General features: G+C 62.7%; 218 protein-coding genes and 5 tRNA genes (1 of these 223 cut by a window edge). 102 read left to right on the forward strand and 121 right to left on the reverse strand.

Translation table 11 applies throughout. The features are described 5' to 3' along the window. Positions 1–499 carry the 5' portion of a histidine phosphatase family protein gene (locus D3M59_RS07115; protein WP_119532975.1) on the reverse strand. It extends 272 nt beyond the left edge of the window, so only the first 499 of its 771 coding nucleotides appear in the window; its start codon is at positions 497–499; its stop codon lies off the left edge, out of view. A gap of 220 nt (positions 500–719) precedes the next feature. On the opposite strand from D3M59_RS07115, the gene D3M59_RS07120 reads away from it, so the two are divergent. From D3M59_RS07120 to D3M59_RS07165, 10 genes are all read left to right on the forward strand, one after another. Continuing rightward, the gene (locus tag D3M59_RS07120; RefSeq protein ID WP_147416723.1) at positions 720–2,306 is read left to right on the forward strand and encodes a hypothetical protein; all 1,587 of its coding nucleotides are present in this window, start codon (positions 720–722) and stop codon (positions 2,304–2,306) included. A gap of 36 nt (positions 2,307–2,342) precedes the next feature. Continuing rightward, complete coding sequence (locus D3M59_RS07125) at positions 2,343–5,432, forward strand: TolB-like translocation protein (protein WP_119532977.1); 3,090 nt, start codon at positions 2,343–2,345, stop codon at positions 5,430–5,432. A gap of 10 nt (positions 5,433–5,442) precedes the next feature. After that, complete coding sequence (locus D3M59_RS07130) at positions 5,443–6,492, forward strand: PrsW family glutamic-type intramembrane protease (protein ID WP_119532978.1); 1,050 nt, start codon at positions 5,443–5,445, stop codon at positions 6,490–6,492. Positions 6,493–6,538: 46 nt separating this feature from the next. Next, positions 6,539–8,071, forward strand: a complete 1,533-nt coding sequence (locus tag D3M59_RS07135) for an acyl-CoA carboxylase subunit beta (protein ID WP_119532979.1) — start codon at positions 6,539–6,541, stop codon at positions 8,069–8,071. 7 nt (positions 8,072–8,078) lie between these two features. Continuing rightward, positions 8,079–8,498, forward strand: coding sequence for a methylmalonyl-CoA epimerase (gene mce, locus D3M59_RS07140; RefSeq protein ID WP_119532980.1), 420 nt, complete (start codon positions 8,079–8,081; stop codon positions 8,496–8,498). After that, a complete protein-coding gene (locus tag D3M59_RS07145; RefSeq protein ID WP_119532981.1) occupies positions 8,498–8,959 on the forward strand; it encodes an OsmC family protein in 462 nt (153 codons plus the stop codon). Before mce ends, D3M59_RS07145 begins: the two co-directional genes overlap by 1 nt. Next, entirely contained in the window at positions 8,956–9,195 is a 240-nt protein-coding gene (locus D3M59_RS07150) for a hypothetical protein (protein WP_119532982.1), read from the forward strand. The genes D3M59_RS07145 and D3M59_RS07150 overlap by 4 nt, the downstream gene beginning before the upstream one ends. Positions 9,196–9,233: 38 nt before the next feature. Next, positions 9,234–11,369, forward strand: a complete 2,136-nt coding sequence (scpA, locus tag D3M59_RS07155; protein ID WP_119532983.1) for a methylmalonyl-CoA mutase — start codon at positions 9,234–9,236, stop codon at positions 11,367–11,369. A gap of 195 nt (positions 11,370–11,564) precedes the next feature. Beyond that, positions 11,565–13,601: an acetyl-CoA carboxylase biotin carboxylase subunit gene (locus D3M59_RS07160; protein WP_119532984.1), complete on the forward strand. Its 2,037-nt coding sequence runs from the start codon at positions 11,565–11,567 to the stop codon at positions 13,599–13,601. Positions 13,602–13,660: 59 nt separating this feature from the next. Further along, positions 13,661–14,908 carry an alpha/beta fold hydrolase gene (locus D3M59_RS07165; protein ID WP_119532985.1) on the forward strand — a complete coding sequence of 416 codons (1,248 nt, stop codon included), beginning with the start codon at positions 13,661–13,663 and terminating at the stop codon, positions 14,906–14,908. Here the strand turns inward: D3M59_RS07165 and D3M59_RS07170 are convergent. Genes D3M59_RS07170 through D3M59_RS07190 form a run of 5 tightly spaced genes read right to left on the reverse strand, consistent with a single transcriptional unit; the run spans position 14,905 to position 19,609 of the window. Continuing rightward, a complete protein-coding gene (locus tag D3M59_RS07170) occupies positions 14,905–16,482 on the reverse strand; it encodes an AMP-binding protein (protein ID WP_119532986.1) in 1,578 nt (525 codons plus the stop codon). The genes D3M59_RS07165 and D3M59_RS07170 overlap by 4 nt on opposite strands. Further along, on the reverse strand, positions 16,479–16,871 hold the full coding sequence (locus D3M59_RS07175) for a RidA family protein (protein WP_119532987.1): 393 nt from the start codon (positions 16,869–16,871) through the stop codon (positions 16,479–16,481). Before D3M59_RS07175 ends, D3M59_RS07170 begins: the two co-directional genes overlap by 4 nt. Continuing rightward, a complete protein-coding gene (locus D3M59_RS07180) occupies positions 16,868–18,019 on the reverse strand; it encodes an acyl-CoA dehydrogenase family protein (RefSeq protein WP_119532988.1) in 1,152 nt (383 codons plus the stop codon). Before D3M59_RS07180 ends, D3M59_RS07175 begins: the two co-directional genes overlap by 4 nt. Then, complete coding sequence (locus tag D3M59_RS07185; RefSeq protein ID WP_233543189.1) at positions 18,012–18,821, reverse strand: enoyl-CoA hydratase family protein; 810 nt, start codon at positions 18,819–18,821, stop codon at positions 18,012–18,014. Before D3M59_RS07185 ends, D3M59_RS07180 begins: the two co-directional genes overlap by 8 nt. Then, positions 18,818–19,609, reverse strand: a complete 792-nt coding sequence (locus D3M59_RS07190; RefSeq protein WP_119533333.1) for an SDR family NAD(P)-dependent oxidoreductase — start codon at positions 19,607–19,609, stop codon at positions 18,818–18,820. Before D3M59_RS07190 ends, D3M59_RS07185 begins: the two co-directional genes overlap by 4 nt. Positions 19,610–19,658: 49 nt before the next feature. Here D3M59_RS07190 and D3M59_RS07195 point away from each other — a divergent pair, with 49 nt between their 5' ends. The 6 genes from D3M59_RS07195 to D3M59_RS07220 all read left to right on the forward strand — a co-directional run bounded on the left by D3M59_RS07195 (position 19,659) and on the right by D3M59_RS07220 (position 25,726). After that, positions 19,659–20,771, forward strand: a complete 1,113-nt coding sequence (locus D3M59_RS07195) for an S-(hydroxymethyl)glutathione dehydrogenase/class III alcohol dehydrogenase (protein ID WP_119532990.1) — start codon at positions 19,659–19,661, stop codon at positions 20,769–20,771. Positions 20,772–20,783: 12 nt separating this feature from the next. After that, the gene (locus tag D3M59_RS07200) at positions 20,784–21,167 is read left to right on the forward strand and encodes a VOC family protein (RefSeq protein ID WP_119532991.1); all 384 of its coding nucleotides are present in this window, start codon (positions 20,784–20,786) and stop codon (positions 21,165–21,167) included. A 2-nt stretch (positions 21,168–21,169) separates the two neighbouring features. Further along, positions 21,170–22,012, forward strand: coding sequence for an S-formylglutathione hydrolase (gene fghA / locus D3M59_RS07205; RefSeq protein ID WP_199662448.1), 843 nt, complete (start codon positions 21,170–21,172; stop codon positions 22,010–22,012). Then, a complete protein-coding gene (locus D3M59_RS07210) occupies positions 22,009–23,268 on the forward strand; it encodes an MgtC/SapB family protein (RefSeq protein ID WP_119532992.1) in 1,260 nt (419 codons plus the stop codon). Before fghA ends, D3M59_RS07210 begins: the two co-directional genes overlap by 4 nt. A 56-nt stretch (positions 23,269–23,324) precedes the next feature. Continuing rightward, positions 23,325–24,662, forward strand: a complete 1,338-nt coding sequence (locus D3M59_RS07215; RefSeq protein WP_119533335.1) for a dicarboxylate/amino acid:cation symporter — start codon at positions 23,325–23,327, stop codon at positions 24,660–24,662. A gap of 173 nt (positions 24,663–24,835) precedes the next feature. Beyond that, entirely contained in the window at positions 24,836–25,726 is an 891-nt protein-coding gene (locus tag D3M59_RS07220) for an alpha/beta fold hydrolase (protein WP_119532993.1), read from the forward strand. 123 nt (positions 25,727–25,849) lie between these two features. Here the strand turns inward: D3M59_RS07220 and D3M59_RS07225 are convergent. From D3M59_RS07225 to D3M59_RS07275, 14 genes are all read right to left on the reverse strand, one after another. After that, positions 25,850–25,924 (reverse strand) — tRNA-Glu (locus tag D3M59_RS07225). Positions 25,925–25,967: 43 nt separating this feature from the next. After that, the gene (recJ, locus tag D3M59_RS07230) at positions 25,968–27,725 is read right to left on the reverse strand and encodes a single-stranded-DNA-specific exonuclease RecJ (RefSeq protein WP_119532994.1); all 1,758 of its coding nucleotides are present in this window, start codon (positions 27,723–27,725) and stop codon (positions 25,968–25,970) included. Beyond that, positions 27,725–29,248 (reverse strand): PH domain-containing protein, encoded by a 1,524-nt coding sequence (locus tag D3M59_RS07235; protein WP_119532995.1) that lies wholly within the window; start codon positions 29,246–29,248, stop codon positions 27,725–27,727. Before D3M59_RS07235 ends, recJ begins: the two co-directional genes overlap by 1 nt. Beyond that, positions 29,245–29,730 carry a PH domain-containing protein gene (locus D3M59_RS07240; RefSeq protein WP_119532996.1) on the reverse strand — a complete coding sequence of 162 codons (486 nt, stop codon included), beginning with the start codon at positions 29,728–29,730 and terminating at the stop codon, positions 29,245–29,247. The genes D3M59_RS07235 and D3M59_RS07240 overlap by 4 nt, the downstream gene beginning before the upstream one ends. A 38-nt stretch (positions 29,731–29,768) precedes the next feature. Continuing rightward, positions 29,769–30,746 carry a class II fructose-bisphosphatase gene (glpX, locus tag D3M59_RS07245; RefSeq protein ID WP_119532997.1) on the reverse strand — a complete coding sequence of 326 codons (978 nt, stop codon included), beginning with the start codon at positions 30,744–30,746 and terminating at the stop codon, positions 29,769–29,771. A 64-nt stretch (positions 30,747–30,810) separates the two neighbouring features. After that, positions 30,811–31,299, reverse strand: coding sequence for a DUF2721 domain-containing protein (locus D3M59_RS07250; protein ID WP_119532998.1), 489 nt, complete (start codon positions 31,297–31,299; stop codon positions 30,811–30,813). Positions 31,300–31,368: 69 nt separating this feature from the next. Continuing rightward, positions 31,369–31,950: a L,D-transpeptidase family protein gene (locus D3M59_RS07255; protein ID WP_119532999.1), complete on the reverse strand. Its 582-nt coding sequence runs from the start codon at positions 31,948–31,950 to the stop codon at positions 31,369–31,371. A gap of 162 nt (positions 31,951–32,112) precedes the next feature. Then, complete coding sequence (locus D3M59_RS07260) at positions 32,113–32,337, reverse strand: hypothetical protein (RefSeq protein WP_119533000.1); 225 nt, start codon at positions 32,335–32,337, stop codon at positions 32,113–32,115. Beyond that, positions 32,334–32,489 carry a hypothetical protein gene (locus D3M59_RS12070; RefSeq protein ID WP_158581970.1) on the reverse strand — a complete coding sequence of 52 codons (156 nt, stop codon included), beginning with the start codon at positions 32,487–32,489 and terminating at the stop codon, positions 32,334–32,336. The genes D3M59_RS07260 and D3M59_RS12070 overlap by 4 nt, the downstream gene beginning before the upstream one ends. Beyond that, positions 32,486–32,662, reverse strand: a complete 177-nt coding sequence (locus D3M59_RS12075) for a hypothetical protein (protein WP_158581971.1) — start codon at positions 32,660–32,662, stop codon at positions 32,486–32,488. Before D3M59_RS12075 ends, D3M59_RS12070 begins: the two co-directional genes overlap by 4 nt. Then, positions 32,659–32,820: a hypothetical protein gene (locus D3M59_RS12080; protein WP_158581972.1), complete on the reverse strand. Its 162-nt coding sequence runs from the start codon at positions 32,818–32,820 to the stop codon at positions 32,659–32,661. The genes D3M59_RS12075 and D3M59_RS12080 overlap by 4 nt, the downstream gene beginning before the upstream one ends. A 122-nt stretch (positions 32,821–32,942) precedes the next feature. Next, complete coding sequence (locus tag D3M59_RS07265; protein WP_119533001.1) at positions 32,943–33,434, reverse strand: META domain-containing protein; 492 nt, start codon at positions 33,432–33,434, stop codon at positions 32,943–32,945. A 47-nt stretch (positions 33,435–33,481) separates the two neighbouring features. Continuing rightward, positions 33,482–34,660 (reverse strand): LL-diaminopimelate aminotransferase, encoded by a 1,179-nt coding sequence (locus tag D3M59_RS07270; protein WP_119533002.1) that lies wholly within the window; start codon positions 34,658–34,660, stop codon positions 33,482–33,484. Positions 34,661–34,669: 9 nt separating this feature from the next. After that, on the reverse strand, positions 34,670–35,290 hold the full coding sequence (locus D3M59_RS07275; protein WP_119533003.1) for a trimeric intracellular cation channel family protein: 621 nt from the start codon (positions 35,288–35,290) through the stop codon (positions 34,670–34,672). A gap of 56 nt (positions 35,291–35,346) precedes the next feature. Here D3M59_RS07275 and D3M59_RS07280 point away from each other — a divergent pair, with 56 nt between their 5' ends. Continuing rightward, positions 35,347–37,083, forward strand: a complete 1,737-nt coding sequence (locus D3M59_RS07280) for a PHA/PHB synthase family protein (RefSeq protein ID WP_119533336.1) — start codon at positions 35,347–35,349, stop codon at positions 37,081–37,083. Between the two features lie 4 nt (positions 37,084–37,087). Here the strand turns inward: D3M59_RS07280 and D3M59_RS07285 are convergent, their stop codons facing one another. Genes D3M59_RS07285 through rarD form a run of 3 tightly spaced genes read right to left on the reverse strand, consistent with a single transcriptional unit; the run spans position 37,088 to position 38,898 of the window. Continuing rightward, positions 37,088–37,684, reverse strand: a complete 597-nt coding sequence (locus tag D3M59_RS07285; protein WP_119533004.1) for a YdeI/OmpD-associated family protein — start codon at positions 37,682–37,684, stop codon at positions 37,088–37,090. Beyond that, positions 37,681–37,902, reverse strand: coding sequence for a hypothetical protein (locus D3M59_RS07290; RefSeq protein ID WP_119533005.1), 222 nt, complete (start codon positions 37,900–37,902; stop codon positions 37,681–37,683). Before D3M59_RS07290 ends, D3M59_RS07285 begins: the two co-directional genes overlap by 4 nt. Before the next feature lie 54 nt (positions 37,903–37,956). Then, positions 37,957–38,898: an EamA family transporter RarD gene (rarD, locus tag D3M59_RS07295; protein ID WP_119533006.1), complete on the reverse strand. Its 942-nt coding sequence runs from the start codon at positions 38,896–38,898 to the stop codon at positions 37,957–37,959. A 121-nt stretch (positions 38,899–39,019) separates the two neighbouring features. On the opposite strand from rarD, the gene D3M59_RS07300 reads away from it, so the two are divergent. Genes D3M59_RS07300 through D3M59_RS07325 form a run of 6 tightly spaced genes read left to right on the forward strand, consistent with a single transcriptional unit; the run spans position 39,020 to position 42,762 of the window. Continuing rightward, positions 39,020–39,682 carry a DUF4893 domain-containing protein gene (locus D3M59_RS07300; RefSeq protein ID WP_158581973.1) on the forward strand — a complete coding sequence of 221 codons (663 nt, stop codon included), beginning with the start codon at positions 39,020–39,022 and terminating at the stop codon, positions 39,680–39,682. After that, positions 39,679–40,050: a ribose-phosphate pyrophosphokinase gene (locus D3M59_RS07305; protein WP_119533008.1), complete on the forward strand. Its 372-nt coding sequence runs from the start codon at positions 39,679–39,681 to the stop codon at positions 40,048–40,050. The genes D3M59_RS07300 and D3M59_RS07305 overlap by 4 nt, the downstream gene beginning before the upstream one ends. Before the next feature lie 9 nt (positions 40,051–40,059). After that, complete coding sequence (locus tag D3M59_RS07310; protein WP_119533009.1) at positions 40,060–41,205, forward strand: RluA family pseudouridine synthase; 1,146 nt, start codon at positions 40,060–40,062, stop codon at positions 41,203–41,205. Further along, complete coding sequence (locus D3M59_RS07315) at positions 41,202–41,864, forward strand: HAD-IA family hydrolase (protein ID WP_119533010.1); 663 nt, start codon at positions 41,202–41,204, stop codon at positions 41,862–41,864. The genes D3M59_RS07310 and D3M59_RS07315 overlap by 4 nt, the downstream gene beginning before the upstream one ends. Beyond that, entirely contained in the window at positions 41,861–42,073 is a 213-nt protein-coding gene (locus D3M59_RS07320; RefSeq protein WP_119533011.1) for a hypothetical protein, read from the forward strand. The genes D3M59_RS07315 and D3M59_RS07320 overlap by 4 nt, the downstream gene beginning before the upstream one ends. Next, positions 42,070–42,762 carry an ATP12 family chaperone protein gene (locus D3M59_RS07325; protein ID WP_119533012.1) on the forward strand — a complete coding sequence of 231 codons (693 nt, stop codon included), beginning with the start codon at positions 42,070–42,072 and terminating at the stop codon, positions 42,760–42,762. The genes D3M59_RS07320 and D3M59_RS07325 overlap by 4 nt, the downstream gene beginning before the upstream one ends. On the opposite strand, the gene gmk is transcribed toward D3M59_RS07325, so the two are convergent. Further along, complete coding sequence (gene gmk, locus D3M59_RS07330; protein WP_119533337.1) at positions 42,751–43,410, reverse strand: guanylate kinase; 660 nt, start codon at positions 43,408–43,410, stop codon at positions 42,751–42,753. The two genes, D3M59_RS07325 and gmk, sit on opposite strands and share 12 nt — an antisense overlap. Positions 43,411–43,534: 124 nt before the next feature. Between gmk and D3M59_RS07335 the strand changes: the two genes are divergently transcribed. The 3 genes from D3M59_RS07335 (at position 43,535) to murA (ending at position 46,092) form a co-directional block, all read left to right on the forward strand. After that, the gene (locus tag D3M59_RS07335) at positions 43,535–44,272 is read left to right on the forward strand and encodes a phasin family protein (RefSeq protein WP_158581974.1); all 738 of its coding nucleotides are present in this window, start codon (positions 43,535–43,537) and stop codon (positions 44,270–44,272) included. Between the two features lie 135 nt (positions 44,273–44,407). Next, a complete protein-coding gene (gene clpS, locus D3M59_RS07340) occupies positions 44,408–44,770 on the forward strand; it encodes an ATP-dependent Clp protease adapter ClpS (RefSeq protein ID WP_407695445.1) in 363 nt (120 codons plus the stop codon). A 38-nt stretch (positions 44,771–44,808) separates the two neighbouring features. After that, positions 44,809–46,092 (forward strand): UDP-N-acetylglucosamine 1-carboxyvinyltransferase, encoded by a 1,284-nt coding sequence (gene murA, locus D3M59_RS07345; protein WP_119533013.1) that lies wholly within the window; start codon positions 44,809–44,811, stop codon positions 46,090–46,092. Here the strand turns inward: murA and D3M59_RS07350 are convergent. From D3M59_RS07350 to D3M59_RS07370, 5 genes are all read right to left on the reverse strand, one after another. Continuing rightward, positions 46,089–46,502: a GreA/GreB family elongation factor gene (locus D3M59_RS07350; protein ID WP_119533014.1), complete on the reverse strand. Its 414-nt coding sequence runs from the start codon at positions 46,500–46,502 to the stop codon at positions 46,089–46,091. The two genes, murA and D3M59_RS07350, sit on opposite strands and share 4 nt — an antisense overlap. A gap of 183 nt (positions 46,503–46,685) precedes the next feature. Further along, entirely contained in the window at positions 46,686–46,931 is a 246-nt protein-coding gene (locus tag D3M59_RS07355) for a hypothetical protein (RefSeq protein ID WP_119533015.1), read from the reverse strand. Next, the gene (locus tag D3M59_RS07360) at positions 46,928–48,196 is read right to left on the reverse strand and encodes a DUF445 domain-containing protein (protein WP_407695437.1); all 1,269 of its coding nucleotides are present in this window, start codon (positions 48,194–48,196) and stop codon (positions 46,928–46,930) included. Before D3M59_RS07360 ends, D3M59_RS07355 begins: the two co-directional genes overlap by 4 nt. A 31-nt stretch (positions 48,197–48,227) precedes the next feature. Beyond that, entirely contained in the window at positions 48,228–51,389 is a 3,162-nt protein-coding gene (locus D3M59_RS07365) for an efflux RND transporter permease subunit (RefSeq protein ID WP_119533016.1), read from the reverse strand. 32 nt (positions 51,390–51,421) lie between these two features. Further along, a complete protein-coding gene (locus D3M59_RS07370) occupies positions 51,422–52,600 on the reverse strand; it encodes an efflux RND transporter periplasmic adaptor subunit (protein ID WP_119533017.1) in 1,179 nt (392 codons plus the stop codon). Between the two features lie 224 nt (positions 52,601–52,824). On the opposite strand from D3M59_RS07370, the gene D3M59_RS07375 reads away from it, so the two are divergent. Together D3M59_RS07375 and D3M59_RS07380 are read left to right on the forward strand one after the other, a co-directional pair. Beyond that, positions 52,825–53,085: a GlsB/YeaQ/YmgE family stress response membrane protein gene (locus D3M59_RS07375; protein ID WP_199662450.1), complete on the forward strand. Its 261-nt coding sequence runs from the start codon at positions 52,825–52,827 to the stop codon at positions 53,083–53,085. Positions 53,086–53,176: 91 nt separating this feature from the next. Then, positions 53,177–53,902 carry an SIMPL domain-containing protein gene (locus D3M59_RS07380; protein WP_119533019.1) on the forward strand — a complete coding sequence of 242 codons (726 nt, stop codon included), beginning with the start codon at positions 53,177–53,179 and terminating at the stop codon, positions 53,900–53,902. Positions 53,903–53,994: 92 nt separating this feature from the next. Here D3M59_RS07380 and D3M59_RS07385 read toward each other — a convergent pair whose 3' ends face one another. The 3 genes from D3M59_RS07385 to D3M59_RS07395 form a co-directional block, all read right to left on the reverse strand. Then, positions 53,995–54,267 carry a GlsB/YeaQ/YmgE family stress response membrane protein gene (locus D3M59_RS07385; protein ID WP_119533020.1) on the reverse strand — a complete coding sequence of 91 codons (273 nt, stop codon included), beginning with the start codon at positions 54,265–54,267 and terminating at the stop codon, positions 53,995–53,997. A gap of 187 nt (positions 54,268–54,454) precedes the next feature. Further along, entirely contained in the window at positions 54,455–54,754 is a 300-nt protein-coding gene (gene sciP, locus D3M59_RS07390; protein WP_037497888.1) for a CtrA inhibitor SciP, read from the reverse strand. 96 nt (positions 54,755–54,850) lie between these two features. Further along, positions 54,851–55,078, reverse strand: coding sequence for a hypothetical protein (locus D3M59_RS07395; protein ID WP_119533021.1), 228 nt, complete (start codon positions 55,076–55,078; stop codon positions 54,851–54,853). Positions 55,079–55,153: 75 nt separating this feature from the next. Here D3M59_RS07395 and mnmA point away from each other — a divergent pair, with 75 nt between their 5' ends. Continuing rightward, positions 55,154–56,266: a tRNA 2-thiouridine(34) synthase MnmA gene (mnmA, locus tag D3M59_RS07400; RefSeq protein ID WP_119533022.1), complete on the forward strand. Its 1,113-nt coding sequence runs from the start codon at positions 55,154–55,156 to the stop codon at positions 56,264–56,266. Positions 56,267–56,282: 16 nt separating this feature from the next. After that, positions 56,283–57,368, forward strand: coding sequence for an alpha/beta fold hydrolase (locus D3M59_RS07405; protein ID WP_119533023.1), 1,086 nt, complete (start codon positions 56,283–56,285; stop codon positions 57,366–57,368). On the opposite strand, the gene D3M59_RS07410 is transcribed toward D3M59_RS07405, so the two are convergent. From D3M59_RS07410 to pdxH, 4 genes are read right to left on the reverse strand one after another with little or no spacing between them, the layout of a single operon-like run. After that, a complete protein-coding gene (locus tag D3M59_RS07410; protein ID WP_119533024.1) occupies positions 57,322–57,792 on the reverse strand; it encodes a YybH family protein in 471 nt (156 codons plus the stop codon). The two genes, D3M59_RS07405 and D3M59_RS07410, sit on opposite strands and share 47 nt — an antisense overlap. A gap of 8 nt (positions 57,793–57,800) precedes the next feature. Then, positions 57,801–58,592: a PhzF family phenazine biosynthesis protein gene (locus D3M59_RS07415; protein WP_119533025.1), complete on the reverse strand. Its 792-nt coding sequence runs from the start codon at positions 58,590–58,592 to the stop codon at positions 57,801–57,803. Beyond that, positions 58,589–59,527: a cation diffusion facilitator family transporter gene (locus tag D3M59_RS07420; RefSeq protein ID WP_119533026.1), complete on the reverse strand. Its 939-nt coding sequence runs from the start codon at positions 59,525–59,527 to the stop codon at positions 58,589–58,591. The genes D3M59_RS07415 and D3M59_RS07420 overlap by 4 nt, the downstream gene beginning before the upstream one ends. Then, complete coding sequence (gene pdxH / locus D3M59_RS07425) at positions 59,524–60,102, reverse strand: pyridoxamine 5'-phosphate oxidase (RefSeq protein ID WP_119533027.1); 579 nt, start codon at positions 60,100–60,102, stop codon at positions 59,524–59,526. The genes D3M59_RS07420 and pdxH overlap by 4 nt, the downstream gene beginning before the upstream one ends. A gap of 131 nt (positions 60,103–60,233) precedes the next feature. Between pdxH and D3M59_RS07430 the strand changes: the two genes are divergently transcribed. From D3M59_RS07430 to D3M59_RS07445, 4 genes are read left to right on the forward strand one after another with little or no spacing between them, the layout of a single operon-like run. Beyond that, entirely contained in the window at positions 60,234–61,199 is a 966-nt protein-coding gene (locus tag D3M59_RS07430; protein WP_407695438.1) for a DnaJ C-terminal domain-containing protein, read from the forward strand. Positions 61,200–61,208: 9 nt separating this feature from the next. Continuing rightward, entirely contained in the window at positions 61,209–62,243 is a 1,035-nt protein-coding gene (locus D3M59_RS07435) for a YihY/virulence factor BrkB family protein (RefSeq protein WP_119533029.1), read from the forward strand. Between the two features lie 3 nt (positions 62,244–62,246). Beyond that, positions 62,247–63,050, forward strand: coding sequence for an enoyl-ACP reductase FabI (gene fabI / locus D3M59_RS07440; RefSeq protein WP_119533030.1), 804 nt, complete (start codon positions 62,247–62,249; stop codon positions 63,048–63,050). 2 nt (positions 63,051–63,052) lie between these two features. Next, positions 63,053–63,325, forward strand: coding sequence for an acylphosphatase (locus tag D3M59_RS07445; protein ID WP_119533031.1), 273 nt, complete (start codon positions 63,053–63,055; stop codon positions 63,323–63,325). Here D3M59_RS07445 and serA read toward each other — a convergent pair. Both serA and D3M59_RS07455 read right to left on the reverse strand, forming a co-directional pair. Beyond that, complete coding sequence (gene serA / locus D3M59_RS07450; protein WP_119533032.1) at positions 63,322–64,902, reverse strand: phosphoglycerate dehydrogenase; 1,581 nt, start codon at positions 64,900–64,902, stop codon at positions 63,322–63,324. The genes D3M59_RS07445 and serA overlap by 4 nt on opposite strands. Beyond that, positions 64,899–66,020: a phosphoserine transaminase gene (locus D3M59_RS07455; RefSeq protein WP_119533033.1), complete on the reverse strand. Its 1,122-nt coding sequence runs from the start codon at positions 66,018–66,020 to the stop codon at positions 64,899–64,901. The genes serA and D3M59_RS07455 overlap by 4 nt, the downstream gene beginning before the upstream one ends. A gap of 402 nt (positions 66,021–66,422) precedes the next feature. Between D3M59_RS07455 and D3M59_RS07460 the strand changes: the two genes are divergently transcribed. From D3M59_RS07460 to xth, 3 genes are read left to right on the forward strand one after another with little or no spacing between them, the layout of a single operon-like run. After that, positions 66,423–67,379 carry a M23 family metallopeptidase gene (locus D3M59_RS07460; protein WP_119533034.1) on the forward strand — a complete coding sequence of 319 codons (957 nt, stop codon included), beginning with the start codon at positions 66,423–66,425 and terminating at the stop codon, positions 67,377–67,379. 37 nt (positions 67,380–67,416) lie between these two features. Next, a complete protein-coding gene (locus D3M59_RS07465) occupies positions 67,417–67,740 on the forward strand; it encodes a HesB/IscA family protein (protein WP_233543190.1) in 324 nt (107 codons plus the stop codon). Between the two features lie 46 nt (positions 67,741–67,786). After that, a complete protein-coding gene (xth, locus tag D3M59_RS07470) occupies positions 67,787–68,560 on the forward strand; it encodes an exodeoxyribonuclease III (protein WP_119533035.1) in 774 nt (257 codons plus the stop codon). Here xth and D3M59_RS07475 read toward each other — a convergent pair. After that, positions 68,552–69,739 carry an N-acetyltransferase gene (locus D3M59_RS07475; RefSeq protein ID WP_407695439.1) on the reverse strand — a complete coding sequence of 396 codons (1,188 nt, stop codon included), beginning with the start codon at positions 69,737–69,739 and terminating at the stop codon, positions 68,552–68,554. The two genes, xth and D3M59_RS07475, sit on opposite strands and share 9 nt — an antisense overlap. Positions 69,740–69,779: 40 nt before the next feature. Here D3M59_RS07475 and D3M59_RS07480 point away from each other — a divergent pair, with 40 nt between their 5' ends. Then, positions 69,780–70,877, forward strand: a complete 1,098-nt coding sequence (locus tag D3M59_RS07480; RefSeq protein ID WP_407695440.1) for a fatty acid desaturase family protein — start codon at positions 69,780–69,782, stop codon at positions 70,875–70,877. Positions 70,878–70,883: 6 nt separating this feature from the next. Here D3M59_RS07480 and lptG read toward each other — a convergent pair whose 3' ends face one another. Together lptG and D3M59_RS07490 are read right to left on the reverse strand one after the other, a co-directional pair. Further along, a complete protein-coding gene (gene lptG / locus D3M59_RS07485) occupies positions 70,884–71,981 on the reverse strand; it encodes an LPS export ABC transporter permease LptG (protein WP_199662452.1) in 1,098 nt (365 codons plus the stop codon). Next, positions 71,978–73,186 carry an LptF/LptG family permease gene (locus D3M59_RS07490; protein ID WP_233543191.1) on the reverse strand — a complete coding sequence of 403 codons (1,209 nt, stop codon included), beginning with the start codon at positions 73,184–73,186 and terminating at the stop codon, positions 71,978–71,980. The genes lptG and D3M59_RS07490 overlap by 4 nt, the downstream gene beginning before the upstream one ends. Before the next feature lie 88 nt (positions 73,187–73,274). On the opposite strand from D3M59_RS07490, the gene D3M59_RS07495 reads away from it, so the two are divergent. The 3 genes from D3M59_RS07495 to D3M59_RS07505 are packed head-to-tail and all read left to right on the forward strand — an operon-like array spanning position 73,275 to position 75,679. Next, the gene (locus tag D3M59_RS07495) at positions 73,275–73,832 is read left to right on the forward strand and encodes a DUF2141 domain-containing protein (protein ID WP_119533037.1); all 558 of its coding nucleotides are present in this window, start codon (positions 73,275–73,277) and stop codon (positions 73,830–73,832) included. Then, positions 73,832–74,806, forward strand: coding sequence for a diacylglycerol/lipid kinase family protein (locus tag D3M59_RS07500; RefSeq protein WP_119533038.1), 975 nt, complete (start codon positions 73,832–73,834; stop codon positions 74,804–74,806). Before D3M59_RS07495 ends, D3M59_RS07500 begins: the two co-directional genes overlap by 1 nt. A 9-nt stretch (positions 74,807–74,815) precedes the next feature. Further along, positions 74,816–75,679 (forward strand): hypothetical protein, encoded by an 864-nt coding sequence (locus D3M59_RS07505; RefSeq protein ID WP_119533039.1) that lies wholly within the window; start codon positions 74,816–74,818, stop codon positions 75,677–75,679. On the opposite strand, the gene D3M59_RS07510 is transcribed toward D3M59_RS07505, so the two are convergent. The 5 genes from D3M59_RS07510 to D3M59_RS07530 all read right to left on the reverse strand — a co-directional run bounded on the left by D3M59_RS07510 (position 75,636) and on the right by D3M59_RS07530 (position 79,880). Beyond that, the gene (locus D3M59_RS07510; RefSeq protein WP_119533040.1) at positions 75,636–77,636 is read right to left on the reverse strand and encodes an ATP-binding protein; all 2,001 of its coding nucleotides are present in this window, start codon (positions 77,634–77,636) and stop codon (positions 75,636–75,638) included. The genes D3M59_RS07505 and D3M59_RS07510 overlap by 44 nt on opposite strands. Before the next feature lie 45 nt (positions 77,637–77,681). Then, positions 77,682–78,884 (reverse strand): serine palmitoyltransferase, encoded by a 1,203-nt coding sequence (spt, locus tag D3M59_RS07515; RefSeq protein ID WP_119533041.1) that lies wholly within the window; start codon positions 78,882–78,884, stop codon positions 77,682–77,684. Between the two features lie 3 nt (positions 78,885–78,887). Then, on the reverse strand, positions 78,888–79,133 hold the full coding sequence (locus D3M59_RS07520; RefSeq protein ID WP_119533042.1) for an acyl carrier protein: 246 nt from the start codon (positions 79,131–79,133) through the stop codon (positions 78,888–78,890). A gap of 71 nt (positions 79,134–79,204) precedes the next feature. Beyond that, the gene (locus D3M59_RS07525) at positions 79,205–79,594 is read right to left on the reverse strand and encodes a DUF2147 domain-containing protein (protein ID WP_119533043.1); all 390 of its coding nucleotides are present in this window, start codon (positions 79,592–79,594) and stop codon (positions 79,205–79,207) included. 49 nt (positions 79,595–79,643) lie between these two features. Further along, a complete protein-coding gene (locus D3M59_RS07530) occupies positions 79,644–79,880 on the reverse strand; it encodes a hypothetical protein (protein WP_119533044.1) in 237 nt (78 codons plus the stop codon). 193 nt (positions 79,881–80,073) lie between these two features. On the opposite strand from D3M59_RS07530, the gene D3M59_RS07535 reads away from it, so the two are divergent. Next, the gene (locus D3M59_RS07535) at positions 80,074–80,469 is read left to right on the forward strand and encodes a DUF6356 family protein (RefSeq protein WP_119533045.1); all 396 of its coding nucleotides are present in this window, start codon (positions 80,074–80,076) and stop codon (positions 80,467–80,469) included. Positions 80,470–80,535: 66 nt separating this feature from the next. Then, positions 80,536–81,114 carry a Pycsar system effector family protein gene (locus D3M59_RS07540; protein WP_119533046.1) on the forward strand — a complete coding sequence of 193 codons (579 nt, stop codon included), beginning with the start codon at positions 80,536–80,538 and terminating at the stop codon, positions 81,112–81,114. Positions 81,115–81,122: 8 nt separating this feature from the next. Here D3M59_RS07540 and D3M59_RS07545 read toward each other — a convergent pair whose 3' ends face one another. From D3M59_RS07545 to D3M59_RS07555, 3 genes are read right to left on the reverse strand one after another with little or no spacing between them, the layout of a single operon-like run. Then, on the reverse strand, positions 81,123–82,040 hold the full coding sequence (locus tag D3M59_RS07545) for an NAD-dependent epimerase/dehydratase family protein (protein ID WP_233543192.1): 918 nt from the start codon (positions 82,038–82,040) through the stop codon (positions 81,123–81,125). Further along, positions 82,025–83,065: a GTPase ObgE gene (gene obgE, locus D3M59_RS07550; RefSeq protein WP_119533047.1), complete on the reverse strand. Its 1,041-nt coding sequence runs from the start codon at positions 83,063–83,065 to the stop codon at positions 82,025–82,027. The genes D3M59_RS07545 and obgE overlap by 16 nt, the downstream gene beginning before the upstream one ends. 50 nt (positions 83,066–83,115) lie before the next feature. Continuing rightward, a complete protein-coding gene (locus D3M59_RS07555) occupies positions 83,116–83,703 on the reverse strand; it encodes a TetR family transcriptional regulator (protein WP_119533048.1) in 588 nt (195 codons plus the stop codon). Positions 83,704–83,765: 62 nt separating this feature from the next. On the opposite strand from D3M59_RS07555, the gene D3M59_RS07560 reads away from it, so the two are divergent. Then, on the forward strand, positions 83,766–84,635 hold the full coding sequence (locus tag D3M59_RS07560) for a metal-dependent hydrolase (RefSeq protein ID WP_119533346.1): 870 nt from the start codon (positions 83,766–83,768) through the stop codon (positions 84,633–84,635). A gap of 1 nt (position 84,636) precedes the next feature. Here D3M59_RS07560 and D3M59_RS07565 read toward each other — a convergent pair whose 3' ends face one another. The 4 genes from D3M59_RS07565 to hspQ all read right to left on the reverse strand — a co-directional run bounded on the left by D3M59_RS07565 (position 84,637) and on the right by hspQ (position 86,620). Continuing rightward, positions 84,637–85,173: a GNAT family N-acetyltransferase gene (locus D3M59_RS07565; protein ID WP_119533049.1), complete on the reverse strand. Its 537-nt coding sequence runs from the start codon at positions 85,171–85,173 to the stop codon at positions 84,637–84,639. 182 nt (positions 85,174–85,355) lie between these two features. Next, on the reverse strand, positions 85,356–85,628 hold the full coding sequence (gene rpmA, locus D3M59_RS07570; protein WP_119533050.1) for a 50S ribosomal protein L27: 273 nt from the start codon (positions 85,626–85,628) through the stop codon (positions 85,356–85,358). Between the two features lie 3 nt (positions 85,629–85,631). Then, positions 85,632–86,108, reverse strand: a complete 477-nt coding sequence (gene rplU / locus D3M59_RS07575; RefSeq protein WP_119533051.1) for a 50S ribosomal protein L21 — start codon at positions 86,106–86,108, stop codon at positions 85,632–85,634. A 155-nt stretch (positions 86,109–86,263) separates the two neighbouring features. Next, positions 86,264–86,620, reverse strand: a complete 357-nt coding sequence (gene hspQ / locus D3M59_RS07580) for a heat shock protein HspQ (protein ID WP_119533052.1) — start codon at positions 86,618–86,620, stop codon at positions 86,264–86,266. 126 nt (positions 86,621–86,746) lie between these two features. On the opposite strand from hspQ, the gene D3M59_RS07585 reads away from it, so the two are divergent. Both D3M59_RS07585 and D3M59_RS11945 read left to right on the forward strand, forming a co-directional pair. Then, a tRNA-Ser gene (locus tag D3M59_RS07585) sits at positions 86,747–86,836 on the forward strand. Positions 86,837–86,988: 152 nt separating this feature from the next. Then, the gene (locus D3M59_RS11945) at positions 86,989–87,213 is read left to right on the forward strand and encodes a hypothetical protein (RefSeq protein WP_147416724.1); all 225 of its coding nucleotides are present in this window, start codon (positions 86,989–86,991) and stop codon (positions 87,211–87,213) included. Between the two features lie 57 nt (positions 87,214–87,270). Here D3M59_RS11945 and D3M59_RS07595 read toward each other — a convergent pair whose 3' ends face one another. Beyond that, positions 87,271–87,864 carry a hemerythrin domain-containing protein gene (locus D3M59_RS07595; RefSeq protein WP_119533054.1) on the reverse strand — a complete coding sequence of 198 codons (594 nt, stop codon included), beginning with the start codon at positions 87,862–87,864 and terminating at the stop codon, positions 87,271–87,273. A 124-nt stretch (positions 87,865–87,988) separates the two neighbouring features. Further along, positions 87,989–89,518 carry an MFS transporter gene (locus tag D3M59_RS07600; RefSeq protein ID WP_119533055.1) on the reverse strand — a complete coding sequence of 510 codons (1,530 nt, stop codon included), beginning with the start codon at positions 89,516–89,518 and terminating at the stop codon, positions 87,989–87,991. Positions 89,519–89,680: 162 nt separating this feature from the next. On the opposite strand from D3M59_RS07600, the gene D3M59_RS07605 reads away from it, so the two are divergent. Then, on the forward strand, positions 89,681–90,982 hold the full coding sequence (locus D3M59_RS07605) for a sugar MFS transporter (RefSeq protein ID WP_119533056.1): 1,302 nt from the start codon (positions 89,681–89,683) through the stop codon (positions 90,980–90,982). On the opposite strand, the gene D3M59_RS07610 is transcribed toward D3M59_RS07605, so the two are convergent. Next, positions 90,979–91,998 carry a LacI family DNA-binding transcriptional regulator gene (locus D3M59_RS07610; protein ID WP_119533057.1) on the reverse strand — a complete coding sequence of 340 codons (1,020 nt, stop codon included), beginning with the start codon at positions 91,996–91,998 and terminating at the stop codon, positions 90,979–90,981. The genes D3M59_RS07605 and D3M59_RS07610 overlap by 4 nt on opposite strands. A gap of 200 nt (positions 91,999–92,198) precedes the next feature. Here D3M59_RS07610 and D3M59_RS07615 point away from each other — a divergent pair, with 200 nt between their 5' ends. The 10 genes from D3M59_RS07615 (at position 92,199) to D3M59_RS12345 (ending at position 106,971) form a co-directional block, all read left to right on the forward strand. Then, positions 92,199–95,033 carry a TonB-dependent receptor gene (locus D3M59_RS07615; RefSeq protein WP_119533058.1) on the forward strand — a complete coding sequence of 945 codons (2,835 nt, stop codon included), beginning with the start codon at positions 92,199–92,201 and terminating at the stop codon, positions 95,031–95,033. A 101-nt stretch (positions 95,034–95,134) separates the two neighbouring features. Further along, the gene (locus D3M59_RS07620; protein WP_119533059.1) at positions 95,135–96,652 is read left to right on the forward strand and encodes a tryptophan halogenase family protein; all 1,518 of its coding nucleotides are present in this window, start codon (positions 95,135–95,137) and stop codon (positions 96,650–96,652) included. Next, positions 96,649–98,442, forward strand: coding sequence for an alpha-amylase family glycosyl hydrolase (locus D3M59_RS07625; RefSeq protein WP_119533060.1), 1,794 nt, complete (start codon positions 96,649–96,651; stop codon positions 98,440–98,442). Before D3M59_RS07620 ends, D3M59_RS07625 begins: the two co-directional genes overlap by 4 nt. Continuing rightward, positions 98,439–100,061: an alpha-amylase family glycosyl hydrolase gene (locus D3M59_RS07630; RefSeq protein WP_119533061.1), complete on the forward strand. Its 1,623-nt coding sequence runs from the start codon at positions 98,439–98,441 to the stop codon at positions 100,059–100,061. Before D3M59_RS07625 ends, D3M59_RS07630 begins: the two co-directional genes overlap by 4 nt. Next, positions 100,055–102,079, forward strand: a complete 2,025-nt coding sequence (locus D3M59_RS07635; protein ID WP_119533062.1) for a glycoside hydrolase family 97 protein — start codon at positions 100,055–100,057, stop codon at positions 102,077–102,079. The genes D3M59_RS07630 and D3M59_RS07635 overlap by 7 nt, the downstream gene beginning before the upstream one ends. Further along, positions 102,079–103,044, forward strand: a complete 966-nt coding sequence (locus tag D3M59_RS07640) for an alpha/beta hydrolase (protein WP_119533063.1) — start codon at positions 102,079–102,081, stop codon at positions 103,042–103,044. The genes D3M59_RS07635 and D3M59_RS07640 overlap by 1 nt, the downstream gene beginning before the upstream one ends. 2 nt (positions 103,045–103,046) lie before the next feature. Further along, positions 103,047–104,027 carry a glucokinase gene (gene glk / locus D3M59_RS07645; RefSeq protein WP_119533064.1) on the forward strand — a complete coding sequence of 327 codons (981 nt, stop codon included), beginning with the start codon at positions 103,047–103,049 and terminating at the stop codon, positions 104,025–104,027. A 24-nt stretch (positions 104,028–104,051) separates the two neighbouring features. Next, a complete protein-coding gene (locus D3M59_RS07650) occupies positions 104,052–105,416 on the forward strand; it encodes an alpha-amylase family glycosyl hydrolase (RefSeq protein WP_119533065.1) in 1,365 nt (454 codons plus the stop codon). 17 nt (positions 105,417–105,433) lie between these two features. Continuing rightward, the gene (locus D3M59_RS12340) at positions 105,434–106,393 is read left to right on the forward strand and encodes an MFS transporter (protein WP_267896945.1); all 960 of its coding nucleotides are present in this window, start codon (positions 105,434–105,436) and stop codon (positions 106,391–106,393) included. Beyond that, a complete protein-coding gene (locus D3M59_RS12345; RefSeq protein WP_267896946.1) occupies positions 106,390–106,971 on the forward strand; it encodes an MFS transporter in 582 nt (193 codons plus the stop codon). The genes D3M59_RS12340 and D3M59_RS12345 overlap by 4 nt, the downstream gene beginning before the upstream one ends. A gap of 6 nt (positions 106,972–106,977) precedes the next feature. Here D3M59_RS12345 and D3M59_RS07660 read toward each other — a convergent pair whose 3' ends face one another. Continuing rightward, on the reverse strand, positions 106,978–109,035 hold the full coding sequence (locus D3M59_RS07660) for a response regulator (RefSeq protein ID WP_233543193.1): 2,058 nt from the start codon (positions 109,033–109,035) through the stop codon (positions 106,978–106,980). Between the two features lie 3 nt (positions 109,036–109,038). Beyond that, positions 109,039–114,411 (reverse strand): HAMP domain-containing protein, encoded by a 5,373-nt coding sequence (locus tag D3M59_RS07665; protein ID WP_119533066.1) that lies wholly within the window; start codon positions 114,409–114,411, stop codon positions 109,039–109,041. A gap of 203 nt (positions 114,412–114,614) precedes the next feature. Between D3M59_RS07665 and D3M59_RS07670 the strand changes: the two genes are divergently transcribed. From D3M59_RS07670 to pgl, 8 genes are all read left to right on the forward strand, one after another. Beyond that, entirely contained in the window at positions 114,615–114,986 is a 372-nt protein-coding gene (locus D3M59_RS07670) for a hypothetical protein (protein ID WP_119533067.1), read from the forward strand. 3 nt (positions 114,987–114,989) lie between these two features. Then, positions 114,990–115,268: a DUF5985 family protein gene (locus tag D3M59_RS07675; protein WP_119533068.1), complete on the forward strand. Its 279-nt coding sequence runs from the start codon at positions 114,990–114,992 to the stop codon at positions 115,266–115,268. Next, the gene (locus tag D3M59_RS07680) at positions 115,265–115,540 is read left to right on the forward strand and encodes a DUF5985 family protein (RefSeq protein WP_119533069.1); all 276 of its coding nucleotides are present in this window, start codon (positions 115,265–115,267) and stop codon (positions 115,538–115,540) included. Before D3M59_RS07675 ends, D3M59_RS07680 begins: the two co-directional genes overlap by 4 nt. A gap of 61 nt (positions 115,541–115,601) precedes the next feature. Next, a complete protein-coding gene (gene zwf, locus D3M59_RS07685) occupies positions 115,602–117,059 on the forward strand; it encodes a glucose-6-phosphate dehydrogenase (protein WP_119533070.1) in 1,458 nt (485 codons plus the stop codon). Beyond that, the gene (edd, locus tag D3M59_RS07690) at positions 117,052–118,866 is read left to right on the forward strand and encodes a phosphogluconate dehydratase (RefSeq protein WP_119533071.1); all 1,815 of its coding nucleotides are present in this window, start codon (positions 117,052–117,054) and stop codon (positions 118,864–118,866) included. Before zwf ends, edd begins: the two co-directional genes overlap by 8 nt. Further along, positions 118,863–119,492, forward strand: coding sequence for a bifunctional 4-hydroxy-2-oxoglutarate aldolase/2-dehydro-3-deoxy-phosphogluconate aldolase (gene eda, locus D3M59_RS07695; RefSeq protein ID WP_119533072.1), 630 nt, complete (start codon positions 118,863–118,865; stop codon positions 119,490–119,492). The genes edd and eda overlap by 4 nt, the downstream gene beginning before the upstream one ends. 36 nt (positions 119,493–119,528) lie before the next feature. Further along, positions 119,529–120,284, forward strand: coding sequence for a TonB family protein (locus D3M59_RS07700; RefSeq protein ID WP_119533073.1), 756 nt, complete (start codon positions 119,529–119,531; stop codon positions 120,282–120,284). A gap of 51 nt (positions 120,285–120,335) precedes the next feature. Then, the gene (pgl, locus tag D3M59_RS07705; RefSeq protein ID WP_119533074.1) at positions 120,336–121,037 is read left to right on the forward strand and encodes a 6-phosphogluconolactonase; all 702 of its coding nucleotides are present in this window, start codon (positions 120,336–120,338) and stop codon (positions 121,035–121,037) included. Positions 121,038–121,093: 56 nt separating this feature from the next. Here pgl and D3M59_RS07710 read toward each other — a convergent pair whose 3' ends face one another. The 7 genes from D3M59_RS07710 to D3M59_RS07740 form a co-directional block, all read right to left on the reverse strand. Further along, positions 121,094–122,740 (reverse strand): MFS transporter, encoded by a 1,647-nt coding sequence (locus tag D3M59_RS07710; protein ID WP_199662454.1) that lies wholly within the window; start codon positions 122,738–122,740, stop codon positions 121,094–121,096. Positions 122,741–122,796: 56 nt separating this feature from the next. Continuing rightward, positions 122,797–123,846, reverse strand: a complete 1,050-nt coding sequence (locus D3M59_RS07715) for an NAD(P)-dependent alcohol dehydrogenase (protein ID WP_119533075.1) — start codon at positions 123,844–123,846, stop codon at positions 122,797–122,799. A 12-nt stretch (positions 123,847–123,858) separates the two neighbouring features. Beyond that, positions 123,859–124,716 (reverse strand): HpcH/HpaI aldolase/citrate lyase family protein, encoded by an 858-nt coding sequence (locus D3M59_RS07720; RefSeq protein ID WP_119533076.1) that lies wholly within the window; start codon positions 124,714–124,716, stop codon positions 123,859–123,861. After that, positions 124,713–125,165 carry a MaoC family dehydratase gene (locus tag D3M59_RS07725; RefSeq protein WP_119533077.1) on the reverse strand — a complete coding sequence of 151 codons (453 nt, stop codon included), beginning with the start codon at positions 125,163–125,165 and terminating at the stop codon, positions 124,713–124,715. The genes D3M59_RS07720 and D3M59_RS07725 overlap by 4 nt, the downstream gene beginning before the upstream one ends. A 9-nt stretch (positions 125,166–125,174) precedes the next feature. Beyond that, complete coding sequence (locus tag D3M59_RS07730; RefSeq protein ID WP_119533078.1) at positions 125,175–127,487, reverse strand: transketolase; 2,313 nt, start codon at positions 127,485–127,487, stop codon at positions 125,175–125,177. Positions 127,488–127,748: 261 nt separating this feature from the next. After that, positions 127,749–128,921 carry an aspartyl/asparaginyl beta-hydroxylase domain-containing protein gene (locus tag D3M59_RS07735; RefSeq protein ID WP_119533079.1) on the reverse strand — a complete coding sequence of 391 codons (1,173 nt, stop codon included), beginning with the start codon at positions 128,919–128,921 and terminating at the stop codon, positions 127,749–127,751. After that, the gene (locus D3M59_RS07740) at positions 128,921–129,343 is read right to left on the reverse strand and encodes a winged helix-turn-helix transcriptional regulator (protein WP_119533080.1); all 423 of its coding nucleotides are present in this window, start codon (positions 129,341–129,343) and stop codon (positions 128,921–128,923) included. The genes D3M59_RS07735 and D3M59_RS07740 overlap by 1 nt, the downstream gene beginning before the upstream one ends. A gap of 51 nt (positions 129,344–129,394) precedes the next feature. Between D3M59_RS07740 and D3M59_RS07745 the strand changes: the two genes are divergently transcribed. Beyond that, entirely contained in the window at positions 129,395–129,937 is a 543-nt protein-coding gene (locus D3M59_RS07745; RefSeq protein ID WP_119533081.1) for an FMN-dependent NADH-azoreductase, read from the forward strand. On the opposite strand, the gene D3M59_RS07750 is transcribed toward D3M59_RS07745, so the two are convergent. Genes D3M59_RS07750 through D3M59_RS07775 form a run of 6 tightly spaced genes read right to left on the reverse strand, consistent with a single transcriptional unit; the run spans position 129,934 to position 139,774 of the window. Beyond that, positions 129,934–130,788, reverse strand: a complete 855-nt coding sequence (locus tag D3M59_RS07750) for an FtsW/RodA/SpoVE family cell cycle protein (RefSeq protein WP_119533082.1) — start codon at positions 130,786–130,788, stop codon at positions 129,934–129,936. The genes D3M59_RS07745 and D3M59_RS07750 overlap by 4 nt on opposite strands. Next, positions 130,788–132,059, reverse strand: a complete 1,272-nt coding sequence (locus tag D3M59_RS07755) for a dihydrolipoamide acetyltransferase family protein (RefSeq protein WP_119533083.1) — start codon at positions 132,057–132,059, stop codon at positions 130,788–130,790. The genes D3M59_RS07750 and D3M59_RS07755 overlap by 1 nt, the downstream gene beginning before the upstream one ends. After that, the gene (locus D3M59_RS07760; RefSeq protein ID WP_119533084.1) at positions 132,056–133,069 is read right to left on the reverse strand and encodes an alpha-ketoacid dehydrogenase subunit beta; all 1,014 of its coding nucleotides are present in this window, start codon (positions 133,067–133,069) and stop codon (positions 132,056–132,058) included. Before D3M59_RS07760 ends, D3M59_RS07755 begins: the two co-directional genes overlap by 4 nt. After that, positions 133,066–134,352, reverse strand: a complete 1,287-nt coding sequence (locus tag D3M59_RS07765; protein ID WP_119533085.1) for a 3-methyl-2-oxobutanoate dehydrogenase (2-methylpropanoyl-transferring) subunit alpha — start codon at positions 134,350–134,352, stop codon at positions 133,066–133,068. The genes D3M59_RS07760 and D3M59_RS07765 overlap by 4 nt, the downstream gene beginning before the upstream one ends. 37 nt (positions 134,353–134,389) lie before the next feature. After that, positions 134,390–136,384 carry a beta-propeller domain-containing protein gene (locus D3M59_RS07770; RefSeq protein WP_119533086.1) on the reverse strand — a complete coding sequence of 665 codons (1,995 nt, stop codon included), beginning with the start codon at positions 136,382–136,384 and terminating at the stop codon, positions 134,390–134,392. A gap of 51 nt (positions 136,385–136,435) precedes the next feature. Next, positions 136,436–139,774 carry an amidohydrolase family protein gene (locus D3M59_RS07775; protein WP_119533087.1) on the reverse strand — a complete coding sequence of 1,113 codons (3,339 nt, stop codon included), beginning with the start codon at positions 139,772–139,774 and terminating at the stop codon, positions 136,436–136,438. Positions 139,775–139,899: 125 nt separating this feature from the next. On the opposite strand from D3M59_RS07775, the gene D3M59_RS07780 reads away from it, so the two are divergent. Continuing rightward, a complete protein-coding gene (locus D3M59_RS07780; protein ID WP_119533088.1) occupies positions 139,900–140,190 on the forward strand; it encodes a DUF3297 family protein in 291 nt (96 codons plus the stop codon). 18 nt (positions 140,191–140,208) lie between these two features. Here the strand turns inward: D3M59_RS07780 and D3M59_RS07785 are convergent, their stop codons facing one another. Continuing rightward, a complete protein-coding gene (locus D3M59_RS07785) occupies positions 140,209–140,436 on the reverse strand; it encodes a hypothetical protein (RefSeq protein ID WP_119533089.1) in 228 nt (75 codons plus the stop codon). A gap of 237 nt (positions 140,437–140,673) precedes the next feature. Here D3M59_RS07785 and D3M59_RS12350 point away from each other — a divergent pair, with 237 nt between their 5' ends. Genes D3M59_RS12350 through D3M59_RS07805 form a run of 4 tightly spaced genes read left to right on the forward strand, consistent with a single transcriptional unit; the run spans position 140,674 to position 142,213 of the window. Continuing rightward, positions 140,674–140,808, forward strand: a complete 135-nt coding sequence (locus D3M59_RS12350; protein WP_267896947.1) for a hypothetical protein — start codon at positions 140,674–140,676, stop codon at positions 140,806–140,808. Then, positions 140,801–141,577 carry a phage shock protein PspA gene (pspA, locus tag D3M59_RS07795; protein ID WP_119533091.1) on the forward strand — a complete coding sequence of 259 codons (777 nt, stop codon included), beginning with the start codon at positions 140,801–140,803 and terminating at the stop codon, positions 141,575–141,577. The genes D3M59_RS12350 and pspA overlap by 8 nt, the downstream gene beginning before the upstream one ends. 19 nt (positions 141,578–141,596) lie before the next feature. Continuing rightward, the gene (locus D3M59_RS07800) at positions 141,597–141,980 is read left to right on the forward strand and encodes a PspC domain-containing protein (protein WP_119533092.1); all 384 of its coding nucleotides are present in this window, start codon (positions 141,597–141,599) and stop codon (positions 141,978–141,980) included. Between the two features lie 2 nt (positions 141,981–141,982). Then, a complete protein-coding gene (locus D3M59_RS07805; protein WP_119533093.1) occupies positions 141,983–142,213 on the forward strand; it encodes a hypothetical protein in 231 nt (76 codons plus the stop codon). A 72-nt stretch (positions 142,214–142,285) separates the two neighbouring features. Here D3M59_RS07805 and D3M59_RS07810 read toward each other — a convergent pair whose 3' ends face one another. After that, complete coding sequence (locus D3M59_RS07810) at positions 142,286–143,575, reverse strand: adenylosuccinate synthase (protein WP_119533349.1); 1,290 nt, start codon at positions 143,573–143,575, stop codon at positions 142,286–142,288. 87 nt (positions 143,576–143,662) lie between these two features. Continuing rightward, positions 143,663–144,565, reverse strand: a complete 903-nt coding sequence (locus D3M59_RS07815) for a DsbA family protein (RefSeq protein ID WP_119533094.1) — start codon at positions 144,563–144,565, stop codon at positions 143,663–143,665. 108 nt (positions 144,566–144,673) lie between these two features. On the opposite strand from D3M59_RS07815, the gene D3M59_RS07820 reads away from it, so the two are divergent. Then, positions 144,674–145,669 carry an alpha/beta hydrolase gene (locus D3M59_RS07820; RefSeq protein WP_119533095.1) on the forward strand — a complete coding sequence of 332 codons (996 nt, stop codon included), beginning with the start codon at positions 144,674–144,676 and terminating at the stop codon, positions 145,667–145,669. A gap of 8 nt (positions 145,670–145,677) precedes the next feature. Here D3M59_RS07820 and D3M59_RS07825 read toward each other — a convergent pair whose 3' ends face one another. Beyond that, positions 145,678–147,276 (reverse strand): S10 family peptidase, encoded by a 1,599-nt coding sequence (locus tag D3M59_RS07825; protein WP_119533096.1) that lies wholly within the window; start codon positions 147,274–147,276, stop codon positions 145,678–145,680. A 60-nt stretch (positions 147,277–147,336) separates the two neighbouring features. After that, positions 147,337–149,430 (reverse strand): TonB-dependent receptor, encoded by a 2,094-nt coding sequence (locus D3M59_RS07830; protein ID WP_199662457.1) that lies wholly within the window; start codon positions 149,428–149,430, stop codon positions 147,337–147,339. A 183-nt stretch (positions 149,431–149,613) separates the two neighbouring features. Between D3M59_RS07830 and D3M59_RS07835 the strand changes: the two genes are divergently transcribed. The 6 genes from D3M59_RS07835 to D3M59_RS07860 all read left to right on the forward strand — a co-directional run bounded on the left by D3M59_RS07835 (position 149,614) and on the right by D3M59_RS07860 (position 158,031). Beyond that, positions 149,614–150,558 (forward strand): cation diffusion facilitator family transporter, encoded by a 945-nt coding sequence (locus D3M59_RS07835; protein WP_119533098.1) that lies wholly within the window; start codon positions 149,614–149,616, stop codon positions 150,556–150,558. Between the two features lie 9 nt (positions 150,559–150,567). Continuing rightward, the gene (locus tag D3M59_RS07840) at positions 150,568–151,770 is read left to right on the forward strand and encodes a threonine synthase (RefSeq protein WP_119533099.1); all 1,203 of its coding nucleotides are present in this window, start codon (positions 150,568–150,570) and stop codon (positions 151,768–151,770) included. Positions 151,771–151,941: 171 nt separating this feature from the next. Beyond that, entirely contained in the window at positions 151,942–155,427 is a 3,486-nt protein-coding gene (locus D3M59_RS07845) for a hydantoinase B/oxoprolinase family protein (protein WP_119533100.1), read from the forward strand. Beyond that, positions 155,424–156,098, forward strand: coding sequence for a DUF969 domain-containing protein (locus D3M59_RS07850; RefSeq protein ID WP_119533101.1), 675 nt, complete (start codon positions 155,424–155,426; stop codon positions 156,096–156,098). Before D3M59_RS07845 ends, D3M59_RS07850 begins: the two co-directional genes overlap by 4 nt. Then, positions 156,095–157,048 carry a DUF979 domain-containing protein gene (locus tag D3M59_RS07855; RefSeq protein WP_119533102.1) on the forward strand — a complete coding sequence of 318 codons (954 nt, stop codon included), beginning with the start codon at positions 156,095–156,097 and terminating at the stop codon, positions 157,046–157,048. The genes D3M59_RS07850 and D3M59_RS07855 overlap by 4 nt, the downstream gene beginning before the upstream one ends. Continuing rightward, positions 157,045–158,031, forward strand: a complete 987-nt coding sequence (locus D3M59_RS07860; protein WP_119533103.1) for a DUF2891 domain-containing protein — start codon at positions 157,045–157,047, stop codon at positions 158,029–158,031. Before D3M59_RS07855 ends, D3M59_RS07860 begins: the two co-directional genes overlap by 4 nt. On the opposite strand, the gene D3M59_RS07865 is transcribed toward D3M59_RS07860, so the two are convergent. After that, positions 158,028–158,411, reverse strand: a complete 384-nt coding sequence (locus tag D3M59_RS07865; protein ID WP_119533104.1) for a group III truncated hemoglobin — start codon at positions 158,409–158,411, stop codon at positions 158,028–158,030. The genes D3M59_RS07860 and D3M59_RS07865 overlap by 4 nt on opposite strands. 103 nt (positions 158,412–158,514) lie before the next feature. On the opposite strand from D3M59_RS07865, the gene D3M59_RS07870 reads away from it, so the two are divergent. The 3 genes from D3M59_RS07870 (at position 158,515) to D3M59_RS07880 (ending at position 162,654) form a co-directional block, all read left to right on the forward strand. Continuing rightward, the gene (locus D3M59_RS07870) at positions 158,515–160,038 is read left to right on the forward strand and encodes a thymidine phosphorylase family protein (protein WP_267896948.1); all 1,524 of its coding nucleotides are present in this window, start codon (positions 158,515–158,517) and stop codon (positions 160,036–160,038) included. An 88-nt stretch (positions 160,039–160,126) separates the two neighbouring features. Further along, entirely contained in the window at positions 160,127–161,719 is a 1,593-nt protein-coding gene (locus tag D3M59_RS07875; RefSeq protein WP_119533351.1) for an MBL fold metallo-hydrolase RNA specificity domain-containing protein, read from the forward strand. Continuing rightward, entirely contained in the window at positions 161,716–162,654 is a 939-nt protein-coding gene (locus D3M59_RS07880; protein ID WP_119533105.1) for a L,D-transpeptidase, read from the forward strand. Before D3M59_RS07875 ends, D3M59_RS07880 begins: the two co-directional genes overlap by 4 nt. On the opposite strand, the gene D3M59_RS07885 is transcribed toward D3M59_RS07880, so the two are convergent. The 6 genes from D3M59_RS07885 to D3M59_RS07910 all read right to left on the reverse strand — a co-directional run bounded on the left by D3M59_RS07885 (position 162,642) and on the right by D3M59_RS07910 (position 170,088). Beyond that, entirely contained in the window at positions 162,642–165,173 is a 2,532-nt protein-coding gene (locus D3M59_RS07885) for a cation-translocating P-type ATPase (RefSeq protein WP_119533106.1), read from the reverse strand. The genes D3M59_RS07880 and D3M59_RS07885 overlap by 13 nt on opposite strands. Before the next feature lie 555 nt (positions 165,174–165,728). Beyond that, positions 165,729–165,804, reverse strand: a tRNA-Thr gene (locus D3M59_RS07890). A 52-nt stretch (positions 165,805–165,856) separates the two neighbouring features. Then, positions 165,857–166,555: a VIT1/CCC1 transporter family protein gene (locus tag D3M59_RS07895; RefSeq protein WP_119533107.1), complete on the reverse strand. Its 699-nt coding sequence runs from the start codon at positions 166,553–166,555 to the stop codon at positions 165,857–165,859. A gap of 29 nt (positions 166,556–166,584) precedes the next feature. Then, the gene (locus D3M59_RS07900; protein WP_119533108.1) at positions 166,585–167,442 is read right to left on the reverse strand and encodes a hypothetical protein; all 858 of its coding nucleotides are present in this window, start codon (positions 167,440–167,442) and stop codon (positions 166,585–166,587) included. Further along, on the reverse strand, positions 167,439–168,746 hold the full coding sequence (locus D3M59_RS07905) for a mechanosensitive ion channel (protein ID WP_119533109.1): 1,308 nt from the start codon (positions 168,744–168,746) through the stop codon (positions 167,439–167,441). Before D3M59_RS07905 ends, D3M59_RS07900 begins: the two co-directional genes overlap by 4 nt. A gap of 16 nt (positions 168,747–168,762) precedes the next feature. After that, entirely contained in the window at positions 168,763–170,088 is a 1,326-nt protein-coding gene (locus D3M59_RS07910; RefSeq protein WP_119533110.1) for a replication-associated recombination protein A, read from the reverse strand. A gap of 94 nt (positions 170,089–170,182) precedes the next feature. On the opposite strand from D3M59_RS07910, the gene D3M59_RS07915 reads away from it, so the two are divergent. Further along, positions 170,183–170,851, forward strand: a complete 669-nt coding sequence (locus D3M59_RS07915; RefSeq protein ID WP_233543195.1) for a PadR family transcriptional regulator — start codon at positions 170,183–170,185, stop codon at positions 170,849–170,851. Here the strand turns inward: D3M59_RS07915 and D3M59_RS07920 are convergent. Beyond that, on the reverse strand, positions 170,848–171,999 hold the full coding sequence (locus D3M59_RS07920) for a glycosyltransferase family 4 protein (protein WP_119533112.1): 1,152 nt from the start codon (positions 171,997–171,999) through the stop codon (positions 170,848–170,850). The two genes, D3M59_RS07915 and D3M59_RS07920, sit on opposite strands and share 4 nt — an antisense overlap. A gap of 65 nt (positions 172,000–172,064) precedes the next feature. Here D3M59_RS07920 and D3M59_RS07925 point away from each other — a divergent pair, with 65 nt between their 5' ends. Genes D3M59_RS07925 through D3M59_RS07935 form a run of 3 tightly spaced genes read left to right on the forward strand, consistent with a single transcriptional unit; the run spans position 172,065 to position 173,402 of the window. Continuing rightward, positions 172,065–172,583 carry a DNA-deoxyinosine glycosylase gene (locus tag D3M59_RS07925; RefSeq protein ID WP_325048610.1) on the forward strand — a complete coding sequence of 173 codons (519 nt, stop codon included), beginning with the start codon at positions 172,065–172,067 and terminating at the stop codon, positions 172,581–172,583. After that, entirely contained in the window at positions 172,580–172,867 is a 288-nt protein-coding gene (locus D3M59_RS07930) for a hypothetical protein (protein ID WP_119533114.1), read from the forward strand. Before D3M59_RS07925 ends, D3M59_RS07930 begins: the two co-directional genes overlap by 4 nt. A 13-nt stretch (positions 172,868–172,880) precedes the next feature. Beyond that, on the forward strand, positions 172,881–173,402 hold the full coding sequence (locus D3M59_RS07935) for a sterol desaturase family protein (protein ID WP_119533115.1): 522 nt from the start codon (positions 172,881–172,883) through the stop codon (positions 173,400–173,402). On the opposite strand, the gene D3M59_RS07940 is transcribed toward D3M59_RS07935, so the two are convergent. Genes D3M59_RS07940 through crtY form a run of 3 tightly spaced genes read right to left on the reverse strand, consistent with a single transcriptional unit; the run spans position 173,287 to position 176,902 of the window. Then, positions 173,287–174,294, reverse strand: coding sequence for a phytoene/squalene synthase family protein (locus D3M59_RS07940; RefSeq protein ID WP_119533116.1), 1,008 nt, complete (start codon positions 174,292–174,294; stop codon positions 173,287–173,289). The two genes, D3M59_RS07935 and D3M59_RS07940, sit on opposite strands and share 116 nt — an antisense overlap. Beyond that, positions 174,291–175,757, reverse strand: a complete 1,467-nt coding sequence (locus tag D3M59_RS07945) for a phytoene desaturase (RefSeq protein WP_119533117.1) — start codon at positions 175,755–175,757, stop codon at positions 174,291–174,293. Before D3M59_RS07945 ends, D3M59_RS07940 begins: the two co-directional genes overlap by 4 nt. Beyond that, positions 175,754–176,902 (reverse strand): lycopene beta-cyclase CrtY, encoded by a 1,149-nt coding sequence (crtY, locus tag D3M59_RS07950; protein WP_119533118.1) that lies wholly within the window; start codon positions 176,900–176,902, stop codon positions 175,754–175,756. The genes D3M59_RS07945 and crtY overlap by 4 nt, the downstream gene beginning before the upstream one ends. A 48-nt stretch (positions 176,903–176,950) precedes the next feature. Between crtY and D3M59_RS07955 the strand changes: the two genes are divergently transcribed. Together D3M59_RS07955 and D3M59_RS12085 are read left to right on the forward strand one after the other, a co-directional pair. After that, complete coding sequence (locus D3M59_RS07955; RefSeq protein WP_119533119.1) at positions 176,951–177,730, forward strand: sterol desaturase family protein; 780 nt, start codon at positions 176,951–176,953, stop codon at positions 177,728–177,730. Then, entirely contained in the window at positions 177,684–178,094 is a 411-nt protein-coding gene (locus D3M59_RS12085) for a DUF2141 domain-containing protein (RefSeq protein WP_267896955.1), read from the forward strand. Before D3M59_RS07955 ends, D3M59_RS12085 begins: the two co-directional genes overlap by 47 nt. Here D3M59_RS12085 and D3M59_RS07965 read toward each other — a convergent pair. From D3M59_RS07965 to D3M59_RS07985, 5 genes are all read right to left on the reverse strand, one after another. Further along, a complete protein-coding gene (locus D3M59_RS07965) occupies positions 178,091–178,807 on the reverse strand; it encodes a phosphoribosyltransferase (protein ID WP_119533121.1) in 717 nt (238 codons plus the stop codon). The two genes, D3M59_RS12085 and D3M59_RS07965, sit on opposite strands and share 4 nt — an antisense overlap. Continuing rightward, entirely contained in the window at positions 178,770–179,006 is a 237-nt protein-coding gene (locus D3M59_RS07970) for a hypothetical protein (RefSeq protein WP_119533122.1), read from the reverse strand. The genes D3M59_RS07965 and D3M59_RS07970 overlap by 38 nt, the downstream gene beginning before the upstream one ends. A gap of 10 nt (positions 179,007–179,016) precedes the next feature. Continuing rightward, positions 179,017–179,907 (reverse strand): universal stress protein, encoded by an 891-nt coding sequence (locus tag D3M59_RS07975; RefSeq protein WP_119533123.1) that lies wholly within the window; start codon positions 179,905–179,907, stop codon positions 179,017–179,019. Between the two features lie 118 nt (positions 179,908–180,025). Beyond that, positions 180,026–180,607: a hypothetical protein gene (locus D3M59_RS07980; RefSeq protein WP_147416725.1), complete on the reverse strand. Its 582-nt coding sequence runs from the start codon at positions 180,605–180,607 to the stop codon at positions 180,026–180,028. 83 nt (positions 180,608–180,690) lie between these two features. After that, positions 180,691–181,176: a GreA/GreB family elongation factor gene (locus D3M59_RS07985; protein WP_119533125.1), complete on the reverse strand. Its 486-nt coding sequence runs from the start codon at positions 181,174–181,176 to the stop codon at positions 180,691–180,693. 38 nt (positions 181,177–181,214) lie between these two features. Between D3M59_RS07985 and D3M59_RS07990 the strand changes: the two genes are divergently transcribed. Beyond that, positions 181,215–181,496 (forward strand): hypothetical protein, encoded by a 282-nt coding sequence (locus D3M59_RS07990; protein ID WP_407695441.1) that lies wholly within the window; start codon positions 181,215–181,217, stop codon positions 181,494–181,496. A gap of 18 nt (positions 181,497–181,514) precedes the next feature. On the opposite strand, the gene D3M59_RS07995 is transcribed toward D3M59_RS07990, so the two are convergent. Both D3M59_RS07995 and wecB read right to left on the reverse strand, forming a co-directional pair. Continuing rightward, a tRNA-Glu gene (locus D3M59_RS07995) sits at positions 181,515–181,590 on the reverse strand. Between the two features lie 53 nt (positions 181,591–181,643). Further along, positions 181,644–182,765, reverse strand: a complete 1,122-nt coding sequence (wecB, locus tag D3M59_RS08000) for a non-hydrolyzing UDP-N-acetylglucosamine 2-epimerase (RefSeq protein WP_119533126.1) — start codon at positions 182,763–182,765, stop codon at positions 181,644–181,646. A 120-nt stretch (positions 182,766–182,885) separates the two neighbouring features. On the opposite strand from wecB, the gene D3M59_RS08005 reads away from it, so the two are divergent. Further along, a complete protein-coding gene (locus tag D3M59_RS08005) occupies positions 182,886–183,773 on the forward strand; it encodes a phosphodiesterase (protein WP_119533127.1) in 888 nt (295 codons plus the stop codon). A 3-nt stretch (positions 183,774–183,776) separates the two neighbouring features. On the opposite strand, the gene D3M59_RS08010 is transcribed toward D3M59_RS08005, so the two are convergent. From D3M59_RS08010 to D3M59_RS08040, 7 genes are all read right to left on the reverse strand, one after another. Further along, positions 183,777–184,058, reverse strand: a complete 282-nt coding sequence (locus D3M59_RS08010; RefSeq protein WP_119533128.1) for an ETC complex I subunit — start codon at positions 184,056–184,058, stop codon at positions 183,777–183,779. A gap of 31 nt (positions 184,059–184,089) precedes the next feature. Continuing rightward, entirely contained in the window at positions 184,090–186,528 is a 2,439-nt protein-coding gene (gene hrpB / locus D3M59_RS08015; protein ID WP_119533129.1) for an ATP-dependent helicase HrpB, read from the reverse strand. A gap of 33 nt (positions 186,529–186,561) precedes the next feature. Next, on the reverse strand, positions 186,562–186,996 hold the full coding sequence (locus D3M59_RS08020) for a DUF411 domain-containing protein (RefSeq protein WP_119533130.1): 435 nt from the start codon (positions 186,994–186,996) through the stop codon (positions 186,562–186,564). Positions 186,997–187,040: 44 nt separating this feature from the next. Then, complete coding sequence (locus D3M59_RS08025; RefSeq protein ID WP_119533131.1) at positions 187,041–188,054, reverse strand: polyprenyl synthetase family protein; 1,014 nt, start codon at positions 188,052–188,054, stop codon at positions 187,041–187,043. 10 nt (positions 188,055–188,064) lie between these two features. Then, the gene (locus D3M59_RS08030; RefSeq protein ID WP_119533353.1) at positions 188,065–189,387 is read right to left on the reverse strand and encodes a sensor histidine kinase; all 1,323 of its coding nucleotides are present in this window, start codon (positions 189,385–189,387) and stop codon (positions 188,065–188,067) included. Between the two features lie 68 nt (positions 189,388–189,455). Then, the gene (locus tag D3M59_RS08035) at positions 189,456–190,121 is read right to left on the reverse strand and encodes a response regulator transcription factor (protein ID WP_119533132.1); all 666 of its coding nucleotides are present in this window, start codon (positions 190,119–190,121) and stop codon (positions 189,456–189,458) included. 141 nt (positions 190,122–190,262) lie between these two features. Further along, entirely contained in the window at positions 190,263–191,795 is a 1,533-nt protein-coding gene (locus D3M59_RS08040; protein WP_119533133.1) for a winged helix-turn-helix domain-containing protein, read from the reverse strand. Positions 191,796–191,985: 190 nt separating this feature from the next. Between D3M59_RS08040 and D3M59_RS11950 the strand changes: the two genes are divergently transcribed. Then, positions 191,986–192,834 (forward strand): TolB family protein, encoded by an 849-nt coding sequence (locus D3M59_RS11950; RefSeq protein ID WP_158581976.1) that lies wholly within the window; start codon positions 191,986–191,988, stop codon positions 192,832–192,834. Positions 192,835–192,912: 78 nt separating this feature from the next. On the opposite strand, the gene D3M59_RS08055 is transcribed toward D3M59_RS11950, so the two are convergent. Next, complete coding sequence (locus D3M59_RS08055; protein ID WP_119533355.1) at positions 192,913–193,242, reverse strand: hypothetical protein; 330 nt, start codon at positions 193,240–193,242, stop codon at positions 192,913–192,915. Positions 193,243–193,369: 127 nt separating this feature from the next. Here D3M59_RS08055 and D3M59_RS08060 point away from each other — a divergent pair, with 127 nt between their 5' ends. After that, complete coding sequence (locus D3M59_RS08060; RefSeq protein ID WP_119533134.1) at positions 193,370–195,160, forward strand: ABC-F family ATP-binding cassette domain-containing protein; 1,791 nt, start codon at positions 193,370–193,372, stop codon at positions 195,158–195,160. Positions 195,161–195,233: 73 nt separating this feature from the next. On the opposite strand, the gene D3M59_RS08065 is transcribed toward D3M59_RS08060, so the two are convergent. Beyond that, positions 195,234–195,488: a DUF885 family protein gene (locus D3M59_RS08065; protein WP_119533135.1), complete on the reverse strand. Its 255-nt coding sequence runs from the start codon at positions 195,486–195,488 to the stop codon at positions 195,234–195,236. A 243-nt stretch (positions 195,489–195,731) separates the two neighbouring features. Here D3M59_RS08065 and D3M59_RS08070 point away from each other — a divergent pair, with 243 nt between their 5' ends. Next, a complete protein-coding gene (locus D3M59_RS08070; protein WP_233543197.1) occupies positions 195,732–198,554 on the forward strand; it encodes a M16 family metallopeptidase in 2,823 nt (940 codons plus the stop codon). 4 nt (positions 198,555–198,558) lie between these two features. On the opposite strand, the gene prsR is transcribed toward D3M59_RS08070, so the two are convergent. Both prsR and prsK read right to left on the reverse strand, forming a co-directional pair. Further along, positions 198,559–199,932 (reverse strand): PEP-CTERM-box response regulator transcription factor, encoded by a 1,374-nt coding sequence (gene prsR, locus D3M59_RS08075; protein ID WP_119533136.1) that lies wholly within the window; start codon positions 199,930–199,932, stop codon positions 198,559–198,561. Beyond that, complete coding sequence (gene prsK / locus D3M59_RS08080) at positions 199,929–202,016, reverse strand: XrtA/PEP-CTERM system histidine kinase PrsK (protein ID WP_119533137.1); 2,088 nt, start codon at positions 202,014–202,016, stop codon at positions 199,929–199,931. The genes prsR and prsK overlap by 4 nt, the downstream gene beginning before the upstream one ends. 107 nt (positions 202,017–202,123) lie before the next feature. On the opposite strand from prsK, the gene D3M59_RS08085 reads away from it, so the two are divergent. From D3M59_RS08085 to D3M59_RS08095, 3 genes are all read left to right on the forward strand, one after another. Then, complete coding sequence (locus tag D3M59_RS08085; protein WP_119533357.1) at positions 202,124–203,173, forward strand: mannose-1-phosphate guanylyltransferase; 1,050 nt, start codon at positions 202,124–202,126, stop codon at positions 203,171–203,173. Then, complete coding sequence (locus tag D3M59_RS08090; protein ID WP_119533138.1) at positions 203,170–204,105, forward strand: aldo/keto reductase; 936 nt, start codon at positions 203,170–203,172, stop codon at positions 204,103–204,105. The genes D3M59_RS08085 and D3M59_RS08090 overlap by 4 nt, the downstream gene beginning before the upstream one ends. Before the next feature lie 100 nt (positions 204,106–204,205). Further along, positions 204,206–204,472: a hypothetical protein gene (locus tag D3M59_RS08095; protein ID WP_119533139.1), complete on the forward strand. Its 267-nt coding sequence runs from the start codon at positions 204,206–204,208 to the stop codon at positions 204,470–204,472. Position 204,473: 1 nt separating this feature from the next. Here D3M59_RS08095 and D3M59_RS08100 read toward each other — a convergent pair whose 3' ends face one another. The 5 genes from D3M59_RS08100 to D3M59_RS08120 all read right to left on the reverse strand — a co-directional run bounded on the left by D3M59_RS08100 (position 204,474) and on the right by D3M59_RS08120 (position 207,977). Then, complete coding sequence (locus D3M59_RS08100; protein WP_119533140.1) at positions 204,474–204,935, reverse strand: NUDIX hydrolase; 462 nt, start codon at positions 204,933–204,935, stop codon at positions 204,474–204,476. A 9-nt stretch (positions 204,936–204,944) separates the two neighbouring features. Further along, entirely contained in the window at positions 204,945–205,109 is a 165-nt protein-coding gene (locus D3M59_RS12090) for a hypothetical protein (RefSeq protein ID WP_158581977.1), read from the reverse strand. Positions 205,110–205,237: 128 nt separating this feature from the next. Further along, on the reverse strand, positions 205,238–206,554 hold the full coding sequence (locus D3M59_RS08110; protein ID WP_119533142.1) for an amidohydrolase: 1,317 nt from the start codon (positions 206,552–206,554) through the stop codon (positions 205,238–205,240). A 12-nt stretch (positions 206,555–206,566) separates the two neighbouring features. Further along, positions 206,567–207,181, reverse strand: coding sequence for a DUF4893 domain-containing protein (locus D3M59_RS08115; protein ID WP_119533143.1), 615 nt, complete (start codon positions 207,179–207,181; stop codon positions 206,567–206,569). Positions 207,182–207,191: 10 nt separating this feature from the next. After that, on the reverse strand, positions 207,192–207,977 hold the full coding sequence (locus D3M59_RS08120; protein ID WP_119533144.1) for a 3-hydroxybutyrate dehydrogenase: 786 nt from the start codon (positions 207,975–207,977) through the stop codon (positions 207,192–207,194). 105 nt (positions 207,978–208,082) lie between these two features. Here D3M59_RS08120 and ypfJ point away from each other — a divergent pair, with 105 nt between their 5' ends. Next, positions 208,083–208,916, forward strand: a complete 834-nt coding sequence (gene ypfJ, locus D3M59_RS08125; RefSeq protein ID WP_119533145.1) for a KPN_02809 family neutral zinc metallopeptidase — start codon at positions 208,083–208,085, stop codon at positions 208,914–208,916. 9 nt (positions 208,917–208,925) lie between these two features. Here ypfJ and D3M59_RS08130 read toward each other — a convergent pair whose 3' ends face one another. Both D3M59_RS08130 and D3M59_RS08135 read right to left on the reverse strand, forming a co-directional pair. After that, positions 208,926–209,915, reverse strand: coding sequence for an NADP-dependent oxidoreductase (locus D3M59_RS08130; RefSeq protein ID WP_119533146.1), 990 nt, complete (start codon positions 209,913–209,915; stop codon positions 208,926–208,928). Between the two features lie 135 nt (positions 209,916–210,050). Next, a complete protein-coding gene (locus D3M59_RS08135; protein WP_119533147.1) occupies positions 210,051–210,977 on the reverse strand; it encodes a DUF2171 domain-containing protein in 927 nt (308 codons plus the stop codon). A 186-nt stretch (positions 210,978–211,163) separates the two neighbouring features. On the opposite strand from D3M59_RS08135, the gene D3M59_RS08140 reads away from it, so the two are divergent. The 4 genes from D3M59_RS08140 (at position 211,164) to D3M59_RS08155 (ending at position 214,733) form a co-directional block, all read left to right on the forward strand. Beyond that, positions 211,164–211,239 (forward strand) — tRNA-Ala (locus tag D3M59_RS08140). Positions 211,240–211,389: 150 nt separating this feature from the next. Continuing rightward, a complete protein-coding gene (locus D3M59_RS08145) occupies positions 211,390–211,725 on the forward strand; it encodes an STAS domain-containing protein (protein ID WP_119533148.1) in 336 nt (111 codons plus the stop codon). 19 nt (positions 211,726–211,744) lie between these two features. Then, positions 211,745–212,704, forward strand: a complete 960-nt coding sequence (locus D3M59_RS08150) for an MBL fold metallo-hydrolase (RefSeq protein ID WP_119533149.1) — start codon at positions 211,745–211,747, stop codon at positions 212,702–212,704. Further along, on the forward strand, positions 212,688–214,733 hold the full coding sequence (locus D3M59_RS08155) for a CHASE2 domain-containing protein (protein WP_158581978.1): 2,046 nt from the start codon (positions 212,688–212,690) through the stop codon (positions 214,731–214,733). The genes D3M59_RS08150 and D3M59_RS08155 overlap by 17 nt, the downstream gene beginning before the upstream one ends. On the opposite strand, the gene D3M59_RS08160 is transcribed toward D3M59_RS08155, so the two are convergent. Both D3M59_RS08160 and D3M59_RS08165 read right to left on the reverse strand, forming a co-directional pair. Further along, positions 214,734–215,321, reverse strand: coding sequence for an OmpA family protein (locus tag D3M59_RS08160; RefSeq protein ID WP_119533151.1), 588 nt, complete (start codon positions 215,319–215,321; stop codon positions 214,734–214,736). It lies immediately after the preceding gene. After that, complete coding sequence (locus D3M59_RS08165; protein WP_119533152.1) at positions 215,318–215,752, reverse strand: FecR family protein; 435 nt, start codon at positions 215,750–215,752, stop codon at positions 215,318–215,320. The genes D3M59_RS08160 and D3M59_RS08165 overlap by 4 nt, the downstream gene beginning before the upstream one ends. Before the next feature lie 44 nt (positions 215,753–215,796). Between D3M59_RS08165 and D3M59_RS08170 the strand changes: the two genes are divergently transcribed. Next, positions 215,797–216,222, forward strand: a complete 426-nt coding sequence (locus D3M59_RS08170) for an ATP-binding protein (protein WP_119533153.1) — start codon at positions 215,797–215,799, stop codon at positions 216,220–216,222. Between the two features lie 80 nt (positions 216,223–216,302). Here the strand turns inward: D3M59_RS08170 and D3M59_RS08175 are convergent, their stop codons facing one another. After that, positions 216,303–217,016 carry a PP2C family protein-serine/threonine phosphatase gene (locus D3M59_RS08175; RefSeq protein ID WP_158581979.1) on the reverse strand — a complete coding sequence of 238 codons (714 nt, stop codon included), beginning with the start codon at positions 217,014–217,016 and terminating at the stop codon, positions 216,303–216,305. Between the two features lie 107 nt (positions 217,017–217,123). On the opposite strand from D3M59_RS08175, the gene D3M59_RS08180 reads away from it, so the two are divergent. Then, complete coding sequence (locus D3M59_RS08180; protein ID WP_158581980.1) at positions 217,124–219,391, forward strand: serine/threonine protein kinase; 2,268 nt, start codon at positions 217,124–217,126, stop codon at positions 219,389–219,391. Positions 219,392–219,409: 18 nt separating this feature from the next. Here the strand turns inward: D3M59_RS08180 and D3M59_RS08185 are convergent, their stop codons facing one another. From D3M59_RS08185 to D3M59_RS08210, 6 genes are all read right to left on the reverse strand, one after another. After that, complete coding sequence (locus D3M59_RS08185; RefSeq protein ID WP_119533156.1) at positions 219,410–220,432, reverse strand: TIR domain-containing protein; 1,023 nt, start codon at positions 220,430–220,432, stop codon at positions 219,410–219,412. A 139-nt stretch (positions 220,433–220,571) separates the two neighbouring features. Further along, on the reverse strand, positions 220,572–222,362 hold the full coding sequence (locus tag D3M59_RS08190) for a TRAFs-binding domain-containing protein (protein WP_119533157.1): 1,791 nt from the start codon (positions 222,360–222,362) through the stop codon (positions 220,572–220,574). A 135-nt stretch (positions 222,363–222,497) separates the two neighbouring features. After that, positions 222,498–223,214: a PepSY domain-containing protein gene (locus tag D3M59_RS08195; RefSeq protein ID WP_119533158.1), complete on the reverse strand. Its 717-nt coding sequence runs from the start codon at positions 223,212–223,214 to the stop codon at positions 222,498–222,500. After that, on the reverse strand, positions 223,211–223,912 hold the full coding sequence (locus tag D3M59_RS08200; RefSeq protein ID WP_119533159.1) for a PepSY domain-containing protein: 702 nt from the start codon (positions 223,910–223,912) through the stop codon (positions 223,211–223,213). The genes D3M59_RS08195 and D3M59_RS08200 overlap by 4 nt, the downstream gene beginning before the upstream one ends. 122 nt (positions 223,913–224,034) lie before the next feature. Further along, positions 224,035–224,388 (reverse strand): hypothetical protein, encoded by a 354-nt coding sequence (locus tag D3M59_RS08205; RefSeq protein WP_119533160.1) that lies wholly within the window; start codon positions 224,386–224,388, stop codon positions 224,035–224,037. Between the two features lie 108 nt (positions 224,389–224,496). After that, positions 224,497–225,168, reverse strand: coding sequence for a copper resistance protein B (locus D3M59_RS08210; protein WP_233543212.1), 672 nt, complete (start codon positions 225,166–225,168; stop codon positions 224,497–224,499). Positions 225,169–225,627 lie beyond the last annotated feature (459 nt).

Raw genomic sequence — 225,627 nt, forward strand, 5'->3', positions numbered from 1 at the left:
GGTTGATTGTGTTAAGCATCGAGCGGAGCCGCAGGATCACGTCTGCCCAGCTCTCTCCGCCCGGCGGGCGATGGTAGAATTTCCCCATCTTGGAACGGTGGGAGGCCTCTTCCGGATATTTCTCGCGAATGCCGAGCGTGGTCAGTCCGTCAAACACACCGAATTCGCGCTCACGCAGCCGTTCATCGAGGATCGTCGGCTTGGCACCACCGCAAAGTCCGCCAGCCGCGCAAATCGCTTCGGCGGTCTGCCGCGAACGGACATAAGGGGATGAGAGCAACACTTCGGGTTTTTCCGCCTCAGGCAGGCCAGCAAACCAGTGCCCGGTGGCTTCTGCTTGTCGGTGGCCAAGCTCGCTAAGCGGGACATCCACGTCGCGCAGGTCAAGATCGATGACGGAGAGGCCGGCCTCATGCGCGGCATCCCGCGCGACATTGCCCTGACTTTGTCCGTGCCGGACGAGCCAAAGCCGCTCCGGCCAATGCTGTCGAACTGCCATTCGCGAGCTCCTTCGGCGTCATGAAAGCCCGAGGGTGGCGAAAGGTTCAGATCAGCCGAGTCGATGACAGGTTGTTGCCATTGAATTGCGAACACGACGTTATTGCCCAGCAAAGTTTATGTATTTGAATCAACAACTTAACCCATAGCCATTTGACTTGTGTTAATTTACCATTTACCTAGCCGTCGCTTATCGCATCGCATCGCATCGGGGGCGAGCCATGGCTACCTTACAGCTGAACGGTAGTGCGCGTAGCAATCGCAAATTTCTGGTGAGTGGAGCGGCCGTCTTGGCGGTGGCCGCAGCTGCCTATGGGCTAGGGCGGGTCTATCCACCACTTGGCCCGACGGCAGGTACAGTGGCCCCGGCAGAACGCTACGTGTCGAGCCAGATCGGTGCCGGCGACGTCATGCTGGGCGATACGGCTATTCCAAAGCTGATGCAGACCGACGCGTTCGAGGTGATGTCGAAGAATCCGACATTTCGGGCGCTGGCGGCTGATCCCAATTTCGCGCAACTCGCGCAAAACAGCCAGGCGATGGCCGCAATCGCTGCCAACCCTCAGGCCTTCACGGCTCTCGCCGCAAATCCGCAGGCATTCGCGGCGACCCTGAGCGCGGCGCAAGCAGTCTCCTCTGCGGCCCGGAGTGCAAGTGCCGCTCAAAGCCAAGCGTTCTCGGCCATGTCGGCGCATAGTAGTGCGTTCAACGCGCTGGCGGCGCACCCGCAAGCATTTGCCGCGATTGCGGCCAATCCATCTGCCTTCGCCAGCTTCGCAAATAATGCGTTGGCGTTCCAGAAGGCAGCGGCCAACCCCTCGGCTTCCGCCGCGATGGCAGGCCATGCGGCGGCGTTCAAACAACTTGCCGTCGACGCCAAAGCCATGTCGGCGATTGGGCGCGATTCCCAAGCGTTCGCGGCAGTGGCCGCCAATGCCGAGGCCTTCAAGGCGCTGTCGGCCAATGCGCAGGCACTTGCGGCAGCCGCCAAAGCGGCGAGCGCATTCAGCTCAAGTGCACGGTCTGCTCTAAGCAGCCAGGTGGCAGCGGCGATGTCGCAGCATTCGGCAGCCTATCAGGCTATGTCGATGCAGCCGAAGGCGTTTGCGGCAATGGCCGGAAATCCACAGGCGTTCGCGGCTCTCGCAGCGCATCCAAAGGCTTTCGCGGCGATTGCAGCCAATGCGAACGCATTCTCCAGGTTCGCAAACAATGCGTCGGCCTTTCAGAAGGCGGCTGCCAACCCTTCTGCGATGTCGGCGATGTCGGCCAATGCCGAAGCGTTCAAAGCTCTCGCCGCTGACGCAAAGGCGATGTCAGCAATCTCGGCTAACGCCAGCGCATTCAGTGCGATCGCCGCCAATGCAGATGCTTTCGCGTCACTGGCCGCGAATGCACAAGCATTTAACGCCGCAGCCAATGCACAGGCGCTCGAGGCCATGTCGGCCAACGCGGCCGCTTTCCGCGCTTTGTCCGTTAATGCACAGGCGCTGTCGGCTTCGGCGCGCGCCGCGCAGGCGTTCAATGCATCCGCCGCCGCCGCTCGGCTGGCATCGCAAGGCCAGCTTAATGCCCGGGCGATGCAAGCGATGGCGGCCCATCCGCAGGCGTTTGCCGCGATGTCGGCGCAGCCGCAGGCTTTCGCCGCGGTTGCTCGCAATGCGAGCGCTCTGCAACTGCTGGCCCGTAACGCGAACGCCTTCAATTCGTTGGGACAGGTTCACCAGTTTCAGGCGCTCGCAGCCAATCCGGCCTTCTCGGCGGCAATGCGCAACGCAAGCTTCGCGTCCAGCCTGTCGTCGAGTTAGCGTCGGCGGGCCGCATGTTGGTCCGAAAGGGGGGTGATGAGGGGGAGCGCACGTCGCGAGATGCGCTGGAGCGGGCGATTGATAGCGCTCGCCCTGTGCGGAACGGCGACAGGGGCTCTTGCCCAAGCCAATCTTGAAGTCCCGCCAACGGAGCCCCGGCCGCCAGCCGTTGAAGATAGTCAGGCGCCTGTGCTTGGCGTGACGCCGCCGCCCCAGCCGGAAAAAACCGAACATGTGAAGCCTAGCGTTTCCGGCATTCCGCTGTCGACAATCGAGACCGACAACCAGCTATTGCTCTACTTCGACCCGACGCAGACCTACCTGACGCCCTACGTCGGCCGGGCGTTCGAAAACGCCATTGACTGGCACAAGGAGCGATTAAACTGGACGCCGTGGGACCGGACGACGGTGCTCATTAAGGACTTCAGCGACTATGGAAACGCGGCAGCGCGCTCGTCCCCGAACAATTCGGTATTGCTGGACGTCGCGCCGCTGTCGCAGCGGATGGAGACGTTCACGCCTGGCGAACGCTTTTTTACTCTGATCAACCATGAGCTGGCCCATGTCGCGACGCTGGATGCGTGGAACCAGAAGGACGCCTTCTGGCGCAGGACCCTTGGCGGCAAGCCGATGCCGATCCAGGAACACCCGGAATCAATCCTTTATCACTACCTCACCACACCTCGCGACAATGTGCCGCGCTGGTATGCTGAAGGCGCGGCAGTTTTCTTCGAGACTTGGATGGCAGGTGGGCTCGGGCGGGCGCAGGGCGGCTATGACGAGATGGTCTTCCGGGCGAAGATCCGCGACAAGGACAAGCTCTATTCGCCGCTAGGACTCGAAAGCGAGGGGATCGCGATCGACTTCCAGATAGGGGCGAATGACTATCTTTACGGAACACGCTTCTTTTCTTGGCTAGCGCTGACCTATGGACCCGCAAAGGTCATGGAGTGGCTTCGCCGGGATGAAGGAAGCGCTGCCTTCTACGCGACCCAGTTTCGGCGAGTATTCGGCAAGCGGCTCGACGATGCCTGGGACGATTGGCAGGCTTGGGAACGTCTGTTCCAGCGCGATAACCTGAACCGGCTGTCAACCTATCCGCTCACCGAGGTGCAACACCTTAGCTCCCGCGGCCTCGGCTCGATGTCTCGCGGCTTCGTCGATGAGCGAAACAACCAACTCATTGCCGCTTTCCGCTATCCGGGTGAGATCGGATTTGTAGGCACGATGGATCTGGCCACCGGCAAGCTGCGCAAGCTGTCCGAGATCAAGGGCATGATGCTCTATTTCGTGACCAGCCTAGCGTTCGACCCCGATACCCGAAAAGCCTATTATGTCGACGACAACCGGGCCTATCGCGATCTCATCGAAATCGATGTCGATACCCGCCGGAAACGGATGCTGTTACGCGACGCAAGAATAGGTGATCTCGTTGTCAACCCGCGCGACAAGTCGATTTGGGGCGTCCGGCACCAGAATGGCTATGCGACGATCGTCCGAGTTCCGCCGCCCTACGGCGGGTTCAATCAAGTCTATACGTTCGAATATGGACTGACACCGTTCGACCTCGATATCTCGCCGGATGCCTCGATGATTTCCGCCAGCTTGGGCGAGATCAACGGCACGCAGTCGGTGCGCATCTGGAATCTGGCCGCGCTCGAAGGAGGCGGGGGTCTGGAGGAGGTAGCCCGGCTCGACCTGCCTCCATCGATCCCAGAAGGCTTCACCTTCTCTCCCGACGGAAAGTCCTTGTACGGCAGCAGCTACTACACCGGCGTATCGAATGTTTTCAGGTTCGATATTGCGTCGAAGAAATATGACGTTCTGAGCAATGCGTCGACAGGTTTCTTCCGGCCAATCGTGCGGCCGGACGGACGGTTGTTGGTCTACGAATATACCGGGCAGGGGTTGAACCCATCGTTTATCAGCCCGCAGGTGCAGCAAGACCTGGGCACCGTCGAATTTCTCGGAACGAAGGTCGTCAAGGCGCATCCAGAACTGAAGGATTGGGGCGTCGGTACGCCCGCAAAAGTCGACATCGACGGACGCACTCACCGGCGCGGCATGTATCATGCGACCGGACGGATGAAGCTCGCTGCCGCATACCCAGTGATCGAGGGTTACAAGCGGAAGCCCGCGATCGGTTACTATGTCCAGTTCGAAGACCCAATGCAGTTCCACCAGCTGAGCGCGACAGTTAGTGTTTCGCCATTCGGCGATCTCCCGACCGATGAGCGCCTGCATGCGGATGTCGAATATCGCACCCTTAACTGGAAGCTGCGCTACTGGCACAACGATGCCGACGTTTACGACCTTGGCGGACCGGTGCTTAGAAGCCGCAAGGGTGATGCATTCAGCGTCGGCTACAACAAGACGGTGATTTTCGATCCGCCACGGCAGCTCGATTTGTTCGCCAACGCGACGCTCTATCGAGGGCTTGAGCAGCTGCCGGGCGCGCAGAATGTGCTCAGCCCTGAAAACATCTTCTCGACGGAAGCAGGGTTGCGCTACACCAACACCCGCAACTCGCTGGGCGGGGTCGATCACGAGAAGGGCATTGCTTGGCGGGTGATCGGCGGCACCGACCATGCGCTCGGCAAAACCTATCCGCATTTCGCGGCGGGCATCGACTATGGTGTACCTCTGCCATGGGGCAACAGCAGCGCCTGGATCTATGCCCACGGTGGCCTGGTTGGCGGGCCGCCGGAAAGTCCGCTTGGTGCCTTCTACCTTGGCAGTTTCCGCAACAACTATTTCGATAATCGGCCCGAGAAGCGCTACCGGGAGCTGGAAAGCTTTCCGGGCTTTGCCATCGACCAGATTGCCGCGCGCAGGTTCGCCAAGGTGACTGGAGAATTGAACCTACCGCCGATCCGATTCGCAGAAGTCGGGACACCGGCATTTTTCCTGACCTTTGCGCGGCCGGCAGTATTCGTGGGGTCGCTGCTGGTCGAGGCGCCGTCGGGGCGAAACTACCGCCTGAATGATATCGGCGCCCAACTCGATTTCGCGTTCACGGTCGCCATGCGCTTGCCGATGGTCTTCTCGGTCGGCGTAGCGCGCGGCTTCGGCGACAAGGACATCGACGGCGCGACCGAATGGATGGCCTCGTTGAAAATCATGTAGGCGTGGTGGCGTGACGATCGCGGATATTATCGATTGGTCGCTGGCCCTGATGCCAGTGCTCTTGATGGCCGCGCTGTTCGCTTGGCTCGACGTGTTCAAGCTGATGTCGGTTCGCGAGATGGCCGGGCTGCTGCTGCTCGGCGGCGCGACGGCGCTGGCCGCGTGGCCGGTTAGCGGGGCGGTGCTCGACCAGCTGCCGATGGGCTTTTCCTTTTACAGCCGGATGGTCGCGCCATGGACTGAGGAAATGTTGAAGCTGATGGCGGTCATCCTGCTATTTGCGGGAAACCGCATAGGCTTCAAGCTCGACGCGGTCATCTCCGGTTTTGCCATCGGCGCGGGCTTTTCGGTGGTGGAGAACATCTTCTACCTCACCCGTTATCCGGAACTGGCTGCGCCGGTGTGGATGGTCCGCGGACTAGGCACTGCAATCATGCACGGGACCACTGCGGCGATCATGGCCGCGGTCGCGCATGAACTGGGCGAGCGATCAGCGCGAAGGGCGGGCGCGGCGTTCCGGCTGAACCCGCTGTGGTTCGTCCCAGGCTATCTGACCGCCAGCCTGATCCATCTGGCATTCAATTACTTTCCCGATCGGCCGATGCTGGTGATGATGGTGACGTTGGTATTGGCTCCGTTCTGCCTTTTGGCGCTGCTTCGTTTTGGAGAGAGCGAGGCGCAGAACTGGTTGGCGGAGGAATGCACCATTCATGAGATGATGCTGGCGGCGTGGAAGAGTGGCAGATTTCCCGACGACACAAGCGGCCGACGCATCGCGGCACTGGCGCGGCGGGTCAGTGGGCAGGAGGCGGAGCGGATCCGCGCCTATTGCATGCTGAAGACGGAGCTGGTGCTGGCCGCGGAGCGCGAACTGCAGGACGGCGACCGGCACATCGCGCCGGAACAGCGGCAACGGTTCCGCGACCAGTTCGCTCAACTGGAGGCGATGCGGCAATCCATGAGCCGCACCGGTTTCGCCGCGCTTCGCCCGCTGCTTCCCTTCAGTCGTAATGACGAATGGGAGTTGTCTGAACTTCGGGAACTGATCGGCCGCGATTGACCAAATGGCCTCGCGCGTCGAAAGAGCGGCCAACAAGAGGATTTCCATGGCCACGACGATCGAACAGCTGGAACAACGGCGCGCCGCGGCGCGCATGGGCGGAGGTCAGAAACGCATTGACGCGCAACACGCCAAGGGGCGGCTGACCGCGCGCGAGCGATTGACCGTGCTGCTCGATCCCGACTCGTTCGAAGAAGTCGACATGTACGTCGAGCATAACTGCGTCGACTTCGGGATGGAGAGCCAGAAGTTCCCGGGCGATGGCGTGGTCACGGGCAGCGGCACGATCAACGGCCGTCTGGTCTATGTCTTTGCGCAGGATTTTACCGTGTTTGGCGGATCGCTGTCCGAGCGGCACGCCCAGAAGATTTGCAAGATCATGGACGCGGCGATGAAGGTCGGAGCGCCGGTGATCGGTCTGAACGACAGTGGCGGTGCGCGCATCCAGGAAGGCGTGGCATCGCTCGGCGGCTACGCCGAGGTATTCCAGCGCAATGTGCTGGCATCAGGTGTCGTCCCGCAGCTCAGCCTGATTATGGGGCCGTGCGCTGGAGGCGCGGTCTATTCCCCAGCGATGACCGACTTTATCTTCATGGTGAAGGACTCCAGCTACATGTTCGTCACGGGTCCCGACGTGGTTAAGACCGTGACCAATGAAGTCGTGACCCAGGAGGAACTGGGCGGCGCGGTCACCCACACGACCAAGTCAGGTGTTGCCGACGTGGCGTTCGAAAATGACATCGACGCGCTGTTGGCGGCGCGCGAATTCTTCGACTTTCTGCCGCTGTCGAACCGGCATGACGTTCCCGAGCGGCCGACCGAGGACGCTTGGGATCGGATCGAGGAGAGCCTCGACACGCTCATACCGCCGAGCGCGAACCAGCCCTATGACATGCATGAGCTGATCCGGAAGGTCGCGGACGAGGGCGATTTCTTCGAGCTTCAGCCAAACCATGCCGGCAACATCATCATCGGTTTTGCGCGGATCGAGGGGCGCACGGTGGGTATCGTTGCCAACCAGCCGATGGTGCTGGCCGGCTGCCTCGACATCAACTCCTCGAAGAAGGGCGCGCGCTTTGTCCGCTTCTGCGACGCGTTTGAGATTCCGATCATTACTTTCGTCGACGTGCCGGGCTTCCTGCCGGGCGTGGGGCAGGAACATCACGGCATCATCAAGCATGGCGCAAAGCTGCTGTTCGCCTATGCCGAAGCGACGGTTCCGAAGATCACGGTCATAACCCGAAAGGCTTATGGCGGGGCTTACGACGTCATGGCGTCGAAGCACCTGCGTGGGGATTTGAACTATGCCTGGCCGACTGCCGAGATCGCCGTGATGGGCGCGAAGGGCGCGGTCGAGATTATCTTCCGCCAGGACATCGGCGATCCCGACAAGATCGCGGAGAGGACGCGCGAATATGAAGAGCGCTTCGCCAACCCCTTCGTCGCGGCGAGCAAGGGCTTCATCGACGAGGTGATCTATCCCCACTCGACCCGCAAGCGCATCGCGCTGGGGCTGCGCAAGCTACGCGACAAGCAGCTCGAGAACCCGTGGAAGAAGCACGACAATATTCCGCTGTGAGGCATGCATGAAACTGGGACGATTGAACCACGTCGGGGTGGCTACCCCTTCAATCGATAGGTCGGTCGCATTGTACCGGGACAAGATGGGCGCAACGACCGTCCATGATCCGTTCGACTTGCCTGCACAGGGCGTGCGCGTCTGCTTCGTCGATGCGCCGAACATGCAGGTGGAGTTGATAGAGCCGCTGGGAGAAGGCTCGCCGATTTTAAAGTTCCTCGAGCGCAATCCCGAGGGTGGGCAGCATCACCTTTGCTTCGAAGTCGACGACATCGACGAGGCGCGGGCGTTCTACGACTCGAAGGGCGTGCGTATCCTCGGACCCACGCGCATCGGGGCGCATGGGACGCCGATTTTCTTCCTCCACCCGAAGGACATGGGCGGGGTACTAACCGAGATCATGGAAAGCCCCAGGCAGGCACACTGATGCCCAAACACAGCGCCATTGTCAGTTGGTCAAACGCCAATCCCGAGTCGTTCCGGCACGGCCACTACAGCCGCGCGCACGAGTGGCGGTTCGACGGTGGGGCGGTTGTGCCGGGATCGGCAAGTCCTGACGTGGTTCGTGCGCCGTGGAGTGACGCAGCAGCGGTCGACCCGGAGGAGGCGTTCTTGGCGTCCATCTCCAGCTGCCACATGCTTTGGTTCCTCGATCTCGCGCGGCAGGCGGGATACGCGGTGACGAGCTACGATGACGAAGCTTCCGCAGCCTTGGTCCGCGGCGCCGACGGCAAAGTGCGGATCGAAGAGGTAGTACTTCAGCCAGAGGTGCGCTTCGCGCGCCCGCAGCCAGATGCGGCGACGATCGACGCGCTCCACCGCCACGCGCACGAAAAATGCTTCATCGCCAATTCGGTCAGCGCGAAGATCCGCGTGAACGCGCGATGAAAGGGGAGGACATATTCCTCGGGGTGCTTCTGGTAGCGCTCGCCGTGCTGCTCGTGGTTCGCATCGTCCGATCGCTGCGAACCGACGTGATTCCGCTTTATCGCACGCGGGTATCGCGCGCCGAGATCGGGAGCGCGAAGTTCCGAACGATAGTCGCGCTGAACGGACTAGTCGCGCTGGGGCTTTTCGTGCTCGCCGCCGATCTGTTCCTTGGGCTTGGCATCCGCTCGCGCTGATTGGCAGGCGGGCGCGACGGCGCTAGGGCGGTGCCGACATGAACGATGATACCCGCAAAGACCTATGGAAATCCCTCGCCGACAAGGAATCGAAGGGAAAGGACCTAAGCCGCGAGACGCCTGAGGGCATTACTCTCAAGACCGTTTACGGCCCTGAGGACGCCGCACATATCGACAGCGGTTATCCTGGCGTCGCTCCTTACACGCGTGGGCCCTATGCGACGATGTATTCGGGCCGTCCGTGGACGATCCGCCAATACGCCGGATTTTCTACTGCCGAGGAGTCCAACGCCTTTTATCGCCGCAATCTTGCCGCCGGGCAAAAGGGGCTAAGCGTCGCCTTCGACCTCGCTACGCACCGCGGCTACGACAGCGATCATGCGCGCGTAACCGGAGACGTTGGCAAGGCTGGCGTCGCAATCGACAGCGTCGAGGACATGAAGCTGCTGTTCGATGGCATCCCATTGGATGAGATGAGCGTCAGCATGACGATGAACGGCGCAGTGCTGCCGGTGATGGCCTTCTACATCGTCGCGGGCGAGGAGCAGGGCGTCGACCGCAAGCTGCTCAGTGGGACTATCCAGAACGACATTCTAAAAGAGTTCGCGGTCCGCAACACCTATATCTACCCGCCCGACCCCTCGATGCGGATCGTCAGCGACATCATCGCCTACACGTCCGTCGAGATGCCGAAGTTCAATAGCATTTCGATCAGCGGTTATCACATGCACGAGGCCGGGGCGACGGCGGTGCAGGAACTCGCCTACACGCTCGCGGACGGTGTGGCCTATGTCCGGGCGGCGGTTGACGCGGGGCTCGACATTGACGCCTTTGCGCCGCGCCTGTCGTTTTTTTTCGGCATCGGCATGAACCTCTTCATGGAGGTAGCGAAGCTTCGCGCAGCCCGGACGCTGTGGGCACAAATCATGACCGACCTCGGCGCCAAGACCGAGAAGTCGAAGCTGCTGCGCACGCACTGCCAGACCAGCGGCGTATCGCTGACCGAGCAGGACCCCTACAACAATATTATCCGCACCACGGTCGAAGCGCTCGCCGCGGTACTCGGCGGTACCCAGTCGCTGCACACCAACAGCTTTGACGAAGCGATTGCGCTGCCGACCGATTTCTCGGCGCGCATTGCCCGCAACACCCAGTTGATCCTTGCCGAGGAAAGCGGCGTGACAGCCGTCGCCGACCCGCTCGGCGGAAGCTGGTATGTCGAGGCGCTGACCCGAGAGCTGGAAGAAAAAGCGCAGGCGCTGATCGACGAGGTCGAGGCGCATGGCGGAATGACGAGGGCGGTCGCCGAAGGCCTACCCAAGACCCGCATCGAGGAGGCCGCTGCAGCGCGTGCCGCAAAGGTCGATACGGGCGAAACGGTGATTGTAGGCGTCAACCGCTACCGGCTCGAAAATGAGCCGGAGATCGACATCCTCGAGGTCGACAATGCCCGGGTTCGGGCGGGGCAGATTGCGCGACTGGAAAAGATGCGGAGCAACCGGGACGAGACAAAAGCCCGCTCAGCGCTGGATGCCCTCGAGGCCGGTGCGCGCAGCAACGGCAACCTGCTCGGACTTGCGGTCGAGTGCGCGCGGGCGCGCTGCTCGCTGGGCGAAATCTCCTCGGCGCTGGAGAATGTTTTCGGCCGTTACGCGACCAGCCCGCACCCGGTCAGCGGCATTTATGGCCAGCGCAAGGACGCGCGCTGGGCGGCTGCCGTCGAGGACACTAGGGCCGTCGCGGGCCGCATTGGCCGCAAGCCCCGAATCCTCGTCGCAAAAATGGGTCAGGACGGCCACGACCGCGGCGCGAACCTCGTGTCTTCTGCGTTCGGTGACCTGGGCTTCGAGGTGATTGCCGGCCCGCTGTTCCAAACACCGCGCGAGGCGGCGGAACTGGCAGTCCAAAAGGACGTGGACGTAGTCGGCGCAAGCTCGCTTGCCGCCGGTCACAAGACACTAATCCCCGAACTGATCGTCGCCCTGAAGGAAATGGGCCGCGCTGACATCAAGGTTGTCGCAGGCGGCGTCATCCCGCCGCAGGATTACGCGATGCTGCGCGAGGCCGGTGTGCAGGCGATCTTTGGGCCGGGCACCAATCTGGCCGACGCGGCCGATGAAGTCCTGCGCCTGCTCGGCCACAACAAGCCCCCGGTGGACGAGGTAGCGGAATGAAGAGGGGGAGCTTTCTGAATGGGCTGTTCGCAGTCCCAGTTATCTGCATTTCCGCGTCGCCTGTAGCCGCCGGGCCGAATTCTCGAGTTTCGGGCAAGCGACGAAGTTTGAGCATGCGCCGGAAACACTGACGGCGTCCGAAGTCAGGCATCGCTCTGCCAAGTCGAATTTATGTAGTCGAGGGAGTGCCCCCCAGTGTTCAAGAAAATTCTGATCGCCAACCGTGGCGAGATCGCATGCCGGGTCATCCAGACGGCGCGCAAAATGGGCATCAAGACGGTCGCGGTCTATTCGGATGCCGACGCCCGCGCGCCCTTCGTGAAGATGGCCGATGAGAGCGTTCGCCTCGGCCCCGCGCCGGCGTCGGAAAGCTACCTCAAGGCCGAATTGATCATCGACGCGTGCAAGGCGACGGGCGCGGAGGCGGTGCATCCGGGCTATGGTTTCCTGTCGGAACGCACCAGTTTTGCCGAGGCGCTGGCGGCCGAGGGCATCGCTTTTATTGGCCCGCCGGTAAACGCCATCGCAGCGATGGGCGACAAGATAGAATCGAAGAAACTGGCGTTGAACGCGGGGGTCAACGTCGTCCCCGGCTTCGTCGGTGAGATCGATGATATCGATCATGCTGTGAAGATCGCGTCCGAAATCGGTTATCCTGTGATGATGAAAGCCAGCGCGGGCGGTGGCGGTAAGGGTATGCGTCTGGCCTATAGCGAGCAGGACGTCCGGGAGGGCTTCGAAGCGACGAAGCGCGAAGGTCTTTCGAGCTTCGGTGACGATCGTGTGTTCATCGAGAAATTCATCGAGGACCCACGCCACATCGAGATTCAAATCCTTGGCGACCAGCACGGCAACATACTTTATTTGAACGAGCGCGAATGCTCGATTCAGCGCCGCCACCAGAAGGTGGTCGAGGAAGCGCCATCACCCTTCGTCACGCCCGAGATGCGCAAGGCGATGGGCGAACAGTGCGTGGCCCTCGCCCGTGCCGTGGGATATTATTCGGCCGGGACGGTGGAGTTGATTGTCAGCGGCAAAGATCCGACCGGCAAGAGCTTCTACTTCCTCGAGATGAACACTCGCCTCCAGGTGGAGCATCCGGTGACGGAGGCAATAACCGGCATCGACCTGGTCGAGCAGATGATCCGCGTCGCGGCAGGCGAAAAGCTGTCGTTTGGTCAGGCTGATATCGGCATCGACGGCTGGTCGATCGAGAACCGCGTCTATGCTGAGGACCCTTATCGCGGTTTCCTGCCGTCGACAGGCCGGCTAATTCGCTATCAACCGCCGGTCGAAGGCTGGAGCAGCGACGGCGAAGCCAACGGTCGCCGTGGCGTCGCGGGGGTGCGTGTCGACGACGGCGTCTTCGAAGGCGGCGAAGTCAGCATGTTCTACGATCCGATGATCGCCAAGCTGGTGACCTGGGGGAAAACGCGCGATGAGGCGGCTGATTTGCAGATCGCGGCGCTCGACGCATTCCAGCTTGACGGTGTCGGCGACAATATCGACTTCCTGTCCGCGCTGATGCAGCACCCGCGATTCCGCGCGGGCGAACTCACCACAGGCTTCATCGCCGAGGAATATCCCGAAGGCTTTCCGGGCGCTCCGGCGGACGAGGAGCTGGTCAAGGACTTGGCCGCTATTTCGGCACTGGTCGCGGCAACCTACGAGACGCGCGCGGCAATGATCGATGGACAGCTGGGCGGGCCGGTATTCCCTGACGGCGACTATGTCGTCCGCGTCTCGGGCGATGAATTTGCCGTTGCGGTCGAGCCCTATGATGGCGGCTTGCTGGTCAGCATCGACGGCGAAGAGGAAATCGACCTCATCGCCGACTACGTGCCGGGGCAAAAGCTGCTGGTCGCTAACCTCGACGAGCGCAGGCGCACTGTGCAGATTGCTAGGAAGGGCCGTGGCTGGCTGCTTACGACGCGCGGCGCTCGGCACGAAGTGACCGTCCTCAGTCCGCACGTTGCCGACCTCACCCGCCACATGATCGAGAAGGTCGCGCCAGACATGTCGCGCTTCCTGCTGGCACCGATGCCGGGCCTGCTCACCAAGTTAGAGGTAACGCCGGGCGATAAAGTTGAGGCCGGACAGCCCATGGCGGTGGTCGAGGCGATGAAGATGGAAAACATCCTTCGCGCGACCAAGGCTGCCACCGTCAAGGCCACGCCGGTTGCTGCGGGCGAAAGCCTGACGGTCGACCAGGTGATCGTGGAATTCGAATAAGTCGGTGGCTTGCCGATAGGAACGGGGAAGCGCAAAAAGCCACTCAAAGGGGCTGGCGATTGGGCAATCTGTTCCTCAGCTATGCGCGTGATGACCGGCCTGTGGCCGACCGGCTCGGCGTTGCGCTGGAGGCCGCCGGACACCGTGTCTGGTGGGACCGGCAACTGTCGGGCGGTTCACAATTTTCGACGGCGATCGAGCAGGAATTGGATCGGGCAGACCATGTGCTGGTGCTATGGTCTCGCGATGCGGTGCAGTCGCCGTGGGTGCGTGATGAGGCGGCATACGCCCGGGATGCCGGAAAGCTGATCCCGCTGACGTTGGACGGTGGACCGTCGCCACTGGGCTTTCGTCAATTTCATACAGTCGACGCAAGCAACTGGGTAAACGGTAGCAATCCCGGGCTGCCGGATGGACTGGAGCAGGCGCTCGGTACAGCGCCGGCAGCAGATGCCAGCGAGCGGCCAAAACAGCGCGTTCAATTCTGTCGGACTAGTGACGGAGTTACGCTGGCATACAGCAAGGTCGGTAGCGGAACGCCGCTGCTGAAGTCTGCCAACTGGCTTAATCATCTTGAATATGAGTGGGGCAACCCGCTGTGGCGGCACTGGATCGACGAGTTTTCGGAGTGTCATACCTTGGTCCGGTACGACGAGCGGTGTAACGGCATGTCGGACTGGGATGCGCCGACCCTGTCGTTCAGCCTGCTCGTTGAAGATTTGTTGACTGTCGCGGACGCGGCCGGTCTGCAGCAATTCGACTTGCTGGCAATCTCCCAAGGCTGCCCCGTCGCCGTTGCCTTCGCGGTGCGTTATCCCGAACGGGTCCGCAGGCTGGTCATGATCAATGGCTTTGCGGCGGGCTGGGCTCATAGCCGCGACCCTGAGCAACGCGCGCAATGGGATGCTTTGGCCACGCTGGCGCGTACCGGATGGGGCAAGGACAATGCCGTCTTCCGTCAGACCTTCACCAATCTGTTCTTCCCGGAAGCGACGGCGCAGCAATCGGCATGGTGGAACGAGCTGCAGAAGCTATCTGCCTCTCCGAAAAACGCCGAGCGGTTGATGCGGCTGTTCGGGGAGATCGATGTCGGCGACCTGTTACCCCAGGTGCGTGCGCCGACGCTGGTCCTGCACTGCCAGAACGATCAGCTGGTACCGCTCGAGGCCGGCCGCCTAATGGCTTCCCGCATTCCCGACGCGCAGTTCGTTGCACTCGACAGCCACAACCACCTAGTGCTGCAGAACGAACCGGCTTGGCTGCGCCTGGTCGCGGAAGTGACCGCCTTCCTGTGTGATCAGCCCTAGTCGCGGTTGCGCAACTCCACTCGACGTAGTTTGCCCGTCGCTGTCTTCGGTAGTGCCTCAACAAACTCGATCTCGCGCGGATACTTGTAGGGCGCAATCATTGATTTTACAAAACTCTTGAGCTCGGAAATTAAGGCATCGCCTGCCTCAGTTCCGACAGCCGCGACAATGAATGCTTTCACCTTCTGGCCGCGTTCGGGGCAGGGAACCCCAATCACCGCGCATTCGGCGACGGCCGGATGGGCGAGTAGCGCGTTCTCCACTTCGGGCGCTCCAATATTGTAGCCACTGCTCACGATCATGTCATCGCTGCGCGCAACGTACCAAAAATAGCCGTCGGCATCCTTGCGGTAGGTATCGCCGGTGACGTTCCAACTGCCCTCGACATATTTGGATTGGCGTGGATCATCGAGATAGCGGCAGCCGGTTGGGCCCTTGATGGCAAGACGGCCCTCACCCTCGTCCAGCGGCCGGCCATGGTCGTCGAGCACGGTGGCCACATAGCCCGGCACGGCTCGCCCGGTGGATCCCGGACGAATATTGTCACCGCTCTCCGATATGAAGATGTGCATCATCTCGGTTGATCCAATGCCGTCGACGATCGGAATACCAGTGCGCTCCTTCCACGCTTCCCACGTCGCCTTGGGGAGGTGCTCGCCGGCCGAAAGGCAGGCCTTTAGCGTTCGCAGCGCGTCAACAAGCCCGGGCTGCGACAGCATTGCCTTATAGGCCGTCGGGGCAGTGGCGAGATGAGTTACACCGAACTTCGCCATCGCATCCAGCATCGCGGAGGGCGACGGCTGCTCGATGGTGGCGGTTGCCGCGCCGAATGCGAGCGGGAACATCAGCGTCGCGCCGAGTCCGAAGGTGAAGGCGATTGGCGCGCTGGTCATGACGATATCCCCCGGCGCCATCGGGAAATGGGCTTTGGCGAAGGTGTCGCACGGTGCAAGCACGTCGCGATGGAACTGGATGCATCCCTTGGGCATCCCTGTCGTGCCGCTGGTGAATGCAATCAGGGCGGGATCATCCCGGCCCGTATCAACCGGCGGCAACGGGGTCAGTCCGGCCGTCCGTGTCTCCAGCTCGCCTTTCCCGTAATCGCCGTCATATTTAGTCAGGTGTTTGACGAATCGGGTCTGGCTCATCGCTCCTCGAAAGTCGCCAATGAAGCGGCTGTCGACGATGGCATGGCCGACTTCAGATGCGTCGATGACGGTGGCGATTTCACCAGGTCGCAGCAACGGCATTGTCGTCACCGCGACGCCACCGGCCTTCAGAATTCCGAGCCAGGCAGCGAACATCGTGTAGCCGTTTGGTCCGCGCAGCAGGACGCGATTGCCCGGAACCAAGCCTTTTTCCTCAACTAAAAGGCGCGCGATACGGCCCGAGAAATCGTCGAGGTCGGCATAGGTCCAGCGACCATGGCCGTTCACGACGGCAAGGTCTGACGGGTCGCCGTGCTTCAACAGTTCGGCGGCGGCGTTCAGCCTTTCGGGATAGTCGAGCGGCAGGAACTCCGGCAGTTGCTCCACCTTCGGCAGCCGGTCGGACACAAAGCTGTCGTAGGTCATTCGGCGACGACCGCCGTGGCCTCGATCTCCACCTTGGCCGCAGGTTCGACGAGGCGAACGACCTGCACAAGGGCCATGGCGGGATAGTTTGAGCCCATCACCGATTTCCAGATTGGAGCGAGTTCGTCCCGGCTATCGATATATTCCTGGATGGACGTCACGTAGATGGTCAGCCGTACTATATGCTCCGGCCCCGCATTGTCCTCCTTCAGGATGGCGAGAACATTGCGAAGCGCCTGCGCGAACTGGGCATCGAGCCGGTGGGAAACGAGAAATTCCTGCTCGTTCCATCCAATTACCCCAGCGGTAAAAATCATCCGCCCAACGGCACTGATACCGTTCGAATATCCTTTCGGTCGGGGCCATCCGACAGGTTGGAGTATGTTCATGCGCGATGCTCCTTCAAAAGATCGCGGGCGATGACCATCCGCTGAACTTCACTCGCGCCTTCATAAATGCGCAATGCGCGAATTTCCCGATAGAGTTCCTCAACCTTGGCGCCGACGGTAACGCCCAGCCCGCCATGGAGCTGGACGGCCATGTCGATTACTTTTTGCGCCTCTTCGGTGGCATGAAGCTTTGCCATGGCGGCGGCACGGCGGTTGTCGGCAACGCCCTTGTCCTGCTGCCACGCTGCGCGTGCGATTAACAGGGCCGATGCGTCGATGCGCGTCGCCATGTCGCCCAGCCGGTCCTGCGTTACGGCATTGTCGGCCAATGTCGCAGTCCCCAGCCGCCGGTTAGACGCAAACGATAGCGCTTCGTCCAGCCCGCGCTGAGCGAAGCCGAGAGCGGCGGCACCAACCGTCACGCGGAATAGGTTGAGCGTTTGCATCGCAATGCGAAATCCGTCCCCTTCGCTGCCCAGCATTGCGCTGGTCGGGAGCCGGACTCTATCGAGCCTGAGACGAGCCAACGGATGGGGTGCGATCACCTCGATGCGTTCCGGCACGGTCACACCTGCCGCGGGTAGCGGCAGGATGAACGCCGACAATCCCCGTGCGCCGTCGTCGCTGGTCCGGGCGAATAGGGTGACCACATCGGCAATGGTGCCGTTGGAGATGTAGGTCTTCTCGCCGTCGATGATCCAATCGTCGCCGGCGCGCACCGCTCGGGTCGCAATGCTCGCCGCGTCGGATCCGGCGTCCGGTTCGGTCAGCGCAAATGCGGCAATCGCTGATCCTCCTGAGACACCGGGCAGGAAATCGGCCTTTTGCTCCGCGTCCCCGAACAGGCTGATCGCGCCGGAACCCAGGCCCTGCATCGCAAAGGCGAAGTCGGCTAGACCGGAATGGCGGGCGAGCGTTGCACGGGCAATCGCGAGGCTGCGAACATCGGGGGGCGTGCCGCCGTCGGCTACGCATAGCTTCAGGAAGCCGGCCAAGCCGAGGTTGCGAACCAACGCTCGGCAATGCTCGTCTACATCCCTGGCAGGCGCGTCCGAAAGATGGTTCTTGCACCACCGATCCAGTTGGGACGAGAGCTCGCGGTGACGCGGCTCGAAGAATGGCCAATCGAGGTCGAGACCGCTAGTCACCTTGGAACTCCGGCCGACGCTTCGCGGCGAATGCTTCAAAGGCACGATGGAAATCGCGGGTTGTCATGCACTCGGCCTGGGCCTCGGCTTCCATGTCCAGCGCCGTGTCGATCGACACGTTCCATTCTGCATCCAGTTGCCGCTTGGTCATGTAATGCGCCTGAACCGGCCCGTCCGCGAGCTGGCGGGCAAGCGCCGCGGCCTCCGCTTTGACGTCCGGAACCAGCCGGCTGAAAAATCCCCAGCGCTCGCCTTCGTCGGCGTCCATCGAGCGCCCGGTGAACAGCAGTTCGGCCGCGCGGCCGTGTCCGATGATCCGCGGGAGAATGGCGCAGGCGCCCATGTCCGCTCCGGACAGGCCAACGCGGGTAAACAGGAAGGCGGTCTTCGCGTTGGGCGCTGCAAGTCGTAGGTCACTCGCCATTGCCAAAATCGCGCCCGCGCCGGCGCAGACGCCCTCGACCGCGGCAATGATGGGCTGCGGGCAGTCGCGCATCGCGCGCACCAGGTCGCCGGTCATTGTCGTGAATTCACGAAGACCGAGGATATCCATCTTAGTCAACGGGCCGATGATTTCGTGCACGTCGCCACCGGAACAGAAATTGCCCCCCGCGCCACTTAGAACGATGATCCGCACCCCGGGCGCGGTGCAGAGCGCGCGGAACAGATCTCGCAGTTCGGCGTAACTGTCAAAAGTGAGAGGGTTCTTCCGTTCCGGCCGGTCAAGCGTAATCGTCCCGACGCCATCAGCGAACGTCCAGCGAAAATGGGTGGGTTCCAATGTCGTTGGGTCAAGGCTCACGCGGTTGCCCCGCCATCGACCGTGAGGCAGGCGCCGGTAATTGATCGGCTCATCGGGTGGCATAGGTGCAGGATGGACGCCGCAACCTCGTCCGCCGACACGAGGCGGCCCGACGGATTCATGGCGGCCAGCGCTTCGCGGGCTTCGGCCTCGCTGCGCCGGGTGGCCTGGTGGATCCGCTCCGCCGATTGGTCGGTCATCGGCGTATCGACGAAGCCGGGGCAGACCGCGTTCACCGTGAGGAGGGTCCGCGCATATTCAAGCGCCAGGCTCTTCACCAATCCCACTGCGCCATGCTTCGACGCAACGTAGGGCGCCGCAAAGGCGGCACCACGAAGACCAGCAACGGACGCAACGACGACCAGTCTTTTATTGTCGCCCTGAAGCAGGTCCGGCAACGCGAGTTGGGCCCCGTCGAACAGCGAAGTGAGGTTGGTCGCGATAATGCGATCGAATGTGTCGCGGGCGGTCCGCGCGAACGGAGAGCTATCGGCGACTCCGGCGTTCAATATGAGAAAATCGATTGGCCCGTTTGCGGCCCGGGCCTCCGCATAGGCGGTCTCGATGGCCGAGCGATCCGTGACGTCGCATGGAATGGCCGCGCCGCCAATTTCGACCGCGATCTCCCGCATCGGTTCGGCGCGGCGTCCGAGCATTGAGACTTTCGCGCCTTCAGCCGCCAGCATGCGCGCGGTCGCGGCGCCGATGCCGCTTCCGCCGCCGGTGATCAGCGCGTGGCGCCCTGTTGCCCAGCCCAAATCGCGTCCCCTCTCATGTTCATCAAGCATTGGCGGATGGCTCGCGGCGTGGCAAGCGAGCGGCCGAAAAGGAGCAACCATGAAGACTCGTGCAGCCGTCGCCTTCGCCCCCAAGCAGCCGCTCGAAATCGTCGAACTAGACCTCGAGGGTCCGCAGCCCGGAGAAGTGCTGGTCGAGATTATGGCGACCGGTATCTGCCACACCGATGCCTACACGCTCGACGGCTTCGATAGCGAAGGTATCTTCCCCTCTATCCTCGGTCATGAGGGCGCAGGGATCGTTCGCGAAGTCGGTGCAGGCGTCAGGAGCGTCGTGCCCGACGACCATGTCATCCCGCTCTACACGCCCGAATGCCGTCAGTGCAAATCGTGCCTTTCCGGCAAGACCAACCTTTGTACGGCCATTCGTGCGACCCAGGGGAAGGGCTTAATGCCCGACGGCACCAGCCGGTTTAGCTACAAGGGCCAAACAATCTTTCATTACATGGGCTGCTCGACCTTCTCTAATTTCACGGTGTTGCCGGAAATCGCGGTCGCGAAGATCCGCGATGACGCGCCGTTCAAGACGAGTTGCTACATCGGCTGCGGCGTGACGACCGGCGTCGGCGCGGTCACCAATACCGCGAAGGTGCAAGTGGGTGACAATGTTGTCGTCTTTGGCCTCGGCGGCATCGGCCTCAACGTCATTCAGGGCGCTAAGCTCGCTGGCGCGAACAAGATCATCGGGATCGACATCAACCCGGACCGCGAGGATTGGGGCCGCAAGTTTGGCATGACCGACTTTCTCAACACCAAGGGCATGAGCCGAGACGATATCGTCGCAAAGGTCGTTGAGCTGACCGACGGCGGTGCCGATTACAGCTTCGACTGCACCGGCAATACCGATGTGATGCGCACCGCCCTGGAATGTTGCCACCGCGGCTGGGGCACCAGCATTATCATTGGCGTCGCTGAAGCCGGCAAGGAAATCGCGACCCGGCCGTTCCAGCTGGTCACCGGCCGAAACTGGCGCGGGACCGCATTTGGCGGCGCGAAAGGCAGGACCGACGTTCCGAAAATCGTCGATTGGTACATGGACGGGAAGATTCAAATCGACCCAATGATCACCCATGTCCTCACGCTGGACGAGATCAACAAGGGCTTCGACCTGATGCACGCGGGTGAGAGCATCCGCAGCGTCGTGGTATTCTAAAGGAGGGCGACAATGTTCAGTCATGTGATGCTGGGTTGCAGCGACCGCGAACGGGCGCGCAAATTCTACAATGCGACGATGGGAGTTCTAGGGCATGCACCGGGACAGGACTTCGGCAAGTCCGACTGGTGGATGACCAGGGAAGGCGCGTTGGGCATCGGCCTCCCGATCGATGGCCAGCCGTGCAGCCACGGCAATGGCTCGACTATTGGCCTCCGCGCCAGCAGCCCGGAAGAGGTCGACGCTTGGCATGCGGCGGGCGTTGCCAATGGCGGCACCTCGATCGAGGATCCTCCCGGCGTCCGGGATGCTGGCTTCGGCAAGATGTATCTTGCCTACCTTCGCGATCCCGATGGCAACAAGCTTTGCGGTTTTTACCGGATGCCGAAGGAATAAGCTTGGAGACCGTCAGCGAAACGCGAAGTCATGGCGGCGTCCAGGGCGTTTACCGCCACGCTTCAACGTCGACAAACACGGACATGGTTTACTCCGTGTTTGTGCCGCCCCAGGTCGCCCTGGGCCGTCCGCTGCCTGTCCTTTGGTATCTGTCGGGCCTGACTTGCACCCACGCAAATGTGACGGAAAAAGGCGAGTTCCGCGCTGCCTGTGCGGAACAGGGCATCATCTTCGTCGCGCCGGACACCAGCCCGCGCGGCCCGGACGTTCCGGACGATCCTGAGGGCCTGTGGGATTTCGGCCAGGGCGCGGGTTTCTACCTCGACGCGACCGAAGAGCCCTGGAGCCGCCACTTCAACATGGCGACCTACATTGTCGATGAGTTACCGCTGCTCATAGCCGAGCATTTCCCCGCGGACATGATGCGCCAGGGGATTACTGGTCATTCGATGGGCGGACACGGCGCCTTGACCCTCGCACTGCGAAACCCGGGCCTGTTCCGCTCCGTGTCGGCATTCGCCCCTATCGTTGCGCCTGGCCTGGTGCCGTGGGGCCGCAAGGCGCTCCGCCACTATCTCGGCGAGCTGGGCCCTGCTTGGCGACAGCATGACACGGTCGCGCTGATCGAGGATGGCGCGCGCGTCGGCGAGTTGCTGGTCGATGTCGGCGAGGCTGATCCATTCCTCGAAAAGGAACTGCGCCCTGAGCTGCTGGAGTCGGCATGCGATCTAGCGGGGATTGACCTCACGCTTCGGCGTCATGCCGGATATGATCATAGTTATTATTTCATCTCGACATTTATGGCCGATCATGTCCGCTGGCATGCGCAGCGGCTGGCGGGGTGATCGCCGGGCTTGAGCCATGGGCGCAGGATGCCATTCGGGTCGGCGCGGGCTTCGCGGCTGGCGCGTTGATCGGGGTGGAGCGGGGGTTCAACCAGCGGCGGCAAAAAGCGGGGACGCGCGTTGCCGGCGTTCGCACCTTCAGCTTGCTCGGCCTGGGCGCGGCCATCGCCGGATTGCTTGGCCGTACGCAGCCGATGGTCGCAGGAGCGCTCGTGCTGGCCGCGCTAGCGATGCTGGCCGTCGCGTATGCACCGAAGCTGAAGGCTAAGGCCGATGCAACCAGCCCGATCGCAGCAGTAGCGACCACGGGCATCGCCTTTCTTGCCGGGAACGGCATGGTCGGCCTTGCGCTTGCGTCGGCGGCTGTAGTCGTCCTGATACTCGCGTTGCGCGAAGATCTTCACGCCTTCATCAATCAACTCGACGAGCGCGACATCAAGGCGCTGGCAAGGTTCGCGGTCATCGCGCTTGCCGTGCTGCCCTTCCTGCCTGACAAGACATTCGGTCCCTACAATGCCTGGAACGCGGCGACGCTCTGGTGGGTGGTGATTCTCGTCACCGGTTTTTCATTTGCCGGCTATGTCGCGAACCGCATCTTCGGCGCTCGGCACGGTACGATCGCTACTGCGGTCATCGGCGGCGCCTACAGTTCGACAGCGGTGACTCAATCTCTGTCGCAACGACTAGGCAGCGCGGAGAGCAGCGGCGCCGAACCGGCCGGAATCGCACTGGCCAGCGCTGTCATGTACCTTCGCGTGGTGGTGTTGGTCGGGGTTCTGGCGACGCGGCTGCTAGTCGATTTCGCAGTCGTCGTCGGTCCGGCTCTTCTGGTGGCATTCACGGCAGGTTGGTGGCTTTATCGCACCGCCCCCAAGACGGAAGGCCCAGCCCCTCCCGGTAATCCGATTGCGCTGGTCCCGGCCCTAACGTTCCTCATCTTCCTCGCCGTCGCGGCGGTGGCAGCACGCTGGGCGGAGGCCCGCTTCGGACAGGAGGGAATCGCGCTGTTGCTGCTGATCATGGGGACGCTGGACGTCGACGCGGCAATCGTCACCGCCGGCGGTCTGCCTGCCGAGACCATTTCCCCTGCGCTCGCCGCGCTTGCACTTGGCGGCACAATCCTTGCCAACATGACAGTCAAGCTGGGCATCACAATCGCTTATGCACGGGGCAAGGGGCTGGGCGCGGCCACAGCTTTGGGGGCAAGCATGGCCGCGCTGGCGGCGAGCTTGGTGGTCGGATGGATGAGGTTATGATTCGCAACGGGGAAGACGCGCATCAACATTCGGCCGAAGCGACCGCGGCCGCGCACATGCGACGGCCATTCTACGCTCATCTCTACGTGCAAGTCTTGGTTGCCATCGCCCTTGGTGTGGTCGTCGGCCATTTCTGGCCTCAAACTGGTGAGTCGCTCAAACCGCTCGGCGACGGGTTCATCAAGCTGGTGAAGATGATCATCGCGCCGGTAATTTTCCTGACGCTGGTGACGGGCATCGCTGGCATGAGGGAAATGGCGACGGTCGGGCGCGTCGCGGGCAAAGCCTTTGCCTATTTCCTGTTCTTTTCGACGCTGGCTCTTATCGTCGGATTGATCGTCGCCAACCTGCTGCAGCCAGGTGCGGGGATGAACATCGATCCCGTGACACTCGATCCGGCCGCGGTCGCCTCCTACACCGAGAAGGCGCACGACAGTTCCATCACGGGCTTCCTGCTCGACATCGTCCCGACCACAATGCTGTCCTCGCTCACCGATGGATCGATATTACAAACGTTATTCGTGTCGATCCTGTTCGGCATTGCGTTGTCACTGGTCGGCAATGCCGGCGAGCCGGTGCTTGATTTCCTCGAACGGCTAAGCCTGGTTGTGTTCCGGCTGGTTGGTATCCTAATGCGCGCGGCGCCGGTCGGAGCGTTCGGCGCCATCGCTTTCACCATCGGCGCCTATGGCATCGGCACGCTCGCCAACCTCGGCGCGCTGCTGGTGACCTTCTATGTCACCTCGCTGCTGTTCGTGCTGGTCGTGCTGGGCGCAGTGGCGCGGCTCAACGGCTTTTCGATCCTCCGACTGATCCGATATCTGAAGGCCGAGTTGCTGCTCGTGCTGGGCACGTCGTCGTCGGAGGCGGCACTGCCCGCCCTGATCGACAAGATGGAGCGGGCCGGCTGTTCGCGCAGCGTGGTCGGCCTCGTCGTTCCCACCGGCTATTCCTTCAATCTGGACGGCACCAACATCTACATGACGCTCGCCGCCTTGTTCATCGCCCAAGCGACCGACGTGGATCTCTCGCTCGGCGACCAGATTGCGCTGCTCCTCGTGGCGATGATTAGCTCGAAAGGGGCGGCAGGGGTCACCGGCGCGGGCTTCATCACCCTTGCGGCTACGTTGTCGATCGTGCCCACCGTGCCTGTAGCGGGCATGGCGCTGATCCTCGGCATCGACCGCTTCATGAGCGAATGCCGCAGCCTGACCAATTTCATCGGTAATGCGGTCGCGACTGTGGTCGTCGCGCGCTGGGACAAGGCGCTTGATCAGGATCGCCTCGCGGCAGCCTTGGGCGGCAAGCCAATGCCGCCGGTCATGGGCATTTCTCCCGCCAGCCGGAAAATCGAGAAGGAACTCGACGCGCTCGACGGACTCTCGCAGGATTAGGCCAGAAGGCGGTTCCCCTGTCTTCGCGGCGCAACCCGATCCATGTTAAGGGATGGGACCGTCCCGATCCGACTCCGACGCGTTCGACGGACCCGTAATCGCCCGCCACTCGGCATATCGAGACACGGCGCCGGCCCCGACGGCCGGAACCCGCAGCGCCGGGAGCAAAGCTCATGCCATTCATTACCACCAGGGACGGGACCGAGATTTTCTATCGGGACTGGGGGCCCAGGGATGCCCAGCCAATCGTCTTGCATCACGGCTGGCCGCTGAGCGGCGATGACTGGGATGCGCAGTTCATATTCTTTCTGAACCAGGGCTTCCGCGTTATCGCCCACGACCGCCGCGGCCACGGCCGCTCGGCTCAGGTCAGTGATGGCCACGACATGGACCATTATGCGGCCGACGTTGCCGACCTCGCCGCGCAACTCGATCTTCGAAACGCGGTCCATGTCGGCCACTCTACCGGCGGCGGGGAAGTCGTGCGCTACGTTGCCGGGGCGGGCTCGGGCAGGGTCGCGAGTGCCGTCACTATCGCCGCAGTGCCGCCGCTAATGCTGAAGACCGATGCAAATCCCGGCGGAACACCGATTGAGGTCTTCGACGGCTACCGCGCGGGCGTTGCCACCAATCGCGCGCAAATCTACCTCGATGTCGCATCGGGCCCATTCTACGGATATAATCGCATCGGCGCCCAGGCGTCCGAAGGCATCATCCGCAACTGGTGGCGACAGGGAATGATGGGCGGAATCAAAGCCCATTACGACGGTATCAAGGCCTTTTCCGAGACCGACTTCACCGAGGACTTGCAAGCGATAGACGTGCCGGTCGCGGTGCTCCACGGAGACGACGACCAAATTGTTCCCTATGCCGACTCCGCACCTTTGTCCGCGCAACTGCTAAGGTACGGCGTGCTCAAGACCTATCCTGGGCTGCCGCATGGAATGGCGACGACCCATGCCGACCTCATCAATCGGGATATTTTGGCCTTCATCAGGGGCGAGCCGTTCGGCGCCGATGAGAAGACCCCCCCGACGGTCGTAGTTGAACCAATTCCGGTCTAGTGAAAGTCGGGTCGCTGGTTAGGGGCAGGCCGCCGTGGGGGCGCGCACAGAACGTTCGGACGCACAACGCAGGGATAGCGTGGCAGAGCGAAACCGTCGCCATCATGCTGCCGCTGGCAGAGATGGTGACCCCTACGGGAATCGAACCCGTGTTTCAGCCGTGAAAGGGCCGCGTCCTAACCGCTAGACGAAGGGGCCACGCTTGGTGCGGGGGCGCGACTAGGCGATGGGCGGCGGTCGGTCAAGCCGGTGCGGCATCTTCCAGGTGCATTTCTGCCGCATTGCCCCCATTCCACTCGTCGCGCTTGATGGATCCGGCCAGCCACCAGCGCTTGTCGGAGGGTGAGGACAGCAGTGCCTGACCCAGCTCCGTCTCCGCGGCGCGGAAGGCGATCAGTTTGAACGACTTGCCATCATCGCCCACCGCGATCGCGCGGACATGGCCGTTGCCAACGACTCCCGCCCGCATCAGCCGCGCAGGTCCTGCAGCGACACGCGGTGCTGGCCATCCCGCTCCATAGGGGCCGGCCGCATCGAGCGAATCACACAAGTTTCCAGCAACTCCGCCTGGCGCGAGCAGGGCGTCAAGCAGAAGCGACCGGTTCCCCCGGGCAGACGCGACGTCGGTGGCCATCCGCTCGTTCAGGAACTGGCGCAGCGAATCGATGCCGCCGGGAGAGACAGTCAAGCCGGCCGCCATCGCATGGCCACCTCCGGCAACGATAAGACCGCTGTCCTTGGCGGCTAGTACGGCCGCGCCGAGATCCACTCCGGAAATTGACCGCCCCGATCCCTTTCCGGTCCCATCCTCATCCTCTGCGATGACGATAGCAGGGCGGCCAAAACGTTCCTTAAGGCGGCTGGCGACGATCCCGATTACGCCGGGGTGCCAACCCTTGCCAGACACCATAATCAGTGGGTGCTCCGCTTGGGCCTCCGCAGCCTCTCCGGCTTGCTCGGTCACGATCATCTCAATCGCGCGCCGTTCCTCGTTCAACCGATCTAGCTCGGCAGCAATGATCCGGGCCTCTTCAAGATCGGTGGAGGTCAGTAGGCGTACTCCGAGGTCCGATTTCCCCACTCTGCCGCCGGCGTTGATTCGCGGGCCGAGTGCGAAGCCAAGATCGCGGGCCGTCGGCGCCTTCACAAGGCGCGCTGCCTCCGCGAGCGCGACGAGGCCAATGTTACGCCCGTCGGCCATGACTTTGAGACCTTGCGTTACAAATGCGCGGTTGAGGGTCTTGAGGCGGGCCACGTCAGCTACCGTCCCGAGCGCGACGATGTCGAGCAGGTCGATGATGCGGGGTTCCGTCCGGTCACCAGCAAATTGGCCGCGCTGCCGGAGCTCCCGGATTACGGCAACGCCCAGCAGGAACGCCATTCCGACTGCCGCGACATGGCCGTGGGCCGCGCCGGTCTCGCTTTCGTCGAGGCGGTTGGGGTTGATGACAGCGAGCGCCGTCGGAAGCCGCGTGGCGCATTGGTGATGGTCGCAGACAATGACGTCGAGGCCCGCCGCCGCAGCTTCGTCGAGCGCCTCGAACGCTTGCGCGCCGCAATCGACGGTGATCACAAGGTTGGCACCGCGGCCCTTGAGCTCAACCAAGGCCGCGCCGGAGGGGCCGTATCCTTCCATCAATCGGTCGGGGATGTAGACCATGGGCTCCAAGCCCAAGCGGCGGAGCAGGAGGATTAGCAGTGCTGCCGACGTTGCGCCGTCAACATCATAGTCGCCGAAGATGGCGATGGTCTCGCCACGCTGTACGGCATCAGCGAGGCGAGCGGCCGCCTTGTCCATGTCGGCGAACACCGAAGGGTCGGGCAGGAACTCGCGGATCGTCGGGGCACGGTGGCGAGCGAGGTCGGCTTCCTCAATCCCGCGCGCCAACAAAAGCTGATCGACTAGGTCGCGCTGGAGGTCGTCACCACCCGAACGCCTCCAGCGCCACGGCTGGCCGGTCAAGCTGCGCTCGACTCCACAGGCGAAAGCGCCGCTCATCAGCTGAGCAACTGCGCACGAAGCGAAGTGGCTTCGTCGCGGGCAAGCGCGGGGATATGATGATCGGAGAAGCCACCTCCGCCGGCGACTCCAAGTCGCAGCGTGCAGACGCCGAACAGGCGGCTCCAGAAATTCTCGGCGATATCGACGCTCTGAATTTTCCCAACAGGCAAGATGTTGCGGCGATGACGCCACCAACCAGTTTCGACGAACAGATTGCGATCATCCAGGGCGAAGCGCGTCTGCCGCCAGCTCAACCAGCGAAACGCAACGGCGGAGGCGGCGCCGAGGATCCAGATAATGACGGGTCCGGCGAGCGGGGCGGCATCACTGCCAGACAGCTCGGCGAACTGGATCGAAAACATCCCGAGCAGCACGGCAACGAGCGCGGCGGGAATCAGGAGCCAAGCCAGGCTGGAAACAAAGGCGCTTGAAACAGGCCGCCAATTGCCGCTGGCCGGAGCGATCGGACCCAGCACAGTGCCGAGGATGGCGGCGGCCTCCTGCTCGGTCGCGAATGGGGCGACGACATGATCGCCGTTCCCGCCATCCATCGCAAGGCTTTGCAGCTTCAGGACGCGCCAGCCGAAATATTTGCGCACCGGTCCCGTGGCGAGGATCGCGGCCTGGACCCTGCGCGCCGGGATGGTGACGTCGGTGAGGGTGAGCAGGCCGCGGCGGCGGCGGAGGCCGGTTTCGGTACGGTCGAGCCGGAACCGATATTCGCGGAGGAAGGTGCGGACCAGGCCGGTGCCGACACCGAGGAGCAGAAGCATGATCGATCCGCCGATGAAGGCAACAATCTGGTGTGCCATAACTAGTCGTTGCAGCGGTTCGGAGCGCTCGAGCAGGTCGGCCCAGAAGACGCGGCGGAAGGGGTCGAAGCCGATAACGTCGCCCATCGTCTGGGTAACGCCGAAGAGGCCCGCGATGACTGCCAGGGAAAAGTTGAACGCACCTGCAAACGCTACGCGCCGATTGTCCATGGCGAAGAGCGGGGCGGGTTCACCTTCGGCAGAAATCTGCGGATCAGTAATGCCAGTGCGGCGGGCGCGAATATGTTCGCGAAGCGTCTCCGCCCGCGCGAGTGCGATGGTGTGGAGGACGCCGTCTTCACCCTTCGCGCCGGCTGAAGCGCCGGTTTCGAGGCGGACTCGGGCCAAGCCAAACAGGCGATGTAACGGGCCCTGTTCCAGATCGACGTCGGTCACACGGTCGAAGGGAATCGCGCGGCTGGTGCGGTTGAGCCAGCCGCTGTCGATGCGAATCTCATGCGCGCCGACGCGATATTCGAGTTTCAACCAGCGGATGAGCAGAGAGCCGATCGAGACCACGACGAACCCCGCCACCATCAACACTGCGATCAACCATTTATCCTGAGACGCGAGGAGGACGCTGCCGGCGAGCAGCCCCCACGCTCCGCGCAGCGACTGGGGCAGGCCGGTGATCAGGTAGAGTGGATGAAGCCGTTCGGCTGGCCCGAGCACCGTCTTGTCCATGGGGATCGTGGTGGCCTGAGTCATTCGGCGTCGGCGCGAATTTCGGCGCGGATCGTCTCGCGGATTTCTGCGGCACGGCCGGGCGACAGGCCGGGCAGCGTGACGATGCTGTTGTGCGTTCCGGCCGTGTGCACGACAAGCGTCGCGGTTCCGAACAGCTTGTCGAAAGGGCCGCGCGTGACGTCGATGTGCTGCACGCGCACGAAGGGAACCACGGTGTCGGTAAGGAAAAGCCAGCCGCGCACCGTGCGGAGCAGCCGATCATCGATGGCATAGGCCAGCCGCCGGTAGATGCGATCCGGCGCGACGAATATGCCGCTGAGTCCGACGACGCCGACCATGGCCGACAGTACGTCACCGACGGGCGTTTCTGCCAGCACGACCTTATTCAGAATCATCGCGCCGATGAACAGCGGCACCCAGAAGATAGCCGCCCGCGCGCGCAAGGCGTTGCGATAGGCGGGTTCGACCGGCTGCAGGTCGGTCGGAATGGGTTCGGCTGTCATGCGCCGATAATACAGTTAGCGCATGGCCCTACAAGGGGTCAGGCGATGCCCTTGTGATGCTCAGCGCTCACGCGGCGAACGGTGCCGGAGCTGGCGCGCATGACGATGCTTTCGGTTTCGACACAGCCGCCCTTGCGATATTTCACACCCTTGAGCAGCGAGCCGTCGGTAACGCCGGTCGCGGCGAAGATGCAGTCACCGCGCGCCATGTCTTCAAGGTGGTAGATGCGGTTAAGGTCGTCGATGCCCCATCCGGCAGCTCGCGAGCGCTCGTCGTCGTTGCGGAACAGCAAGCGGCCTTGGATCTGGCCGCCGACGCAGCGCAGCGCAGCCGCCGCCAGCACGCCCTCTGGCGCGCCGCCTGTGCCCATGTAGATGTCAACCGTCGTGTCAGGATTGGCGGTCGCGATCACCCCGGCCACGTCTCCATCGGGAATAAGCATGATGCCGCAGCCCAGGCTGCGAAGCTCCGCGATCAGCTCCGCATGGCGCGGGCGGTCGAGCACGCAGGCAATGATTTCGTTGGGAAGCACATTCTTCGCCGCGGCCAGCGAGCGGATGTTATCGGTCGGCGACTTGTCGAGACTGATCGTTCCGGCGGGATAGCCCGGCCCAATCGCGATCTTATCCATGTAGACGTCGGGTGCGTTGAGCAGGCAGCCCTGCTCCGCAATGGCCAGTACGGCGAGCGCATTCGGACCGGCTTTGGCTGTGATGGTGGTGCCTTCCAGCGGGTCGAGCGCGATATCGATAGCGGGCCCTTCGCCCTGGGCGCTCCCGACTTTTTCGCCGATGTAGAGCATCGGCGCTTCGTCACGCTCGCCTTCGCCGATGACGACGGTGCCGTCCATCGGGAGCTCGTTTAGCGCAGCGCGCATCGCCTCGACGGCGGCAGCATCGGCGGAATCGTTATCGCCACGGCCGGCCCACTTGGAAGCTGCGATCGCGGCGGCTTCCGTCACGCGGACCATTTCAAGAACGAGGACGCGGTCGAGGACGTGACTTGCGGTGACCATGGAAGCTCCGGTTGAGAAGGGTTGGATTGCCGATAGGATTGGTTCGGTTGGCGCGCAACCGGGCTTAATCGTGTTCTTCCGCCTCATGTTCGAGGATGTGAGCGCGAACGCGAATGGTGCGGGTCCCAAGCCGGGTTTCGTGAAGGAAAATGGCGAAACCCCAGCCGGTTGCGATCATCGATCCCATGAACAGCAGCGCAATGGCGGTGCCAACCTTCGTGCCGGTCAGAAAGGCGACGAACAGCAGGATGACGACCAGCGAAATAAGGACGGCTGCCAGCACGGTCGTGAAAATGGCGTTGTTAACGACCGCTATGCGTCGGTCGAGCACGCGAATCTCTTCGATCAGCCGGTCATGTTCCTCTCCCCGGCTCGCCAGCACGCGCGGCTCAAGCTGGCGACTGCGATCGATGATCCGAGCAAGGCGGCCGGCGCAGACGTTGAGGAAGGCGCCGAGCCCCGCGAGCAGGAAGACCGGAGCCACGGCAAGCTGGATAATCTGCGCGAGGTGCGTCAGCTCGGGAGTGGGAGGTAACAGGTCGGTCGCGGACATGGACAGCGATATGCCGCAACAATCCCGTCATTGCGAGCGAAGCGAAGCAATCCACCCAAACAAGTGAGGTCAGCCCTCGATAACGACCTTGTCGCCCTTCTTGGTCAGGGTGAAGAGGTGCTTGGCGAATGCCATTGGCAAGCGAATGCAGCCATGGCTGGCGGGAAAGCCCGGCGTCTTGCCCCCGTGGAAGGCGATACCCTTGTCGTCGATGTTCTGCATCCACGGCATCGGCGCGTTGTCATACTTGCGGCTGAAATATTTCTCGCGCTTCCAGTTGATCTTCCAAAAGCCGAGCGGAGTCGGATGACCCTTCTTGCCCGTCGAGACATTGGTAACGCCGATCAATTGCGCGCCTTTGAAGATAAAGGCGACCTGATTTGCAATGTCGACGGTGATGGCGACGTCTCCATCCACCGGCACGTTGGGCGACCAGTGGAATTCGCCGGGGCGAAGCGAGGTGCGGCCGATCATTGCGTGCATCGCTTCGAAGCCCGAGGCCGAAAAGCCGTTCGTCCAGCGGTAATTGGTAGCTGGCGGCACAAACTTCGGGGTCGCGATGCGTGGCACAGGCGGAGGCGGGGCCGTGGTCGAACAGGCTGCCAAGGCCAGCGCACCGCCTACCGTCAACGCCGCCAATATCTTGCGCATACCCGTCCCCGAAACCACCAAATTGCAGGATCGTTCAGTGCCCGAGGCATGGTTTGCAGACAAGCGCCCGGCGTTAACCACCTTCTTCGGTCTGGCGCGGCGGGCGGGCGGCGCAGCGATAATTGCCCAATGTTGGATAAGTGGCGGGCGGCCGTTCCGATCTTACCAGAGCGGCGTTCGCGGCCTGATCCGGTAACGTTCCGAGTCGCTGTCGATCAGCTTTGATTTCAGCTTTTGGCGCATCACTTCGGCGCCGTGGGCGCTCATGCAAACCAGCCTGACACCGGCGTTGGGAAGGGTTTCGATCGCGGAAATGCCGACATTCGCGGCATCGCACTTCTGCGTGACGTCTGCTGCATTCATGGCAATGAACAGGGCACGGCTCATTTGGTGTTTTTCCTTTTGGCTGCGGCGACAGCGTCGCGCGCGTTGGTGTAGCGGTAGCCGCCCCACAGATAAGTTTTGGTTGAAACCGTCTCGATGCCGTAGCGGTCGAGTTCGAGCAGGACGGGGTCGTCCTTCGCTGTGTTCCGGTTCATGATCGCCGCTCGCTTGATGGATCGAGCCGCCGGGCGTCTGCGTCCAGCATGTCAGCTACGGCTACCAGGGCGGCGAGGCCGTTGGAGGTCGATGCCTTGCATGCCAGTCGGCGGCACGCGGCCGCTTGTTCGCGAAGGTCGTCGGCGGCAAGCGAGCGATCTTCGGGGATCATTTTGCGAAGTCGGGGGTGCCGTGCAACTTGGCATCCTGGATCCGGGCGGCGTAGCCGTCGGCTAGCTCGAGGTGCGCAAGCTCCGAACTGCGGCACGCCGCATTCCTCGCCATCTCCAGCGACACGGCATAGCGCTCATAGATATAATTGAGATCCATCGAGGGCTCCTTCAGTAAGCGGGAGCGCGTTCAGTCTCTCAGTCGCACGATGCCTACACGAGTGAGGGTGCGATATAGCCTTATAACACAGCGACTGACGCCAGCCTAATCATTCCGGCCCCTCAGTTGTTCTCCCGCAGCAGGTCAAGTGTTCCAATCTCGTTGATCAGCCGCAGGCGATCCGGCGGTGTGAGTTCCATCGTCATCGTCTTGCCGATGATCGCATGCACCTGCACCTCCAATGCCATTGTCGCCGGTTCGCACCCGCGCTCGCTCTTCATGGCATGGTCGGTGCCCAGTACGAGCTTGTCGCCGTTCCGAACCCAGCCGTTGAGGCGCAGGTCGTTACAGCCGAGGTAAGCGCGCGTCGGCGGCTGGGGCGATTCGATGACGATGCTGTCTCCAGTGTCGGTTGCCGTCCCAAGGCCTTCGCCACCAAACAGGATCCATGGGCCATCGACGGTCCGTCCATTCACCGCTGCAATCGTCCACCGGCCCTGCAGGTTGTCCTGGGCGACGACGGGACGGACTTCGGGAGCCGGCGGCGGGACCGCGGGCCGGGTTCCCGCGCATGCAGTGAGAGCAAACGGGATCAGTAAGACAAGTCGGGTCATGGCTCGTTTATAGCCGGGCGCAGATGAACGAACGCCGCTTCGGGCAGTCACGCCTTTGCGATCATCTTCTTAATGCCGCGAGCCGCTTGGCGTAGGCGTTGTTCGTTCTCGACCAGCGCGAGGCGGACATAGCCTTCGCCTTCCTCGCCAAAGCCGACCCCGGGCGCGACGGCGACATGGGCTTCGGTCAGCAGGCGCTTGGCGAACTCCATACTGCCGAGCTGGCGGAAGGGCTCCGGGATCGGGGCCCAGGCAAACATGCTAGCCATCGGCACGGGAATGTCCCAGCCAGCCCGACCGAAGCTTTCGACCATCACGTCGCGGCGCGCCTTGTACAGCGTCCGGTTGAACTCGATGATGTCCTGCGGTCCGTTGAGAGCCGCGCAGGCGGCGGCCTGGATAGGCGTGAACGCACCATAGTCGAGGTAGCTTTTCACCCGGGTCAGCGCGCCGATAAGCCGCGCGTTGCCGACCGCGAAGCCCATGCGCCAACCGGCCATCGAGTAGGTCTTGCTCATCGACGTAAACTCGACCGCGACGTCTTTTGCGCCCTCGACCTGCAGGATCGACGGGGTCGGCGTATCCCCGAAGTAGATCTCGGCATACGCGAGGTCGGAGATGAGGATCAGCCCGGCGTCGCGGGCGAAGGCGACGAGCTTTTCATAGAAATCGAGATCGACGACCTGCGCGGTGGGATTGGACGGGTAGCCGATGACCAGCACCTTCGGGCGCGGCACCGTGTAGCGCATCGCCTTTTCCAGCCGGTCGAAAAAGTCGGGACCTGGAACGGCAGGGATCGAGCGGATCGCGGCGCCGGCGATGATGAAGCCGAAATGGTGGATCGGATAGCTGGGGTTCGGCGTGAGCACGACATCGCCTGGCGCCGTAATCGCCTGAGCAAGGTTGGCGAGGCCTTCTTTGCTGCCCAGCGTAACGATCACTTCGCTGTCGGGATCGAGATCGACGTCGAAGCGACGTTTGTAATAGGCGGCCTGGGCCTTGCGGAGACCGGGGATGCCCTTCGACGCGGAATAGCGGTGTGCGGTCGGCTTGGCTGCCACTTCGGCCAGCTTGTCGATGACATGTTTGGGCGGGGCGCCGTCCGGATTGCCCATGCCGAGGTCGACGATGTCCTCGCCCCGCGCCCGGGCCGCGGCCTTCATCGCGTTCACCTCTGCGAAGACATAGGGCGGCAGGCGCTGGATTCGATAGAATTCGTCGGTCATGGGACGACTCTAGCGGTCGTAGGCAGGAAGGCTCAAGCCGCGAGCGATGGCGGCGCCGCGAAGCGCGAATCCCATCAGCCCGGCGACCAGGGCCGCTAGGGTAACCGGCGCGCCGGCGACGGCGAGGATGACGAACAAGCCCGAAGCGAGGGCGGCGGCGGTGACGTAAAGCTCCGGCCGCATGAGGATCGATGGCTCGCCCGCCAGCACGTCGCGGATGATTCCCCCGACGCAGGCGGTCATGACGCCCATTGCGAAGGCTGGGACGGGCGCGACACCATAGTTCAATGCTTTAGCGGCGCCATAAGTCGAGTAAGCAGCGAGGCCGATGGCGTCGAACCAGAGGAGGGCGCGTTCGGCGATCACCTTGCGCGACAGGGTCCATACCCCGAGCGCCGCGCCAATGCAGATGAGCAGCGTCGCGTTGGTGCCGACCCAGAATACCGGCGCGCCGATCAGCAGGTCACGCAGTGTACCGCCACCTACGCCCGTGACGACCGCGAAGAAGATGAAGGTGACCAGCGTCTGCTTCTTTTCCGCGGCCAGCAGGGCGCCCGACACGGCGAAGACGGCAATGCCGACATAATCGAGAAGGACAAGCGCGTCGGGCAGGATGGCTGGCGGGGTCATTCGTCTCGCCTATGGATTGCTTCGCATTCGCCCGCAATGACGAGTATGGCGCCAACATGACCAACGAGACGACGACCACCGTTCCCGGGATCGAGGACTGGCAGCATTGGGCGCTGGTCATGGCACGAGCCAACCAGATGATAATGGAGGCTTGGGCCGACAATCTCGGCAAGGCCAGCCACATGCCGGGGTTCGGCCTTCCGCAGCCGCCGTCCAAAAGCGCCGATCCAATGCAGTGGATGAGTGCGGGGGCGGAAGCTTGGTCGAAAGGGCTGGACGCGTGGAGCGAGATGCTCGGCCAGTATAGCACAGCTGGCGAGCAGAAGGACCGCCGCTTTGGATCGCCCGAATGGCGCGAAAGCCCGATCTTCGACACGGTTCGGCAGAGCTATCTGGCAATTAGCGACAAGCTGATGGGCACGGTCGAGGAAATCGACGGGCTCGACGAGGTTGCGCGCAACCGGCTGCGCTTCGCCACGAAGGGCTTCGTTGACGCGATGAGCCCGGCCAACTTCATGGCGACCAATCCGGAGGTGATGAAGCGCACAATTGACACCAAGGGCGAAAATCTTCTCGCAGGCCTCAAGAATATGCTCGCCGATATTTCTAGGGGTCAGGTAACGCACAGCCCGGAAGGAGCGTTCGAGCTGGGCCGCAACCTCGCGACGACGCCAGGCAAGGTGATTTACGAGACCAAGCTATTCCAGCTGATCCACTATGCGCCGACCACCGACAAGGTGCTGGAGACGCCGCTGGCAATCTTCCCGCCGTGGATCAACCGCTTCTACATTCTCGACCTCACGCCGGAGAAAAGTTTCGTCAAATGGACGGTCGACCAGGGCGTCAGCCTGTTCATGATCAGCTGGAAGAGCGCGGACGAGAGCATCCGCGACGTGACGATGGACGATTATGTCGCCGCGCAGGTCGAGGCAGTGGACGTGATCCGCGACCTTCTCGGCGTGAAGAATGTCCACACCATCGGCTACTGCGTCGCCGGGACGACACTGGCGGCGACGCTGGCCTATCTAGCGGGAAAGGGAGAGGCCGCGAAAGTCGCAAGCGCGACCTTTTTTACCGCGCAGGTGGATTTCGAGGATGCGGGCGATCTGAAGCTGTTCCTTGGCGACGAGACGATGGCGACGCTCAACCAGCTGACCTCGGAAACGGGGGTGCTGGACGGTCGGGTAATGGCAGCGACGTTCAACCTGCTGCGCGGGCGCGATCTGATCTGGAACTATGTCGTCAACAATTACCTGTTGGGGAACGACCCGCCGCCGTTCGACCTGCTCCACTGGAACGGCGACGTGACCAACCTGCCGGGCGGTTGGCACCGCGATTATCTGATGCGTCTGTACCGCGAGAACATGCTGGTGAAACCGGGTGGGATCTTGGTGAAGGGCGTGCCGATCGACCTGACGAAGATCGCGACGCCAGCCTACATCCAGGCGGGACGCGAAGATCATATCGCGCCGAGCGCGAGCGTTTGGAAGCTGACGCGGATCCTGAAAGGTCCGGTGCGCTTCGTTCTTGCGGGTTCGGGTCACATCGCGGGCGTGGTGAATCCTCCGGCGGCGGGGAAATACCAATATTGGACCAATGAGCAGGACGCGGCGACGCTCGACGAGTTCGTCGCAGGCGCGACCGAGACCAAGGGCAGCTGGTGGCCGGACTGGATCGCCTGGTTGAAGAAGCTTGCGCCAAAGACGGTCAAGGCGACAGGCGCGCGCGTGCCGGGCGGAGGCAAGCTGAAGCCAATCGAGAATGCACCGGGGCGCTACGTGAAGACGCGCTAGGCGCTTAGCAATTCTGGTAGCGCCAGTGCCGTCTCTTGCCTTCGGATAGCCATTCGATGGCTGTGGCAACGCGCTTGGCGCGGGTGGCATCCTGCTTCGCTTCCGAAATCCATTCGAGATAGTCTCGCTGGGCGGACGGCGGGAAGCCGTCGAGCGTCGCCTTCGCCTTGGGCGCCTTGGCCAGTGCCGTGGCGAAGTCGGGATGCATTTCAGCCGCGGGCTTCGGCGCTTGCTTTGTCTTGCGGGCGGCGGGCGCGCTCCCGGCCAGTTCAGCCGCCTTGCGGATCAACGCGTCGAGCTCCGCGTCTGGCGGCAGGTCGTCGACCGACTTCAGCTTGCCGAACTGTCCCATCGCACCATCACTGGCGGCTTCGCCCCGAATTTCCTGGCCGCGCCAGAAGTTGATGGCAGCATGCGCCTTGAAGGCGGCCATCATCAGCAGGATCTTGCCGTCGAGTGTGAACCCGGGCGCGCTCCATTTCAACGTTTCCTCGACCTCCGGGACAGTCGCGTGAACGCGCTGCCGGACATGTTCGAGGATGAGGCTGGCAAAGGGGGCAGCCTTCGCGATGTAGGCGTCGATCCGGGGATCGCGGCTCAAATGATCCCGCCCCCTAGCATCAGCCGGATGACACCGACGACGATGACGAAAAGGTTGAGGTTGCGCCCCATATTGCTGGAGGACACGGCGCCGATGCCGGCGCCGACCACCGCGAGCGGAATGATTAGCCAGTTGGCCCAACCGAGCAGCGGGATAAAGGCTATCGCGGCACAAAGCAGCGCGATGGCACCAATGATGAGCGAGACAACGTTGAGCATAATATTGAGCTTAACAGGAAAGCGCGGATTCCCACATGAAAGTTTGCGAGTAACTCACGCCTTTGCCTGCTCGCACGATGGCGCGGAGCGTTTGGCGCGCAGCGAGTGGAGCAAGGACGTCACGTAAAGGAAGAGTGCCGTCCAGATGCAGCCGAAGGCAATGGCGTGCGCCGTGGTGAACGGCTCGCCGTATACAGCGACGGCCAGCAGGAACTGCAGGGTCGGGGCAATGAACTGGAGCATGCCGACCGTCGAATAGGCGAGGCGGCGCGCGGCGGCCGTGAAACAGAGCAGCGGGATGGTCGAGATGATACCGGTCGCCATGAGCAGCATGGTTTCGGAATCATTCGTGCCGAAGAACGACCTGCCATCCGCGCCGCCGAGCGCTAGCCAGGTTAGCGCGATTGGAGCGAGAAGGATGGTTTCGATCGTCAGGCCGGCAAGCGAATCCACCGCGACGATCTTTCGGAGAAGGCCGTAGGTCGCGAAGCTGAAACAGAGCCCAAGGCTGATCCACAATGTGCCGAGCGCGCCAGCCGCGAGCACCGCGATGCCGCCCGCGGCAATTGCGACTGCGGCCCATTGCAGGCGAGACAGGCGTTCCTTGAGGATGAAACGCCCAAGCAAAATATTGGCGAGTGGGTTGAGATAATAGCCGAGGCTTCCCGCAAGAATGTGCCCGCTATTGATGGCGTAGACGTAAAGCAGCCAGTTTGCCGCGATCAGCAAAGCAGTCAGCAGCAGAATGGCGAGGATACGACGGTCGCGGACTGCGTCCGCAACCTGCTGCCACGCCTTCACGACGGTGACGAGTACGGCCAGCGCGATCAGCGACCAGACGATGCGGTGGGCAACAATGTCGATCGCGGGCACCGCCTGCAGCCACTTGAAGTAGATCGGCATGACGCCCCACAGCCCATAGGCGGCGAGCCCGTAGATGAAGCCGGCGCGGACGCGGCGGGCGTCTTCGTGAGGGGTGGGGGCTGCTTGGTTCACGGAAGATGCGCCTAGCGGCGGTTGGCGGCCAGTCAATCGAACTGGTCAATATAACGTTGGTTGAAAGACGATGTGCGCTGGTTCACTCTGGCGCGGGGTAATTCCTGTCATGGAGTCGTGCTTGAGACCTGGTTGGGCCTTGCCGTTGCTTGCTGTCGTCACCCTGGCGGCATGCGAAACCGCGCCCAAGTCGGTTCCCAAGGTGGTTGCCGCTCCGCCGTCTACCAAGGCCGAAGTGTGGCAGGGATTTGCCAATCCCGCGGACCTGGCGCGCATCCAACGCGTCGCGACGGGCTGGTCGAGCGGATTGGCCGAAGCCCGCGCCGGCGGTTTTCGGGACGCGATTCGCGGCGAGGGGCGGCTTTTGAATCCCGATGCCGCGCTGCCCCGTCCTGCGCCGACGCCGGGCAGCTACAGCTGCCGCATGGTCAAGCTGGGCAAGGAAGGCGGCAAGGGTCCGGCTTTCCAGAAATTCAAACCGTTCTTTTGCTATGTGCAGGTGGAAGGAGAGTTGTTCACCATCGTCAAGCAAACCGGCAGCCAGCGGCCGGCTGGACGGCTCTGGGAGGATGATTTCCCCAACCGGATGATTTTTCTAGGAAGCCTTGCGCTCGGCAACGAGGACGAGGCGCGTGCCTATGGCGACGATCCGAAGCGAGACATGGCCGGCGTATTCGAGCGCATCGCGCCGTTCGTGTGGCGATTGGTCATTCCCTATCCACAGGACGGCAGCCGGCTGCAGGTATTCGAACTGACTCCCGTAGCCGAACAGCCCAAGGGATGAGCCTGTCCGACCCGGCGGAGGTCCGGGCGCACCTGATTGCCGCCGCGGCCGCAGGCCATGCGCTGACCTATTCGGAATTGCTGGAGCATCTCGGCTACGGCTTTTCGCGGCCGAAAATGCGCCAGCTCTGCAAGACACTGGGCGCGGTGGACGAACAAGCTGCGACGCGCGGAGAACCCGAACTGGCGGTCCTAGTGGTCCGCCAGTCGGACGGACTGCCCGGCCAGGGATGGTGGATGGCTGATGGTGGGGCGATCCATGGCTACAGCGGACCATGGGTCGGGCCAGAGGCCGAGCGCTTTATCCGCAAGCTGCAGCAGGTGGCCTTCGACCATTGGGCAATGGCGCCCGACGAGGCTTCGGGCTAAGGGGCCGAAATGGCCAAGATTTCCAGCGATAATGTGCGGACGTTCTCCGTCGGCGAAGACGATGACGGCATCCGGCTCGACCGCTGGTTCAAGCGGCACCTGCCCGATGTCAGCTTCAACCTTGTCTCGCGCTGGGCGCGGACCGGCCAGCTGCGCGTAGACGGTAAGCGCGCCACGCCCGGCGATAGGCTGGCGACAGGGCAGGTCCTGCGCGTGCCGCCGGCCGAGGCCGCGCCTGCCGAAGGGCCGGGCGCCCGACCGAAACGGATCGTCGAGCCCCTGACCGACGACGAAGCGGAATTCATCCGAGAGATGGTAATCGCCAAGGGCCGCGACTGGTACGTGCTGAACAAGCCGCCGGGACTGGCGACGCAGGGAGGGACCAAGACTGTCCAGCATCTCGACCGCTTGCTAGACGGGCTCGTAAATGACGAAGGCCAGCGACCCAAGTTGGTCCATAGATTGGACAAGGACACGAGCGGTGTCCTGCTGGTCGCACGCTCGGCGCGAGCTGCTGGACATTTCGCTAAGGCCTTTTCCGGCCGGACCGCGCGAAAGGTCTATTGGGCGCTCATCACTGGCGTTCCGTCGGCCGACGAAGGGCTGATCGACGCACCGCTCGCGAAGCAGCCAGGTACCGGTGGTGAGAAGATGCATGTCGATGAGGAAAACGGACTTCCGTCGCGCACTCGCTACCGCCTGATCGAACGTGCCGGAAACCGCGCGGCTTGGGTTGAGTTGCAACCGCTGACCGGGCGGACTCACCAGCTTCGTGCCCATATGGCGGCGATCGGCCACCCGATCGTGGGAGACGCCAAATATGGCGGCGCGGATGCGTTCTTGACCGGCGGGATCAGCCGCAAGATGCACCTCCACGCCCGGCGCCTGAAAGTTGACGGACTTGACGGCAAGCCGATCGACTATACCGCCGAGCTTCCGGGGCATTTCGCGGAAACGCTGGCAACATTGGGCTTCGATCCCATGGCGGGCGAGATGATGCCGCTCGACACTCCAGATCCGGCGAAGTCGCCGGAGACCCGCGCGCGGCGCGCGGCGGCGGCGGCCAAGTCGGCGCGCAAGGCCCGCAAGGGCGAGCGCCGTTCGAGGGGCGGAGCGGCCGCGAAGCCGGCGCGCCGGCCGACACGCCGGAAATGACCAGGCTGGCCATTTTCGACTGCGACGGGACGCTGGTTGATAGCGGGGCGTCGATCCACAATGCTCTTCGCCAGACCTTCGACGCGCATGGCCTGAGCTGCCCGCCGCGAGACATCACGAAAAAGGTTATCGGACTTAGCCTCTACGAAGCCATTTCGACGCTGGTGCCCGAGGGCGATCATCTGGCGATGACCCAAACCTACAAAGACGCCTTCTTTGCGATGCGCGGCGCGGGCGAGGTCCAGGAACCGCTGTTCGACGGAATCGGCGAACTGCTAGAGACGTTGGAACGGGACGGCTGGTTGCTCGGTGTGGCAACAGGAAAGAGCATGCGCGGCCTGCGCCACTGCCTTTCGAGCCATGGCTTAGCCAAGCGTTTCGTAACTCTGCAGACCGCTGACCATAATCCGTCGAAGCCGCATCCAGGCATGGCACTATCGGCAATGGCGGAGGCCGGGGCCGAGCCGGCGCGGACCATCTTCGTCGGGGATACCGGCTGGGACATGGGCTGTGCGCGCAACGCCGGTGTCGGCGGAATTGGCGCTGGCTGGGGCTATCATGAGGTCGACGAGCTAGTCGCGGAAGGCGCGATAGGCGTTGCCATGGAACCGGCGGCGGTTGCCGCGCTGGCCAATGACTGGATCGGGAGGAGCGTGTGACGGACGAAGCCGAATGGAAAAGGCGGTTCCGCCTGTTCGCAATCTTGCGCATCGGTGGACTGTTGATGTTCCTGTTCGGTGTTGCGGTTGCATATAGTGACTTGCTGAAGCCGGGCGGTTGGCCGCTGCTTGGCGGGTTGCTGGCGATCCTCGGAGCCGTGGAAGCGGTGCTGATCCCGCGCGTGCTGAGGAAAAGCTGGGACCGGTGAAGCGTTTCTGGGGAAATGCCGCGGCGGTCGCGTCGGGTGATGGGTTCGCAATCGAACTGGATGGTCGGCGAGTGAAGACGCCGGCGCGCGCCGATTTGCTCGTGCCAACGACGGTACTGGCAGAGGCGATGGCGGCCGAATGGAACGAGTGCGGCGAAATTGTCGATCCGCGTGCGATGCCGCTGACCGGCCTCGCGAACGCCGCGATCGATCGGGTGAGCGTCGACAAGGATGGCTTTGCGGCAGGGATCGCACGCTATGGAGAGAGCGACCTCACCTGCTACCGCGCCGAAGGGCCGGATCTCCTGGTCGCCCGGCAGTCGGAGGCGTGGGACGCCCTCCTCGGCTGGGCGCGGCGCCGTTACGACGTGGACTTCGCCTGCGTCAGCGGCGTAATGCACGTCCCTCAGCCGGAGGAGACGGTTCGCAAGCTCGTTCATGCCGTCGCCGCGCTAGACGCATTCCGGCTGGCGGCGCTTTCGCAGCTGGTGACGATCGGCGGTTCGCTTGTAGCGGGGCTTGCAGTAGTCGACGAGATGATGCCGGCTGAAGGCGCATGGGAGGCGGTCAGCCTCGACGACCGGTGGCAGATGGAACATTGGGGCGCCGACGCGGAAGCCCAAGCGGCGCTCGATGCGCGGCGCCGCGACTTCATGGCCGCGGCACGGTTCCTCGATCTATTGCGCTGAACTCGCGACGAGGTCGCGGACGAAACCGACCAGCCCGGCCTGGCGCCAGCGCTTCAGGCGCTCGGCGGCGAGGATCGACCGGACTTCGCTTAAACAGGCACCCATGTCCTCGTTGATCAGAACATAATCATATTCCGCCCAGTGGCTGATTTCGCCTGCCGCCCGGCGCATGCGGCCCTCGATCACTTCTTCCGTATCGGTGCCGCGCATCTCCAGCCGCTGGCGAAGCTCGGCCATCGACGGGGGAAGAATGAATACACGGACCAAGTCTTCGCCCATGGCGGCGTGAAGCTGCTGCGTGCCCTGCCAGTCGATGTCGAAAAGCACATCGCGCCCTTCCTTGAGCGCCGCTTTGATCGGCGCCTGCGGAGAGCCGTAGTGATGATCGAACACAGGGGCCCATTCAGCGAACTCCCCGTCTGCAATCATCCGCTGGAATTCGGCATCGTCGACGAAATGGTAGTCGCGCCCCTCGATTTCGCCCGGGCGCATCGGCCGGGTCGTCGCGCTGATCGACATGGTGATGTGCGGATCGGCGTCGAGCAGCAGGCGGCTGATGGTCGATTTTCCGGCACCCGAAGGGGAGGAAAGGACAATGAGGAGGCCGCGGCGGCGGCGGGGCGGAACGGGAGTGGTCGGGTCGGCCATGGCCGCACTTGCCTTGCGCATCGGCCTGCCGTCAAGCACGCCGGTCCGTTTCATTGTGCAATGCACAAAAACACTTGAAACTCATGCTGCGGTGCATTATTGCATTGCAACAAAGGAGTTTCACGTGGCTGACGAAATGAAGAACGAAACCAAGGTCGACACGCCTATCGAAGCCGTTGCGGCGCCGGTCAAGGCTAGTGCGGAAAAGGTCGCTGCCGCTGTGGCTGCCCCGGTCAATAAGACCGAGACCGTCGTTCGTGCCCGTCGCGCTCGCAAGGCGCCGGCCAAGGTCGTCGAAGCCGTAAAGAAGACCAACAAGCGGGCGGTGAATGCCGTTCGCCGCACGGCGAAGGCCACGACCGCCACAGCCGCCGACCAGATCGAAAGGACCACCACCATGGCTTATGATTTCAACCAGCTGTTCGCCGGTTTCCAGATTCCGGGCGCCGACAAGTATCAGGACATTTTCGCCGACGTCGGCGAGCGTGGCCAGAAGCTTGCCGCTAAGTCGCAGAAGACCGCGGAAGAAGTGACCGAACTCGCTAAGGCGAACGTCGAAGCGCTGGTCGAAGCCGGCCGCATCGCCGCCGCCGGCGCCAAGTCGATCGGCCAGGACGTCCTGGCTTCGGGCCGTGACGGCATCGAGCAGGCTTCGGACGCCGTGAAGACGCTGGCAGAAGCCAAGTCGCCGGCGGAATTCTTCCAGATCCAGTCGGAGCTGGCCCGCGCCTCGTTCGATCGCTTCGTTGCCGAAAGCTCGAAGCTGACAGAGCGCGTCGTCAAGCTTGCCGGTGAAGCAGCCCAGCCGCTTCAAAACCGCGCCAGCCTGAATGCAGAGCGCATCAACGATCTGGTTGCCTAACCTCTCCCCCTCTTTGGCGGGCAACCCTGTTCCCGGCCGTCCCCCAGCCTTCGGGTTGAGGGACGGCCGCTTTTCTTTTCGGGACAGGTGGAGCCTCCCATCTTGCGGGAAGTTATCGCGTTGCCATATTTTGGGATGCGCATGATCGATGGATTGATTCTGATGGCCGGAAACGAACCGGACCGTGGCGACGGCCTCGACGATATCGAGACCGGTGTCGTCACCCGGACGCGGCCCAAAACTAAGAAGCCCAGCAACTACAAGGTGCTGATGCTGAACGACGACTACACTCCGATGGAGTTCGTCGTTCTGATCCTGCAGCGCTATTTTTCGATGGATATCGAGGATGCGACGCGGGTCATGCTCCAGGTTCACCAGCAGGGCGTCGCGGTGTGCGGCGTGTTCACATACGAAGTCGCGGAGACCAAGGTCGCGCAGGTGATCGACTTCGCGCGAGAAAACCAGCACCCGCTCCAGTGCACGCTGGAGAAAGCCTGACCGCTTGTGAGTCCCGAAGGTTGCGCTAAAGCGCGGTCATGGACTCTATTCGCATCACCGGAGGCAAGCGCCTCGAAGGCAAAATCCCGATTTCGGGCGCAAAAAACAGCGCACTGACGCTGCTGCCCTGCGCGCTGCTGACCAGCGAAAAGCTAACGCTGACCAATCTTCCTCGGTTGGCCGACGTCGACAACTTCTCGCATCTTCTCAACGAGCTTGGTGCCTCGACCAAGGTCGCGGCAATGAAGAAGGGCGAGATCGGGCGGCGGATGACGCTGCAAGCGGGTGAAATCGCCTCGACCGTCGCGCCCTATGACATGGTCCGCAAAATGCGCGCGTCAATTCTGGTGCTAGGTCCGATGCTGGCGCGTGCTGGTGAATCAACCGTCTCGCTGCCAGGTGGATGTGCGATAGGCGACCGGCCGATAGACCTGCACTTGAAAGCGCTTGAAGCGATGGGCGCGGAGATCGAACTGGCGGCCGGCTATGTTAAGGCGACGGCACCCAATGGACGTCTTCCGGGCGGCGACTACAGCTTCCCGGTTGTGTCCGTAGGGGCGACGGAAAATGCGCTGATGGCTGCTGTCTTGGCCACGGGACGGACCCAGCTATTCAACGCCGCGCGCGAACCGGAGATTGTCGACCTTTGCAACCTGTTGGTCGCGATGGGTGCCAAGATCGACGGCATTGGAAGTTCCCACCTCATCATCGACGGCGTCGAAGGACTCAGCGGCTGTACCTATGCTGTCATGCCCGACCGCATTGAAGCGGGAAGTTACGCCTGCGCGGCCGGAATTACCGGCGGATCGATCGAGCTGGTCGGCGCCAAGCCATCAGACATGCTGGCGATCACCAACGCGCTGGCCGCTGCCGGACTGGTTATCGAAATGACCGACAACGGCATGAAGGTAACCGCCGATCGCCCGCTGAAGCCGCTCGCGATTTCAACCGCGCCTTATCCCGGCTTCCCGACCGACATGCAGGCGCAGTTCATGGCCATGCTGTGTCTCGCCAAAGGCGAGAGCTTCCTCGAGGAGACGATCTTCGAGAACCGCTACATGCACGTGCCCGAGCTTCGCCGAATGGGAGCGAACATCGACGTCCGTGGGCGGTCAGCCATTGTCCACGGAGTCGACGGCCTGACCGGCGCTCAAGTGATGGCAACTGACCTTCGCGCTTCGATGAGCCTGGTGCTGGCCGGCCTCGCGGCCGAAGGCGAGACGGAAGTGCTGCGCGTGTACCACCTGGATCGCGGCTATGAACGGCTCGAGGAAAAGTTGAGTGCGGTGGGCGCCACCATCGAGCGGGTCAGCGCTGGCTAGTCCGCAGCGGGCTGGCGAACGGCGGTGATCCGGAGGCGCCGTTCATTTCCGCTGAGGTCAGGCCAGTCGATCGACTGACCAGCGGATAGGCCACACAACGCTGCCCCGATCGGCGTGAGGATCGAAATGCGACCCATTGCGATGTTCGAGTCGCCCGGCAAGACCAGTGTGACGGTACGCCGCTGCATCGTTTTTTCGTCGATGAAGTTCACTTCAGCACCAAGCGTCACCACTTCGTCCCGCAGGTCGCACTTGTGATGTAGCTCGGCGCGGTCGATTTCGGTCAGCAGCATGGCGGCAACAATCGGATGATCATGCTCGGCGCGCAGGGCAAGGTTTCCGACTAGGTCGGACTCGGTGTCGATCAGGTGAATTGGTGGCCGCTCGCGGCCGCGGGGAAACGCTTCCATCTTTTTCCTTAAACGATGTTGTGATCAGGAAAGTCCCCGGACCCAGCGTACGCTTAGGGCCGGGGCATCGCTCTCGCGGGAATTTGCCCCGCGTGCAGGAAAAAGCGCTGGAAAGCAGCGGTAAACATGGATCAATGTTGGCGCTTTGCGGGATGGAAGTCAAAGCCGGCGAGCGAACTTGAACTACTTCCGCTTGTGGCGAACCGACTTTTCCCACGCAGTTTCGTCCAGCGAGCGGAGATAGGCTTCGACCTCGTCCGGCTCTCCGTTTGGGCCCTTGTCATCAATGCCGATCAAGGGTTCTCTCTTACCATCGAGCAGCCCAACTTTACCGAAGCGGCGTTTGCCAGCAGTCCGGACGCGCGATCGGATAAGCTTTAGACCGCGATTACGGGCCATGGCTGCCAACTCGTCGATTTCGGCGGTCATATGCTGTCGAGGACGTGGAGGGTCAGGCCGACCAGGCCGCCGACCAGCGTGCCATTTATCCGGATGTATTGAAGGTCGCGACCAACGGCGGATTCGAGCCGGTTGGTAATCGTCTGCGCATCCCAGCCTCGCACGGTTTCGCTGACCAGCTTGACGATGGAGCTGCCATAGCTGGCCGCCATTCCAGACACGGCGCGGCGGGCGAACTGGTTGATCGCCGACTTCATCCGGGCATCCTTGTCGAGGCTTTGGCCCATCGACTGCAATATTTCCCCTAACTTGCCGGCCATGGCCGCATCGGGATTGCGCGCGGCGCGAATGATCGCTTCCCGGCCTTTTTGCCATAGCGTATCGAGCCACAGGGACACGCTCTGGTTATCAAGCAGCTGGACCTTCATCGCCTCAACTCGCTCGCGCGTTTCCGGCTTGGTCTGCAGGTCGTTTGCAAGTTGCGCCAGTGCTTCTTCGGCCTTTACCCGCACCGGGTGCGCCGGGTCGGTGTGCATGTCGGCCGTCAGCTTGCGCAGTCCTTCGATTATGGCGTCGGCAAGCTTGGTATCGAGCGAGGCGAGCTTCAGCACCCAGTTGGCTCGCTTATGCACCATGTCGCGGATCAGTTCTTCATTCGCGTCCAGCGCCCTCGCCATCCAGCGGATCGCTGCCTCAAGCATCGGAACATGCCGGTCGTCGTTGATCGCAGAGGCGAGGGCGTGGCCCAGTAGCGGCGAGACCTCCATGTTGCGGATGCGATTGGCGATCGATGATTTGACGAGGCCACCGAGCCGCTCGTCGTCGAGGCTTTCGAATAGATCCGCGATCAAGCGGCTTGCGCCTTGCCGAATGCGAGTTTCCTCACCGTGGGGCGCCTGGAGAAAGCGCCCAACCGCTCCGGCCAAGTCGATGTTTCGCATCCGCCGCGCGACGACCGGCGCGATTAGGAAATTCTCTTTCAGGAAATTGGCGAGAGCTTCACCGATCCGGTCCTTGTTGCGCGGTATGATAGCAGTGTGCGGGATCGGCAGGCCTAGCGGATGGCGGAACAAGGCCGTGACCGCGAACCAGTCGGCCAGCCCGCCGACCATCGCCGCCTCGGCGAATGCCTTCACGTAGCCCAGCCACGGGTAAGCGGGTTCGAAATATCGCGTTGCCAGGAACACCCCGGCCATCACCACCAGCAGGCCTGTAGCGGCCGCCTTCATTCCGACGGCGCCCGGCTGGACCGGATTGAACCGGGCGAGGGCGGGCGGCTGTGACGGCGCGTTCATTGCCGCCACTCTAGCCGCCGTACGCTGGAAGTCACTCCGCGGGTTGCGGGTAAGCCTCGTCCATCGGCTTGTGCGGCTCACCATTGTCGATCAACCGCGTGAACTTGCTGGCGATCCAACGCTCGATGTCGATGGCGATCGAGAAGAAGGCGGGGACCAGAAGCAGGGTCAGGATGGTCGAGAAGACGAGGCCGCCGATCACGGTGACTCCCATTGGCGCCCGCCAGCTGCCGTCGCCGGTCAGGGAAATGGCGATAGGCACCATGCCGGCGACCATCGCGACGGTCGTCATGACGATCGGCTGGGCCCGCTTGTGGCCGGCTTCGACGATCGACTCATTCTTCTCCATGCCGTGGTTCATCATCTCGACAGCAAAATCGACCAGTAGAATCGAGTTCTTCGCGACGATGCCGAACAGCATCAGAATGCCGATCAGCACCGGCAACGACACCGGATTGCCCGTCAGGTGCAGGCCGATGGCCGCGCCAAGCGGGGCCAGCAGCAGCGAGCCCATGTTGACGAAGGGGGACAGGAAGCGGCGATAGAGCAGCACCAGCACCGCAAATACCAGCAATACGCCGCTCATGAGCGCGATCATGAAGTAATAGAGCAGTTCGGCCTGCCACTTCGAATCGCCCAGTTCCATCTTCTGGACGCCCTCGGGCAGATTCTTGACCGTCGGAAGCTCGTTGATTTTCTTCCACGCGTCGCCGGAGACCAGCCCGGGGGCAAGGTCGGCGCCGACGGCAAGGCGGCGGATCTGGTTGGTGCGCTGCACGGTCGTAGGACCCGCGCCGAAGCCAATTTCGGCAACCGATTTCAACGGCACCGAACCGCCCGACGAGGTCGGGACCGGTAGGTTCTCGAGGATCGACAGGTCCTTGCGGGCCGTGTCGGGCAGCGAGACGGTGATCGGCACCTGGCGGTCGGCCAGCGAGAATTTCGCGCTGTTTTGGGCAATGTCGCCCAACGTGGCGATGCGGATCGTCTGGCTAAGCGCCGTCGTCGTGACGCCTAGGTCGGCGGCAAGGTCGAAGCGCGGCTTGATGACGATTTCCGGACGGACGAGATCGCCGACTGCACGGGGCGCGCGCAGCTCCTTCAGTGTCGCCATTTCGTCGACGATCTTGTTCGCGGTCGCGTTCAACAGTTCGGGATTGTCGCTGCCGAGGTAGAGCGCGATATCGCGCCCGCCGCTGCCCGGTCCGCCGCCGCCTTGGCTCATGAAATTCACTTGGGCGTCGGGAATGGCCGACAGGGACGGGGTCAGGCTGCGCTCGAACTCTGTCGAGGTGACCGTGCGGTCCTTCTTGAGGACGATGTTGAGGAAGCCCGAGCCCACGTAGATCCGCTGGAAGACGCGATCGACGGCGGGATTCTTCTCGATGATCTCCGCTGTGCGGTCGGCAATCGCCTCGGTCTGCTGCAACGTGGTGCCTGGCGGCATGCCGATGCGGACGCGTGAGAAGTCGAGATTGAGCGGCGGCTGAAACGACATCGACAGCGTCGCGAACAGCACGATCTGAAGGATGAACGCGCCAATGCCCGCGCCGACCATCGCGAAACGGTGGTCGCGGAACAGTGAGAGGACGCCGCCGACGAAACCGGGCCGGCGCCGGCGATAGGCTTCGGCCTTGCTGGTATCGAGAGACCAGCGGAGGACCTTTAGATATTTCTCCATCGCTGGGCCGCCGGCATGTTCCTGCACGCCATGCGCCTTGAGGAAATAGGCGGCGATAAGCGGTGTGATCATTCGAGCGACGAAAAGGCTCATCAGCACCGCAATGACGACGGTGTAGCCAAAGCTCTTGAAGAACTGGCCGGAAATGCCCGGCATCAGAGCGACTGGCAGAAACACGGCGACGATCGACATGGTCGTGGCGACCACGGCCAAGCCGATTTCGTCCGCTGCATCCATTGATGCCTGGTAGGCCGTCTTGCCCATGCGCATGTGCCGGACGATATTTTCGATCTCAACAATCGCGTCGTCGACGAGCACGCCGGCCACTAGGCTGAGCGCGAGCAGCGAGAGACCGTTCAGCGTGATGCCCATCAAGTCCATGAACCAGAAGGCAGGGATGGCGGAGAGCGGGATAGCAATGGCCGAGATGACCGTCGCGCGGAAGTCGCGGAGGAAGAGGAAGACAACGAGGACGGCGAGGATTGCGCCTTCTATCAGCCCATGCATTGCGGAGCGATACTGCTCCTTGGTGTAGTCGACCTGGTTGATGATCTCCACGAACTTGATCCGCGGATCTTCCTTTTCGATCTTGCGAAGCTCGGCCCAGGCATCGTCATAGGCGGTGACTTCCGACGAGCCCTTCGATCGTTGGACGTTGAAACTGATCACCTGCCGCCCGTTCATCTTGGCGATGGTGCGCTGTTCCGAATAGGCGTCCTTCACCTCGCCCAAGTCGGCGAGGCGAACGGTCCGCCCGCCCGGAACGACGATCTGGGTCTGCGATAGTTCGTAGGCATCCTTGGCATTGCCGAGAACGCGTACCGACTGTTCAGAGCCGGCGATTTCCGCGCGGCCACCGGCGGCGTTGAGGTTCGTCTGGCGAAGCTGCGAATTGACCTGTGCCGCCGTAATGCCTTGGGCCTGGAGAGCGGCCGGGTCGAGGATAACGCGAATCTGACGGTCGACGCCGCCTTCGCGGGTGACTGCGGCGATGCCCTCGACGCCCAGCAAGCGACGTGAAACATTGTTATCGACATACCAGCTGAGTTGCTCGAGCGTCATGTCGGTCGTCTGCGCGGCCACGAACAGGATCGGATCGCCAGCGATATCGACCCGGCTGATCTGCGGTTCCAAGATGCCGTCGGGCAGGTCGCCACGGATCTGGGTGATCGCATCGCGAACATCGTTGACCGCGCGGTCGGTCGGCGTGCCGATTTCGAACTGAACGAAAGTGCTGCTGTTGCCTTCGCGGACCGAGCTGTTGATTTCGTCGACGCCGTTGACCGAGCGGATTGCCGCTTCGATTTTTTGCGTGATCTGGTTCTCCATCTCCGTCGGGGCAGCGCCTGGCTGGGAGATGTTCACTTCCGCGGCCGGAAAATCGATGTCCGGATTGTTGTTTACGTCCATGCCCATGAACGCGACCAGGCCGGCCAGCATCAGCCCGACGAACAGCACAATCGGCGGAACCGGGTTCTGGATGCACCAAGACGAGATATTGCGGAAGTTCATGCAAAAACGCCTTCTTCGCGAATGTCAGCCGGTTAGCGGGCAGCCTGCCGCTTGGGCGAGACCTTCTGGCCTGGGTTGAGGAACGGCCCGGCCGAGAGGACGACAGACTCTTGGCCCGAAATGCCCTCGGCGATGGTCACGCCCTGATCGTCGACGTTGCCGATCTTCACGGCCCGGCGCTCGACCTCATTTTTGCTATTGATGATGTAGACGTAATTGCCCTTGTCGTCGCTCAGCACCGCGCTCTGCGGCAGCAACGGCGCCGTCGTGCCGCCCGCGGCGATCTTCGCTTCGGCAAAGCCGCCAGGGCGAATGGCCGGATCATAGGGAACGCTGATGCGAACCTCGCCTTGGCGGCTCTGCGGGTCGATGATCGGCGATACTTGCCAGACGGATCCCGGGAAGCTGCGGTCGGAGCCGATCGGCGTGACCGACGCCGACATTCCGGCGCGGACATAGGCGAGATCCTGCTGCGACATTTGCGCGCGCATTTCCATTTCGCCGGCACTGGCGAGGCGGAAGAGCGCTCCGGACCCGGGGCTGACCACTTGGCCAACCTCGACACTGCGGGCGAGGATCAGGCCGCTGGTTGGCGCGCGAATGTCAAGGCGACCGATCTGGGCGCGGGTAGCGCCAAGTTGGGCCTGTGCGACGCGAACGCGGGCGTTAGCGGCATCGCGCGCAGCCCGCTTGCGATCGAGATCGGCCTTGCTGACGAATCCACGGCCCACCAAGGCCTCACTACGCTCAAATTCATTCTGAGCCAGTGCAGCGTCGGCACGCGCGGCCTGGACCTGCGCGGCAAGCTGCGCTGCCGTTTGCGTTTGCACCTGGCGGTCCACGGTCGCCAGGACCTGGCCCTGACGGACCCAGCTGCCCGCATCGACCAGCACCGCGCGGACAAGGCCGCCTTCGCCGGCAACGCCGATCGGTTGGTCGCGGCGGGCGGCAAGAGCGCCCGAAGCGGTCACGACTCGCGCGACCTGCGAACGGCCTGGGACGACGACGGATACGGTCGGGATCTGGCCGCGGCCGCCGGCCGCACCGGCGCCTTCGGTGGCCTGTTCGTCCTTGCCACTGCCCATGTAAATGAAAGCGGCAATGGCCAGCGCGGCCACGACTACGGCAGCGATGATGATGTTACGCCGACGCCGGGACCGGTCGACAACGACTAGGGTATCGGAACTTTCGAAGTGAGTTTCCCGGTTCATAAGCCGCATTCTTTCCGCCAATCGTCCGTAATCAGCCGCAGCCCTGCTGCGCCAGCTGTATTACGCAAATAAGTCACCCCGTGCAACTGCAACGGGTGCGCCTTTCGTGGAAAGTGATTTTCTACGAACGGCGGCACCCCTTACACCGACGCGCGTTGTTGCCAATGTGAAACGAGCGTGGTCCAAGGGGTTTCACGCTAACATAGCACAGGGAGCGTATGGGGATGATCGAAAGTTACGGGATTATCGGTTGGATCGTCATCGGCCTGCTGGCCGGCGGGATCGCCAAGCTTTTGATGCCCGGCAAGGACCCTGGTGGCTGCCTCATCACTATGTTGCTCGGCATCGCTGGCGCGCTTTTGGCCGGTTTCCTCGGCAAGATGGTTGGCTGGTACGATGACGGTGAGGCGGCCGGTTTCGTTGCGGCAATCGTCGGCGCCTTCCTCATCCTGCTGATCTACCGCCTAGTGCTTCGCCGTCGGTAATCGGCGACACATCTGGGCCGTTCATATTTGGGCCATCGGTCGTCAGCCAGCTTGAACGACCGATGGCCCTTTTCCTTGGTGGGAGAATATCATGCGTAAGACCCTGTTGACCGCGGTTGCCCTCAGCGCTGCAGTCTTGCCCGCGGCGGCGATAGCGCAGTCCGTGGCGACGGTGCCTGTGCTGTCCGGCACAAGGCTTGATATCAATGCCTCCGGGGAAGTAACGCGGGTTCCTGACCTCGCGATCATCTCGGCAGGCGTGCAGACGCTGCAGCCCACCGCCACCGCCGCGATCGAGGAAAATGCGACGCGGATGGAGCGCGTGCGTGCGGCGTTGAAGCGGGCCGGCATCGCCGACAAGGACATCCAGACCTCGACGATCAACCTCAACCCTGAATATCGCTATGGCGAGAACCAGCCGCCGCGCCTCACCGGCTACCGCGCGACTAACACGGTCAACGTGAAATTCCGCGATCTGAAGCGCAGCGGCGCAATCCTGGATGCTTTGGTGGCGGAAGGGGCCAACCAGATCAACGGGCCTAGCCTGACTATCGACAAGCCCGAAGCTGCTTATGACGAAGCGCGCGCCAAGGCCGTTGCCGTTGGGCAGGCGCGGGCGGAGCTTTATGCCCGCGCTCTCGGCAAGCGAGTCGTCCGGCTGCTGTCCGTGAGTGAAAGCGGTGCCTATGTCCCGCCGCCGATGCCCTACGCCGCCGATGCCATCCAGGTGACCGGTGCTCGTGTCGCCAAAACGGAGATCGATCCCGGGACACAGCAGTTGCAGGTCAACCTGTCGATGAGCTTCGAGCTCCAATAAACGCTCAAGCGCATAAACGCTCAATCACGGCAATTAAAAAGGGCCGCCCGGAACCAGCCGGGCGGCCCACATTTTTTCGTGCGCCTTGCCGCTTAGCGGACGCTGCCGCGACGGACGAGGTTGACGATTGCCAGAAGGATGATCGCGCCAAGGAGCGAGATCAGAAGGTTGGGAAGCGAGAAGTCACCGCTGGTGATGGAGCCGCCGCCGAGCAGCGGGGCCAGCAGAAGACCGCCGAGAATTGCGCCGACGATGCCGACGACGATGTTGAGAAGAATACCCTGTTGTGCGTCAGTGCGCATGACGATGCTGGCCAGCCAGCCAAGAATACCACCGACAATGATGATCAGGATCCAGGTAAGCATTGCGTTCCTCCTGTTCGTGGCCACCCCTTGTACGCGGGGCGCCTTCCGGCACCTAAGACGCTCGATGCAACGCTGTTGTTCCGGTAAAGCAATAGAATGTCTAGTACCGGCATCGAAACGACATAGGAAATAGGCCCCGCCGTTGCCGGCAGGGCCCAGTTAGATCGGCGTTGGGGACGGCCGAAACCTAGTAGCGCTGCTGGCGCTCGTACTGGTCGCGGTAATGCTTGATGCGAGTAACGCGGAGGCCCGGCATGCCGGATCGGTCGACCGCGCGCTGCCAGCCAGTGAATTCTTCAAGGCTCAGCGTATAGCGCTGGCAAGCCTCGTCGACGGTCAGCAGGCCGCCGGCCACCGCAGCTACAACCTCGGCCTTGCGGCGCACGACCCAGCGGGTCGTAGAGGGCGGCGGAAGCGAATCGAGAGTCAGCGGCTCTCCGAGCGGTCCGATTACCTGCGCTGGCCGGATTTTCTGATTCTCGAGCATTACAAAACCTCAATCACGTTAAACTGCTGTCGATGGCCAGGATTTAACCGAAGGCCGTTGATAACTGCTGAAGCGCGCTGGTAACCTTCCCCTTCATCAATCCTTATCATCCTTTAACCATGCCGCATTCGGCATGCGGGCGAAGGCACCCTTCAACAGCGTCTTTGCGTCCCGCCACCCCTCGCTGGCGGAGAGGAAACAGGCGATGGCATCCTGCCGGTCTTCATTTCTGCTCGCGCGGCCATCGGCCAGCGCGGAAAGCAGTTCCTCGATATCGAGTTGCGCTTCTGCCGCTGCCTTCAGATTGCCGTCGAATCGCGCCAATGAACCGGCTTTCCCCCGTTGAACCTATCGCCGGTCTAGCCGGACAGGGTGAATTTCGAGTAAAGAACCGCCGCAATGCTTCCCCGTTTTGACCTAGAAAAAGACGCCGCTTCGGCGCGGATCGTTGTCGCGATGTCGGGAGGTGTCGATTCGTCGGTCGTTGCCGCACTCGCCGCGCGTACCGGCGCGGAGGTAATCGGCGTCACGCTTCAGCTATACGATCACGGCGAGGCGGTGAAGCGGTCCGGCAGCTGCTGCGCGGGGCAGGACATCTATGACGCGAAGACGGTCTGCGACCGATTGGGCATTGCTCATTACGTACTCGACTACGAAAGCCGCTTCCGCACTGGGGTAATCGACAAGTTCGTCCACGAGTATGCGGAAGGTCGGACCCCTGTGCCATGTTCGTTGTGCAACCAAGGCGTGAAATTCACTGACCTAATTGGATTTGCGCGGGAACTGGGCGCCGATTGCCTCGCGACCGGCCATTATGTCCGGCGCGTCGTGAACGGCGACCGCGTCGAGATGTGGAAAGGCCGAGATCCCGCACGCGACCAGAGCTATTTCCTCTATGGGACCACACGGGACCAGTTGGAGTATCTGCGCTTTCCGCTGGGGAATTTGCCAAAGAGCGAGGTTCGCGGGCTAGCGGTTGAGGAAGGTCTCGTCGTCGCGGACAAGCCAGACAGCCAGGACATCTGCTTTGTGCCGGACGGCGATTACGCCGGGCTGGTCAAGCGGCTCCGCCCTGAAACGGCGGCGCCGGGTGACATAGTCGATATGCAGGGCCGAGTGCTGGGCGGGCACCAAGGCGTGGTGCACTTCACCATCGGCCAGCGCCGGGGTATCGAGATCGGCGGACAACCTGAGCCTCTCTACGTCGTCCGAATCGAACCGGAGCAGCGTCGCTTGGTCGTCGGCCCCCGACGGGCACTTGCCGTCGCGGCGGCCCATGTCGAACGCATCAACTGGCTGGCGGAAGACCAGCAGGTCGTAGAGGCCAAGGTCCGCAGCCTCGCGCGCCCTGTGCCCAGTCGCTGGGATGGCAAGCGGCTGACTTTCGAATCTCCCGAATATGGAGTTGCACCGGGCCAGTCGGCCGTCTTTTATGAAGGTGACCGGCTGCTCGGCGGCGGAACGATCACCGCCACCGAGACAGCATCGATGGACAAGGCCGCTGCGGCCTGACGAAAGGCGCGTACCGATGTTGATTAGCACTGCCGTGGTTGCCCTTGCGTTGCAGGCCGGGGTGCCGTCGCCTGTCCCGGCAGTCGCCGGGGTGAAGACTTGGCCCGCGCAAGAGGCCGATTACGTCATACGCGATTTCCGGTTCGGGTCCGGCGAGACACTTCCCCAACTGCGCATGCACTACACCACGCTCGGCCAGCCTCGCCGGAACGCCGCCGGAGAAATTGAGAATGCGGTGATGGTGCTGCACGGAACAGGCGGTACCGGCAAGCAGTTCCTCCGACCGCAATTCGCGGACGAACTGTACGGACCGGGCCAACCGCTAGATATCCGCAAATATTGGGTCATTCTGCCTGACAATGTGGGGCATGGCTCATCGTCCAAACCGTCGGACGGAATGCGAATGTCTTTCCCCGCCTATGACTATGACGACATGGTCGAGGCGCAGCGACGCCTCCTGTCCGAACGACTTGGCGTTAAGCGGCTGCGACTGCTGATGGGCACATCCATGGGATGCATGCACGGCTTCGTCTGGGCCGAAAAGCATCCGGGGTTTGCGAAGGCAATCATGCCGCTGGCCTGTCAGCCGATCGAAATCGCGGGGCTCAACCGCATGTGGAGGCAACTAATCGTCGACGGCATCAAGTCCGACCCGGCGTGGCAGAACGGCAATTACAAGCGGCAGCCCCAGCAGGGATTAAGGACGGCCCAATCGCTTCTGTTCGTTGCCGGAAGCGCGCCACTGTTGCTGCAGCGAGAATATCCGACCAGGGAAAGGGCCACGGGCTACGTCCGGCAATCGGTCTCGACAGCTCTGGCCTCGCTCGATGCCAACGACATGCTGTACCAGTTCGAATCCTCGCGTAACTATAATCCCTGGCCCGGGCTGGAGCGGATCATCGACCCGGTCATGTGGATCAATTCCGCCGACGACTTCATTAATCCGCGCAACCTCGAAGTCCCCACAGAGGCCGTGAAGCGGATGAAAAACGCGCGATTCCGCATGATCCCGGAAAGCCCCAATACCCGCGGTCACGGCACCCATACATGGGCGGTCAATTGGAAGGCTGACTTGGCGAATCTTCTGGCGCGGACGGAGTAACGTCGTAGGCGGAGACATGGTTGAGGGTAATGAGCCAGTGACCATCCCGCTTACGGAATAGGCGCGTGTTGACGCCCTCGGTGTGGCGCTTGCCGCGGTCTAGCCGATAGCGTCCGACCAGCATTGCGGCATCCGGCCCGAGCAGTTCGACCTTCATGTCGTAAAAATGAAGCCTGCCCCGCCGTTCGGTCGAACCGCCGTAATCGCGGACATAATGGTCGAGCGTTCCTTGCCAGCCGTCCTGGAATTTTCCTCCGGACACGAACTGCACGCCGGGGTTCTGGAAACCCTCCATGTAGCCGCGAAAATCCCCGCGGTTCCAGGCGGCCTCCATGTTGGCGATGACGGTCAGGATCGCCTTCTCCTCACCGGCGCTCGGTGCGGGCTCAGCATTGGCAATTGAGAGTGCCGCAAGCAGGGCCATTAAAGTCTTCATAGCTGGAAATAACCCTCGATGACCGTGACCGCGTGTCCGCCCAGTACCACCCTTTCACCTTTTAGCTCGCAGTCGAGCAGCCCAGTCCGGGCACTGGCCTGCAAGGCGGTGAACCGTTTCCGGCCCAGACGCTCGGCCCAGTAGGGGACGAGTGCCGCATGGGCGGAGCCGGTCGCGGGGTCTTCGTCGATTCCAGCGTAGGAAACGAACACCCGGCTCGCGATATCCTGATCGTCACCGGGCGCCGTCACAATCGCCATGCGATGGATTTTGCCGAGGGCCGCGAAGTCGGGAGCGACGGCAAGCACGGCCCGCTCATCTTCAACCGGTACGATAATACTATCGTTGCAGCCGTCTGCTAGCCACAAGGGGCGATCGGGCAGCCCCAGCGCTTCGCACACCCCGGGTTCGGACACTTCGCGCAGGCTCGCGGCGGGCAGGTCGAGCTTCAGAAGACTTGCGTCGTCATCGTCTCGGGACACCGTTAGGATGCCGGACTTAGTTGCGAAACGGATGCGCCCGCCTTTCAGCAGAACATGCGCCGCCGCTAACGTCGCATGACCGCAGAGCGGGACTTCGACTGCGGGCGTGAACCAGCGGAGCTCATAATCCGCATGCTCGTCCTCGCTCGGTACCGTAAAGGCGGTTTCGCTGAGGTTATTCTCTGCGGCAATGGACTGCATCGTGCCGTCGGGTAGCCAGCGGTCGAGTGGCATGACGGCGGCGGGATTGCCGCTGAACGGCCGGTCAGCGAACGCGTCGACCTGAAAGAACGGCATGGGGGTCATCGCGCACTCTCCGTCAGTTCCTGCGGCAAGATGCCTTCGCGGTCGGTGTGACCTTCGGGGTCTAGATGAATGATGATCTCCGTACCGGAGAAGCGATGCTGCAGCTTTTCTTCGACGATATCCATCCGGTCATGCGCCTCGCGGACTGTCCAATGCGCCGGAACCCAAACATGAAACTGCACGAAGCGGTGAGCACCCGACGTGCGGGTCCGTAGGTCGTGAAGCCCCTTGAGTTCCGGATAATCCTTCGCGGCGCAGAGGAAGGCTTCGCGCTCCTCGTCCGGCCACTCGCGGTCCATCAGTTGGTCGATGCTTTGGCTCGCTGCGCGCCACGCGCCGTACATCAGCCAAGCCGCGATCGCGAAGCCGAACAGCGGATCGGCAAGCCGCCAGCCCAGTACCTGATCGATGACGAGCGCGGCGATAACCGCCAGATTGAGCAGCAGGTCGGACTGGTAATGGACATGGTCGGTCCGGATCGCGACCGACCCGGTCCTGCGAATAACGTGATGCTGGTAGCTGAGCAGGGCGAAGGTCGCGGCGATGGCGACGACTGAAACCGCGACGCCCAGTTCCAGCCCTTTTGTCGGCTGGCCGTTGACCATCCGGTCAAACGCCCGCCACGCGATCCCGAGCGCAGATAGGGTAATCAGAATAACCTGGACGAGCGCCGCCAGCGCCTCTGCCTTGCCATGTCCGAAGCGGTGGTCGTCGTCCGCTGGCATTGCTGCCCAACGAACCCCGAACAGCGTGACCAAGCTGGCGATCAAGTCGAGCACTGTGTCGGCAAGGCTGCCAAGCATGGCCACGGAACCCGTGGCCCAGGCCGCATATCCCTTGAGCACCGTCAGGAAGAGGGCCATCGAAATGCTGGCAATTGCGGCGCGGGTAGTCAGCTTCGACCGCTCAGTGTGATGATGCTGCACCGAGTTCATGGATAGAGAAGTCCTTCGATCCACTCTCCCTCGATCCGCGTAAACAGGCGGCGTTCGTGGAGGCGGTGGGGACGGTCAGACCAGAACTCGATTCGACGGGGTTCAACGCGGAACCCCGTCCACCGGTCCGGTCTTGGCACGTCGCGGCCGGCGAATTGACGAGCCATATCCTCGAACCGGGCCTCGAACGTCTCCCGCCGGTCGAGCGGCCGGGATTGGATAGAGGCATGGGCGCCCAGCTGCGAATCCCGTCCGCGGGTCGCGAAATAGGCGTCCGCTTCCTCCGGTTGCACTTCACTGACCGGCCCCTCGATCCGCACCTGACGCCGCAGGGATTTCCAGTGGAAGAGCAAGGCAGAATGGGCGTTGGCCGCCAGCTCGTTGCCCTTTCTGCTATCGGCGTTGGTGTAAAAGGTGAAACCATCCGGGCCATGGCCCTTCAGAAGGACCATGCGAACCGAAGGTCGTCCGTCTGGCGTTGCGGTCGCCAAGGCCATCGCCTCGGCGTCATTGAGCTCGCTTTTCCGCGCTTCTTTGAACCAGCTGTCGAACAGGGAAATAGGGTCGTCGGCCATGCCGCGCGTTTGCCCCCTCGAGCGGCGCGTGTCGAGGCTCCGTTCAGCGTTCGGCGTACGCCGCCTAGAGCGCCGTAAAGCTTGACGGGAACGCGGCTCATCCCGAAACGGGGGGACTGAACGAAGGGGCCGTGATGGATCTTTATCAGCAGTTGGGTGTGCAGCGGGGCGCGAGCGATGGCGAAATTAAGAAGGCCTATCGCAGTCTAGCCAAACAGCTGCATCCGGACCGCAACAAGGATAACCCCAAGGCAGCGGAGCGCTTTGCCAAAGTCACCCACGCCTATGACCTTCTTTCCGACAAGGACAAGCGGGCGCGTTACGATCGTGGTGAAATCGACGAGGACGGCAATCCGCGTATGCCTTTCGGCGGCGGATTCGGGGGTGGTGCCGGGGGCGCTCGGCCAGGTGGTGGCTACGAAAGCTATCCGGGCGGCGCGGGCGGCGGCTTTCAGGGGGCCGATGCAGCTGACCTTTCCGACCTGTTCGAAGGCCTGTTCGGTGCGGCAGCAGGCGCGCGGCGCAGCAACACCGGCAATGGCCCGTTCGGCGGTTTCAACCGGGCCCGGCCGCCACAAAAGGGCGCGGATGTCGCCTATCGGCTGAAAGTGCCCTTCGTCGATGCGGCGACGCTGAAGGAGCAGCGCATCAAGCTGGCCGAAAACAAGATGATTGACCTGAAACTGCCCAAGGGGGTCGATGACGGCACGCGCATCCGCCTCGCTGGACAGGGGAAGGAAGGCCCGGGTGGGCGGGGTGACGCGCTTGTGACAATCGAGATCGCGCCTCACGCCTTTTACGTCCGTGACGGCAAGAACATCCGCCTGACCCTACCCGTGACGCTGAAGGAAGCGGTGCTGGGCGCAAAGGTCAAGGTGCCGACACCGGAGGGTCCGGTGATGCTGACCGTTCCAAAAGGAACGTCGTCCGGCAAGGTTCTGCGTCTGAAGGGTCGGGGCTTCACGGCCAAAGACGGAACCCGGGGCGATCTGCTAGTCGAACTGGCGGTAGACCTGCCTGCGTCGGACGAAGCGTTGCAACGCTTTGCCGAGCAATGGGACGGCGGCGGCAACCCAAGGGCGTCGTTTGGGGTTTGACCTTCCTCGATGAAGGACCTTCATCCCCACTCGCCTGAAGAGCGGCGCAAGCGTCTCGCCAGGCTGCGCGCTCGCTTCGGCAAGGCCGCAATCGAGCGGGCCAAACAGGAAATCAAGCCGCTGATCGTCGCCAAGCGAGTGGCGATCGGCGTCTACGACGACGGCTTCATCCACGCCGGAAACCTCGCCTATCTCGCGTTATTGGCTATATTCCCTTTCCTCATCCTAGCGGCCGCCGTCGCGCGCATCTTTGGACGGACGGAGGATACGGCGCTAACCGTTGCGACCATCCTTGGCCGCTTGCCGCCGGCCGTACGAGGCGTATTGGAAGGCCCGATCGACGAGGTGCTGCAGGGGCGGTCGGGCGCGCTGCTCTGGTTCGGCGCGCTGGTCGGCCTGTGGACCGCAGCCAGCTTCATTGAAACGATCCGCGACATTCTTCGTCGAGCCTATGGCGTAAAATATTCGGCCAGCTTCTGGCAGTATCGGCTGGCTTCGATGGCTGTAATCTTGGGCTCGGTGGTTCTGTTGTTCATCGCGTTCGGCGTGACTGTGCTTCTGACGTCTGTTCACCAGTTCGTCGTGGCGCAGCTGCCGTTCTCGGAAGGGCTCGGTCACCAGCTCGGCTTCTACCGCATCATTCCCGCCGTCACGCTGTTCGCGACCTTCTACGTCATTTTTCTCGCGCTGACCCCTGCGCGCTACCGAACGATCGAATGCCGCAAATGGCCGGGGGCATTCATCGCCACTGTATGGTGGCTGGTAACCGTCGAGCTGCTACCCCGGGTCATTGGCTTGTTCGGCGGCTATGAACTAACCTACGGTAGCCTGGCGGGGGTCATGGTTGCGCTCATCTTTTTCTTCGTTATCGGCCTCGGCGTGGTGGCAGGGGCGGAACTCAACGCTGCACTGGTCGAGCCTGGCGGAAAGGCGCTAAGGGGCGAGCATTACGAGGGGCCGTACGAAGCGGAACTTCCGGTCGAAGAGCCGGCCCCCGAGGAAGAAATGGGGCGCGCCGAGATGCGCAGGAAAAAAGGGAACTAGCCGATGGGCGGCATCATGGCAGGCAAGCGCGGGCTCATCATGGGCCTGGCAAACGACCGGTCACTGGCGTGGGGCATCGCGAAGCAACTGCGGGAGCAGGGCGCGGAGCTGGCATTCAGCTATCAGGGCGAAGCGCTCGAAAAGCGGGTAAGGCCGTTGGCCGAGCAGCTGGGGAGCGACTTGCTGATTGATTGCGACGTTGGCGAGATGGGCAAGCTCGACGAGGCATTCGATGCGTTGAAGGCACGCTGGGACGGGCTCGATTTCGTCGTCCATGCGATCGGCTTCTCCGACAAGAACGAGCTTCGCGGCGGCTATGTTGATACCAGCCTCGACAATTTCCTGATGACCATGAACATCTCGGTCTACAGCTTTGTTGCCGTCGCGGCACGGGCTCGCGGGATGATGAGGCCCGGCGGTTCGCTATTGACGCTCAGCTATTATGGCGCCGAAAAAGTCATTCCTCATTACAATGTGATGGGCGTGGCCAAGGCCGCGCTCGAAACCTCGGTAAAGTACCTTGCCGCCGACCTTGGACCCGAAGGCCTTCGCGTAAATGCGATCAGCGCCGGCCCGATCAAGACGCTGGCGGCCAGCGGCATCGGTGACTTCCGCTACATCATGAAGTGGAACGAGTATAATTCGCCGCTACGGCGCAACGTGACGATCGAGGACGTTGGCGGCGCCGGATTATACCTACTCAGCGACCTCGCCTCGGGCGTAACCGGCGAAATCCATCATGTCGACGCCGGCTACAACGTCGTGGGCATGAAGGCCGAGGACGCCCCGGACATCGCGACGGTCTGATCATGGCCGTCGCCCGCCGCGTGGTCGTGACCGGTCGAGTGCAAGGTGTCTTTTTCCGCGCATGGACCAAGCAGCAGGCGGACGACTTGGGCGTCAGTGGCTGGGTGCGCAACAGAGCCGACGGCAGCGTCGAGGCGTTAGTCGCGGGCGATCCGGAAGCTGTCCGAGCGCTGATCGACCGGATGTGCCATGGCCCGTCCGCAGCACGCGTCGACCGTCTGGATGAAGAGCTAGCCGACATGCCGCGAGAAAGCGGTTTCGCCGTGACCCATTAGAATCGCAGCGGAACCACCTCGCGCACGCCTTCGAGACCGCATAACGTCTTCACAACTGTTTGCGGTACATCGCCATCGACCGCGACCAACGCCACAGCCTCGCCGCCCGCTGCGCGTCGGCCAAGGTTGAAGGTGGCGATGTTGATTCCCGCCTGCCCGAGCGCGGTGCCCAGCTTGCCGATGAAGCCAGGCGTGTCGGTGTTGACGATGTAGATCATTGACCCGGCCAGCTCGGCCTCGACCTCCACGCCGAACATTTCGACAAGGCGAGGGGCCCTGTTTCCGAACAGGGTACCCGCAACGCGGCGCGTGCCCTTCGACGTCACCACCTCGACCGCCACCAAGGTGTGGTAGTCCCCCTCTCGGTCGTGGCGAACCTCCCGCACGTCGAGTCCGCGCTCCTTAGCGAGGAACGGTGCATTCACCATGTTCACCGTCTGCGAATAGGTACCCATCAGCCCGGCCAGCACGGCACCCGTTATCGGCTTCTGATTGAGCTGGGCGGCGGCGCCCTCGACCTCCACGGCGACCGAGCGAACGTCCTCTCCAACAATCTGGCCGACCAGCTTGCCCAGATTTTCCGCCAGCGTCATGTAGGGTCGCAGGCGCGGCGCCTCCTCGGCGCTGAGGCTCGGCATGTTGATGGCGTTGGTGACGCCGCCCAGCAGCAAGTAGTCGCTCATCTGTTCCGCAACCTGGATGGCCACGTTGACCTGAGCCTCGTTGGTGGAAGCGCCAAGGTGAGGTGTCGAGATGAAGTTCGGGGTCCCGAACAGCGGCGAGTCCTTGGCGGGCTCGGTCTCGAATACATCGAGGGCCGCGCCGGCCACTTGGCCACTGTCGAGTGCGTCCTTTAAGGCTGCCTCATCGATCAGGCCGCCGCGCGCGCAATTGACGATGCGTACGCCCGGTTTGGTTTTGGCCAGCGCACCGCGACTCAGGATTCCGCGCGTTTGATCAGTCAGCGGCGTGTGAAGGGTGATGAAGTCCGCGCGCTTCAAGAGTTCTTCGAGCTCGACCTTTTCAATGCCGATTTCGATCGCACGCTCGGGCGTGAGAAATGGGTCGTAGGCGACAACCTTCATCTTCAACCCGAGCGCCCGGCTAGCGACGATTGAGCCAATATTGCCCGCTCCGATAAGCCCGAGCGTTTTTCCGGTCACCTCGACGCCCATGAAGCGGTTTTTTTCCCACTTGCCCGCTTGGGTCGACGCATCGGCTTCTGGAAGTTGGCGCGCGAGGGCGAACATGAGGGCGATGGCATGCTCTGCGGTTGTGATCGAATTGCCGAACGGCGTGTTCATGACGACGACGCCGCGCGCCGTCGCCGCAGGGATATCGACATTGTCGACGCCGATACCGGCGCGGCCGACGACCTTGAGGCGGGTTGCGGCATCGAGCAGATCTTTCGTGACCTTCGTCGAACTGCGGATCGCCAGCCCGTCATACTTGCCGACGATTGCCTTGAGTTGCTCCGGCGTCTGGCCGTCCATCTCGTCGACCTCGACGCCGCGCTCGCGAAAAATCGCGGCGGCCCGGGGATCCATCTTGTCGGAAATTAGTACGCGGACCGTCATTGCAAATTCTCCCAGGCCCAATCGAGCCACGGCCCAAGGGCGTCGATGTCGGCAGCGTCGACGGTCGCCCCGCACCAGATGCGAAGGCCCGGCGGCGCGTCACGATAGCCGGCAATGTCGTAAGCAACGTCCTCCTGCTCGAGCAATTTGGCGAAGCGCTTGATTACGTCGGCGTTGGCGCCAGCGACGCTCAGGCAGACGCTTGTCTTTGATCGGGTCGAGGGATCGGAAGCGAGGTACCCGAGCCATTCGCGCTCTGCGACAATGCGGCCGAGCGCGCTGGCGTTGGCGTCGGTGCGTGCCATCAAACCTTGGAGGCCGCCGACCGAATTTGCCCACTCCAGCGCGAAAATCGCGTCCTCCACCGCCAGCATGGACGGCGTGTTGATGGTTTCGCCGGTGAAAATGCTCTCGATCAGCTTTCCTCCCTTTGTTAGCCGGAAGATCTTCGGCAACGGTCGGTCGGGTGTGAAACTTTCCAGCCGTTCGACGGCCCGGGGGCCGAGAATTAGGACACCGTGAGCGCCTTCGCCGCCCAGCACTTTTTGCCAGCTGAAGGTCGCGACATCGACCTTGTCCCACGGGATGTCATAGGCGAACACAGCGCTGGTCGCGTCGGCGAAACTGAGGCCTTCCCGATCGTCCGCGATCCAGTCACCGTCCGGGACCCGAACTCCGCTGGTCGTGCCGTTCCAAGTGAACAGCACGTCGTGACGCCAGTCCACCTGTTTGAGGTCCGGAAGCTGGCCATAATCGGCGCGGATGACGGTAGGGTTCAACTGCAGTTGCTTCACCGTGTCGGTAACCCAGCCTTCGCCGAAGCTTTCCCACGCCAAGGCGGTCACGGGACGCTGGCCGAGCATCGACCACATCGCCATTTCGAATGCGCCAGTGTCAGAAGCAGGGACGATGCCGATGCGGTGCGTGTCGGGCAACTCCAGCATCCCCCGCATTAAACCGATGCAATAGCGCAGGCGTTCCTTGCCCAGTCCGCTGCGATGCGAGCGGCCGAGGATACGGGTATCGATCTTATCGGCGTCCCAGCCCGGGGGCTTGGCGCATGGACCGGAAGAAAAATACGGCCGCGCGGGACGCACGGCTGGCGTTTTGTTCGTCACAATAACTCTCCTCGCAGAGAGCACGCGCCGCGTTGGGACGGCGTGGCCCGTCGCAGGGTGTAGCGGCTAAAGCTCTGGCGCGAAACCGGCTTGTTGGACCGTCGACGAACGGAGGGATTCGACGACGAACGACCAATTCCGATGCTAAACTTCCGTTAAATATGCAACATAACGCAAGTTTCAGCTTCAATTCGTCGTAGCGGCCGGACGGTTCACCCTGTCCAAGGGAACCGAGTGTTGAATTGCTTAACCACTCCGGGTCAGTTTCATCCTCGTCGACAAGGTGGTGGGCAACTACCTGTCGGTTCGAAGGGGCTGGGGAGCTCCATGACTTTGAATTTTCGCGCCGGAATCCTTCGGGCTTCCGACGGCTGTAATTGAGTTAGGGAGCAGTCAGGCACCATGACCCAGGCAACACTCGCTTCGGGAAAGCTTTTCAGGGATCGTGACTTCTTCATTCACGATGGCAACCACCTTCGCCGGTTACGCCTTTCGGCGCCGGTGCAGATGGCGATGCTCGTCGCTGCGGTCGTCGTCCTTCTCTGGTCCGCTTTTGCGACTGCCCGCATTCTTCTCACTCCCATTGCCGTCCCCGCCCAGCCCGCCGCCGCCGTGTCCACCGACCTCGTTCGTCTCGCCGCCGCCACCGAAGCGCGCGTGAAGCAAATTGAGCATCGCCAGCAGGTGCTTGCCGCCATGCTGTCGGGGGCCAAGGTTGATCCCGAAGTCATTGCCGAATTGGGCTATACCGTCGCGGCTGACGGGAAGCTCGCCCAAGGCGGCCCGTTCGATTCCGCCAGCAAGTCTGACCCTACCTTCAAGTCGCTGTTCACCAGCTGGAAGAAGCTCGACAACATTACTGACAGCGCGATCGCGGTGCCGTCGGACAAGCCGGTTAAGACCGCCGAGTTCACCTCGGGCTACGGCATTCGTTCCGATCCCTTCCGCGGCAGCGCCGCCAAGCATGCCGGTATCGACCTTGCCGCCCCGGTCGGCACACCGATCTATGCGACCGCTGACGGCGTCGTCAGCGAAGCGGGCTACAATCGCGGCGGTTACGGCAACCTCATCAAACTGACTCACGGCAAGGGCATCGAAACCCGCTACGGTCATCTTTCGTCGATCCTCGTTCGCTCAGGTCAACGCGTTGTTCGCGGGCAGCAGATCGGTCGCATGGGCTCGACCGGCCGTTCGACCGGCAGCCACCTTCACTACGAAGTTCGGATCGACGGCCGCGCAGTGAACCCGATCCCGTTCATGCGTTCCAACGAGTATCTGCTCGCCATGCAGAAGAATGGCGCCGGCGCTCATGCGATGGACGCGGTTGCTCTGGGCGGCCCGACCGGCGGCAAGCGCTAAGCTTGTCGATAGGGGCGATCGCCCCTATCTCGCGGCCGTGACATCCTTGACCCTTTCCCCAAGCGCCGCAAAGCGCGTTGCCTTCATCGCCGACAAGCAGGGCAAGCCCGCGGTGCTGCGCTTGGCTGTTGACGGCGGCGGTTGCGCAGGCTTTTCCTATCGGTTCGCGCTTGGCGAGGTAGAGGATGGCGACTCGGTGACCTCGACCGACGGCGTCACCTTGGTCGTCGATCCTGTCAGCCTTGATCTCGTCGAAGGCTCGCAGGTTGACTATATAGAGGATCTTGGCGGCGCGGCGTTCAAGGTCACGAATCCCAATGCAGCCTCCGGCTGTGGCTGTGGATCCAGCTTTTCCGTTTGAGCCGATCCCGGGTGACGGCATGCGCTGCCGGCGCTAAGCGGTTCGCATGAAGCTCGTCACCTTCAACATCAACGGCATTCGCGCCCGCCTGCCGCGCCTCATTGAGTATTTGCAGCGCGAACAGCCGGACATCGCCTGCCTTCAAGAATTGAAATGCGCTGACGACGCGCTGCCGATCGGTGAGATCGAGGCACTAGGCTATCATGCGGTCTGGCATGGCCAGAAGGGCTTTAACGGTGTCGCCATCCTGGCGAAGGACGAGGCGCCGGTCCTCCGGCAGGTTGGGTTGCCGGGTGACCCTCACGACACGCATAGCCGCTACATCGAGGCGGAGGCCAAGGGTCTGATTGTTGCATCGATCTACCTGCCCAACGGCAATCCGATCGGCACAGAGAAGTTCGATTACAAATTGCGGTGGATGGAGCGGTTGCGCGATCGGGCCGGGACCATTCTCACGGAGGAGCGGCCCGCCGTGTTGGCGGGGGATTATAATGTCATTCCCGAAGACCGGGACACGTTCAGCCGACGGGCGATGGCAGGCGACGCGCTATTCCAGCCGGAAAGCCAGGCGGCATTCCGCCGCATCGTCCTTCAGGGTTGGACCGACGCGCTGCGTGCCATCAAACCCGCGGAAGACCGGCTCTACACATTCTGGGATTATCAGGCGGGCGCCTGGGCCCGCGACGCGGGATTTCGCATCGATCACCTGCTTTGTTCGCCCCAGACCGCGGATCGCCTGCGCGGGGCGGAAGTCCACAAATGGGCGCGCGCCGAGGAAAAGGCGTCCGATCACGCGCCCGTAGCAATCGAGCTAGCCTAGGTCGCGTTGGTAGATTCGGTAGACGTGGTTGACGTCGGCGCCCGGGAGCTCCGCGATCGACATCATCCCCTGATTGTCTTCCAGCACCCAACCGAATTCCCCGTGGGTCACGCAATATTTTTCTACGCAGGCACGCCGGATATGCTCGATCAGCATGAAGGCGAGCTGTCCTGCAAGGCGGCCTCCCTGCACCTTTTTGGCCACCCCCATCAGGGGCACTCTCACGCGAGACGTCTTTGGATTACGCAAACGCCAGAGCAGTTTCACCCAACCAAAGGGGAAAAGCTCTCCATTCAAGTCGCGGATCAACTCGTTGATGTCGGGAATGGTGATCATGAACGCGACCGGCTCGCCGTCATATTCGGCAATGCGAACTAGGTCCTCGTAGATGATCGGCTTCAATTTTTTGCCCGCATAAGCGATCTCGGCCTGTGTTAGCGGGACGAATCCCCAATTGTCCGACCACGCGTCGTTTAGCAGTCCCAGGATCGTCGCTGCCTCCTCGTCGAAGCGCGACTTGTCGACCGTACGGATGTTGATCCGGGGATTTTTCTCGCCGGCCTTGATCAGCCGGTCGATGACGGGGACCATTTCGATCCGGATGTCGAGCTCATAAGTGAGCAGGTCCTTTGCCTTTTCATAGCCAGCGGCCTCAATCCAGGCGCGATATGCAGGCCGGTGGTGGCCCATCATCACCATTGGGGGCTGCTGAAAACCCTTGATAAGCAGGCCCGGCTCGTCCCAGATCGAAATGGAAATCGGCCCGAGCGCGCTCGTCATTCCCCGTTCGCGGAGCCATCGCTCGGCGGTAGCGATGAGTGCCGCGGCGGCCTCGGCATCGAGCGCTTCGAACATGCCCCACTGACCCGTGCCTTTCGCCAAATGCTCTTGCACGAGGTCGTCAACCTGAGCGCTGATCCGGCCAACGACCCGGCCGCCTCGTTCCGCTAGCCATAGCGCGGCCCGGCCATGTTCGAACCACGGGTTTTTCTTGGGGTTCAGCAGGCCGTGGATCTCGTTCTTCAACGGAGGAATCCAGTAGGGATCATCCTTATAGACGGCCCAGGCGAAGTCGACGAAAGCCTTGCGGTCGGCCCTGTTTTCGACCGGCCGGATGGTCAGTGCTTCGCTCATGTCGCCTTCAGTTGCAGGCGGCAGGGCGGCGCGCAAGCCGTTCATTGTTTGGCCACGATGGTGCCACTATCTCCTGTAATCCGCGATGAACATCATGACGACCGAAACGATCAGCCTGTCTAGGGACCAAGGCGCAGCCGCGAAGCGAGCGGCGGTTGCAGTGCGCGCCGACGACAAGGCGATGTTGCGCGCCGCTGCCGACCTGACGCGCGCACTCAACAAGCCCAATGCGTCGATCTATTGGGCGGACATGCTGGGTTCCGCCCTGCTTGGCTATGGCGCGTTGGCTCTGGCCATTTGGGCGACCTCGACCGGCATTCTGCTCGTCGCGGCGCTCGTCGCTGTCCTGGCCCTCTATCGCGCCGGCAGCTTCATCCATGAATTGACTCATTTGAAGCCGGGTTCGGTTCCAGGCTTCCGCTTGGCGTGGAATGCAATCGTGGGCGTGCCGTTGCTTGTGCCGTCATTCCTGTATGAAGGCGTCCATAACCAGCATCACGCGAAGACGTATTATGGCACTGCCAACGATCCCGAATATCTCCCATTAGCCTTGATGAAGCCGTGGACGTTGCCCGTGTTCCTGATCGCCGCGGCGCTCGCGCCTATCGGGATGTTGGTCCGCTTCGGCGTTCTCGCACCCCTGTCGCTTTTCAACCCTCGGCTGCGCCAGATGGTCGTAGCGCGCTATTCGGGTCTCCAGATCAACCCGGTCTTCCGCCGGTCGAAGCCCCAAGGTAAATTCGCCCGCGACTGGCTCGTGCAGGAAACTGCCGCCAGCCTGTGGGCAATTGCGCTAATCGGTATGGCTGCGACCGGCGTCATCCCGATGCGCGCCTTCCTCATAGGCATGAGCGTCGCGTCGGGCGTCATGTTCTTGAACCAGGTGCGCACCTTAGTCGCGCACCTTTGGGAAAATGACGGCGAGCCAATGAGTGTCACCGCTCAGTATCTCGACAGCGTCAACGTACCGCCGCCGGCGACATTGCCCGCGCTATGGGCGCCTGTAGGCCTCCGCTATCATGCGCTGCATCACCTGCTGCCGGGCGTTCCCTATCATGCGCTGGGCGAGGCGCATCGTCGCTTGACCCGGGAGCTGGACGCCAGTTCTATTTATTTCAAGTCCAATCACCGCGGCCTTGCGCCGCTGGTCGGGCGGCTCGCCGCGAGCAGCTGGCGCGCCTAAGATTTTCTACTCCTCCTGGCGGATTAGGACGAGTTCGCCGATCAGCAAGAAGAGGAAAAACGGCGCCCATGCGGCCAGGAACGGAGGGTATGCGCCGATATTGCCGAGCGCGATGCTGAAGTTGTCGGCCACGAAATAGGCGAAGCCCAGTGCCATTCCGATCGTCGCGCGAAGCAGCACCTTGCCGGACCGCGCCAGGCCGAATGCGGCGGTCGCCGCTAGCAGCGGCATCAGTACGGTCGACAAAGGTCCCGACATCTTGTGCCACCAGCCGGTCCGGGCTTCTTCGGTTGGACGGCCGGCCGCTGCAAGATCGTCGATTGCCCCCCTTAGGTCGCCGAAGCTGCGTTCCGCCGGGTTGACCTTGGCAAGGGTGAAACGTGCCGGCTCGACGCCCGCAAGCGCTGTCATCTCCGGATAGCTCATGACCATGTTTGTCCGCGCGTCGTAAGTTCGGACAGTCCGAAGCTGCCAACCACCGGGCACCTGATCGGCGCGCTCGGCATCGACCACTCGCGCCATGGCCCCATTTTCGCGTTCGTAAATTGTTACCCCGCGAAGCTTGGTGGTCGAGCCATTCCCCCCGACAAACCTCGCCTTCACCAGATCATCGCCATCACGGATCCAGACGTTGGACAGCACGCCGCTTTCAGGAGGAATGGGCTTGTAGTCCGCGTCGCTCCACGCATCGAGCGTCCGGATCGACTGGATGACGACGGTTTCGTTGAAGACGAACAAGAGCGCGGCGACGCCTAAGCTGGCGGCGATCATCGGCGCCAGAATCTGGTGCGCCGACAAGCCAGCCGCTTTCATGGAGATGACTTCACTATGCTGATTGAGACCGGTGAACGCGATCAGCGCACCCAGCAGCACCGAAAAGGGTAAGAAGCGGGAAATGAGCTGGGGCACCCGGAGGGTGACATATTGCCACAGCTCCGCTTCCCCATTGCCGGGTATCTTCAGGATCTTGCTCGATTCCCCCAGCAGGTCGAGCATCATCAGCACCATCACCAGGGCAATCAGGACCGCGAGGCTGCGCGTGAGGAACAACTTCGCCGCATAGAGCGCCAGCCGGCGCGACGGCATAAAATCAAGGTTGATCATGCGGCCGCTTCCACCCGCTCGTAGCGTTTTCTCGGCATTAGGCGTCGCGCCATCTTGCCGATCTTGGCGAATGCCGCTTCCAGCGCGCCGATAGGCTGGCCACCCGGGCGATGGGCAATGACGTGATACATCCAGAAGATTAGCGCGACGAACCCGATGAACGGAAGCCACAGCGCCAGTTCGGGAACGAGCCGGCCCTGGGTGCCAGCCCCTTCTGCATATTGGTTAATCTTGTGATAGGTCACGACCATCACGATCCCGACGAATATTCCCAGCGACGAGTGGCTTCGCTTCGGCGGCACCGCGAGGGCGACGGCCAACAGCGGCAACATCAGCATCATCACCACTTCGACCAAGCGGAAGTGCAAGTTAGCCCGTGACGCCAAGCTTTCTTCCTGATCCACCTTCGCGTCGCCGTAGGCTCGGTCATACACCTCGGGCAGCGTCAATTCTTTCTGCTCGTTTCCTCGTCCTCGGAAGGGATCGATAGCTGGCAGGTTGATCGGCAGGTCATAACTTTCGAAGGACAAGGTGCGCGGGCTCGCAAAGTCTTCGCCTTCCTGCACGAGCCGACCGCGCTTCAGCCGGAAGATGATCGTGTCGGGGTCATCGGTCGCTAGGAACTGGCCTTCGGACGCGGTGGCGGCGATGCGCATGCCTGACTTGTCATCGAGTGCGGTAAAGATCCCCAACAGGCGCGTACCATTGTCTTCGCTCCGGTCGATCCGCAGCGTCATGCGCTTTCCGAAGTCGTTGAACTCGCCGACCTTGATCGCCGCGCCGAGGGAACCAGATTTCAGGTCGAAACGCAGACCTTCATAGCGGTAGCGGGCATAAGGATCGACCCAGCCCACGATGGCGACATTGACCAGCATCAGGACGATTGCGAACGCATAAGGCACGCGAAGCAGGCGCCCATAGCCGACGCCGATTCCCCGCAGCGCATCCAGTTCCGACGACAAGGCAAGTTTGCGGAAAGCCAGCAGGATTCCAAGCAGTAGACCGATAGGGATGCCGAGGGAAAAATATTCGGGAAGCAGGTTAGCGAGCATCCGCCAAACGACGCTGACCGGTCCCCCTGCGGTGATAACGAAGTCGAACAACCGCAACATCTTGTCGAGGACCAAGAGCATAGCCGCAAGGATCAACGTCCCGGCGAGCGGGACGGCGATGTTCCTGGCAAGATAGCGGTCGACCAACGCCACGGCTCTGCACCTTTTCGTCCATTGTGCACCATGATTTGGCCGCAAAGGAAGCCGACATGGAACATGGCGCCAAGGTCCGGCCGATTCCATGAAAGGGGGGAACGGCCACGATCGGGGCGCTGACGGTGCCTATAGCGAAGTGATCGACAAAATCATGTCCATTTCTTTTTGCCCCCTTTCGATAGCCGCGGCTGTAACCGCAGGTTTGGCGATGGTCGCACCCGCGTACGCTGCACAGACCAACTGCGCCGCCGGGAAGCCGGGGGTTCTGGTTCATGTGGCTGGCCTCAAGCAGGCGCGCGGCCAGCTTAAGATCTCGCTGTATGGTTCCGACCGCGATCGCTGGCTGGCGAAGAAGGGCCGCATCAGTCGCATGAAGATTCCGGTGACCGGACGGTCGATGGACGTCTGCATGCCCGTTCCGGCGCCTGGCCGTTACGCAGTGGCGGTTCATCATGATTTCAATCTTAACGGTGAGCGTGACCGTCACGATGGTGGCGGCTTCTCACGCAATCCGAGGGTCAGTCTGTTTAATCCCAAGCCCTCGTTCGAAAAGGCGGCTTTCAATGTCGGCACCGGTCCAGCCCGCGTCGGCGTGACGTTGCTCTACATCAAGGGCCTCAGCGTAGGTCCGGCGGAGGGTTGATGGCGAGGCCGCGGATCGCCCTGCTCAGCAATCCGAAGTCGACGGGTAACGTCGCTCAGTTGCCGCGCATTCGCGCCTTTTGCGCGGAGCATCCCGACATTTTCCACTACGAAGTCGAACGCGCGGACCAGATTGGCGACGCGATGAAGACGATCGCCCGCATCCAGCCTTGCGTGCTGGCGATAAATGGCGGTGATGGGACGGTGCAGGCGGCACTGACCGAATTGCATAATGGTGGACATTTTGCCGATGGCGCGCCGCCGGTTGCCGTGTTGCCCAGCGGAAAGACCAACCTCATCGCGCTCGATCTGGGTGCGCAGGGAGACCCGATCGCGGCCCTCGAGAAGTTGCTGGAGCTGGCGAAAGCAGACCTGTCGCCGCACATCGTCGCGCGCGAGCTAATTTCGCTCTCGGGCGGCGAAACCGCCATGACCCCGGTGATTGGTATGTTTCTTGGCGGAGCTGGGCTGGCGGATGTCATGCTCTACTGCCGTGACCGGATATACCCGCTCGGCCTGCCCAACAGCGTCAGCCATTTCATCACGGCCGTCGCGGTAGTTCTTCGCCAAGTCTTTCGGCTTCGCGCCAGCTTCTTGCCGCCCGAACCTGCACCGCTCAGCGTCAGCGTCCGCCGCGAAGGCGCGATCACCGGGCGCTTCGCCTTCCTGTTCGTGACGACGCTGGAAAAGCTGCTGTTGTCGAGCGAGCTTGGCTCGGCCGGCAAGGGACCATTGAAGTTCGTCGCGGTCGAACAACGGCCTGTGTCGATGCTTCGTGCCTTCGCAGCTAGCCTTGCCGGCAAGCTGGGCCGCACCAAGCTTGCCGGAGTGCATGTCGAGGAAGCAGACGAAATTGCAATCGAGGGCGAGTCGAGCCAAGTCATTCTGGACGGAGAAACCTTCCGCGCCGGGGTCGGCAAGCCGATCCTGCTTCGCCCGGCGCAGCCGCTTTCGTTCATTCGTATTGCCGCTTAGCCATCGGCCATGGCATCGGATCTGCGTGATCTCATCGAGGCGGAGTTGTCGCAACCGGTGGACCCGCGCGTCGCCGACATGGCGGCGGCTATCGCGGAACGGCACGGGGCGGCCAGCCGGGCAGTCCTGTTTTACGGCAGCTGCCTGCGTGAGAAACAGCTCGATGGGCTGATGCTTGATTTCTACCTGATCGTTTCCGACTATCACGCCGCCTATAAAAAGCGCTGGTTGGCTCGGGCGAATGCGCTCATTCCTCCCAATGTCTTCCCGTTTCAACACGGGAATCTCGGCGCGAAATATGCGGTGCTCAGCGAAGCCGATTTTCGCCGCCTTAACGGCCCGGAAACCCGTAATGTTTCCGTCTGGGCACGTTTCGCGCAGCCGTCACGACTAGTCTGGACCGCGAACACGGCGTCACGGAAGGCAGCCATCGATTCCGTGGCTCGCGCTGCGCCGACCCTGCTGGCGGCTGCGGGCCGCGTCCAAGGCGAGCTCCCGCTTGACTGGTGGCGGCGGGCGTTCGGGCTGACCTATTCCGCTGAACTCCGCGCGGAACGGAAGGGCCGAAGTGAGTCTGTCGTGGACGCTGACGCGGAACGCTATTCACGATTCAGCGGCCCGGTTATCGCGTCGATCGAGCCCGGTGCGACCCGTGGACAATGGAGACGGCGACGCCTGGAAGGCAAGGCCTTGTCGATCGTCCGCCTTGCCAAGGCGAGCGCGACCTACGCGGGCGGCGCCGAATATATCGCGTGGAAGATCAATCGACACGCTGGAACGGACATCGAGTTGAAGCCATGGCAGAAGCGGCATCCGCTTCTAGCAGCGATTAGCCTGCTGCCGCGGCTCCTCCGATCGGGCGCGATTCGCTAGGGTTGCGTGCCAGTGCGGTTGCAACCGCCGCGGCCAAAGTGCTGACCGTGAAGGGCTTGCGAAGCAAGTCATAGCCGATGAGATCGTCGCCTTCGCCCTCGCCTACATATCCGGTGACGAACAGAACCGCGATGTCGTGGCGCCGCGACTTGATTTCCCGCACCATCTCGGGCCCGGTCATCTCCGGCATGATGACGTCGGAGATGACGAGATCGAACTCCATGCTGTCGAACAGGGCGAGTGCCTCCGAACCGCTAGCGCAAGCGATCGGCTCGTAACCTAGGTCTTCCAATGCGCCGACCGTGGCGGTTCGGACGCGCGGGTCGTCTTCGACCAGCAGAATGCGGGCGCCGGGCACCATTAATTCCTCATCGCTCTTCGCCTGCATCGCGGGATGGGTCCGAACGTTGCTCGCGGCGGCTTCGGTGCGTGGTAAGTAGATCGACACGGTCGTTCCTTGGCCGACCACGCTTTCTATTCCGACTTCGCCGCCTGACTGATGCGCGAAACCGAAAATCTGCGACAGGCCAAGGCCGGTCCCTTTACCGACTTCTTTGGTTGTGAAGAACGGTTCGAAGGCGCGCTCCTTGACCTCGGGGGTCATGCCGCATCCGGTATCGACTACGTCGATGCACAAATATTCCCCGGCGCGAATATCGCCGACCTGGTTGGCGGTCATTTTTAGGTTGCGGCTACGAATCGTCAGCGTGCCCGTGCCGTCCATTGCATCCCGCGCATTCACCGCCAGGTTGAGGATGGCGTTTTCTAACTGGTGCGGGTCGACAAATACCGGCCAGCCGTCGTTTGCCAATTCAGTCCGGACCGTGATCCGTTCGCCCAACGTGCGATCAAGCAGCTCGCTCATCCCCCCGACCAGCTTCGCGCTATCGAGCCGTTCGGGCAGCAGCGGCTCGGACCGTGCGAAGGAGAGCAGTCGGCGGGTCAGCGCCGCTGCGCGCGTCGCGCCTTCCATCGCATTCGTCAGGTGGGTCATTACCTCGCGGCGGGGTCCGTTCAGGCGGCGGCGGGCTAAGTCGATGCCGCCAACCACGACGGCCAACATATTGTTAAAGTCGTGCGCGATGCCGCCGGTTAGCTGCCCGACCGCTTCCATCTTCTGAACCTGACGAAGCTGGGCTTCGGCGGCCTGCCGCTCCTCGGCTTCGAGCTTGAGAGCCTGATTGGCTTGCCAAAGTTCCTGCGTGCGGTCGCGCACTGCCGCTTCAAGCTGCTGCGCGCGCTCCGCTTCGCTTTCGGCCTCTCGCCGTGACGCTGCATTCTGGCGAAGCGCTTGGACTGCCACGACACCCATAAAAATCGCGAACAGACCGACGATAACGCCCAGCCAAGATAGGTAGTCGGTGAGCCGGTCCGCTTCGGCGGAGAAGAACTGCGTTTCCTTGATCTTCGCGGACAGGGCGTCCCGCTCCGCCGTCGCAATTTCGCTCAGCTTGGCGCGAAGCTTGGTGCCGACATCATCCTTTTGCCCGGCCTCGGGTAGGGAGATCGAGTAATAATAATTGATGCCGTAGTTTTTCTGCTTTGAAACGACATAGCGCGCGACGTTGCTGAATTGCTGGCCGCGTTGATCGAACAGCCTGCGGAGTTCGGTAACGCGTAGGCTCTGGTCGGAATTTGCTGAGACCGACTTTTCAAGTTGCCGAAGTTGCTGTTCCGCGAGCCGCCATTGCCCGTAGTAGCGGCTGCCCGTCTTCCGTTGCTCGTCGAGCGCATAGCGGCCCAGTGCGGCCTCCGCCCGCGCGATGCTGGCGTCCATGGTGCGGGTGAGCAGGGTCACGTCATAGGCATGACGTTCTGCATCCAGCGCCTTGTCGCGTGCACTGTTGGTGAAGGCGACGAGTACGACCATACCCAGCAGAACCAGGGTCGCAAAAAGGCCAACGGCCGCGGCACCGCCCCGGCGCCAGTCGAAGCTTCGGTCTTCCCCCGCCGTCATGACGCCAGTCTAGACCCCCGATTCGGCCAGCGAAACCCTAAAAACCTACTGAATGACGCCCGTCTTGCGGCCCGCCGCCTCAAACATGCCGAGTATCTCGTCGACCTGTTCGCTTGAATGCTCGGCACAGAGAGAACAACGCAGTAGAGTCATGTTAGCGGGCGTCGCAGGCGGACGGGCGAGGTTCACGTAAAGGCCCTCGTTCAGCAGCGCTTCCCACATCGCCGCGCCCTTCTCTAGGTTGGGCATGATAACCGCGATAATTGCCGATTGCGGCTCGTCCGTTCCCAGCGTGAAGCCCAGCGACTTCAATGCGCCGTGCAGCTTCTTGCTGTTTTCCCACAGGTGGTCGCGTTTCGCCTTGCTATGCATCAGTTTGCGGATGGATGTCGCCGCGGTAGCGACGACGCTAGGCGGCAGCGACGCGGTAAAGACATAGGGCCGGCAAACCAGCCGGAGAATTTCGAATTTCGGATGGTTGGAAACGCAGAAGCCGCCGACCGTGCCGACCGACTTGGAGAAGGTGCCGATGATGAAGTCGACATCGTCGATCACGCCCTGCGCTTCAACCACGCCGCGTCCATTTTCGCCAATGAATCCCATCGAATGGGCCTCGTCGACCAGCACCATGGCGCCATGCGCTTTCGAGACCGCCACCATTTCCTTGAGCGGCGCAATGTCGCCCAGCATCGAATAAACGCCTTCCAGCACGACCAGCTTGCCGGCCCCTTCGGGAAGGCGCTTCAGACGCTTTTCCAGCGCTTCGATATCGTTGTGACGGAACGGAACGATCTGCGCGTTACCGAGGGCGCAGCCGTCATAGATCGAAGCATGGCTGTCGATGTCGAGGATGATGTAGTCATCCTTGCCTGCCATGGTGGAAATGATGCCGAGGTTTGCCTGGTAGCCCGTCGAAAACACCATGGCATGATCCATGGCGTAGAAGTCCTTCAGCGCCTCTTCCACTGCCTTATGCCCGACGTAAGTGCCGTTGAGGACCCGGCTGCCCGTGGTGCCGGACCCGAACTTGTCGAGCGCGTCCTTGCCCGCGGCAATGACATCCGGATCGAACGTCATCCCCATGTAATTATAGGTGCCCAGCAGGATCGTCTTGCGCCCATTGCAGATAGCGACCGTAGGCGAAACAACCTCTTCCATCACCAAGTTGAAAGGATCGGTGACGCCGGTCGACAGCAGCTGTTCGCGCGTCTGAATCAGCGGGTCGAACTTGGAAAAGAGATCGGTCAAAGGTCAGGCCGCCTTCAGCTTGTCCACCGCGTCGACCAGCTGGCCGACATTCTCGATCTCCGCCTGCTGGTTCATGGTGATGAGGATATCGAATTCGTCTTCGACATTGGCGACGAAGTCGAGGACGGTGAGGCTATCCCACTCCAGGTCCTGCGCGAAACGGGTGTCGTCGGCGATCGCGATACCCTTTTTGTTGAAGGGCTCGATCAGGGCCTTCACCCTGGCGTCTGTGTCGGCTCGGTCGGTCATGGCTCGCGTCCTAATCGGGGGCTTGCGCTTAAGCAACGAAATCGGGCGGGAAAGAGGCGGGAACGTGCCGCCTATTGCGGATCGGTCCTTGTCCAGAGTTGCGACTTGCACAGCATGCGCCCGATGGCGCAGCCGGTTACTTTGAGCCGGTCCGCGCCTACTAACCGGATCTCCGCCTTGGAACGGTGGTTCAGGTCGGGGATGAACAGGCGTCCCCTCCAGCGACCATTCCCTTTGTTTGTGAAGCCGCTGAGCAGTTGCTTCCCAATGAGTCCCGACGTGCCTCCGTCCAGCGCGTCGGCCTTCGCCTTGTCGGACGCCCACTGGACATGACCGCACAGGGCGTTGCCGCAACTAGCGATCAAGATGACAACCGTGCCCGACGGATTGCGCCAATGACCCTCGACATCGTTCGTCGGCACTGGCTGGACGGTGAGCAACGCTGCAAGGAGCGGGATCATGGATGAACGCTAACAAGCAACCGCTCGCGCGCCAAATCGATATTCGGCTTTAGCCAGCGGCACTTCGGCGAATGGTAGGGGTAGCGCGGCAGCGCTCGTTAAGTTCGTCGTAAGCCATCATCGGCCGCCCACGTGAGTCTTCGAGGGCATCAAGCTGAAAGCGGCGATCGCCCTGAACCTGAGAGCCGTAGGAAATGGCATCGTCGATCGACGGGAATTCGACGAAGTCGTTTTCACCTTGGCGCGGACCAGCGAGCAAGAGCAGTACAAGCCGGACTGGCTGCAACGCTTACCCTCCCATTTTGCAGACCATTTGGCCTCATCCGCAATTTGTCATCAATCGAGTCCTCTAGCAATCGGCCTGTCATTTCGATGCCGGATCGTCGCTTTGCCGCAACAATCACGTCTTCCGTCACCCCGAACCACTCCGCACTTGACCGACAGTGGGTCCTTTGTCCGACTTCCCGGAGTCGAACGTGATGATCGCACGGTCACGGGCCCATCTTGCTGATGCCGGAGAGCCATATTTCGAGCATCTACGCTTTGCCACGACCGTTGGCCTGATGGCGCTGGCGGCAGGGCTGGCCTGCTTGGTGCACGCACTAATCCCCGCGCTTTGCCAGCGAACGGCGAGCCGAACGATCGGCCTACTAGGTGTGCTGGTTGTTGACAGGCGCCGCCTGAAGGAGGTCGGACGCCGATCGAGCGAGGCGATCGCCTTCGCGTTTCTGGTCCTCATGGGTTCGGCGATGGCGATCTTCTTCGCGGCTTCGCCCGCACCAGTCACGCTCCAGCTTTTTTACGGAACACTGGCCTTCAGTCTGCCGGTCACGCTGCTGCTCAGTAATAGCGAATTGGAGTCGGAAACGGCCTGACATCCCGCAGGGCTTGCCTTCGCATCCAAACCGCTGTTGCATAGCTCAACTTGCGAGGGGGTAGCGATGAACGAGGCCGAACAGCCGGTTCCGATCAGCCAAGAAGAGCGGCGGATGCTTCGCCCCGGCCATCCCGACTATGAGTTTCCCAAAGAGGTGCACAACCTTCTGGTCGCGGCCAACTCGACCAACATTACTTTATCGGGCATGGCAGATACGAAGGCATCGATCCTGATGGGCGCGAGCTTTGTGGTCTTCTCGATGTCGATTGGCGATCTTGCCGAAGGCAAGGCTAGCCTTCCACTTCTCGTCCTGACGTTGTTCTCCTTCGTGGCGACCGTGTTCGGCGTGCTGACCGTCCGGCCGACCCGAATGCCTGTCACTAAGACGCCGATCCCCGCTGACAAGGTGAATATCCTTTTCTTTGGCAGTTACACCAACGCCGACCGCGAGGAATTCGTCGACGAGATGATTAAGGTGCTATCCTCGGAGGAGGAGGTCTATCGCCGCATGACGCGCGATCTCTACGACCATGGCAGGGTTCTCCGCGACGACAAGTTCAGTTGGCTCTACTGGAGCTTTACCTTGTTCCTGGTCGGCATGGTGGCCACGGCGATCGCGGTCATCTGGCAACTGGTCAAATAGCCCGGACGTTATAGCCAGCCGTGCTGTCGGTACCACCTGGCGGTGTCGGCAAGTCCTTGCTGTGTATCGATTTGCGGCGTCCAGAGTTCGGCGGGGGCGCCTCGCGCGGGATGGACTGCCCAGTCCGGATGACAGAAATAATTGACCCGATCCGGTGTCAGCTTAGCCCTCTCGCCGCGAACCATGCGGTCCAGCGCAGCGCCCGCCCGCAGAAACGCGCGCGGCGTGGACAGCGTAACGACTTTCCTGCCGACCGCTCGACCAAGCGCTTTCCCGAACTCATGATGGGTCCAACCGCCCTCGCGCGCGTCGTCTGGCTCAACCAACGCAGGGCCAGGGGTGGCTGGAGCAGCGAGCGCCAACAGAAGGCGTGACAGGTCGTCGACGTGGACTACCGACAGGCGACCACCCGGCGGTAACAGGACGAGGCCTCGGTTTGCCATCCGGAAAAGTTCGAGCGTCTCGCGGTCGCCCGGCCCGTAGACGGCCGGTGGTCGGACGATAGCCGACGACAGCGGCGCTGCTTCGACTAGCTCTTCTGATCGCGCCTTGCTCGCTCCGTAAAGTGACAGCCCGGGTTCGCGCGCGGCCAGGGAGCTGACATGAACGAAGCGACTGACGCCAACACGCTTGGCCGCGTCCAACATCCGCTGAGTTCCCGCGACGTTGCCAGCCTCGAAACCGGGCGCATCCTGGGCGTTAATCACGCCCGCCACGTGTATGACAGCATCGACGCCCTCCGCGAGCCTGTCCAGGCCGGCTTGGTCTTCCAACGATCCCGCGATCCATTCGACGCCATCCCGGTCCGAATGTGGGCGCCGGGTTAGTGCCCGAACGGCATGACCGCTTTGAAGGGCGAGATCGATCAGGCGACTGCCGACGAAGCCGGTGCCTCCCGTGATCGCCAGTTTCAGAGGGGCGACCAAGGCTTTTCTTCCGCCACGTCGGCGGCTTCGGACGCGCCCGGCCCAAGCTTTTCGAGAAAAGCGTCAAGTACCGGCTCGATGCCGATCCCGCCTGCAGCACTCATCGGGAACACCTTGGCCCCGCTCGCTTCGGCCAGTTCGGCGGACAGCGCGTCGATAAGTTCGTCGTCGAGCGTATCGATCTTGTTGAGCGCGACGATTACCGGTTTGTCCGCCAAGCCTTCGCCATAGGCATCGAGTTCATCCCGGACGATTCGATAGCTGGTCGCGACGTCCTCGTCATTGGCATCGACGAGGTGCAGCAGCACCTTGCACCGCTCGATGTGGCCAAGGAAGCGGTCGCCGATGCCCGCGCCTTCAGCCGCGCCTTCGATCAGGCCGGGGATGTCGGCAACGACGAATTCTCGGCCACGATGGCTGACCACTCCAAGCTGCGGACGAAGTGTCGTGAACGCATAGGCGCCGACCTTTGCCTGCGCGTTGGTCACCGCATTGATGAAGGTCGACTTGCCCGCGTTCGGAAGGCCAACAAGCCCGACGTCCGCGAGTAGCTTCAAACGGAGCCAGACCCACATTTCCTCGCCCGGCCAGCCCGTTCCATGCTGGCGCGGCGCCCGGTTGGTCGAAGTCTTGTAACTGGCATTGCCGCGTCCACCGTCACCGCCTTTGAGGAAATGGATGCGCTGACCTTCCTTCGTAAAGTCGGCAAGCACGGTGCGTTCTTCGTCGTCGGCAAGGATCTGCGTCCCGACCGGGACCTTGATCACGAGATCCTTGCCGCCGGCGCCAGTCATGTTGCTGCCCGAACCGCCCTTGCCGCGCGGCGCACGGAAATGCTGCGTGTAGCGGAAATCGATCAGCGTATTGAGGCCGGGCACGGCCTCAAAAATAATATCGCCCCCCTTGCCGCCTTCGCCGCCGTCGGGACCACCATACTCAATGAACTTTTCGCGCCGGAAGCTGACGGCGCCAGGGCCGCCCGCGCCCGAGCGAATAAAAATTTTTGCCTGGTCAAGAAAATGCATGGCCGCGCCTTTAACGACAATTGTGGCGTTTGCGTAGCGCGGTCTGCCAGTTAGCCGAGCGGCGGTCCCTCATCGCCGGCGATTCCCTTGATCAGGCCGACGGCATCGTCGCGGACCGCGGCACGCGGGAGGCCTGTCGCTGCGGCAATCTCGCTGCCGGCAAGGCTGTCGCCGATCGCCAACAAGACAAGGCCAAGCGTGACGCGATCCATCGGGCGCGTGTCGCCCGCATCGCGGAAGCCTTCAAGGATCGATTGGATCGTGTCTGCGACGGGCTTCAACGCCTCGCGCTGGCGGGTAAGGGCGATCCAGCCGATCAGCTCACCGGCCCGCTGCTCGGCGAAGGCGTCGAACATCGCGTCGACTACGTCGCGCTCGCTCGCTTCGCCTCGGCGGCGCCGACCGATTGCTTCATTGATTGAATCGGAGACTTTTTGCGCAATATCTTCGGCAAGGGCACGGTGGAGACCTGCTACCGAGCCGAAGTGATGCAACAGATTGGCGTGGGTGCGCCCAATCCTTGCACCGACTGCTTTTAACGTGACGGCCGCCACGCCCTCTTCGCGTAGCAGCGCTCGCGCTGCGGCTACGGCGGCAGCGCGGCTCTCTTCAGGCGAAAGGCGTTTACGATTCTGCAATGTTATTGACATTTATGTCAGCAATGACGAAGTTGGAATTCCCAGCTGCTTGGAGTGGTTTGATGAACGCCGCAAGTGTGACTCCTTCCGACCTGACCATCACTCCGCGTGACCGCCGCTTCGTGGACAAGGTACGACCAGCCCGCTGGTGGAACGGCGGCGATCCTGTAGCGACCGCGCTGTACAATGCGCTGTCGGCAACCTTTCCCAAGGGCGAGGCATTCTTCGTCGAGAGCGTCCGCGACTTCCGTCACGATGCTCCGCCCAAGCTGTCGGATGAGATCAAGGCGTTCACAACTCAGGAAGTCATTCACAGCCGCGAGCATGCGGCCTTCAACAGGGCCGCTCTAGACGCCGGCTATCGGCTCCAGTCGCTCGAGGATCGGGTCGAATGGCGGCTTGGCCTAGTCAGGAACCGTCCGCCGATCGCTTCGCTCGCCGCGACAATGGCTCTGGAGCATTTTACTGCGATTCTGGCGCATGAGTTGCTGGCTGATCCCCGCCACCTTGCCGATGCCGAACCCGAGGCAGCGGCACTTTGGCGCTGGCACGCAACCGAGGAAATCGAGCACAAGGGCGTCGCCTACGATACTTGGCTTCATGCGACGCGGCAGTGGCCGCGCGGCAAACGCTGGAAGGTCAAGGCAAAGGTGATGATGCTGGTTACCCGCAATTTCCTCGTTGATCGCACCAGGGGAGCGCTCGAACTTCTCCGGCAGGACGGCATCACGGGCCCCCGGGCATGGGCGCGGCTGGTGTGGTTCATGTGGGTGCGGCCCGGCATGATGCGGAAGATCTTCAGTGCTTGGGCGGCGTTCTTTCTTCCTGGTTTCCACCCGTGGAACGAGGACGATCGCCACCTGATCCGCGATTACGAGGCGGGAGAGGATTCCGCCTTCGGCAGCGCGAAGAAGGTAAGGCGGGCGGCCTGAATTATGCCGCCAGCGCCTCTTCCCGTTCCACCAGCGACAAGCGGTAGAGCTTCGCGATCGCATCGCCGCCCCGCGCGCAGCTGTAGCGTGCTGCGCTAAGGCCGGTCGGCACGAATCCCAGCTTTTCGAGCACGCGGCCCGATGCCGGATTATCGACAAAGTGCGACGCCTCCAGCCGCGGCAGTTTGAGGGTGCGCGCGATGTCGATCAGTGCGCGCGATGCCTCGGTCGCGAATCCCTTGCCCCAGTGCGGACGGGCAATCCAGTAGCCCATCTCGACTGAGCCAGATGGCCGGCGCCCCAGCCCGCAGGAGCCGACGATTCGTGGTTCACCATCGGTCCTTTCGGTGATCAGGAAACTCGGCATTACGGGATCGCGCGGCGCAGCAAGGAACGCCTCCGCATCTGCCAGCGCGTAGGGCCACGGGGCGGTCGCCAAGTTGCGCACGACCTGCTCGTCGGCAATCGCACGGGCCAGCGCAGGCGCATCTTCTGCCCAGCCGGGTCTCAATAACAGGCGTTCGGTTCGAGCGAACATTGCCACATCCTTCTCCTCTCGAACTGCCCGCTACGGCAGCTCTGTTTCAGTTTCGGGAGAAGAATGAGACGCAACAAAAAAGGGAGGAGAGGGGGCTTCCCTCTTCTCCCTTTTCGAGTCCTTTTTCGGGTCTCGTCTGGGGCGCCCCCTCCCGGGAGCGGCCCTTTATCGACCGATCCCGCTTATTCCGCCGCCTCCGGCATAATGGCTTCGACGTGGACGTATTTGCGACCAAGCTTGCCATCGCGGAAAGCGACGCGACCGTCGGTGAGTGCAAAAAGCGTATGATCTTTGCCCAGGCCAACGTTGTTGCCCGGGTACCAGCGAGTGCCGCGCTGACGCACGATGATGTTGCCGCCGCGAACCGCTTCGCCGCCGAACTTCTTCACGCCGAGGCGCTTCGATTCTGAATCACGGCCGTTACGCGACGAGCCGCCTGCTTTTTTATGTGCCATGACTTACTTCTTCTCGGTCTTCTTGGCGGCCGGAGCGGCCTTCTTGGCTGCCGCCTTAGCAGGTGCAGCATCCTTTGTCGACTTGGCTTCTGCCTTAGGCGCGGCCTCCTTCGGCGCTGCTGCCTTCGCAGGTGCGGCATCGCCCTTTTCGGCCTTGGCTTCCGTCTTCTTCTCGGCCTTCTTGCCGCCGATGCTCACGATCTCGAGAATCGTGTGCTGCTGGCGATGGCCCTTCTTGCGGCGGTAGTTGTGCCGCCGGCGCTTCTTGAAGACGGTGACCTTTTCACCCTTCGCTTGGGCGACGATCTTCGCCGCGACGGTCAGGCCCGACGTGGACTTCAAGTCCGAACCTTCGCCCGCGAGCAGGACATCGGTCAGGTCGATGCTGTCGCCGGCTTCACCAGCCAGCTTTTCAACGACGATCTTGTCTCCGGGGGCAACGCGATACTGCTTGCCACCCGTGCGCACGATAGCGAACATGGGCCTCTTCACTTTCCGTAACAATTGACCGCGCAAGGATGAGCGCCGCGTGGCACAAGCCCCGCGCGGGAAAGCGTGCCGCCTATGGGGTGGGGGTGATTCTGTCAACCGGTGAAGCGCGCGAAAATGCGGCATCTGGGGTTGGATTGATCGGTCTAGTGCCGATGTTCCGGCTTCAGCTTGTAGCGTTGGCCGTCGAAGCTTTCGAATAGGGTGCCGATGGCAGGATGGTCGATGGGCTCGCCCTCCTCGTCCTGAACGAGGTTCTGCTGACTGACATAGGCGACGTAGCTCGTCTCGGCATTTTCGGCGAGAAGGTGGTAGAAAGGCTGGTCCTTCGACGGACGCATGCCCTCGGGAATCGCCTCATACCACTCCTCGCTGTTAGCAAAGACGGGATCGACGTCGAAAATCACGCCGCGGAAGTCGAGCAGTCGGTGGCGCACCATGTCGCCAATGCCATAGCGGGCATGGGGAATCGGGCTCGAATGGGACGTGGACGGGGTGTTCATGGCCTCAATGTAATGCCGCCGGTTCGGGAGGCAAGCCAAACGGGCTTTGCAATGGGCCGAACCGCTGCTAGAGGCCGCCCCCGACCGATGCCGGCCTCAGCGCCGGACAGCATCATCCTGTCATGCGGAGAGGTGGCTGAGAGGTCGAAAGCACCGCACTCGAAATGCGGCGTGCCGGCAACGGTACCGTGGGTTCGAATCCCACCCTCTCCGCCACGACACCCAGACACGACCGCGACTGCAAAAGCGTCACTCGGCCTCGGACGAAAGAGTCTGGGGAACGAGCAGGATTCGCCTTCGTTTTGTTGTTGCGACCGATGTGTGTTCCAGCGCGACCTGTTCGCAAATTGCCATCGCGGAGACCGAAAATGACGAATTCAGATGACCGGCCCTACACCCCGGGCAGCCTGCCACCCCAGCCCGTCGAGGATCGGCCGAATGTCGGAACGGCGAAACCTAGCCAATATCCAAACCGGCACGAGGGTAGCGTCGCCGATGCTGAAAAGGAGAATGAGCGGCTCAATCCCGGTGACAGCCGTCCCCCTGCGGTAGATCGCCCAAATGCTGGCCGACCCGATCCGACAGAACGATAAGCCCAGGTTCCCGCCCGCGGCGTGTGAAGTATCACCCAAGCGCGTCGCGCCCGGCCATTAAGCCGCCCAGAAGCCGGCCTTGTTGACGTCCTTGGTTAGCTGAGCGTTTTGATCATCGGACAGCTTTGCACGCAGAGCCGGGAAAATTTCTTTCTCTTCCTCTTCCGCGTGAAGCGCCACGGCGTCGCGGAAGGCGCGAACTGTTTCAATCCACATGGGGTCGGCGGCGTCCATCTTCATCAGGCGGTAGAGAAATTCCTTAACCGCGCCATGGTCGTTTTCGAGATGCTCGGCGAAGCCTTGCTGGCCGTTCTCGCGCAGCTGGGCATAAACGACATGCTCCTCGGCATAGGCATGTTTATCGAGCGCATGGGAAATCTGTGTCAGCAGCATCTTGCGCGTCCGGATGTTATCCTCGTCCGTCGCCAGCATTCTATCGAACAGCGCCATTACCGCCTCATGTTCAGCGGCCAATGCCTCGTCCCACTCGCCCGTCGACGCACTCAGGCCTTGCACCGCCAGTTTTCGGCCGAGGTTGCCGGCGATGGCGAGCGCGGCACCAGCGGCTGCGGCTGCCACTAAGCTTCCACCGGTGCCCCATTTGAAAATTCCGGCATTGCTGTCGGAGCGAGTTTTCGCACGGGTTGCCATGTTGCTCTCCTCTTAACACTATACAGCGTCCGAACTCGGAGGAGGGGGCGGGCGTTCCTACAGTTTCTCCGCCGAACCGATCGGCGCGAGAGCTATCGAGGGCGCGGCGATCGGTTCGCTTGCCTCAGGCGGCAGCAGTATCTCCTTCTGGCTTGCTATCCTCACCGACCCGCATCATCGCCAGAGCTGCTATCACCAGCGTCCCCGCCGCGAATGCCATCGTGTAAATCGGTTCGGTCGGGAAGAACGCCTTCATGATTGAGCCCATGACAGTCGCAACAAGCAGCTGCGGCACCACTACGAAAACGTTGAACAGGCCCATGTAGATACCGAGCTTTGCCTGCGGCAGGTTCGATGCGAGGATGGCGTAGGGCATGGCGAGGATCGAGGCCCACGCGATGCCGATGCCGATCTCTGCGATCAGCAGGTACTGCGCGTCCCTGAACAGGAAGAAGCTGGCGAAGCCCGCCGCCCCACACAACAACCCAACCATATGCGTCCGCGCCTTGCCGATCTGCCGGGCGAGCAGCGGCAGTAGGGTAAGGGCGGCAATCGCGGCAACGCCGTTATAGACGGCGAACAACACGCCAACCCAGTTGCCAGCCTCCTGATAGGCGGAGCTTTCTGCATCGGCCGAACCGAAGAAATACTGCGCCACCACTGGCGTCGTGTTGATCCACATGATGAACAGTGCGGACCAACTGAAGAACTGGACGATAGCCAGCTTCTTCATGATGGAGGGCATTCCGGAAAAGTCGCCGACGATACTCGACAGCATATTCGCCGAATTGCCACCGCGGGCCATGCTGATGGCCAAGGCCGACGCCAGGCCGTAGGCGACCAGCAGGCCGCCGAGCAAATAGACTTCCTTCTCAAGTCCAAACTGCAATACGGCCAGCACAACTAAGGCGCCGGCAACGATCCAAGCCAGACTTGCGCCGAACCCTCGCGACGCGAGCGCGCGGAGGGTTGACGAGCCACCCTCGTCTGGCTCTTCGCCATAGGCGCGTAGTTGGTCGGCGCTATACTCGTCGGTTGCGATGACGGTCCAAAGCACGGCCAGGAAAAGGGCAATGCCGCCGAACCAGAAGCTGTAGCGGACGGTATCGGGGATAACGCCGGCAGCGGCCTCGTTCGAAACGCCCCAATAATCGAGCAACCAGGGGAAAATGGATCCTACGACTGCGCCTGCGCCGATGAATGCCGTCTGCACGGCATATCCCGCCGTGTGCTGGTCTTTCCGAAGCATGTCTCCGACGAAAGCGCGAAACGGCTCCATCGAAATGTTCAGGCTGGCATCGAGCAGCCACAGCAATACGGCGGCGAACAGCAGGACCTCGGCCATCGGCATCAGGAATAGCGAAAGGGCCGCGAGGATCGCGCCCGCGAGAAAATAGGGCCGACGCCGGCCGAGCCGGCCAAGCCAGGTACGGTCGCTCATGAATCCGACGATCGGCTGAACCAGAAGACCAGTCAGCGGCGCCGCGATCCAGAGGGCGGGAAGGTCGTCCAATGACGAGCCCAGCGTCTGAAAGATCCGGCTCATGTTCGAATTCTGGAGCGCAAACCCGATCTGGATTCCGAAAAAGCCGAACGAAATGTTCCACAGGCCCGCCCACGACTGGCGGGGTTTGCCGGCTTCGCCCAACGTCATTCTCCCCTTGAAACCGGGTCATTGCGCCCGGTTGTTCCCGACGCTGGCAGAGCAGGAGCGGCAACACAACGTCCGTGCATTCGTATGCATCGATGCGGGGGGTGACGGGCCGCACGCGACCCGATAGCCCTTTGCGCAAATATAAGGGGAGGATTGGGGAAAATGGTGATTGCTACGCAGCCGACCGAGGGCGAGGCCAACTCCACCCCGCTTGACCTGCCGGAAGGTGGGGTCGACGCGCCCCACCTGCGCTATTTTGTCATGGCGCTGTTTTTCATCTTCGGCGGCATCACCTCGCTCAACGACGTGATCATTCCCAAGCTGAAGGAGCTTTTCACGCTCAATTACACCCAAGCGATGCTGGTACAATTCTGCTTCTTCACTGCATATTTGGTCATCGGTATTCCGGGCGCGCAGCTCGTCAAAAAAATCGGCTACATGCGGGGGGCGGTGGCGGGTCTACTGACGATGATGGTCGGGTGCCTGCTGTTCATTCCTGCCTCAAAGACTGCGACCTACGGTCTATTCCTCTTCGCGCTGTTCATCCTCGCCAGTGGGGTGGTGGTCGTCCAAGTCGTAGCAAACCCGCTGATCAGCCTGCTCGGGCCACAAAAGACGGTGCACAGCCGACTGACCTTCGCACAGGCATTCAACAGCCTCGGTACAACGATCTTCCCGCGCGTTGGCGCGACACTCATCCTCGGTAGCCTTGCCGGCGTGACTGCCGCCGAACTGTCGGGCGCCGAACTCGACGCTTACCGTACCGCCGAAACGCAGATGATCGTCAACACGTACGTCGGGTTGGCGATCGCGCTTGCTGTGATCGCCGGCATCGTCTTCCTCTTCCGCAATTCGCTGAAAGGCGAACGGCATGATCATGGCTCGCCGCTCGCCGGCTTCTCGCTGCTCAAGCGACCCCGCTTTGGCTTCGGCGCGATGTGCATCTTCCTGTACGTCGGCGCGGAAGTCGCGATCGGCTCGCTGATCGTCAATTACCTCATGCAGTCGCACGTTCTCGCCCTGGCCGATGCGGAGGCCGGTAAATACATTATGTATTATTGGGGAGGTGCGATGGTCGGCCGCTTCATCGGTTCTTACTTCCTGCGCATCCTTAGCCCGGGAAAGATCCTGGCGTTCGTCGCGGCCGGCGCAATTGCACTTATCCTGGTCTCCGCCAACACGACCGGAACCGTGTCAGCCTATAGCCTGCTGGCAATTGGCCTAATGAACTCGATCATGTTTCCGACCATTTTTAGCCTCGCCTGCGAAAAGCTCGGCCCGCGCGCGGCCGACGGCTCAGGGATCATCAACATTGCCATTTTCGGCGGTGCGGTCGTTCCGTTGCTGACGGGCATGTTGGCCGATGTGTCGGGCAGCCTCGCGACCGCGCTGCTGCTGCCGGCGGTTTGTTATTTGGTGATCGCCGCCTTCGGCATCTACGCCCGGCGACCCGCGGCCTCCTAGCTGGAGCCGCGAACGATGAGCCGGACCGGCAGCAGCACGCTGTCCGGTCCGCGCTCCTCGATCTTCGATACCAGCGTCTCGACCAGCGTCTCGCCGGCCAGGATCGCGTCCTGCGCAATGGTGGTCAGAGCCGGCTCCGCCATCCTCGCTGCGGCAAGGTTGTCGAACCCAACGATCGAAACGTCGCACGGGGTGTTTAGCCCGGCATGGTGAAGCACATGCATCGCGCCGATCGCGACCAGGTCACTAGTGGCGAAAATCGCGTCGAACGCCACGCCTGAACCCAGCAGTGTCTCCGCCGCCTCGCGTCCAGCTTCCTCCGTGGGGATGGCGTCGAACTGCAGCCGCGCGTCATGGGTCACGCCTGCTTCGTCGAGCGCGCGTCGGAAGCCCTTCCACCGCTCGACGAATTCCGGCGCCGCGTCGCTAACCGTTCCAAGGAAAGCGATCGATTTGCGACCCCGTTCGATCAGATGTTTTCCGGCCAGGTATCCGCCCTGCTCATTGTCAGACCCGACAGTCGTGCCGATCTCACCGTCGGTTGCGGCGCCCCAACGGACGAAATGCGTACCCTGCCGGACCAATTGCTCCAGCCGCGGTCGCGCCGCGACATAATCGCCATAACCAAGCAGCAGGATGCCGTCGGCCTTCCGGCTGTCCTCATAGTCGACGTGCCAGTCGCCCGACAGTTGCTGCAAGCTGATCAAGAGGTCGTACCCGCGGCTGGCGCAGGCCCGCGTTAGAGATCCCACCATCGACAGGTAGAAAGGATTGATCAACGTATCGTCCGGCGTCGGGTCTTCAAAGAAGAGAAGAGCGATGGTGCGCGAATGGCGCCTGCGCAGGCCCGATGCATTCTTGTCGACCGTATAGTTGAGCTTGCGGGCGGCATCGAGCACGCGATTCCGCGTTTCCTCACTGACGGATGGATTGCCCGACAGGGCGCGGCTGACCGTCGGTTGGGATACCCCGGCAAGCGCAGCAATATCGAAGGATGTGGGTCGGCGCGTGGTCATTTCAGGCGTCGAGAATCCGTTGCAACTTCGCCACGGCAGCGCGGCTAACGCCTTCGTAGGACAGGTGAATACGTATGTATAGCGTCCCGCACTGGCTGACTCCCGCGTCACTCCGCTGCAAAGGCTATGTCGTCGATCCGAAACAATCGGACGGGTGCGCCAAAGCGCGCGCCAACCTTTCGGGAGGGAATAGGGGTCTTATGAAAAATTTCGCGCGCTCTCTTTATGCGACGACGGCCAGCCCCGTCGCGCTTGGCCTTGCGCTGTCGCTGATCGCCACGTCTCCGGCACACGCACAGGACGCCGCAGCCGACACAACCACCGCGGCCGAAAAAGCCCAGGCTGCGCAGGAAGCCGCCGCCTCGGCGCAGGATGCAGCCGCTGCCGCGCAGCAAGCCGCCGCCGCTGCTCAGAACGCGGCCGGCGAAGACATTGTGGTCACCGGCATCCGGGCATCGATCAACAGCTCCGTCGCGCAAAAGCGGAACAATACATCGATCGTCGAAGTGATCTCGGCCGAAGACATCGGCAAGCTGCCTGACCTCTCGATTGCGGAGTCGTTGTCGCGCCTGCCGGGCCTTGCAACGCAGCGCCTCGACGGCCGCGCCAACGTCGTCTCGATCCGCGGCCTCGCTCCCGACTTCACGACCACGTTGCTGAACGGTCGTGAGCAGGTCAGCGCCAACAACAACCGTGGCGTCGAACTCGATCAGTATCCGTCGGAACTGCTCAACGGCGCCGTTGTCTACAAGACGCCCGACGCCAGCCTGATCGGCCAGGCGCTGGGCGGCACCATCGACATGCAGACCGTCCGTCCGCTGGCCCATGGCAAGCGCACCGTCGCCGTTGGCATTCGCGGCGAGGTGAACGACCTCGGCAAGCTCAACCCGGACATTTCGAACAAGGGCTATCGGTTCAACATCTCCTACATTGACCAAAATGCGGACGGCACGCTCGGCTGGGCGATCGGCTATGCCCGGATGAAGTCGCCCACGGCCGAAGAGCGTTTCAATGCATGGGGTTATCCGGGTGGTCCGGACGGCAACCTGATCATCGGCGGCGCTAAGCCCTATGTGAAGTCGAACGAGCTTAACCGCGACGGCCTCATGGGCGTCCTCGAGTTCCAGCCGAGCGACCGGGTGCACACGACAATCGACGGCTATTGGTCGCGCTTCAAGGATGACCAGCGCCTGCGCGGCATCGAATTTCCGCTCGCCTGGGGCAATTCTACCCTGCTTCCCGGCTACACTGCGGAGGACGGCCTGGTCACCTCGGGAACCTGGTCGGGCACCGAGGCGGTCATGCGCAACGACGTTGTACATCGCACGTCGAACATTTTTGCAGCTGGCTGGAACACCAAGTTCATGGCGACCGAGCGCCTAACGCTCGAAGCCGACCTTGGTTATTCGAAGCTCAAAAAGACCGAGGAAAATCTTGAAATCTATCTAGGCACGGGGCGTGGCCAGAATGTCGGCGACCGTGAGACGGCGCTGGGTTTCGAAATGCGCAACAACGGCGGGATCATCTTCAACCCGTCGCTCGACTATGCTGATCCGAACCTGTTCGTGATTACTGATCCGCAGGGTTGGAACAGCTGCGGCGGCGCGGTGCCGAACTGCCAGGACGGCTTCGTCAATACGCCGAAGATTCGCGACCAACTGGCCTCGCTGCGCCTGCAAGCGACGCAGGAACTCGACGGCTTCATCAAGAGTGTGCGGGTCGGCGCCAACTACTCCAGCCGCAAGAAGTCGCTGGATGATCGCGGCTTTGTCTTGACGAGCGAAAACTACCCGGCCGACACGCCGGTCCCGTCCGACTATTTGTATGACCCGGTGTCGCTCGACTTCATCGGCATTCCCGGCATGGTGTCGTTCGACAGCTGGGAATATTACAAGGACGGCAACTACACGCTGACTGACGAAGCGGACTGGACGCCCGGCCGAATCTTCAACGATTACACCGTCCGTGAAAAGGTGCTGACCGGCTTCGTCCAGGCGAATTTCGATCAGGACCTCGGCCAGGTTCCAGTACGCGGCAATGTCGGCCTGCAGATCGTTCACACGGACCAGGAAGGGTCCAGCTTCTACGCACAGGTCGTTGGCGGCCAAACGGAATCGACGCCCGTCACCGATGGCGACAAGTATACCGAATTCCTTCCCAGCCTGAACGTGACGGCTGAGCTTGCTCAGGGAACCTTCCTGCGCTTCGGCGCAGCCCGCATGCTGGCGCGCGCCCGTATGGACCAGCTGCGTCCGGGTGGTGGCGTCAACTTCGACTCGTCGAGGCGCAACAACACCGACATCAATGCCTCTCCTTGGTCGCTTGACCTCGGCAATGCAAAGCTGCGGCCGCTAATGGCAAAGACCTTCGACATCGCGTTCGAGAAGTATTTCGGGAAGGGTGGCTACGTCTCAGTCGGCGGATTCTACAAGCGTCTCGAAAATTGGATCTATCGTCAGTCGACCGAGTTCGACTTTACCGAGTTCGAAGTGCCCGACGGCGGCACGGTCGCGACGCGTCTGGGCCTTGCCAACCAGTGGCAGAATGGGCGCGCCGGCAAGGTTTATGGCTTCGAGGCTTCGGCGTCGCTTCCCTTCTCGACCTTCACCCCGGCGCTTGATGGCTTCGGCGTGCTGGCCAGCGGCTCCTACACCAAGAGCCGGGTGCGCGAAGGTGGTGCGGACCCGATCTCGATGCCTGGCCTGTCGCGGTGGGTCGCAAACGGAACGGCCTATTACGAAAAGAACGGCTTCCAGGTTCGCGCATCGGCACGATATCGGTCGAAGTTCCTGGCGGAGGTTTCGGGCCTGAGCCTGGCGCGGGACCGCGTCATGGCGAAGAGTGAGGTCATCCTAGACGCGCAGGTTGGTTATACGTTTGAAAGCGGGCCGCTGACGGGTCTGGGTGTCCTGCTCCAAGGCAGCAACCTCACCAACGAACCGTTCGTGACCTATTACAACGACGATCCGCGCCAGATTCGCGACTACCAGAACTACGGTCGCAACTTTATGGCCGGCGTTACCTACAGGTTCTAATGACGGTGGCGGGTCCGAGGATGTCGGACCCGCCATTTTTTTCATTGGAAGCTCTGGGATTGTGGCTTCGGTCGCCATGATAGTCGGAGGGGATAGCGATCGTGACGGATAGTCGCATTCGCGACGTCGTGATTGTCGGCGGCGGAACGGCGGGCTGGATGGCCGCTTCGGCCTTGTCGAGCGTCCTGGGCGAGCAACTTAATATCCGCCTCATCGAGAGTGACGAGATCGGCATCGTCGGTGTCGGCGAAGCGACGATCCCGGCGATCCGCCTGTTCAACGGCCTGGTCGGCATCAACGAAGACGAATTCGTTGCGGCCACTCAGGGCAGTTTCAAGTTGGGGATCGAATTCCAGAATTGGGGCAAGCCCGGCGACAGCTACATGCACGCCTTCGGTATGGTCGGCCAAAGCCTGGGCCTTGTAGAATTCTGGCAATATTGGCTGCGCGGCCGCAATGAAGGCGTCGCCGACCGCTTCTGGGACTATTCGCTCAACGAGACCGCGGCGCGGATGAACCGGTTCGGACGCCTGCCGACTATTCCCAATAGCAATCTGGACGGCATCGCTTATGCCTTCCACTTCGACGCCGGGCTCTATGCCCGCTTTCTGCGCCGGATTGCCGAACGCAACGGCGTGACGCGGATCGAGGGCAAGATTACCTCTGTCCAGCGCGATGGCGAGACCGGTTTCGTGTCGTCGGTCACGCTCGAAAGCGGAGAGGCCATCGGCGGCGAGTTGTTCATCGATTGCTCCGGCTTTCGTGGCTTGCTGATCGAACAGGCGCTCGAAACCGGTTACGACGACTGGACCCACTGGCTGCCGTGCGACCGAGCCATTGCCGTGCCCAGCGAGAATGTCGGCCCGGCGCGGCCCTACACGCAATCGATCGCCCATCAGGCGGGCTGGCAATGGCGCATCCCTCTGCAGCACCGCACAGGCAACGGCCACGTCTTCTGCTCCGACTTCATCAGCGAGGACGAAGCGACCGCAACCTTGCTGTCAAACCTTGAAGGACCCGCGCTGGCGGATCCGCGATCGTTGCGCTTCGCGACGGGGATGCGCAAGCGTGGATGGAACAAGAACGTCGTGGCGCTAGGCTTGTCGTCTGGCTTCATGGAGCCGCTGGAATCGACCAGCATCCACCTGATCCAGAACGGCATCGCCAAGCTGATTTCGCATTTCCCGGACCGCGGCTTCGCCCCCGCCAACGTCGAAGCCTACAATCGCCGCGTCGCATATGATTATGAGCGGATTCGCGATTTCATCGTGCTCCATTATTACGCCAACCAGCGGGAAGAGTCGTTCTGGAAACGTTGCCGTGAAATGGCCATCCCCGACTCGCTACGGCAAAAGATTGACTTGTTCCGCGCGACCGGCCGCATTTTCCGCGAACAGGAAGAACTGTTCGTCGAAGTGGGCTGGTTTCAGGTGCTAACGGGCCAGAATATCGTCCCCAACACCTATCATCCATTGGCGGATGCCCTGACCAAGGATGAGCTTCGGCAGTTTTTCGCCGACCTGAAGACCATCATCGGCGGGACCGCCTCGCGCCTGCCTCCACACGACATTTTCATTCGCCAGTTTTGCGCAGCCGCTTCGCAGAAAGTCCCAGCATGAAGAAATTGCTCACTGTCGCTGTCATGCTGATGACCGCTACCCCGGTTGCGGCAGCGGACTATCGCTCGCGCCTGCCGGAAGACGAGCTTATCTATTTCATGCTACCCGACCGGTTCGAAAATGGCGACCGCAAGAACGATCTCGGTGGGTTGAAAGGGGACCGGCTAAAGACCGGCTACGATCCAACGCACAAGGGCTTCTATCACGGCGGCGACCTCAAGGGATTGATCAACCGCCTCGACTATCTCCAAGGCATGGGCATCACCGCCATCTGGGTGGCGCCGATCTTCAAGAACAAACCGGTGCAGGGACCGTCGGGGCAAGAGTCCGCGGCCTATCACGGCTATTGGGTGACGGACTTCACTCAGGTCGATCCGCACCTCGGCACCAATGCTGAATTTAAGCAGTTGGTCGACGAAGCGCATCGCCGCGGCATGAAGGTCTATATGGACATCATCGCCAACCACACGGCCGACGTGATCCAGTACAAGGGCTGCGCGATCCAGGCCTGCGGCTACCGATCGATCGCTGACTATCCCTACCAGCGGCGCGGCGGCGCGACCGGGGTGCCGATCAACGGCGGCTACAAGGGCGACCGAGACAAGTCGGTGGAAAATTTCGCGAAGCTGACCAACCCGAATTTTGCCTATGAAGTCGAAGTGCCGCCCGCTGAAAAGTCGGTGAAAGTTCCAGCTTGGCTCAACGACCCAATCTGGTACCACAACCGCGGCAATTCGGAATGGCACGGGGAAAGCACGACCTACGGCGACTTCTCCGGCCTCGATGACCTTATGACCGAAAACCCGCGCGTCGTCGCGGGGCTGATCGAGGTTTTTGGCAGCTGGATCGACCGGTTCGGCGTCGACGGATTCCGCATCGATACCGCCAAGCATGTGAACCCTGAATTCTGGCAAGCTTTCGTCCCGGCGATCCTGCAACGGGCAAAGGCGCGCGGTATCCCGAACTTCCACATCTTCGGCGAAGTCTACCAGGACACGATGGAGCCCGGCACGCTGGCCGTCCACACCCGGGTCGACAATTATCCCGCCGTACTCGACTTCGCTTTTCGTGCGGCGGCGCTCCGCACGCTGGCCGGCGGCGACGGTACCGAGGTTTGGGAACGGCTGTTCTTCGGCGACCCGCTTTACGAAGGCGGAGCGGACAAGGCGCGCCAACTGCCGACCTTTGTCAGCAATCATGACGCGGGCCGCTTTTCTATGTTCGTGCGCCGCGCCTTCCCCAAAGCGAGCGACGAGGAAGTCCTCGACCGCGTCATGCTGTCGCATGCCATGCTGCTGACGCTGCGCGGCGTTCCGACCATCTACTCGGGTGACGAGCAGGGCTTCGTCAGCGACGAGGGCGACCAGGGCGCACGCGAGGACATGTTCCCCAGCAAGGTAGCGATCTACAACGACAACCGCCTGCTCGGCACAGCCAATACTACGGCGATCTCCAACTTTGACACTGCCCATCCGCTCTACCGGCTGATTGCAACGCTGGGTAAGGTCCGAGCCGAAACGCCCGCGCTCCGCCGTGGCCGCCAGTTGACCCGGGCCTCCAGCCAGAAAGCAGGACTCTTCGCCGTGTCCCGCTTCGATCCCGATACCGGAAAAGAAGTGCTGCTAGCGTTTAATACCTCGACGCAGGTGATCACCCAAAATGTCGTCGTTGAAGTAGATAGCCGGAACTTTACGGCGCTCGCTGGCCAATGCGCCCCACATGCCAGCGCGCCGGGCAGCATCCGTATCACCCTGCCGCCCCTTGGCTATGCGGTGTGTGCCGCCCGATGAGCACCAAGTTGGCCGACCTTGGCAACGCGCGCGCTACTGCCACCCCGCCGTGGTGGAAAGGCGCGGTCATTTATCAAGTTTACCCGCGCAGCTTCGCAGACTCGAACGGCGACGGCATTGGCGATCTGAAGGGCGTCACCACGCATCTCGACTATGTCGCCAGCCTCGGCTGCGAGGGCGTGTGGATCTCGCCGTTCTTCACGTCACCGATGAAGGACTTCGGGTACGATGTCGCCGACTATTGCGGGGTCGATCCTATCTTCGGCACGCTGGACGATTTCGACGCGCTAGTGGAACGGGCCCATTTGCTCGGCCTCAAGGTAATGATCGACCAGGTCTATTCGCACAGCAGCGACGAACATCCCTGGTTTCGCGAAAGCCGCTCGTCGCGCAACAACCCAAGGTCCGACTGGTACGTCTGGGCGGACGCCAAGCCGGACGGTTCTCCGCCCAACAATTGGCAGTCTGTGTTCGGCGGTCCTTCATGGACTTGGGACGCCCGGCGCGAGCAATATTATCATCACAGCTTCCTAAAGGAGCAGCCGCAGCTAAACCTGCACAATCGCAATGTGCAGGACGCGTTGCTGGAGGTTGCGAAGTTCTGGCTCGATCGCGGCGTCGACGGCTTCCGCCTAGACGCACTCAACTTCGCGATGCACGACCTGCAGCTGCGCGATAATCCGCCGGTCGAAAATCCGGTCAAGCGGACCCGCCCGTTCGATTTCCAACATCATTTCTACAATCAGGGCGACCCAGGCATTGTCCTATTTGTTGAGCGAATGCGGGAATTGGCTGACCGTTATCGCGTAGCGTTTACACTCGCGGAAGTCGGCGGCGAACGCGCGGGTGAGGAGATGAAACTCTACACGGCGGGAAACGCGAGACTGCACAGCGCGTACGGGTTCGACTATCTATACGCCGAAGCACTTACTCCCGAAGTGGTCCGCGAGACGATCCGCAAATGGTCGGGCGAAGCCGGCGAGGGCTGGCCGAGCTGGGCCTTCTCTAACCATGATGCTCCCCGCTTCGCCTCGCGCTGGTGGGGCAGCGACCGGCGGGATGCCTTCGTTCGCGTCGCCCTGCTGATGCTGGTGAGCCTGCGGGGCAACGTCATCCTCTACCAAGGCGAAGAGCTTGGCCTGCCACAGGCGCATGTTCCCTTCGACGCGCTCCAGGATCCTGAGGCAATCGCCAACTGGCCACAGACGCTGGGTCGCGACGGTGCCCGCACGCCAATGCCCTGGACCGGCGGTGCGGACGGCGGGTTCGGTAGCGACAAGCCGTGGCTGCCGTTCGATCCGGCACACCTGCAGCTTAATGTCGCAGATCAGGACGGTGACCCGGAATCGATTCTCAACTGGACTCGGCAGCTGGTGGCGCTTCGCCGGCAGGAGAAGGTGCTTCGCGAAGGCGACATTCGGATTCTCGACGATGTCAGCGACCAAGTCGTGGCGTTCGAACGTCAACTGGACGACGAACGGCTTCTCTGCCTGTTCAACCTGTCGACGTCGCCAGCTGCCAATCCGGCCCCGGGCGGCTTGGTCCTGCTGAGCGTTAACGGCGCCGACCCGTCTTTTGAAATGATCCCTCCCGCTTCAGGATATATTGCCCGATGCTAGTGCGCTTTATTGCGGCCCTGTCGCTCCTCTTCACCGCCGTCCCCGCTATGGCGGAGGCCGTTTCCGTCGATTCTCCTGGCAAAGTCCTCAAGGTAACGCTGGACCTCAACGGAGAGGGCCGGCTGCACTATCGTGTCGACCGGCTCGGCAAGCCGGTGATCGGCGAAAGCCAGCTTGGTTTCCTCTTCACCGACCAGCCGCAGATGCTGCGCAATTTCGAGATCGTTGGCCAACGTATTCGCGAGCAGGACGATACGTGGACGACGCCGTGGGGCGAAGACCGAACGATCCGGAACCACTATCGCGAAATGATCGTCGACGTCTCGGAGAAGAGTCCGCTGAGGCGTCGCATGGTGATTGAAATTCGCGCCTATGACGACGGCATCGGGTTCCGCTACCGCCTCCCGGCCCGTGACAGCGGCAAGGCCACGAACATCGCGGAGGAACTGACGCAGTTCCGCCTGGCTCATGATGGCAAGGCTTGGTGGGCGCCGGCGTTCGAAAGCAACCGCGAGGAATATCTCTACAATGCGACGCAGGTTAGCGGCATCGCCACCGCCCAGACCCCGCTGACCATGGTGCTGACCGACGGAACGCACGTTTCGATCCACGAAGCTGCGCTGGTGGATTATTCCGGCATGAACGTCGCCCGCGTAGAAGGCACACTGCTGAAAGCCGTGCTGACTCCGTCATCGACGGGCGCCAAGGTCAGCCGGACGGGCGAGTTCACCACGCCGTGGCGGATGGTGACGATCACGCCAGATGCGCCGTCACTCTACGCCGCGCGCAACTTGGTCCTCAACCTCAACGAAGCCAACAAGCTGGGAGATGTGAGCTGGGTGAAGCCCCGCAAATATGTCGGTATCTGGTGGGGCATGCACCTCGACACGCAAACCTGGGCATCGGGCGCCAAGCATGGCGCAACGACTGAGAACGCGCTGAAGCTGATCGACTTTGCAGCGAAGCACAAAATTCCGGGCATGCTGATCGAAGGCTGGAATATCGGCTGGGACGGCGACTGGTTTGCAAACGGGTGGGATTTCAGCTTCACCAAGCCATATCCCGACTTCGACATGCCGCGCATCGCCGCCTATGCCCGCAAGAAGGGTGTTCACATCATTGGCCACCACGAGACCTCCGCGAACATCGCCAACTATGAAGCTCAGCTGGGCGGCGCAATGGACTATTACCGGGCCAACGGCATTGACGCGGTCAAAACAGGTTACGTCTCCGACGCAGGCGGCGTGCAGGCACGCGGCGCTGATGGTCAGATCGATTTCGAATGGCATGAAGGGCAGGTCATGTCGCGCCATCACCTGAAGGTCGTAACCGAGGCAGCGAAGCGTCGGATCATGGTCAACGCCCACGAACCGATCAAGGACACGGGTTTGCGCCGGACCTATCCGAACTGGGTCAGCCGCGAAGGACAGCGCGGGATGGAGTATAACGCCTGGGGCGTGCCGAAGAACCCGCCGGTCTATGACACGGAACTGTTCTTCACGCGCATGATGGCAGGGCCAATGGACTATACGCCGGGAATCGTCAGCCTGAAGGGCCGCGGGGACACGGACATTCTGTCAACGCTCGCGCGGCAACTTGCTTTGTATGTCGTCATCTATTCGCCGGTGCAGATGGCCGCCGACCTTCAGGAGAACTACGAGGCGAGCCCCGTCGCCTTCGATTTCATCAAGCAGGTTCCTGTCGATTGGGACGAAACGCGCGTGCTGGACGCGACGGTCGGTGAGCATGTCGTCGTTGCGCGCAAGGAGCGGGGGCGTCCCGACTGGTATGTCGGCGGCGTAACCGATGGATCAGCGCGTAATGTGACGGTCTCGCTCGATTTCCTCGATGCGGGTAAAAGCTATAACGCCATTATCTATCGCGACGGCCCGACAGCGGAGGCAGGCCCCAAGGGCAAGGACATGATCCGTGAATCGCGCGTCGTCCGACGCGGTGATCGCGTCGAGCTGGCGATGGCGCCGGGCGGCGGATTCGCGATTCGGTTGTCGAGGCGCTGATGCGCCTTGTCCGCCTGCTGGCCGGCGTGCTGGCCCTGACCCTGGCTCCGGTCGCCGCAGCGGCGGCCGAGCCGAAGCGAGTGGTGCCGGAAGTCTCCGACGGGCGCATCGTCGACCTTGGTGTGATGACCTCCCGCCATGCTGATCCGCGTCGTGTCGTCGTCTGGCTGCCGCCTCATTATTCCGCCACGGGCAACCCGTACGCGGTCCTGTACATGCATGACGGGCAAAACCTATTCGACAAGGCCACGGCCGGATACGGCATGGAATGGCAGGTTGACGAGGTTGCGTCCCGGCTCATGCGCGAGGGCAAGATGCGCCCGGCCATCGTCGTCGGCGTCTGGAACACACCAAAGCGGCTTCGCGAATATTTGCCTTCGAAGGCCTTTGACCGCCTACCACCGCAGTACATTGACCGGGTGCGCGGGCTCTATGGCGGCGAACCGTTGTCGGACGGGTATTTGAAGTTCATTGTCACCGAATTGAAGCCCGCAATCGACCGGCGCTTCAACGTCCTTCGCGATCGCAAAAATACACTGATCATGGGTTCGTCGATGGGCGCGCTCATCTCGCTATATGCCATCAATCAATATCCGCAGGTCTTCGGCGGGGCAGGGATGGTATCCACGCACTGGCCGCTGTTCCTCGCGGAACCGGGCAAGGATCTAACCGACGAGGAAGTGAATGTCGTGGCCTCCTCGTTTGAAGCCTACCTCCGTCCGTCGCTGGCCTCGCCCAAGACGCACCGACTCTATTTCGATCACGGCACCGAGACGCTGGACTCGCAATACGCGGTATACCAGCAGCGCATTGACCGCATTGTCGCAGCGAAGGGCTACCGCCAAGGCAGGAATTGGGTGACGCGCAACTTCCCGGGCCAGGAGCATAACGAGAAAAGCTGGGCCTCGCGGGTCGAAGTGCCGCTCCAGTTCCTGCTGCCTCCATTCGAGACGAGGAGCCGGTGACGTTGCGTAGCAGACGAACGATCGCCGTCGCAGATGTCGGCGGGACGCACGCCCGGTTTGCGCTGGCGGAGATAGCGAACGGACAGGTTCGGTCGCTGGGTGAGCCGGTTACGTTCAGGACCGCCGATCACGCGAGTTTTCAGATTGCGTGGCAAGAGTTCGGGCGCACGATTGGCGGCGCGTTGCCTGATGCTATCGGCATCGCTTTTGCCGGTCCCGTGGGCGGCGAGGTGTTGAAGCTCACGAACAATCCTTGGGTTATCCGCCCGGCGTTGATGCAGGAGCGGCTGGGAGTCACCGAATATAAAATCGTCAACGACTTCGGCGCTGTCGCGCATGCCGTCGCACAGCTCGGCGCAGAGTATTTTGATCATGTCTGCGGACCAGAAGGGCCGATGCCGGCGACCGGCGTTACGACCGTGGTCGGTCCCGGGACCGGGCTTGGCGTTGCACAATTGCTGCGCGCCGACGTCGGTTACCACGTCATCGAGACTGAAGGGGGCCATGTCGATTTCGCGCCTCTCGACGCGCTAGAAGACAAGATCCTGAACCATCTCCGCCGCTCATTCCGCCGTGTGTCGGTCGAAAGGATTGCAGCTGGCTCGGGATTGGCGAACATCTACAACGCCATTGCCGCCATCGAGGGCAAGGCTGTCCCCCATCGCGATGACAAGGAGCTCTGGACGGCCGGATTGGACGGATCGGACCCGCTGGCGACGGCCGCGGTCGACCGGTTTTTCCTTTCGCTTGGTGCCGTCGCTGGGGACCTCGCTCTCGCGCATGGCGCCAATGCTGTCGTTCTTGCTGGTGGCCTCGGTTATCGGTTGAAAGACCGATTCGAGACTAGCGGCTTTTCCGATCGTTTTATCGCCAAGGGTCGGTTCGAGCGGCGGATGGAGGCGATTCCGGTCAAGCTGGTCAGCCACCCGCAACCCGGCCTGTTCGGCGCTGCGGCAGCCTTCGCATCGACCTTCACCGGCTAGCCGGTCAACCAATAGGTGTCCAAAATGAAAGCTCTTGTTGCAGTCGCGATGCTGTTGGCGTCAGTTCCGGCCGTCGCTCAGCCGGTTAGTGCGTATGCGCCCGAGAGCTTCGAAGGGGTCAAGCATCCCGACTGGTCACGCAAGGCGGTCATCTACCAGGTCAACACCCGGCAGTTCACGCCGGAGGGGACATTGAAGGCTGCAACGGCGCAGATCCCGCGTCTAAAAGCGATGGGCGTCGATATTCTGTGGCTGATGCCGATTCATCCGATCGGGGAAAAGAACCGTAAGGGCACGCTGGGCAGCCCTTATTCGGTGCGCGATTATCGGGCGGTCAATCCGGAACTTGGCACGACGGCGGACCTAAAGGCCTTCGTCGACGCGGCGCATGCCAAAGGCATGAAGGTCATTCTCGACTGGGTCGCGAACCACACTGCCTGGGATCATCCGTGGGTCAAGCAGCACCCAGAATGGTATGAACGCGACTGGAAGGGCGCAAATGTTTCCACTCCTTGGTGGGACTGGTCCGACATCATCGATCTCGATTATTCACATGCCGGATTGCGGCGGGAAATGGCGCAGTCGATGGCATATTGGGTCCGGGACGTCGGCGTCGATGGGTTCCGCGCTGACGTCGCTGGCTATGTCCCGCCCGACTTCTGGACAGACGTCCGCCGCGACCTCGAAGCGATAAAGCCGGTGTGGATGCTGGGAGAGTTCAACCACCGAGACCTGCACCTGACCTCGTTCGATTCCAGCTACGGTTGGGCTTGGGCAGAAGCCGTAATGAAAATTGCAAAAGGCGAGGCCGACACGGGCGCGCTCTACGGTTTCTACAGCGAGAACCAGAGCGCATGGCCGACCGGTGCGCAGCGAATGATTTTCACGTCTAACCACGATGAGAATGCCTGGGCAGGGACGGAGTTCGAGCGGTTCGGCCCGGCGCTGGACAATGCCTTCGCTCTGCTGTTCACGTCGGAAGGAATTCCGCTGATCTACAACGGTCAGGAAGCTGGAAATGGCAAGCGCATAAAATTCTTTGAGCGAGACCCGATAGCTTGGAAAGATCATCCCAATGGCGCGCTGATCCGGGACTGGATCACGTTCCGGAAGCAGCATCCCGCCCTCGACAACGCCCCTTGGGGCGCTCGCATGGTGCAGGTGAAAAACAGCGACGCGACGAAGGTGTTCAGCTTCGTACGGGCCAAGGCGGGCGATGCCATCTTCGTTGCGCAAAATTACAGCGCCGAACCGAAGAGCGTTACGCTGGATGAATTGCCGTACGCGGGCGATTGGACCGAAAAGGGCGGGACGGTGAAAACGCTGGCGAAAGGGAGCCGCCTTGATTTGGCGCCTTGGTCCACGCGCGTCTTTACCCGGCGCTACTGACCGCCCATCGTCCGACGATGGACAGGTCCAGCATCATCGGTGAGCGGGCGCCTATTTTTTGGGGCGCCTGCCTAGCGATCACCGCCGGCGTTCTTTTGCACCTGCCGATGCTGTCGATGGCCCGTCACATGGGGAATCGGCTTGCAGGCATGCCAATGGATGCGGGCATGTGGCTAGGAATGGCGCTCATCATCCTCGGCGTTCCTGCCGCAATTTATGGAGCGCTACCTAGGCATCGTGCCCCACACGGATCTCACGCTCAGACCAATTTTGAAGCATCGAATGACACGCCGTTGAACCGGTGGCACGCCATTGTGCTGGCAATCCTGACGCTGGGCCTGATCATCGACGTTATGAAACCCGCGACGCTTGGGTTCGTCCTGCCGGGCATGCGGGCCGAATACGGGATCAGCAAGGCGGAGGTCGCGCTGCTGCCTCTGACGGCTCTAATTGGCACGACCGTCGGCTCACTCGTCTGGGGGTGGCTTGCCGACATTTACGGCCGCCGCGTGTCCATCCTGCTCTCGACAATCCTGTTCGTGTCTACGTCGATCTGCGGCGCCATGCCGCTATTCGAACTCAACCTGCTCATGTGCTTCCTAATGGGATCTTCAGCAGGCGGCATGTTGCCTGTCGTTTATACGCTTCTGGCAGAGATCATGCCGCCGAGGCACCGGCCGTGGGTTTTGGTGCTAGTGGGAGGGACTGGCCTGATCGGGGGCTATCTCGCAGCGAGCGGATCCGCGCATACGTTCGAACCTACGTTCGGCTGGCGAGTGCTGTGGCTCCAAGGCTTTCCAACGGGGCTGCTGCTCCTTGCGCTTGCCCGCTTCATCCCTGAATCGCCGCGGTTCCTGGCCGAACGCCGCCGAATGGATGAATTGGCGGATATGGAGCGCAAATACGGAATCGTTGCCCGCCCAAAAGAACCGGTGCCGCCAGATGCAGCCGTCGCGCCGAGAGGCATGGTAAGTTGACCATCGCGCTGGTCATTACAGCGCTGGCGTGGAGCTTCATCAACTTCGGTCTATTGCTTTGGTTGCCGACCGACCTCGAGGCACGAGGTTACAGCTCCTCGCTGGCGAGCGGGATTATAGCCAGTTCGGCGCTTGTCGCCCTCCCCACGATTGTGATCGTTGCCTGGACTTACAGCCAGTTCAGTAGCAAGTGGACCTTGGTCGGGACGATCATCCTATCTCTGTTTGGGCTCGTCGGGGCAGCGTTGCCGCCTGACGTGCTGGCTTGGCCACCAATGTTGATTGCCGTGATCGCCCTGCTGATCGTCGGGACCAATGGAATGATCGCAGTGCTGTTGCCGTATTGCGCCGAAAATTACCCGCTCGGCGTTCGCGGACGCGCCACCGGTCTAATTGCCGGGGCGAGCAAGTTCGGCGGAGTCACCGTTCAAGCTTTCGCGTTAGGCGGCTTCATCCCCACGCTTGGCGGTGCCGCGCTGGCGCTCCTCGCGCCAACGCTTTTGTCCGCAGGCCTGACGTCCTGGGCCGGTCGTGAGACGAAGGGCCGCAGCCTGCGGGAATTGGAGAGCGGGACCTAGTGCCTTCTACTGCTTCGCGACGCATCGGGCAGGATGGGCCGCAAGATCGGCCAGCTCCAGCGCATGCGCAATCGCGCGCTTCAATTGGGGCAGGGTGATCGGTTTGCGGACAACTTGGAACTGCCCTTTAAGTTCGTCTAGCGCATCGCCGTCGGCATAGCCTGTCATGAGGATGGCACCGACGCCAGGCCAGCGTTCTTTGATCGCGGAAATAGTATCGAGGCCGTTCATTCCGGGCATAGCAAAGTCTGTCAGCAATATCTCAAGCGGTTTGGCGCCCTCGTTGACATAGCGGACCGCCGCGGTGCCGCTATCGACGTCGACAACCTTTAGGCCGATGTCGCGAAGCTGCTCACCAATGACGGTTCGCACAGACGCGTCGTCGTCGACCAAAAGGATGCTGCGCCCGCTGATGTCCACTTCATCTTCGTCTGAGACGATTGTCTGCACAGGCGGCTTGTCGGTTGAGGGCACGTATATGTCGATCGTCGTGCCCCTGCCACTATCGCTGTAAATTTCGAACTTGCCGCCAGATTGCTGCACGAAGCCGGCCACCATGGAGAGGCCGAGCCCCGTTCCTTTCCCTGATTCCTTGGTCGTAAAAAACGGTTCGGTCACCCGATCGATGATTTCGGCGGGAATGCCAGAACCCTCGTCACTCACCGTAATCTGAACGAACTTGGCTGGATCTTGGGAGCCGGGAATGGTCGACACGTTGAACCCGACCCGAATGGTGCCGCCGTCCGGCATGGCATCGCGGGCGTTGATGATCAGGTTAACCAGCGCGAGTTCAAGTTGGGACCGATCGACGAAAACATAGGCGTCGATTTCCGGGCACTGCCATTCGATCTGGATTCGACCGCCAAGTGTCGGTGCGACGAGTCCGGCCACCGACTGGCAAAGCTGGCGAGGATCGACGCTGACCGGCGTCAGGTCCTGCTTGCGTGCGAACGCCATCATTCGCCGGACCAATTCGGCACCTTGCTCCGCCGCGTGGCGCATCTGGTCCACGATCAGCTTGTCGCGGTCGGTCATTTCGACGCGGCGCTGGAGGAGGTGGAGACCGCCCAGAACCGACGCCAGCAGGTTGTTAAAGTCGTGCGCTACTCCGCCGGTCAACTGGCCGATCGCGTCCATCTTCTGCGCCTGGAGCAGCTGGGTCTCCAATTCCTTGCGTTCGCTGATGTCAAAAAAGGACCCGGCGAATTCAACGGCGCTTCCGTCGCGTGCGCGAAGAAGTACAGCCTGGTCGTGAAGGTGGCGATATGCGCCGTCAGCGCCCTTCCAGCGATAATGGACCGACCAGCCCTCACGCTCCAGCCGGTTGTTCATCGCGGCGATTACCCGTTCTCGATCGTCGGGGTGAATCCGGCTTTCCCAAAAATCGTCGCCCTGCTCAACATCGCCCATTTCGTAACCGGTCACGGCCGCCAGGTTGGCGCTAACGAATGAGGGCTTCCTCCGGCCCCGCTCCACGGGCTCCAGGTAGAGGACCAACGGGAGAGATGCGACGATGGCAGCCTGGCGCTGTTCGGCTAGCCGAAGTTCGCGCTCGGCGATGAGTTTCTCCGTATTGGCTTTGAAGTTCTGGTCGAGCAACGCCTTCTCGCGTCGGCTCTTCTCATCGATTTCCGCCCGCATATTGAATAGGTCGACGAACACGCTGACCTTCGATTTCAGGATCAACGCGTCGACCGGCTTGAAGACGTAGTCTACGGCGCCCATCGCGTAACCGCGCATAAGATGCTCGGTTTCCTTATTGACCGCGGAAAGGAAGATGATGGGAATCCTGGCGGTCTGCTGACGCTCGCGAATGAATTGCGCTGTCTCGTAGCCGTCCATGCCTGGCATGAAGACGTCCAGCAGGATAACTGCGAATTCGCCGTGCAACAGGTGGCGCAACGCCTCGCGGCCTGAGGTCGCGGTGACGACATCGGCGAGATCGTCCAGCACTTCGGTTAGCGCCAGCAGGTTCCGCTCGTCGTCGTCCACGAGCAGGATCCGTGCTCGTCCCATACGGTCCGTCACGGCGAGGTCATCTACTTCGGGCTTGGCTTTGGACACGCGTCAGGCTGCCTTGCTGACGCGTTTTGACTTGCCGCCACGCTTCCCGGTCTTCGCACGTCCGATCCACACGCGCATAAGAGCGAGCAGCAGATCAATGTCGACCGGCTTGGCAATATAGTCGGAAGCGCCTGCGTCGAGGCATTTCTGCCGGTCGTCCTTCATCGCCTTGGCCGTAACCGCGATTAGCGGGATGTTGGCGATCTCGGGTTTGGAGCGTATTCGGCGCATTGTCTCGTAGCCGTCCATTTCAGGCATCATGATGTCGACCAGTGCGACATCCACGTCGGGCACGGTTTCCAATATAGAAATGCCTGCCGCACCGCGTTCTGCGTGCAGGACCTTCACGTCATGCGCCTCCAGAACACTCGTCAGCGAATAGATGTTACGAATGTCGTCATCGATGATGAGGATTCGAGTCCCTGCGAGCTCAGGGATTTGCTGCAATTTGGCGGTGGCTGCGCGCTTCGGTGAAGCCTTCTTCCGGCCTTTGGCAGCGCCGGCCGCGATGTCGGCGAACAGCTTGGCCAACTTTTCCTGCGCGGCGGGCTTTTCGATCACGCCGGCGGCGCCGATCGTGAGCGCGTGCGCCGCCTGTTCAGCGCCCGATATGACGTAGACCGGAATATCTGCCGTGTCGGGGTCGTGGCGCAGCAGGTCGAGCAGCACGAAGCCATCAATATCGGAGAGGCCAAGGTCCAGCGTCACCGCGCTGGGCCGCATTTTGCGTACCATGCTGACCGTGCCCGATCCTGCGGACGAAATGACGCCCTTAAGGCCCGCATCATGCCCGAGTTCGAGCAAGATCGTCGCAAAGGTGGGATCGTCCTCTACGATCAGAATGAACGGCTCATCCTTGATGTCCGCGCGGTCATCGGCGGGTGCGAAGCTAACTAGCGCGCGCTGCTCTCCCTCGACCATGTCGGCGGTGGACGATGCCGGCAGGGCCAAAGTCGCGACCGCAGGCGATTCGATCGGGATGTAGAGCGTGAACGTCGATCCCTTCCCAGGAACCGAGCTCACCTGGAGTTCTCCTCCAAGCAATCGAGCAATTTCCCGGCTGATCGACAGCCCGAGACCGGTGCCGCCATATTTACGGCTGGTTGTTCCATCGGCCTGCTGGAAAGCCTCGAAGATCAGCTTCTGCTTGTCTTCGGGAATGCCGATGCCGGTATCGGTGACGGAGATAGAGATCGCGCTTTCCGCGTCGCGGAGAACAGGGTGGCTCTTGCTCCAGCCGCTGGACGCGGCCTTGACCTCGACGGTGACATTGCCGTGCGAGGTAAATTTGAACGCGTTGGACAGCAGGTTGAGAACGATCTGCTGCAGCCGCTTCTCGTCGGTGCGCACGGTTGCCGGCAGACTGCTGGCGAACTCGACGTCGAACTCCAGGCCCTTTTCTGACGCCAACTGGCGGAAGGTCCGCTCGACGTGCTGCTTCAGCGCGGCGAGCGGCATGTCCCCGATCTCGATCGAAACAGTTCCGGATTCGATCTTCGATAGGTCGAGGATGTCGTTGATGAGGTTGAGGAGGTCCGTGCCGGCGGAATGGATCGTCCGCGCGAACTCCATCTGTTTGGCATTGAGGTTACCCTGCTGGTTGTCTGCCAGAAGTTTGGATAGGATCAGCAGTGAATTGAGCGGGGTGCGAAGCTCGTGGCTCATATTCGCCAAGAATTCCGATTTATACTTCGAGGTCAGGGCGAGCTGTTCGGCCTTTTCCTCGACGGCGCGGCGCGCCATGTCGATTTCGAAGTTCTTCGCTTCGACCTGGCGCTTCTCATTCTCCAGCAGTTGCGCCTTTTCCTGCAGTTCCTCGTTCGTGTTGTGTAGTTCTTCCTGCTTAGTCGTTAGTTCAGTCTGGCGCGCCTGGAGTTCCTGCGTCAGTAGCTGCGATTCCTTCAGCAATTCCTCGGTCCGCATGGTGGCGGCGATCGTGTTTAACACGATGCCTACCGTTTCCATGAGCTGTGCGAGGAAGCTGTTGTGCGTTTCGTTAAATTCTTCAAATGACGCCAGCTCGATGACCGCCTTTACTTCGTCTTCGAAAAGCGCGGGAAGGATGTTGACGTTGGCGGGGGAGGCGGTGCCGAGGCCCGACCCAATCTTAATGAAATCGCCCGGGACTTTGTTGAGCTGCATCGCCCGTTTGTTCGCCGCGGCCTGGCCGATCAGTCCCTCGCGCAATTCGAAGCTGTTTTTGAGCTCTTGCCGGTTCTCCGCTCCATAGCTTGCAACCAGGTCCAGCTTCGTCGCGCCCTCGTCTTGGTTGGCGATGTAAAACACTCCGTACTGCGCGTTCACGAGCGGCGCGAGTTCCGACATGATCAGGTTGGAAATAGTCGCGAGGTCGCGCTCGCCTTGGAGCATTCGGCTGAACCGGGCGAGATTGGTCTTGAGCCAGTCCTGCTCGGCGTTCTTCAACGTCTGGTCCTTCAGGTTGAGGATCATCTCGTTGATGTTGTCCTTCAGCGCGGCCATCTCGCCTGATGCTTCCACCGCGATCGACCGGGTGAGGTCGCCCTTGGTCACCGCGGTCGCGACTTCAGCGATCGAGCGAACCTGGTTTGTCAGGTTCGTCGCCATCGCATTCACGTTGTCGGTAAGGTCGCGCCACAGGCCGGCTGCGCCCGGAACCCGCGCCTGCCCGCCGAGGCGTCCCTCGACGCCCACTTCGCGCGCCATGTTGGTTACCTGGTCACCGAACGTCGACAGCGTCTCGATCATCCCGTTGATCGTTTCGGCCAGCGCCGCGATTTCACCCTTCGCGTCAAATGTCAGCTTCCGCTTCAAATTGCCCTGCGCCACGGCTGTCACGACGTCGGCGATGCCGCGCACCTGGTTTGTCAGGTTGGTGGCCATGAAATTGACGTTGTCGGTAAGGTCTTTCCAGGTACCGGCGACGCCTGGGACGTGCGCTTGCCCACCCAGCTTGCCTTCGGTGCCCACTTCGCGCGCCACGCGGGTCACTTCCGACGCAAACCCGTTGAGCTGGTCCACCATGGTGTTGATCGTGTTCTTGAGCGCAAGAATTTCGCCCTTCACGTCCACGGTGATCTTCTTTGAAAGGTCGCCCTTGGCCACGGCGGTCGTAACGTCGGCGATGTTGCGCACCTGGCCGGTCAGGTTGTCAGCCATCAGATTCACATTGTCGGTCAGGTCCTTCCATGTGCCGCCGACACCGCGCACCTGGGCCTGGCCGCCCAACTTGCCCTCGGTGCCCACTTCGCGGGCAACGCGCGTCACTTCGGATGCGAACGAATTCAGCTGGTCGACCATCGTGTTGATGGTGTTTTTGAGCTCGAGGATTTCACCCTTCACGTCGACGGTGATCTTCTTGGACAAGTCGCCAGACGCGACGGCGGTCGTCACTTCGGCGATGTTGCGCACCTGTCCCGTCAGATTCGCGGCCATGGCGTTCACGTTGTCGGTCAGATCTTTCCACGTGCCGCCGACGCCTTCCACCTGGGCCTGACCGCCGAGGCGCCCCTCGGTGCCCACTTCGCGGGCAACGCGCGTCACTTCGGACGCGAACGAGTTGAGCTGGTCGACCATCGTGTTGATGGTGTTTTTGAGCTCGAGGATTTCACCCTTCACGTCGACCGTGATTTTCTTGGAAAGATCGCCGCGCGCCACGGCAGTCGTCACTTCGGCGATGTTGCGCACCTGGCCCGTCAGGTTACCGGCCATGGCGTTCACGTTGTCGGTCAAATCCTTCCAAGTGCCGCCAACGCCTTCCACCTGGGCCTGACCGCCCAGCTTGCCTTCTGTGCCGACTTCGCGGGCCACACGGGTCACCTCGGATGCGAAAGAGTTGAGCTGGTCCACCATGACGTTGATGGTGTCTTTCAGCTCCAAAATCTCGCCGCGCACTTCCACGGTAATTTTCTTCGACAAGTCACCGCGAGCAACAGCGGTCGTCACTTCGGCAATGTTTCGGACCTGGCCGGTCAGGTTGGCTGCCATCAGGTTCACATTGTCGGTAAGATCCGCCCAGGTGCCGGCGACGCCGGGCACCTGCGCCTGACCGCCAAGGCGGCCTTCGGTACCAACTTCGCGGGCCACGCGGGTCACTTCAGACGCAAAGCTGTTTAGCTGGTCGACCATCGTGTTGATGGTGTTCTTCAACTCTAGAATTTCGCCCTTCACGTCCACCGTGATCTTCTTCGACAAGTCGCCGGACGCGACGGCGGTCGTCACTTCAGCGATGTTACGGACCTGCCCGGTGAGGTTGTCCGCCATGAGATTCACATTGTCGGTCAAGTCCGCCCAGGTTCCGGCGACGCCGGGCACCTGCGCCTGGCCGCCGAGCTTACCTTCGGTGCCTACTTCGCGGGCAACGCGGGTCACTTCGGACGCGAACGAGTTGAGCTGGTCGACCATCGTGTTGATGGTGTTTTTGAGCTCGAGGATTTCACCCTTCACGTCGACCGTGATCTTCTTCGACAAGTCGCCAGACGCGACGGCGGTCGTGACTTCAGCGATATTGCGCACCTGACCCGTCAGGTTCGCTGCCATCGAGTTCACATTTTCGGTAAGATCTCGCCACGTCCCGGCGACGCCTTCGACGCGCGCCTGGCCGCCGAGCTTACCTTCGGTGCCTACTTCGCGGGCAACGCGGGTCACTTCGGAGGCGAACGAGTTGAGCTGGTCGACCATCGTGTTAATGGTGTTTTTGAGCTCGAGGATTTCACCCTTCACGTCGACGGTGATTTTCTTGGACAGATCGCCCGACGCGACGGCGGTCGTCACTTCGGCGATGTTGCGCACTTGTCCCGTCAGGTTCGCAGCCATCAGGTTCACGTTGTCCGTGAGGTCTTTCCACGTCCCCGCGACGCCTTTCACGTTCGCCTGCCCGCCCAGCTTGCCTTCCGTGCCGACTTCGCGGGCCACGCGGGTCACTTCAGACGCGAAGGAGCCAAGCTGCTCGACCATCGCGTTCACGACCTTGCCGATACGCAGGAACTCGCCGCGAAGCGCGCGCCCTTCGATTTCGACGGTCATCGATTGCGACAGGTCGCCCTTCGCGACTGCGCCGATGACGCGGGCGACCTCTGTGATCGGCTGGACCATGTCGTCGACCAGCTCGTTGACGGCGCGAAGCTTGGTTTCCCACCCGCCACTCGCCCCCCGCACCTTAGCGCGATGGCCAATCTTGCCTTCCTTGCCAACCGTAGTGGACAGCCGCTCGAATTCTTCGGTGATTTGCTGGTTAAGGCCGACGACCTCGTTGAACAGTGCGGCAATCTCGCTGTCTTCGTCGGACCCGTCTTCGGGGAGGCGGACGGTAAAGTCACCGCGCCGCAAGCGTCGAAGTGCGGAAATCAATTGCCTGCGCGAAACGCCATACTCCGAGCGCGGGCCTTGCTTGTTCATGCGCACCTCTCAACCGGCAAAAAGACGGGAGAGTACGACACACCCTCCCCGAAGGGGGAATTCCCGGAATTCTTATCGGTTCCATTCTTCAAACAACTTTGATGGTTGATGGCATCTTTGCCACAGCGGGTTGCCTCGCGCGTCACGGCAGCTAGAAAAGCTACCTTCGATCACTTTAAATGTGCGAGCGACAAATCCCCGGCATGCCGAGCGATTCCTACATCAAATCTTTTATTAGCAGTAGTTTCCGCTCGGTCTGGGCTATCGACCTTATCCAGTTCCTTCATTCGGAGCCTGCGCGAACCCACTCACGCGATGAGTTGATCGATGCGCTTCGCGCGAGCGATTCCGTTGTTGGGCAATGCATGGAGTCATTGCTTGCTGCCGGGCTAATTACGCTCACCGATGAGGGGCAGGTTGGCTTGCGAACTAGCGATCCCCGGACGGCTGAAATGATCGCGGCGTCGATCGACTTTTACACTAAGAGTCCGGACAAGGTGCGGCGGATCATTGTTTCGAATACAGTGCCGGGAATAACCGCGTTCGCCGACGCGTTTCGTCTGCGGAAGGATTGAACCATGGACCTTTCGTTTCCGACGGCCGTCTATCTGCTCTGTTTCTTGACCAGCCTCGCGTGCGCGGCCTTGCTAGGCCGCAGTTATCTCCGCAACAGGTCGTCGATGCTCTTGTGGAGTGCGTTGTGTTTCGCGCTCCTTGCACTGGCGAATCTGTTTGTCGTGCTCGACATGGTCGTTTTCCCAGACGTGAACTTCCGGCTGGCAAGGTTGTGGTCGTCGTTTGCCGCCGTTGCCGTGCTTCTTTTTGGATTTATCTGGGGCATGGAGGATGACCGATGACGAACGACTTCCTCGCCGGTGCGATTTCGATGGGCTATGCGATCGCGGCCCTTATGTTCCTAAAATTCTGGCGCCGTACGCGGGAAGGCCTATTCTTGGCCTTTTCGGCGGCATTTCTCCTCCTCGGACTCAATCAGGCGCTGCTGACTTTCACCCGCGTTCCGGTGGAAGAGCGCAGCTCGCTGTATCTCATCCGGCTGGCGGCATTCATGCTGATCATCTTAGCTTTCTGGGTAAAAAATCGCCGGGCATCGATCGATAAGCGGCAATAATTCGTATGCACGACCCCTGTCGGCCTTCGCATCGGTGCGAGGAAGCGCTTAGGGTCACGCAATGACAATCCAGAAAGTTTCCACCCTGTTGCTGTTTGGCGCGACAGGGGACCTGTCCCATCGCATGTTGCTGCCGTCACTGTACGGCCTCGACGTTGACGGCCTGTTGCCGGAAAAGCTGAAGATCGTCGGTACCGCGCGAAGTGAGCTCGATGACGATTCGTTTCGTGCCTCGGCAGTAGCAGCGCTACGGGAACATGTGCCGACGGATTTCTTCGATCACTCACGTGCCGATCAGTTTGCCGCGCGCCTTTCCTACGTCCAACTCGACGCAAAGGATAAGCCGGGTTTCGCAAAGCTCGCGGAGCGGATCGATCCGGCCGACGGATTGGCGATTTTCCTGTCCACGGCGCCATCGCTTTTTGAGCCGACGATTCAAGGACTGGCGTCAGCAGGGCTTGCCGGGGACGAGGTCCGCCTCGCACTAGAAAAGCCGCTCGGGTCAAATCTCGCCTCGAGCCGCGAAATCAACGATGCAGTCGCGGCGGAGTTTCCGGAGGAACGCACTTTCCGCATCGACCATTATCTGGGCAAGGAGACGGTCCAGAACCTCCTGGCGCTGCGCTTCGCCAATGTCGCGTTCGAACCGTTGTGGAATTCAGCGCACATCGATCATGTCCAAATCAGCGTTGCGGAAACTGTCGGGCTTGAGGGCCGCAGCGATTATTATGACGGTTCCGGCGCGCTGCGCGATATGGTGCAGAACCATATGCTGCAACTGCTTGCGCTTGTCGCAATGGAGCCGCCTGCCGACTTCGATGCCACGAGTATTCGCGATGAAAAGGTGAAGGTGCTTCGTTCGCTCCGTCCGATCGGCCCGGACGATGTGCCGAACCACGTTGTCACGGGACAGTTTGGTGCAGGCGCTATCGGCGACCAGCCGGTGAAGGCCTATGCCGAGGAGCTTGGCCGCACATCGCAGACTGAAACGTTCGTCGCCTTGAAGGCCCATGTCGAAAATTGGCGTTGGGCAGGCGTTCCCTTCTATCTCCGCACCGGCAAGCGGATGCCGGCGCGAAAGACGGAAATCTTTATCCAGTTCAAATGCATTCCCCATTCGATCTTCGCCAAGCGTGGCGCGAAAACGCGGCCAAACAAGCTGGTCATCTCAATCCAGCCGGAGGAAAATATCCGCCTGATGGTGATGGCCAAGACGCCCGGCCTCGATCGCGAAGGAATCCGATTGCGCGAAGTTCCATTGGACGTCGGGCTTCGCGATGCATTCGCCGATACGCGGCGGCGGATTGCCTATGAGCGATTGTTGCTGGACTTGATCGATGGCGATCCAACGCTTTTCGTGCGTCGCGATGAGGTCGAGGCGCAGTGGCAGTGGATCGATGGCGTCCGAGCTTCCTGGGAGCAGACGGGGCTGGAACCCAAGGTCTATGGCGCTGGCAGCTGGGGACCGTCAGCGGCTATCGCGTTGACGGAGCGCGATGGGGTGCAATGGCATGACTAGGCTCGACCCGCGCGTTGCTGCTGTCACCGATCGCGTCATTGAGCGCTCGAAGCCGCGCCGAATAAGATATCTGGAGCTGATGGCGGCGGAAGCCGATGCGGGGATCAGCCGCCCGCGTCTCTCATGCGGCAACTTCGCTCACGGCTTCGCCGCCGCCGGCGAAGACAAGGACGTCATTCGCCACATGCGCGGCCCGAATATTGGGATCGTTACAGCCTATAACGACATGCTGTCGGCGCATCAGCCCTACGGCCGCTATCCCGAGCAGATGAAGCTGTTTGCGCGCGAAGTCGGCGCTACTGCCCAAGTCGCCGGCGGGACGCCCGCAATGTGCGACGGCGTGACGCAGGGGCAGGCAGGCATGGACCTGTCGCTTTTCAGCCGCGACATCATCGCGATGTCCACGGCGGTGGCATTGAGCCATGGGATGTTCGACGGAATCGCGCTGCTGGGCATATGCGACAAGATCGTGCCCGGCCTGTTGATCGGAGCGCTTCGGTTCGGGCACCTTCCGGCGCTGCTGGTCCCCGCGGGCCCGATGCCTTCGGGGCTCGCCAACAAGGAAAAGCAGCGTGTCCGGCAGCTTTTTGCGGAGGGCAAGGTCGGCAAGGAAGAACTGCTGCAGGCCGAGGCGGCGTCCTACCACGGCGCCGGGACCTGCACCTTTTATGGTACCGCCAACAGCAATCAAATGATGATGGAGCTGATGGGCCTCCACATACCCGGCGCGGCCTTCGTCAATCCCGGAACGCCCTTGCGCCAGGCGCTAACACGTGCGGCGGTCCACCGTGTTGCGCAACTCGCGGCCGAAAAGCAGCGCCCACTGGCACAGGTCATCGACGAGCGCGCAATCGTCAACGCCGCGGTCGGGCTACTGGCAACGGGCGGGTCGACCAATCATGCGATCCATATCCCGGCGATCGCTCGAGCTGCCGGCATTTCGATCGATTGGCAGGACCTAGCCGAACTGTCGGAAGCCGTCCCGCTCATCGCCCGCGTTTATCCGAACGGCTCAGGCGACGTGAACGACTTCCATCACGCGGGAGGGATGGCCTTTACCGCTCGAACATTGCTGGATGCAGGCCTGTTGCACTCCGACATCCTGACTGCGGGGGCCGACAGCTTTGACGCATTCGCAACCGCCCCGTGCCTCGATGGCGACGTTCTGGTGTGGGACAAGGTTGATCAGAGTGCCAATCTGGAAATGTTGCGCCCGACCGTCGAGCCGTTTCTGGCCGATGGCGGCATGCGTCTGGTAACCGGCAACCTCGGTCGCGCCATTTTCAAGACGAGTGCTGTGGGCCCTGACCGTTGGACGATCGAGGCGCCGTGCCGCATTTTTTCGGACCAGGACCAGGTCTTGGCTGCCTTCAAGGCCGGTGAACTCGACCGGGACGTCATCGTCGTCGTGCGCTTCCAGGGCCCGCGCGCCAACGGGATGCCTGAACTTCACAAGCTGACGCCACCGCTCGGCGTGCTGCAGGACAAGGGTTTCAACGTGGCGCTCGTCACCGATGGTCGGATGTCCGGGGCCAGTGGCAAAGTGCCTGCCGCGATCCACTGTTGCCCCGAAGCGCTCAATGGCGGCCACTTGGCTCGCCTGCGCGATGGCGACGTAATCCGGCTGTGTGGTCACGACGGCCTCCTGGAGGCCATGGATGTCGACCTTTCCACCCGGGAGGCTGCATCGTTGCCTCCGCCACCGGTCGGGACGGGACGCGAGCTGTTCGCCTTCATGCGGCTGACCGCCGACGATGCCGAGCTGGGCGGGTCGGCGATGCTGCACGCTATGGAAGAGGTCATATGACGGCCCAGACGATCGACCAGATCATGCGAATGGTGCCGGTGATCCCCGTTTTGGTGATGGATGGACCGCTCGATCCGTGCGCGCTGGCGGAAACGCTCGTTGAAGCGGGGTTGCCCGTTATCGAGGTGACGCTTCGCACTCCGAATGCGCTCGACGCAATCCGCGCCATGAGTGCGGTACCGGGCGCGGTGGTAGGAGCGGGCACGGTGCTGAACAGGGAAATGCTCAATGATGCCATCGCCGCGGGTTCGCAGTTCATCGTCTCGCCCGGCCTCACCGATGCACTGGGGAAGGCAGCCATCGCATCGGGCGTGCCATATCTTCCCGGTGTCGCCAATGCAGGTGACATCATGCGCGGTCTGGATCTCGGCCTGAATCGCTTCAAGTTTTTCCCGGCGGAGGCGGCTGGCGGCCTTCCCGCGCTGAAGTCGCTGGCGAGTGTCTTTGGCCAGGCGCGCTTCTGTCCGACAGGGGGAATCACAGAGGCCAGCGCTCTACAATGGCTCGGCCATCCCTCTGTCCTATGTGTAGGCGGGAGCTGGCTCGTCCCGTCAGGCGAGGCCAGCCTTGACGCTGTTGCTTCCCGGGCCAGGGCGGCGGCAGCGTTCCACGCATCGAAGCCGTAACGAAACCTCGCGCGGCCTCGCAACGTTGGGGAGGCAATGTACCAGCCCCGACCCACCATCCGAGACCGAATCGCAACTGTTGTGCTAGTGGTTGCGATCCACCTCGGACTTGCGTTCGCGCTGATCAACCTGTCGGGTCCGGTGCGGGACAATCTGCCTAGCGAGGTCGTTGAGATATTCGACGTAACGGAACCTCCACCGCCCCCGCCAGTGGTCGAGGAAATCCCGAAACCTGAAGAGTCCAAGCCGGAACGCGAAGAGGGCGCGGCATCTCCAAAGAACATCGAGAGTAAGGCAACGCCGGTCGTCGCGCCGAAACCGCCGATTTCGCTACCCATTCCCCCGCCAATGCCGGTTTCCCAGACGCCGGGGCAGGGCAGCGAAAGCACGCAGGGCGCCTCGGACGTTGTGGGTCCTGGAACCGGCGCTGGCGGTGAGGGGACGGGCACCGGCAGCGGCGGATCGGGAAGCGGCACGGGCGGCGGCGGCGGCGGCGGTACCGGTGCGGGCGTGAAACTGGTGCGGGGTATAACGAACCGCGACTATCCGCCGGCCATCCAGCGAAGTTGGCCGCGCGGTGGCCGAGTCTTCGTCCGCGTCAGGGTGCAGCCTGATGGACGCGTTAGCCAGTGTGACGTGATGCGCTCGTTCGGCGACAAGGCAGTCGATCAATGGACCTGCAGCTTGGTAATGAGCCGGGGCCAGTTCCGACCTGCCACGGACTCCAGTGGCAAGCCCATCGCGGCCTGGTTCGGGTATGTGCAAAGCGATGTTGGCCGCTTCGACCGCTAGGCAAGCGCGGCGGCTTTCCCTACAGGGCCGCCATCAGCAGGAGCCGTGACGATGATCGAAGCCGAGTGGTGGGACTATGACGACGCCGACGAGATGGCGGAGGCCGTCGCCGGCGACATCGGCTTCATCATCGAAAGCGCGCTCGACGCGCGCGGAGAGGCACTGATCGCGGTCCCCGGCGGCAAGACTCCGCTGCCAATCTACGAAAAGTTGGCGCAGGCCCGTCTTAACTGGAAGAAAGTCACGATCATCCCAACCGACGATCGGCTCGTTCCATTGAGCGATGAAAAGTCGAACGTCCGCGCCATCGCCCAGGCTTTTCTGCCGACAGGCGCCCGCGTGTTCCCGATCACCAGCGATATCAGCGACTACAAGCTTGCCGGAAACTCGGCGAATGCGAAGCTCGCCGACCTTAAATTTCCGCTGGATCTTGCCTGGCTCGGCGTCGGCAGCGATGGCCACACTGCCTCCATCTTTCCCGGCCCCGATCTCGACGAAGCGCTTAACTCGCCCAAGGGCCGCCATGCCGTCGGCGTCATGCCGGATCCGCTTCCGCCGGAAGCGCCATTCGCCCGCGTCACGCTGACTCGCTCCGCCATCCTTTCCGCCCGGACTGTGCTGATCACTGTCACCGGAGAGGAGAAAAAGGCTTTGCTGGAACAGGCAATCGAGGACGGGCAGTCGTCGAAACTGCCGATTGGCCGTGTGCTGGCCGAAGCTGAGCAGCCGATCGACATTCACTGGGCCGCCTGATGGGAGGAGGCAAGGGCCGTCGACCTAACTAGCTTTGCTGTGCCTGCCGCTAGGCGTCAGCAGTGCTCAAGTGGCTTGCCGCGCGTCTCCTTCAGGAACAGTATCGTCGTGATCGCCGAAACCGCGGTGAAGGCGACTGCGTACCATAGCCCCGCGTAGATATCGCCGGTGAGCGCGACGATCGCGAAGCTCGTTACAGGCAGGAAGCCGCCAACCCATCCGGTACCGACGTGGTAGGGCAGCGACATGGCGGTATAGCGGATACGCGTCGGGAACATCTCGACCAGCGCCGCTGCCTGCGGGCCGTAGAGGGCGGTAGCCGCCACGACAAACAGCAAGAGGATGGCGATCAGCATCGGCATGTTCGCTTGTGCGGGGTCGGCGCTGGCCGGATAGCCAGCGGCCGCCAACTCGGCGTTGATCGCATCAGAAGATTGTTTTTTGAGCGCCTTTAGCTCTGCCTCGGTCAAGCCGTCGCCGCCGGCAATTGACGCGGACTGGTTTCCGGCGATCACCCGCGTTTGGCCGTCGCCTGATGCGCGGGTCGAGTAGGCGACCCCGCGGTTCACGAGGCTGCTCTTTGCGATGTCGCAGGCGCTGGTGAACTTAGCCGTTCCAGTAGGGTCGAATTGCGCCGTACACGTCGCGAGGTCGGTTTCGACGACAACCGGCGTCGCCTGCTGCGCTGCAACCAGCGTAGGGTTTGCAGCTTTTGCAATCCAATGGGATGCAGGGAAATAGAGCGCAAGCGCGAGCAACATGCCGCCGAGCATCACCGGCTTTCGGCCAACACGGTCGCTCAGCCAGCCGAAGAAGACGTACAGCGGCGCGCTGACCACCGTCATCACGATTAGCAGCATATCCTTGGTCGCCCCGGGCAAGCCCAGCGACTTTTCCAGAAACACTTGCATGTAGAAGAAGGTGTAATACCAGACCGCGCCTTGAGCGCACATGATCGCGAAGAACGCGATCATTACGCGCTTCAGGTTCTGCCGATCGGCGAAGGCTTCGCGCAGCGGCGCCTTTGACACTTCGCCGTCTTCGCGCAGCTTGGTGAAGTGCGGGCTCTCGCTGAGCTTCAGGCGCATCCAGACCGAGATGCCGAGCAAAATAATCGAAACTAGGAAGGGAATCCGCCAGCCCCAGCTTGCGAAGGCCTGCTCCCCGACGGCGGTTCGCGTTGCAACGATGATCAGTAGCGCCGCGAGCAGGCCGAAGGAGGCGGAAGACTGGATCCAGCCGGTTGCCGCGCCTCGCTTGTGGTCGGGGGCGTGTTCGGCGACGTAGATGGCCGCGCCTCCATACTCGCCACCAAGCGCCGTACCTTGGCAGATGCGCAAAAAGATGAGCAGGATCGGGGCGATGATGCCCGCCTGCTCATAGGTGGGCAGCAGGCCGATGAGGAACGTCGCGCCGCCCATTAGCGTAACGGTAGTCAGGAAGGTCGCCTTCCGTCCGACGCGGTCGCCCATAGCCCCGAACAGGATTGCTCCCAGCGGTCTAAAGGCAAAACCGACGGCGAACAGCGCGAGCGCCGCAACCAGCGCACCGGTCGGGTCGAGGCCTGCGAGGAAGACCTTGGCAATGATCGGCGTCAGCGATCCGAAGATGAAAAAATCATACCATTCGAACGCCGTTCCCGCCGACGAAGCGGTGACGACCTGCGCCATCGACCATGGTTTATGCGCTGCAGCTTCGGCCATTCAATCTCCCCTTGCGCGAAGGGGATAACGGGCCGCCCATCATTCGCAAGCCTGTCTTAGACACCTTGCTCCATGTCGATCACGAAGCGGTAGCGAACGTCGTTTTTCAGCAGCCGCTCATAGGCTTCGTTGACCTGGTCCATGCGGATCGTCTCGATGTCGGGATAGATGTCCTTAGCGGCACAGAAATCGAGCATTTCCTGCGTTTCCGGGATGCCGCCGATCGCCGAACCGCCGACTGCACGGTTCCACCAGATCAGGTTCATTCCGACGAACCCCGGCATCGGCGTTAGTGCGCCGACGATGACCATCCGGCCAGACCGGCCGAGCAACTGTAGATAGCCATCGATTTCGTGGCTTACCGGGATGGTGTTGAGGATGAAGTCGAACCGGGTGACCGCCGCCTTCATCTGCTCCGCGTCGGTGGAGATGATGAAGTCGCTTGCTCCCAGTTCCCGCGCATCCTGTCCCTTGCTCGGAGTAGTCGTGATCATCGTCACGTCGGCCCCCATCGCGACGCCGAGTTTGACCGCCATGTGGCCAAGCCCGCCAAGCCCGACGACCGCCATCTTCGTGCCCGGCCCGACGCCATATTGGCGAAGCGGCGAGTAGGTGGTGATGCCCGCGCAAAGCAGGGGCGCGACACGGCTTTCGTCCATGCCGTCCGGTACCTTGCAGACGAAATGGTCGCGGACAACGATATGGTCAGTATAGCCGCCTTTGCTGACCGTCCCGTCGTGATAGTCCTTGCTGTTGTAGGTCTGGACGCAGCCCTTGCGGCAGAAAACTTCCCAGCCTTCCAGGCACTGATCGCATTCCATGCAGCTGTCGACCATGCAGCCGACCGCGACCGTTTCGCCGACGCGGTGACGGGTAACTTCGTCGCCAACTGCGGTCACCTTGCCTACGATCTCGTGGCCCGGGATTACCGGGTAGCGTGTACCGCCCCAGTCGTTGCGGCAGGTGTGAAGGTCGCTATGGCAGATGCCGGCGTAGGTAATCTTAATCGCAACGTCGTTGGGACGGAGGTCGCGCCGTTCGAACGTCATGCGCTTCAGCGGCTGGTCGGGTGCGTCGGTGCCCCAGCCCTTGGCGGTCGTCGGCATGTCAAACCCTCCTTATCGCTGTCGTGATCTCGCTAGAACGGCCTGCGCTTGAACAAGATGCGGCCGGTCGACCATTTTTCCGGCTACCGACAGCACCCCGGCCGACGGATCGGCGGCGAAGGCGTCGATGATGGCCCGGGCATGTTCCACTTCTTCCGCCGATGGAGTGAAGGCGGCGTTGATCGGTCCGACCTGGTCGGGGTGGATAGCCAGCTTTCCCGTGAAGCCTTCGGCTGCGGCAGCACGTGCTTCGGCGACCAGCCCCGCCTCGTCGCGAAAGTCGGCGAACACACCGTCGACGGGTTGGGCTTCGGCCGCAACGGCGCCGGCGAGGCAAAGCGAGCGTGCAAGCTTGTAGGTGAAGGCAAGTTCGCCGTTCGCGGTAAATTTGGATGATGCGCCGAGCGCAGCGGACAGGTCTTCAGCACCCCAGCTCATCGCCGCAAGCGAAGACCCTGCTTCCCGGTAGGACAGCAGGCCGAACAACGACGCCGCCGTCTCGGTTACAATGGCGTGGACGGGCAAGCAGCGCGGGGCAAGGGCAGCGCAGAAGTCGGCGACGTCGTCGCCATTTTCCGTCTTGGGCAGCACAATACCGTCGACGTCGAAGTCGTCGAGCGCGTCAAGGTCCTCCGCATGAGAAGCGCTGCCCAGCGGATTGACCCGCACCCAGCGCTGTGGGCCGCCGCCGTCGCGTGTCGGAAGCAGGCTTAGCAGTTCGCGGGCAATCGACTTTTGCGGCAGGGCTACACTGTCTTCCAGGTCGAAGATGACGGCGTCCGCGTCGGAGGCGAGCGCTTTCATTATCTTCTTGTTGCTGTCCGCGGGAACGAACAGCCAGCTTCTCGGCGGAGACGCGCCGGGGTTCATGTTGGCTTCTTGTGGAGCAGGGCGGAGCGTTGCATCGTGCAGACGGTCTCGCCGCGCTGGTTGATGGCGCGGTGGGCCCAGGTAACGATACCTGCCGTCGGGCGCGACGAGCTTTCACGTACCGCCATCGCTTCGCTTTCGAAATGGAGCGTGTCGCCGATGAACACGGGCTTGGGAAACCGCACCTCGTCGAACCCGAGGTTAGCGATCAGCGTACCCAGCGTCGTGTCGGTGACGGAAACGCCGACCACCAGGCTGAAGGTGAAGCAGCTGTTGACGAGGATCTGGCCGAACTCACTGGCCTTGGCTGCCTCGGCGTCGAGGTGCATCGGCTGCGGGTTGTGGGTCAGCGTCGAGATGAGGAGGTTGTCTGCCTCAGTCACCGTGCGGGTGATGGCGTGGGCGACGGTATCGCCAACCTGCCACTCGTCGAAATAGCGTCCGGCCATTCGCCCTCCCTAGGCTGGCAGCAAAATCTCGGCAACGGCTTCCGTTACCGCGTCCCCATCCAGCCGGTAGGCGGCGTAGAGATCGGGCAGGTTCCCTGTCTGGCCGAACCGCTCCACGCCCAGCGGAGCGACGCGATTGCCGAGCACGCCACCGAGCCAGCTGAGCGAAGCGGGTGCGGCGTCGCACAGGGTGACGAGGCCCGCACCATGCGTGAGGCGCGACAACAATTGTTCGACATGGCTCGGCGCGCTTTCGCCCTGCCAGCGCTTCGCCTGCGCCGCGGTCCAGCCACGGTGGAGCAGGTCGGGCGAGGTAACGTTGAGAAGGCCGAGGCCCGGAATATCGGCGCTGAGTTCTTCCCAAGCGGAAAGCGCTTCGGGCATGATCGCACCCATCGCGACGATTGCTGCTTCGGAACTAGGACCGGGCTCGCGCAGCCAGTAGCCGCCTTGCAGCGCGCCGTCCTTCCATTCATCGCCGCCGCGTTCGACTTGGGTGATCGATCGGGTGGAAAGGCGCAGATAAGTGGACTCGCCGTCTGGGGCGTCGATCAGTCGGAATGCTTCCTGCATCATTACGGCGAGTTCGTCGGCGAAGGCCGGTTCATAATGGCGGATGCCGGGTTGGCCGAGCGCGATGAGCGGCGGGTTGATCGACTGGTGAGCGCCGCCTTCTGGCCCGAGGGTAAGGCCGGACGGGGTGGCGACCAGCAGGAAACGAGCGTCCTGGTAGCAGGCATAATTGAGGCTATCGAGGCCGCGGGCGATGAAGGGGTCGTAGAGCGTTCCGATCGGCACCAGCCGCTGCCCGAAGAGATCGCCCGACAGGCCAAGGGCAGCCAGCATCAGGAACAGGTTGGATTCGGCGATACCCAGCTCGATATGCTGGCCCCGGTTTGTCGCCGACCATTTCTGCGCAGACGGGATCTTTGCTGCGGCGAAGACGTCCTTCATTTCGCGCCGCTTGAACAGGCCACGCTGGTTCACGAAAGCACCGAGGTTGGTGGACACGGTGACGTCAGGCGAGGTGGTGACGATGCGATCGGCCAGCGGAGCGCCCGCCTTGGCGAGGTCGAGCAGGATGCGGCCGAAGGCAGCCTGGGTCGATTGCTCGTCGCCCGCCGGGGCGGGGATCGAAGGGATTTCGATCTTGCCGAACGAGCGCTCCCGTTTGTCACGCAAAACGCGGCTGCGATCGATTAGTGCTTCCGCAGCGGCGCGCGCGTTGCCGCCAACGCCAGCAAGCGGTTCCCATTCCTCGCCCTCCGCGATGCCCATGCTGTCGCGGAGCGCATGCGCCTGCGTCGGGTTCATCAGGCCGGCGTGATTATCCTTGTGACCGGCAAAGGGCAGGCCAAAGCCCTTCACAGTCCAAGCAATGAAGAGCGTCGGCACATCGTCCTGCGCGGCGTCGAACGCCTCCACCAGCGTGTCCATGCAATGGCCGCCGAGGTCACTCATCAGCGCGGCGAGCGCATCGTCGTCCTGAGCTTTCAAGAAGGCGTTAGCTGCCTTGCCGAGGTCGGCGTTGATGCGCGCTCGCCATGCAGCGCCGCCTTGGTAGAGCAGGGCGCTGTGATCCGCGTTTGGAAGGGTGTCGAGCCAGTCGGCCACCGCCGGATAATTCGCAAGCGCGGCGGCCAGCTTCCTGCCGTAGCGAAGCTCGACGGTGCGCCAGCCGCAGCTCGCGAATATCTCGTCGAACCGTTCGAACATGCGGTCGGTCGAGGTCGCGTCGAGACTTTGCCGATTATAGTCGACGACCCACCAGCAATTGCGGATGTCGTGCTTATGCGCCTCAATTAGCGCTTCGTAGATATTGCCTTCGTCCAGTTCCGCATCGCCGATCAGCGCAACGAAGCGGCCGCGCTCCTCCTCGCCCATCATGCCGTGGGCGGTGAGATAATCCTGCACCAGCGAGGCAAAGGCGGTGATGGCAACGCCGAGGCCGACCGAGCCGGTGGAGAAATCCACTGGAATGCGATCCTTGGTTCGGCTGGGATAACTTTGCATCCCGCCGAAGGCGCGAAAATTCTTGAGCTGGTCGAGCGACTGTGAGCCAAGCAGGTAATGGATAGCGTGAAGCACCGGACCGGCATGTGGCTTGACCGCGACCCTGTCGTTGGGGCCGAGCGCATGAAAATAGAGTGCGGCCATGATCGCCGTCATCGATGCGCAGCTGGCCTGGTGCCCGCCAACCTTCAACCCGTCCCCCGACTCACGGACGTGGTTGGCGTGATGGATCGTCCAGGCGCTGAGCCAGCGCAGCCTGTCGTCGATCGTCTTCAGCGCGGCGATATCGGTCGGGGTCTTCTTCAGCATTATACGCCCCTAGCGCCTGTTCGCCTGTTCGGAAACCGGTGTCCCGAGGCGATGTCCGGAAAGTAACACCGAGGGGAGTTGCCACGCGAAGTTCGCAATGAAAGTGTGCGGTAAACTTCGTCTCCTGCAGACGTTAGAATTAGTATCGAATTGCTGGCGTAATTCAAAGAGTGAACGGACGCACGGCGTAGTCGCAATCGGCAGGACAGCAATTTTCTAATGTCCGAGAAGGGTCGTTGCGGAAATCGTCAGCAAGCAGTTTTAGGCGTCGGGCAGTCCTGAAAAGCGGTCGATGGCGTCGAAGATGGCGGAAATGCCGGCTCGCTCCGTTTCGGTCAGTTCGGGGCGCCAGATGTCGAATAGCAGGATGATACGCGTTTCGTTGCTTTCGTTCTTTGCTTCATGTTCGATGCTGTCGTCAAAGATCAGCATTCGCCCCGCTTCCACATGGCGCGTTTCGTTGCCGACGCGCAGCCAGCAGCCTTCGGGAACGATCAGCGGCAGGTGGCAGATCAGGCGGCTGTTAAGCATGCCGTGATGCGGCGGGATGTGCGCGCCGGGGCGAAGTAGGGAGAAGAGGACGGACGGGGTGCGGGTCCCAATGCGGCTGACAGGCACTTTCGATAGCGCCTCCATCGTTCGCGGGCAGCGTCGGGCGTTCTCCTCGACGAGTTGCCCGTCCTTCCACAAATAGAGCGCGCTCCAACTCGGGTCGTCGAGCAGGCCAGCGAAGTTCCGGCGGGGGCGGTTTTCCTCCGCCTCCACATAGGGGCGGAAGGGGACGTCCTCCTTAATCAGCGTGAGCAGTTCATCGCGGATCTCGTCTGCCGCAGCCTCGAGGCCTTCGACCCAATCGAACTCCTCCCGCTCGAAAAACTGCCGTTCGGGCAGGTAGGGGAGATAGAGTACGCTGGGCTGCTGCGGATAAACCTGCCGCTTTCCCTGGAGCATATCGACGGCGTGGGTGAGACGGGTGCCCCCATCTCGGTCGAGCGATGTGATCGCGGACTGGATGGCGTTACCGAATTCGCGGGCCTGACCGTCGATATAGGCCTGCGCGCTGCGAAGCTCTGCCGCAATATCGGGAGGCACCGGGCCGGCGGTTCGCGCCCGAGCCAGTGCCCGCTGGAAGAAGCTGGCGGTGGCTCGCGGATCCTCGTTGCGCCGGTGGCAGTCGGCGCGAAGCAGTAGCCCGCTTAGATTGTCCGGATCGGCGGCGAGCAGAGCGTCGATCGCCTGACCTTCCGCCTCGATATCATTGTCCAGTTTGCAGGCGCGGATTAGCATCAGCCGCATCGGCGTCGTCGCGAAGCCGGAGTCGATCAGCGACGAGAAGTGGTGGCGGGCGGCCTTGCCGTCCCCGCGTTCCAACGCGGCAACCCCATCGCGCGCTACCTGTTCGGCGGCGGAGCGATCGATTGCCGGACTGGCCATCAGGCGGCGTCCTCCCGCTCGTCGAAGCGCCGCTGGGCGGAGCGGATGCAGTCGATGTGTTTGATCGCCCAGTCGCCCAGCGCCTTCACCGGTTCGCGAAGGGAGCGGCCAAGCTCGGTCAATTCGTAGTCCACGCGTGGGGGAATGGTCGGGGTGACCGTGCGGCTAACCATCCCGTCGCGCTCAAGCCCGCGAAGCGACAGGGTCAGCATCCGCTGCGAAATGCCGTCGATGGCGCGTTTCAGCTCCGAAAAGCGCTTCGACCCGTCCGAAAGAGTCATGACGATCATCATGCTCCACTTGTCCCCCACCCGGTTGAGCACCGGCGCCACGTTGCGGCATCCCGCGGTCTGAAGGCAAGGCCCCGCGGTCACATCCTTGTGCCCAGGCGACAAAATTGTGCTGTCTTGAAGCTGTTCCATAGGAGGTTACTTAAAGCGTCTCGGTAACAAATCAATACCAAGGACATTATCATGACCATCCTGAAGATCGACAGCAGCATAACCGGCGAAAACAGCGTCAGCCGCCAGCTGACCGCCGCCAGCGTGGAACAGCTTTTGAAAAGGCGCCCCGATACGCGGGTTGTCGAGCGTGATCTGGTCGCGTCGCCGCTGTCGCACCTTACACTGGGCGGGGCGGGCGACGAGGATATCCTTGAGGAATTTCTAGCAGCCGACACAATTGTACTGGGCGCGCCGATGTATAATTTCACGATCCCCACGCAGCTGAAGGCGTGGATCGATCGCATCGCGGTGGCGGGCAAGACGTTTCGATATACGGATGCGGGCCCGGAGGGGCTAGCCGGCGGTCGGCGGGTGGTCATCGCCATTTCGCGCGGGGGCTTCTACACTCCCGACAATGCCTATGAGCATGTCGAAAGCTATTTGAAGAGCCTGTTCAACTTCATCGGCATCGAGCCGGAATTCGTCCGCGCCGACGGTGTGAACTACGGCCCCGACAAACGCGACGCCGGAATCGCTAATGGATTGGCCGAAGTGGAGAAGCTGGCCGCCTAGGCAAAGGCAGCGGTGCGGCTGGCGACGCGGTCGCGGACCGCAAGCCAGCCGACCGCAATGCCGAAACCGATCACATGGCTTGGCCCCGCGCCGGCCAGCGGCATGGGGAAGGCCATGAAGACGGCGGCGAGGGCCGAAACGCCGAAATAGGTGGCGAGCGAGGCGCCGGCCGGATCGTGACGGCTGAGCAGGGCCCCCAGCATCAGCCCAATGGTCAGCGTGTGAAGCGACATCGCCGGAGCACCGCTCAGGAGCGCGATTTCCACCGTACCCTCGACGAAGGCGACGGGCGGCGGAGTTGCGAAACCCGCGACAATCAGGCCGAGCACGGCGAGGATCATGGCCCCCGCGGCAACAGCGATCCGGCGCTGCGACCATCCGCGAACAGAGCGATTGCTGGTTACTGCCATCAGCGCCGCGATTCCCGCGGCGAGTGCGACGGACGTTGCGCCGTCGGGCTGTGCCGCGATCAGGGCGACCGGCAGCAAGACTAGCGCACGCCAATGACGGCCTTCGCGGCTCGCGGCGATGGCGAGCAGGAGCGGTGCGAGGATCAGCGCGGGCTGGACGTGCACCGGCCCAATCGGAAGCCAGCGCTTCACACCCTCTATCTCGATTCCGACAATCAGCGCGGCGGCCAGCAAGACGGTTGCGAGCCCGAAGAGCACTTCCGCGCCGTAGCGGCGGTGCGCGGCATGGTGCGCCGCCCAGCCGACCAGCAGGCCAAGCAGGAAGGACGCGACGTTCCGGCTGGCCATGCCGGGCAGCGCGCCGACGTCCCACAGGAATGCTGCGCCAGCCAGGATGGCCAATGAGCCGAGGGCCAGCGGTGCAGCGCCGGCCGGACGCATTAGGCGCTGAGCAGCCGGATCGGGTTTTCGATGTAGGTCTTCAGCGTCTGAAGGAAGCTAGCCGCGTCCCAGCCGTCGACCACGCGATGATCGCAGGAGAGCGACAGGTTCATCACCTTACGCGCCTCAAGCTCTCCGTCGACGATGACCGGGATTTCCTGCATCTTATTGACCGCGACGGTCGCGACCTGCGGCGGGGCGATCACCGGCGTCGAGGCGATGCCACCCATCGGGCCAAGTGAGGAAATGGTAAAGGTCGGGCCGGACAGTTCCTCGCGGCTGGCCTTGCCAGTCCGCGCGGCCTCGCTGAGGCGGAGCACTTCGCTCGCCAATTGCCACACGCTCATCCCCTGCGCGTTGCGGATTACGGGAACCATCAGGCCGCCGTCGGTCTGGGTCGCAACACCCATGTGCACCGCACCGTGACGGGTGACGACATTGGCCTCGTCGTCATACGTCGCGTTGATCATCGGCCACTCCGCCATCGCCTTGGACAGGGCGGTGATCAGGAAGGGCAGGATGGTCAGTTTCGGGTTCGAGCCACGGTCGCGGTTCATCATCGCCCGCGCATCTTCAAGGTCAGTGACGTCGAACTGCTCGACCAGCGCGAAGTGCGGGATACGGCGCTTAGCCTCCTGCATATTTTCGGCGATCTTGCGGCGCAAGCCGACGACCTTGATCGTCTCGTCTGCGCGTGGGCTCGATCCGCGGCCCGACACGCTGCCTCCATTGTAGAGCAGGTAGGCATCGAGGTCGGCGTGGCGGATGCGGTCCGCGGTGGTTTGGACCTGCGCCAAGTCGATGCCGAGGTCGCGAGCGCGCTGCCGGACGGCGGGAGAGGCGAGAACCTTCGCGCCATGCGACGCGGCGGCGGGCGCGACCTTCGGTTCGGGCTTGGGCTCGGTTTTGGGCAGCTCGGTGGCTAGGACCGGCATCGCCTCTTCTTGTGACTGGGTTGGCACTTCGGAGCCGTCTGCCAGCGGCTGTTCGGCTTCGCTTCCAGCAGCAGGTTCGGAAGCGGCTGCTCCGCCCTCGGTTTCGATTTCCACAAGGACGGACCCAATTGCGATCTGGTCGCCGACTTCGCCTGCAAGGCTCTTCACCACGCCTGCGACGGGGCTTTCCATTTCGACCGTCGCCTTGTCGGTCATCATGTCGGCTAGCTGCTGGTCTTCCTCGACCCGGTCGCCGACCTTCACGTGCCAGGTGACGATTTCCGCTTCGGCAATGCCTTCGCCGATATCGGGGAGCTTGAACTGGTAGACGCTCATGCTTCGAGGACCTTCTTCAGCGCGTTCTTCATGCGGATCGGGCCGGGGAAATAGACCCATTCGTAGGCGTGCGGATAGGGCGTGTCCCAACCGGTCACGCGTTCGACCGGTGCCTCGAGGTGGTAGAAGCAGCGCTCCTGCACCAGCGTTGCCAGCTCGGACGCGAAGCCCCCTGTCTTGGTCGCTTCCTGCACGACCAAACAGCGACCCGTCTTCTTCACCGACTGTTCGATGGTTGCCATGTCGAGGGGCAGCAGAGTTCGCAAGTCGATGACCTCCGCGTCGATGCCGTTATCTTCGATCGCGGAGAGCGCGACATGGACCATCGTGCCATAGGCAAGGACGGTCAGCGCCTCGCCCTCGCGGACGACCTTCGCCTTGCCGAGCGGCACGGTGTAGTGGCCGTCGGGTACCTCGCTCAACTCGTTCTTCGACCAAGGCTTCACCGGCCGGTCGTGGTGGCCATCGAACGGTCCATTGTAGATGCGCTTCGGCTCGAAGAAGATAACCGGGTCAGGATCCTCAATTGCGGCGATCAGCAGGCCCTTGGCATCGTAGGGGTTCGACGGGATGACGACCTTCAGGCCGGCGCAATGAGTGAACAAGGCCTCGGGTGACTGGCTGTGGGTCTGGCCGCCGAAAATACCGCCGCCATATGGGCTGCGAATGACCATCGGCATGGTCCATTCGCCGGCCGTGCGGTACCGCATCTTGGCAACTTCGCTGACGATCTGGTCGAAGCCGGGATAGATATAGTCGGCGAACTGGATCTCGATCAGTGGCTTCAGGCCATAGGCCGCCATGCCGACCGCGGTGCCGACGATCCCGCCTTCGGAAATCGGCGCGTCGAAGCAGCGGGTCTTGCCGAATTCTTTCTGCAGGCCGGCGGTCGCGCGGAATACGCCGCCAAAATAGCCGACGTCCTCGCCGAACACGACGATGTCCTCGTCGCGGGCCATCATGACGCGGTGGGCATCATTGATCGCCTCGATCATGTTGCGGGTCGTCATTTCGGTTCGTGCCCCAGAAATTCGCGTGCTTCGTCGAGCGCTTGGTCGCGTTGCTCCGCCAGATGCCAGGGCGTTTCGGAATAGACGTCCTCGAACATCGACGGGATGTTGTCGAAGCCCTGCTGCGGAAGGATGCCTTGGCTCTCGGCTTCCTTTTGCGCGCCGCGGACGCTGGAGTCGATTTCCTTGTCGAGCGCAGCGTCGCGTTCTTCGTCCCATTCGCCGAGCGCCACCAAATGCGCCTTCAGCCGCGCGATCGGATCACCCAGCGGCCATTCCTCCGCTTCTCCCTTGGCGCGGTAGCCGGTCGGGTCGTCGGAGGTCGAATGGCCTTCGGCGCGGTAGGTGAAGAATTCGATTGTGGTCGGACCGTTGTTGGTCCGCGCGCGCTCGCTCGCCCATTTAACCGCGGCATAGACGGCCAGCGCGTCATTGCCGTCGACGCGGAGTCCAGCAATGCCATAGCCGACGGCCCGGGCCGCGAAGGTCGCCTGCTCGGCGCCCGCGATGCCGGAGAAGCTGGAGATCGCCCACTGGTTGTTGACTACGGCCAGAATGACCGGCGCTTGGTAGACGGCGGCGAACGTCATCGCGCTATGGAAGTCACCTTCGGCTGTCGCGCCGTCGCCGATCCAGCCCATTGCAATGCGGCTGTCGCCCTTGATCGCGGACGCCATCGCCCAGCCGACAGCCTGCGGATATTGGGTGCCGAGATTGCCTGAAATCGAGAAGAAGCCGTGCTTCTTGTCCGAATACATGATCGGCAGCTGGCGGCCCTGCAGCGGGTCACCCTTGTTCGAATAGATCTGGCACATCATCGTCACGAGCGGATAGCCGCGAGCGACGAGGAGTCCCTGCTGGCGATAAGTTGGGAAGTGCATGTCTTCCGGGTCCATCGCGGTCGCGGCCGATACCGCGATCGCCTCTTCGCCGGTACACTTCATGTAGAAGCTGGTCTTGCCCTGCCGCTGGGCGCGGTACATGCGGTCGTCGAAGACGCGGACGGTCTTCATGTCCTTCAGCATCTTGCGAAGCGTGTCGGGGTCCAGCTTCGGATTCCACGGACCGACGGCATGCCCATTATCGTCGAGCACCCGCACCAGCTGCGTCGTCAGCGGATGGGTTTCCGCGGCGTCGGCGGCAACGTCGGGGCGTGGCACTTCGCCAGCGGCCTGAATCTTTATCGAGGAAAAGTCGGGCGTGTCGCCGGGCCGGAAGGGCGGTTCGGGCACGTGAAGCGCCAGCGCCGGCCGGTTCGCGCGAATGTCGGGTTTATCGCTCATCGCCGGCCCGCTTAGTGCGGACCGGCTTCATGGGCAACTAGCGCGGGACGCGCGGCCTTCCCGGTGGAGCGAAATTGGCGCGGGCGACCTCGTGGATCGAACCGTTGGTCATGCGCCCTTCGACCAACTCATACCCCATTAGCGCGAAAACGCGGTCGCCGATGAAGATGGGACGGGCATTGCCGTACCAGTCGACACAGCTGGCGACGCAAGCATCGTCCGCCGCGCGACGTTCGTCGGCGTCGAGCCGCCCGGCCATGTCGAACAAACGGTTCTGGCGCTTAATGAACAGGATCGACGACCCCGAGCCGAGGAAACGGGCATATTGCGATTCGACTTGGCGTGCGATTGGCAGCCCGAGCAGGCCCGACGAACCGCTCGGCGTGTCAGAGCGGTAGAAGAAGGCCTGGCTTCGATTTTCGCCCTGCTGAGCATTGGGGAAGGTAAAGCTGTTGCCGCGCTGGGCCATCGGCCGGCGAAGGTCGACGGCGGTAAAGACCAGAGCGCCGCGCGAATTGTTGCCGATCACGACCCCGTCCTGCCCGAGCTGATCGATCCGTTCGACCGCGTGGGACAGCTGGATTTCGGAGACCGGTCCGCCGCGCAGGCCCGCCGCAACTAGAGTCGAAAACTGCCCGCGCTGGTAGCCGTGGCCGCCGTACAGGATGTGGTTGCCGACGAAGCGATTCTGGAAGTTCCAGCTGTTGGAACTGACGGGCGGCAGGTCGCGATAACGGGCGCGCGAAACCATGTGGCTGCCGTCGCCCATCCAGCGGATCGGGACGGACAGGAGCGCCACCGCGCCATTAACGCTCTCATTGTTCCACATCGCGTCGCCGCCGCCGTCGTTGCGCACCAGGACGTCGATAAGGCCCGCCTGACGGTTTTCGCGGAAGCTGAACTGGTCGGTCGGCTGACCGTAGGCGCCGATCGCCGACGGCTTTTCGATGCCGTCCAGCGGGAGGCGGTAGAGCCAGCTGCGGGCCCCGCCTCGTTGCCGGGCGCGCCAGTGACGGGCGTCCCCAACCCACAGGTAGACTGCGCTGGGGCTGACATAGAAGGTACGGCTAGCTGGGCCGAGCACCGCCGTCGCCTTACAGTCCATGACGGGCGCAGTGAGGTTGCAGTCCATCACACTGTGTAGCGTGTCCAGCTCCGCCTCCTCCTCGTCGCGCAGCGCGGGCACGATATGGACGTCACGCGCCCGGGCGACGCGGCGGAACTTGGGCTTCATGCCCTGCTGCCAGCGGCTGACGGCCGGGAATTGGGCGAAGGGATCGTTGCCCCAGCCGAGGTAGAGCGGAGTATAATAAACCAACCGGTTGCCGATCAGGCGCGAGGCATAGTTGCGCGAGCTATAATAGTCGTTGGATTTAAGGTGGTAGGCGTCCTCAAACCGCAGGCGCCCATCGGGCGAAAGGCGGAACCGGTTCACTTCGGTGCCCCCGCGCGCATAGCTGTAGCCGATGACAATAACCCGGTCGCCGCTGATCAGCATTTCGTCATACCAGTCGCCACCGCCGGTGATCCCGGGAGGGAAGGCATTGATATGGTCGACTGGCCGCATCTGGCCGCCGGCAATGGAAACAGTGAATAGCCGGCCGCGGCGAAGAATGACGAGTAGATCCCCGCGCTTCTTGACGATGCCGCCCTCGTCAACGTCGTTTTCCTGGGTGTTGGTGATTTTGTCGCTACTAGCGCGGCTGCCCGTCACGACGATAGAGTCGGCCTGCGCTGCCGATTCCGCTACCGGGGCCGGCGCGGCCATCGGCGGGGGAGGCGGTGCGGGTGGCGGCGGCGGTTCGTTCGCCATTCGCAGCCGCCGCTCGTCGCGCCGCTTAGCAAGGAAGGCGAGGAACTCCGCGTCGGACTTGAAGGCGGCAAGCTGTCCGCCTGCGCGGTTGGCGCCGGCGTTGCCAGACTGCGCCGAGGCCGGCTGCTGACCCGCCAGGACGGCAATGCCCGTCCCGCCACAAAGTGCGAGGGCAAGCGCTGCAGCGCGTCCCTTCGATCCGATACGCCGATCTGCCATGCGCGCCTCCACAACAATGTGACAATATCACATCACTGAAAGAGGCGGCTGTCAATCCTCCTGGTGCGCGTGCTTCGGCAGGCCCACCCCGACGCCCGCGGTAAAGCTACCGCCCGCCTGTTCGTTAAACCAGAAGGGCTTGAAGCCACCGGTCCCGCCAGCGACGATCTGGAGGTTGCTGTCGAACAGGCGGCCGCCCTGCATCGTCATCGCGACAGACGAGCTGTTGCGGATATTCTCCAATGGATTGGCGTCGAGGATCACGAGGTCGGCTAGCTTGCCGGCCTCGATGCTGCCCAGCTCGCGGTCAAGTCCGAGGGCGCGGGCCGGATTGATCGTCCCTGTCTTCAGCGCCTCCAGGTTGCTCATGCCTCCCAATGCAAACATCCAGATGTCCCAATGGGCGCCGAGCCCTTCGCGCTGGCCATGTGCACCGATCGAGACGGGAATGCCAAGGTCGGCGATCTGCTTCGACGCCTCGGCAATCTTGATAACATTGTCTTCCTCCGGCGGATTCTTGACCACACGCCGCGAACGGGCGTCGATGAGCGGGCGGGGGACCCACTTCGACAGGATGGGTTCCTTCCAGACGTCGGTGTGCTGGTACCAGTAATTCTCGCCGAAGGGGCCTCCGTAAGCGACGATCAGCGTTGGCGTGTAGGCCGTTCCACTGCCCTTCCAAAACTGCAGCACGTCCTCGTAAATGTTCGCGACGGGCAGTGAATGCTCGATGGTCGTATGTCCGTCGGCAATCTGCGTCATGTTCATTTCGAACAGCGAGCCGCCTTCAGGAACGACTTCCATGCCAAGCTGGCGCGCGGCCTGGATTATCATCTGGCGCTGTTCGCGGCGCGGCTGGTTGTAGCTTTTCACCGACCAGGCACCCGATGCCTGCAGACGGCGGAGATGGGCCAGCGCGTCGTCAAAGCTGTTGACCTCGACCGTGAAAGGGGTGGTGGCACCGTAGAGGATCGTGCCGGTCGAGAAGATGCGGGGCCCGAGGATTTTGCCTGCCTTCTGATACTCAGACGCGACGAAGATTTCGAACGTGTCGTTCGACGGGTCATGGACGGTCGTCACACCATAGCCGAGCGCGGCGGCATGGAACCAGTTCTGCTTGGGGATGATTAGGTCACTGCCCATCGATCCGTGCCAGTGCGCGTCGATCAGTCCGGGAATGATCGTCTTGCCGGTCACGTCGACGGTCCGCGCGCCGGAAGGGATCGGGACGCCTGCGCCGACGGCCGTGATCCGGTCGCCTTCGATGACGACCGTGCCATTCTCGATAACTTCGTCACCCTTCATGGTGACGATGCGTGCGCCGGTCAGCGCAATGCTGCCCGTTGGCCTTGCCTGGCTGGCGGTAACTCCGAGCCTCGCCACGAGCGGCGCGGCGGCCTGCTTGCCGCCCGTGAAGGCGCCGGCATTGGCGAGCGTCTGGCCATAGAGGCTCGGTCCCTGGCTCCAATAAAGCTGGCGGCTGTTGCCGGCCCAATGGATCCAGTCGCCTGCATCGGCGCTGACGCGCGACTGAGGCAGCGACTTGCCGTCAGGCGCGATGTCGATCGACCGGCCGGACCGCACGAACGGCATGACATAGGCCTGATAGCGCTCGGTCCAGGCGATATACTGCTCGTCCGGCGACAGGGCGAAGCGGCTGGCGTTCTGGGAAACGAGGTGGGTCACCTCTTCCGTCCCATTGACTGAAACCGACTTCAACAGCCGCTTTTCCTCTTCACCCCTAGCCGTGAAGAAAATGCGGTCGTTGGTTGCGCCGAACATCGGCTGGCCGCCGCTCTTGGCAACGCGCTTGGGCGCACCGCCCCGGACCGAGACGATATAGATGCCGGGGTCCTTGCCGTAGAGCGGCGTGGTCAAATAGCCGTCGCTGGTCTTGCGATAGGCGATCAGGCTGCCGTCCGGTGAGAAGGCCGGTTCGACGTAATGGCCCGGCGTGGGCGTGACGACGCGGCCTTCCCCGCCGCCGACGCCGACAACCTTGATGCGGCCAGCCTTTTCGTCATCCCAAGCGACATAAGCGATGCTCCTGCCGTCGCGGGAGAAGGCCGGATAGCTTTCAAAATCGGTGCCGCGCGTCAGGCGGCGCGGTCCGGTGCCGTCGCCGTTGGCGATCCACAGGTTGCCCAACGCTTCATAGACGATGCGCGATCCGTCGGGGCTCTTTTGGGCAAAGCGGACCATCTTGGTCTGGAAGCTGGCAGGGGCAACCTCCTTCTGCTGGCGGACGGCGTCCTCGACGAAGCGGGTACCGGTCACGTGAAAAGGGATTTCGCTGACGGCCTTCGACGCTACATCGATGCGGTGGATGCCGCCCTTGGCCCAAAAGACGATCGACTTGTTGTCGGGCGTCCAACTCATCCCTGGATAGACCCCGTGGACGGCCCAGGTTTCCTGCATATCGCGGTCGAGAATGTCGGTCAGCGGAGTGATACGGCCGGACGCGAGATCCATGACCATCAGCGTCGATTTGTACCGGACGCGCCGGATGAAGGCCAAGCTCTTGCCGTCGGGCGACGGTGTCGGACGGATCGCGCCGCCGGGGCCGTCGATAAAGGTCTCGATCTCGCCGGTCTGCCGGTCGAGGCGCTGGATGACGTAAATCTGCCCGTTGACGTCCTTCGAATATTCGAAAGTCTCGCCGGCGGTCGCGTCGTCGGAGAAGTAGAGATAACGTCCGTCGGGTGAAAAGGCGGGTTCGTTCGTGTCTTTCTGCTTGGTTCGGGCCTTGGTCATCTGGACGCCCGAGCCTTTGTCCCCGCCATTGCGGTGATAGAGCCACATCTCGCCCGCGCCGAGCGATCGCGACGAGGTGAAGTGCTTACGCGCGACGATGAAGTTGCCGTCGGGGGTCCATTCGGCCTGGTTGAGCAGTCGGAAATCCTCTTTGGTGATCTGGCGCGGGGCTGAGCCGTCGCGGCGGATCGTCCAGATATTTTCACCGCCGCCACGATCCGACGTGAAAGCGATTTCGCTGCCATCCGGGGAATAGCGCGGCTGCATGTCCCACGCATGGCCGGTGGAGATGGCGCGCGCCTCGCCGCCCGTAATCGGCATGACATACAGGTCGCCAAGCAAGTCGAAGGCAACTTCGCGACCATCCGGCGAGACGTCGAGGCTCATCCAGGTGCCGCGGCGGGCGTCGATGGGGACATTTCGACCCGGGCCGTGCGGCACGTTGACGTCCCATTTGTCGACCTTCTTGCCGGCGGTGCCAGGCGCGGGGGCGATGCCGGCCGGCTGGTCCTGGGTCAGGGGTTCGGCTTGTCCCGGCTGCGGCGGGGGTGGCGCGACCGGCGGGGTGGGAGCCTGGGCAAGCGCGGCCGACGCGGCGAGCAGGGAGCTCCCGAGAAAAAATATGAGGTGACGCATTGAAGAAGAACCCCTGACGGTACGGAAAGGATGGACATTGGCGGGGGGTTCCGTCGAAGGCAACGCGCGCCTACCGCCGTTCGTCGAATTGACGGGACCTTTCGCATGGCGCTAGGGCGCGCGTCATGTCCGAGACCAAGAAACCTTTCCCCGACCGCCTGTCGCTCGACCCGCGTAGCCCACACTTCGACCAGGAAGTGCTGAGCCAGGGCGTCGGCATCCGCTTCAACGGCGCCGAAAAGACTAACGTCGAGGAATATTGCATTTCCGAGGGCTGGATTCGCGTCGCTGCGGGTCGGAGCCGCGATCGCTTCGGCAACCCGATGACGATCAAGCTCAACGGCACGGTCGAGCCTTATTACGAGGGCGAAGGCGAAGTGGAAGAAAAAGGCCCCGGCGAAGACGCCGAGGCCTGATCCCTAATCGATTACGGTTTAAGCCGCGGCGCGACGGTTGCGCTGCCGCGAGGCGGCCGCTTTCAGGCCGCGGCTGCGGTCGATCAGCTTCTTGGCGCCCCAGCCCGCGGCAAGAGCCAGCCCGAGCGGGCCGAGGCCGCGGCGGGCGATAACTGGGATGGCAGCGCCAACCAGCGCGCCGGTCACCTTCTGGTTGCGACCAGCAATCTTTTCGCCCGCGATGGCGCCCAATATCTTGGCAAGCATGATGATATTCCCTCGTTTAAACGGTGTGGAGGGAAGAGCGCGCGACAAGCGCAGCGGTTCCCGATGAGCTATTGGTCAATCGCGCCAATCATCGGTGGAAAATTCCGCCAACTTTCCCCAGCATGAACGGCATTACAGCAATTTTCCCCTGAAAACTGCAATTGGCACGGCTCTTGTAAAGAGTAGGGCATGGACCAACAGGCCTTGCCCGGCGGTCCTGCAAAAGGGAGAATGACAATGTCCGGTTTCAAAATCCAACGCCATCTCGTAGCGGCCTTCGCGTCGCTCCTGATGAGCTCGATCGCCGTCGGTGCCGCGATTGCCCCGGCCCAGGTTTCGGCCGCCCAGGTGGAAGTTGTGACCTATGCCTGAATTCGAACCGATCGAGGCCCGCCCTGCCGTTCGCATCCCGCGACAGCAGGAAACAGGACAGGAAACGACCGTTCGTTTCGCGCCGCTCAGCGGCATCCTGTCAGGCCCGATCTTCACCCGCACCCGTGACATCATCGCGGCGAACATGTCGGAACTGCTCGACCGGTCGGAAGACCCGGCCCGAATGATCCGCATGATCATCGTCGAAATGGAGGAAACGCTGGTCGAAGTGCGCGCTACCGCCGCTCGCTCGATCGCGGACATCAAGGAAATGCGGCGTGCCTGCGCCCGGCTCGACGACATGCAACACGGCTGGACCGAAAAGGCTGGGCTGGCGCTGGAAAAGGGCCGTGAGGACCTGGCCCGCGCCGCACTTAACGAAAAGCAGAAGGCGGCCGAGATGGCTGAGAGCCTGCATGCAGAGATTTCGCAGATCGAGCAGGTGTTGCGCGGCTATGAGGCCGACATCCAGCGGCTGCAGGGGAAGCTGGCCGAGGCCCGCGCCCGCCAGAATGCCATCGCCAGTCGGTTCGAGAGCGCGATGACCCGCGCCCGCACCAGCGAGCTGTTGCACGGCAGCCGGACGGAAGAAGCCTTCGCCAAGTTCGAGCTGCTCGAACGCCGGGCCGACTTCGCCGAAGGGCGCGCCGAGGCGCTTGGTCTTAGCGGGCCGAAGACCCTGGAAGAAGAGATTGCCGAGCTTCGCGCTGCCGACGCAGTCGATGCCGAGCTGGACGCCATGAAGGCCGCACTGGCGGCGAAGAACTGACGGGAAGGAAAAGGGGAAGATGTCACGCTATTCACTCAACCGCCGCGACAAGAAACTAGCCGGCGTCTGCTCGACATTGGGCGATGTGTTCAACATCGACCCGACCTTCCTTCGCATCGGCTTCGTCGCCTTTGCCTTGTTCATCGAATGGGAGATCGCGCTGATTGCCTACGTCGCGGCGGGTATCTACCTGCATATCCAGAAGCGGCGCGGCGAAGCACGGTTAGAACGCAAATCCGATTTTGAACGCATGGGCGAGATCGGCAAAGGCCGGTCGTCGGTCCACGATCTTCGTACCAAGCTGGACGTCAACGACCGCCGGATGATGGCCATCGACCATCACCTGAACAGCCAGAATGACGAGCTGGCGCGCGAGATCGAAGCCCTGCGCGAGGAGAAGTAAAAATGGATCCGCTGTCCATTGGCCTGATCGGCGCAAGCGTCCTGATGGGAATTGGCCTGGCGTCGTTCGCAGCACTCAAGGGTTGGAATGCCTGGCTGGAATATAAGCGGCTGGAACTGGCCCGTCAGATGGGGGACTCGGCCCTTCCGCCCGCGAGCGGTCGTATCGAGCTAGCCGACCTCAAGGAACGGGTTCGCAAGCTTGAAGCGATTGCCGCCGGAATCGACCTGTAACGGGACGCACCATTCCCCAATCCCCGTCCCTGGGCGGTCCGCACGTCACCGCGGGCCGCCCTTTTTATCGGGTTACGAAGCGAAGGGGTCTCGCACCAAAATGGTGTCGTCGCGCTCGGGTGAGGTGCTGACCAACGCCACGGGGCATCGCATCAGCTCTTCGATGCGGCGGACATATTTGATCGCCTGGGCGGGCAGATCCGCCCAGCTGCGAGCGCCGGCGGTGGTTCCGTCCCAGCCGTCCATTTCCTCATAGACCGGCTCGGCCCGGGCTTGGTCGGCGGCGTGGGGCGGGAGATAGTCGAAGGTCTGGTCGCCGATGCGGTAGCCGGTGCAGATCTTCACCGTTTCCATGCCGTCGAGTACGTCGATCTTGGTCAGCGCAATGCCGGTGACTCCGCTGACCGCCGCAGACTGGCGCACCAGCACGGCATCAAACCAACCGCAGCGGCGCTGGCGCCCGGTGACGGTGCCGAATTCGTGACCCCGCTCGCCGAGCCGCTGTCCGACCTCATCGTTAAGCTCGGTCGGGAAGGGACCGGAGCCGACGCGGGTGGTGTAGGCCTTGACGATGCCCAGGACGAATCCCGCCGCCCCTGGGCCCATGCCGCTGCCGCTGCCGGTTGTCCCGGCGACTGTGTTGGACGAGGTGACGAACGGATAGGTGCCGTGATCGACGTCGAGCAGAACGCCCTGCGCTCCTTCGAACAGGATGCGGCGCCCACGGCGGCGCGCCTCGTCCAGGTCGCGCCAGACCGGCCGCGCGAAGCTCAACACGAATTCGGCGATTTCGCTGAGGTCGTTCTTCAGCCGCTGGCGATCCACCGGCGGCTGGCCGAAGCCGGCGCGCAGATGGTCGTGGTGGGCGCACAGCCGGTCGAGCATCGGGTCCAGCTCGTTGAGATGGGCAAGGTCGCAGACGCGGATCGCGCGGCGGCCAACCTTGTCTTCATAGGCCGGGCCAATGCCGCGGCGCGTCGTGCCGATCTTGCCGGCGCCCGAAGCGTCTTCGCGCATGGCGTCCAGGTCGCGGTGAATCGGCAAAATCAGCGGGCAGGTCTCGGCGATCATCAGCACGTCGGGCTCGATGCGGACGCCCTGCGCGGAAAGCTTCTCGACCTCAGACTTCAGCGCCCAGGGGTCGAGCACCACGCCATTGCCGATGACTGACGGCGTGCCGGTGACGATCCCGGACGGCAGCAGCGACAGCTTGTAGACCTTGTCGCCTACGACCAGCGTGTGGCCGGCGTTGTGGCCGCCTTGGAAACGGACCACCATGTCAGCCCGGCTGGCGAGCCAGTCGACGATCTTGCCCTTGCCTTCATCGCCCCATTGCGCGCCGATGACGGTGACGTTGCCCACTAGCCGATTCCTTGCAGTGCGAGCGGCCATCCGCCCTTCGCTGGCCTCCTATTGCCCAATCGCGGAGGCGTCCAGCTTTGGCCCGGATCAGGCGGTGCGGCGGCGGCGAAGGAGTAATACCGCAGCGATGGCGGCAAGCGCGGCGGCGATGCCGGCGAACAACGGTCGGCGCGACGATGTCGTGTCGGACTTGCCGGTTGCTTTCGTCGCTTCGGACGAAGCCGATGGCTTGAACAATGGAGTGGCATTTTCGTCCGCGACCATGACCACCTCGTCCCCAACCATTACGTTCGCAACGGCCTCCGCCTCATTGCCGGCTTCATCGAGGGAAGCTTTGGGGGTAGGCGCTGTTTCAGGTTTGGCGATCTTCGCACGGGCGTCGGCGATCTCGCCCTTCAGTCCCTTATAGTCGAGTGCGCCGTCCGCCAGCGAGTCGTTGACAATAAAGGCCGGGGTCCCTGCGATTCCGGCCGCATCGTGAAGCGCGAGGTTGCGGGCAATCTGCGCCGCAATTTCGGAGGAGTGGGCGGCGGCGTCCTTTTGTAGCCGTGCCCAGTCGACGCCCGCCTTATCGGCGGCGGCGCGGATCGCCGGTTCGTCTAGCGGGAGCTTTTGGGTCATCAGAGCGCGGTGAAAAGCGTCGTGGCGACCCTGGTAGCGGGAAGCGATGGCAAGTTTCGCCGCCTGTTCGGAGCGCGGCCCGAAAATGGGAACGTCGCGATAGATGACGCGGACGCGCTTGTCCTCGCGCAGAGCCTTTTCGACGCTGGGTGTATATTGGCGGCAGGCAGGACACTGATAGTCGTAGAAATAGACAACGGTCACGTCATGGGCGGCGGGCTTGCTGACCGGCGCGACGCCTTCACGAAAGAAATCCTCTCGTTCGATCTCGGCAACCGGGGGTTCGCCGAACTGGGCAAAGGCAGGGGCCGTCGTAATGAGCAGGAAAAATGCCGCGGTGCGCAGCGCGGCGGGGGAACGCAAGGTCAAGCGGGGTCACCTTCCAATGGATGCGAACCGCCTTAACCCCTTGCGGTCAGCGGCGGTTCAGCGCGCCTCCTATTTTCTTTTTCGCGTCGTCGTCCAGCATGGGAGGCCATGATGCGTTTGGTGACGGGAATGGCGATTAGCGGCCTGCTGCTCGCGGGTGCCGCAATCGCTCAGGAGCGGCAGCGGTTGCCCCGCGAGTGCCGGCAGGACATCATGAAGCTGTGCCGCGGTGCGGTCGGCGGCTTTAGCCAGTGCCTGCGGAACGTTTTGCCCAAGATGAGCGACGAATGCCGCAAGGCCGCGAGCGACCGTGCCATGGCACGTGAGGAGCGACCGGACGGCATGATCGAGGTTGCTTACGGCGCGGACGCCCGGCAGCGGATGGACCTATTGGTGCCGCAAGACAGCGGCTCCGCGCCCGTCCTTTTCTTCGTCCACGGCGGGGGGTGGTCGATCGGCGACAAAGTTGCGGGCGGCGCGACAAAGGGCCCTTGGGCCAGTCGGCAGGGCTGGGCTTATGCCAGCGCCAATTATCGCCTCGTCCCGCAAGTGACGGTGGAGCAGCAGGCGGCCGACCTCGCCAACGCGGTCGCTTGGCTCCGCGCTAATGCCGCGAGCCACCATCTCGACCCTGACCGCGTCGTCCTCATGGGACATAGTGCGGGTGCTCACCTCGTCGCGCTGTTGGGGACGGACACGCGCTACCTGAAGGCGGCCGGCGTCCCCTTGGGGGTGGTGAAGGGCGTCGTCCTGCTCGACGGGGCGGGCTACGACGTTCCGACGCAGGCGAGCGCGGAAAGGAACATCGTTCAGCCGATGTACGAGGCCGCCTTCAGCACGAACCCAGAGCGGCAGGCAGCGTTATCGCCGACCCGTCACGCAGCGGCGCCCAACGCCGCCAATTGGCTGATCCTACCGGTCAAACTGCGCGCGGACAGCCAGGCTCAGTCGAAGGCGCTGGCCGGCGCCTTGGTTAAGGCGGGATCGTCGGCCGCGGTTGCAGTGGTTCCCGGCGAAAGTCACCGCAGCCTCAACACGGGGCTGGGCGAGCAGGGCGATTGCGCGACGAAGGAGGTCGAGCGGTTCCTTGCGTCGGTGCGATAGGGTCGGCACTACCTCGCCGAAGTCCTCCGGATGAAATCGGCGACATTGTCGTGCAGGGCTTTCAATGACGGCAGGTGCGCGTAGACCATGTGGCCCGACTCGTAGAAATGATACTCGATGTTACCGCGCAGTTCAGGCGGAATGGGCATGTGGCGCATCTCGAAGACCCCGGCGAAATAGGGCGTCGAAATGTCGAAATAGCCGCCATTGGCCATGACCTTTAGATTAGGGCTCTGCTTCATTGCCAGCGCCAGGTCGGGAAGGACGTTAGGTAAGGCAATCAGCGGCTTTCCAGCGCCCGGCGGCTGGTGCCGGTAATCCCAGCTTTCGTAAATCGGGATCCCTGACTTGAACTCAATGCTCGGTTGGTAGCCCAGCGAACGGCGGACATAGTCGTTGTAGGCGCTGACGTAGGCGGAGCTGATCGCGCTGCTTTGCGGATCATAGGTGGCGACCTCGCTGAGCGGGTCAAGCGTCGCGCCGATGAAGCGGGTGTCGAGCGTTCCGACTGTCTGCGCACTGTCGGAGAGCAGTTCCTTCTGGAATGCGCCATACTGGATTCGCAGGTTAGTCTTCAGCAAGTAGGGGACGGGAATGGCGGTGTAGGCCGATAGGCGCGCCGCGATCCGCTGCCGCTCTTCATCGGGCAGGTCATTGCCCTTCATCAGCGCCTGCAGATAGTCGGTCGTCGCGAATGTCTCGACCTCCGACAGGAAGTTGCGCAGCCCGCCGGCGGGGCGGGGGATGCGTTGATGGTACCAGGCCGTCGCAGCATAGGTCGGCAAGGTCATGACATAGGGCAAGTCGTTGCCAGGGTTCACCTGCGGATCGTCCGGCAGCAGATCCCAGTTTAGGATGTCGGCGAGCAGCATGACCCCGTTGAGATCGACGTCACGGTTCTGGAGCGCGAGGGCGAGGCCCGCGCCGCGCATCGTCCCGTAGCTTTCGCCGAAGATGTATTTAGGCGAATTCCAGCGCTGATACTTCGACAGGAATTGCGTAATGAATTGGGCGAATGCGTCGATGTCCTGGTCGACGCCAAAGAAGGCCTTTTCCTTGTCCTCCCCCGCGATCCGGCTGAATCCCGTGCCGGGCGCGTCAATGAAGACTAGGTCCGATGCGTCCAGCAGGCTCTGGTCATTGGCGACCATGCCATAGGGCGCGGCGGGTGTGTGCCGACCGTCCACCGTCTCGACCCGAACCGGCCCGAACGCGCCCATGTGCAGCCAGACCGTCGACGATCCCGGTCCACCATTGAACAAGAAGGTGATGGGCCGGTTGGCGGCTGGAACGCCGTCGCGGAAGTAGGCGGTGTAAAACATCGACGCTTCCGGCTTGGGCGCGGCGGCATCCTTCTTGTCGGGCTTTGCCGCGGCTTCTGCAGCGTCCGTGTCCTGCCATTCCTTGCCATGGACGACCAGCGTGCCCGCCACAGTCTGATAGGTAATGCGCTTGCCGCCAACCGTGACGGTACCGCGCGAACGCTGTTCGCTCGTAGTAAAGAAGGCCGAGGAAGTTGTAGTCGACTTCCCGGCGGAGGCAGGAGCCGGAGCAGACAGGACGGGAGCCGACGCGAGCAGCGTCGCAAGACAGAGCGCGAATTTCATCGGCGATTGATTGCAACTGCAGCGGACCTTCGCAAGCCCGCCGAGTGACCCGTCAATCGCCTAAAAGTCGAAGCGCGCCGTCAGCCGGATGTCGCGCCCGGCGAGGGGGGCGTAGTCCTTGAGCAGACTCGAATGACGCCGTGCAACGACATCGAAGATATTGTTCGCCGCCAGCCCAAGCGTCAGTTCCGGTCGTTGCGTCAACGGATGCCATTCGACGGACGCGTTGAGCAGCGTGTAGCCCGGCGTCTCTGTTTCCAGCGCCGCGTTGCGCGGTTGTCCGAAGGCATGCTCGACCTCGATCCGTCCATCGACCGGACCGCGCTTTCCGGTGACTGCGCCGAGCAAGCGCAGCGGCGGGATCTGCGGAGCGGGACCGAAGCCCTTGATCGTCGCGCGAACGGCATCGGCCTGCGCCTCGATGCCCCAGTCTATTCCGCCGACCTCGCCGACATGGGCGTCCACCTCCGCTTCGAAGCCGGAGTAGCGCGCCTTGCCTTGGCGGACCTGGTAGACCGGAAGGTCGTCTTCGATCTCGCCCGTCGGTGCCTGGAAGATGAAATTGGAGAAGCGGCTAGTGAAGGCGGTCAGCCCGAAGCGGACGGGCCCGCGCGTGTGCCGAAGGCTAAGCTCAGCACCGAGGCTGCGCTCCGGATCGAGATTGGGATTGCCGATTTCGAATGCTTGGGTTCCGGCGTGAGGGCCGTTGGCGAAAAGTTCATCGATTGCAGGTGCTCGGGCGGAGCGCGATAGGTTGAGCCCTGCTCGCCAGCCCGGCGAAAATTCGTACAGCCCGCCGAGTGACAACGACAGCGTGTTGAAGCGTCTGCTGAGGTCCGGCGTGCCGAGCACTGCGTCCGCGTCCGCCGACAAGCGCGAGGTTTCGAAGCGCGCCCCACCCTCGAACCGCCATGGTCCGCGAACCAGACTCTGCAGCGTGAAGATGCCGAACTGCTTCTGGTTGGCATCGGGCAGATATTTTTCTTCGCCATCGATGGCGACCTTCTTCGCGACATATTGCAGTCCGGTCGTCCCGTCCCAACCGCCGCGCTGTTTCTGGATCGCTTCGGCGCGGAATTCGCCGCCGCGTGCGTAAAAGCTGGTTCCGATCTCGCCCGTGTCCTCGATCTCGTCGTGGTGATAGCGCGAATAGCCGCCGCGCAGGTGGATCGCGTCGAGGAAACCGCCGACCGGCACTTCGGCGCGTCCGTCGTATCGGGTCTGCTCGCTGTCAATGGTCGGCGCTTCCGCCTCTACGCCCGGAATGAGCGAAAAGCGGATCGGGACCTGGTAGACCGACGTGTGCCGGGCCACCGAGAAACCGACGTTCAGCGGCCCGTCGACATAGGCAGCGCCGCCGGCGAATTCGGTCGAGCGAGCGGCGCTGTTAGGCAATTCGCCCTTCAGGTCGGCGAGCGCCTCAATCTCCGGATCGCCGCTGGCCAGCGCCTGCTCGCGAAGTGGTTTCGAGAGCAGGTGGCCGCCCGTTTCGAGGTTGTCGCTCTTAGACCAGCTGCCGTCGCCATGAACGACGAACCTGCCGCCGACCGGGACGTCGACGGCAAGGCTCGCCGACCGCTCGTTGGCGGCAGTGGCATAGCCAAGCATGCCGGCGGCGTGCAGCGGCGCGTCGGGTTCGCGTCGTGGAATTCGGGAGTCGATGACGTTGACGACGCCGCCGATCGCGGCGGAGCCGAACAGCAGCGCCGAAGGACCGCGCAGGATGTCGACACGGTCGGCGGTCAGCGGGTTGATCGCCACCGCGTGGTCGGCACTCGAAGAAGACAGGTCGAGGCTGCCGATACCGTCCGTCAGGATGCGGATGCGGTCGCCGCCAAGTCCGCGAAGGATCGGACGTGATGCGGCCGGTCCGAAGCTGGTCGCGCTGACGCCGGGTTGCTTCGCCAGCGTCTCGCCGATGCTCGGCCGGAGGTTCGCGGCGAGGTCTGCCCCATCGAGGATCGAAACCCCGCCCAGAACATCCTCCACCTTACGGCGCGTCCCGGTGACGACGATTTCCTCATTGTGATTGTGATGGTCGTCCGGCGCCGCCTCGGCTGCGGCCGCTGCCGGGGTGGTAGCTTCCTGGGCGGTCGCCGGCGTGGCGATCAGGGCGAACGATAGTGCGATAATCGATGTGCTGCTGCGGGTCATGGAGCTTCCAAACAAATCTATTTTGGTGTCCCTAGAGCAAGATGTTACAACATCGCAAATGAAGGCTATGGCGTTCGTCGCTCGAACTTGGCGGTTGGTCGAATGCGGCGCGGAGCGCTTTCACGGCTGCAGCATCCCGCCGTTCAGCTTGCCGTCAGCCGACTTCCGCGCCAGTTAGCTATTATGGGCGCCGGTCACTCGCACGATCATCCGCATCCCGCAGACTTCGGCCGCGCCTTCGCGATCGGAATCGCGCTCAACCTTGGCTTCGTCGCTGTGGAGGCATTCTACGGCTTCGTTGCGGACTCGATGGCGCTACTCGCCGATGCCGGTCACAATTTGTCGGATGTGCTGGGCCTTGTACTCGCCTGGGCGGGCGCGGCGCTGGTTAAGCGGCGACCGAATGAGCGCTTCTCATACGGGCTGAAGAAAAGCTCGATCCTCGCCGCACTGCTCAACGCACTGCTGCTGCTGGTGGCGATCGGCGCAATTATTGCCGAAGCGATCCGCCGCTTGGGCGACCCCCAACCCGCGAACGGCGAGACAGTCATGGCGGTGGCTACCGTCGGCATCGTGGTCAACGGCGTCACGGCGTGGTTGTTCGCCCGGGGACGGAAGCACGACATAAATATCCGCGGCGCGTACCTCCACATGGTCGCGGACGCAGCCGTATCGGTTGGCGTCGTGGTCGCGGGCTTCCTTATCCTGCAGACGGGCGCGGCGTGGATCGACCCGGTCACCAGTCTGGTCGTCGCCGCCGTCATTCTGTGGGGAACATGGGGACTGCTGACCGAAAGCCTCACTATGACACTGGCTGGGGTGCCGAAGGGAATTGATTCCTCTCACGTCGGCCGCGCGCTGGAAAAGCTGCCGGGTGTGACTGCGGTTCACCATCTCCACATCTGGTCGCTTAGCACGACCGAATCTGCCCTAACCGTGCACATGGTGGTCGAGCCCGGCGTCGACCGCGACGTTATTATCCGCCAGGCCAATGCTTATGTGCACCAGTTGTTCGGAATCGCCCACTCGACGATTCAGGTCGAAAGCGACACGGGCCGCTGCGTATCCCACGACCATGAGGGCCATGGCTTCTACGCGCATGATGACGGGGTCGCGCACGGCCACTAGGGTCGCGCCATGTACATGACTCACCTCGAATGTTCGCTGACCGGCGAGCGATACGAAGCCGACCGCCCCCACAACCTGTCTCGAGCCGGAAAGCCGCTTTTCGCCCGCTACGACCTTGAAAAAGTGGCAGCGCGGCTGAACCGCGCCGAACTGGCGGGGCGCCCTGCCGGCATGTGGAAGTGGCGGGAGCTTTTGCCCCTGCCATACGGCTCGGAGCCGGTCAGCCTGGGTGAACCGGAGACGCCACTGGTCACGCTGGACGGGGTCGGCGCACGGCACGGCGTGCGGGCGCCCGTCGTCAAAGACGAAGGCCGGCTCCCGACCGGATCGTTCAAGGCGCGGGGGCTCGCCATGGCCATTAGCATGGCGAAGCATTACGGCATCGACCGCATTGCGCTGCCCACCAATGGTAACGCCGGCGCGGCGCTGGCTGCCTATGGCGCACGGGCGGGTATGCGAACGCTGGTCATTTGTCCCGAGGAAACGCCAGAGCTGAACATCCGCGAGACTGCCGCATACGGAGCAGAGGTGATCGTCGCCGACGGGCAGATCGACGAGTGCGGTCGCATCGTCGGCGAGGGCGCGGCTCAGGGCCGCTGGTTCGATTGTTCGACGCTGAAAGAGCCGTACCGGCTTGAAGGCAAGAAGGTCATGGGTCTCGAACTGGCTGAACAGCTGGGATGGGAACTACCCGACATCATATTCTACCCGACCGGCGGCGGCACGGGCTTGATCGGCATGTGGAAGGGCTTTGACGAGCTTGAACGGATCGGACTCATCGGTTCGAAGCGGCCACGAATGATCGCGGTCCAGGCGGCCGGTTGCGCCCCGATGGTCAGGGCCTGGGAGAAGGGTGACGAATATGCCGACCGCTGGGAAGGGGCGGCGACTATGGCCACCGGCATCCGCGTGCCCAAGGCCGTGGGCGATTTCCTCATCCTTCGTGCGGTGCGAGAAAGCGGGGGCGCGGCAATCGCGGTCGAAGAGGAAGCAATCATGGAGGCGGTGAACGACGCCGCGAAAAAGGACGGTTTGCTGCTGTGTCCGGAGGGTGGGGCTGTGCTCGCCGCCTGGCGAGCGGCGCTCCACCACAAGCTGATCGATGGGTCAGAGCGGGTCGTTCTGTTTAACTGCGCCAACGGAAACAAATATCCGCTCATCGACCGGTCGAGGCGGATGGGGCTGGCGGATATCGACGCGGCAACGCTTTAGCTAGAAACGAGTAAGCCCCGGCAACCGAAGTTGCCGGGGCTCCATGATTCGCTTCCGAAGAATTGAACCACGTAAGCAAAACGGCCGGGACGCATTGCGGTTCCAAGCAACGCAGAATTTTTTTGTCCAGCCGACGATTGAGGTGGGAAGCTCATTCTGCTTGATGACCGCGTGGCTCCTGTCTGGACCTTTGCGATCGACCGCGGCGGAACGTTCACCGATATAGTGGCGACCTGTTCGAACGGGCGGCAGCGGGTCGAAAAGTTGCTGTCGGAAAACCCCAGTCATTACGCCGATGCGGCAATCGAGGGTATTCGACGCATCCTGAAAAGCGAAGGCGGGACGCTTGGTCCTGTGCGAATGGGCACGACCGTTGCTACCAATGCACTGCTGGAACGGAAGGGCGAGCGGCTGGCGCTGGCGATAACGCGCGGCTTTGGGGATGCGCTGCGCATTGGCTACCAGGCCCGGCCGGAGATTTTCGCGCGGCACATCGTGTTGCCGTCGATGTTGTACCAGACCGTTGTCGAAATTGACGAGCGGATCGGGGCAGACGGCGCGGTGGTCCGGTCGCTGGACGAAGCGGCTGCCACCGACGCTTTCGCCGCCTTGAGGGCCGAAGGTCTTGACGCGCTGGCCATCGTTCTGATGCACGGCTGGCGTTACACAGACCATGAGCAGCGCCTCGCCCGGATCGCTCGCGACCTTGGCTTCGCGCAGGTTTCGGTCAGCCATGAGGTCGCGCCGCTGATAAAGCTGGTCGGGCGCGGGGACACGACCGTAGTCGACGCTTACCTGTCGCCGATCCTTCGCCGATATGTCGAACGCGTGTCGGCCGGGCTTGGCGCGGCGGCGACGCTTCAGTTTATGCAATCAAACGGTGGCCTGACCGAAGCGCAGGCGTTTCGCGGAAAGGATGCTGTCCTGTCCGGTCCGGCCGGCGGCGTCGTTGGGATGGTCACGGCCTCGGTGCCGCACGGCAATGAGCGGCTGATCGGCTTCGACATGGGGGGAACGTCGACCGACGTGTCGCATTATGCTGGCCGGTTCGAGCTGGGCGACGAGAATGTTATTGCCGGCGTACGAATCCGCGCGCCGATGATGCAGGTCCATACGATTGCCGCGGGCGGCGGCTCAATCTGCACCTTTGACGGCATGCGCTTCCGCGTCGGTCCAGAGTCCGCGGGTGCCCGACCCGGCCCGGCCTGCTACCGCGCGGGCGGTCCGCTTACCATCACAGACTGCAACCTGTTTCTTGGCCGGATCAGTGCCGAACATTTCCCGCCGGTGTTTGGGCCGAACGGAGACTTGCCGGTCGATCTCCATGCGGCGCGCGCCCGGCTGCAGGAGATTGCCGATGCGCTCAGCGGGACGAAAAGCCTGGAGGAGATCGCCGAAGGGTTCCTCGCCATCGCGGTCGACAATATGGCTGCCGCGATCCGCAAGATTTCGGTCGCTCGGGGCCATGACGTGACCCGTTACACTCTGGCCTGCTTTGGCGGGGCGGGCGGCCAGCACGCCTGCCGGGTGGCCGACGCGTTGGGGATGGAGCGCATCTTGGTCCATCCGCTCGCCGGCGTGCTGTCAGCCTACGGCATCGGCCTTGCCGAAGTGAAGGCGGTCCGGGAAGTGAGCTGGCTCAAACCGCTGAGCGAGGACTTTGTGAGCGGCGTCGCTGGCCTGGAGCGCGACGCGAAGGCCGCGCTGGAGGCGCAGGGTTTTTCGCCGCAGCAAATCCGGTTCGAACGGCGGGCGCGCCTCCGGGCCCCGGGTAGTGACACGACACTGACGGTCGAGCTTGGCGACGCCCCGTCGATGCGCGACGCGTTCGAGATGCTTCATTGCAAGCGCTTCGGCTATGTCGACGAGGTCGAGCCGATCCTCGATACGCTGACCGTCGAAGCCATCGCCGAGCAGGTGCAGGTAGCTTCCTCATCAATGTCGGCTACGGACAACTGCGAAACCATCGATGGACCGGCGCTCCTGTTCGACCCGTCGTCGACCACGGTCGTCGAGCCCGGCTGGCGGGCGGCGCGGGCCGCGGACGGGACGCTGGTCCTGACTCGTCACGTGCCGCTCGAGCGGGAGAAAGCGGTCGGCACGGAGGTAGATCCAGTGCGGCTGGAGATCTTCAATAACCTGTTCATGGCGATCGCTGAGGAAATGGGCGTTGCACTGCAATCGACCGCCACCTCGGTGAACATCAAGGAACGGTTAGATTTCTCCTGCGCCATTTTCGACGCGGAAGGCGCGCTAATCGCCAATGCGCCGCATATTCCCGTACACCTTGGATCGATGGGCGAAAGCATTCGTACGATCATCGACAGCCGGGGTGCTGGACGCGACGGGCGCGGCATCCGTCGCGGCGATGCCTATGTGCTGAACGATCCATATCGGGGTGGGACTCACCTCCCGGATATCACCGTCATCGTCCCTGTTTTCTACGACAATGAAAGAGAACCGTCGGCGTTCGTCGCCGCTCGCGGTCATCACGCCGACATCGGCGGGATCGCGCCGGGCTCCATGCCGCCCGACAGTCGAACCATCGACCAGGAAGGCGTGCTCATCGACAACCGGCTCCTAGTTGACGAAGGCCGTTTCCAGAAGGCGGAGATTCTGGCGCTGCTTGCGTCAGGATCGTGGCCGGCCCGCAATCCAGACCGCAATATCGCTGACCTCCGCGCGCAGCTTGCGGCCTGTGTGCGGGGAGCGGAAGCGCTGGCCGGCACCGCGCGCGATTATGGGCCTGCGGTCGTCTCGGCGTACATGTCCCACGTTCTCGCCAATGCCGAGGAATCGGTCCGTCGGCTTCTCGACCGCCTCGACGATGGCGGATTCGACTATGCGATGGACAATGGTGCCCATGTCCGCGTCGCCATTGCCGTCGACAAGGGGGCGCGCTCGGCGACCTTCGATTTCACCGGCACCAGCGCGCAGCTCGCCAATAATTTCAACGCGCCCCGTTCGATCGTTCGCGCCGCGGCGCTCTACGTGGTGCGGACGCTCATCGATGATGTCATTCCAATGAACGATGGCTGCCTTCGCCCGATCGAGCTGGTCGTCCCGGAGGGCTCAATGCTGAACCCGCGTGCTCCCGCGGCGGTCGTCGCCGGCAATGTCGAGACCAGTCAGGTCGTGACCGATGCGCTCTTCGCCGCGACCGGGCGGCTGGCGCCCAGCCAGGGGACGATGAATAACTTCACCTTTGGCAACGACCGCCACCAATATTACGAGACGATCGCCGGCGGATCGGGTGCAGGGCCCGACCACGACGGGACCGACGCGGTCCAAACGCACATGACCAACAGCCGCCTGACCGATCCGGAAATCCTTGAAACGCGGCTTCCCGTCCGGCTCGACCAATTCTCGATCCGGCACGGGTCGGGCGGCAGGGGGGCGCATCATGGAGGCGACGGGGTCGTGCGCGCAATCCGCTTCCTCGAGCCCATGCGGGCGAACATTCTAGCTAATCGCCGGGTGATTGCCCCGCGGGGGCTCAACGGCGGCGAAGACGCCATGCCCGGGAAGAACTGGGTGGAGCGCGTGAACGGAGCGATCGAACCATTGTCTGCCACGGCCTCTGCCGAAATGCAGGCTGGCGACCGTTTCGTGATTGAAACGCCGGGCGGCGGTGCTTTCGGCAGGGAGGGTGCATGATCAATTACTGGCCGCTAATCGGGATATTGCTGGTCGTCGCGGGCTTCGCGCTGCGGATGAACCCGATGCTGGTCGTTACCGGGTCAGCCATCGCCACCGGCCTGATCGCGGCGATGGACCTGCACGAGGTGATCTCTACCTTCGGCAAGGCTTTCAACGACAACCGCATCATCGCCATCGTCTGGATCGTCCTGCCGGTCATCGGCCTGCTCGAGCGGTTCGGGCTGCAACAGCGCGCCGCGGCGGTCATCCGCAAGATGCGCAACGCGACAACGGGCCGCCTGCTGATCCTCTACCTTCTCTATCGCCAGATCACCGCCGCCATCGGGCTGCACTCGACCGCAGGCCATCCGCAGACCGTTCGTCCGCTGGTCGCGCCGATGGCGCTCGCCGCTGCGGAGAAGCAGCACGGCGGGCTGACCGAGGACGAGGCGGAGAAGGTAAAAGCCTATTCCGCCGCAACCGACAATGTCGGCCTCTTTTTTGGCGAGGATATTTTCTTCGCAATCGGCTCGATCGTGCTGATCCAGCAGACGCTGGCGACCTACGGATACAGCCTGGCGCCGCTCGAGCTTGCGCTTTGGGCCATTCCCAGCGCGATCGCCGCCTTCCTGATCCACGGCGCTCGCCTCGCCCTGCTGGATCGCCGGCTGGGGAGAAGCGGGCAATGATCACGCTCCACTGGCTCTACAATCTCGCAGGCCTGATGTTCGCCGCCTTCGCGATCCTCAGCGCGCTGGACCGATCAAATGCCAAGCGGCTCGGCAACGCCGCTTTCTGGGGCCTGATGGCGCTCAGCCTGCTAGGGGGCGATACGATCGGCGATTTCGGCAATGGCCTGCTGGTGCTCGGCCTGGCCGGGCTGGCCGGATTTGGCTTCATCGGCCGGAGCAGCCCGCCGACTACAGGAGAGGAGGAGCGGCAGCACTGGTCGGACCAGCTGGGCAACAAGCTGTTCCTGCCTGCGCTCATCATTCCCGCAACCGCGCTGCTCGGAACCTTGCTCTACAATTACACCCCGCTAGGCGAAGCCGGCTGGATCGAGGCGAAGCGCGAAACCTACGTATTCCTAGCGCTCGGCGTCATCTTGGCTTTCGGCGCCATTTTCGCGTGGCTGCGCCCGCCCGCCATTGCCCCGCTGCAAGAAGGGCGGCGCCTGATCGATGCGATTGGCTGGGCGGCGGTTTTGCCACAGATGCTCGCCTCGCTCGGTGTGCTGTTCGCAGCGGCGGGGATCGGCGACGCCATCGGCTCGCTAACGCGCATGGTTATCCCGGAGGGCAGCATTTTCCTCACCGTCCTCGTCTTCGGGCTCGGAATGGCGATCTTCACTATGGTGATGGGCAACGCTTTCGCGGCCTTCCCCGTCATGGCGGCGGCGATCGGTGTTCCGCTGCTCATCCAGCATTACGGCGGAGATCCGGCGGTGATCGGCGCGGTCGGCATGCTCGCCGGCTTCTGCGGCACGCTAATGACGCCCATGGCTGCCAACTTCAATCTCGTGCCCGCCGCCTTGCTGGAGCTGAAGGACCAGTATGGCGTCATCCGCGCCCAGGTTCCGACCGCGCTTCCGCTGCTGGCGGTCAATATCCTCCTTGTCTATTTTCTGGCGTTCAGATGAAGCTGACCCCTGACATCGCCGCCCAGTTCGCTGGCGCCGCGCTAGGCCATGTGACGCGCGAATATCCCTACAAGCTGGACCACGTCCTGCTGGGCGATCATGACGCCGTGCCGCCGCGCATGCTTCATCCCATCTTCTTCGGCAGCTTTGACTGGCACAGCTGCGTCCATGGCTGGTGGACCCTGCTCACCCTCTGCCGCCGCCATCCCGATATGGCTGAGGCCGAGGCGATCACTGCCCTCGCTGACAGCAGCTTCACGACGGAGAAGGTCGCTGCCGAAATTGCGTATCTTGACCGGCCGATGTCGGCGGGATTCGAGCGCCCCTATGGATGGGGCTGGCTTCTCTACCTTCACCAAGAGGCATCGCGACACGGCGACAAGCCCTGGGGCGCGAGCCTAGAACCGCTGGCCCGGACCTTCGCGGAGCGGTTCAAGTCCTACCTCGCCAAGCTGACCTATCCGATTACCGTCGGCACGCATTTCAACACCGCCTTCGCACTCACACTCGCGCACGAATGGGCGATGCATCGCGACAGCGAGTTGCTCACGACAATCGAGCGCTGGGCCGAAGAGGCCTTCTCGGGGCGCAGTGACTATCGCGGGTGGGAGCCCGGTGGCGACGAGTTCCTTTCTCCCGCACTGACTGCCGCCCATTTGATGAGCCGGGTACGCGAACGGGCCGACTTTACGCCGTGGCTCGAAGCGTTCCTGATCGACGGCGGACAGATTGATCATATGTTCGATCCTGCCTTCGTGTCGGACCGCAGCGACGGGAAAATCGCCCACCTCGACGGCCTCAACCTCAGCCGCGCCTGGGCGTTTCGAGCGCTCGCCCACAAGATCGCGCCGCACCCGCGCCTGCCGATCTTTGAGGCGCTGGCCGATGCGCACCTCGATGCGGCGCTGCCGCACGTCACCGGCGACTATATGGGTGAACATTGGCTGGCGAGCTTCGCTTTGCTTGCCCTGTTGGAAGGCTAGGCGACCAGCCCGTGGCAGCGCGCGAAGCGGATGCCGAGGTGCAGGCTCTCCGCGATGCGCGCCGCTTTCTCCTGCAGCGCCGCCGCCGCCGGCGGCTCGAACAATTCGCTGCTGGTTTCGCCCCATATTTCCAGCCAGCGCGCGAACGAATGGCCGTTGATTCGATCCGCATGCTGCAGATGTGCGGGCAGCGGGCGACCTTTGTAGCGTCCGCTGGTTAGCATGACCGACGACCAGAAGGCGTGCAGGCGCTCCAGATGGTCCGGCCAGTCATGGACTACGTCATTGAACAGAGGGCCTATTAACTCGTCCTGCCGGACGCGCGCATAAAATGCGTCGACCAGCTGGTGCAGCGAATCCTCGGTAATGGCGGCGAGCATGGCTTGGTCCCTAGCGGCGGGCGGGCCGTTTCGCGCTAGGTAATGTCGCCTAGTAGCAGCCGGCGCGCTCCCTAACTATGATACGCGGCGGGAGGAGCGCCGTGTGAAGTCGGGACGCCCTGCGCTATCAGTGCCGAAGCTCGCCGCGCGGCGGCTGATGCTGGAAACGCAGCATGAGCCCATCGCCCTGATGCATGCCGATTGCCCCGTCGCCCGATCAGAAGGGTTTGCCGCCCGCGCCCAGGTCGAACTGTCGCTCGACGGCAAGACCGCGGTTGCCACCCTTTACTATGTGCGCGACCACCTGCTGGGCTTACACGACGTTGGCCTGTCGGAGGCGGCATGGCGGCGGCTCGACGCCCGCGACGGAGGCGAGATCGCCGTGCGGCACGCGCGACCGCTGCAATCGATGAGCGATGTTCGCGCCAAGGTATACGGCAATCGCCTCAGCGCAGGCCAGCTTCGCTCGATTATCGGCGACGTCGTTGCGGAACGCTATTCGGACGTCCAGCTGGCGGCCTTCCTGACGGCCTTTTCCAGCCAGCCGCCCGATCATGAGGAAATGGTGGCGCTCACCCGGGCGATGGTCGATGCCGGCGATCGCATCGATTGGCCGGGGGACGTGATCGTCGATAAGCATAGCGTCGGCGGCATCCCGGCGAACCGCACCACGCCAATCATCGTCGCCATCGTCGCTGCGGCAGGCCTCACCATTCCCAAGACGTCCTCGCGAGCCATCACCTCGCCCGCCGGGACCGCCGACGCCATGGAAACGATGACGCCGGTGGACCTCGACATTGCTGCGATGCGCCGCGTGGTCGAGCAGGAGGGCGGGTGCGTCGTCTGGGGCGGCAGCGTTCGCCTTAGCCCGGCCGACGACATATTGATCCGTGTCGAGCGGGCGCTCGACCTCGATTGCACCGCACAGCTGGTCGCCTCTGTGCTGTCGAAGAAGCTCGCGGCGGGCTCGAAACGCCTCCTGCTCGACATTCCCGTCGGGCCGACGGCCAAGGTGCGAACGACGCGGGAAGCAGAAGAGATCAGCGGTTACTTGATCGATGTGGCGGCTGACTTCGGGCTGGCGACGCGTACGATGGTGACGGACGGCACGCAGCCGGTCGGCGTCGGTATCGGTCCGGCGCTAGAGGCACGCGACGTCCTCCGCATCCTTCGTGGAGAACCCGACGCGCCGCGCGACCTCAGGGAACGCGCGGTGATGCTCGCGGGTGAACTGATCGAGATGGGAGGGGCTGCGGGGCCGGTCGAAGGGCGCGCACTTGCCGACGCGATTCTTGCCGATGGGCGGGCCCTTCGCAAATTTATGGCGATCTGCGAGGCGCAGGGCGGCTTCCGAGAGCCGCCCACCGCGCCGCTGACCCATGTTATTCCCGCCCCGCTGACTGGACGATTGGAGACGATCGACAACCGCCAACTGGCGCGCGTGGCCAAGCTGGCAGGCGCGCCCAGATCCCGCGCGGCTGGTGTGGAGATCAGGGCCAAGCTGGGAGAGCGGGTCGAGCATGGCCATCCGCTGCTGGTGCTTCACGGCGAAAGCCGCGGCGAACTGGCCTATGCGCTTGCTTATGCCGAGGCCAATTCGGACATGCTGCAGATCCGCCCGGCGTGACAGGATAAGGACAATAACCGACAGTCCGGCGGGTTTGTGCTGCTCGAATGACGATGGTCAGAATGAAAACGGCGGGAACAAGGAAGCGATGGCGAAACCCGAAATCGAGATACTGGGTGCTGCCGGGACGGTCACCGGCTCATGCCACCTTCTGTCGTTCAGCGGGGAGCAGCTGCTGGTCGATTGCGGGCTGTTCCAGGGGTCGCGGACGTTGGAGGAACTGAACCGGGAGCCTTTCCCGTTCGATCCAACTAGGCTTGTCGCCGTCCTTCTCACCCACGCGCATCTCGACCACAGCGGACTGCTGCCACGGCTCTATGCCGAAGGATTTCGCGGGTCGATCTGGTGCACCGGGCCGACCGCGGACCTCCTGGCTGTCATGCTGCCCGACGCCGCCAAAATTCACGAGATGGACACGGAGCGGCGGAACCGGCGCTGGGACCGGGCCGACGAACCGCAGATCGAGCCGCTCTATACGCTCGATGACGCCTTGGGCGCGCTCGAACTGCGGCGCATCGTGAAGCTTGACCGTTTGGAGCAGATTTCGCCCCATTTCGAAGCGCGGTTCTGGAACGCGGGCCATATCCTCGGGTCCGCGTCGATTGAGGTGGTGGTCGATGAGACGCACCTCGTTTTCTCGGGCGACATTGGCCCGCGCAACAAGAGTTTCCATGCAGAACCCGAAGGGCCGGCGGGCGTCGATCATCTGTTCTGCGAAAGCACCTATGGCGATCGGCCGCGCGAGCCGGTGACCGTCGAGGAACGGCGCGACCTGCTGGAAGCTGAAGTGCATCGCGCGCTGGCTCTTGGCGGAAACCTGATTATTCCGGTGTTCGCCCTGGAACGCACGCAGGAATTGTTGCTTGATCTGGCCACATTACTGAACAGCGGTCGCCTGAAGAGCACCACTGTCTTCATCGATTCGCCTTTGGCTAGCAAGGCGACGGATGTCTTCCGGCGACATCGCCGCGAGCTCGAGGACCTGGAGCATGGCGAGGTTTTTAATCATCCAAAATTCCACTTCGTCGAAAGCGTCGAGGTTTCGATGCGGCTGGACGCGCTGTCGGGCGCCATCATTCTTGCTGCGTCCGGCATGTGCGAAGGCGGACGGGTGAGGCATCACCTGCGCAACAACCTCCCGCGTTCCGATTCCACAGTGCTGTTCGTTGGCTACCAGGCGCAAGGAACACTGGGCCGCACACTCTCGGACGGGGCGGGGCGCGTTCGCATATCGGGGCACGACGTCGCGGTGCGCGCGCACGTGCGCCGGCTCGAATGCTATTCCGCCCATGCCGACCAAGGCGAGCTGGTGGAGTGGGTCTGGGCGAGGCAGCCCATCAACGGCACGCTGTTCCTGACGCATGGCGAGGAGAACGCGACCAAGATGCTGCGCGACAAGATCGGCGAGCGGGAGTTTCCCATCGTCATCCCTGAAATTGGCGAACGATATGAGCTTGCCGCGGGTCAGCCGGCCAAACGGCTGAAGACCGGCCGGACCGATTTGCGCGCGGCTATCGGTGGGGATTGGCAGAACCGCTACGCCGACTTGGCGGTCAACTTGAAGCGCGACCTCCAGCGCATCGAATCTAACCAGAGACGGATGGAGGCTTTGGCGCAAATGCGCGAAATCTTGGATCGCTTTGCGACGCCGGAAAAGGGTGAAAAGAGGAAGGGCAGATGAAGGGCGCATTCATTGCCGCGGTGCTGTTGGGGCTGGCGCCACCGCCGACTGAGCCCACGCTCGCAACTGGTTCGATCAGCGAAGCGGCGCAGAAACTGAAGCCCGGCGAATATCTCTGGGCACCCGATATCGCGCCGGACGGGCCGCTTCTGCTCGTCGTCAGCCTGAAGACCCAGCGCGCGATCATCTACCGCAACGGCATTCCCATCGGCGTTTCGACCGTCTCGACCGGCCGCAAGGGCCATGAAACGCCGACCGGCGTCTTCACCGTGCTACAGCGGCACGTCGAGCATTATTCCAGCAAATATGACAACGCGCCGATGCCCTATATGCAGCGGCTGACATGGGGCGGGATCGCGCTCCATGGCGGCAACCTGCCCGGTTACCCCGCCTCTCACGGCTGCATTCGGTTGCCCACCCAATTTGCCCGGCTGTTGTATGGGGAAACCAAACTAGGCATGACGGTGGTCATAACCAACGAGGCGGTCGTGCCCCGCATCGCTCCTGCGGAATCATTGCTTGGCCGGTCCAGCGGCCTGATCGCAACCGGGGACGTCTGGCAGCCATCCCTCGCGCCCGACGGGCCGGTCTCTATCGTTATCAGCGCTGGCGACCGGCGGATGGTCGTGCTTCGCAACGGGACGGTCATTGGCCGTTCGGCGGTCAAGATCGATGGCCCGGTGACGCAGACCTCGGCTTATGTCATGGGCGCAGACCGCCAAAGCTGGGTCCGCATCGGCTTGCCGGGCCAGGATGGCGCCGTAACGGAAAAGCTGCGCGGCCGGATTCACGCCAGCGACATGGTGCGCCAGCAGGTCGAGGCCATCCTGAAGCCCGGAACGACTGTCGTCGTCACTCCGGACTCACTTACCGCGTCGGAGGCCGGGCGGCCGATGACCGTGATAGAAAACGAAGAGGATGTTCAGCGGGACTGATCCGGCCGAGGTATCGGCGGCACGACGCGCTTCAGCCCGGCTAGCAGCGCGGTCAGCAGCAACGCGACTGCAGCCACCGCCGCGACATCCGCAAAGTGGAGCGGGCCGATGTTCAGCACGGCTCTCACCGCAGCCGAGAGATAGGCCAGCAAGGACAATCCGCCGACCGCTGCGAGCACGATCAGCAGCGAGCGGCTGATCCGGCCACCCGACCGCGGTCCGGATGAGAGGTTCGCCACGATCAAGGCCAGGATCGATCCCACCAGCGCGAAGAAAACTAGACCCCGCACTTCATTCTCGGGCAGGCCTTGCTCCATAGCCATCCACCAGATGCCGCCCAACAGGCTCAGCGCCAACAGGCCCTGCGCAAGGCTCCAGCCGACCATGCGCCTTGAAAACAGCGCCTCGTGCGGATCGCGGGGCGGCCGGCGCATGACGCCGCGCTCTTCCCGCTCTGCCTCGAATACCAGAGCGCAGACTGGGTCGATGATCATTTCCAGGAGCGCAATGTGGATTGGCCCCAGCAGCAGTGGCTTGCCGAGCAGCAATGGCAGCAGGGCAAGCCCGGCGATCGGAACATGAACCGCGAAGATGAAGGCCATCGCCTTGCGGACATTGTCGTAGATCCGCCTGCCGAGGCGGATCGCCTTCACGATCGAGCCGAAGTCGTCGTCGAGCAGTACCAGCGTCGATGCTTCACGCGCAACATCGGTCCCGCGCCTGCCCATCGCGATGCCGATGTCGGCGGCCTTCAAAGACGGCGCGTCGTTGACGCCATCGCCGGTCATGGCGACGACGCCGCCATCCCGGCGGAATGCCTGCACCAGGCGCAGCTTTTGCTCTGGCATGATCCGCGCGAACACTGTGGCGCTCCGGATCCGGTTGGCGAGTACAACGTCGTCGAGCGCCGCGACCTCGTCCCCGGTCAGCAGTTCGCCATCCCGGATTCCCGCCTGATCCGCGATGAAGCGCGCCGTCGCCGGATAATCCCCGGTAATCATCACGACCTTGATGCCTGCCCGACGGCACTGCGCGATCGCCTCGGGCACGGTGGCGCGGAGCGGGTCGGCTAGCCCGACGAGACCCAGGAAGCGGAAGTCGAATTCCTTCTGGCTATCGGGCAGGGGGCCCAGCGGGTGATCCGCTATGGCGACCCCGATGACCCTCATGCCGCGTCCCGCCATTTCCTCGACCGCCTCGGTCATCGCGCCATGCTCGTCCGCGCCCAGCGCGCACAGGGACGCGATGGTCTCAGGTGCGCCTTTGGCGGCCACGATCCTGTCGTCCTCGTCGTCCCACACGTTGGACACGGACAGCTGGCCGGGCTGCAGGGCATAGCCGCGCGCCAGCGTTCGGCCGTTCGCCTGCTTGCCAACCGCGCCGCTCCCCGCCGCGTGGAGCGCTACTTCCATTGGGTCCACCGGTGACACGGCACTCGCCATCACGCTCGCTTCGAGGAGGGGGTGAAAGCGCTGGTCGACAGCGCCAGCCGGTTCGGCCCACCCCGCACCGGGCGCCCAAAGCCTTGCAACCTCCATCCTGTTTTCGGTCAAGGTCCCGGTCTTGTCGGTACACAAGACGGTCGCCGACCCCAGCGTTTCGATGGCCGCCGCGCGTCGCGTCAGCACTCCAGCTTGCGCGATCCGCCAAGCACCCATTGCCATGAAGACCGCCAGCACAACCGAAAATTCTTCGGGCAGCACCGACATTCCGATTGCGATCCCTGCCAGCATGGCGTCGAGCCAGCTGCCCCTCATCAATCCGTACAACAAGATGACGAGCAGCGAGACTAGAGCCCCCGCCGCCGCGCAGGCGCGGATGATGGCCAGCGTCTCCCTTCGCAGTCGCGGCGAGGCTGTGCCAACATCGGCGAGGGACTGTCCGATCCTCCCCATCTCGCTGGCGCCGCCGGTCGCCACCACTCGGGCTATCCCGTTGCCGCGCGTAATCATGGAGCCAGAGTAGACATAGGGCTGGCCGTCCCCGCCCGGACGACGATCGGGGATTTCCTCCCTGGCCGCCTGCTTGCGCACATGCAGGGATTCGCCGGTCAGAAGGGATTCATCAGCATGTAGGTCGCTGGCAATGAGGAGCAGGGCGTCTGCGGCAACCCGATCGCCTTGTTCAAGCACGAGCAGATCGTCGCGCACCACCTCACGACCCGCCACCCTGAAGCTTTCGCCGTCCCGGATGACGAGCGCGCGGGGAGCCGACAGATCACGCAGTGCTTCTAGAACCCGTTCGGAGCGGGCTTCCTGCACTACGGTGATCGCGACGGACAATGTCGCGAGCAATAGCAGGACAACAGCCTCAATCCGTTCTCCCAACAAAAAATACACGCCGCCCCCGACCAGCAGCAGCGACAGCATCGGTTCGCGCAGGACGTCGACGATGATGCGTGGGACCGACCGGCCCGCGGACCTCGGAAGCTCGTTTGGCCCTTCGCTGCCCAAGCGTCGCGCAGCCTCGGCGGAGGTGAGGCCGGACAAGCCTGCGACTTGGGATGGTGCCGTCGACATCAGTACAACCCTCTGCGCGGAAGATGCAGAGACGACGGCAATTCGCCAGTCAAATCGTCTAGAACGCCGCGACGCCGCTCTTCCATAACATATAGGCCGCATCAGTCCCGCGAAGACGCTGGTTAGATGGCCGGCACCGGACAATCTTTTCGCGATCTTCGTGCCAGTTACGCTACCAACGACGCCGCCCGCCATGAACACCCCGGCCAATATCCAGTCGACCAGTCCCCGAGAATGCGTAATTCGCGGCGGTTGGCGCGAAGCCGGCCCAACTGCTGGGACGGCGCGGGCTGGCTGAGCCCAACTCGTACCGTTGCCCGGCCGGAGTTCGCCTGCCTCTGCAAGATAGGAGAGCACCAAGCGGCGGTCGCCCTCCTAGGCAATCGAGTTGAGCATGGCGACTGCCTCGGCGGCGTGCCGGGCGATATCCGAGGGATCATAATCTAGCGCTGCCACGCGCATCATATAAGATGTAACTAATTTAGAATTTTCTAATCAAACGTCGAGAGTTTGCTCGACATCGGCCAATTGTGGGCGAATGCAGGACGGGAGGAATGGTGCCGGTTGCAGGAATCGAACCCGCGACCTTCGGTTTACAAAACCGCTGCTCTACCAGCTGAGCTAAACCGGCTACTGGTGAGGCCGCCTTATCGCCGGGCGGGGCGCCGCGTCCAGAGGGTATGTTAGACGACCGCCCCGAACATCCAGCCGATGCCAGCCGTGATCGCCATGGCCAGCGCGCCCCAGAAGGCAACGCGCAGCGTGGCCCGGCCCATCGGAGCCCCGCCAGCCCGCGCCCCAATGGCGCCCAGAAAGGCCAGGAACAGGAGCGCGGCGGCCGCGACCGTCACGATCATTGCCTGGCCCGGTGGGGAAAGCCAGGCGGCCAGCAGTGGAAGGGCAGCGCCGGCAGTGAACGTCGTCGCGGAGGTCAGTGCCGCTTGGACCGGACGGGCGGTCGTGATGTGCGTAATGCTAAGCTCGTCCCGCGCATGGGCACCGAGCGCATCGCCCGCCATCAGTTGCGTTGCGACCTGGTCGGCCGTCTTGGCGTCCAAACCTCGTGCACGGTAAATACCGGCAAGCTCGGCATGTTCCTTGTCCGGAAATTCGGCGAGCTCCTTCCGCTCCCGAGCGAGGTCGGCCTGTTCGGTATCCGACTGACTGCTGACAGAAACATATTCGCCAGCCGCCATAGACATGGCGCCCGCCACCAGCCCTGCGACACCGGCGAGCAGGACCTGGCTTTGAGTCGCTTCACCTGCCGCCACGCCGACGATCAAGCTGGCGGTCGATACGATCCCGTCGTTGGCGCCGAGAACGGCGGCTCTAAACCAGCCGATCCGCTCGACGAGGTGCCGTTCAAGGTGCGAATGGGGCATCGGCAAACTCCTCGAACTTACACATGCCGTCATGTGATACCGAAGGTCCAGCCTTCCGTCCGGGCGATCTCCGGCGTCAAGTCGGGTGGCCGGAAAGCGGTGGCGTTGGCAAGATGCGCGCGCATGCCCGCGGCGGTAATCAGCGCATCGGTCTGGTGATCAGTCGGCCTGTGGTTGAGGTTGGCCGGTGCCGACCCCAAGGCTTGCAGCGCCGCGTCCAGTTCGTCCGCCGTCCGGATCTTCTTTCCCGGGAGGCCGGCGTTGCGGATGTAGATGCGCGTGTAGATTTCCACGATGGCGCTTCCCTGTTCCGGCAAGCAGTCCATCGGCCAAACCGGAATGCGATCACCGACATGATGGAGTAGCCGCATCCCCGAAAAGCTCGCCTTGGCAACCTGCGCGGCGCCGATGGCGTCGTAAGCACTGGCCGTCTTACGCCCACCCTGCGCGTTCAGGGCTGTGTCACAGCGCCGAAAGTGAACGAAATCGGCCTTCGTTCCGTCGGCGATCCCGAAATAGAAATGGGGTCGATGGACCCGTTCGAGGAACGACGCCGCGCCAAGGTCCTCATCGTCGCTCACCGCATCAACATAGGCCCAGAAATCACGGGCAGTATCGGGGATGTCCGCCTCGCCGGGAAGGTAGCCGCCGCGCTCGATGAAGGGTGGTGCGAAGCTGAAGTCGAAGCCGAACAGTGTCGGCTCGGCGGCGGCCCGCTCCAACAGCCAGTCGAGAACCCCGCAACGCGACCAGACGTGATCAGGACGAACGAGGCGCGGCGCCATTCCGTCCCGTGCCTCCGCAATGGCGATGCCCTTGTGCCGCCGTCCCTTCGCGCCCGACCAGTCGATCGCGACGCAGTTTTCGAACCGGGGCGCGGGACTCACACCAACGGCGGCTGGTTGTCGTCGGCTGGCGGCGTAACTTTCTTCAACCGCGGCGGCGGGGGCGGAGGCGACATCGGCATCTGGCCCGCCGACCACTGGTCCAGCATCCGCGCGGCCGCATCGCGCCCGCCGAGACCGAAGGCGAGGGCAGCCGCAATCGCCGCCGAGCCAAGGATCAAGCCGAACGCCATCATCACAATCTGGTCAGCCAGTCCCATGAAGGTCAGGCCGATGGCGGTGAACAGGGCGATGATGGCATATTTGACGATCGTCTGCGCGTACCCGGACTCGCCCGTCGAGCTTCCGACCAGATTGGACAGAATCCGCGCCAGGAAGATACCGGCGACGATGATCACCGTGCCGAAGATGACCTTGCCGCCCAGTTCCGTGATCTGAAACAGCATGGCCGCGGTGGAATCCCCGCCGACCTGCCGAGCTGCTTCCATCAGGCCGATAATGATCGCCGTGATCATCGCGATCGCGCCGATGACGCGCGAGGGGACCGCGTTAGCAGGCATGACGCCGAGCGCCCGGACGGCATTGTCGAAGCCGAGGCTGGGCAAGATGGTTTCAAGCAGGCTCTTCACCCAGCGGCCGATAATGAAGGCAAGTGTCAACCAAACGAGCGCTGCCAAAACGTTCGGGATGGATAGGGCGATGGCGTTCAACATGTTGGTCGCGGGATCTGAAATTGCCGATACCTGAAGGATCTGCAGCGCGCCGATCGCCGCGAACAGGATGATGATCGCCGACACGGTTACGCCGACCGCCCGGGCGATCGAACTGCGGGCGGGTGCCGCACCTTCGGAGGCTACACCGGAACTGTCGACAGCAACGGGAGCCTCGCCGATGCTGACGCCCGCGCGACTCATCAGTCGCTCCAAGTTAAGCGCGCCGAGAAAGGCCTCGACGACATGCCGCACGATCCGCGCGAGGATCAGGCCGGCGAAGAAGAAGAGGCCGGCACCCAGGAGACGTGGCAGAAAAGCGAAGACTTCGTTGGTCAGCGCGGTGACCGGGGTCAGCACACCCGACAGTCCCAGCGGCTGAAGGGCCGCGATCAGGCCGACGAGCCACACCAGCCAGTAAGCCAGACGCCCGAGTTCCGTGCCGACGCTGTCACCGCCGACGCCCGGATGGCGCTTCAGCACCGGCACCCGGTCTACCAGTTTGGCAATGCCCCATTGCACAGCTTTGGCCACGAAATGTGTGACAACCAGGATGAGAATGGCGAACAAGACCTTGGGGCCCCATTCGACCAGTTGCTGTTGCCAGTAACGGGCGGGTTCGGTGGTCTGATACATGTGGCTCCCCTGTCGCTCAGTCCTGTTTCTGTCTTTCTCGACGCTTTTCGTCCCAGAAGGCAAGCCGCTCCGCGACCTTTGCCTCGAATCCCCGGTTCACCGGATGATAAAAAGTGAGCGGGTCCATCTCATCCGGCCAGTAATTGGCGCCCGAAAAGCCATCGTCGGCATCATGGTCGTAGGCATAGCCTTTGCCGTAACCAATGTCCTTCATGAGACGCGTCGGCGCATTCAGGATATTCTGCGGTGGCATCAGCGAGCCGGTGTCCTTTGCGCTTCGCCAAGCCGCCTTTTGCGCAGCATAGGCGGCGTTCGATTTGGGCGCCGTGGCGAGATAAAGGCAGGCTTGGACGATGGCGAGTTCGCCTTCGGGCGAGCCCAGAAAATCATAGGCGTCCTTCGCAGCAATACACTGCACAAGTGCGTGTGGGTCGGCGAGGCCAATGTCCTCGACGGAGGCGCGAATGAGACGGCGGAGGACAAAGAGCGGCTCCTCGCCGGCAACGAGCATTCTCGCGAGATAGTATAGCGCAGCCTGCGGGTCGGAACCGCGGATGGATTTGTGAAGCGCGGAAATGAGGTTGTAATGTCCTTCGCGGTCTTTGTCGTAAACCGCGAGGCGGCGCTGCAGCAGCTGGGCCAGTCCGGCGGGGTCGAGCGGCTGGTCGATCCCCATTCCGAGCAAGGTTTCCGCCTGATTCAAGACGAACCTGCCGTCGCCGTCGGCGCTCGCAATCAAGGCATCACGTGCCTCGGCCGTCAGGGGCAGGGGGGTGCCTTCGAGCGCCTCTGCGCGGCTAAGCAGCTCGCCGAGAGCCTCCTCGTCCAGCCTGTGCAGGATGAGCACCTGGGTCCGGCTAAGCAGCGCCGCGTTGAGCTCGAAGCTGGGGTTTTCGGTCGTGGCGCCTACAAGCGTGATCGTACCGTCTTCGACATACGGGAGAAAGCCGTCCTGCTGAGATCGGTTAAATCTGTGGATTTCGTCCACGAATAATAGCGTCCGCTGGCCGGCCTTCGCAGCCGTACGCGCCTCGGCAAACACGCGCTTGAGGTCGGCGACCCCCGAAAAGACAGCCGATAGCGCCACGAAGCGCAGACCGACTGCATCGGCAAGTAAGCGCGCGATGCTGGTCTTTCCCGTGCCCGGTGGTCCCCACAAGATCGTCGAAGCAAGCTTTCCGGCCGCAACCATCCGACCGATCGCGCCGTCCGGCCCGGTCAGGTGCTCTTGGCCCACAACCTCGTCGAGACTCGCAGGACGAAGTCGATCGGCAAGCGGAGCGTCCGCACTTGGTTGCTCGCGCGCCTCTGCGCGAACTTCATCCTGAAAGAGATCGGCCATGTTCCTTGCCTAAACTCCCGAAGCGGCTTTTGCATCCATCCCTTGCGATCGATATGTCAAAGATATATCTTAGATTGCTCTTAAGGAGGATAAAATGCACAAAAACAAACATTGCGGTGTGCCTGGGCGGGAAGGAGCATTCTTCGCCATGCGCGGCGGGCCACGCGGTTTCAGCTTTGGCCCCGGTGGATTTCATTTCGAGTTCGGCGATGGCCCGGGAGGCTGGGGCGGTGGTCGTGGTGGACCGCGCGGACGCAAGCGGATGTTCGAAGGGGGCCAGCTCCGGCTCGTCCTGCTCAAGCTGATCGCCGACCAGCCGCGGCACGGCTATGAACTGATCAAGGCAATCGAGGATATGACCGAGGGGCATTACGCGCCTAGCCCGGGGATCGTCTATCCGACGCTGACCATGCTGGAGGATATGGGCCTGATCGCCGAAGCCAAATCTGGAAGCAGCAAAAAGGTTTATGAAGCGACCGACGAAGGCCGCGCCCACCTAGACGAAAATGGGGAAGAGGTTGAGGAACTGATCGACCGGCTGGAAGGCCACGGCCGCCGGCGCAGCAAGGGCAACCGGCCCGAAATGGGCCGTGCGATCGGCAACCTTATGACCGCACTACGCAATCGCGTGTCGCACGAAGGCTGGAACGAGGATCTGCTGAACGATGTCATCGACATCCTCGACGATGCGGCGCAGCGCATCGAACGGATCAAGGATGCTAAGTCATCGGACGAGGACGGCCGCGATGAAGACGACAATTAAGTCCGACGCCGACGTTCAATGACGCGCTCGTAGACGCGCATCACCGCGGTGTTAATCTCATCCCAGTCCATGGTCTTCGCAAAGGCGAGGCCCGCTTGCCCGTGCCCGGCCCGAAGCGCTTGCTCTCGCTCGTAGCGGAGCAGGGCTTCGGCAAAGGCATCGATATCGCCCGGCCGCGACAAGCTTCCGGTAATGCCATCCTGTACAAGACTGGTGGCGCCGGACGCAGCGGCGGCGACGACCGGCAGCGCGCAGGCCATGGCTTCCAAAGTTACATTGCCGAAGGTTTCCGTGATCGAGGGATTCAGAAACACGTCGGAAGAGGCCAAGGCAGTGGCCAGGTCAGTGCCGGTCAATTGGCCGGTGAATACAGCGTCGGGTAGCCGCTCTTCGAAATAAGACCGCGCAGGGCCGTCGCCGATGGCAAGTACCCGCAACTTGGCACCTTTGTGCCTCGCCGCGTCAATCGCGTCGGAAAAGACATCCAGCCCCTTCTCCAGCACCAGCCGGCCAAGAAAGGACACCACCATGTCGTCGTCCGCGAAGCCGCGCTCGCGGCGCCAAGCAGGGCTGCGGCGTTCCGGGTTGAACTGCTCGCGATCGATGCCACGGGCCCAAATGGAAATATCGGGGCTCATCCGCTGCGCGCGAAGGATGGCGGCAGTCGATTCCGCCGGAACCACGATCGCATCGCAGCGCCGGTAGTATCGTCGCATGATGCCGCGCGCTGCTGGCTCCAGGAACTGCAGGCCATAATATTGCAGGTAGGTGTCGAAGCGCGTGTGCACCGACGACACCACCGGGATTTTCCGCCTGCGCGCCCAAGTAACTGCTCGATGGGCGACCACATCAGGCGCGGCGACATGCACGACGTTTGGATTGAACGCCTCCATATCCCGCCGGACGGAGACTGGTAGGCGGAACGCGAGCCGATATTCGGGACGGCCGGGGATCGGGAAGGACGGCACGCTGACAAGGTCTCCGGTCGGCGGAAACGCCGGATTGGCCACCGTCGGCGAATAGACGCGTACCTGCGCTCCCTGCCGCAAAAGGAAGCCGACCAGTCGGTTGAGTGCCTGGTTCGCGCCGTCGCGCACATAGTTGTAGTTGCCCGAGAACAGGGCGATGCGAAGGTCTTCGGGCTTCATCGACACAGCCTTAGCCAAAGGCGCGAGGGTGCTGCAACTGCACCGCAATCTGCTAATCACGGGCCGTGACACAGAAGCGTTCCATGGCGCCGGCGGGCTCAAGCGATGCGCGATTGCTGATCCTCGGCAGCCTTCCCGGTGAGGCGTCGCTGGCTGCGCAACGATACTACGCGCACCCGCAGAACCAGTTCTGGCGCCTGCTCGGTCAGGCGATTGGAGAAGACTTGGCAACGCTTGCCTATGCCAAACGGATTGAGGTGCTGGCTGCCTGTGAAATCGCCTTGTGGGACGTTGTCGCACAGGCGACGCGGCCCGGGAGTCTCGATGGCGCGATCCGTAGCGTGACACCAAATCCCTTGCGAGACTTTGTGGCGACGCACCCCCGCCTGAGGGCTGTCGCATTCAACGGGCAAACCGCCGCGCGAATTGGCCGCGCGGCGCTTGGCAACTCACGCCAACTCCAACTGGTCGACCTTCCCTCATCAAGCCCGGCCTACACCCTGCCGTTCGACCATAAAGCCGAGCGATGGGCGGTGTTGGGGCGCTTGCATGGCGGGCAGAAAATGCCACATTGCGAGTCATGAGCGAGACGATCGAGGACGAGGAAAGCCAGGCGCTGACGATGGTCGACGAAGCGCTGGTGGCAGGCAATATCGCCAACACCAATGGTCTGTTGGTTATTCTTGCCAAGCTGGTCGCCAAGGGCATTTTCGATGCCGACGATCTGCATGCCTTTTCGGACAGCTACTCAAAACCGCTCGATCACGAAAATATGCGGGAAAACGAGCTGATCAGCCAGATGCAAGACCAGATGGAAGCGACGCTGGCCCAGCTGATGCACTATCTGTCCGACAAAAGCGCAAGCTGATAGAAGCGCGGCCATGCCGTTGATTTCAGGCCTTTTGCTGTTCGCTGCGACCGTCGCCGGCATGGAAATGTTCGCCTACGTGATGCATCGCTGGGTTATGCATGGCCGGCTGGGTTGGGTGCTGCATGAAAGCCATCACCGGCCGCGGACGGGGCGTTTCGAACTCAACGACCTTTATGGGGTCATCTTTGCTATTCCGTCGATCCTGTTGATCTATGGCGGCGTGCAGGGCGGCTGGGGCGAATGGGCAACCTGGGTCGGCGCCGGAATTGCCGCTTATGGCGCCATTTACTTCGGGTTCCACGATGTGATCGTGCATCGGCGCCTCGCTCACCGGATCGTGCCGCGATCGACCTATTTTAAGCGAATCGTGCAGGCGCACCGCATGCACCATATAGTCGAAAGCCGCGAAGGAACGGTTAGCTTTGGTTTCCTTTACGCCCCGCCCGTCGAGGTGCTGAAGGCTCGGCTTGGCGGCCGGGAGGATGCGCGGGTGCGCGCTCCGAAGGGCGCGTCCACAGACCTTGACGGTTGACCTTCGGCGCAGGCATGAGCGCCTCGCCGAACGCCTCAATCACCAGCGCAAACTTTTCGGCCTTGGAGATGCTGATCCGCTGATCCCACGCGCGCTGGCCCAGAGTTACGGCGCGGATGGCAACCTCGCCGTAAATTCCTGCTGCTGAAAGCACCGCCCAGCGGCTTCGGAAAGGCAGTCGTGCCGCGCCGACCTTACTTGAGCGCCGATAGGCTTCGGCAAGTTCGGCCAAGCGGTGCGTCATTCGCGCCAAGGCCGGGCGATGGGCGGGGTCGCTGATGTCTGAACCCGCCAGCCCCTCGGCTTGCAGCCATTCGCTGGGAAGGTAGCTGCGCCCCACACGGGCATCGTCGACGATATCGCGGGCGATATTGGCGAGTTGGAACGCGATTCCGAGGTCGGATGCCCGGTCGAGCGTGTCGCGGTCGCCTGCCGGCACACCCATCACATGGGCCATCATCACTCCAACTGCGCCGGCGACCTGGTAGCAGTAAGAGAGTAAGTCGGCCTCAGTCTGGGGCGACCATCCGACGGCGTCCCGAGCAAAACCGGCAAGATGGTCTTGCGGAAGGTTTGCTGGAATGCCGGTTTCGGCAGCGACCGTTGCCAGCGCGTCGAAGGGGACGAGCCCAACATGCTCACCCCTGAGCGCGGCGTCGGTCTTCGCCCAAATGAAGGCGATCCGCTCTTCCGGGTTATCTGGTGTCTGCGCATCATGGCCTAGCGTTTGCCCGTCCGTGATGTCGTCACACGCGCGACACCATGCGTATAACAGCCAGCTTCTCTCCCGCGTCTCCAGATCGAAGATCTGGCTGGCGAAACGGAAGCTCTTTGACCCCCGGGCAATGGAACGGCCCGCCGCCTCGACCAGCTGGTCCCGTTCAGGCCTCATGCCAGCATCAGCCCCGCCGTCGCCTCGGCTGACCCCACCACGCCGGGTATTCCGGCGCCGGGATGAGTACCAGCGCCGACGAAGTAAAGGTTGGGGATGACGTCGTCGCGATTATGCGTCCGGAACCATGCAGACTGCCACAACACCGGTTCCAGGCTGAAGGCGCTGCCCAGATGCGCGAACAGGTCCGATTGGAAATCGTTCGGCGCATAGTGGAAGCGAGTACGAATCCGCTGCCGGATGTCCGGGATCAGCCGCTCCTGCAGCGTGTCGAGAATAACTTCCGCGTAGCGCTCGCCCTCGACCGCCCAGTCGACCGGCGCGCGGCCGAGGTGCGGGACGGGCGCGAGGGCATAAAAGGTCGAGCAACCCTTGGGCGCCATCGATGTATCGGTCGCCGTCGGGTGATGCAGGTAAAGCGCGGGATCGGTGGCGAGCTGCCCGCGATCGTAAATGTCCCCAAGCAGTTCGCGATAGCGTGGGCCGAACAGGATCATGTGGTGCGGGACGTCAGGGCAGGTGCCTTCAAGTCCGAAGTGCAGCACGAATAGGGAAGGGGAGTAGCGTTTGCGCTTAAGCGATTTCGCCTGTGCAGCCCCGCGTGGATGCCCTTCGATCAGACCGTAGCTTGCCACGACATCGCCGTTGCTGGCCACCGCATCGGCCGCTCCACGCCAACCCGAAGCCGTTCGAACGGCGGCCGCCCGGCCGTTTTCCACCTCGATTGCGACCGCCGGATCGCCGAGCCTCAACGTTCCGCCCAACCGCTCGAACAGCGCCACCATCCCGGCAACGAGCCGGTTGGTGCCGCCCTTTGCGAACCACACTCCACCGTCGCGTTCCAGCTTGTGGATCAGCGCATAGATTGACGAGCAGGTCATTGGATTGCCGCCGACGAGCAGCGTGTGGAAGGATAATGCTTGCCGCAAATGTTCTTCTTGGACAAATTTTGAAACGATTGAATATACTGAGCGCCACGCCTGGTAGCGCGCCAGCGCCGGCGCAGCCTTCAGCATGTCGCCGATGGACTCGAACGCCTTGGTTCCAAGTTTAAGATAACCCTCGCGGAAGACGCCCTCGCTATAGACGAGGAAGCGTTTGTAGCCTTCGACATCCGCCGGGTTTAGCCGGGCGATGGAAGCAAACAGGCTTTCGTCGTCATTGGTGTAATCGAACCGCGTTCCGTCCGGCCAGTCGAGCGCATAGAAGGGAGTGACCGGCAAAAGGTCGACGTCGCGCGAAATATCCTGTCCGCTGAGTTGCCAGAGGCGCTGGAGGCATTCGGGATCGGTGATGACGGTCGGGCCCGCATCGAATACATGGCCGTCCCGCTCCCAATAATAGGCGCGGCCACCGGGCTTGTCCCTTGCTTCCACAATCGTAGTTTGGACTCCGGCGGACTGGAGGCGGATCGCGAGCGCTAACCCGCCGAACCCCGACCCGATGACAATCGCGCTTTTCACTTGTTCTCCAGCATTGCGCGGACCGCACGATTGATGGGCACTGGGGGCTTCCCTGCGAGGATCCGCACCCGGTCCCAAGCCGTCGATTGGCCGGCGTAGAAGCGTTCGATAAGACTTGTCGGTAGGCGATAGAAGCGTTCAAGCACCTTGTACCGTTCTGCCGGCAGCGCAGCCCGGAACAGCATTCGCGCGAGCATCCGGTCGAAACGTCCCTTCGCCCAATGGCTTGCTGCGCGTCGGCGAGTAGCTGGTCCCAGCCGTTCGTCCAACGGTGCCCCTCGTCCCAGCCAGCTTGCGAAGCGGACGGCGTCCGGCAGCGAATAGCTCGTCAGTGGATGGAAAAATCCTCCGCGAACCCCGCCACGAGCTACCTGGTCTTCGGCAGGCCAGAACTCGTTGAAAGCGCCGCCGGTCACCACCGGGAGTACGCCGGTCTCCTCACGCTCCACATGCTCCACCTCCCAACCGCGCGAGCGCGCGTAGGCAGCGATCCGACCCGAAAGCAGGGAGCGGTCGAGATCGGGCGTGTCCGAATAATAGGTGTCCTCGACGAAAATCTCGGTCGCCGAAAATGGAAGGCAGTAGACGAACCGATAGCCGTCGGACTGGTCCACGGTCGCGTCCATGACGATCGGGCGCTCGACTTCGTGCCCAGCGGGAATACGCAGCAGCTGCCCCACAAATTTCTGCCATCCGGAATGTAACGCGGCACTGCCGCCCAATCCCCGCGTGTCGAGCACTGCGGTCGCGGCGAGCTTGCTGCGGTCGTCGAGCTCGACCTCGTTCGGCGTCACGGCTACGGCTGTCGCCCGCAAAATACGATCAGGAGGCAATACGGCCCGCACGGCCTCGTCCAACCGTTCACTCGCGATGGTGTGATAGGGCTGTCGAATGTGCCGATCGTGGGCCGAAAAGCTGACGTCGTAAGAAGGCCAGCGATGAGCGACCAACTGTTCAACCAGTGCTTTGTCTTGCGCCGCGATGTCGCTGCCGAAAAAGGACCAGAGGTGGTTTCCTCCGATCCGCTCCGCTGGCTCGATCAGCAGCACGTCGAGGTCCGGTCGTTCCCTGGCAAGCGATAAGGCACACAAGCCCCCGGCCAGCCCGCCGCCCAGAATGATGATATCGTGTCGGAAGGAGGGCATCGCCGAGAATGTCTAGCGGTGCATCGCCGCTGCGCCTAGTCTCGCTAGGTGACCGCCGCGATCATCATTTCCGCCCTCGCCATGACCGCCATCGTGGCAGTGCGATACCTTATCAGCAGCGGATTGTTCGCTGCGTTGACCGCCCGGCGCTTTCCCGGCCGACTGGCTGGTCAGCGTCGTCAAATTCTCCGCGAATTGGGCTGGAGCCTTGCTTCCGCAGCAATCTACGGAATTCCTGCAGGGGTAGTCGCCTGGGGGTGGCAGCAGCGCGGATGGACCCGAATATACACCGGAATTTCCGACTACCCGCTGTGGTGGCTGCCGCTGTCGGTCGTCATCTACCTTCTACTTCACGATACCTGGTTTTATTGGACGCACCGGCTGATGCACCGTCCCTGGTGGTTTAAGCAGATGCACGCGGTTCATCACGCTAGTCGCCCGCCCACCGCGTGGGCCGCGATGAGCTTTCACCCATGGGAAGCGATCACCGGCGCGGTCGTCATTCCGGTGCTCGTCTTCATCGTCCCGATCCACGTAGCGATGCTTGGCCTCGTCCTAACGATAATGACGATCATGGGCGTGACAAATCACATGGGGTGGGAGATGTTTCCGCGCCGGCTCGTTCACGGTCCGTTGGGCACATGGATGATAACCGCGAGCCATCATGAACTTCATCACCAGAAATACCGCTGCAACTATGGTCTGTACTTTCGCTTCTGGGATCACCTTTGCGGGACCGACAAGGGGCTCGGCCAATTTGCACCTGCTCGCACTCGCGGCCTTGGTCACGGCGACGCCGGCCCGCGCAGATCCGCCCGCGTCGGCTGATCTGCAGGTCACCATCTCCGGTCTGCGCAGCACGAAGGGCCAGGTGATGATGTGTTTGACGCGGCGGTCGCAGAAACAATTCCTGAAGTGCGCCGACGACCCATCGCATGTGACCAAGGTTTTGAAGGCTAGCGCCGCGGGCCGCGTCGACTTTCGCCTCCCACCCGGGGAATATAGCTTGTTGCTGGTCCACGACGAAAACGGCAACGGCAGGATGGACAAGATGATGGGCATGCCGCGTGAAGGCTTCGGCTTTTCGCGCAACGCGCCGCTGCACATGGGACCGCCGCGCTACGAAGATGTACATTTTACCGTCGCGCCCGGCCGCAACAGTCAGGCCATCAAGGTCCGATACATGCTCTAGATCATCGCGGACGGTTCAAGACCGGTGGCGATTGCCAATAGCTCCCTAACTTCTTCATCTGTCGTTTGAGTGAAGTCACGGTAATGCGCACCCACCGCATAGAACGGCTGGGGCGTGTGCAGACAGACGATGTCGTCGCACTCACCGGCAAGCGCTTCGATGGAATCGCGCGGTGCAACCGGAACGGCCAGCACCAAGCGGGCGGGCTGCTTTTGCCGAACACCTCGAAGCGCAGCCCTCATTGTGCCCCCGGTTGCGATGCCGTCGTCGACCACGATCACGGTCCGGCCTTTCACAGGGACGTGCGCGCGAGCGCCGAGATAGGCCGACCGCCGCCGCTCCAGCTCGACTAACTGCCGCTTGCTCTCGTTGTGGATATAACCGCTGGGCAGGACGACCTGCGCAAGGACTTGTTGGTTGAGGATGACTTGAGGAGGGTCGCCGTCGACGATCGCGCCAATGCCGAGCTCTTCATGCCCGGGCGCGCCGAGCTTTCGCACTAGCAAGACATCGAGATCGCCACCTATTGCGTTCGCGACTTCGTAGCCGACGGGCACGCCCCCGCGCGGCAGCGCAAGGACCAACGGGCGGGAATCCCCAAATTCAGTCAACGCGGATGCCAGCGCCCGTCCGGCGGCCCTGCGGTCCTCGAAGGGCAGCGATCCGTTCGCCACGTCAGACCATCTCCGGCGACGAAGGCGCCGTCTGCGCATTTTTCTCCGGGGATTTGTTTTCGATATGGGCCAGTCCCTGGCTGTAATCGAGCACGGAAAGGTGCTGGGCACTTGCGCGAAAGATCGCCGCCTGACCGCCTTCGGGCAATTGATATTCCATCAGGTTCGGATGGCGTTTGTCCAGAATCGAGGTCGCTCCGTCGACCAAATGTTGGCGGTCTTTTATGTCCTCGGTCACGCCGCGCTCCTTAATGCGACATCAGCAGCGAGACTGGTGAGGCGGACAGCAAGTATCGAGTGACGCCGCCGAAAAAATATTCGCCGAGCCGGCTGTGGCTGTACCCGCCCATGACGACGTACGATGCGCCAAGGTCTTGCGCGGTCGCGATGATCGCCGACGCCACGAAATCCGGAGCGCGAGCATCCTGGCCCGCTTCAGTCAGCAGTTCGGCATGCACTCCGTGCCGCGACAGATATTCGAGCAGGCGCGTGTCCGGGAAAGCCTGTCCGGCCTGCTCCTCTTGGACGCCGAGCACATGAACGCTCCGCGCTAGCTTGAGCATGTCGAGCGAGGCCCTGACGGCATTGGCGGACTCGTAGCTGCCGTTCCACCCGATGAGCACAGGCCCGTTGGGATCGCATATCGCGCCCTCATCGGCTGGGATGAAGATCGGGGTCCTCGACCGGTTGAGGAGGTCACCCATCATGCCGATTGCCGGCCCCGCAAAGTCCGTCCGGTGCGGCTCGCGCCCCGTGACGATCAGGTCCGCGAGCGCTGCCTGCCGGACCAGCTGGAACGGAATATTGCCGGTGATTTGCTGGTAATCCCAGCTAACGTCCTCGGCCCGAAGCTGCCCTTCCATCGATTCACGCAGCGCCTGCTCTTCCTCGTCAATTGACTTGATGACGTCGTTCATCACAAAAACGCCGCCAAAGCTGTCGAAGGCGACATAGGCCTCAACCGGCGTGACATGGACACAGGTCAAATGTGCGCTCGACGATCGCGCGATTGACAGCGCCGTTTCGAGGCGGCGTTCCATCGACTTCCCGTTCTGTACGTGAAGCAGGATGGACTTGGGGCCTGCCACCCCCTTTCCGAAGTGAGTCGACGGACGTTCAAGGGAATCGATGGTCGCCATGCGCAATTCCTTTCGACAAGGATGCTACGCCGGCGCAAAACAGACCGCAGCCGGCCTTACGCTTAGACTATCCGCTGATTCTCGCCGACTCTCACTACGTTATTGCACGTAGCCCGCGTCACCCCCTCGGCCGATCACCGGCGATCTCGAGTAGCAGCGCACCCGTCACCACGAAGCTAATCGCCAGCACCCAAGCGAAGCTGGTGACAATGTCGGGGCTGGGGCCGAACAGGGCGATGGCGAAGGTCATTGCGTAGAGCCCAACCAAAAGGATTGCCGCAAGCTGGAAATCGACCACCGCCGCGATCAGCGTCCACACTCGCACCGATCCGCGAGTGGCCGCGCTTTCGACCAGCAGGCATACCGATCGAAGGGCCAGCCAGCTGATGATCACCCGGACGATCGGCACCCATGCATGCCAAGGCCCGACCAGCAGGAAGGCGCCCGCCGCGATCGAACAAATGCCCGGCAGGGCGGCGACAACCGGGCGATCGCGCCGCAGGATGCCGACCCCCGCTTCGAGTAGACCGGCGGCAAGCAGCATGACGCCCAGCAAATGCGCATCGTTCTTCCGGTCCTGGAGAGGAAGCAGCGCCGAAGCCGCGCTGATCAGGATGACGGCCACCCCGGCCACGCCGATCAGCTTGCCGCGCATCTCGCCGTGCAGCGATTCTCCGCGAACAATTCTGCCGAAATCCATGGGCTGCTCCTCCGTGCCGCCAAGCATGCCAGACGCGGAGCCGAAGGAAAGCCCGTAAAAGCCGCGGTAGAAACCGACGCGGTCTAGCTAGCGGCCTCTTCAGCATCGGGCACGACCGTGATCGCGGTGACGCGCAACGGTTTGTCTGATCCGGCGAACTCCAGCTCGTCGCCGACCCCCGCGCCAGCCAGCGCCCGAGCTAGCGGCGCAGTAAAGGCGATGCGGTTGGCCGCCGGCTCGCTTTCGTCATGACCGACCAGGTCGATGGTCCGGGTCTGCCCGTCGCGGACGAAGGTCACGCGCGTCCCGATCGCTACCTGCTCGCCGTCAGCTGTCGGCGCCACCTGGGCGCTTACGAGTCGCTGGCGCCAATAGCGGGCATCGCGAAGCACGTCCTTGCGCTCTTCCTCCGGCAGCTTGGTCTTCAGCCGGGCCTCGATCGCGTCATTCCGCTCCTGGATCTGTCGAAGGCCGCGCGCCGTGACCAGGTTTGGACCGGGCGGAATCGGCAGCTCGAAACGGGGCTCGAGGTGCTCTTCGTCGCTTTCCCGGCGGAAGGCGACGCTCATGGTTGTGACGCTTTAAAGGACATGGCGTTGATTTTAGCATGGCTTGGCCGGATGTGCAGCGCATGGCCCGTAAATATCTCCTCACGGCGACTATGCTGGACGGCTACCAAAAAACCATCGGGCCGACCGCAACGCGTTTCACCCATTATTGGCGGATCGTTGCGAAGTTGGAGAACGGCAAAACTGAAGTCTTCTGGGGCCACACCAAGTCGCTGGCCGAAGCCAACCGCAAGCGCGCGGCCACGCGAGAAGCTGCTCGCCAGCGCGGCTGGAAGGATTTTGCGTTCGAAGTGGTCGAGCTGGTCCGGACCGAAGCCTGAAGACTTTCGGCTGCGATATGGTGACCCCTACGGGACTCGAACCCGTGTTTTCGCCGTGAGAGGGCGACGTCCTAGACCGCTAGACGAAGGGGCCACGGCCATGTCTGGCGCGGGCGCCCCTATGGTGGAGCTTGGCGCGCTAGTCAATCAAGCGGTCGCGGACTGTTCCAGCGCCAGTTCTTCCAATAACGCCCGGCAATGGGCGGCAATGCGCGGCGCCGCATAGCCGTCACCGAAGGGCATGGCCGGCTGCGCCATAGCCGCCCGGTCGGACCGGTTGCGCAGCCGGTTGACCGCAGCAACGATTCGCGCGGTGTCGGTGCCGACCAGTTCCATCGACCCGCTGGCGATGCCTTCCGGTCTGTCGGTCGTCTCGCGTAATACCAGCAGTGGGATGCCCAGAGGCGGCGCTTCCTCCTGGATCCCCGCGGAATCGGAAAGGAGAATGTCCGAACGCCGCATCGCCTTGATCATCGCGGCATGGGACATCGGCGGCACCAGGCGGATCCGCCGATGCGCCCCCAGTTGATTGACCATGCGTTGGGTCACCGTCGGATTAGGGGGCAGCACGACATCGATGTGCATTGTCGGTCCGGCCAGCTCGCGCAGCGCCGCGACGAGGCGGTCGAGGCCGTCGCCCCAATTCTCGCGCCGATGACAGGTGACCAATAACCGCAATGTCCGGCGGGGAATCCAGCGAATTCGGCGTGGGACCGGCAATGGACCGGCCAGCGCGGCCAACGCGTCGATGCCACTGTTGCCGGTGACGAAAATTTCGCCCCTTACACGCTCTTTCCACAGGTCGGCGGCGTTCGCGTCAGTCGGCGCAAACAGCAAGTCGGCGATGCGATCAATCACGACGCGATTGCCTTCCTCGGGCCAGGGCTGAGTAAGGTCATGGCTGCGCAGGCCCGCCTCGACGTGGGCGAGAGGGATTCCGACTTCGCGCGCGGCGAGGGCGCCGCCCAGCGCGCTCGACGTGCCGCCCTGGACGATCAGCAACTGGTGCAAATGCGCGCGCAGCAGGCGCGCCAGCGCAGCGCGCACCAAGTCGGCGTGAAGTGTTGGATCCGGCTGACCGACGCAATGCAGGGGCAGCGCGTCAAACCCCGCCAGCCCATGGTCGGCCAGTTCCAGCCCCGGATGCTGCCCCGTGACATACAGTAGCGGCATCTCACCGTGCGCGACGAGCGCATGAACAACGGGACTTAGCTTGATCGCTTCCGGACGCGTGCCGATGACAAGCGCGATACGATACTGGCGCAGCATTCCCCCTAACTTCGGCCTGTTTATTCTCGCTTAACCGCGCTTCATTCGCAAGTGCGGCATCGAAAGCACTGGACAAGAGCCATCGGGCCAGTCCTTATCGTTAACCGGGGGAACTAAGATTTGGCCGCAAGGCAACCTTCGATAAATGGCATTCTCGTCGCTCAGGTCACCGACCTGCACATCGGCTTCGACTCCGACAATCTCCATGAGCTCAACGTCCGTCGCCTGAACCTGGTGATTGACCAGTTGAACGCGATGCGGCCCAAGCCATCACTGCTGCTCGTGACCGGCGACCTTGTCGAAGATGGCGAGGATGTCGGCGCCTATCGGCACATGAAGGCGCTGGTGGGCCGCTGGGAAGGGCCGGTCCTGTGGACGATGGGCAACCACGACAACCGTGCCGAGTTCCGGTCCATCTTCCCGGAGGTTCCGGCCGACGCCAACGGCTTTGTCCAGTATGAAACAGAGCACGGCGGTGTCCGCTGGATCGTGCTCGATACGCTCGACCCGGGGCGTCATGGCGGCATGGTGTGCACGCGCCGCGCCGCATGGCTGAAGGAGCGGCTGGCGGAGAAAAAGCGCACTCCTACCGTCATCGTCCTTCACCACCCCCCGGTGGACACGGGCATCGACTGGATGAGCGCGCTAAGCTCAGAAAGCTGGGTGAGGCGGCTGGAGCGGGTCATCCGGCCAGCGAGCCAGGTTGTCGGCATGATCGCAGGCCATGTTCACCGGCCCATCGCAACCAGCTTTGCCGGTAAGCCGCTGATGGTATGCCCATCGGCCGCGCCATGGCTTGCCCTGGACCTGGAGGGCATCGACCCAAAGCATCCGGATGGGCGGCCGCTGATCATCGGTGACGCACCGGCATTTGCGCTTCACTACTGGAACGGGGAGAGACTGCTGACTCATTTCGACGTTGCCGGACCTCGGCACGTCATGGCCAGCTACGACGATAATCTCCAGCCCATGATCCGCGACTTCATCCGCGAACGCGGGACGGGTTAGGCCCTAGCGGAAATTGTCGGCGTAGGCCTGTAACTTGAGCGAAACAGGCGGCGCGGGGATCAGGTGGACGGTCAGCCCCTTGCGCTCCGCATAGGACAGCGCCTCTTCCTTCGTGTCGAAGGTCAACCGGACCTGCGTGTTGGTGTCGCCAGAACCGGCCCAGCCCGTCAGCGGATCGGGGCGCTGCGGCTGCTGCCGCTCGAACTCCAGCAGCCAGCGGCCGTTTCGGGCCTTGCCCGACTGGGTGGCGTTGCGTTGGATTTCGATGATGCGCGCGATCGTCATTCGCACCGATTGCCGCAGGGACGCTCCGGAATCAAGAGCTTGCCCGCTTGGTCCGGAGCGTCGGCACGGCTGACGCAGGGTCATCCGGCCACGGATGCTTGGGGTAACGGCCGCGCATTTCCTTGGCGACCTCTTTCCAGCTTCCCGACCAGAAGGCGGGCAGGTCCTTTGTAGTCTGGATCGGCCGGTGCGCGGGACTGGTAATTGCGAGGGTAAGTGGAATCCTGCCGCCGGCGACCATCGGGTGGCTGGTGAGTCCGTAGAGCGCCTGCGCCCGCACCTCGACCGTAGGGCCACCCGCTGCCCCATAGTCAATGGTATGGCTGGAACCCGCCGGCGACTGCAGGTGCGTCGGTGCGAGCCGATCCACCGCGCGCGCGACGTCATACCCCAGCAGCCCGTCGAGTGTGTTGCGAAGCGCCGATGGTTCGATCATATCCAACCGTCGCTTGCCTGCCAGCAACGGCACGAGCCATTCCTCGGCCCGCTGCAGAAGCGCGCTGTCGTCTAGCGGCGGGATCGATGCGTCGTGCGCAGCCGCGAAGGCCGCTCGCTGCCGCAGGGCAATCGCGCTTTCGCTCCATGGTAGCACCGACAGGCCGTGGCGCTTCACAGCGTCAAGCAAGCCTGCCTCTATTGCTCTCTGGTCTGGCTTAGGATCCGGTGCCGATGAAAGCCGGATGGCGCCCAGTCGCCTGCCCCTCGTCGCGCTGATGGCGCCGGTCGCGGGGTCGAACCGCACGTCGGTGTAGGACTCGATATCGGCGGCGAACAGCGTGTCTACTTCTGTTCGCTCAATAGCCGCCGCCGACAGGATCCGGGCACCCGACGCGGCTCCAGCGACTTCCGCAATTGCCAGCCATTCACTGCGCGCTAGCGGCGATGTCGGGTCCAGCCGGAATCCCCGGCCGCCGACCGACTGCCAGTGTTCCCCGCTAGGGTCACGACGGCGCGACAGGCGATCGGGAAAGGCCAGAGCGATTGCCTCGGCTAGCGATCCGGAATTCGAACTTTCCTTGGCCCAGCGCGCCGCCATTCGGCGCGCCGCTTCGGCTCGGGGCGAACGGTCCGACCGCCAGCGCCGGAGCCGAGTTTCAAGGTCCGCCTCCTTCCCACCAAGCCCTCGTTCGGTCAGCAGAGCGGCGGCATCGGCTGCGGCCTGCGCAAAGCCACGCACGCGGGCCTCGACCAGCATATGCGCCAGCCGCGGCTCCAGCGGAATGGTGCCAATAGCGCGGCCATGCGCCGTGATGCGACCTTCTCCGTCGATCGCTCCGAGCCGGGCGAGCCGTTGCCGCGCTTCGGCTAGGGCGGGCGCTGGCGGCGGGTCCGGAAAGGGCAGGCGCGCTGGATCGTTCTCGCCCCATTGCAGGCAGGTCAGCAGCAGGCTGGAGAGGTCCGCTTCAAGGATTTCCGGCGGGTCGTGGGCGGGATGAGACGACGTTGCCGCTTCTTCCCACAAGCGAATAGCAACGCCGGGCGCTTGTCGTGCCGCTCGGCCAGCGCGCTGGGTTACTGCCGCGCGGCTTGCGCGCTCCGTCACCAGCCGCGTTAGCCCGGCGCCCCGGTCGTAGCGCGGCCGACGCGCGAGGCCGCTGTCAACGACAATCCGAACATCGTCGAGCGTCAGGCTGGTCTCCGCAATCGCGCTCGCGAGCACCAGCTTGCGTGTGCCTGGCGGAGGGGCGGCCAGCGCCGCGCGCTGCACCTCTGGCTCGATCCCGCCATGCAATCGGTGAAGGACGACGTCGGTTGGTAACTTCCCAAGAGCATCCGCGGTGCGCTCGATTTCCGCGACGCCCGGCAGGAAGGCGAGTAGCGATCCATCATACTCTGCGAGCGCTTTCCTGATCGCCGAGGCCATCTGCGGCTCAAGGCGCTGAGCAGCATCGCGCCCCGCGTGAACGACGGTCAGCGGATAACTTTTGCCCTCGCTCCGAGTAAGCGGCGCATCTCCGAGCACTCTCGCGAACCGCTCGGTATCCAGCGTTGCTGACATGGGCAGTATGCGCAGGTCGGGGCGAAGCCCAACCGCGGCGTCCAGCGTGAGAGCCAGAGCAAGGTCGCTGTCGAGGCTGCGCTCGTGCACTTCGTCGAAGAGGACGGCCGACACGCCAGCAAGCTCGGGGTCACTCTGCAACCGCGACAGATAGACACCGTGGGTCATTGCGATTACGCGGGATTCCCTGCCGACTCTGCTGTCGAGGCGGGTTGCATAACCGATTGTTTCACCGGGTTTTTCCCCGCGCTCGCGAGCCATATATTCCGCGGCAGCCCGGGCCGCGAGACGGCGAGGCACCAGTAGCAACACTTGCCCATTGCACCACGCTTCCTCCAGCAGGGCAGGGGCCACTCTTGTTGTCTTGCCGGCGCCCGGTGGCGCCACGAGTAGCGCCCGCGATCCATCGCGTAGCGCCGCCTTCAGCCCGGCAAGGACATCGTCGATCGGAAGGGCTGGGCGGGTCCGCATGGGCACCGTCCGACCATAAGCAGTGCGTCGCGTCTAGTGCTGCGCAAAGACCTTGGTCTTGCCCGCCGCGTCGAAAGCCACCGTCGCGTAGGGTTCGCGATGGTGGCCGTGCTCCATGCCCGGCGATCCCATCGGCATCCCTGCAACAGCAATGCCGCGGACCTTGGGTTTCGTCGCGAGGAGGCGCTTGATGTCGACGGCTGGCACATGACCCTCGATCACGTAATTGCCGACCTTGGTCGTGTGGCAGCTCGCGAGAGACTGCGGAACGCCCAGCGTCTTCTTAACGGTCATCACGTCTGCCGTGGGAACGGTCGTGACTTTGAATCCATGTTTTTCGACGTGCTCGACCCATTTGCCGCAGCAGCCGCAGCTTGGCGACTTGTAGACTGTCATGGTGGCGGCATGGGCCGCACCACCTACAAACATGACCGCGGAAGCGATGGCGGTGAAAATGGTTTTGCGCATGATGGCGAACCTAGGCTGATGAAATGAACGGCGGCTGACGAGTTTCAATAGGCGCGGGCGACGGCGAACTCGACGGCTTCGGTCAACGCCGCCTTGGAGCGGCCCGTAGGAAACATGGCCAGCGCATCGATTGCCCGGCGGCCGTAATGGCGCGCGCGTTCCATCGTATCGGCCAGTGCCCCGGTCGAGTTGATGAGCGAGGTGGCGTGCACCAAATCTTGGTCGCTGGTGCGCTCGCCGAGCATGGCCGCTTTCCAGAAGGAACGGTCCTCCGCAGTCCCACGGGCATGGGCGAGAATGACGGGCAAGGTGACCTTGCCGTCACGAAAATCATCGCCACGATCCTTGCCCATCGTGGCCTCGTCCGACGAATAGTCTATCGCATCGTCAACCAACTGGAAGGCGATACCAAGATTGCGGCCGTAGCTTTCCAGTGCCTCCTCAGCCTCCTCGCCGGCTTCCGCGACGACCGGCGAAATGCGGCAGGCGGCGGCGAACAACTCGGCTGTCTTGGCATTGATGATCGCGAGATAATGTTCCTCGCTGGTCTCGACCTGGCGCTGGGCCGTTAGCTGGTCGACCTCGCCCTCCGCGATTACCGCCGAGGCGTGGCTGAGGATTCGAAGCACCTTCAGGCTACCGTCCTCAACCATCAACTCGAAGGCGCGGCTGAACAGGAAGTCGCCGACCAGCACGCTCGCCGGATTGCCCCAGATGAGGTTGGCGGCGCGCTTGCCGCGGCGCATGTCGGAGCCATCAACCACATCGTCATGGAGCAGGGTCGCGGTGTGGATGAACTCGACCGCTGCGGCCAATTTGTGGTGACGGGCGCCTGGATAGTCGAGCAGTGCCGCGCTCGCCAACGTAAGCATAGGCCGCATGCGCTTTCCGCCGCCGGCAATGAGGTGTCCGGCCAGTTCCGGGATCAGCGGCACCTTTGACTGCATTCGGTCTAGGATCACCGTGTTGACGCTGTTCATGGCCGGCGCCGTCAACGAAATGATTGGCTCCAGCGACGGCTCGCGCTTGTCACGCAGCGGGTGAACGGTGGCGGTCATGTGCGGCCCCTTAGCCGCCCTGCGGCGCTTCGGGAAGCGACAGCTTGACCAGCAGTCCTCCCAGGTCTTCGCTTTCCTCCAGCGCAACCTTGCCGCCGTAAATCTCGGCGACATCGCGGACGATGGCCAAGCCAAGACCCGTTCCGGGCTTTCCGGTCGTGTCCAGACGGGTGCCCCGGGTGAATAGTTCTGCGCGGCGCTCGCCAGGAATTCCGGCGCCATCATCTTCGACGAGGATCGCGACCGTACCGCTCTGCGGCGGCTCGACCGTGACGAACACGCGGCCGCCGCCATATTTGGCGGCATTCTCGATCAGGTTGCCGAGCATCTCGTCCAGATCCTGCCGTTCGACGCGGACCTGCGCGATCTTGTCGCCAGCGATATCGATCGTCACGTTGTCGTAAAGGGTGGTGACCGCCCGTTCCACCGCCTGGACACTGGTCCACACGGTGGCGCGCGCCTGTGCCGACGCCCGGCGACCAATGGCGCGCGCGCGTGCGAGGTGGTGATCGACTTGGCGACGCATCACAGCCGCCTCGCGGATGACCGTCGAATCAAGGTCGCCTGCGTGCGCGGTCGCGGCATTGGTGATGACGGTCAAAGGCGTCTTCAGCGCATGGGCAAGGTTTCCTGCATGCCGCCGAGCCTCCTCTGCCTGCGCCTCGCTATGAGCGAGCAACTCATTGATCTCGTCGACAAGCGGCGTGATTTCGCGCGGGAAATCTTCCGCGACGCGGGTTTGGGCGCCCGACCGGATCGCGATTACTTCGCGGCGAACGCGGCGCAGAGGCCAAAGGCCGTAAAACGCCTGCAGGGCCGCTAGCATCAGAAGGCCAAGGCCGAGCACTGCGAAGCTTCGAACCAGTGTAGTGCGAAGCTCACGGATCTGGCCATCGATGGCATCGCGGGATTGCGCGACCTGGAACCTCCAGCGCACGTCGCTGCCCGGCAGAATGACGTCCCGTTCCAATATTCGCAGCGGTTCGCCTTGGAACTCCACGCTGTCACGCTTGTGTAGCTCGACGTCCTGGTGATCGCCATCGGCGGTCAGTCGCCGGTCCCACAAGGAGCGTGAGGGAAACGTTTCCTGCCCCTTGCCGCTGATCTGGAAATAGGCTCCGGAGTAGGGCTCCAGAAAGCGCTGGTCTGCTGGCGGACGCGAGAAGCGTACCTCGCCGTCAGGGCCAATTTCCGACGCGGCGATCATCGCGTTCAGCACATATTCCAACTGCTGGTCGAAGTTATCGACGATCGACCGCGACAGCACGCGGTCCAGCGCGAATCCACCGAGTAAGAGAAGGACGCCGATCCACAATGCCGCGACGCCGATCATGCGACGCGTCAGCGAACCCCCGCGGCGCCCCCTGACCTTCACCGCGCCCTCTTGAGGCGCCGTTTCGTTCAAGCGCCGGGATCCTCAAGGCTGTAGCCGAGGCCGCGGATAGTCGTAATCGTATCGGCGCCCAGCTTCTTGCGGATGCGCGTCACGAACACCTCGATCGTGTTCGAATCCCGGTCGAAATCTTGGTCGTAAATATGCTCGATCAGCTCGGTCCGGCTAACCACCTTGCCCTTGTGATGCATCAGGTAGGATAACAGCTTATATTCCTGCGCCGTAAGCTTGACCGGTTCTCCGCCCTTGCTGACGCGGCCGGAGCGTGTGTCCAGCCGAATGTCGCCGGCAATCAGCTCGGACGAAGCGTTACCAGAAGCCCGGCGGATAAGCGCGCGGAGGCGGGCGATCAATTCTTCGGTTTGGAACGGCTTGGCCAAATAGTCGTCGGCGCCAGCGTCAAGGCCAGCCACCTTGTCCGACCAGCTGTCGCGAGCCGTGAGGACGAGGACGGGCATTTTCTTGCCCTCCTTCCTCCAGCGGTCGAGAACGGTCAGCCCGTCGATCTCCGGGAGGCCCAGGTCGAGTACGACAGCATCATAATCTTCGGTGGAGCCGAGATAATGGCCATCCTCGCCATCGGTCGCGAGGTCGACGGCATAGCCGGCGCCCTCAAGCGTCGAGCGCAGCTGGCGCCCTAGGTTCGGTTCGTCCTCGACGATCAACACGCGCATTCAATTATCCTTCGATATCTGTTCGCAGACACAAACACGCGCGAAGCTGAACGGTTGCTTGTGCGGAACGATAGCGCCCATGCAAGCAATTATGCCTTTATGCGGCGAATTTTGCGTCGGTTCGTCCGAAGATTCGCTCTGTCAGGCGCCCAGCAGATAGTCGGGCTGAATCCCGCGCTTGGCCCAATAAGCGGTCAAACCGGTCTGTTCTGAGACCGCGTTGAAGCGTGGATCCGCCCTCACAGGCGCTAGCGGAGGAATGAATAGCCATGGGGCGAATCGCCACGCCGTGCTTCCCGCCGTCCGCCGCTTATCTGCGCCGGTTTCGCTTTGCGTTCCGGCCCGGTGAATTGCGAACAGTGCGTCGATTACTTCGAACGCGCCATCGATATCGCCAAGCGACGCCAGCGCCGCCGCCGCAACGGAGGTCAAACGCAGGTTGGCCTTCGCCGCATTCAGATTCACAGTTCGGGCGGCGGCGACGGCGGCGGAGTTCTTGTCCGCCATTGCGGGTAGCGAGAGGCGCCACAGAGCAACTGCAGCCGCGGATAAATTCTGGGGGCTTGTTTCCCGCCGATCCAGCATGGCCAAAGCGGCGTCCTCGCGGCCTGTATAGGCGAAGATGAGGAACCGGGCGAAACGCACGTAAGCGTGCCCCGGCCAATACTGCATTGCCTTGTCGATGACGCGGTCGGCCTCGGCAGTCCGGCCGGTAATCCAGAGGAGCTGGGCGCGCGGATATTGGCCGCCGGCCAAGAGCGGCTTCACCGTCAGCGCGCGCTCAATCAGGCGCAGCGCGTCGCTACTTCGGCCCACGCACTGCAGCAATGTCCAGAGCTGCCGCATGGCGAAGATGTTGTCGGGGTATGCGGTCAGCACCGCCCGTAAACGATCCTCGGTCGCCGCAAAATCCAGCATCGACGCCTGCATGATGACTTCAGCCAGCGTCGCATGGGGTTCAAGCGGCTCGAGTTGCAACGCAGCGCGCGCCGCCCGTTCCGCTTCGAGAACGAGTGCCGGTGAGGCGGGCGCTTCGCTGCTGTTGGCCTTGACCGCGAGGGCATAGGATAGCAGCCCTTGGGCCGCCGCGCTGTCGGGCTTGAGGGCGACGGCCTGTCTGAGGTGGGCTTCAGGATTTTCGGCAGGGTCCGCCGATTCCAACGCATGCACGCCGTGACCGAGCAATTTCGAGAAATCGGGGTCGGGGCGGCCAGCAAATTGCCCCACGCCCAGCGCGCCGCCGGCGATGATTGCCGCGGCAGTCACTCCGGCGCCCACCAAGAACCGCCGGGACAGCCCGTGGCTGAGCTCCACTGAACGTGAACGTGCCGGCAGGTTAGCAAGCGCCTCACCAATCAGTCGATAGCCAGTCCGGGGGATGGTCTCGACCTCGAAACTGCTGGGACCCACCTCGGCCGCAATTCTGCGGACGGAGGAGATTGCCCGGTTCAAGCTGTCGTCGCCAACCATGGCGCCACCCCACACCCGCTCGAACAATTCTTCGCGGGCGACGACCTGGCCACGGGCATCCAGAAGTAGCAGGAAGACCTGCATCACCAGCGGCTCGACGGTGACCTCGCCGGCCGGGCCTACGACCCTGCGCCTCGACGGGCTGATCGCCAGTTGTCCCGCGTTGAAGTCGGGCCGCTTCGCTAGGTCTGCCGGTTTGGGCATCGCCAAGTCATTCCTGTCAGGGCAACTTCAGCAAATCATTAGCATTCGATCAGCAGACCTTCATGGCACCCGGGAAGGTCAATTTCTACGACCGCAAGACCTTGCACCAAAAGTCATGCGGAGAACAGACATGAAACCAAGTATCACACGCCGCTCATGTTGGGCCGGCTCGGCATATATTGTAGCTTTGGTGGCCGGTACGGCAGGCTTGGCTATGCCAACCTTTGGCGATTGGTCGTCAGTCGCGAACATTGAAGTGCTCCCCGGTTCGTCGTCCGACGTAAACAGCGCCTCGATCGAAGGGTGTCCCAGCGTGTCGCCGGACGGCCTGACGCTGGCGTTCAACAGCTTCCGTTCCGGTAACCAACAAATCTATCTCGCACACCGCGACAGCACGGAAGAAGGGTTTGGCGCTCCTGAGATGGCGCCCGCGCCAATCAACTCGTCGGCGCTCGAATTTTGCCCGACCATGATGCAGGGCAACAGGCTCTACTTTTCGCGGGCCGCCGGTGGTGACCCGGGCGACATCTACGTTGCGAAGCTAGGACCGAAGGGTTGGAGCACGCCCTCAAGGCTCAGCTCGGCGATCAACCAGCCCGGCACGATAGAGGAAGGCGTTAGCATTTACGAGGATGATGACGGCCGCGAAGTGCTACTCTTCTCCCGCCGTCCGCCAGGCCCGTTCGACGGCGTCGGCGGCAAGATCTACCAGAGCGTGGACGGCGCCCCGGCGAGCTTGGTTGCGGGCGGGCCGCACAGTTCCGCGTCCGATAACCGGCCAAGTGTGACGCACGATGGCAAGACGATTTTCTGGGACTCGCTGCGCAGCGGTTCGCTGGGCGGTCCGGATATTTGGTACGCCACGCGCTCGAACACCGCCCAGCCGTTCGGCTCCGCCGTTCATCTGAGCGCGCTGAGTTCGAACCAGTCCGACACCCGGCCCTACATCGGCTGGCAGGGTAACATGCTGACCCTTTCGTCGAGCCGCGCGGGCGGGGAGGCGATGGGCGACATTTGGTTCGTCACTCGTGACAAATAGGAAGCGAAGTTTCGGGGGCCGCCGCTCAACTCCACCTCCTACGGGAGTGTGGGTTGGGCGGCGTAAATCGGGACTGCGTCAGTCGCCGGATCTGCCGAGGATGCGACCGGTCCGCGGATCGACATCGACCCAAATGACCTTGCCATTGTCCATGAACTTCATGCGCAGGTTCCGTCCACGAAGCTCCGGGCCCAGGTAATCGGCACCGCCCATGCGCGGGATTACCCGCCGTTCGATCATTGGCAGCGGCATTGCGCGGCCTTCCTGCGTTGCGCGAAACGCGCGGTCTTGGTCGCGGGGCCGGTCGAGCCACGCAAGGCGAACCTGGTCGGCAGGGCGCGCGGCAAGCGCCGGCGTCGCGGCGGCAAGCGCGCAGGCAGTCAGTAGAAGGGTACGGTACAGGCGCATGGCATGAATCTCTTTCGACCGCTTTCCTATGACCAACCCATTGAACGAGTTATGAATGCCCCCGTTGTGCATCGTTAAGCCTTGCGGGCCGTGACGCAGCGGCGATGCTACGCTAGGGGGCGGCCCAATGGCACCCCCGATTTTATCTTATGAGAACCTCGGCCTCGTTCAGGGCGAAGGCTGGCTGTTCCGCAACCTCGATATCCATATCGGCCCACGCGACCGGCTGGCCCTGATCGGTCGGAACGGGGCTGGCAAGACAACCCTGCTCAAATGCCTCGCCGGCTTGGTCGACACGGACGAGGGCGAGCGCAAGGTCGTGCCCGGAACGAGAGTGGTAATCCTTGAGCAGGATCCGGTCATGACTGGACACTCGACCCTGGAGGAGTGGGTGTTGGGCGGCTCATATGCGCCTGCCGCCCACGAGGCTGCTGCGATTGCCGACCAGATTGGGATCGACCTCGGCCGCGATACCGCGACGTCCAGCGGCGGTGAGCGGCGCCGGGCAGCGATCGTCCGCGCACTTGCACAGAATCCTGATGTGCTGATGCTTGATGAGCCGACCAACCATCTCGACCTAGGCGCGATCGACTGGCTCGAAGACTGGCTAAATCGTTTCAAAGGCGCGTTTATCGTCATCAGCCACGACCGCACTTTCCTGACGCGGCTAACGAAAAGCTGCCTTTGGCTCGACCGCGGCAACATCCGTCGGGCAGAGATCGGCTTCGGCGGCTTTGATGCCTGGACAGAGCGCGTCTATGACGAGGAAATCCGCGCGGCCGAGAAGCTGGACGCGAAACTGAAGCTGGAACTGCACTGGCTGCAGCGCGGCGTCACCGCCCGCCGCCGCCGAAACCAGGGGCGCCTCGCAAAGCTCAACGAAATGCGGGCGCAGCGCGCGGCCATGCTCGGGCCCGCCGGTGCGGCAAAGCTGGCGTTGGCGAAAGACGATGTGAAGACGAAGGCGGTCATTGATGCTGAGCACGTCTACAAATCCTTCGGCGACCGCTCGATTATCAAGGACTTCACGCTTCGCATCCAGCGGGGTGACCGGATCGGCTTGGTCGGTGCCAACGGGACGGGCAAGACGACATTGCTGAAGCTTTTGACCGGCGAACTGAAGCCCGATTCCGGCACCGTTGTTCAGGCCAAGTCCCTGTCCGGCATCGTCATTGACCAGCAGCGCAAGCTGATGGAGCCGACGCGGCGGGTACGCGACGTGCTGGCCGAAGGCGGCGACTGGATCGAGGTTCGCGGACACAAGAAGCACATCAAAGGGTACCTCAAGGAATTCCTCTTCGATCCCTCGCTGACCGAAGCTCCGATTGCATCACTTTCGGGCGGGGAACGGTCGCGGCTACTGCTGGCGCGCGAGTTCGCCCGGGAATCGAACCTACTCGTGCTGGACGAACCGACCAACGATCTCGATCTTGAGACTCTCGACCTGCTCCAGGAAGTCATTGCCGACTATGACGGAACCGTGCTGATCGTCAGCCACGACCGAGACTTCCTCGATAAAACGGTGACGGTGACGCTTGGCCTCGACGGGTCCGGCAAAGTCGATATCGTGGCCGGCGGCTATGAGGATTGGGCCCGGCGACGCCGCGAGGTTAAAACCGCCGGAAAAAAGGCAGCGGTGCCGCTCGCTCGGGCAGAGGCGCCTGCCGCTCCGCAAGCGCGCATAAAGCTTAGCTACAAGGACCAGCGTGATCTCGATCGGCTGCCTGAAGAGATCGAACGCCTTGAACGCGAGATCGCGGCGCAGGAGGAGGCGCTTCACGATCCCGACCTCTACACGCAGAATCCCACGCGGTTTTCGGAGCTGACCGCCTCGATTGAACGGAAGCGGGCCGAGAAGGAGGTCGCCGAACATCGCTGGCTGGAGGTGGCGGAAATGGCGGAGGCGCTCACCCGCTAGGCGGGTTGGCGAAGCAATCCAGTCGGGGGCGTGCTGGATTGCTTCGCCCCCGGGCCAGTGGCCCGGGTAGGGATCAGGTCCGCTTGGCCGCCTCCGTCCGCTCAGCAATTCTGGGTTCCAAGATGGTGAGCGGCATCGCGCCGTCCTTCAGCACTTCGTGGAAACGCTTCAGGTCGAACTCGGGCCCAAGCGCTTTCTGCGCTTTTTCCCGCGCCAGCTGCCACGCAAGATGGCCGATCTTGTAGCTGCAGGCCTGCCCGATCGACTCGCAGAAACGCTGCACCTCGCGCTGGACGCGGGCGCGGGGAAAGCCCGTTGTGCGGGTCATCTAGTATTTCGGGAACTCGGCGAGACGCGAAAGATAGCCCTCCGCATCCTGCTTCGCTTCGATCGGTGAATGGCAAGCATGGCAGACTGGGCACCATGTCCGCCCAGCAGCCTCCACCCGTCGAATTTCGCGGCCCGTTGGTTGAGGAATCGGATGTGCAACACTTCGGAAAGGCAGACAGTCCGTGCTGCTTGCAGGGACGCGGCAATTGTGCAGGCTGGCGGCGATCAGGGAGGATAGCGAATGTCGAAATGGATGTTGCGTGCGGCAGTGGCCGCCATGGCGCTGGCGCCGGTCGGAACGGTGATGGCGGCGAACCCTCCGGCGATCGCCCCGCTCGCCTATACCGCGCGGACTCTGCCCAACGGGCTGCGCGTCTATTCCATACCCGATCCCACCAGCGCCAATGTCTCGGTGCAGGTCTGGTATGACGTCGGCTCGCGCGACGATCCGCGCGGCCGGTCGGGTTTCGCTCACCTGTTCGAGCATCTTATGTTCAAGTCGACCCGTAACCTCGCGCCCGAACAGTTCGACCGGCTGACGGAGGATGTCGGCGGGTTCAACAACGCGTCAACCAACGACGACTATACCAACTATTACGAGGTGGTGCCTGCCAATCACCTACAGCGACTGTTGTGGGCAGAGGCGGACCGCATGCGGTCGCTGGTCATTGAGCCGGGCTTCTTTGCGTCTGAACGCGACGTGGTGAAGGAAGAGCTCCGCAGCCGCGTGCTGGCCGCTCCATACGGCAAGCTGTTTTATCTCTACCTGCCACAGATTAGCTACGACGTTCATCCTTATGCCCGTCCGGGCATCGGCAGCATCGAGGATTTGGACGCGGCGACGATCGATGATGTGCGCGCGTTCCACGCTACCTATTATCGCCCCGACAATGCCGTGCTGGTAGTGTCGGGGCGGTTCGACCAGGCGCAACTCGACCGTTGGGTCGACGAATATTTCAAGCCAATTGAGCGGCCTTCAAGTGCGATCCCCCGCGTCAAGGTGGAGGAACCGGCGCGCACCGTCGCGCGCAGCTTCACCGTGTACGAGCCTAACACCCCGTTGCCCGCAGTGCTTCTGTCCTATCCGATTCCGCCTGCCAGCGACCGCGACGCGGCAACGCTGGAAGTGCTCGACGCGATCCTGTCGCGCGGCGACAGCTCGCGCCTGCATGACTCGCTGGTCTATCGCGACCGTATTGCAAGCCAAGCCGGCTCCTTCTTCGATGCCAAGCAGGGACGGGGCAACCTTGCTCTTTACGCGATCCTTAGCAGCGGAAGGGACGCCGCCACGGGCGAGGTGGCCCTGCGGCGCGAAGTCGCTCGATTCCGGGATGCTGCGGTCAGCGCCGCCGAGCTTCAGGAAGCGAAGACCGAATTGCTGACGTCGGCGCTGCGTGAACGAGAGACGGTCGATGGCAAAGCCGACGCACTGGCCGAAGCGGTCATTGTGTCGGGCGACGCCACGGCGGCCGACAAGAGGCTGGCGGATATTGCCGCCGTTACTCCGTCCGATATCCAGCGCGTTGCGCGCAAATGGCTGCGTGAGAACGCTAGCGCCGCGGTGCGCTATCTTCCCGAGGCAGCCCAGAACGGCGCTAATGAAGATGTCATCACCACCAGTTCGAAGGTTCAGACGGCAGCGCTGAAGGCTCCCGCCAACATCAAAATCTGGCAACTCGCACCGGAGAACGAACGCACAGCGCCGCCTGCACCTGGAGCGGAAGTCGCGCCGGCAATTCCAGCGCCCAATGTCCAAAAGCTCGCGAATGGGCTGACCGTCATCACCGTCGAAAATCACAAGCTGCCTCTCGTCACTGCGACGCTAGTTGCGAACGGCGGCGCGGCGGGCGACCCGCAAGGCCGCGCCGGCGCCGCGCAGCTTGCAGCGGCGGTCATGACTGAAGGCACCGCAACCCGCACCGCGACGCAAGTGGACCGGGCTGTGGAAGCACTCGGCGCGTCGCTCGACGGAAGCGCGGGATGGGACGGGGCTCAGATAGGATTGACCGTCGCGACGGGGGAACTCGACAAGGCGCTCGAAATCGTCGGTGACGTCGCGCGCAACGCAAAGCTCCCCGATGAGGAGATCGAGCGCCAGCGCAGCGTCGGCATCGACGGAGTGACAGTCGCGATGAGCGATCCTGGGGAAGTCGCGCAAATGGCCGCGATGCGCGCCCTGTTCGGCGACGGCCCGTACGGCCATCCGTCAAACGGCACGGCCGCCTCCCTAAAGGCGATCACCCGAGCGGATATCGAACGCGCCTATCGTTCGTCATGGGCTCCGGCCAATGCGACGCTGATCCTCAGCGGCGATATCAATCCTGCCAAGGCCGCCCAACTTGCGAGCAAGCATTTCGGGAGTTGGAGCGGCGCCGCCACGGCCGTGGCGAAGGCGAACGCCGACACCGCTCCCATGGCTGGGAAGGTCGTTGTGATCGACATGCCGGGATCTGGCCAGGCTGCCGTGGCGGTCGCGAAACGCGGGGTCTCGCGCGGGGACGAGCGCTTTTACCGCGCGCTGGTCGCAAATGCGGTGCTGGGCGGGGGCTACAGTGCCCGACTGAACCAGGAAATCCGCATCAAGCGCGGACTATCCTATGGGTCGCGCAGCCAGCTCGACGCGCGCCGCGACACGGGTCCGTTCCTTGCCGTCACCCAGACGCGCAACGACGCCGCGGATCAAGTGCTTGCACTGACATTGGGCGAAATGGCGCGGCTAGGAAACGAGTCGCTGACGCCTGCGGACCTCGCCGCCCGCCGTTCCTCCCTGACCGGCAGCTTTGGCCGTAACGTCGAGACTACGGCCGGAACGGCCAATCTGATTTCGGGCTATCTGCAGCGCGGAGTCCCGGCGTCGACGATCGACAGCTATCTGCCGTCGATACTCAATGTCGATCCTTCGGGCGTTCAGTCGGTGGCGGCAGAATTGCTGAAAGCCGACGGCTCGACCGTGGTCATTGTCGGCGATGGGTCTAAGTTCGTCGAGAAGCTTCGGGCAAAATATCCGGATCTGGTATTGATCTCGTTAAAGGATCTCGACCTCAACAAGCCCGGCCTTCGGTAGGGGATCAGGCTCCAAGCTGATATTGCTTCATCAGGTCGTACAGTGTCGGCCTGCTGATACCCAAAAGCTTGGCCGCGCCTGAAATATTATGCTCAGTGCGCGTCAGTGCCTGGTGAATCGCGCGGCGGTCAGCCACTTCGCGCGCGGCTCGCAGGTTGATTGGCAATTGTCTGGCATCGCTTTGTGCCGCGCCGGGCAAGTCGAGGTCGGCCGCCGTCACCAGCTTCCCGTCGGCCATGATCACTGCTCGCTTTATGCGGTTCTCGAGCTCGCGGACATTGCCCGGCCAAGCATAGGCATCGATCGCGTCGGTGGCATCGGGGCTTAGGCCTTGCACCCTGGGATTCATGTCGCGCGCAAAGCGGCTCACGAAATGACGGGCGAGCAACACGGCATCTCCCGCACGGTCGGAAAGGCTGGGGATCTTCACCACGATTTCTGCCAGCCGGTAATATAGGTCGTCGCGGAACCGCCCGTCGGAGATCATGGTATCGAGGTCCTGATGCGTCGCGCACACGATGCGCGTATCCACCGCGATCGGGGCCCGGCCGCCAATCCGTTCGATTACCCGCTCCTGGAGGAACCGCAGCAGCTTGACTTGCAGGGGAAGGGGAATGTCGCCGACTTCGTCGAGGAACAGCGTTCCGCCCTGTGCCATTTCGATCTTCCCCGGCGTCATCTTGATCGCGCCGGTAAACGCTCCCCGCTCATATCCGAACAACTCGGCTTCTAGCAGGTTCTCGGGGATGGCAGCGCAGTTGATTGCGACAAACTCGCCCTTGGCGCGGGGCGATTTCTCGTGGACGGCCCGCGCCAGCAATTCCTTGCCTGTCCCCGACGCGCCCAGCAGCATGACGGACACATCGGCGTTGGCAACGCGCTCGATCGTGCGCGCTACCTTCAGCATTTCTGGACTGGCCGTCAGCAACGCGCCAAGCGCCGTGGCGCCACCTCCTGCAGCCTCCAGCCGCCGGTTCTCTGCCTCTATCTCCTGAACGTGAAAGGCACGGGAAACGATTAGGCCGAGCTCGTCGATATCGACGGGTTTTCGGTAAAAGTCATAGGCACCCAGCGCGATCGCCTTTAATGCGCTTTCACGCGCACCGTGGCCCGATGCGACGATGATCTTCGTGTCCGGCTTCAGCGCCAAGATTTCCTGAAGGGTCGCAAATCCCTCGGTGGTGCCGTCGGGATCCGGCGGAAGGCCAAGGTCCAAGGTGACGACGGGCGGCTCGTGCAGCCGAACCATCTCGATGGCCTGCGCCCGGTCGGTGGCGCTTACCACCCGATAGCCCTCATAGGCCCATTTCAATTGCCGCTGGAGCCCTTCGTCATCCTCGACGATCAGCAGGACAGGCAGTTCGCTGGGTTTTGTCATGCAATTTTCCGATGGGGTTCGGCCGCCGGTGTTGCGGCGGGAAGTGTGATGGTGAAGCTGGTGCCCTCGCCAGCGCGGCTTTCGACGGTCAGACGGCCTCCCATGGAAGCAACGAGGCTCTTCGCTTCGAAGGCGCCGACACCGAAGCCGCCCTTCTTAGTCGACGCGAAGGGCTGAAACAGGCGGGTTCGGACGAACTCGGCGTCCATGCCTGTGCCGACGTCGGAAATGATGATGATGGCCCGATCGTTGTCGGCATTCATCCGAACCGTTACCGGGTCACCCGGCTTGCTGGCATCAACTGCGTTCTGCACGAGATGGCCGATGGCCTGTTCAAGCAGCAGGGGGTCGGCGAGCACCCACATATTGCCGTCGCCCAGCATCTTTACTTCATGGTCGCCGCGCTTGGCGGCAATGGCGGAGGCGACCAGCGGGCGTAGCGGTGCCGCTTCTGGCTTGGCCGGTCGCTGGTCGGCGGTCGGCGCGAGGCGAGCGAGAAGGTCGTTCATCTTGCCGACCGAACCTTTCAAAGTCGCCACCATGTCACTCCGGAAATCGGCGTTGTCCGCGTGTCGCTCGGCATTGCGGGCAAGCAGCGACAGCTGGCTGACCAGGTTTTTTACGTCGTGCAGAATGAACGCGAAGCGGCGATTGAAATCCTCAAACCGCTGGGCGTTCATTAGCGCCTGCTGGCCATGTGCCTCGGCAAGCGATGAGGCCGCCTGCCGTCCGGCGGTGCGCAACAGATCGAAATCCTCCCAGTCGAGCGGACGGCGGTAATCGGGCGCGGCAAGCAGCACGAGGCCGACCAGTCGATCGTCATGGATCAGCGGGACGCCCGTCCAAGCCTGCTCTTCGCCCAACAGCGGTTGGGGAATGTCTAGTTCTAGGTCACGCGCGTCCGCCCAGCCGCCGGCGTGGGCATCGAAATCGATGATGCGACCTTCCGCCCCAACCGACAGCCAGAAGGCGAGTGCCTCTGTGTCCGGAATGGCCGCGCCAGGGTTGGAGTTGCCTGACCAGTTCCAGCTTGCCGCAGGTTCGATCGCGCCATTTTCGTCGGCGATCAGCAGCAGGCCACCGGGAGCATCGAGGATGTCGGCAAATGCCTTGATGACCCTCTGGCCAAGCGGCGGCGCATCGGCGCTGGTAGCGCCGATCGTTTGGGTAAAGCGCAGCCATTCGGTCCGGTAGTCGTACCGATGTTCAAACAAGTGCTTGGCAATCTTGACCTTTGCCCAGCCCCGCGCCCGGCTGGACGGTACCAGCACCATCGCACCGACCGTCATGGCGGCCAGCAGAGCGATGAGCAGCGCGCGGGTCCAGTCGAAGCCGGAGCCGCGAAGCGCCGTGACCAGCACCGCCATCACCGCGAAGTAGGCGCAGATGGCCAACACCGACAGGCTTTGGAACGTTGCCGCGCGCGACAGGCGGATCCGCCAGCCTTCGCCCCTCGTGCTGCCGACCGCGAACAGCGCGGCCGCAACGGCCAGCGGCAGGCCGCGCCAGTCGAACAGCCCCCGTGCTGACGACGGATCGAAATAGGCGATCGTGTAGAGGTTGAGGTCGTAGGCCCAAGTCAAGGCCAGCGCGAGCATGGCTAGACGAATACCACTCCTGCTCGACGGCGCAGCCTGCCCGTACAGGTTGTGGACAAGGACGAGCGACCCTGCGGCTGCGGTGAGGCGGAGGATGATCGCCGTGACAACCAGCGCATGCCCACTGCTTATCCCATCGGTGTCGATCACCAGTGGCAGGGCATCGACTATCAGCTGCAGGCCCAGCACGCCGGCGACGGCGGCATAGACCGGCCGCACGCCCCGCTGCTCCTCACTGCTGTCGATTCCGGCAAGCCGGTAGAGGACGCCCACCCACACCAGGTTTCGCGCCGTTTCGGCGTATGCCGCGAGCATCGTTGTCGGTGCCAGCGCCGTGATCCAAGCCCAGCAGCCTGTCAGCGCGAAGGCGGCCAGCAGCATGCGCTGTTCGCTTTCGCTCAGACCGCGGCGCAATTCCCACAGGGTAAGCGATGCGAACAGGGCGGCCGCCAGCGCGTGCGTCCAGAAGGCGATCAGCGCCTGCATGCGCTCTCCATTGTAAGATTCGCCGACATGGGTGGGGGTGTCGCAAAATTTTACAAAGATATGGTGAACGCTGGCTTTTCGCGGCCGTTGTTGCTCTTGCTATGCACATGACAGAAACGAGTGGAGGGCGGCCGATCCGTCCGGTAATTCTTGCGGGCGGGGCAGGGACGCGGCTTTGGCCGCTTTCGACCGCGGCCCGGCCGAAACACCACCTCCAGCTGCTCGGTGAACGGACATTATTCCAGGAAACTCTGGCCCGCTTCGGGGAAGAGTTTGCGCCGCCGATCATCGTCGCCAACGCGGCACAAGAGGACGATCTCAGGGCTGCCGCTCCCGCCCACGCGCAACTGGTGTTGGAGCCGCTAAAGCGCGACAGTGCGCCGGCGATCGCGCTGGCTGCCCTGCTCGCCGGCGATGACGAATTGCTGCTAGTTTGCCCCAGCGATCACCATATTGCTGACACTGCATCTTTCCATGCCGCGATAGCGACGGCCCGACCGGCGGCAGAGAGAGGACAAATCGTCACTTTCGGGATCGAGCCTGATTATCCGGCCACCGGCTTCGGCTATATTGCGGCGGGACAGGGCGAAGGGGTTCGGTCTGTTGACCGCTTCGTCGAGAAGCCGCCGGTCGAAAAAGCGCAGGCGATGATCGACCAGGGCGGGCACTACTGGAACGCTGGCATCTTTCTTGCTTCGGTCGCGACGTGGCGGGCGGAGCTGGAGCGGCACGCCCCGGCCATCCTCGAAGCCGCGTCGCGCGCGGCCGCTTGCGCCACGCGCGAGGGCAACATCGTCAGGGTCGATGAAGCGGATTTCGCCCGCTCACCCGCAAAATCGATCGACTATGCGGTGATGGAGCGTAGCGACCGGGTCGCCGTCGTGCCCGTGGCAATGGGCTGGTCTGACATCGGCAGCTGGCAATCATTGCTCGATTCCGCCGACAAGGACGCCGACGGAAATGCCCTCAGCGCCGGGGTGCTGGCGCTCGACGCGCGAGACACGCTCATCCGGTCTAGTGGCCCAAAGGTGGCCGCGATCGGTGTCGAGGGACTAGTCATCATCGCGACGCCCGACGCCGTGCTCGTCATGCGGCGGGAAGAGGCGCAGCGGGTACGCGAGGCGGCGGAATGGTTCGAGCAGGAGACGAAGGCATGAAGCGCATGGTCGGGGCCAGCGGGCTGGAGGTGGCACCGATCGCGCTGGGTGGCAACGTGTTTGACTGGACCGCTGACGAAGCGGCGAGCTTCGCCGTGCTCGACAAGTTCGTTGATGCCGGGGGCACGATGATTGATACCGCCGACGTTTATTCTGCTTGGGTCCCGGGCCATAAGGGTGGCGAGAGCGAGGCGTTGATCGGCCGCTGGCTGAAGCGCGATCCGTCCAAGCGCGACAAGGTCGTCATCGCTACCAAGGTTGGATTCATGGCCGGTCTAAGGCCCGAGACCATCGCCCCAACCTGCGATGCTTCGCTGCAGCGGATGGGGATCGAAACCATCGACCTTTATTACCAACACAAGGACGACACGGACACGCCGCTGGCGGATTCCCTTGGCGCCTTTGACGCGCTCCGTCGGGCCGGAAAGATCCGCGCAATCGGCCTCAGCAATTTCGAAGCGCCCCGCGTCGAGGAGGCGCTCGGCGTCAGTATCGCGAACGGCTTCGACCTGCCGGCTGCCTTGCAGAACTGGTATAATCTGGTGGAGCGGACTAAATTTGAAGGCGCGCTCCAAGACGTTGCGCTCAATCGCGGTCTTTCGGTCTTTCCCTATTACAGCCTCGCCAACGGCTTCCTGACCGGAAAATACCGGTCGAAGGCCGATTTGTCGCAAAGCCCGCGCGGTCTTCGCAACATCGAATATGTCGATAGCGAGCGCGGACAGAAGGTACTTGCCGCGCTGGAGGAGGTGTCGGCGCAGACCGGCGCCGCGATGGCTACGGTGGCGCTGGCTTGGCTGAAAGTGCAGCCCGGCGTGACGGCCCCCATCGCAAGTGCGACAAACGAAAGCCAGGCTGACGAGCTGGTAGCTGCGCTAACCGTCGACCTATCGCCGGGACAGCTCGAGCAGCTGACGTTTGCGAGCAATTAACCGCAGTAGCGCCAAGGCGGGCGGGTTCCGCGCCCGCCCGAACTGACCGAAAGAAGCCGATTGCGTTATCCTCCGCAAGATCAAGTGGAGAATACGGACCATGAGTTGGCTGATCGGCCGTGCGGCGGCGATGAACGATCCCGAAGGCGCTCGCCGTAAGGCGCTGGAGAAAATAAGCAGCCTTGCCGAAATGGATGATCCGGAAAGCGTCGTCGTGCCGATTCTGCTCGACGCCATCTTGTTGGTCGAATCTTATCGCGGCGCACGCCACCCTATGCCCTTCGTCGACGAGCTGACGGCAAGCGTGGACGCACTATTGCGCGAACTAACGATTGTCGAGAAATCGAGCCTCTGGGCCGCCGAATAGGCTACTGCGGCTCCAGCGCCGGTACGGGCAAGAAACCGGCGATCACGTTCACCAGCTTGCCAGGCGCGACCCGTTGACCCGCTTGCTGCTGGGCAACCCATTCCCGCTCCCGCGACCGCATCTCCGGCCAGCGCGGCAGCGTTTCGTGCACTTGCATCGCGAACAGGATGACTTCGACCGGCTCGGAATAGAACATGGCCTGCTTTGCGGACTTGACGTGAAGGTAGCTGCCGATTGGCGCGGCGCTTAGCTCGCCTCGGATGCCGGCTTCTTCATAGGCCTCGATTGATGCGGCTTCACACAGCCCCTTTCCCGCCATCAGGTGACCCTTGGGGATCGACCAGTACGGATGGTCGCGCCGTCGGATGAGCATCAGGTCGAGGCCCAATGTTCCATGCCGATAGGGCAGCACGCCGACGCGAATGTCGACGGCAGGCCACTGCCGCTGAAATGGGTGACCCATTGGCTGCGCTCAGTCGGTACCGTGGATGGTTCGATGCGAGCCAAGCGCCGGCTTGCGGCCCAAGTCCGCAAATCGCCAAAGAGCCCGCCTTGGGCGGTCGGTCCTTTTGGGTTGCTCGTCCTGGCCGTTCTGGCCGCCGGCGAGAGCAGTGTCGCAAATGTCCGAACGGTTCATGTCGCCCTCCCGAAGGATGCCGAATCGTCAATAAAACAATGAGCATCAATTTTGGCCTGCTCGTCACCAGGATTGAGCCGAAGCGAAGCAAATTCGCGCCATTCACAGGGCGGTGGGTGCCGCCGTCGTCAGCTCTTCTTAAGCACGTCGAGCGCAGCGACGGTCATAGCTTCGGTCGCGGTCGATATTACCGCTTCGGCATCTGGCGCCCAGTAGGGGGAATGGAGTGAAGGAAGCTTCTGCTGGTCGCCTCCCGCGGCCTTCCACTTGTCAACCGGCGTTCCGCCGACCCAAAAGATCAGGCTTTCTACATTCTTGTCGGCCAACCAAAATCGACTGAAATCCTCGCCACCCATCACCGCAGGTGTCTTGATCGCCCGCTCTGCGCCGAAATGCTGCTGGAACAATGCAAGCGTACGAGCCGACAGCTTCTCGGTGTTGAATGTCGCGGGCGTGTACATTTCCTCGCGCACCGTCACTACCGGCATGCGGTCCTCTGGCATTCCGGCCGCGATTGCCTCGCCCCGCGCAATCCGACGGATCCCGTCCAGCAGCAGCTTTCGCACTTCCGGCGTGTAGCTGCGTACGGTAAGTTGTAGCTTTGCCTCGTCGGAAATGATGTTGTGCTTGGCCCCGGCCTGGAAGCTTCCGACTGTGACTACGGCCGGCTGGGCCGGGTCATTCTCGCGGCTGACGAGCGTTTGCAGCGTCGTCACGATCCGGCTGGCAAGGACGATCGGATCCTTCGTCGTTTGCGGATAGGCGCCGTGGCCGCCGACGCCCTTCACGCTGATATCGACGCTGTCGACATTGGCCAGCGCATAACCGGGCGTAATGCCGATCTGCCCGGCCGGCAGCGCCGCCGCATCGTGGAATGCAATGACGGCGTTGGGCTTGGGAAATCGGGTGTACAGCCCGTCGTCCAGCATCGCCTTCGCGCCTTCCCCGGTTTCCTCGCCGGGCTGCAGGATCATCACCAGCGTTCCTGTCCACTGGTCCTTCATCGCTACCAGCCGCCGCGCGGTGCCAACGAAGGCGGTCATGTGCGTGTCGTGACCGCAGGCGTGCATCACGCCGGTCTCGACACCCGACCGGGCTGTCGCCCTCACCTTGGACGCGAAGGGCAGGCCTGTCTGCTCGACGACCGGCAGGCCATCCATGTCGGCGCGGATCATTAGGGTCGGCCCGGCGCCGTTCTTCATCACCGCGACGACGCCGGTTTTCCCAACTTTCTCCGTAACGCCAAAGCCCAGGTTCTTCAGTTCTGCCGCCAGCTTCGCCGGGCTGCGGACTTCCTGCATCGACAGCTCGGGATTGGCGTGCAGATCGCGATACAGCGTCATCAGCTGCGGCATGTCGGCCTTCACCGCCTCGCCGACCGTGGCCGCGCTCGCGGGCGGGGCAAGGACGGTCGCTGCGAGCAGGGTGATCAAGGTGAGGCGCATGGGCGATTCCCTTTAAGGGGCGGGGGTCATCTCAATGACGTCAAGCGTGGATTCGAAATGCGGATAAGGCAGGACCACCCGCCAGCGGCCGTCACCGATCCGCTCGACCCAGCCTGCGACGTTGCGGTCGTGGTCGCTGCCGTAGCGCATTGCCTGGGTCTCGTCGCCCAGCACCAGGGTGCCGAGAAACACCTGGCGAAGTGCATCGCCGGGATAGAGGAAGCCGACGTGCCGCTGCGACCCGGTCAGTTTGGTGAAGCGTTGCAATCGCCCGTCCTGCTGAATCCGGCAGCGAAAGTCCGGGTAGACGATGAAGTTGAGCAGGCCGTCATTCTTCGCGCCGACCTTGATCACACGACAGCGATAATCGCCGTTCGCGACGGGTACCGGCCCGATGGCGGCATCCGGATCAAGCAGCGCGCCCTCGCGATCGATGTCGGCGCCGTGTCCGCCCTTCCGAGCCTTGTCGAGCGCCTCAGTAAATGCCTTCCGCCATTCGCTCAGCCGTTCCCTGTCGTTTCCGGTGGCAACCGACCGCCAGTCGGTCAGCATGCTGCTTGGCGCCCGGCCGGGGATCGCCGCGCAGGCGGCAAGCGGCAAGAAGGCCAAGGCGAGGAGCGATCGCATCGCCGACAGCCTAGGCAGCCGTCCAGCCGCCGTCCATCGACAAGTTGGCGCCGGTAATCGACGCCGCACCGTCGCTGCACAGGTAAAGCGCAAGGCTGGCCACTTCATCGACCGTAACGAAGCGCTTGGTTGGTTGGGCGGCCAGCAGAACATCGTTCATCACCTGCTCGCGAGTCAGGCCCCGTGCCTTCATCGTATCCGGGATCTGGTTCTCGACCAGCGTGGTCCAGACATAGCCGGGCGAGATGCAGTTGACCGTAACCCCGTCTTTCGCTGCCTCCAGCGCGACTGTCTTGGTGAAACCGGCGACGCCATGTTTGGCCGCGACATAGGCCGACTTGTTGGGGCTTGCGACCAGGCTGTGGGCGGAAGCAGTGTTGATAATCCGCCCCCAATTCTTTTCGCGCATTGCCGGAAGCGTCAGCCGCGTCGTGTGAAAGACGGCTGTAAGGTTGACGCGTAGGATCGCTTCCCACTTTTCAGGCGGGAAGTCTGCAACGGGGGAAACGAACTGGATCCCCGCATTGTTGACCAGAATGTCCGGCGCGCCCAGCTCGTTGCGGCAGCGCTCGGCCATCGCCTCAATCGCGCTGGCATCACCGAGGTCCGCCCCGTCATAGAGCGCTCCGGCACCTGATAACTGCTCCAATTCCGCGCGGATGCCTTCGATTTCCGCCGCTTCGCCAAACCCGTTGATCATCACGCTTGCGCCGTCGCCAGCCAGCGCGCGAGCGATGGCCAGGCCAATGCCCGACGTTGAACCGGTAACAAGCGCAGTTTTGCCGTGAAGCTTCATGTCCTTCGAATCTCCTTTGCATCAAGCTGTCGCGGGCGGCGGGCATGATTGCAACCGTTACGCCGGTGAAGCATTGGAGGGAGCAAGGAACGAGGAGAAGCCCCGATGCGGTTCGATGGACCCGGCAGCGACAATTTCGAAGACCGTACCGGCGGGGGTGGCGGTCTGAACCTTGGCGGCGGACTGGGAATGATCCTGTCACTCGTTGCGTCCCGCTTCGGCATTGTAGGCATTCTCGTTTTGCTGCTCGGCTATTGCGCGCTCAATTCGCTCGGCGGCGGAGGAATTCTCGGTGGCGGTGGCGGCAGTACCGGTAAGTCGACGCTTCCTGCGGAACAATCCAGTTTCCTGCGGCAGGTGCTCGGAAGCACCGAGCAGGTCTGGGGACAAATCTTCCAGCAGGCCGGGTCGCAATACCGTCCGACCACACTAGTTGCTTACACGAATTACGATCAGTCGGGCTGCGGCGCGGCACAGGCGGCGATGGGGCCCTTCTACTGCCCGACCGACCAGCAAATTTATATCGATCCGGTTTTCTTCGAAGAACTCAGCCGCCGCTTCGGCGCGCCCGGCGACTTCGCTCAGGCCTATGTGATCGCGCATGAGGTCGGCCACCACATTCAAAACCTCGAGGGTACGCTGGACAAGGCGCAGTCGGCGCAGGCACGCGTAGGTAAGGCTGAAGGAAACCAGGTCCAAGTCGGTATCGAACTTCAGGCCGACTGCTATGCGGGCGTATGGGCCGCCCGCTCCGGCGCGCTCGAGGCCGGCGATATCGAGGAAGGAATGCGCGCCGCCGAAGCTATCGGCGACGACATGCTGACCAAGGGTCAGGTGTCGCCAGACAACTTTACGCATGGCACGTCGGCCCAGCGCATGAACGCACTTCGTACCGGTCTGCAGTCAGGCCAGCCGTCGGCCTGCAACTTCGCACGCTAAGCGCGCAGGTTAAAGGCGGACCAGCATTTTGCCGGTGTTGGCGCCCGTGAAGAGGCCGAGGAAGGCTTCGGGGGTCCGTTCCAAGCCCTCGATCACTGTGTCTCGTCCCTTGACTTGCCCACTCGCGATCCAGCCACCCATGTCGCGGTAGAACTCGCCCATCTTGTCCATATAGTCGGTGTAGATGAAGCCTTGCAGGCGGATACGCATGGCGATGATCCGCATGATGTAGCGAAGCTGGGTCGGCTCGCCGGCATTATAACCTTCGATCATCCCGCAGATGGCGAACCGCGCATTCTGCCGAGCCAGCGCCAGCGCCGCGTCCAGATGGTCGCCGCCGACATTATCGAAATAGACGTCGATGCCTTTGGGCGCCGCCGCGGCGAGCTGATTCAGCACCGGTCCCGCCTTGTAATCGACTACCTCGTCGGCGCCGAGCGATCGGACGAACTCGCATTTGTCCGCGCCGCCGGCCGACCCGATCACCGTCATGCCCTTCGCCTTGGCGATCTGCACAACCGCCGATCCGACCGCGCCAGCCGCCGCGGACACGAAGACGATGTCGCGCTCTTTCGCAGACGCAGCTTCCAACAACCCGAAATAGGCGGTTCCCCCGGTCAGGCCCAAGTTACCAAGGAAGGCTTGCGGCTCAACGCCCGGAATGGCGGGAAGCTTGTTGAAATTGGCTGCGGGCTCCACCGTCTCGTCCCGCCATCCGCTCATGTGCAGGACCATGTCGCCGACCGACAAACCGGGATCGCGGCTTTCCAAGACTTCGCCAACCGCACCTCCCGACATCGGCGCATCGAGGGCGAAAGGCGGGACGTAGCTTTTCACGTCGTTCATTCGCCCGCGCATGTAGGGATCGACTGACAGCCAGCGGTTTGCGACGCGCACCATCCCTTCTTCGAGCGGAGCCAGTTCGATGTCCTTCAACGCGAAATCTTCCATGACCGGCATCCCTTGCGGGCGCCGCATTAAATGCCAGGCCTTTGCCATCTCAGCTCTCCTTCGCGTCGCGATATGAAACCGGATTAAGCCGAACCCGGCGCAAACAAAAGGGCCCGGCCGCAAGGGGGAAGCGGCCGGGCCCTTGGGAATACCGGCGGTCGGCCCGCCGGCGGTTTAGGGCGGTTAATAGGTGCCTGAGAAGCTGCGGTTCAGCATGTGCGGACCCGCTTCACGATGATCGTCCCGTTCGAACAGCGCGCGGTCGCGGCTCTCGTCGGAGAAATTTCGCTTCGCCTCAGCCGCTGGCTTGTCGAGGATGACGCGGTCGCCTTCGACCCGGTCGATCATCGAACAGTTCAGAGAATGATGTTTGCCGTCGTTGCTGTCGCTCTTCGTCAGGATGACGCGGTCGCCGCGGACCTTATCAACGGTGCCCAACTGCTCCTCGTCCGACCCGACGACCTGCATCTGCTCGCGGATCTGGCCCAGAAGGCTTCGCTTCGTCTGGCGCGTGGTCCGCCACGACGAAAATTCGCTGTCGAAACGCGACTGGTTCTCGCGTCGATAGTCGTCATAGTCACGGTCAAGTTCGTCCATCTGGCGGCGGCGCCATTCGCTGTATTGGGGATCTGCCGCTCCGGCCGAATAGCCAGTGAATTCGCGCTGGGTCGTTCCCCGGTCCCACCGATCATGCGAATGAGCGCGTTCCGCACCATAACGCTCGCCGTAACCCGACCGGCCATAATCCCCAGTGAAAGGGCGATAGCCAGTGTCCGAACTCGGTCCGCGGCTGCCGCTGAACCGGCCGGTGTAGGGGCGGCGATATCCTTCATCGCGGAACCGAGCTTGGCGGTCGTAGCGCATATTTTCGTCGCCGGCCCAGGAGCTCCGACCGTCATCGTCATAGCGCTCCCGGCGGGCGTCCATCTGACGGCGGCGTTCGGCTTCCTCGTCGCCGAACCAGCTGGCCACCTCGTCGCCGGCGCGCTCGAAGAAGCCTCGGTCATTGGCCTCGTCACGATCAAAGCGCTCGCGGCGATCATTGTCGCTCATGAAACGCGAGCGCGGTTCGCTCCAGCCGCGGCGGCTGTCATAACGATCATAGCTCATGGATTTTTCCTCCTTTGGATACTCGCCTGTCCGCTCCTAAGCCCTGCAATCCAAAACGAATTCCGGCTCACGCCGTTCCGGTGCGATAGCCGAAGCGACAGCCTCGAGCGCTGAGGTGAAAAAGGAGGGGGAAAGCCCGTTGCCAGAGAGGGAAAGCGCAGCTATTGGGCGCCTTCCGACGGGTGTGGGGCTGTAGCTCAGATGGGAGAGCGCTGCAATCGCACTGCAGAGGTCAGGGGTTCGATTCCCCTCAGCTCCACCAGTCGGACCTGCTGATAGACTTTGGCCGCTGCTGCGCCGTTCGGAGTTGCCGAACCGTCCGCTTGACGCCGCTTTTCGGTGAGATTTGCATTGCGGTCCGTGATTCAGGATAATCTGACCGTTCGCGTTTGGGCGCTCGGAAGGGTTGGCCATGGATTGCACCCTCGAAGTCGGTGAAGACGCGGTTATTCTCAAGGTTATCGGAAGGGTCGATGAAGCGACCTGGAACTCATTCAGCGAAGGATTGAGTGGCGCCGTCCGCAATGCTCGCGACGACGGCCTTACACGACTGATCGTCGACCTGCAGCAGCTGGCTTATATGTCGTCGCGCGGTCTTCGCGCGCTCACGGTGGCAAAGCGTGAAGCGGACGAGGCCGGCGTCAACATCTCGCTGGCCTCGCCGAACGATGTGATGCGGGAAATTCTAGCCATCAGCCGCTACGACAAATTGTTTACGGTCACGGACACCGCGGAGGCGAAACGCTAAGGTAGAGGGGCGGGAGCAGATGTTGGTTCGGTTCTGGGGCACGCGCGGGTCGTTGCCGGTTGCGCTAACCGCGCCGTCCGTCCGCCAGAAGATTGTCGGCGCGCTCGCTGCCGCCAACGGTATGCGTTTCGACGACGCCGACGCGATCGACCGCTTTGTGGATGAACTCGGTTTCGCAGCCGGCGCAACCTACGGCGGCGCCACGCCCTGCGTGGAGCTGGAGGTGCAGGGTCCGTCCTATATTATTTGCGACATGGGCAGCGGACTGCGGTCCTTCGGCTTAGACTCGATACGCCGAAATGCTGAGGGGCACGCCCGGGCCTATAATTTCTTTCTGTCCCATCTTCACTGGGACCACATCATGGGCTTCCCTTTCTTCACGCCGGCGTTCGATCCCGAAGCGCAAATCCGCATCCATTCTGCGCACCCGGACGCGGAACAGGCGCTCCGGCGCCAGCAGGAGGAAATCTCCTTTCCCGTACCCTTTGACTGGCTTCGCGCCGACATCGCGTTCGTCACCATGGCCGAAGGGCAGCCGATAGAGGTCGACGGCTTGGTGGTCGAGGCCAAGGCTCAGAAGCACTCGCACGTCAGCTACGGTTACCGATTCACAGACAGGGACGGTTGCATAACCATTTACAGCACCGACAGCGAACATAAGCCGTCGGACATGGAGGACGAGGCCGCCTTCATCGACTTTTTCCGCGATGCCGACCTCGTCGTCTGCGACACCATGTATTCGCTTGCCGAAAGCGTCTCGATGAAGGAGGACTGGGGCCATTCCAGCAACATCGTCGCGATCGATCTGTGCCACGAAGCCGGGGCGAAGCGGCTGGCTCTCTTTCATCACGAGCCAACCTACGAGGACGAGGATATTCAGCGAATGCATGAGGAGAGCATTCGCTATGAGCAGCTGACCCGCGAGCGCTCCCCGCTCGACGTGATTTGCGCCTATGACGGGCTTGAAGTCCGCATCTAGGCGCCCTGCCCGGCGCATCGTCGCGTCGTGGTTCTTCGCCGTCGTCGCGGCAGTCCTGCTCAGCGTGCTGCTCGGCGAGCGGATCCGCAATGTGCTGTTCGACAATTGGCAGGAAGCAAAACCGCGCGACCTTGCGGCGACCGATGTGCGCGTTGTGCTGGTCGACAACGCCAGCATCGCGGCGGTCGGAAGCTGGCCCTGGCCCCGCTATTATTTTGCCCGCCTAACCGAAGAACTAGCCGCCCGGCAGGCGCGGGTCATCGCCTTCGACATCTTCTTCTCGGAACCCGACCGGACCAGCCCCGAAAGTTTCCTGTCCTTCTACCCCGAAACGAGCGCCGCCGCCGCTTCGGAAATCCGGAAGCTGGAACCCATGGACAAGCTGTTCGGCCAGGTAATTGGCGCTGCTCCCGTCGTGCTGGCCCACGCCGCGGTCAACGACGCCGCGGATGGCAGCCCGGTGATTTCAGAGGCACCAATCGATGGGAAATTTCCGCCGAAGTTGGAGAGTTGGCCGGCGGAACTTGCCGCCATTCCGGAGATCGAGGATGCGGCACTCGGTCACGGGCTCGTCAATGTTCGGCCGGACGGTGACGGCGTCACCCGCGCAGTACCCCTCATCTTGCGGGCAAGTGGAAAACCACGCACCGGTTTCGCCCTCGAAACCGCGCGTCACGCGCTAGGATCCGACCGCATTACGTCGAACGCGACATACATCCGCGTCGGCAATCGAACCATTCCCGTCGATGCGCATGGGCGCATGCGCCTTCATTTCGGGAACTTCCCCTCTAACCGCATCATTTCGGCCTCCGACGTCCTCGGCAATTCTCCCGAGCTGAAGGCCGACGAATTTGCAGGAAAGACGGTCGTGATCGGACTTGCAGCGGACGGCTCATCCGATATCGCCGCGACCCCAATCAGGGCGGAAGAGTGGGGCCCGCTCATCCAGGCGCAGGCGGTCGATACCATCCTGCGCGGTGGCTGGCTGGAGCGGCCCCGCTGGGCTCGTTGGGTCGAATGGTTTGTATCCGGAACGACCGCCCTGCTGGCGCTCGGCATTGCCCTATTCAATCGCCCCTACCGCGTAGCGTTTGCGCTCACATTGATCGCTATTCCAATCGCCTGCCTGTTCTTATTTCGCATTCACGGCCTTCTGATCGACCCTTTGCGACCAATGCTGGTCGGCGGTTCGGCAGCGCTGGGTGTAGCGACCAGCCTGTTCGCCCTCGCTCGCGCAGATCGCGAACGGCTGCGCGGGGCACTGGTGCAGGAGCGCATTGCCGCTGCTGAGACCGAAGGCGAGCTCCAAGCTGCCCGCGCGATCCAGCTCGGCATGGTCCCGCCGCGCGAAAAACTCCGCAACCTCGATCCGCGGGTCGATGTCGATGCGCTTCTGGAGCCGGCGCGATCGGTCGGCGGAGACTTTTACGATGCGGTAAAGGTCGATGACGATCATCTCGCGGTCGCCATTGCCGACGTGACGGGAAAGGGTGTGCCGGCGGCGCTGTTCATGGCGATGTCGAAGGCACTGACCGGCAGCGCGCTGTCGCAGGTCCGACGCGATCCCGCGGCCATCCTCGCGTCGATCAACGAGCAGCTGCTGAAGGACTACGGCGAGGCGATGAGCGTCACGATGCTGCTCGCCATCATCGACTTGGGCAGCGGGGACGTGCAGCTCGCCTGCGCGGGTCACGACCATCCCATCGTGGTTGGCACTGATGGCGAAGCTGCACGGATCGAGCTCGAAGGCGGCCCGCCGCTGAGCATCCTGCCCTTTGATTATCCAGCGGAGCAACTCAAGCTGGAGCGGGGCGAAACGTTGCTGCTTATCACCGACGGCGTGACCGAAGCGCAGGACTCCAGCCAGCGGCTGTTCGGCAGCGAGCGGCTGCTTCAGGCCGGAACGCTTTCCATTGGCAGCGCATCCCAAACCTGCCGATCGGTTCGCGACCTTGTGCGCGATTTCGAGGCGGGGACCGAAGCGACCGATGACCTGACCGTGATGGCCGTCCGCTACGTTGGCGCCTGACTAGCGGACGATAACCTCGACGCGCCGGTTGGCGGCACTGTCGACATTGTCGATCGTGGGCTGCATCAATTGCCGTTCGCCTCGACCGACTGCCGTCATGATCGACCGGTCGAAGCCTTGCGAAGCAAGCCAGCCCACTACTTCTTCGGCGCGCTGCAGTGACAGCCGGTCATTATCCGCCTCATTACCGACCGTGTCAGTATGGCCCGTTACTTCAAGTTCCGACCCGGATCGCGCGGCAAGCTCCTGCCGAATTTGGCCGAGCACGGCCTGCGATTGCGGGGTCAGCGTCGTAGTCCCTTGCTCAAAATATAGGATGAAGCCTTTCGCGGGCGGCGGCAGCCCGCCAACCAGTGCGGCTTCGCCCGCCTTCAGTCCCTTCCGGCCGAGCGGCCTTGCGACCGGTGTAGCAGCGCCAAGCTTCGTCCGGCTGTTGGCATCAGCGATCACGGCGTCGGTCGGCCGGCCCTTCGACTCGAGAACGGCGACTGATCCCGGTTGGCCTTCATCGTCAGGCAGCAGGACCAGCGAGGAAGTCGCGCATCCGCCGAGCAGCAGCGCGGCCAGCGAAAGGACGACGCGGTTCATTGAGGAACCGTGATGACAAACTTGGTGCCGCGCACGCCCAGCAGGCTGTTCGGTGTCCTGACCTTCATGGAGTCGCGGTTCGACTTGGCGATGCGACCGGAAACGACCGCCAGCGATCCCCGGTCGACGCGAGTCAGAAATCTTCCACGTTGCCGCGTCCGGTCGTACTGGAATTCGCTGACCGACACGCGACTGTTCGGCCCCACTGCGAAGCGCGTATTGTCGATGAACGTCAGGCTCATTCGCCCGTCTTTGCCGGTCACAAGACGATCTCCGGCAAGTAATTGTAGGCCGGGACTTGCGCGAAGTCGCTGGCTGCCTCGTTCGATGGCGGCAATGCCGCTGGCTACCTTGATCCGGGCGATTTCCGCCGCCGCCGGGGATGAGCTAAGAAGCGCGAGAAGCCCAAAGGCAAAAGGCAAGCGACGCATGGCAGCCCTCCCAACCGTTTCGGTTACGTGACATAGCGGTTTTCATGACGTCAGGCGAATCCGAACTCGATCGTATGACGCGGCTGCTCAAGGGACCGCAGGCGGTTGTCGACGCTTGTGAAGCCGCCCGCGAATTCGGAACGTTCCAGTGGCTGGAAGAAGATGAATTAGCCCGGCTTTGCATCCTAATTGAGGAATGGATAGCAAACCTTTACGACCATGGCGGTCTGTCGTCCGAGGACGAGGTTCGTCTGGCCATCGCGTGTGAACCCGCCGGTCTGCGCATCACAATCCAAGATACGGGAAAGCCATTCGATCCGCGGGAAGTTCCGGCGCAGATTGAGCGACTTGAGCGGGGTGGTGGCGCGGGAATTGGAATCATGAGGGCTTGGGCGGAATTCGCCGGATATGAGGTCACGCCGGATGGAAACCAGCTGGAGATGCTGATGCCTGTTCGCTGGCGAAGGTGAGCCGACTAACTTTGGATAACTAGCCGCGGCTGATTGCGTCGTTATCCAGCAATAGCGGTCGGACTGAGCGACTGGGGCATTCACGTCAGGCGGGTGATGATCAGCGTGACATTATCGGGGGCGCCTCGCGCCAGGACCATGTCTACCAAAGTGTCGGCGGCGGCTTCCAGCGGCCGCGACGCAATTACGGCTGCCAATTCTTCATCCCGCACCAGGCGCGTCAGACCGTCGCTTGCCAGCAGGAACAGGTCACCACGATGAGCATCTCCGCTCGCAGTGTCGATGGTCAGTTCTCCGTTCGCCCCGACAGCCCGCGTAATGATGTTGGCATTAGGATGGTGCTCAGCTTCCTTGCTGTCCAGCATGCCCGCATCGACCAAGTCCTGGACAAGGCTATGGTCGCGAGACAGCTGGGCGATGATTCCGTCTCGAATTCGATAGGCTCGGCTGTCGCCGGCCCAGAAGCAGCGATATTCTCCGTTAGCGATCGCCAAGCCAACGACGGTGCTGCCAATGGCGCGCGACGACCCGGTGGAACCAGCCAGTTCAACCAACTCGCGGTTCACGCTCTGCATGGCGGCGACCGCATTATTGACCAAATCGTCCAGCAGGTAGCTCGTCGGAAGTCGCAGCAGGGCGTCGGCCACTTTGGCGCTTGCAACATCGCCGGCGTCGTGCCCCCCCATGCCGTCCGCAACGGCCCAGAGCCCGCGATCGGTGCGGACGGCCAGAGCATCCTCGTTCACCTTTCGGCGAAGGCCGACGTGCGTCCGGCTTACGCATTCAAAGGTCACGAATTGCACCCCCCTGAAGGCTTCTCAGGACGCGGACACTAGCAATCACAACAGCTTTCTGCGATTAACTTTTCTTTAATCGCAGATAATCCGAAAGGATATCGGCATTGAGCAAACCATATAGCAACAAGGCGCTGCCGCCAGGCACAGTGCTGCGCGAATGGCGGCTTGAGGACGTGCTGGGGGTAGGGGGCTTCGGGATCGTTTATCGCGGCCGCGGCATCTATTTCGGCGAACTTGTTGCCATTAAGGAATATTTCCCGAGCGCAATCGCTGAACGGGACGCGGAAGACACGGTCGTCCCGATCGGATCCGACGTCGAGGAAGTTCACGCGCTGGGCCTGAAGAAGTTCGTCGAGGAGGCAAAACTTCTCTGGAACCTGTCGACACCGACCCGTCACCCGAACATCGTCAGCGTCCGCAGCCTGTTCGAGATCCACGGCACTGCGTACATGGTCATGGACTTCGAAGACGGCGTTTCTCTGTCCAAGATGCTCAAGGAAGGGCGGCGCTTTAACGAGCGGAGCCTGTGGAGCATCATCAAGCCAGTTGCCGAGGGGCTCGACCGCGCGCACCGCGTCGGCGTGCTTCATCGCGACATCAAGCCGCCCAATATTCTTATCACGGACGACAGCAGGCCGGTGCTCATTGACTTCGGATCGGCGCGGTTCGAGGCGGCGGAGGCGACTAGCACGTCGGTCACCTTCCATACCCCGCCATATGCGGCGGTCGAACAATATGTGAAAACCTATGCGCAGGGTCCCTGGACGGATGTCTATGCGCTTGCTGTCGTGCTGTACGAATGCGTTACCGGCGAAAAGCCGCCTGAAGTGCTCGAACGGATGCACGGCGGACTGGGCAGCCCGCTCGCTGACGGACACTGGCCGGGATTCAGCAAGAAATTCCTGCAAGCAATAGACAAGGGTATGACCATTCGGCCAAGCGAGCGGCCGCAGTCGATTGGCGAGTGGCTGGCAATGTTCGGCAAGAAGGACGTCGACCTGCCCATTGAGTCTGACGATGAACCGACCCGCTTCTTCGCGCATGAAGTTGCGACGGACGAGATCGTGCCCGTGGCCGCGGTAGCGACCGGCTTCGACAAGACAGACCTTCCCGAAACGGGCGTTCCGAGCGATCCGAAGGAAGCGCAGTTCAAGAAAGCCGGACAGGAAACCAAGGCATCCCAGAAGAAGAAAACGGATGCGGCGGCGGCAGCAGCCGCAGCCGGGGCGTTGGCCGCGGCTAACGCTGCAGGTGACGACCCCGATGTCGAAGCCGTCGAAACGGTTCAGTCCGACCCAATCCCTGACAAACCGCAGCCAGCGGTGTCAATGAAGGCGTCACGCCTTGCGAAGGGTGATGGCGAGCCTTGGTACCGAAAGCAGCGCGCAGCTTTGTTCGCAGGCGGTGGTGCCATCGCGGCGCTCGCGGCTGTAGCCGCCGGATACATGCTCTCAGGAAAGACGGACGGTGGCGGTTACGACGTCATCCCAGCCTTGGTCGAGACGGCGCCGGAGCCCGTCAAGCTGGCTGATGTAGTCGGGATCGCAGCCGACGAACGCACTCTGGCCGACGAAGCGCGCAAGGCCGGCATCTCCGCCGACTTGGTAAACCCTCTGGTCGCGGTGGGCGAGGTGCTCGACAAGCAACTCCTCGACCTCCGCCCCTTGCTGGACGACCCAGCGCAAGCTGACGCAGCCAACCAGCGGGGCGAGGAGATGAAGCGCACGGCCATGACGGCCAACGCTAATTTTGCAAATGCACTTCTCAGCGACGCCGAGGGTCGTGCGAACCGGGCTCCTTCGACCGCCGATGGCTCATCCATGGCCGGGATGCGAGCGGCTCTCGACAACCTTCGCGCCGCGGTCCAATCGGTCGCTGGCGCGGCCAATCCCGCCCAATCCATTGCCGCGACGCGGGACGCGCTTGCCAAGTCCCAGCAGTTTGCTGCGACTATACCTGCGACCACGCGCGTCGAGGTGGCTGAAAAACGTCCGCCGGTAGCCTCGCTCACCCCGATGCCGCCACAGCCCCGGACGACCCAGGCGCAGTCGCCGCAAGCGGCCACAGCATCTACTCCGCCATCTACCGCCGCAGCCGTGCTGCCTTCCGCGAACAAGGCCGCCCAAGTGCGCTCTGTCGTTGCTAGCGCACGCAGCCGTGCGAAGCAGGTGATCGCGATGGGTAATGGCGGTGGGGACGTGCGAAAGGCCAACGCCAAGCTGGCGCGGAACTACGACAGGTATCTGGCAAGCATTGCGGACTCAATGCGTGGTGCTCGGACGGACAGGGAGCTCGACCAGCTGCTCAAGCAGGCAAACCAAACCAAGGCCTATGTCGATTTTCTCTACAAGCAATCGTCCCAAGGGAACTAGGCGGGGCCGTCAGGCCTGTCAGGATTTTGCGACCCGGCGAATATCGGGCTGCAGATGGTTGGCGAAAGGCGTCATGCCGGCGTCTCCGGTCTGACTTCGCGGGCAGACTTGGTGTTCGAACAGCACGTTGCCAACCCGGAGGACCGAACCGACTGCCAATTGCGCGCTGCCGACCACGCGCTCGTCGTCGATGTAGGTCCCGTTGGTCGAATTGAGGTCGGTGACGCGGAGCTTGTCGCCCCCCAGTTCGACTAGGCAATGCGACCGTGACACCGCAGTGCCGCTGACGACGATGTCCGCCGGCGCGGAACGCCCGATTTTCACCCCCGCCGGGCTGATGACGTAGCGCGATTGCCCCGGGTCGCCATCAATCCGCTGAAGGATGTGGAACCGGTCCCCTTCCTTCAGCCGGTGGGCATCGGCCTCGCGGAAGAATTGAGTCATTTCTTGTTCTTCGCGCGTCGGTCGGGTCAGATCGGACACCAAGCCGCGCTTCCTGGCGATGCGTTCTAGCGCTCGCATCAATTCGTCTTCGTCGTTGGCGGGTCCTTCGTGCACGGGCGCGACCTGCTCGGGTGCAGCGGCGACTGCCGGCGCGTGGTAGGCGTCAATTTCGTCGCCGGTCATGCGGCGAAGATCGCTGACGAGCATCTGCCAGTTGGCGTCGCTGGTATTGCCGTCCCATTTCGATAGGTCGGCGGCCTGGGTAAGTTCGAAGATGATCGGCAGCGTGCAGGGCTCGATAATTACAGGTACCAGCTTGTTGCCACGGTCCGCGAGTGTTGCTTCCGCGCGTACCCAGCGGGAGCTAACAGATCGGGGCGACCATAGAACGACGACAGCCTTGGCTGCCCTCAATTCCCTTTCGATGACCTCGTCAAAGGTCTGGCCCGACCGAAGGACCGCGTCCCACCAGACCTTGAAGCCCTCGCGCGCGAAACAATCGGCGAAATGCCGGGCGGCCGACCGTTCCTCGCGGCAATAGGAAATGAAGATGTCAGTTTCCGACAAGCAATATCCCCCGTGTCCGAGCCTATGCATTCGGGGGTCGCTAGAAAGCGAGCAGCAAAATGCCGCCCATCGTCAAGGCGACAGAACACCCCTAAGCGACTCAAACTGCGCAGGGTTTATTGTCCCTTAACCTGGATTAAAAGTCGACCCCGAAGCAGCGCTAGGCTCTTCAGCGTACTATTCCGGGACCATCTTCCTCCCGGCGTGTACCGAGGCGATAGAGAATGCGAACCCCATAATTCTTCGCAAGGTCCATCTTGCCGACATACTCGAAGTGATAATCGTTGCGGCCGGATTCGATCAGCGCAGCGAACGGCTGGGTCGTATAAATCGCGCCGACTGGGACCCGGGGTTCTATGCGCGCCGCCACAGTGACTTCCGTTCCGTAGAATGTGCGCGCGCCCTGGACAGCATCGAAGTGCTCGAAGATGGGCCCGTGATGCAGGCTGATCCGCATCCCGTCTTCCTTTGGCAGTCCAATTTCCTGGAGCAGCCGGGGATTAAGCTCGGCTTGGATTTCCAGGGCAATTTCTGCGGCCTGGTTAGGCGTGGTGATCACCGCGTAAATAGCGTCACCCCAGCTGTTACGCGCTAGCACTTTGTCGCCGTGACGGTCGAGTATCCGGGCGATCCGACCCATGACCGTTTCCAGGAAATTGGATAGATGGTCCTCGTCTAGTCGAGAAAAACCCGCGAAGTCCGCGAAGAGGATGGAATGGAGCGCCCATCTCGGCTTAGCGTGCGTCGCTGCAATGTCGACCGCGTCGAGCGGGGGTCGCTCCTTCGGAATTTCGACGATACGCGTAGTGCCGCCCTGCCGAGCCCACTCGATGCAATCTGCCGCGGTTCCAGCCACACCGGTTGCAGGCTTGCCGTCCCAAACGGCAAGTTGGAACGCCTCGGTATGCATGATGTCGGCGCGTAGTTGGGCGAGGCCCATTACTAGTTTGGAGCAATATGCGAACAGCTCGTCGTCTTCCACCGACTGCATCTCTGTTGCGAAGGTGATCGACGCCGCCTTTTCGCGGCACGCGGCATAGCGTGCTTCCCAACCCTCGCCGCCGACGCGGACCGAGGTGCGCAAGAAATCATCTTCGGCGAAGGGCACGATGACGTGGAGCTCGCCGCCCAGCTCGATGATCGCCTCTGCGATCACGATGTCGGCACCGCAGGCGAGGGGGCCGTAAGCGATCATTGCCCCGCTTTCTTCCAGCACGTGTCGGACGTCGCGCGCAACCTGCGCTTCGAAGGTGGCGCCGGCGCGAAACATGTGCCCGCAGTAGTGGATAACCGGCGACGGCCGCGTCGCTGCGAGCAGCGCCTGCATTTCCTCGCCCCCCGCGCCGAGCCGATCGGCGATTAGTATTAACTGGTGCGCGGTCGACGCGATCATTCCGGGTGAAGCATCGGACCGTTTGCGAGCCTGCGCAAACAGAGCGGTGGCCTTGGCAATCTCGCCTTGGACCAGCATGGCCTCCGCACCAGTTGCGGCAGCGAAATAGCTCGTGGGATTGGCGATATCGCGGCGTTCGCTGATCGTCGCGGCCAGCGCCTTGGCATCTCGCTCGTCGCCTGCCAACAATGCCGTGGTCGCGGCATTGATGCCCGAATAATAGCCGTCGGAAAGATTGAAGGCGGCGCGATAGGCCTGGCTGGCCTGCCGGAAAAGCTCGACCTGCCAGTCGCCCTCGGCTTGGGCGGCGAGGTCCTTGAAGATGCGGCCCTTGAGGGCAATTGCATCCTCGGTCTCGATCCGGTCGACGCGGTTGCGGCGATAGAGTCGGAGCGCTGCATCGGGATCGCCGAGCCGGGCCATCGCCAGCGCCTGAAGATAGCGCACATCTGGATCGTCCGGATATTTCTCTATTGCCGCGCGGGTGCGTTCGAACAGGGCAAACATGTCGCCGCTCCCCAAGGCGGCGTCGAACGACTGGCGGATGGCCGGATCGACCTGCTCCACGCGCGTCTAGCCCTTACTGTCTACATGGGCGCGACAGGCAATCTGCGGTACCGGCAAGCGAACGCGCATTCGTTCATCCCCCGTTGAATGGGGGAGACTATCAGCCGCCGCCCCGCGACGGCAATGCCTCGTTGTTCAGCGCTTCAGCGTCCGTCGTACTGCGGAAAAATCGTGCCGCCACATCGTCCGGAATAATAGCCAGAAGCCTGTTGCAGCCAGCCACGCCGCTGCGAGGCCAACGATAATGATCAGCGGATGGTTGAAGCTGGTCCGCTTCGCATAGTCCATGTTGTGGAGCATCCAGAAGAAGTCCCACCAGCGCCAACTGTCGTTGCGCCGCTCGAGCAGCTGCCCCGTCGTGCCGGAAATAAAATAGCTGCTGTTCGCAGCGTCATCGAAGTCCACCTGCCAAATGGGAAGCTGGTGCTCGCGCACTGCGAGCGGCAGCTCGGTCAGAGCTATGGCGGAGCGGATCGGCGCGGCTTCCGGATGCGCTGCGGCTGCCACGGTGCTTGCTCTCGTGGCATCAATCAGGATCGGCGATCCCGTTGCGGCGTCGAACAGGCGGACGCCGTCCCTTGTCGTGGCAACGATTGCTGTCGTGCCGGGAAGCTGGCGGATCGCCAAATTGCTGACCGCAGACCCGGCCAGCTTTTGCTGCACGGCTTCCCAGCCGGCAGCTGTCGTCGGTAGCGGTTCCGCCGGATGCTCCACCATCGGCCCGCCAGAAACGTCTTCCATGTCGAGCAGGGCCATCGCAGCACCACTGATGGCCCAAATCAGGAACTGGAGGCCGATGACGAGGCCGACCCATTTGTGGATGCGGCGCAACCAGATGGACGGGACCGTCATCGTGCGCCCTTCTTCTTTTTCTTCTTAGGAAAGGCGTAAACGAGCAGCCAGGCGCCGGAGAGCGCCATGAGTACGGCACCCGAGGTGAAAATGCGCAGCAGCAGGTTATTCACGTTTTCCCGCTCATCATAATCCATGATGTGCAGCATCCAGACGAAGTCGAAGATGCGCCAAAGCTCGTGGCGGCGGGACAGGAGTTCGCCGGTGACCGGCGAGAAATAGAGCGTCGGCTTGTCCCAATTATCGAATTCGACGCGCCACACCGGTGGCTTCCGGCCACGGATTTCGCCCGGAATCTCGTTGATTAGGACTGCCGACGCGATTGGGTCGCTGCCGGTATAAGTCGCGGATGCAATCGCACGAATTTCCCGCTCGTTCGGCGGCGCTAGCGGCTTGCCGGTGCGTGCATCGAACGCCGTCTCGCCATCCTCACCTCGTACGACATAAGCGGGTGCGTCGCGCATCCAGCCCAGCCTGACCGAACTTCCTCCACCCGCTGCGGCCACCGCCAGCGGGTCGGCCAGTGTCGCCGCATCGGCCTGTCCCGCTTCGGGCATTCGCACCAGGTGATCGCCGTGGATCGTGTCGATGTGCACGACGGTCATGTAGAGGCCGCTGAGCGACCAGATGACAGCCTGCACGCCGATGAACAGACCCAACCATTTGTGGGTTTTGCGGGCGGCAATATGGAGACGCATCAGCGCGAAATCGCTCCTTGATCGGGATTAGTCCCGGCGGCACGCTTGCTCACCGGGACCCTCAACTGGGTTCAGACCGAAGCTGACGACGCGACAGTCGTCAACCGCAAGTCCAATGGCCATCAGCAATGCCCCGCAGCACGATGTTCGGGCGCGCATGTAGGATCGGCGGTCTTGGTCTCGGCCGCAGGAGTCGCCGCGCGCTTGGCGGGAGTCTGCTCCAGCTTCGGCTTCGGTGGCGCGGAAGCGGGCTTGGCCGGGGCCGGCTCCGCCGATGCAGGCTCCGGTTCACCGAGGTCCGTTGCTGTCTCTTCTAGAGTGACGTTGCCCGCAGGACTGGCCTCAGGCTGTGCCTCGAGGTTTGACACGGCGTTCGTCTCTTCGGGAGCAATATTAGTTTCCGGCTGATTCTCGCCACACGCCGTCAACGACAGGGCAAACGTTGCCACGCCGATGCCCAAGACTATCCTCTTCATTTATCACTCCTTGAATTCGATGCGTTAGTGGATGGTAAAGTGACCGGGCATCAGACCCCGATCCATCGGCCTCCGATTTTCCGTAAGTCGTGCGTCCGTCACGCCCCCTCAGAACCAGAAACGCAAGCCGGCCAGCAGGTTGAGGCCGCCAGGGTCTTCGCCTTCCATTCGCAAGTACCTGCGTGTGCCGCCAAATGCGCGTTCATATTCCAGGCCGATGTAAGGCGCGACGAGCGGAGAAAGCTGGTAGCGCAGACGCATGCCCAGCGCGGCTTCGGTGAGTCCCGATCCGAGGTCAAGTTCCGGCACATCCTGCAGCGACAGACCCACTTCAATGCGCGGCTGGAGGATCAGCTTTTGAGTAATTCGAAGGTCATACTCGGCCTCGGCCCTGGCCGTGACCTCGCCCTTGTTGGAGAGGAAGATCGCGCCGTCTACCTCCCACCAATAAGGCGCTAATCCCTGGATACCGGCAACGAGGTGCGTTCGCCGGGGTCCGGCCTGCAAATCCTGACGAACACCGGCCTGAAGATCGAACCACGGGTCGATCGCATGGCTCCACAGTGCCTGGACTTCGGCATGTTCAGGCTTCCGCCCCCAGTCGCCCTCGATCTCGCTCTTTACCCACAGCTTGTCGACGTCGCCGCCGTACCAGGCCTGAAGGTCCAGCAAATATCCATCGCGGGCGTCCCGAATGCGGGTCTCAGCACGGTCTACGAGCAGCTTATGCGCAGGCATCGCACCATGCTCCTCGCGCAGGATGTTGCGGCCGCGCTGCATGGCGGCGCTTCCCCAAACGGCATCGGCGGCATGTTTGGGGCCAGCCAGAGCTTCTGCCGGGGGCGGAGCGGGTCGAACCTCCGGCGACGATACCGACGAAGGCGTGCAATGACCCATCGAAGCATGTTCAGGCGGACATGACGGATCGGCCTGTGCGGCAGGGATCGGTTGCGACGGCGGGGCCGGCAGCGTGCAATGACCCATGGCCGCATGCTCAGACGTGCAGGTTGGGGTGGGGGCCGGTGTGGGCGCCGGTGCGGGTTCTGGCAACTTACAGTGCCCCATCGCTGCATGTTCCGCCGTGCAGCCTGACGCTGGTACCGGCGCTGAGGCCGGTGCGGGCGCTGGCTCTGGCAGTTTGCAGTGGCCCAGGGCGGCGTGCTCAGCCGTGCAAGTTGAGTCTGATGCCCTTGTTGCCGGTAGAGGGGCAGGGGCCGGCTCGGGCAGCCTGCAGTGCCC

Origin of the sequence: Sphingomonas edaphi (genome assembly GCF_003583725.1) — a bacterium.
In the GTDB taxonomy this organism is placed as follows: domain Bacteria; phylum Pseudomonadota; class Alphaproteobacteria; order Sphingomonadales; family Sphingomonadaceae; genus Sphingomicrobium; species Sphingomicrobium edaphi.

Excerpts from the sequence above, each read along its gene's own strand:
- D3M59_RS07120 (WP_147416723.1), top strand. The coding sequence starts at position 720 with ATGGCTACCTTACAGCTGAACGGTAGTGCGCGTAGCAATCGCAAATTT.
- D3M59_RS07125 (WP_119532977.1), top strand. The coding sequence starts at position 2,343 with ATGAGGGGGAGCGCACGTCGCGAGATGCGCTGGAGCGGGCGATTGATA.
- D3M59_RS07135 (WP_119532979.1), top strand. The coding sequence starts at position 6,539 with ATGGCCACGACGATCGAACAGCTGGAACAACGGCGCGCCGCGGCGCGC.
- mce (WP_119532980.1), top strand. The coding sequence starts at position 8,079 with ATGAAACTGGGACGATTGAACCACGTCGGGGTGGCTACCCCTTCAATC.
- D3M59_RS07145 (WP_119532981.1), top strand. The coding sequence starts at position 8,498 with ATGCCCAAACACAGCGCCATTGTCAGTTGGTCAAACGCCAATCCCGAG.
- D3M59_RS07150 (WP_119532982.1), top strand. The coding sequence starts at position 8,956 with ATGAAAGGGGAGGACATATTCCTCGGGGTGCTTCTGGTAGCGCTCGCC.
- scpA (WP_119532983.1), top strand. The coding sequence starts at position 9,234 with ATGAACGATGATACCCGCAAAGACCTATGGAAATCCCTCGCCGACAAG.
- D3M59_RS07170 (WP_119532986.1), bottom strand. The coding sequence starts at position 16,482 with ATGACCTACGACAGCTTTGTGTCCGACCGGCTGCCGAAGGTGGAGCAA.
- D3M59_RS07175 (WP_119532987.1), bottom strand. The coding sequence starts at position 16,871 with ATGAACATACTCCAACCTGTCGGATGGCCCCGACCGAAAGGATATTCG.
- D3M59_RS07190 (WP_119533333.1), bottom strand. The coding sequence starts at position 19,609 with ATGCTTGATGAACATGAGAGGGGACGCGATTTGGGCTGGGCAACAGGG.
- D3M59_RS07195 (WP_119532990.1), top strand. The coding sequence starts at position 19,659 with ATGAAGACTCGTGCAGCCGTCGCCTTCGCCCCCAAGCAGCCGCTCGAA.
- D3M59_RS07200 (WP_119532991.1), top strand. The coding sequence starts at position 20,784 with ATGTTCAGTCATGTGATGCTGGGTTGCAGCGACCGCGAACGGGCGCGC.
- D3M59_RS07215 (WP_119533335.1), top strand. The coding sequence starts at position 23,325 with ATGCGACGGCCATTCTACGCTCATCTCTACGTGCAAGTCTTGGTTGCC.
- D3M59_RS07220 (WP_119532993.1), top strand. The coding sequence starts at position 24,836 with ATGCCATTCATTACCACCAGGGACGGGACCGAGATTTTCTATCGGGAC.
- recJ (WP_119532994.1), bottom strand. The coding sequence starts at position 27,725 with ATGAGCGGCGCTTTCGCCTGTGGAGTCGAGCGCAGCTTGACCGGCCAG.
- D3M59_RS07235 (WP_119532995.1), bottom strand. The coding sequence starts at position 29,248 with ATGACTCAGGCCACCACGATCCCCATGGACAAGACGGTGCTCGGGCCA.
- D3M59_RS07240 (WP_119532996.1), bottom strand. The coding sequence starts at position 29,730 with ATGACAGCCGAACCCATTCCGACCGACCTGCAGCCGGTCGAACCCGCC.
- glpX (WP_119532997.1), bottom strand. The coding sequence starts at position 30,746 with ATGGTCACCGCAAGTCACGTCCTCGACCGCGTCCTCGTTCTTGAAATG.
- D3M59_RS07250 (WP_119532998.1), bottom strand. The coding sequence starts at position 31,299 with ATGTCCGCGACCGACCTGTTACCTCCCACTCCCGAGCTGACGCACCTC.
- D3M59_RS07255 (WP_119532999.1), bottom strand. The coding sequence starts at position 31,950 with ATGCGCAAGATATTGGCGGCGTTGACGGTAGGCGGTGCGCTGGCCTTG.
- D3M59_RS07260 (WP_119533000.1), bottom strand. The coding sequence starts at position 32,337 with ATGAGCCGTGCCCTGTTCATTGCCATGAATGCAGCAGACGTCACGCAG.
- D3M59_RS12070 (WP_158581970.1), bottom strand. The coding sequence starts at position 32,489 with ATGAACCGGAACACAGCGAAGGACGACCCCGTCCTGCTCGAACTCGAC.
- D3M59_RS12075 (WP_158581971.1), bottom strand. The coding sequence starts at position 32,662 with ATGATCCCCGAAGATCGCTCGCTTGCCGCCGACGACCTTCGCGAACAA.
- D3M59_RS12080 (WP_158581972.1), bottom strand. The coding sequence starts at position 32,820 with ATGGATCTCAATTATATCTATGAGCGCTATGCCGTGTCGCTGGAGATG.
- D3M59_RS07265 (WP_119533001.1), bottom strand. The coding sequence starts at position 33,434 with ATGACCCGACTTGTCTTACTGATCCCGTTTGCTCTCACTGCATGCGCG.
- D3M59_RS07270 (WP_119533002.1), bottom strand. The coding sequence starts at position 34,660 with ATGACCGACGAATTCTATCGAATCCAGCGCCTGCCGCCCTATGTCTTC.
- D3M59_RS07275 (WP_119533003.1), bottom strand. The coding sequence starts at position 35,290 with ATGACCCCGCCAGCCATCCTGCCCGACGCGCTTGTCCTTCTCGATTAT.
- D3M59_RS07280 (WP_119533336.1), top strand. The coding sequence starts at position 35,347 with ATGACCAACGAGACGACGACCACCGTTCCCGGGATCGAGGACTGGCAG.
- D3M59_RS07290 (WP_119533005.1), bottom strand. The coding sequence starts at position 37,902 with ATGCTCAACGTTGTCTCGCTCATCATTGGTGCCATCGCGCTGCTTTGT.
- D3M59_RS07305 (WP_119533008.1), top strand. The coding sequence starts at position 39,679 with ATGAGCCTGTCCGACCCGGCGGAGGTCCGGGCGCACCTGATTGCCGCC.
- D3M59_RS07310 (WP_119533009.1), top strand. The coding sequence starts at position 40,060 with ATGGCCAAGATTTCCAGCGATAATGTGCGGACGTTCTCCGTCGGCGAA.
- D3M59_RS07315 (WP_119533010.1), top strand. The coding sequence starts at position 41,202 with ATGACCAGGCTGGCCATTTTCGACTGCGACGGGACGCTGGTTGATAGC.
- gmk (WP_119533337.1), bottom strand. The coding sequence starts at position 43,410 with ATGGCCGACCCGACCACTCCCGTTCCGCCCCGCCGCCGCCGCGGCCTC.
- clpS (WP_407695445.1), top strand. The coding sequence starts at position 44,408 with ATGCGCATGATCGATGGATTGATTCTGATGGCCGGAAACGAACCGGAC.
- murA (WP_119533013.1), top strand. The coding sequence starts at position 44,809 with ATGGACTCTATTCGCATCACCGGAGGCAAGCGCCTCGAAGGCAAAATC.
- D3M59_RS07350 (WP_119533014.1), bottom strand. The coding sequence starts at position 46,502 with ATGGAAGCGTTTCCCCGCGGCCGCGAGCGGCCACCAATTCACCTGATC.
- D3M59_RS07355 (WP_119533015.1), bottom strand. The coding sequence starts at position 46,931 with ATGACCGCCGAAATCGACGAGTTGGCAGCCATGGCCCGTAATCGCGGT.
- D3M59_RS07360 (WP_407695437.1), bottom strand. The coding sequence starts at position 48,196 with ATGAACGCGCCGTCACAGCCGCCCGCCCTCGCCCGGTTCAATCCGGTC.
- D3M59_RS07365 (WP_119533016.1), bottom strand. The coding sequence starts at position 51,389 with ATGAACTTCCGCAATATCTCGTCTTGGTGCATCCAGAACCCGGTTCCG.
- D3M59_RS07370 (WP_119533017.1), bottom strand. The coding sequence starts at position 52,600 with ATGAACCGGGAAACTCACTTCGAAAGTTCCGATACCCTAGTCGTTGTC.
- D3M59_RS07375 (WP_199662450.1), top strand. The coding sequence starts at position 52,825 with ATGATCGAAAGTTACGGGATTATCGGTTGGATCGTCATCGGCCTGCTG.
- D3M59_RS07380 (WP_119533019.1), top strand. The coding sequence starts at position 53,177 with ATGCGTAAGACCCTGTTGACCGCGGTTGCCCTCAGCGCTGCAGTCTTG.
- D3M59_RS07385 (WP_119533020.1), bottom strand. The coding sequence starts at position 54,267 with ATGCTTACCTGGATCCTGATCATCATTGTCGGTGGTATTCTTGGCTGG.
- sciP (WP_037497888.1), bottom strand. The coding sequence starts at position 54,754 with ATGCTCGAGAATCAGAAAATCCGGCCAGCGCAGGTAATCGGACCGCTC.
- mnmA (WP_119533022.1), top strand. The coding sequence starts at position 55,154 with ATGCTTCCCCGTTTTGACCTAGAAAAAGACGCCGCTTCGGCGCGGATC.
- D3M59_RS07405 (WP_119533023.1), top strand. The coding sequence starts at position 56,283 with ATGTTGATTAGCACTGCCGTGGTTGCCCTTGCGTTGCAGGCCGGGGTG.
- D3M59_RS07410 (WP_119533024.1), bottom strand. The coding sequence starts at position 57,792 with ATGGCCCTGCTTGCGGCACTCTCAATTGCCAATGCTGAGCCCGCACCG.
- D3M59_RS07415 (WP_119533025.1), bottom strand. The coding sequence starts at position 58,592 with ATGACCCCCATGCCGTTCTTTCAGGTCGACGCGTTCGCTGACCGGCCG.
- D3M59_RS07420 (WP_119533026.1), bottom strand. The coding sequence starts at position 59,527 with ATGAACTCGGTGCAGCATCATCACACTGAGCGGTCGAAGCTGACTACC.
- pdxH (WP_119533027.1), bottom strand. The coding sequence starts at position 60,102 with ATGGCCGACGACCCTATTTCCCTGTTCGACAGCTGGTTCAAAGAAGCG.
- D3M59_RS07435 (WP_119533029.1), top strand. The coding sequence starts at position 61,209 with ATGAAGGACCTTCATCCCCACTCGCCTGAAGAGCGGCGCAAGCGTCTC.
- fabI (WP_119533030.1), top strand. The coding sequence starts at position 62,247 with ATGGGCGGCATCATGGCAGGCAAGCGCGGGCTCATCATGGGCCTGGCA.
- D3M59_RS07445 (WP_119533031.1), top strand. The coding sequence starts at position 63,053 with ATGGCCGTCGCCCGCCGCGTGGTCGTGACCGGTCGAGTGCAAGGTGTC.
- serA (WP_119533032.1), bottom strand. The coding sequence starts at position 64,902 with ATGACGGTCCGCGTACTAATTTCCGACAAGATGGATCCCCGGGCCGCC.
- D3M59_RS07460 (WP_119533034.1), top strand. The coding sequence starts at position 66,423 with ATGACCCAGGCAACACTCGCTTCGGGAAAGCTTTTCAGGGATCGTGAC.
- xth (WP_119533035.1), top strand. The coding sequence starts at position 67,787 with ATGAAGCTCGTCACCTTCAACATCAACGGCATTCGCGCCCGCCTGCCG.
- D3M59_RS07475 (WP_407695439.1), bottom strand. The coding sequence starts at position 69,739 with ATGAACGGCTTGCGCGCCGCCCTGCCGCCTGCAACTGAAGGCGACATG.
- D3M59_RS07480 (WP_407695440.1), top strand. The coding sequence starts at position 69,780 with ATGAACATCATGACGACCGAAACGATCAGCCTGTCTAGGGACCAAGGC.
- lptG (WP_199662452.1), bottom strand. The coding sequence starts at position 71,981 with ATGATCAACCTTGATTTTATGCCGTCGCGCCGGCTGGCGCTCTATGCG.
- D3M59_RS07495 (WP_119533037.1), top strand. The coding sequence starts at position 73,275 with ATGAAAGGGGGGAACGGCCACGATCGGGGCGCTGACGGTGCCTATAGC.
- D3M59_RS07500 (WP_119533038.1), top strand. The coding sequence starts at position 73,832 with ATGGCGAGGCCGCGGATCGCCCTGCTCAGCAATCCGAAGTCGACGGGT.
- D3M59_RS07505 (WP_119533039.1), top strand. The coding sequence starts at position 74,816 with ATGGCATCGGATCTGCGTGATCTCATCGAGGCGGAGTTGTCGCAACCG.
- D3M59_RS07510 (WP_119533040.1), bottom strand. The coding sequence starts at position 77,636 with ATGACGGCGGGGGAAGACCGAAGCTTCGACTGGCGCCGGGGCGGTGCC.
- D3M59_RS07520 (WP_119533042.1), bottom strand. The coding sequence starts at position 79,133 with ATGACCGACCGAGCCGACACAGACGCCAGGGTGAAGGCCCTGATCGAG.
- D3M59_RS07525 (WP_119533043.1), bottom strand. The coding sequence starts at position 79,594 with ATGATCCCGCTCCTTGCAGCGTTGCTCACCGTCCAGCCAGTGCCGACG.
- D3M59_RS07535 (WP_119533045.1), top strand. The coding sequence starts at position 80,074 with ATGATCGCACGGTCACGGGCCCATCTTGCTGATGCCGGAGAGCCATAT.
- D3M59_RS07540 (WP_119533046.1), top strand. The coding sequence starts at position 80,536 with ATGAACGAGGCCGAACAGCCGGTTCCGATCAGCCAAGAAGAGCGGCGG.
- obgE (WP_119533047.1), bottom strand. The coding sequence starts at position 83,065 with ATGCATTTTCTTGACCAGGCAAAAATTTTTATTCGCTCGGGCGCGGGC.
- D3M59_RS07560 (WP_119533346.1), top strand. The coding sequence starts at position 83,766 with ATGAACGCCGCAAGTGTGACTCCTTCCGACCTGACCATCACTCCGCGT.
- D3M59_RS07565 (WP_119533049.1), bottom strand. The coding sequence starts at position 85,173 with ATGTTCGCTCGAACCGAACGCCTGTTATTGAGACCCGGCTGGGCAGAA.
- rpmA (WP_119533050.1), bottom strand. The coding sequence starts at position 85,628 with ATGGCACATAAAAAAGCAGGCGGCTCGTCGCGTAACGGCCGTGATTCA.
- rplU (WP_119533051.1), bottom strand. The coding sequence starts at position 86,108 with ATGTTCGCTATCGTGCGCACGGGTGGCAAGCAGTATCGCGTTGCCCCC.
- hspQ (WP_119533052.1), bottom strand. The coding sequence starts at position 86,620 with ATGAACACCCCGTCCACGTCCCATTCGAGCCCGATTCCCCATGCCCGC.
- D3M59_RS11945 (WP_147416724.1), top strand. The coding sequence starts at position 86,989 with ATGACGAATTCAGATGACCGGCCCTACACCCCGGGCAGCCTGCCACCC.
- D3M59_RS07595 (WP_119533054.1), bottom strand. The coding sequence starts at position 87,864 with ATGGCAACCCGTGCGAAAACTCGCTCCGACAGCAATGCCGGAATTTTC.
- D3M59_RS07600 (WP_119533055.1), bottom strand. The coding sequence starts at position 89,518 with ATGACGTTGGGCGAAGCCGGCAAACCCCGCCAGTCGTGGGCGGGCCTG.
- D3M59_RS07605 (WP_119533056.1), top strand. The coding sequence starts at position 89,681 with ATGGTGATTGCTACGCAGCCGACCGAGGGCGAGGCCAACTCCACCCCG.
- D3M59_RS07610 (WP_119533057.1), bottom strand. The coding sequence starts at position 91,998 with ATGACCACGCGCCGACCCACATCCTTCGATATTGCTGCGCTTGCCGGG.
- D3M59_RS07615 (WP_119533058.1), top strand. The coding sequence starts at position 92,199 with ATGAAAAATTTCGCGCGCTCTCTTTATGCGACGACGGCCAGCCCCGTC.
- D3M59_RS07625 (WP_119533060.1), top strand. The coding sequence starts at position 96,649 with ATGAAGAAATTGCTCACTGTCGCTGTCATGCTGATGACCGCTACCCCG.
- D3M59_RS07630 (WP_119533061.1), top strand. The coding sequence starts at position 98,439 with ATGAGCACCAAGTTGGCCGACCTTGGCAACGCGCGCGCTACTGCCACC.
- D3M59_RS07635 (WP_119533062.1), top strand. The coding sequence starts at position 100,055 with ATGCTAGTGCGCTTTATTGCGGCCCTGTCGCTCCTCTTCACCGCCGTC.
- D3M59_RS07640 (WP_119533063.1), top strand. The coding sequence starts at position 102,079 with ATGCGCCTTGTCCGCCTGCTGGCCGGCGTGCTGGCCCTGACCCTGGCT.
- D3M59_RS07650 (WP_119533065.1), top strand. The coding sequence starts at position 104,052 with ATGAAAGCTCTTGTTGCAGTCGCGATGCTGTTGGCGTCAGTTCCGGCC.
- D3M59_RS12340 (WP_267896945.1), top strand. The coding sequence starts at position 105,434 with ATGGACAGGTCCAGCATCATCGGTGAGCGGGCGCCTATTTTTTGGGGC.
- D3M59_RS07665 (WP_119533066.1), bottom strand. The coding sequence starts at position 114,411 with ATGAACAAGCAAGGCCCGCGCTCGGAGTATGGCGTTTCGCGCAGGCAA.
- D3M59_RS07670 (WP_119533067.1), top strand. The coding sequence starts at position 114,615 with ATGCCGAGCGATTCCTACATCAAATCTTTTATTAGCAGTAGTTTCCGC.
- D3M59_RS07675 (WP_119533068.1), top strand. The coding sequence starts at position 114,990 with ATGGACCTTTCGTTTCCGACGGCCGTCTATCTGCTCTGTTTCTTGACC.
- D3M59_RS07680 (WP_119533069.1), top strand. The coding sequence starts at position 115,265 with ATGACGAACGACTTCCTCGCCGGTGCGATTTCGATGGGCTATGCGATC.
- zwf (WP_119533070.1), top strand. The coding sequence starts at position 115,602 with ATGACAATCCAGAAAGTTTCCACCCTGTTGCTGTTTGGCGCGACAGGG.
- edd (WP_119533071.1), top strand. The coding sequence starts at position 117,052 with ATGACTAGGCTCGACCCGCGCGTTGCTGCTGTCACCGATCGCGTCATT.
- eda (WP_119533072.1), top strand. The coding sequence starts at position 118,863 with ATGACGGCCCAGACGATCGACCAGATCATGCGAATGGTGCCGGTGATC.
- D3M59_RS07700 (WP_119533073.1), top strand. The coding sequence starts at position 119,529 with ATGTACCAGCCCCGACCCACCATCCGAGACCGAATCGCAACTGTTGTG.
- pgl (WP_119533074.1), top strand. The coding sequence starts at position 120,336 with ATGATCGAAGCCGAGTGGTGGGACTATGACGACGCCGACGAGATGGCG.
- D3M59_RS07710 (WP_199662454.1), bottom strand. The coding sequence starts at position 122,740 with ATGGCCGAAGCTGCAGCGCATAAACCATGGTCGATGGCGCAGGTCGTC.
- D3M59_RS07715 (WP_119533075.1), bottom strand. The coding sequence starts at position 123,846 with ATGCCGACGACCGCCAAGGGCTGGGGCACCGACGCACCCGACCAGCCG.
- D3M59_RS07720 (WP_119533076.1), bottom strand. The coding sequence starts at position 124,716 with ATGAACCCCGGCGCGTCTCCGCCGAGAAGCTGGCTGTTCGTTCCCGCG.
- D3M59_RS07725 (WP_119533077.1), bottom strand. The coding sequence starts at position 125,165 with ATGGCCGGACGCTATTTCGACGAGTGGCAGGTTGGCGATACCGTCGCC.
- D3M59_RS07730 (WP_119533078.1), bottom strand. The coding sequence starts at position 127,487 with ATGCTGAAGAAGACCCCGACCGATATCGCCGCGCTGAAGACGATCGAC.
- D3M59_RS07735 (WP_119533079.1), bottom strand. The coding sequence starts at position 128,921 with ATGGCCAGTCCGGCAATCGATCGCTCCGCCGCCGAACAGGTAGCGCGC.
- D3M59_RS07740 (WP_119533080.1), bottom strand. The coding sequence starts at position 129,343 with ATGGAACAGCTTCAAGACAGCACAATTTTGTCGCCTGGGCACAAGGAT.
- D3M59_RS07745 (WP_119533081.1), top strand. The coding sequence starts at position 129,395 with ATGACCATCCTGAAGATCGACAGCAGCATAACCGGCGAAAACAGCGTC.
- D3M59_RS07750 (WP_119533082.1), bottom strand. The coding sequence starts at position 130,788 with ATGCGTCCGGCCGGCGCTGCACCGCTGGCCCTCGGCTCATTGGCCATC.
- D3M59_RS07755 (WP_119533083.1), bottom strand. The coding sequence starts at position 132,059 with ATGAGCGTCTACCAGTTCAAGCTCCCCGATATCGGCGAAGGCATTGCC.
- D3M59_RS07760 (WP_119533084.1), bottom strand. The coding sequence starts at position 133,069 with ATGACGACCCGCAACATGATCGAGGCGATCAATGATGCCCACCGCGTC.
- D3M59_RS07765 (WP_119533085.1), bottom strand. The coding sequence starts at position 134,352 with ATGAGCGATAAACCCGACATTCGCGCGAACCGGCCGGCGCTGGCGCTT.
- D3M59_RS07770 (WP_119533086.1), bottom strand. The coding sequence starts at position 136,384 with ATGGCAGATCGGCGTATCGGATCGAAGGGACGCGCTGCAGCGCTTGCC.
- D3M59_RS07775 (WP_119533087.1), bottom strand. The coding sequence starts at position 139,774 with ATGCGTCACCTCATATTTTTTCTCGGGAGCTCCCTGCTCGCCGCGTCG.
- D3M59_RS07780 (WP_119533088.1), top strand. The coding sequence starts at position 139,900 with ATGTCCGAGACCAAGAAACCTTTCCCCGACCGCCTGTCGCTCGACCCG.
- D3M59_RS07785 (WP_119533089.1), bottom strand. The coding sequence starts at position 140,436 with ATGCTTGCCAAGATATTGGGCGCCATCGCGGGCGAAAAGATTGCTGGT.
- D3M59_RS12350 (WP_267896947.1), top strand. The coding sequence starts at position 140,674 with ATGTCCGGTTTCAAAATCCAACGCCATCTCGTAGCGGCCTTCGCGTCG.
- pspA (WP_119533091.1), top strand. The coding sequence starts at position 140,801 with ATGCCTGAATTCGAACCGATCGAGGCCCGCCCTGCCGTTCGCATCCCG.
- D3M59_RS07800 (WP_119533092.1), top strand. The coding sequence starts at position 141,597 with ATGTCACGCTATTCACTCAACCGCCGCGACAAGAAACTAGCCGGCGTC.
- D3M59_RS07805 (WP_119533093.1), top strand. The coding sequence starts at position 141,983 with ATGGATCCGCTGTCCATTGGCCTGATCGGCGCAAGCGTCCTGATGGGA.
- D3M59_RS07820 (WP_119533095.1), top strand. The coding sequence starts at position 144,674 with ATGATGCGTTTGGTGACGGGAATGGCGATTAGCGGCCTGCTGCTCGCG.
- D3M59_RS07825 (WP_119533096.1), bottom strand. The coding sequence starts at position 147,276 with ATGAAATTCGCGCTCTGTCTTGCGACGCTGCTCGCGTCGGCTCCCGTC.
- D3M59_RS07830 (WP_199662457.1), bottom strand. The coding sequence starts at position 149,430 with ATGACCCGCAGCAGCACATCGATTATCGCACTATCGTTCGCCCTGATC.
- D3M59_RS07835 (WP_119533098.1), top strand. The coding sequence starts at position 149,614 with ATGGGCGCCGGTCACTCGCACGATCATCCGCATCCCGCAGACTTCGGC.
- D3M59_RS07840 (WP_119533099.1), top strand. The coding sequence starts at position 150,568 with ATGTACATGACTCACCTCGAATGTTCGCTGACCGGCGAGCGATACGAA.
- D3M59_RS07850 (WP_119533101.1), top strand. The coding sequence starts at position 155,424 with ATGATCAATTACTGGCCGCTAATCGGGATATTGCTGGTCGTCGCGGGC.
- D3M59_RS07855 (WP_119533102.1), top strand. The coding sequence starts at position 156,095 with ATGATCACGCTCCACTGGCTCTACAATCTCGCAGGCCTGATGTTCGCC.
- D3M59_RS07860 (WP_119533103.1), top strand. The coding sequence starts at position 157,045 with ATGAAGCTGACCCCTGACATCGCCGCCCAGTTCGCTGGCGCCGCGCTA.
- D3M59_RS07865 (WP_119533104.1), bottom strand. The coding sequence starts at position 158,411 with ATGCTCGCCGCCATTACCGAGGATTCGCTGCACCAGCTGGTCGACGCA.
- D3M59_RS07875 (WP_119533351.1), top strand. The coding sequence starts at position 160,127 with ATGGCGAAACCCGAAATCGAGATACTGGGTGCTGCCGGGACGGTCACC.
- D3M59_RS07880 (WP_119533105.1), top strand. The coding sequence starts at position 161,716 with ATGAAGGGCGCATTCATTGCCGCGGTGCTGTTGGGGCTGGCGCCACCG.
- D3M59_RS07885 (WP_119533106.1), bottom strand. The coding sequence starts at position 165,173 with ATGTCGACGGCACCATCCCAAGTCGCAGGCTTGTCCGGCCTCACCTCC.
- D3M59_RS07895 (WP_119533107.1), bottom strand. The coding sequence starts at position 166,555 with ATGCCCCATTCGCACCTTGAACGGCACCTCGTCGAGCGGATCGGCTGG.
- D3M59_RS07905 (WP_119533109.1), bottom strand. The coding sequence starts at position 168,746 with ATGTATCAGACCACCGAACCCGCCCGTTACTGGCAACAGCAACTGGTC.
- D3M59_RS07910 (WP_119533110.1), bottom strand. The coding sequence starts at position 170,088 with ATGGCCGATCTCTTTCAGGATGAAGTTCGCGCAGAGGCGCGCGAGCAA.
- D3M59_RS07915 (WP_233543195.1), top strand. The coding sequence starts at position 170,183 with ATGCACAAAAACAAACATTGCGGTGTGCCTGGGCGGGAAGGAGCATTC.
- D3M59_RS07920 (WP_119533112.1), bottom strand. The coding sequence starts at position 171,999 with ATGAAGCCCGAAGACCTTCGCATCGCCCTGTTCTCGGGCAACTACAAC.
- D3M59_RS07930 (WP_119533114.1), top strand. The coding sequence starts at position 172,580 with ATGAGCGAGACGATCGAGGACGAGGAAAGCCAGGCGCTGACGATGGTC.
- D3M59_RS07935 (WP_119533115.1), top strand. The coding sequence starts at position 172,881 with ATGCCGTTGATTTCAGGCCTTTTGCTGTTCGCTGCGACCGTCGCCGGC.
- D3M59_RS07940 (WP_119533116.1), bottom strand. The coding sequence starts at position 174,294 with ATGAGGCCTGAACGGGACCAGCTGGTCGAGGCGGCGGGCCGTTCCATT.
- crtY (WP_119533118.1), bottom strand. The coding sequence starts at position 176,902 with ATGCCCTCCTTCCGACACGATATCATCATTCTGGGCGGCGGGCTGGCC.
- D3M59_RS07965 (WP_119533121.1), bottom strand. The coding sequence starts at position 178,807 with ATGCGCAGACGGCGCCTTCGTCGCCGGAGATGGTCTGACGTGGCGAAC.
- D3M59_RS07975 (WP_119533123.1), bottom strand. The coding sequence starts at position 179,907 with ATGGCGACCATCGATTCCCTTGAACGTCCGTCGACTCACTTCGGAAAG.
- D3M59_RS07980 (WP_147416725.1), bottom strand. The coding sequence starts at position 180,607 with ATGGATTTCGGCAGAATTGTTCGCGGAGAATCGCTGCACGGCGAGATG.
- D3M59_RS07985 (WP_119533125.1), bottom strand. The coding sequence starts at position 181,176 with ATGAGCGTCGCCTTCCGCCGGGAAAGCGACGAAGAGCACCTCGAGCCC.
- D3M59_RS07990 (WP_407695441.1), top strand. The coding sequence starts at position 181,215 with ATGGCTTGGCCGGATGTGCAGCGCATGGCCCGTAAATATCTCCTCACG.
- wecB (WP_119533126.1), bottom strand. The coding sequence starts at position 182,765 with ATGCTGCGCCAGTATCGTATCGCGCTTGTCATCGGCACGCGTCCGGAA.
- D3M59_RS08010 (WP_119533128.1), bottom strand. The coding sequence starts at position 184,058 with ATGACGATCGCGCGCATCATCGAAATCCAACGCAACGCCACCCAGTCG.
- hrpB (WP_119533129.1), bottom strand. The coding sequence starts at position 186,528 with ATGCGGACCCGCCCAGCCCTTCCGATCGACGATGTCCTTGCCGGGCTG.
- D3M59_RS08020 (WP_119533130.1), bottom strand. The coding sequence starts at position 186,996 with ATGCGCAAAACCATTTTCACCGCCATCGCTTCCGCGGTCATGTTTGTA.
- D3M59_RS08025 (WP_119533131.1), bottom strand. The coding sequence starts at position 188,054 with ATGACCGCCACCGTTCACCCGCTGCGTGACAAGCGCGAGCCGTCGCTG.
- D3M59_RS08030 (WP_119533353.1), bottom strand. The coding sequence starts at position 189,387 with ATGATCGGCGTCGCGGCATTGTGGATCGGCGTCCTTCTCTTACTCGGT.
- D3M59_RS08035 (WP_119533132.1), bottom strand. The coding sequence starts at position 190,121 with ATGCGCGTGTTGATCGTCGAGGACGAACCGAACCTAGGGCGCCAGCTG.
- D3M59_RS08040 (WP_119533133.1), bottom strand. The coding sequence starts at position 191,795 with ATGCCCAAACCGGCAGACCTAGCGAAGCGGCCCGACTTCAACGCGGGA.
- D3M59_RS08055 (WP_119533355.1), bottom strand. The coding sequence starts at position 193,242 with ATGCGCCTGTACCGTACCCTTCTACTGACTGCCTGCGCGCTTGCCGCC.
- D3M59_RS08060 (WP_119533134.1), top strand. The coding sequence starts at position 193,370 with ATGGCACCCCCGATTTTATCTTATGAGAACCTCGGCCTCGTTCAGGGC.
- D3M59_RS08065 (WP_119533135.1), bottom strand. The coding sequence starts at position 195,488 with ATGACCCGCACAACGGGCTTTCCCCGCGCCCGCGTCCAGCGCGAGGTG.
- D3M59_RS08070 (WP_233543197.1), top strand. The coding sequence starts at position 195,732 with ATGTCGAAATGGATGTTGCGTGCGGCAGTGGCCGCCATGGCGCTGGCG.
- prsR (WP_119533136.1), bottom strand. The coding sequence starts at position 199,932 with ATGACAAAACCCAGCGAACTGCCTGTCCTGCTGATCGTCGAGGATGAC.
- prsK (WP_119533137.1), bottom strand. The coding sequence starts at position 202,016 with ATGCAGGCGCTGATCGCCTTCTGGACGCACGCGCTGGCGGCCGCCCTG.
- D3M59_RS08085 (WP_119533357.1), top strand. The coding sequence starts at position 202,124 with ATGACAGAAACGAGTGGAGGGCGGCCGATCCGTCCGGTAATTCTTGCG.
- D3M59_RS08090 (WP_119533138.1), top strand. The coding sequence starts at position 203,170 with ATGAAGCGCATGGTCGGGGCCAGCGGGCTGGAGGTGGCACCGATCGCG.
- D3M59_RS08095 (WP_119533139.1), top strand. The coding sequence starts at position 204,206 with ATGAGTTGGCTGATCGGCCGTGCGGCGGCGATGAACGATCCCGAAGGC.
- D3M59_RS08100 (WP_119533140.1), bottom strand. The coding sequence starts at position 204,935 with ATGGGTCACCCATTTCAGCGGCAGTGGCCTGCCGTCGACATTCGCGTC.
- D3M59_RS12090 (WP_158581977.1), bottom strand. The coding sequence starts at position 205,109 with ATGAACCGTTCGGACATTTGCGACACTGCTCTCGCCGGCGGCCAGAAC.
- D3M59_RS08110 (WP_119533142.1), bottom strand. The coding sequence starts at position 206,554 with ATGCGCCTCACCTTGATCACCCTGCTCGCAGCGACCGTCCTTGCCCCG.
- D3M59_RS08115 (WP_119533143.1), bottom strand. The coding sequence starts at position 207,181 with ATGCGATCGCTCCTCGCCTTGGCCTTCTTGCCGCTTGCCGCCTGCGCG.
- D3M59_RS08120 (WP_119533144.1), bottom strand. The coding sequence starts at position 207,977 with ATGAAGCTTCACGGCAAAACTGCGCTTGTTACCGGTTCAACGTCGGGC.
- ypfJ (WP_119533145.1), top strand. The coding sequence starts at position 208,083 with ATGCGGTTCGATGGACCCGGCAGCGACAATTTCGAAGACCGTACCGGC.
- D3M59_RS08130 (WP_119533146.1), bottom strand. The coding sequence starts at position 209,915 with ATGGCAAAGGCCTGGCATTTAATGCGGCGCCCGCAAGGGATGCCGGTC.
- D3M59_RS08135 (WP_119533147.1), bottom strand. The coding sequence starts at position 210,977 with ATGAGCTATGATCGTTATGACAGCCGCCGCGGCTGGAGCGAACCGCGC.
- D3M59_RS08145 (WP_119533148.1), top strand. The coding sequence starts at position 211,390 with ATGGATTGCACCCTCGAAGTCGGTGAAGACGCGGTTATTCTCAAGGTT.
- D3M59_RS08150 (WP_119533149.1), top strand. The coding sequence starts at position 211,745 with ATGTTGGTTCGGTTCTGGGGCACGCGCGGGTCGTTGCCGGTTGCGCTA.
- D3M59_RS08160 (WP_119533151.1), bottom strand. The coding sequence starts at position 215,321 with ATGAACCGCGTCGTCCTTTCGCTGGCCGCGCTGCTGCTCGGCGGATGC.
- D3M59_RS08165 (WP_119533152.1), bottom strand. The coding sequence starts at position 215,752 with ATGCGTCGCTTGCCTTTTGCCTTTGGGCTTCTCGCGCTTCTTAGCTCA.
- D3M59_RS08170 (WP_119533153.1), top strand. The coding sequence starts at position 215,797 with ATGACGTCAGGCGAATCCGAACTCGATCGTATGACGCGGCTGCTCAAG.
- D3M59_RS08185 (WP_119533156.1), bottom strand. The coding sequence starts at position 220,432 with ATGCATAGGCTCGGACACGGGGGATATTGCTTGTCGGAAACTGACATC.
- D3M59_RS08195 (WP_119533158.1), bottom strand. The coding sequence starts at position 223,214 with ATGACGGTCCCGTCCATCTGGTTGCGCCGCATCCACAAATGGGTCGGC.
- D3M59_RS08200 (WP_119533159.1), bottom strand. The coding sequence starts at position 223,912 with ATGCGTCTCCATATTGCCGCCCGCAAAACCCACAAATGGTTGGGTCTG.
- D3M59_RS08205 (WP_119533160.1), bottom strand. The coding sequence starts at position 224,388 with ATGAAGAGGATAGTCTTGGGCATCGGCGTGGCAACGTTTGCCCTGTCG.
- D3M59_RS08210 (WP_233543212.1), bottom strand. The coding sequence starts at position 225,168 with ATGCAGCGCGGCCGCAACATCCTGCGCGAGGAGCATGGTGCGATGCCT.